Origin of the sequence: Sphingobacterium spiritivorum ATCC 33861 (assembly GCF_000143765.1) — a bacterium.
Classification (GTDB): domain Bacteria; phylum Bacteroidota; class Bacteroidia; order Sphingobacteriales; family Sphingobacteriaceae; genus Sphingobacterium; species Sphingobacterium spiritivorum.
The window spans coordinates 1-230,686 of record NZ_GL379771.1 but is presented as its reverse complement, the minus strand read 5'-3'; the positions used below and the strand labels follow the sequence as shown (position 1 = coordinate 230,686).

Annotated in this window: 178 protein-coding genes, 1 tRNA gene and 1 other RNA gene (1 of these 180 cut by a window edge); 79 read left to right on the top strand and 101 right to left on the bottom strand. The window is 39.7% G+C overall.

All coding sequences use genetic code 11. The features are described 5' to 3' along the window. A protein-coding gene (locus HMPREF0766_RS11125) for a protein-disulfide reductase DsbD family protein (RefSeq protein WP_002997102.1) crosses the window boundary here: on the top strand, positions 1-1,056 show its 3' portion. 585 nt of this gene lie to the left of the window's left edge; the window shows 1,056 of its 1,641 coding nt (coding positions 586-1,641); the start codon falls outside the window, past its left edge; it ends in the stop codon at positions 1,054-1,056. Positions 1,057-1,124: 68 nt separating this feature from the next. Here the strand turns inward: HMPREF0766_RS11125 and HMPREF0766_RS11120 are convergent, their stop codons facing one another. The 18 genes from HMPREF0766_RS11120 to HMPREF0766_RS11030 all read right to left on the bottom strand — a co-directional run bounded on the left by HMPREF0766_RS11120 (position 1,125) and on the right by HMPREF0766_RS11030 (position 36,181). Continuing rightward, on the bottom strand, positions 1,125-2,054 hold the full coding sequence (locus HMPREF0766_RS11120) for a hypothetical protein (RefSeq protein WP_002997100.1): 930 nt from the start codon (positions 2,052-2,054) through the stop codon (positions 1,125-1,127). A 507-nt stretch (positions 2,055-2,561) separates the two neighbouring features. Then, positions 2,562-3,875 carry a hypothetical protein gene (locus HMPREF0766_RS11110; protein ID WP_002997098.1) on the bottom strand — a complete coding sequence of 438 codons (1,314 nt, stop codon included), beginning with the start codon at positions 3,873-3,875 and terminating at the stop codon, positions 2,562-2,564. Then, on the bottom strand, positions 3,872-4,396 hold the full coding sequence (locus HMPREF0766_RS11105; protein WP_236590406.1) for a redoxin domain-containing protein: 525 nt from the start codon (positions 4,394-4,396) through the stop codon (positions 3,872-3,874). Before HMPREF0766_RS11105 ends, HMPREF0766_RS11110 begins: the two co-directional genes overlap by 4 nt. Before the next feature lie 103 nt (positions 4,397-4,499). Beyond that, a complete protein-coding gene (locus HMPREF0766_RS11100; RefSeq protein ID WP_002997092.1) occupies positions 4,500-6,191 on the bottom strand; it encodes a SusD/RagB family nutrient-binding outer membrane lipoprotein in 1,692 nt (563 codons plus the stop codon). Positions 6,192-6,223: 32 nt separating this feature from the next. Continuing rightward, positions 6,224-9,565, bottom strand: a complete 3,342-nt coding sequence (locus tag HMPREF0766_RS11095) for a SusC/RagA family TonB-linked outer membrane protein (RefSeq protein WP_236590407.1) — start codon at positions 9,563-9,565, stop codon at positions 6,224-6,226. 412 nt (positions 9,566-9,977) lie between these two features. Next, on the bottom strand, positions 9,978-11,762 hold the full coding sequence (locus HMPREF0766_RS11090) for an alpha-L-fucosidase (RefSeq protein ID WP_002997089.1): 1,785 nt from the start codon (positions 11,760-11,762) through the stop codon (positions 9,978-9,980). A gap of 44 nt (positions 11,763-11,806) precedes the next feature. Then, a complete protein-coding gene (locus HMPREF0766_RS11085) occupies positions 11,807-12,835 on the bottom strand; it encodes a sialidase family protein (protein WP_002997087.1) in 1,029 nt (342 codons plus the stop codon). A 3-nt stretch (positions 12,836-12,838) separates the two neighbouring features. Next, positions 12,839-15,502 (bottom strand): glycoside hydrolase family 3 N-terminal domain-containing protein, encoded by a 2,664-nt coding sequence (locus HMPREF0766_RS11080; protein ID WP_002997084.1) that lies wholly within the window; start codon positions 15,500-15,502, stop codon positions 12,839-12,841. Between the two features lie 64 nt (positions 15,503-15,566). After that, positions 15,567-17,000 (bottom strand): alpha-L-fucosidase, encoded by a 1,434-nt coding sequence (locus HMPREF0766_RS11075; RefSeq protein WP_002997082.1) that lies wholly within the window; start codon positions 16,998-17,000, stop codon positions 15,567-15,569. A 105-nt stretch (positions 17,001-17,105) separates the two neighbouring features. After that, entirely contained in the window at positions 17,106-18,686 is a 1,581-nt protein-coding gene (locus HMPREF0766_RS11070) for a SusD/RagB family nutrient-binding outer membrane lipoprotein (protein WP_236590408.1), read from the bottom strand. 19 nt (positions 18,687-18,705) lie between these two features. After that, positions 18,706-21,930, bottom strand: a complete 3,225-nt coding sequence (locus tag HMPREF0766_RS11065; RefSeq protein ID WP_002997077.1) for a SusC/RagA family TonB-linked outer membrane protein — start codon at positions 21,928-21,930, stop codon at positions 18,706-18,708. Continuing rightward, a complete protein-coding gene (locus HMPREF0766_RS11060; protein ID WP_037460299.1) occupies positions 21,927-23,132 on the bottom strand; it encodes an ROK family protein in 1,206 nt (401 codons plus the stop codon). Before HMPREF0766_RS11060 ends, HMPREF0766_RS11065 begins: the two co-directional genes overlap by 4 nt. 219 nt (positions 23,133-23,351) lie before the next feature. Next, positions 23,352-24,953 (bottom strand): SusD/RagB family nutrient-binding outer membrane lipoprotein, encoded by a 1,602-nt coding sequence (locus HMPREF0766_RS11055; RefSeq protein WP_081454847.1) that lies wholly within the window; start codon positions 24,951-24,953, stop codon positions 23,352-23,354. A gap of 12 nt (positions 24,954-24,965) precedes the next feature. Next, positions 24,966-28,352, bottom strand: coding sequence for a SusC/RagA family TonB-linked outer membrane protein (locus HMPREF0766_RS11050; RefSeq protein ID WP_236590409.1), 3,387 nt, complete (start codon positions 28,350-28,352; stop codon positions 24,966-24,968). Between the two features lie 13 nt (positions 28,353-28,365). Continuing rightward, positions 28,366-29,565 carry an ROK family protein gene (locus HMPREF0766_RS11045; RefSeq protein ID WP_002997068.1) on the bottom strand — a complete coding sequence of 400 codons (1,200 nt, stop codon included), beginning with the start codon at positions 29,563-29,565 and terminating at the stop codon, positions 28,366-28,368. Positions 29,566-29,860: 295 nt separating this feature from the next. After that, entirely contained in the window at positions 29,861-31,621 is a 1,761-nt protein-coding gene (locus HMPREF0766_RS11040) for a SusD/RagB family nutrient-binding outer membrane lipoprotein (RefSeq protein ID WP_002997066.1), read from the bottom strand. Positions 31,622-31,652: 31 nt separating this feature from the next. Beyond that, the gene (locus HMPREF0766_RS11035; RefSeq protein ID WP_002997064.1) at positions 31,653-34,970 is read right to left on the bottom strand and encodes a SusC/RagA family TonB-linked outer membrane protein; all 3,318 of its coding nucleotides are present in this window, start codon (positions 34,968-34,970) and stop codon (positions 31,653-31,655) included. 5 nt (positions 34,971-34,975) lie between these two features. Next, a complete protein-coding gene (locus HMPREF0766_RS11030; protein ID WP_002997061.1) occupies positions 34,976-36,181 on the bottom strand; it encodes an ROK family protein in 1,206 nt (401 codons plus the stop codon). Positions 36,182-36,630: 449 nt separating this feature from the next. Here HMPREF0766_RS11030 and HMPREF0766_RS21850 point away from each other — a divergent pair, with 449 nt between their 5' ends. From HMPREF0766_RS21850 to rpsO, 3 genes are all read left to right on the top strand, one after another. Next, positions 36,631-38,778, top strand: a complete 2,148-nt coding sequence (locus HMPREF0766_RS21850; protein WP_002997058.1) for a S8 family peptidase — start codon at positions 36,631-36,633, stop codon at positions 38,776-38,778. Positions 38,779-39,366: 588 nt separating this feature from the next. Beyond that, positions 39,367-40,581 (top strand): acyltransferase family protein, encoded by a 1,215-nt coding sequence (locus HMPREF0766_RS11020; RefSeq protein WP_002997054.1) that lies wholly within the window; start codon positions 39,367-39,369, stop codon positions 40,579-40,581. Between the two features lie 69 nt (positions 40,582-40,650). Next, complete coding sequence (rpsO, locus tag HMPREF0766_RS11015) at positions 40,651-40,929, top strand: 30S ribosomal protein S15 (protein ID WP_002997051.1); 279 nt, start codon at positions 40,651-40,653, stop codon at positions 40,927-40,929. Positions 40,930-41,013: 84 nt separating this feature from the next. On the opposite strand, the gene HMPREF0766_RS11010 is transcribed toward rpsO, so the two are convergent. Beyond that, positions 41,014-41,586, bottom strand: coding sequence for a hypothetical protein (locus HMPREF0766_RS11010; RefSeq protein ID WP_002997048.1), 573 nt, complete (start codon positions 41,584-41,586; stop codon positions 41,014-41,016). 199 nt (positions 41,587-41,785) lie between these two features. Between HMPREF0766_RS11010 and pnp the strand changes: the two genes are divergently transcribed. Then, a complete protein-coding gene (pnp, locus tag HMPREF0766_RS11005) occupies positions 41,786-43,975 on the top strand; it encodes a polyribonucleotide nucleotidyltransferase (RefSeq protein ID WP_002997045.1) in 2,190 nt (729 codons plus the stop codon). Positions 43,976-44,148: 173 nt separating this feature from the next. On the opposite strand, the gene HMPREF0766_RS11000 is transcribed toward pnp, so the two are convergent. Then, entirely contained in the window at positions 44,149-44,475 is a 327-nt protein-coding gene (locus HMPREF0766_RS11000; protein WP_002997042.1) for a DUF493 domain-containing protein, read from the bottom strand. Positions 44,476-44,594: 119 nt separating this feature from the next. Further along, complete coding sequence (locus HMPREF0766_RS10995) at positions 44,595-46,880, bottom strand: GH92 family glycosyl hydrolase (protein ID WP_002997038.1); 2,286 nt, start codon at positions 46,878-46,880, stop codon at positions 44,595-44,597. Positions 46,881-47,046: 166 nt separating this feature from the next. Between HMPREF0766_RS10995 and HMPREF0766_RS10990 the strand changes: the two genes are divergently transcribed. Beyond that, positions 47,047-48,054, top strand: a complete 1,008-nt coding sequence (locus HMPREF0766_RS10990) for a LacI family DNA-binding transcriptional regulator (protein ID WP_002997035.1) — start codon at positions 47,047-47,049, stop codon at positions 48,052-48,054. Positions 48,055-48,069: 15 nt separating this feature from the next. Here the strand turns inward: HMPREF0766_RS10990 and HMPREF0766_RS10985 are convergent, their stop codons facing one another. Next, entirely contained in the window at positions 48,070-48,567 is a 498-nt protein-coding gene (locus HMPREF0766_RS10985; protein ID WP_002997032.1) for a methionine-R-sulfoxide reductase, read from the bottom strand. A 371-nt stretch (positions 48,568-48,938) separates the two neighbouring features. Here HMPREF0766_RS10985 and HMPREF0766_RS10980 point away from each other — a divergent pair, with 371 nt between their 5' ends. From HMPREF0766_RS10980 to HMPREF0766_RS10905, 16 genes are all read left to right on the top strand, one after another. Then, complete coding sequence (locus HMPREF0766_RS10980) at positions 48,939-50,213, top strand: cytochrome c3 family protein (protein ID WP_002997025.1); 1,275 nt, start codon at positions 48,939-48,941, stop codon at positions 50,211-50,213. Positions 50,214-50,256: 43 nt separating this feature from the next. Continuing rightward, positions 50,257-53,262 carry a TAT-variant-translocated molybdopterin oxidoreductase gene (locus HMPREF0766_RS10975; RefSeq protein ID WP_002997022.1) on the top strand — a complete coding sequence of 1,002 codons (3,006 nt, stop codon included), beginning with the start codon at positions 50,257-50,259 and terminating at the stop codon, positions 53,260-53,262. Between the two features lie 30 nt (positions 53,263-53,292). Then, positions 53,293-54,771 (top strand): NrfD/PsrC family molybdoenzyme membrane anchor subunit, encoded by a 1,479-nt coding sequence (gene nrfD, locus HMPREF0766_RS10970; RefSeq protein WP_037460200.1) that lies wholly within the window; start codon positions 53,293-53,295, stop codon positions 54,769-54,771. A 5-nt stretch (positions 54,772-54,776) separates the two neighbouring features. Beyond that, positions 54,777-55,313: a DUF3341 domain-containing protein gene (locus HMPREF0766_RS10965; RefSeq protein ID WP_002997017.1), complete on the top strand. Its 537-nt coding sequence runs from the start codon at positions 54,777-54,779 to the stop codon at positions 55,311-55,313. Then, positions 55,285-55,935, top strand: coding sequence for a c-type cytochrome (locus HMPREF0766_RS10960; protein WP_002997014.1), 651 nt, complete (start codon positions 55,285-55,287; stop codon positions 55,933-55,935). Before HMPREF0766_RS10965 ends, HMPREF0766_RS10960 begins: the two co-directional genes overlap by 29 nt. Before the next feature lie 19 nt (positions 55,936-55,954). After that, positions 55,955-57,190 (top strand): hypothetical protein, encoded by a 1,236-nt coding sequence (locus HMPREF0766_RS10955; RefSeq protein WP_002997011.1) that lies wholly within the window; start codon positions 55,955-55,957, stop codon positions 57,188-57,190. A 44-nt stretch (positions 57,191-57,234) separates the two neighbouring features. Continuing rightward, the gene (locus HMPREF0766_RS10950; protein WP_232279732.1) at positions 57,235-58,566 is read left to right on the top strand and encodes a cytochrome c oxidase subunit II; all 1,332 of its coding nucleotides are present in this window, start codon (positions 57,235-57,237) and stop codon (positions 58,564-58,566) included. A gap of 118 nt (positions 58,567-58,684) precedes the next feature. Next, entirely contained in the window at positions 58,685-60,472 is a 1,788-nt protein-coding gene (locus HMPREF0766_RS10945) for a cytochrome c oxidase subunit I (RefSeq protein ID WP_002997007.1), read from the top strand. Between the two features lie 56 nt (positions 60,473-60,528). Beyond that, a complete protein-coding gene (locus HMPREF0766_RS10940; protein WP_002997004.1) occupies positions 60,529-61,572 on the top strand; it encodes a COX15/CtaA family protein in 1,044 nt (347 codons plus the stop codon). 85 nt (positions 61,573-61,657) lie between these two features. Beyond that, positions 61,658-62,566 (top strand): heme o synthase, encoded by a 909-nt coding sequence (gene cyoE, locus HMPREF0766_RS10935; protein WP_002997001.1) that lies wholly within the window; start codon positions 61,658-61,660, stop codon positions 62,564-62,566. Positions 62,567-62,577: 11 nt separating this feature from the next. Further along, complete coding sequence (locus tag HMPREF0766_RS10930) at positions 62,578-63,162, top strand: cytochrome c oxidase subunit 3 (protein WP_236590410.1); 585 nt, start codon at positions 62,578-62,580, stop codon at positions 63,160-63,162. Between the two features lie 9 nt (positions 63,163-63,171). Continuing rightward, a complete protein-coding gene (locus HMPREF0766_RS10925) occupies positions 63,172-63,906 on the top strand; it encodes a cytochrome c oxidase subunit 3 (RefSeq protein WP_002996995.1) in 735 nt (244 codons plus the stop codon). Between the two features lie 22 nt (positions 63,907-63,928). Further along, the gene (locus HMPREF0766_RS10920) at positions 63,929-64,312 is read left to right on the top strand and encodes a cytochrome C oxidase subunit IV family protein (RefSeq protein WP_002996992.1); all 384 of its coding nucleotides are present in this window, start codon (positions 63,929-63,931) and stop codon (positions 64,310-64,312) included. A gap of 5 nt (positions 64,313-64,317) precedes the next feature. Continuing rightward, the gene (locus tag HMPREF0766_RS10915) at positions 64,318-65,046 is read left to right on the top strand and encodes an SCO family protein (RefSeq protein WP_002996987.1); all 729 of its coding nucleotides are present in this window, start codon (positions 64,318-64,320) and stop codon (positions 65,044-65,046) included. A gap of 1 nt (position 65,047) precedes the next feature. After that, on the top strand, positions 65,048-65,593 hold the full coding sequence (locus HMPREF0766_RS10910) for a DUF420 domain-containing protein (RefSeq protein ID WP_002996984.1): 546 nt from the start codon (positions 65,048-65,050) through the stop codon (positions 65,591-65,593). Between the two features lie 51 nt (positions 65,594-65,644). After that, on the top strand, positions 65,645-66,097 hold the full coding sequence (locus tag HMPREF0766_RS10905) for a hypothetical protein (RefSeq protein WP_002996982.1): 453 nt from the start codon (positions 65,645-65,647) through the stop codon (positions 66,095-66,097). 57 nt (positions 66,098-66,154) lie between these two features. Here HMPREF0766_RS10905 and HMPREF0766_RS10900 read toward each other — a convergent pair whose 3' ends face one another. After that, a complete protein-coding gene (locus HMPREF0766_RS10900; RefSeq protein ID WP_002996979.1) occupies positions 66,155-66,562 on the bottom strand; it encodes a DoxX family protein in 408 nt (135 codons plus the stop codon). A 3-nt stretch (positions 66,563-66,565) separates the two neighbouring features. After that, positions 66,566-67,462: a S66 peptidase family protein gene (locus tag HMPREF0766_RS10895; RefSeq protein WP_037460196.1), complete on the bottom strand. Its 897-nt coding sequence runs from the start codon at positions 67,460-67,462 to the stop codon at positions 66,566-66,568. Between the two features lie 107 nt (positions 67,463-67,569). Here HMPREF0766_RS10895 and metG point away from each other — a divergent pair, with 107 nt between their 5' ends. Next, entirely contained in the window at positions 67,570-69,639 is a 2,070-nt protein-coding gene (gene metG / locus HMPREF0766_RS10890; protein ID WP_002996974.1) for a methionine--tRNA ligase, read from the top strand. Positions 69,640-69,732: 93 nt separating this feature from the next. Here metG and brnQ read toward each other — a convergent pair whose 3' ends face one another. The 6 genes from brnQ to HMPREF0766_RS10860 form a co-directional block, all read right to left on the bottom strand. Next, a complete protein-coding gene (brnQ, locus tag HMPREF0766_RS10885) occupies positions 69,733-71,040 on the bottom strand; it encodes a branched-chain amino acid transport system II carrier protein (protein ID WP_002996971.1) in 1,308 nt (435 codons plus the stop codon). Between the two features lie 56 nt (positions 71,041-71,096). Then, on the bottom strand, positions 71,097-71,939 hold the full coding sequence (folP, locus tag HMPREF0766_RS10880; RefSeq protein ID WP_002996968.1) for a dihydropteroate synthase: 843 nt from the start codon (positions 71,937-71,939) through the stop codon (positions 71,097-71,099). 102 nt (positions 71,940-72,041) lie between these two features. Continuing rightward, positions 72,042-72,851: a hypothetical protein gene (locus HMPREF0766_RS10875; RefSeq protein ID WP_002996965.1), complete on the bottom strand. Its 810-nt coding sequence runs from the start codon at positions 72,849-72,851 to the stop codon at positions 72,042-72,044. Between the two features lie 55 nt (positions 72,852-72,906). After that, entirely contained in the window at positions 72,907-73,386 is a 480-nt protein-coding gene (locus HMPREF0766_RS10870; protein ID WP_002996963.1) for a DUF4920 domain-containing protein, read from the bottom strand. Positions 73,387-73,452: 66 nt separating this feature from the next. Beyond that, positions 73,453-74,028 carry an L-threonylcarbamoyladenylate synthase gene (locus tag HMPREF0766_RS10865; RefSeq protein WP_002996960.1) on the bottom strand — a complete coding sequence of 192 codons (576 nt, stop codon included), beginning with the start codon at positions 74,026-74,028 and terminating at the stop codon, positions 73,453-73,455. 29 nt (positions 74,029-74,057) lie between these two features. Then, complete coding sequence (locus HMPREF0766_RS10860; RefSeq protein ID WP_002996957.1) at positions 74,058-74,879, bottom strand: 2,3,4,5-tetrahydropyridine-2,6-dicarboxylate N-succinyltransferase; 822 nt, start codon at positions 74,877-74,879, stop codon at positions 74,058-74,060. Positions 74,880-75,162: 283 nt separating this feature from the next. Here HMPREF0766_RS10860 and HMPREF0766_RS10855 point away from each other — a divergent pair, with 283 nt between their 5' ends. From HMPREF0766_RS10855 to HMPREF0766_RS10830, 6 genes are all read left to right on the top strand, one after another. Further along, positions 75,163-75,570: an RNA-binding S4 domain-containing protein gene (locus HMPREF0766_RS10855; protein ID WP_037460296.1), complete on the top strand. Its 408-nt coding sequence runs from the start codon at positions 75,163-75,165 to the stop codon at positions 75,568-75,570. Between the two features lie 84 nt (positions 75,571-75,654). Next, the gene (locus tag HMPREF0766_RS10850) at positions 75,655-76,206 is read left to right on the top strand and encodes a YeeE/YedE family protein (RefSeq protein WP_002996952.1); all 552 of its coding nucleotides are present in this window, start codon (positions 75,655-75,657) and stop codon (positions 76,204-76,206) included. Positions 76,207-76,218: 12 nt separating this feature from the next. Next, complete coding sequence (locus HMPREF0766_RS10845) at positions 76,219-76,632, top strand: DUF6691 family protein (protein WP_002996949.1); 414 nt, start codon at positions 76,219-76,221, stop codon at positions 76,630-76,632. Positions 76,633-76,645: 13 nt separating this feature from the next. Beyond that, positions 76,646-77,275, top strand: coding sequence for a Crp/Fnr family transcriptional regulator (locus HMPREF0766_RS10840; RefSeq protein WP_002996947.1), 630 nt, complete (start codon positions 76,646-76,648; stop codon positions 77,273-77,275). A 119-nt stretch (positions 77,276-77,394) separates the two neighbouring features. Continuing rightward, positions 77,395-78,192, top strand: coding sequence for a sulfite exporter TauE/SafE family protein (locus HMPREF0766_RS10835; protein ID WP_002996944.1), 798 nt, complete (start codon positions 77,395-77,397; stop codon positions 78,190-78,192). A gap of 22 nt (positions 78,193-78,214) precedes the next feature. Beyond that, positions 78,215-79,603: an MBL fold metallo-hydrolase gene (locus HMPREF0766_RS10830; protein WP_002996941.1), complete on the top strand. Its 1,389-nt coding sequence runs from the start codon at positions 78,215-78,217 to the stop codon at positions 79,601-79,603. A 94-nt stretch (positions 79,604-79,697) separates the two neighbouring features. Here the strand turns inward: HMPREF0766_RS10830 and mtgA are convergent, their stop codons facing one another. Next, positions 79,698-80,426: a monofunctional biosynthetic peptidoglycan transglycosylase gene (gene mtgA / locus HMPREF0766_RS10825; RefSeq protein ID WP_002996938.1), complete on the bottom strand. Its 729-nt coding sequence runs from the start codon at positions 80,424-80,426 to the stop codon at positions 79,698-79,700. Between the two features lie 249 nt (positions 80,427-80,675). Between mtgA and HMPREF0766_RS10820 the strand changes: the two genes are divergently transcribed. Beyond that, on the top strand, positions 80,676-81,569 hold the full coding sequence (locus HMPREF0766_RS10820; protein ID WP_037460294.1) for a Fic family protein: 894 nt from the start codon (positions 80,676-80,678) through the stop codon (positions 81,567-81,569). A gap of 306 nt (positions 81,570-81,875) precedes the next feature. Next, on the top strand, positions 81,876-84,485 hold the full coding sequence (gene mutS / locus HMPREF0766_RS10815) for a DNA mismatch repair protein MutS (protein WP_002996930.1): 2,610 nt from the start codon (positions 81,876-81,878) through the stop codon (positions 84,483-84,485). Here the strand turns inward: mutS and HMPREF0766_RS10810 are convergent. Next, positions 84,482-85,624 (bottom strand): hypothetical protein, encoded by a 1,143-nt coding sequence (locus tag HMPREF0766_RS10810; RefSeq protein ID WP_002996927.1) that lies wholly within the window; start codon positions 85,622-85,624, stop codon positions 84,482-84,484. The two genes, mutS and HMPREF0766_RS10810, sit on opposite strands and share 4 nt — an antisense overlap. 146 nt (positions 85,625-85,770) lie before the next feature. Between HMPREF0766_RS10810 and HMPREF0766_RS10805 the strand changes: the two genes are divergently transcribed. The 3 genes from HMPREF0766_RS10805 (at position 85,771) to fbp (ending at position 88,008) form a co-directional block, all read left to right on the top strand. Then, a complete protein-coding gene (locus HMPREF0766_RS10805) occupies positions 85,771-86,427 on the top strand; it encodes a tRNA1(Val) (adenine(37)-N6)-methyltransferase (RefSeq protein ID WP_169311211.1) in 657 nt (218 codons plus the stop codon). Positions 86,428-86,431: 4 nt separating this feature from the next. Beyond that, positions 86,432-86,926 (top strand): metallophosphoesterase family protein, encoded by a 495-nt coding sequence (locus HMPREF0766_RS10800; RefSeq protein WP_002996921.1) that lies wholly within the window; start codon positions 86,432-86,434, stop codon positions 86,924-86,926. Positions 86,927-87,006: 80 nt separating this feature from the next. Then, positions 87,007-88,008 (top strand): class 1 fructose-bisphosphatase, encoded by a 1,002-nt coding sequence (fbp, locus tag HMPREF0766_RS10795; protein WP_002996918.1) that lies wholly within the window; start codon positions 87,007-87,009, stop codon positions 88,006-88,008. Positions 88,009-88,078: 70 nt separating this feature from the next. Here the strand turns inward: fbp and HMPREF0766_RS10790 are convergent, their stop codons facing one another. Further along, complete coding sequence (locus HMPREF0766_RS10790; protein ID WP_002996913.1) at positions 88,079-88,414, bottom strand: MerR family transcriptional regulator; 336 nt, start codon at positions 88,412-88,414, stop codon at positions 88,079-88,081. A 220-nt stretch (positions 88,415-88,634) separates the two neighbouring features. On the opposite strand from HMPREF0766_RS10790, the gene HMPREF0766_RS10785 reads away from it, so the two are divergent. Further along, positions 88,635-88,988 (top strand): hypothetical protein, encoded by a 354-nt coding sequence (locus tag HMPREF0766_RS10785; RefSeq protein WP_002996910.1) that lies wholly within the window; start codon positions 88,635-88,637, stop codon positions 88,986-88,988. 15 nt (positions 88,989-89,003) lie between these two features. Here the strand turns inward: HMPREF0766_RS10785 and accD are convergent, their stop codons facing one another. The 5 genes from accD to dprA all read right to left on the bottom strand — a co-directional run bounded on the left by accD (position 89,004) and on the right by dprA (position 93,096). Continuing rightward, a complete protein-coding gene (gene accD / locus HMPREF0766_RS10780) occupies positions 89,004-89,846 on the bottom strand; it encodes an acetyl-CoA carboxylase, carboxyltransferase subunit beta (protein ID WP_002996908.1) in 843 nt (280 codons plus the stop codon). 123 nt (positions 89,847-89,969) lie between these two features. Further along, positions 89,970-90,067, bottom strand: an RNA gene (gene ffs, locus HMPREF0766_RS22095) — signal recognition particle sRNA small type. 165 nt (positions 90,068-90,232) lie between these two features. Beyond that, complete coding sequence (locus HMPREF0766_RS10775; RefSeq protein WP_002996905.1) at positions 90,233-90,460, bottom strand: DUF6814 family protein; 228 nt, start codon at positions 90,458-90,460, stop codon at positions 90,233-90,235. Positions 90,461-90,466: 6 nt separating this feature from the next. Beyond that, a complete protein-coding gene (locus HMPREF0766_RS10770) occupies positions 90,467-91,975 on the bottom strand; it encodes an MFS transporter (protein WP_002996903.1) in 1,509 nt (502 codons plus the stop codon). 8 nt (positions 91,976-91,983) lie between these two features. Then, positions 91,984-93,096 (bottom strand): DNA-processing protein DprA, encoded by a 1,113-nt coding sequence (gene dprA / locus HMPREF0766_RS10765; RefSeq protein WP_002996901.1) that lies wholly within the window; start codon positions 93,094-93,096, stop codon positions 91,984-91,986. Between the two features lie 155 nt (positions 93,097-93,251). Between dprA and HMPREF0766_RS10760 the strand changes: the two genes are divergently transcribed. Further along, positions 93,252-93,482 (top strand): hypothetical protein, encoded by a 231-nt coding sequence (locus tag HMPREF0766_RS10760; RefSeq protein WP_002996900.1) that lies wholly within the window; start codon positions 93,252-93,254, stop codon positions 93,480-93,482. Between the two features lie 62 nt (positions 93,483-93,544). Here the strand turns inward: HMPREF0766_RS10760 and rsmG are convergent, their stop codons facing one another. Continuing rightward, a complete protein-coding gene (gene rsmG / locus HMPREF0766_RS10755) occupies positions 93,545-94,180 on the bottom strand; it encodes a 16S rRNA (guanine(527)-N(7))-methyltransferase RsmG (RefSeq protein ID WP_002996898.1) in 636 nt (211 codons plus the stop codon). A 24-nt stretch (positions 94,181-94,204) separates the two neighbouring features. Next, positions 94,205-95,353, bottom strand: coding sequence for a glycosyltransferase (locus HMPREF0766_RS10750; RefSeq protein ID WP_115388590.1), 1,149 nt, complete (start codon positions 95,351-95,353; stop codon positions 94,205-94,207). 234 nt (positions 95,354-95,587) lie between these two features. Here HMPREF0766_RS10750 and tgt point away from each other — a divergent pair, with 234 nt between their 5' ends. The 3 genes from tgt to HMPREF0766_RS10735 are packed head-to-tail and all read left to right on the top strand — an operon-like array spanning position 95,588 to position 98,744. Then, complete coding sequence (tgt, locus tag HMPREF0766_RS10745; protein ID WP_002996893.1) at positions 95,588-96,718, top strand: tRNA guanosine(34) transglycosylase Tgt; 1,131 nt, start codon at positions 95,588-95,590, stop codon at positions 96,716-96,718. Positions 96,719-96,740: 22 nt separating this feature from the next. Further along, on the top strand, positions 96,741-97,820 hold the full coding sequence (locus HMPREF0766_RS10740; protein ID WP_002996890.1) for an LptF/LptG family permease: 1,080 nt from the start codon (positions 96,741-96,743) through the stop codon (positions 97,818-97,820). Between the two features lie 12 nt (positions 97,821-97,832). Continuing rightward, a complete protein-coding gene (locus HMPREF0766_RS10735; protein WP_002996888.1) occupies positions 97,833-98,744 on the top strand; it encodes a DMT family transporter in 912 nt (303 codons plus the stop codon). Between the two features lie 129 nt (positions 98,745-98,873). Here HMPREF0766_RS10735 and HMPREF0766_RS10730 read toward each other — a convergent pair whose 3' ends face one another. Both HMPREF0766_RS10730 and gltB read right to left on the bottom strand, forming a co-directional pair. Beyond that, positions 98,874-100,340 carry a glutamate synthase subunit beta gene (locus HMPREF0766_RS10730; RefSeq protein WP_002996884.1) on the bottom strand — a complete coding sequence of 489 codons (1,467 nt, stop codon included), beginning with the start codon at positions 100,338-100,340 and terminating at the stop codon, positions 98,874-98,876. Between the two features lie 12 nt (positions 100,341-100,352). Beyond that, a complete protein-coding gene (gene gltB, locus HMPREF0766_RS10725; protein WP_002996881.1) occupies positions 100,353-104,870 on the bottom strand; it encodes a glutamate synthase large subunit in 4,518 nt (1,505 codons plus the stop codon). Between the two features lie 199 nt (positions 104,871-105,069). On the opposite strand from gltB, the gene HMPREF0766_RS10720 reads away from it, so the two are divergent. The 5 genes from HMPREF0766_RS10720 (at position 105,070) to HMPREF0766_RS10700 (ending at position 109,480) form a co-directional block, all read left to right on the top strand. Beyond that, entirely contained in the window at positions 105,070-106,167 is a 1,098-nt protein-coding gene (locus HMPREF0766_RS10720) for a mandelate racemase/muconate lactonizing enzyme family protein (RefSeq protein WP_002996878.1), read from the top strand. Between the two features lie 117 nt (positions 106,168-106,284). Then, positions 106,285-107,265 carry a deoxyhypusine synthase family protein gene (locus HMPREF0766_RS10715; RefSeq protein ID WP_002996875.1) on the top strand — a complete coding sequence of 327 codons (981 nt, stop codon included), beginning with the start codon at positions 106,285-106,287 and terminating at the stop codon, positions 107,263-107,265. Positions 107,266-107,289: 24 nt separating this feature from the next. Further along, on the top strand, positions 107,290-107,844 hold the full coding sequence (locus HMPREF0766_RS10710; protein WP_002996872.1) for a hypothetical protein: 555 nt from the start codon (positions 107,290-107,292) through the stop codon (positions 107,842-107,844). Between the two features lie 98 nt (positions 107,845-107,942). After that, a complete protein-coding gene (locus HMPREF0766_RS10705; protein ID WP_002996869.1) occupies positions 107,943-108,518 on the top strand; it encodes a non-canonical purine NTP diphosphatase in 576 nt (191 codons plus the stop codon). After that, a complete protein-coding gene (locus tag HMPREF0766_RS10700) occupies positions 108,515-109,480 on the top strand; it encodes a glycosyl transferase family 90 (RefSeq protein WP_002996866.1) in 966 nt (321 codons plus the stop codon). The genes HMPREF0766_RS10705 and HMPREF0766_RS10700 overlap by 4 nt, the downstream gene beginning before the upstream one ends. A gap of 67 nt (positions 109,481-109,547) precedes the next feature. Here the strand turns inward: HMPREF0766_RS10700 and HMPREF0766_RS10695 are convergent, their stop codons facing one another. Beyond that, the gene (locus tag HMPREF0766_RS10695) at positions 109,548-111,944 is read right to left on the bottom strand and encodes an OstA-like protein (protein ID WP_002996863.1); all 2,397 of its coding nucleotides are present in this window, start codon (positions 111,942-111,944) and stop codon (positions 109,548-109,550) included. 180 nt (positions 111,945-112,124) lie between these two features. On the opposite strand from HMPREF0766_RS10695, the gene HMPREF0766_RS10690 reads away from it, so the two are divergent. From HMPREF0766_RS10690 to HMPREF0766_RS10665, 6 genes are all read left to right on the top strand, one after another. Further along, complete coding sequence (locus HMPREF0766_RS10690; RefSeq protein ID WP_002996859.1) at positions 112,125-113,657, top strand: TlpA family protein disulfide reductase; 1,533 nt, start codon at positions 112,125-112,127, stop codon at positions 113,655-113,657. A 161-nt stretch (positions 113,658-113,818) separates the two neighbouring features. Beyond that, positions 113,819-115,150, top strand: coding sequence for a tRNA lysidine(34) synthetase TilS (tilS, locus tag HMPREF0766_RS10685; RefSeq protein ID WP_002996856.1), 1,332 nt, complete (start codon positions 113,819-113,821; stop codon positions 115,148-115,150). Further along, on the top strand, positions 115,143-115,646 hold the full coding sequence (locus HMPREF0766_RS10680; protein WP_002996853.1) for a hypothetical protein: 504 nt from the start codon (positions 115,143-115,145) through the stop codon (positions 115,644-115,646). The genes tilS and HMPREF0766_RS10680 overlap by 8 nt, the downstream gene beginning before the upstream one ends. Before the next feature lie 86 nt (positions 115,647-115,732). Further along, complete coding sequence (locus HMPREF0766_RS10675) at positions 115,733-116,032, top strand: DUF4834 family protein (protein ID WP_002996851.1); 300 nt, start codon at positions 115,733-115,735, stop codon at positions 116,030-116,032. 37 nt (positions 116,033-116,069) lie between these two features. After that, a complete protein-coding gene (gene recF / locus HMPREF0766_RS10670; RefSeq protein WP_002996849.1) occupies positions 116,070-117,176 on the top strand; it encodes a DNA replication/repair protein RecF in 1,107 nt (368 codons plus the stop codon). Beyond that, a complete protein-coding gene (locus HMPREF0766_RS10665; protein WP_002996847.1) occupies positions 117,169-117,483 on the top strand; it encodes a DciA family protein in 315 nt (104 codons plus the stop codon). The genes recF and HMPREF0766_RS10665 overlap by 8 nt, the downstream gene beginning before the upstream one ends. Before the next feature lie 60 nt (positions 117,484-117,543). Here HMPREF0766_RS10665 and HMPREF0766_RS10660 read toward each other — a convergent pair whose 3' ends face one another. The 3 genes from HMPREF0766_RS10660 to sucC form a co-directional block, all read right to left on the bottom strand. Next, positions 117,544-118,164, bottom strand: coding sequence for an L-threonylcarbamoyladenylate synthase (locus HMPREF0766_RS10660; RefSeq protein ID WP_002996838.1), 621 nt, complete (start codon positions 118,162-118,164; stop codon positions 117,544-117,546). Between the two features lie 133 nt (positions 118,165-118,297). Then, complete coding sequence (gene asnS, locus HMPREF0766_RS10655) at positions 118,298-119,743, bottom strand: asparagine--tRNA ligase (RefSeq protein ID WP_002996836.1); 1,446 nt, start codon at positions 119,741-119,743, stop codon at positions 118,298-118,300. Positions 119,744-119,928: 185 nt separating this feature from the next. Continuing rightward, positions 119,929-121,122 (bottom strand): ADP-forming succinate--CoA ligase subunit beta, encoded by a 1,194-nt coding sequence (gene sucC / locus HMPREF0766_RS10650; RefSeq protein ID WP_002996834.1) that lies wholly within the window; start codon positions 121,120-121,122, stop codon positions 119,929-119,931. 181 nt (positions 121,123-121,303) lie between these two features. On the opposite strand from sucC, the gene HMPREF0766_RS10645 reads away from it, so the two are divergent. From HMPREF0766_RS10645 to HMPREF0766_RS10625, 5 genes are read left to right on the top strand one after another with little or no spacing between them, the layout of a single operon-like run. Beyond that, positions 121,304-121,954 (top strand): ABC transporter ATP-binding protein, encoded by a 651-nt coding sequence (locus HMPREF0766_RS10645; RefSeq protein WP_172462551.1) that lies wholly within the window; start codon positions 121,304-121,306, stop codon positions 121,952-121,954. Positions 121,955-121,957: 3 nt separating this feature from the next. Continuing rightward, on the top strand, positions 121,958-122,449 hold the full coding sequence (locus tag HMPREF0766_RS10640; RefSeq protein WP_002996829.1) for a hypothetical protein: 492 nt from the start codon (positions 121,958-121,960) through the stop codon (positions 122,447-122,449). Positions 122,450-122,452: 3 nt separating this feature from the next. Then, on the top strand, positions 122,453-122,995 hold the full coding sequence (locus HMPREF0766_RS10635) for an HAD hydrolase-like protein (RefSeq protein WP_002996827.1): 543 nt from the start codon (positions 122,453-122,455) through the stop codon (positions 122,993-122,995). Positions 122,996-123,043: 48 nt separating this feature from the next. Further along, on the top strand, positions 123,044-124,555 hold the full coding sequence (locus HMPREF0766_RS10630; RefSeq protein ID WP_002996825.1) for a S41 family peptidase: 1,512 nt from the start codon (positions 123,044-123,046) through the stop codon (positions 124,553-124,555). A 55-nt stretch (positions 124,556-124,610) separates the two neighbouring features. Beyond that, positions 124,611-125,618 (top strand): LacI family DNA-binding transcriptional regulator, encoded by a 1,008-nt coding sequence (locus HMPREF0766_RS10625; protein ID WP_232279730.1) that lies wholly within the window; start codon positions 124,611-124,613, stop codon positions 125,616-125,618. Between the two features lie 128 nt (positions 125,619-125,746). Here HMPREF0766_RS10625 and lpdA (HMPREF0766_RS10620) read toward each other — a convergent pair whose 3' ends face one another. Continuing rightward, positions 125,747-127,135, bottom strand: coding sequence for a dihydrolipoyl dehydrogenase (lpdA, locus tag HMPREF0766_RS10620; protein WP_002996822.1), 1,389 nt, complete (start codon positions 127,133-127,135; stop codon positions 125,747-125,749). 174 nt (positions 127,136-127,309) lie between these two features. On the opposite strand from lpdA (HMPREF0766_RS10620), the gene HMPREF0766_RS10615 reads away from it, so the two are divergent. After that, complete coding sequence (locus HMPREF0766_RS10615) at positions 127,310-127,750, top strand: DUF3817 domain-containing protein (protein WP_002996820.1); 441 nt, start codon at positions 127,310-127,312, stop codon at positions 127,748-127,750. Here the strand turns inward: HMPREF0766_RS10615 and HMPREF0766_RS10610 are convergent. The 8 genes from HMPREF0766_RS10610 to HMPREF0766_RS10575 all read right to left on the bottom strand — a co-directional run bounded on the left by HMPREF0766_RS10610 (position 127,747) and on the right by HMPREF0766_RS10575 (position 137,554). After that, positions 127,747-128,157, bottom strand: a complete 411-nt coding sequence (locus HMPREF0766_RS10610; protein ID WP_002996818.1) for an acyl-CoA thioesterase — start codon at positions 128,155-128,157, stop codon at positions 127,747-127,749. The two genes, HMPREF0766_RS10615 and HMPREF0766_RS10610, sit on opposite strands and share 4 nt — an antisense overlap. Before the next feature lie 174 nt (positions 128,158-128,331). Next, on the bottom strand, positions 128,332-129,738 hold the full coding sequence (gene lpdA / locus HMPREF0766_RS10605; RefSeq protein WP_002996816.1) for a dihydrolipoyl dehydrogenase: 1,407 nt from the start codon (positions 129,736-129,738) through the stop codon (positions 128,332-128,334). Positions 129,739-129,875: 137 nt separating this feature from the next. Further along, positions 129,876-130,409, bottom strand: coding sequence for a plastocyanin/azurin family copper-binding protein (locus HMPREF0766_RS10600; protein WP_002996814.1), 534 nt, complete (start codon positions 130,407-130,409; stop codon positions 129,876-129,878). A gap of 60 nt (positions 130,410-130,469) precedes the next feature. Further along, on the bottom strand, positions 130,470-132,098 hold the full coding sequence (locus tag HMPREF0766_RS10595; RefSeq protein ID WP_002996812.1) for a response regulator: 1,629 nt from the start codon (positions 132,096-132,098) through the stop codon (positions 130,470-130,472). Positions 132,099-132,102: 4 nt separating this feature from the next. Next, positions 132,103-132,684, bottom strand: coding sequence for a chemotaxis protein CheB (locus HMPREF0766_RS10590; protein WP_002996810.1), 582 nt, complete (start codon positions 132,682-132,684; stop codon positions 132,103-132,105). 12 nt (positions 132,685-132,696) lie between these two features. Continuing rightward, positions 132,697-133,506 carry a CheR family methyltransferase gene (locus tag HMPREF0766_RS10585; protein ID WP_002996808.1) on the bottom strand — a complete coding sequence of 270 codons (810 nt, stop codon included), beginning with the start codon at positions 133,504-133,506 and terminating at the stop codon, positions 132,697-132,699. A gap of 8 nt (positions 133,507-133,514) precedes the next feature. After that, on the bottom strand, positions 133,515-136,931 hold the full coding sequence (locus HMPREF0766_RS10580) for a response regulator (protein ID WP_002996806.1): 3,417 nt from the start codon (positions 136,929-136,931) through the stop codon (positions 133,515-133,517). Between the two features lie 20 nt (positions 136,932-136,951). Next, the gene (locus HMPREF0766_RS10575; protein WP_236590411.1) at positions 136,952-137,554 is read right to left on the bottom strand and encodes a hypothetical protein; all 603 of its coding nucleotides are present in this window, start codon (positions 137,552-137,554) and stop codon (positions 136,952-136,954) included. 425 nt (positions 137,555-137,979) lie between these two features. Between HMPREF0766_RS10575 and floA the strand changes: the two genes are divergently transcribed. Then, entirely contained in the window at positions 137,980-138,966 is a 987-nt protein-coding gene (gene floA, locus HMPREF0766_RS10570) for a flotillin-like protein FloA (protein WP_002996802.1), read from the top strand. Positions 138,967-139,111: 145 nt separating this feature from the next. Further along, entirely contained in the window at positions 139,112-140,404 is a 1,293-nt protein-coding gene (locus tag HMPREF0766_RS10565; protein ID WP_002996800.1) for a DUF3472 domain-containing protein, read from the top strand. A gap of 1,010 nt (positions 140,405-141,414) precedes the next feature. Here the strand turns inward: HMPREF0766_RS10565 and HMPREF0766_RS22550 are convergent. Together HMPREF0766_RS22550 and HMPREF0766_RS22545 are read right to left on the bottom strand one after the other, a co-directional pair. Continuing rightward, positions 141,415-142,335, bottom strand: a complete 921-nt coding sequence (locus HMPREF0766_RS22550) for a hypothetical protein (protein ID WP_002996799.1) — start codon at positions 142,333-142,335, stop codon at positions 141,415-141,417. A gap of 168 nt (positions 142,336-142,503) precedes the next feature. Next, on the bottom strand, positions 142,504-142,983 hold the full coding sequence (locus HMPREF0766_RS22545) for a hypothetical protein (protein ID WP_002996797.1): 480 nt from the start codon (positions 142,981-142,983) through the stop codon (positions 142,504-142,506). A 12-nt stretch (positions 142,984-142,995) separates the two neighbouring features. Between HMPREF0766_RS22545 and HMPREF0766_RS22540 the strand changes: the two genes are divergently transcribed. Further along, a complete protein-coding gene (locus HMPREF0766_RS22540; protein ID WP_002996795.1) occupies positions 142,996-143,226 on the top strand; it encodes a hypothetical protein in 231 nt (76 codons plus the stop codon). A gap of 777 nt (positions 143,227-144,003) precedes the next feature. On the opposite strand, the gene HMPREF0766_RS10555 is transcribed toward HMPREF0766_RS22540, so the two are convergent. The 14 genes from HMPREF0766_RS10555 to HMPREF0766_RS10490 all read right to left on the bottom strand — a co-directional run bounded on the left by HMPREF0766_RS10555 (position 144,004) and on the right by HMPREF0766_RS10490 (position 162,759). Next, positions 144,004-145,425: a FimB/Mfa2 family fimbrial subunit gene (locus HMPREF0766_RS10555; protein WP_002996793.1), complete on the bottom strand. Its 1,422-nt coding sequence runs from the start codon at positions 145,423-145,425 to the stop codon at positions 144,004-144,006. A 102-nt stretch (positions 145,426-145,527) separates the two neighbouring features. Further along, entirely contained in the window at positions 145,528-146,466 is a 939-nt protein-coding gene (locus HMPREF0766_RS10550) for a FimB/Mfa2 family fimbrial subunit (RefSeq protein ID WP_236590412.1), read from the bottom strand. Between the two features lie 111 nt (positions 146,467-146,577). Next, entirely contained in the window at positions 146,578-147,963 is a 1,386-nt protein-coding gene (locus tag HMPREF0766_RS10545; protein WP_169311210.1) for an Mfa1 family fimbria major subunit, read from the bottom strand. Positions 147,964-148,026: 63 nt separating this feature from the next. Continuing rightward, positions 148,027-149,817: a BACON domain-containing protein gene (locus tag HMPREF0766_RS10540; RefSeq protein WP_002996787.1), complete on the bottom strand. Its 1,791-nt coding sequence runs from the start codon at positions 149,815-149,817 to the stop codon at positions 148,027-148,029. Between the two features lie 1,286 nt (positions 149,818-151,103). Then, positions 151,104-151,715: a DUF3575 domain-containing protein gene (locus tag HMPREF0766_RS10535; protein ID WP_002996780.1), complete on the bottom strand. Its 612-nt coding sequence runs from the start codon at positions 151,713-151,715 to the stop codon at positions 151,104-151,106. A 637-nt stretch (positions 151,716-152,352) separates the two neighbouring features. Further along, positions 152,353-153,270 (bottom strand): DUF5106 domain-containing protein, encoded by a 918-nt coding sequence (locus tag HMPREF0766_RS10530; protein WP_002996776.1) that lies wholly within the window; start codon positions 153,268-153,270, stop codon positions 152,353-152,355. A 10-nt stretch (positions 153,271-153,280) separates the two neighbouring features. Beyond that, entirely contained in the window at positions 153,281-154,405 is a 1,125-nt protein-coding gene (locus HMPREF0766_RS10525) for a clostripain-related cysteine peptidase (RefSeq protein WP_002996772.1), read from the bottom strand. 100 nt (positions 154,406-154,505) lie between these two features. After that, positions 154,506-155,546, bottom strand: a complete 1,041-nt coding sequence (locus tag HMPREF0766_RS10520) for a helix-turn-helix domain-containing protein (protein WP_002996770.1) — start codon at positions 155,544-155,546, stop codon at positions 154,506-154,508. Between the two features lie 149 nt (positions 155,547-155,695). After that, a complete protein-coding gene (locus HMPREF0766_RS10515) occupies positions 155,696-156,988 on the bottom strand; it encodes a helix-turn-helix transcriptional regulator (protein ID WP_002996768.1) in 1,293 nt (430 codons plus the stop codon). 132 nt (positions 156,989-157,120) lie between these two features. Further along, positions 157,121-158,020 (bottom strand): hypothetical protein, encoded by a 900-nt coding sequence (locus tag HMPREF0766_RS10510; protein ID WP_002996766.1) that lies wholly within the window; start codon positions 158,018-158,020, stop codon positions 157,121-157,123. Between the two features lie 439 nt (positions 158,021-158,459). Beyond that, positions 158,460-159,452, bottom strand: coding sequence for a helix-turn-helix transcriptional regulator (locus HMPREF0766_RS10505; RefSeq protein ID WP_002996763.1), 993 nt, complete (start codon positions 159,450-159,452; stop codon positions 158,460-158,462). Then, a complete protein-coding gene (locus HMPREF0766_RS10500) occupies positions 159,452-160,429 on the bottom strand; it encodes a helix-turn-helix domain-containing protein (protein WP_002996761.1) in 978 nt (325 codons plus the stop codon). The genes HMPREF0766_RS10505 and HMPREF0766_RS10500 overlap by 1 nt, the downstream gene beginning before the upstream one ends. 287 nt (positions 160,430-160,716) lie before the next feature. Continuing rightward, positions 160,717-161,730, bottom strand: coding sequence for a helix-turn-helix domain-containing protein (locus HMPREF0766_RS10495; RefSeq protein WP_002996758.1), 1,014 nt, complete (start codon positions 161,728-161,730; stop codon positions 160,717-160,719). 27 nt (positions 161,731-161,757) lie between these two features. Beyond that, entirely contained in the window at positions 161,758-162,759 is a 1,002-nt protein-coding gene (locus tag HMPREF0766_RS10490) for a helix-turn-helix transcriptional regulator (RefSeq protein WP_115388593.1), read from the bottom strand. Positions 162,760-163,454: 695 nt separating this feature from the next. Between HMPREF0766_RS10490 and HMPREF0766_RS10485 the strand changes: the two genes are divergently transcribed. Then, positions 163,455-163,973, top strand: coding sequence for a KdsC family phosphatase (locus HMPREF0766_RS10485; protein ID WP_002996750.1), 519 nt, complete (start codon positions 163,455-163,457; stop codon positions 163,971-163,973). 3 nt (positions 163,974-163,976) lie between these two features. Beyond that, a complete protein-coding gene (locus HMPREF0766_RS10480) occupies positions 163,977-164,558 on the top strand; it encodes a Maf family protein (RefSeq protein WP_002996748.1) in 582 nt (193 codons plus the stop codon). 23 nt (positions 164,559-164,581) lie between these two features. On the opposite strand, the gene HMPREF0766_RS10475 is transcribed toward HMPREF0766_RS10480, so the two are convergent. Next, positions 164,582-167,782 (bottom strand): cation transporter, encoded by a 3,201-nt coding sequence (locus HMPREF0766_RS10475; RefSeq protein WP_002996745.1) that lies wholly within the window; start codon positions 167,780-167,782, stop codon positions 164,582-164,584. Between the two features lie 82 nt (positions 167,783-167,864). Continuing rightward, positions 167,865-168,320: an HYC_CC_PP family protein gene (locus HMPREF0766_RS10470; RefSeq protein ID WP_002996742.1), complete on the bottom strand. Its 456-nt coding sequence runs from the start codon at positions 168,318-168,320 to the stop codon at positions 167,865-167,867. 146 nt (positions 168,321-168,466) lie between these two features. Here HMPREF0766_RS10470 and HMPREF0766_RS10465 point away from each other — a divergent pair, with 146 nt between their 5' ends. Together HMPREF0766_RS10465 and HMPREF0766_RS10460 are read left to right on the top strand one after the other, a co-directional pair. Continuing rightward, positions 168,467-168,913: a PepSY-like domain-containing protein gene (locus tag HMPREF0766_RS10465; RefSeq protein ID WP_002996739.1), complete on the top strand. Its 447-nt coding sequence runs from the start codon at positions 168,467-168,469 to the stop codon at positions 168,911-168,913. Between the two features lie 28 nt (positions 168,914-168,941). Beyond that, entirely contained in the window at positions 168,942-169,376 is a 435-nt protein-coding gene (locus tag HMPREF0766_RS10460) for a PepSY-like domain-containing protein (RefSeq protein ID WP_002996736.1), read from the top strand. A 244-nt stretch (positions 169,377-169,620) separates the two neighbouring features. Here HMPREF0766_RS10460 and trpA read toward each other — a convergent pair whose 3' ends face one another. From trpA to HMPREF0766_RS10415, 9 genes are all read right to left on the bottom strand, one after another. After that, the gene (trpA, locus tag HMPREF0766_RS10455; RefSeq protein ID WP_002996733.1) at positions 169,621-170,394 is read right to left on the bottom strand and encodes a tryptophan synthase subunit alpha; all 774 of its coding nucleotides are present in this window, start codon (positions 170,392-170,394) and stop codon (positions 169,621-169,623) included. A gap of 3 nt (positions 170,395-170,397) precedes the next feature. Continuing rightward, positions 170,398-171,582 (bottom strand): tryptophan synthase subunit beta, encoded by a 1,185-nt coding sequence (gene trpB / locus HMPREF0766_RS10450; protein WP_002996730.1) that lies wholly within the window; start codon positions 171,580-171,582, stop codon positions 170,398-170,400. Continuing rightward, a complete protein-coding gene (locus HMPREF0766_RS10445; RefSeq protein WP_002996727.1) occupies positions 171,563-172,207 on the bottom strand; it encodes a phosphoribosylanthranilate isomerase in 645 nt (214 codons plus the stop codon). The genes trpB and HMPREF0766_RS10445 overlap by 20 nt, the downstream gene beginning before the upstream one ends. Continuing rightward, a complete protein-coding gene (gene trpD / locus HMPREF0766_RS10440; RefSeq protein WP_002996724.1) occupies positions 172,207-173,193 on the bottom strand; it encodes an anthranilate phosphoribosyltransferase in 987 nt (328 codons plus the stop codon). Before trpD ends, HMPREF0766_RS10445 begins: the two co-directional genes overlap by 1 nt. A 230-nt stretch (positions 173,194-173,423) precedes the next feature. Next, positions 173,424-173,873, bottom strand: coding sequence for a hypothetical protein (locus tag HMPREF0766_RS10435; RefSeq protein WP_002996721.1), 450 nt, complete (start codon positions 173,871-173,873; stop codon positions 173,424-173,426). 94 nt (positions 173,874-173,967) lie between these two features. Then, entirely contained in the window at positions 173,968-174,189 is a 222-nt protein-coding gene (locus HMPREF0766_RS10430; protein WP_002996718.1) for a DUF2795 domain-containing protein, read from the bottom strand. A 136-nt stretch (positions 174,190-174,325) separates the two neighbouring features. After that, complete coding sequence (locus tag HMPREF0766_RS10425) at positions 174,326-175,084, bottom strand: ABC transporter ATP-binding protein (RefSeq protein WP_002996703.1); 759 nt, start codon at positions 175,082-175,084, stop codon at positions 174,326-174,328. Positions 175,085-175,109: 25 nt separating this feature from the next. Next, positions 175,110-175,853, bottom strand: a complete 744-nt coding sequence (locus HMPREF0766_RS10420; protein WP_002996700.1) for a lysophospholipid acyltransferase family protein — start codon at positions 175,851-175,853, stop codon at positions 175,110-175,112. Positions 175,854-175,947: 94 nt separating this feature from the next. Further along, entirely contained in the window at positions 175,948-177,318 is a 1,371-nt protein-coding gene (locus HMPREF0766_RS10415; RefSeq protein ID WP_002996697.1) for a dipeptidase, read from the bottom strand. A 260-nt stretch (positions 177,319-177,578) separates the two neighbouring features. Between HMPREF0766_RS10415 and HMPREF0766_RS10410 the strand changes: the two genes are divergently transcribed. The 6 genes from HMPREF0766_RS10410 to HMPREF0766_RS10385 all read left to right on the top strand — a co-directional run bounded on the left by HMPREF0766_RS10410 (position 177,579) and on the right by HMPREF0766_RS10385 (position 188,429). Continuing rightward, positions 177,579-178,109, top strand: a complete 531-nt coding sequence (locus HMPREF0766_RS10410) for a sigma-70 family RNA polymerase sigma factor (protein WP_002996694.1) — start codon at positions 177,579-177,581, stop codon at positions 178,107-178,109. Between the two features lie 39 nt (positions 178,110-178,148). Then, positions 178,149-179,186, top strand: coding sequence for a FecR family protein (locus HMPREF0766_RS10405; protein WP_002996691.1), 1,038 nt, complete (start codon positions 178,149-178,151; stop codon positions 179,184-179,186). Between the two features lie 23 nt (positions 179,187-179,209). Beyond that, entirely contained in the window at positions 179,210-182,533 is a 3,324-nt protein-coding gene (locus tag HMPREF0766_RS10400; RefSeq protein WP_002996688.1) for a SusC/RagA family TonB-linked outer membrane protein, read from the top strand. An 11-nt stretch (positions 182,534-182,544) separates the two neighbouring features. Further along, positions 182,545-184,314, top strand: a complete 1,770-nt coding sequence (locus tag HMPREF0766_RS10395; RefSeq protein ID WP_002996685.1) for a RagB/SusD family nutrient uptake outer membrane protein — start codon at positions 182,545-182,547, stop codon at positions 184,312-184,314. A gap of 543 nt (positions 184,315-184,857) precedes the next feature. Continuing rightward, positions 184,858-187,623, top strand: a complete 2,766-nt coding sequence (locus tag HMPREF0766_RS10390) for an outer membrane beta-barrel protein (protein WP_002996682.1) — start codon at positions 184,858-184,860, stop codon at positions 187,621-187,623. 14 nt (positions 187,624-187,637) lie between these two features. After that, complete coding sequence (locus HMPREF0766_RS10385) at positions 187,638-188,429, top strand: GLPGLI family protein (RefSeq protein ID WP_002996678.1); 792 nt, start codon at positions 187,638-187,640, stop codon at positions 188,427-188,429. Between the two features lie 535 nt (positions 188,430-188,964). Here HMPREF0766_RS10385 and HMPREF0766_RS10375 read toward each other — a convergent pair. Continuing rightward, on the bottom strand, positions 188,965-191,202 hold the full coding sequence (locus HMPREF0766_RS10375) for a Tex family protein (protein WP_002996673.1): 2,238 nt from the start codon (positions 191,200-191,202) through the stop codon (positions 188,965-188,967). A gap of 90 nt (positions 191,203-191,292) precedes the next feature. Continuing rightward, complete coding sequence (locus HMPREF0766_RS22665) at positions 191,293-191,796, bottom strand: Sec-independent protein translocase subunit TatA/TatB (RefSeq protein WP_002996670.1); 504 nt, start codon at positions 191,794-191,796, stop codon at positions 191,293-191,295. Between the two features lie 181 nt (positions 191,797-191,977). Here HMPREF0766_RS22665 and HMPREF0766_RS10365 point away from each other — a divergent pair, with 181 nt between their 5' ends. Then, positions 191,978-193,348 carry an MATE family efflux transporter gene (locus HMPREF0766_RS10365; RefSeq protein WP_002996667.1) on the top strand — a complete coding sequence of 457 codons (1,371 nt, stop codon included), beginning with the start codon at positions 191,978-191,980 and terminating at the stop codon, positions 193,346-193,348. 82 nt (positions 193,349-193,430) lie between these two features. On the opposite strand, the gene HMPREF0766_RS10360 is transcribed toward HMPREF0766_RS10365, so the two are convergent. The 3 genes from HMPREF0766_RS10360 to HMPREF0766_RS10350 form a co-directional block, all read right to left on the bottom strand. Continuing rightward, positions 193,431-194,819, bottom strand: coding sequence for a dihydrolipoamide acetyltransferase family protein (locus tag HMPREF0766_RS10360; protein WP_002996664.1), 1,389 nt, complete (start codon positions 194,817-194,819; stop codon positions 193,431-193,433). 96 nt (positions 194,820-194,915) lie between these two features. Then, positions 194,916-196,175 (bottom strand): competence/damage-inducible protein A, encoded by a 1,260-nt coding sequence (locus HMPREF0766_RS10355; protein ID WP_002996661.1) that lies wholly within the window; start codon positions 196,173-196,175, stop codon positions 194,916-194,918. 37 nt (positions 196,176-196,212) lie between these two features. After that, a complete protein-coding gene (locus HMPREF0766_RS10350) occupies positions 196,213-198,798 on the bottom strand; it encodes a putative LPS assembly protein LptD (protein ID WP_002996658.1) in 2,586 nt (861 codons plus the stop codon). A 216-nt stretch (positions 198,799-199,014) separates the two neighbouring features. Here HMPREF0766_RS10350 and HMPREF0766_RS10345 point away from each other — a divergent pair, with 216 nt between their 5' ends. Further along, the gene (locus HMPREF0766_RS10345) at positions 199,015-199,869 is read left to right on the top strand and encodes an N-acetylmuramoyl-L-alanine amidase family protein (RefSeq protein WP_002996655.1); all 855 of its coding nucleotides are present in this window, start codon (positions 199,015-199,017) and stop codon (positions 199,867-199,869) included. A gap of 69 nt (positions 199,870-199,938) precedes the next feature. Then, on the top strand, positions 199,939-200,886 hold the full coding sequence (locus HMPREF0766_RS10340) for an MlaD family protein (RefSeq protein WP_002996653.1): 948 nt from the start codon (positions 199,939-199,941) through the stop codon (positions 200,884-200,886). A 120-nt stretch (positions 200,887-201,006) separates the two neighbouring features. Here HMPREF0766_RS10340 and HMPREF0766_RS10335 read toward each other — a convergent pair whose 3' ends face one another. The 4 genes from HMPREF0766_RS10335 to HMPREF0766_RS10320 all read right to left on the bottom strand — a co-directional run bounded on the left by HMPREF0766_RS10335 (position 201,007) and on the right by HMPREF0766_RS10320 (position 205,752). Further along, positions 201,007-203,106, bottom strand: coding sequence for a S9 family peptidase (locus HMPREF0766_RS10335; RefSeq protein ID WP_002996651.1), 2,100 nt, complete (start codon positions 203,104-203,106; stop codon positions 201,007-201,009). Positions 203,107-203,307: 201 nt separating this feature from the next. Beyond that, entirely contained in the window at positions 203,308-204,759 is a 1,452-nt protein-coding gene (creD, locus tag HMPREF0766_RS10330) for a cell envelope integrity protein CreD (protein ID WP_002996648.1), read from the bottom strand. A gap of 73 nt (positions 204,760-204,832) precedes the next feature. Continuing rightward, positions 204,833-205,135: a winged helix-turn-helix domain-containing protein gene (locus tag HMPREF0766_RS10325; protein ID WP_002996645.1), complete on the bottom strand. Its 303-nt coding sequence runs from the start codon at positions 205,133-205,135 to the stop codon at positions 204,833-204,835. Continuing rightward, positions 205,135-205,752: a hypothetical protein gene (locus HMPREF0766_RS10320; protein WP_002996640.1), complete on the bottom strand. Its 618-nt coding sequence runs from the start codon at positions 205,750-205,752 to the stop codon at positions 205,135-205,137. The genes HMPREF0766_RS10325 and HMPREF0766_RS10320 overlap by 1 nt, the downstream gene beginning before the upstream one ends. 160 nt (positions 205,753-205,912) lie before the next feature. Here HMPREF0766_RS10320 and HMPREF0766_RS10315 point away from each other — a divergent pair. Beyond that, a tRNA-Leu gene (locus tag HMPREF0766_RS10315) sits at positions 205,913-205,994 on the top strand. A gap of 78 nt (positions 205,995-206,072) precedes the next feature. Continuing rightward, on the top strand, positions 206,073-207,398 hold the full coding sequence (gene tig, locus HMPREF0766_RS10310) for a trigger factor (protein WP_002996637.1): 1,326 nt from the start codon (positions 206,073-206,075) through the stop codon (positions 207,396-207,398). A 198-nt stretch (positions 207,399-207,596) separates the two neighbouring features. Here the strand turns inward: tig and HMPREF0766_RS10305 are convergent, their stop codons facing one another. Further along, complete coding sequence (locus HMPREF0766_RS10305; protein ID WP_487042754.1) at positions 207,597-211,994, bottom strand: translocation/assembly module TamB domain-containing protein; 4,398 nt, start codon at positions 211,992-211,994, stop codon at positions 207,597-207,599. Between the two features lie 48 nt (positions 211,995-212,042). Here HMPREF0766_RS10305 and tsaD point away from each other — a divergent pair, with 48 nt between their 5' ends. Beyond that, the gene (gene tsaD / locus HMPREF0766_RS10300; protein ID WP_002996629.1) at positions 212,043-213,044 is read left to right on the top strand and encodes a tRNA (adenosine(37)-N6)-threonylcarbamoyltransferase complex transferase subunit TsaD; all 1,002 of its coding nucleotides are present in this window, start codon (positions 212,043-212,045) and stop codon (positions 213,042-213,044) included. 20 nt (positions 213,045-213,064) lie between these two features. On the opposite strand, the gene HMPREF0766_RS10295 is transcribed toward tsaD, so the two are convergent. After that, on the bottom strand, positions 213,065-213,931 hold the full coding sequence (locus HMPREF0766_RS10295) for a hypothetical protein (protein ID WP_002996626.1): 867 nt from the start codon (positions 213,929-213,931) through the stop codon (positions 213,065-213,067). A gap of 43 nt (positions 213,932-213,974) precedes the next feature. Further along, a complete protein-coding gene (locus HMPREF0766_RS10290) occupies positions 213,975-214,931 on the bottom strand; it encodes an energy transducer TonB (protein ID WP_002996624.1) in 957 nt (318 codons plus the stop codon). A gap of 182 nt (positions 214,932-215,113) precedes the next feature. Here HMPREF0766_RS10290 and HMPREF0766_RS10285 point away from each other — a divergent pair, with 182 nt between their 5' ends. After that, positions 215,114-215,995, top strand: coding sequence for an energy transducer TonB (locus HMPREF0766_RS10285; protein WP_002996621.1), 882 nt, complete (start codon positions 215,114-215,116; stop codon positions 215,993-215,995). A gap of 44 nt (positions 215,996-216,039) precedes the next feature. On the opposite strand, the gene HMPREF0766_RS10280 is transcribed toward HMPREF0766_RS10285, so the two are convergent. The 3 genes from HMPREF0766_RS10280 to HMPREF0766_RS10270 are packed head-to-tail and all read right to left on the bottom strand — an operon-like array spanning position 216,040 to position 219,345. Further along, positions 216,040-217,191 carry a glycosyltransferase family 4 protein gene (locus HMPREF0766_RS10280; protein ID WP_002996619.1) on the bottom strand — a complete coding sequence of 384 codons (1,152 nt, stop codon included), beginning with the start codon at positions 217,189-217,191 and terminating at the stop codon, positions 216,040-216,042. Then, entirely contained in the window at positions 217,166-218,167 is a 1,002-nt protein-coding gene (locus HMPREF0766_RS10275; protein ID WP_002996618.1) for a lysylphosphatidylglycerol synthase transmembrane domain-containing protein, read from the bottom strand. Before HMPREF0766_RS10275 ends, HMPREF0766_RS10280 begins: the two co-directional genes overlap by 26 nt. Then, positions 218,167-219,345, bottom strand: coding sequence for a glycosyltransferase (locus tag HMPREF0766_RS10270; protein ID WP_002996615.1), 1,179 nt, complete (start codon positions 219,343-219,345; stop codon positions 218,167-218,169). Before HMPREF0766_RS10270 ends, HMPREF0766_RS10275 begins: the two co-directional genes overlap by 1 nt. Positions 219,346-219,581: 236 nt before the next feature. On the opposite strand from HMPREF0766_RS10270, the gene HMPREF0766_RS10265 reads away from it, so the two are divergent. After that, a complete protein-coding gene (locus tag HMPREF0766_RS10265) occupies positions 219,582-220,562 on the top strand; it encodes an endonuclease/exonuclease/phosphatase family protein (protein ID WP_002996612.1) in 981 nt (326 codons plus the stop codon). Positions 220,563-220,590: 28 nt separating this feature from the next. Here HMPREF0766_RS10265 and HMPREF0766_RS10260 read toward each other — a convergent pair whose 3' ends face one another. After that, a complete protein-coding gene (locus tag HMPREF0766_RS10260) occupies positions 220,591-221,892 on the bottom strand; it encodes a carboxypeptidase-like regulatory domain-containing protein (protein ID WP_002996610.1) in 1,302 nt (433 codons plus the stop codon). Next, positions 221,879-222,457: an RNA polymerase sigma factor gene (locus tag HMPREF0766_RS10255; protein ID WP_002996607.1), complete on the bottom strand. Its 579-nt coding sequence runs from the start codon at positions 222,455-222,457 to the stop codon at positions 221,879-221,881. Before HMPREF0766_RS10255 ends, HMPREF0766_RS10260 begins: the two co-directional genes overlap by 14 nt. A gap of 291 nt (positions 222,458-222,748) precedes the next feature. On the opposite strand from HMPREF0766_RS10255, the gene HMPREF0766_RS10250 reads away from it, so the two are divergent. Next, the gene (locus HMPREF0766_RS10250) at positions 222,749-223,741 is read left to right on the top strand and encodes an alpha/beta hydrolase (RefSeq protein ID WP_002996603.1); all 993 of its coding nucleotides are present in this window, start codon (positions 222,749-222,751) and stop codon (positions 223,739-223,741) included. A gap of 138 nt (positions 223,742-223,879) precedes the next feature. Here the strand turns inward: HMPREF0766_RS10250 and HMPREF0766_RS10245 are convergent, their stop codons facing one another. Further along, positions 223,880-225,277, bottom strand: coding sequence for a LutB/LldF family L-lactate oxidation iron-sulfur protein (locus HMPREF0766_RS10245; protein ID WP_002996599.1), 1,398 nt, complete (start codon positions 225,275-225,277; stop codon positions 223,880-223,882). Positions 225,278-225,383: 106 nt separating this feature from the next. After that, complete coding sequence (gene aspS, locus HMPREF0766_RS10240) at positions 225,384-227,147, bottom strand: aspartate--tRNA ligase (RefSeq protein ID WP_002996595.1); 1,764 nt, start codon at positions 227,145-227,147, stop codon at positions 225,384-225,386. A gap of 438 nt (positions 227,148-227,585) precedes the next feature. Here aspS and HMPREF0766_RS10235 point away from each other — a divergent pair. Next, a partial coding sequence (locus tag HMPREF0766_RS10235) for a hypothetical protein (RefSeq protein ID WP_002996590.1) occupies positions 227,586-230,686 on the top strand: 3,101 nt, incomplete at its 3' end.

Sequence of the window (230,686 nt, the reverse complement as noted above, 5' to 3'; positions counted from 1 at the left end):
TTTATGGCATTCAGTCTGGCTGTAGTTTCCTTTTCCTGTACAGGACCTATAATCGGGACATTATTGGTGGACGCAGCATCTAAAGGAGACCGTATCGGCCCGGCTATAGGTATGTTAGGCTTTTCTGTAGCTCTGGCTATTCCGTTTGCACTCTTTGCGATGTTCCCTTCCCTGTTAAAATCAATGCCAAAGTCCGGTGGATGGCTCAATAGTGTAAAGGTTGTCCTGGGATTTTTGGAACTGGCTTTTGCGCTGAAATTTTTATCCAATGTGGATCTGGCTTATCACTGGAACTGGCTTGACAGGGAAGTATTCCTGTCGCTATGGATTGTGATCTTCGGGCTCATGGGACTATACCTGATCGGAAAGATCAAATTTTCACATGACAGTGATCTCCGGTTTCTTTCCGTTCCCAGAACTCTGATCGCCGTTATTGTCTTTTCTTTTGTGATGTATATGGTTCCCGGATTATGGGGCGCTCCTCTTAAATCGATCTCCGCATTTCTGCCGCCTTCTGCCACCCAGGATTTTGATCTGACAACAGGTATTTCTTCCGGTATCTCTGCGGCACATGACGGTAAGGTCAAGAAATATGCTGAGATCTTTCATGAAAGAGGTACACCAAAAGGTTTTGATCCTTACTATGACTATGCACAGGCATTAGAAACTGCAAAAGAGAGCAATAAACCTGTATTGATTGATTTTACAGGTTGGAACTGTGTTAATTGCAGGAAGATGGAAGCAAACGTATGGACGGATCCGCGTGTCGCTAAGTTACTGAAAGAGAAATTTGTAATGGCAGAACTTTTCGTGGATGATAAAACAGAACTGGCCGCAGATGAACAATATGTATCTAAGTTTAGTGGTAAATCCATCAAAACGATTGGTAATAAAAATAGCGATTTTCAGGCATCTGCATTTAATAGTAATTCGCAACCCTTGTACGTAATCGTCGATCCGAATGGAAAGGTCTTGATTCCTCCAACCGGAGCAGACTATAATATAGATAACTATATCAAATTTCTGCAGGCAGGACTGAATCAGTTTAAGAAGTAGTCAACAAACAGTGTACTCAATCTATTTCAGCTTGAGTACATTCATTAAAAAATAAGCAAATCTTCCTATTAATTTCTTACGGGTGCTGTACCAAGAGATAAGTCGATATCAGGTGAAATCATCATTGAAGGTAATCCTGATTGTCTGATATATGCAGCCAGTTCGTAAGGAGAAGAAATAGTATTTGGTAAATAAATATCTAATTGTTCAAATATTTGTTTTGTCAAATGCGCACTATTGTAACTATCGATTGAAAATTGAGGGGGTATTCCGTTATTATATAATGTATTGAGAACGCCGTTTAATATAAGTTTCGGTAATGTAAATTTTACTTTTAAAACATACAGCATTTCGCTGTTGTCAAAATATACGGAAGGAACAGACTGATATGTATAAATGGGTATATTGGCAGGATAAAAACCAACTGTTCTGCTTTTACCATTACTCTCAAAGCCAAAAAAACATGTCCCGTTCATTCTGTTAGCTCCGTCACTCAGCAAGATGTATACTGTAAAGTTTGTAGAACTATATTGATTAAATACACTCAGTTCGCTCTCCAGACTGGAAATGGAATTGACACCGAATACATTAAGAATTAATACTGGGTCAGATTCATATGGATCGTAAACTCCTCTCTGTACCACAGGGTATGAATTATTCTGTTTACAGAACAGTTTTTCATGATATAATTTAATGGTTTCTTTATTTTTAAGGTTCAATAAATAAGAGTTTCCCGGACATTTAAAATTTGCTACATACCAATAGGATGTTTGCCAAACACTGACACAGCCCTGATCATCCAAACCATACATTATTTTACGCTCTGTATTTCTACATGATACGTTTATTTCTTCGGGAGGATAAGTGGCCTTTGCAGTGTTAAGGGGCAGAGTTTCTTTTTCAGTGATATTACTGTCTTCTTTACAGGATACTGTTACAAGGGTTAACACAAAGGATAATACATAATAGACTGCATACAAAACAAAATGCTTTTTCATAATATTTAAGTTTTAATAAATTGATTTTATGAAAGAACATTTTGAAAGAGAAATTGTTTTCTTGCGGAAAGAATGTATCGAGATGTGTTAATACATGATTTGAAACAAAAGCTGGCTGACAATATTATGAAATTATCAGCCAGCTTTTCACTAACTAAAGGCTTTCCGCATCATTAATACTAATTCTATAATCTTTAATATTCGTAATTGAACTTATATTTATAAGTAGGAATAAAACGAGTATTGCTATATCTATTGAATTCAGTTTTTGTGCATTCTTAAATTGTAAAAGAATAAGTGGAACTGTAAATATTAAGGAAGCAAAAAAAATAAATATACATAAGATTGAGCCTTCCAATGACTTATTAGAGGGTTAAATGCAAATGCAAAGATTAATACAATACATAGAAATATCTGACCTAAAAGATTTCCATTCTTTTCTCATATCTACTTAATATTATATCAACCAAAATTTATAAAAATATTTAATAAACTTTTGGGGTTAGCTTATTCCAATAAAATTTCTTCATCACCGGATTGATAAGGGGCATAAATAAGCAGGAATGTAAGCATTTCATCGGTGGATGTCATGTTGCCTGTAGAGTATACATATTTTGGTGGTGAATTAGGATTTTGTGGATTGTTGGCTGTGTTATCAAACGTACCAACGATATTAATTGTAGAGCCAGCAGGTACTTTAACCAATTTTTTCATTCTATACATTTCCTGCCATTCAAAATTCCATTTAGGAATATGTATAAGTGGTATGGTGTCATTGTGTAAAGTAACAGCAAAAGCCTTAAAATCTTTCCCCAGATAATGCATGTGTGGCCATACATATAACAATGATTGATCTTCAGGTGTCCTGATTTTTAATGAAAAAGTAGACTCCTGATCAGGCGGGATTACAAAGCGAGGATATATGTCTTTTTCACCAATTCCTCCTGAACCCAGACTTATAATACGAACTGGTCTTTTTGCCGGAGTTTTCTTAAAATATAGATTAACACCTATGGTTGATTGCTCATCAGCAGCAGTAGCAGAATAGTGAACTGTAAATATTACAACTCCTCTTTTTGGGAGTGTCCAGCCAAAATCCTTAGGATAGTATTCAATAGAGGCACCAGGTATCCATCCTGTATAAAATACAGGTCTGTTTTGAAAGGGCTCATATTGCATAAGCTTTTTCATATCCGTTTCTTCTGCATTATCAATATAGGGATCTCCCTGATACAGATTTACGGAAATATCTGGAACTGAACTGAACATATAGTTGACGTGATGAACTACTTTTTTATTATCGCTGTAAAATTCTACACCTTCAATATTTTTGTCTTCCAGTAATTCAAATGGGACTTTAAAAAGGACAAATCTTTCTTTGTTATTACCTTTGACAATAAAAGGTTTGTTGATTTTTAGTGTCAGGTCAGGTTTTCTATCAATGGGAGAAGTTGTTTTTGATAGCGTATTTTGTTGTTTTTTATTTCCTTGTGGGGCTCCTTTGTCAATCCATTTGATTATTTTATCTTTTTCTTCTCCGGACAACTGTCTGTTATTCGCGAAATCCTGATAGTGTGAATCCGGCATCCATGGTGGCATGTAGTTCGATTGAATAACTTCTTTGATCATGCGGGTTCTCTTTTTTACATCCTGATAAGTTTCAAGAGAGAATGGGGCTTCACTATCGGTAGATTTGTGGCAGGAAGCACATTTATTTATTAAAATTTGTCTGACATCCTGATAAGTCTGAGCACTTATATTTTGTACAGAGAGTAATGTTAACAGGAATAGGTTTAAAAAGTAGAGGAATTTTAATTTCATTGTTCTATATAGCATCCAATAGGTTTTATATAGTCAGATTGAACATTTTTATTGTTCAATAAGCTTTCTATAGCATTTTCAAGATAGTTGATAGTGGGCTGTTGTTTAGTTTTTCCAAGTTTGACTGCCCAGTCATCTATAGCCCCGTGGTAAATGATTTTACCTGATTTGTCAATGAGAAAGACCTCCGGAGTGATTGTTGCCTTTAGGTGTGAAGTGAGGTTGAACTTTTCATCTTTAATCAACATGTAGTTGATATTGTATTTGTCCTTAAAGTTTTGGTATTCTTCAGGACCGTGTTCTTTTCCAGGAAATACACCGACAAAATTAATTTTGCCGGTGTATTTGTTATAAAGATTGGATATTGTTAATGTATATTTTTGGCTTAGAGGGCAATCGCTTGAATAGAATATAAAGACATGTGGTTTATTATTGAGATTCACAAAGTCATAATCTTTATTTTGTAATGTCTTCACAGCATTTATTGACGAGTAATCCAAACTTAATTGTGCTCCAGTCAAATTTTTTCCGAAAAGAAGAAAGATTACTATTATAATGTATCTCACCTTATTTATCTTAATATATTACTCTTCATTAATTTTATCTAGCCAATTTACATATTTTCTATTGAACATCCCACCAGACACGGCCTCTAATATCGTTTGGTGTACCAAATCCCGGAATATTAATCATATCATCAATAGCCTTATTGATGTTTTCAGCATTCATATTTGTAGGGAATGGTCGAGCAATAGAGAATCTTCTTGGCATTTCCAACACAGAACCAGAACTGGTGAAGACTTCTGCTTTGAAAAGATTTCCATTTACAGAAGGGTAGCCAGTTCTTTTTACTAATGCCCAGGCTTCATTATTATTTTTGAAGTAATTGATATATTGCTGAATACATATTTGTTCAAGAGCATTTGCCTGATTAAATACAACACCTGGACTTGCTTTGTATGCCGTTACTTCTGCAGGAGTCAATGCCTGATAACCTGTTATTTTTGCTGTTGATGCAGCTTTATCATGTTCAGCCAATGCAGCGTCGATACCCTGATAATACAAGTTTTGGACATCTGCAGGAGTTCCGTAAATATTACGTTGAGCAAGCTCAGCTCTCATAAACAATACATCAGAATAATTGATTATCGGGAATGTCATGTTCCCATTATTCGGAGTACTATTGAAATAGCTTGAACGGATAGATGACGGCAATCTTGCTCCGGTTACATCTTGATTATTGAACTTGTATGTTATAGCCGTAAAGTATGTTGCCTTTGTCGGATCCAATGATGCATCAGGGCTGATATACTGTCCGCGATATAATTGTCCATCCCAAACAAAACTAGCCGGGATTTTACCTTGTGCCTGTGCAGCTTCAAAACGTTCTTTTGTAAAGTGTGATGGTTCGTAGTAAATACGGATACGCGGATCACTTGTTTTCCACATAAAATCTACCATGTTTTTTGAACCTGAAACTGTTCGCTGGTTAGTCGGATTATCTTCAGCTCCTGTGAATCCGCTTCTGGCAATAAATTTCCAGGATTCACTGTCATTGCTGATAACTCCGGCAGGGTCGCCCAACACTTCTGCAGCGATTGCACGAAGCTTTTCAGGATTACGCTTCATCAAGCGCATAGCTATTTTTAAACGGAGACTGTTTGCCGCTTTAATCCATTTTGTAGCATTTCCATCATAATAGATGTCATAGCCAGCCAAATTTACTTGTGGAGCAGAGGTAGGAGCCTTCAGTTTTTCTACGGCAGCTTTTAATTGTGCATCCAAAATATCATAAAGCTGCTCCTGTGTATCATACTTAGGAGTTAATAGAGGTGGAGTTGTATAACGGGCTCTAAATGCTTCAGAATAAGCTATACTACCATATACATCTGAGGTATACCAAGCAAAATAAGCGAGAGGAATATCTACAATAGCATTAAGATGTGTATAAGAGGCTTGCTTATCTGCCGGAAGTTTTTTAATAACTTCTTTGATATCGAACAATCTGTTACCTACACCGTTGTAAAACATATTCCAGCGGACACCAATATTACCAGACGCCTGATAAGAGCCTTCGGTATTACCTGCTCCAATAGAAAATGTTTGTGACCAATAATAAATACCTAGGTAAAGATCATAATAACGTTCCCTTCCATTGTTATGAATGGATAATAATCCAGTGGGAAGTTCATATTCTGGTGGAATATTCAATACAGCATCCGGATCTGTATTCAATTCCGAAAATTTATCTCTTCCACATGAGGCTGCGATTGCTATCACAAAAAAGAGGGTTAATATTTTGATTGTATTTTTCATTTCTGTAAAATTAAATTTTGGTTACCTACACACTAGAAACTACCATTGATACTAAAACCAAACCGACGAACATAAGGCATTGCCGATCCTTCATTCATAGCACCTGAACCACTGTCATTAATACTATACGGATTAAAATTATCAGGCGCACTGTTGTATATAAAGAATAAATCATTACCATATACTCCAACACGTAATCCGTTCATTTTTAATTTTTTAGCAAATGTTGACGGGAGGTCATAGTTTAAGCTAACTTGTTGTACTGAAACCCAAGAAGACTCATACATAGAACGCTCTCGGATACCACTAAACCAGGAGTGTGAATTACTGTAATACGCTGCTGCACTTGCCGGACGCATATAACCAGCATCTACCGCTTCTTGATGTGACATACCTGAGATGTCTACGACTTTACCACCGAAATTTACGGTAGTTCCTTGTTTATAAATACCATCAAGAATAACCCCGTCATTTCTTGCAACACCTGCAGCGGTTGTAAATGCTACACCTCCAAATTCTTCTGAACGACCAGGTAATGTACTTTTCAAAGTCCCCAACCATGAACCAAAGTCTTTTGTTGAAGAATACACCATTCCGCCATATTTAGCATCTACTGCGACTACCAATTGGAATGTTTTGTAGTTGAATGTATTTCTCCAGTTACCTAAGAATTTAGGTAGAATAGAGCCTAAAACCGGAGCTTTATCAATTCCTTGGGTATAATTAGCTGCGCGCTCATATATTGTAGAAGTTCCGTTAGGAGAAGAAAGTACACGCTTACCGTTAAGCGCGCTTTCTGTAGGATTTCCATTTCCATCTACAGCCTGATATTTTGCATAGGCATAGGGAGCTATAACAGTTCCATAATCTCCTCCTACTTTAGCAACAGCCTGATAGCCGTCTCCTCCACCAACTCCGATGTATTCCAATCCGAAAGGAAGAGATAAAATAGTATTGCGGTTACGAGTATAATTGAAACGAGTATCCCACGAGAAATTATCTGTTTTAACTGGTATACCAAATAAAACCAGCTCAATTCCTTTATTGCGAACCTTACCACCATTTAATAGAGCAGCAGTTACTCCTGATGTGCTTTCTGTAACGAAACTGATAATCTGATCTTTTGAATCTTGAGAATAGTATGAAATGTTAGTTCCTACTCTGTTGTTCAGCATTCTGACTTCAAGACCAGCTTCGTATTTGGTTGTGCGTTCCGGGCGTAAACTCTGATTCGGTAATGTATTACTTTGGTAGCCATAGTTAAGAACAGATCTGCCTAAGTAGTCGTTGTAAGCTCCTCCTGTTGAATATGCTCCTGTATTTGTGGTATATGCCCCTGTTCCATTACCCGTCTGTACATATGATAGTCTAAGTGCACCATAGTTGAATATAGGTAACTTGTCCTTAAACGTTTCATTAAACTTCCAGATAACATCAGCTCCTGGATAGAAATATGAATAGGTTCCGTGTCCGTCATTGTAGACTAAAGAAGAATTCCAGTCATTACGGCCATAAATATTTAAAGTTACATCATCACGGTAATCAAAAGAAGCCTGATAAAATAGAGAACCTAAATGTCTTGCATTTGGTTTTTCTTCACCAGCAATTACTCGGTTTCGCGAGTTGCTCAGACGGTAGATATCTGGATAGATTGCACCGTCAATACGTGCGTTTTGTCCTTTTGAACTGAAACTATAGTATTCCCCTCCACCTAACAACATCATGTTGAAGTCATTTATTTTTTTGGTGTAGTGTAAAGCCCCTCTAAATTGTGAAGTAAATCTACTGCTCATGCTGGTTGAGTATTCCGGATTTGCATAAGCAGAGTCACGTCCTCTGGTTCTGTTTTCATAATTACTTCCAAGGTAATTTATATTTACAAAACCTTGAAATTTCAAGTAATCTGTAAAAGGAACCTGTACATCAATGGAACCACGTACGTTATCATCATTAGTAACACGATTATTCTCATACAAATTGTACAATACACTAGAAAAACCCGTCTCATCGGCTCTGTTCCAGCCTCCTGTAGCAGCTTTATAGTTATCCATCCAGTATTTCGTGTCGTAATAGCGTGGCATTCCTGATACAAAATTGACTAATACACTTCCTGCAGACGTATTACCTGACAACATTGCATTCCCTGCTCCAACGTCTGCTGCATTACGAGCTTCACTTTTCACATAAGAAACGTTTGCATCAACAATTACTTTTCCTAACAGACGCTGAGTTCCACGGAAATTAACACTATTTCTAGTGAAATCATTGTTTGGTGTAATACCTTGAGAACCGTTTCTTGAATAGGAAAGACGGAAAGATCCCTGAGCATTACCACCGGAAATGCCTACTGTAGTATTGTTACTTATAGCTGTTCTGTAGGCATCCAGCATGTTATTAGGTTTAGCAGAAAAAACAATTTCACGACCGTCGTAATCTAATAATGTCTGTCCATTAAATCTTGGACCGAAATTGAATGCTGTAGCTGGTACCTGAAGTTGACCACTTGGTGTTTTGACAAAGTCTCTGTCTCCACCTGTTGTACCCGGGCCAAATTCATTTTGAAAATCCAACGTTTTATACGCTTGGTCCCATTGCGTATTTTGAGTGATTGTTACACCCAGTCCTCTTTGTGAAAATCCGGTTTTAGTTGTTATTAAGATAACACCACTTTGAGCCCGGCTACCGTATAATGCCGTAACTGCACCACCTCTTAATACAGTAATATTCTCAATATCATCTGGGTTAAGATCTTTTAAGATATTTCCAAAATCCTGATTTCCTCCTCGATTTGGTAACACCATATCCTGATCCATGATAATATTATCAATAACGATCAAAGGTTGGTTGTTGTAAGGATCCAAAGAGGCACTACCCCGAATACGAAAGATAGGTGTGGATTGGGGGCCGCCAACTCCCGGCTGAACCTGTAATCCCGGTACCAAACCTTGTAATGCTGTGATAGGATTAATTGCTCCTGTTCTGCGAATGTCTTCTCCTGACACTGTTGTAACAGCTGAACCGATCTGGCTTCTTTTGCGTTCAGCAAAACCTGTTACTACAACTTCATCCAAAGCTCCTTCTTCTGGAGTAAGAGTCACGTTGATTGTATTGCTGTTGGCCACTTGGATTTCCTGGGCGATATAACCTACAATGGAAAATCGTATGGTTTCTCCCTTCTGGGCTTGAATGGTATAGCTACCATCCTCTTTTGTTTGGGTTGCGCGGGAGGTGCCTTTAACAGCTACCGTTACTCCGCCTACATTCCCGGTCGTACTCGTCACTTTCCCTGTGACGGATTGTTGTGCAAATAGACTGGATATCGAAAAAACAGATACCATGACTATCATACAGCATGATGTGTAGAATTGCTTCATGTGAATTAGGTTATTTTCAGGTAATAATAATTACATAAATTTAACACAATGGGTATATAACTTCCAAATCTTTTTAAAAAAAAATAATAAGATTGTGTTTGTTTATGTATTTTTTGATTTAATCTTTGTTAATAAGTAAAGATTTAACAAAGATTTTATTGTGCTTTTCAATAAATAAATGAGATAATGTGAATATTGTAAAAAGAAGTGCTCAGAGCTATTATTTCGAGCACTTCTTATTATATGAAAGCAGTTTTCATTTACTTGTTTAGTGATGTAATAATATAGGATTATTGCATAAACGAACTGATAAAGTATATCCTAACCTAGCAAGATTTTGAGATAGTTAGGATATAAAAAAGCGATGCCCTGAATGTTAACATTCAGGGCATCGCTTTTTTATAAAGGTATTTTACCTCTCTTCCAGCCAGATTCTGTTTAACCATAGTGGTTTGGTTCCTTTTATCTGAAACCTGACTTCATATGCTCCGGCTTTTGAAAATTGAAGTGTTCCGGTAGTACTGTCTACAAATTCATCAACATAGTTATTTTCATTTGGTTCGGCTACCATTTTGCCGGTTGGCAGAATTTTCCCTTCCAGTTGATGGTTTCCTTCAGATACTTTAATTTCCACGTTTTCTTTATTCGGGTTGTGAGCGGATACTGCTACAGTATAAGTTCCTGCTTTTGGAATATATACTTTCCAGCGGATTTCTTTCGGTTGATCTATGATCAGATGGGTCGGTTTGAGACCATCATATCTGACTATTTTAAAGTCCTTATTGACCGTATTGGTGCTGTTTAATGAAAATCCTCCGAATGTCGATTCACCTGCAATATCCTTTTCTAATGTAACAGCCTGCGGAAATTCAAAAGCAACGACAGAAACAAAAGGATTACTTTGAGAAGAAGGTAATTTCACGTGGATCAAAGGTCCTGTCTGATCGAATGTTAACTTTTCTTTACTTCCATCTTCTTTCCACAATTCTACGCCTGAAGGAGTGGAACTGATGCCGCTGACACGGAGAATGTGATCCAACGGCCAGTTAAAGACATGAGCATAGACCATTTGTTTGCCGTTAACCATTTTTGTTGTCAGTTTGCCCCAGTCATGCTGATCTGTGCGAAGCCCGAGCCCTGTATTGCCATATAATGCTTCTCCGTTTTTTGTCAGCCAGTTCCCTAAATCGCGGAGCCGGCTTATGCTTTCATAAGGAACTGTTCCATCAGCACGGGGACCGATGTTAAGAGTGAAATCTCCGTTCATACTGACATTTCCGATTAATGAATTGAACAACTGTGTTGTAGATTTCCATTCATTTTCCTGTGCATTATAGCCCCAGGAGTGCGCTATGGTACCCGGAGTTTCCCAGGGGTGAGTTGTATAGGCTGTTCCGAATTGATTATCTCCCAATGTCTCAAAATCAATATTCGGGTCAGAAGCAGGTAGTCCAAGTCGGGAATTGATAAGACAATTGGGCTGAAGCTCACGTATTAAAGCAATAGCCTGATCCAGTTGTTCTTTTTTGAAAATAGTTTTTTGATACGGTATCCACATATCAAACCACATAATCGCGATATCCCCGTAATTGGTGAGCAGCTCTCTTAACTGAGGTAAAGCTTTTTCCTGCCAGTACTGATTGAATTGCGCATCGGTGACACGTCCGGTCAATTCCTGCATATGATTCCAGGCATAAGGGTGTTCCCAGTCTATCCAGTGTGAATAATAAAACCCCAGTTTCATGCCATGTTTACGGCAGGCATCTGCCAGCTCCTTGATCACATCGCGCTTGCTTCCGCTGAGTTTAGGCAGGCTGTAATCACCTATTTTGGTGTCCCATATGGCTACTCCGTCGTGGTGTTTGGTCGTGATAATGATGTACTTCATTCCGGCTTCTTTTGCCAGTAATACCCATTGTTCCGGGTTGATCTTATCCCAGTCAAAGCGGGTTGCAAGTGTGCCGTACTCCTCCTTAGAAATACGGTTGCGGTACCGGATCCATTCTGCATAATTATTTACATAACGCAGTTTTTCTCCCTTCCATAAACCTTCTGCAGCACTATAAAGTCCCCAATGAATAAACATTCCAAACCGATCATGCTTGAACCATTCGGTCCGCTTTTCCGGACTGAGCTGGGCAAAGGAGCTAAACGATAAGCTAATGAGTATGGAAAGGATAAGAAATAGTTTTTTCATCAGATCGGGGATTAGGATTAAATTCTAAATTTAGTTAATTCATATCAGATTTTTAAGATAATATGTTTAATATTCTTACGGTTGTAGGTATATGTAATATGTACCAGATCTTTGGTATCCTGTATAATCGTTGGATAACTGAATTCTCCTTTATCCTGGTCTTCCAATACCAGAATATCTTTCCAGATGATCCCATCTTTTGAATACGCAAGCCGGAGTCTGGCTCTGCCTTCCCACCAGTCTTTTCCCGGAATATCGGGATTGTAAACGATCAGAAAACCATTTTTGACACGGATAGCATCGGTAGCCGAATTGGGATTGATCATATTTGTTTTAGATAATGCTGACCAGTTTTTCCCTTCATCAGAAGACCATGAAGTCATGACAAATCCTTCTTTGCTGCGGCAAAGTACCTGAAGTCTCCCATCGGCATGCTGTAAAATACTGGGTTGAATAATGTTGAACGGGGAATTATGATCAATAGGGTAACTGGTCCATGACTTCTGCTGATCATCGCTGCGTTCAATATTTCCTATCCACCGGTCTTCAGTGACCTCTACACTGGATGGAGACAGAATAATGCCATTTGAGAGTTCCAATGGCTTATTTTTAACCGGGCCTAAAATACCCTTTGGCAACAGACGGGCTGACGACCACGTCTTGCCATTATCTGCTGAAGTCTTTACTGCACCCCACCATTCACGGGGATTCGGTCCTACTTTATAATAGAGATACAGTGTATTGTCTTCTTTTGCTTTAAACAGCACTGGATTCCAGCAGGCATAACGTACTGTATCATGGCTGATTCCATCGGCAACAGAGACCGGAGCAGACCATTTCTGACCGTCGAATGCCGAACTCCAGATGACCACATCTTTATTTCCCTCATGTGTTCCTCCAAACCAGGAAGCCCGGATCTCCCCGGAAGCTGTTTCTGCAAGAGTAGAAGCATGACATTGCGCAAAATATCTGTTTTCTTCAAATAGAAAACCTGTTTTCACCACTGTCGGCCGTATACCTTTACAAGAACCGAATAACAGGAGAACTGCACAGTATAAAATGAATCTGTTCATAGCTTATCGGATAGAAACGGTGGCTTTTAAAGGAAGATTTTTTGACGAATTGCCAATAAGTATCCGGTATTCTCCGGGTTCGATTGTCCAGTTCATCTGTTCATCAAAGAAAGCAAGTTCCTGAGGGTTCAAAGTAAAATGTATCTTCTTCGTTTCTCCGGCCTTTATAAATTCCTTTTTGAATGCTTTGAGTTCCAGTACCGGGCGGGATACAGAGCTGAGCAAATCTCTTACATATACCTGTGTTACTTCTGCAGCATCTACCTTACCGGTATTGGTTACATCTACCGAAAAACGAATAAGTTCCTGATTTGAAACTGCAGGAGTTTCTAAAGTCAGGTTTGTAAAGTCAAATGTACTGTAACTTAATCCGAAACCAAACGGATATAAAGGTTCACCGCTCAGGTGGTGATAATCATCGCCACGTCCTGTTGGATGGTGATTGTACACCAACGGCAGCTGACCTTCATGGACGGGGTACGTTATCGGCAGTTTACCGGAGGGGCTTATCTTCCCGAATAAGGTATTGGCTATAGCATGACCTCCTTCTTCTCCCGGATACCATACATTGAGGATAGCACCTACTTTATCCTTCCATGCTGTTGTCTTGATTGCAGAACCACCGACAAGGACTACCGTTGTCGGTTTATTTAATAAAGATACTTCCTGAATAAATTGTTCCTGATTGCCCTCCAGATTGAGAAGAGCACGGTCCTGAAATTCTCCTTCGTGTATTCCGGTCGTGACGATAATATAATTCGCTTCTTTCGCTTTAGCTAATGCTTCGTCATAATCTTTTTTATAATCCGGCAATCCGTAATTCCACACTAATTCAATATGGGCATTGCCACGCATTTCACGAAACTCTACGCGGATAGGGTAGCTTTTACCTTTTTCAAATGTAAACGGAGCTGTGGTGGTTGAGTAACTTTCTTTTTCCCACTTATCCACGATCAGCTTATTGTCCACATAGAGACGGTAACCATCATTTCCTTTTAATCCAATTTCATATATACCGGAGGCAGGAGAACTGATCTGACCCGTCCAGCGGATGCTGTATTGATCCATTTTAAGCTTGTCATCCGGAGAACCTAATGTCCAGCTAAAGTCTATTTTTTCATCTGTACGGGTGAAGGCCGGTGTTCCTGATACGGATGCATTGTTAAAATACTCACCTTTAAGTCCCTTCGCATTTCCTGAAGTCAGGTAAGCAGGATCTACGATACGCGTAGAGAGCAATTTCATGGTGATACCTTTGGCATACCGGATATCGAGTCCTTTTCCTTTAGCATACTCCTGTATACCCTGCAGTATGCTGACTTTACCATTTCCGGGACCACTGTACCCGCCTAATCGTGCTGCCGTAGCTTCTTCTCCTACGATCAGGATTTTTTTGTACGATGCATTAATGGGAAGGGTTTGATTCTGATTTTGGAGCAAGACAAAAGATCCTTCGGCAGCTTGTTGTGCAATAGGTTTGTTGTTGATTTGCGTAACTAATTTTTGAATATCTTTTTCGCTGACATAAGGTTGTTCAAAAAGTCCCAGTTCAAATTTAGCTTTCAATACCCGGGACACCGCATCATCAATACGGGTTTTGGAAATTCTTCCGTCCAGAAAGGGAGGCATGAACAGTTTGTAATGATCGTATTCTGTCTGGAAAATGACATCTAATCCGGCATTGATTGCCTGTGCTGATGCATCCGGATAATCTTTGGCAGTGTAATGCAATACGGTAGATCCACCAACTGCGCTGGCGTCAGAGATAATAAATCCGTCAAATTTCCATTCGCCTTTCAGTTTGTCTGTCAGCAACCACTTACTGGCTGTGGAAGGACGGCCGTCGATCAGGTTGTAAGCGGTCATTACTGAGCGGCTTTTTCCTTGCTGAAATGCTTTTTTAAAAGGTACCAGATGTGTTTCTTCTAAAAAGCGTTTATTCCAGAAAATAGGGTAGGAGTCACGTCCTCCATCTCCGACATTGGCCAGAAAATGTTTAGGTGTCGTAATAATATCCTGTTTTTCGAAAGCGCTCACAAAGGCTACTCCCATTACGGAGCTGAGGTAAGGATCTTCACCGTAAGTTTCTTCTGTTCTTCCCCATCTTACATCATTCGCCAGATTAACAACGGGTGTCAGAATTTGTCTGATACCCCTCAGGCGCGATTCGGTAGCGATTGCTGTTGCTACGTCATGCATCAGAGCAGGATCAAATGTGGAAGCCAGACCTATGGCCTGCGGAAAAGCTGTAGCGCCTTCGCGCATGAGTCCGTGAAGTGCCTCGTCAAACGGAATAATAGGAATCCCGAGACGGGACTGTTCTACGAAATACTTTTGAATGGCATTGATCTTACGCACAAGTTGTTCCGCGCCTTCATTGGCATTGTACTGTAAGAGCTGTCCGGCCGCTCCGCCACCCTGTGTACCGGCACTAACCTGAAATCCGAAGATACCGTGTTTATACTGATCTTTGGAGACATGGTCTAAATCTCCCGGAATCATAAAGCATTGCCAGAATTTTTCTTCCGGAGTCATTCGGCTTAAAAGATCCTGTACTCTTTTTTCGATTGGTTGAGCCGGATCTTTGTAAATTGGTTTTTGCTGTCCGAAGCTTACAAATGATTGAAGTAATAAAGCTGCAGAAAGCAAAACTGTTTGTTTTTTCATAAATAGCTGATAGGTAAAAAGCAACGGGTTGCATAAACGGTCAACCCAATTGCTTATGGGTTTTTTATTTTGAAACTAAACGAATAACGGCCGCATAATTCAGGCTGCTGTCTGGTTTTTTGATGGTGACTTTATCTGCTGTTTTCGTCCATTTTAATTTGCCTTTATAGCCTAAGATTTCAACCGATTTAGGATTGAAGTTTTCGGGTAATGTAAAGGTAAATTCCTGCGGCATGGTGTAGGCCGTGTTGTCAGACAGGTGAAATACATTCACAGTCTTATTGTCTTTGCTTTTTGTATAATAATAATCTCCTTCATGGTAGGGAGCAACAGGACGGGTGGCAAAAACAGCACTTTCATTAATCTGCATCCATGCAGACAACTCTTTTAAGCGGTCATATGCTGCCTGATCAAAGTCTCCGTTTGGTCCGGGAGCTATATTCAATAAGTAGTTACCACCACGGGATATAATTTTGACCAAAGTCTCTACGATCTTTTTGGTTGGTTTATACTGATCATTAGGGACATAGCTGAATGAATTTCCCATTGTGATACAGCTTTCCCATGGAATATCCATTTTATGATCAGGAATAGCCTGTTCGGGTGTGACGTAGTTTTCCCATGCTCCCGGTACAGTACGATCTACTACAATAATTCCGGGTTGATTTTTACGCGCCATAGTACCGATCCGGTCCATGTCAATATCTTGTTCTACCTTGATTGTACGCTGCCATTCAACAGACTGATCTATGGTTTTAAACGGACGTACCCATCCTCCGTCCAGCCAGAGTATATCTACTTTTCCGTAGTTAGACGTAAGTTCGTTAATCTGATTAAAGGTGAAATCCTTGTACTGCTTCCAGCGTTCCGGATATTTGGTTGGATCGTAGTTTACATTTCTGTCTTTTGGCGGGAAATATGACCACCAGTAGTATTCGGTATGCCAATCCGGTTTAGAGAAATAAGCGCCGATCTTGAATCCGTCTTTGCGGAATGTATTAAAGATTTCTTTTGTTACATCTGCTCTGGGATTGCTGGAAAATGGAGTTTTGGAATCGGTTATCTTATAATCTGATTGTTTCGTATCAAACATGGCAAATCCGTCATGATGCTTGGTGGTAAACACCACATATTTCATACCTGCACCTTTAGCTGCTGCAGCCCACTTTTCAGGATTGAAGGCCGTGGGATTGAAAGTCTTTTGAAGATTTTCATAATTCTTTACGTATTCGTAATAAGACGATCCGTGCTCAGGCTTGCGTTGTGTCCATCCTTCATCTTCCGGACATAGAGACCAGCTCTCTACAATACCCCATTGACTATAAGTGCCCCAATGCATAAAAAGTCCGAATTTCATGTCCTGCCAGTTTTCCAGATTCCGGATAACCTGCGGATCTGTGGGTTGTTGGTATCCTGCTGATACATTATGCTCCTGGCTGAAACCATTTAGCAATTTACTGCTCAGGAAGGCGGTTAATAATAGTGTACGTAATTTCATTTCATATAAATGCTTAGGGGTGATTTTTTATCAACTTTAAAAATACTGATTTTTAACAAAAAAAGCTGCCAATTGGCAGCTTTTTTATGAATTGAAATAGATTTATTACTTAATATCCCAGAATATCTTCGTGTCTCTGGTGTCTTTACTTTTAACAGCCTGGTAGTTTACATTGTTGTTTGAAACTTCCGTACTTGGATATGTTAATCTTTTTGGAGGATTAGCATAGTTAACAAGACCTGCTGTCTGGAATGTCAGTTTTGGAAGTTCAGTTCTTCTGTATTCAGACCAGGCTTGTTGTGCCTGTAAATAACCGAAATGTAACCATTTTTGCGTGATAATAAGTTCTAATTTTTTGGTTGCATCTCCGGTAAAGGAAGCTGCCGAATTATCTACAAATTCAGAGATAATTTCTTCTGCTGGTTTTTGTTCTGTTTTTAATCCGGAAGTATTCAGATTATTAAGGTAGTAGTAGAACGTAACAGATTGTCTGACACCTAAGTCATAAGCCGTCTTTGCATCTGCTTCGTTACCCCATCTCAGGTGCGCTTCCGCTTTGATGAAATTGACTTCTGAAGCATTGATCACAATACCCGGAGTAGCTACATTATCAAAGAATGTAGCAGAGTCCAGCACTGCATAATCCTGGAAGTTGTTTTCCATATCTGCTGAAGTAAACTCAATAGGCATAGCTCTATACTCTTTGTTTTGGATAAATTCTCCGTTAACTGTTCTTCCGAATTTATCATAGAATACAGGGATTCTCGGATCATTAGAAGGGAGCATCACTTTATTCAACATATAGTCCGTTGCATAGTGATTAGGTCCTTCTAATAAGGCCTGTCTCAGACTGGTTGTGTTGTTTGTCAATGGATATAATAAGATATCATCTGCTTTCGGAGAGTAATTTGGATTACCCGATCCGTCAACTAACGGATATAGAGTAGCATTTCCCAGCATTTCCATAATCTCTGTTCTGGCTTTGGTTTCATCCACATTCGAAATTCTCATTAACAGACGAAGACGTAATGAATTCGTGTATTTTCTCCATTTCTGGATGTTTCCGCTATTCAGAATGTCATACTTTGAAAAATCTGCATTGGTACTGGCTTTTTCAAAATAAAGGTTCAGCGCTTTCAGTTCATCTATAAACGAATAGTATAGCTCTTTCTGATCATCAAATTTTGGTTTGATGATCGTACTGTTAGTCGGTAAGCTACCTGCTTCACTGAAAGGAATATCACCGAAGTTATCAATCATTTTTGATGCCTCATCAAATAGAACAACTTTACCTGCATTCAGGAATACTTCCTTGGTTGCTCTTTCTGTCTCCGGAAGATTTGCATAAGCCACTTCCATTGCACGGTAGATACCTAATACACCTGGTGCATAAAAATCTGTCCAGTAATTATATGCATATCCGTCATTTGGCTGATACATTGTATTAGAAGGATAGAAGGATGCGGTCTGTGTATATATGGCCTGATTGGAAAGAATGAAAGTTCTGTAATGCCAGTAAGATGGTCTTACGCGGTCATTGTTGAGCATGTCTGTGAAAAAAGCCGGAATGTTTGCCTGTGTAGAGGCATCTGGGTTTTGAAATTTATCTTCAAGATCTTTCTTACAGCCTGTGAAGGATAGAAGAGTAAGTCCTGAAAACAAAATATATAATAGTGATTTTTTCATTTTGTAAAGGATTGATGGATTAGAAATTAGCATTCAAAGAAAATCCGAAACTACGGGTAGCAGCTGTAGAACCAACGTCTACACCTTGTGACCACCACTGGTTTCCAACTGGGGCTTCCGGATCCAGATTATCTAATGTTCTGTAGAAATAGAATAAGTTTCTTCCGATCAGGGATACACGAAGATTGTTGATTTTGAGTTTGCTTGTGAAAGCATCCGGAATTTTGTATCCGATAGAAAGCTCTCTTAGTTTGATAAAGCTGTTGTCATATACTGCACCTTTTTCATTCCAGGAATCTGCTCCCCAACCAAATGTGTTCATGTAATACTCTGCCGCACTCAGGTTGACCGTGTTAGGTGCACCTGTCTTTTCATTAACGCCCTGAAGTGTTACACCACCTTCTCTGTACGGAAGAGTATTTTCATACTGACCTGCACTCATACCATATTTCAGATTCTGGGAAACCATTTTTCCGCCAAAACGATAGTCAGCTGTGAAATCCAGCATAAAGTTTTTATATGTAAATGTATTGGTCCATCCACCTATTGCTTTCGGAAGAATGTTACCTACATTTTTGTATTGTGTCTTATCAACTACATAATAACCTTCGTCAGTAATCAGGTTATTACCGTTGCCATCTGTTGCCAAAGGATATACATAGATATTTCCTAATTTTTCACCCGGTCTTGCGACAATTCTTAATGAACTTTGATCCGAATCATAGAATACCAATTCGTCTACCCCTTCTGCCAATGAGTTAACTTTTGACTGATTGAAAGCGTAGTTGATGCGGGAAGTCCAGGTAAATACTTCATTCTGAATCGGTGTACCGGAAAGGGAAATCTCAACCCCGTTGTTAGCGATCTCTCCGACATTTAATACCTGAGAAGTCGCTCCCGATGAAGCTGGTGCCGCTAATGGAAGAATCTGATCTTCAATACGGTTGGTATAGTAACTCGCATCCAATCCAAGTCTGTTTTTCAGGAATTTCAATTCTACCCCAAACTCTGTTTCGTACTTACGCTCCGGTTTCAGATTTAAGTTACCATATGAATTTCCGTATGTCAGGGAAGGAACAGATCCGTTTATAGTTTGTAGTGAGGTTTGATTGTAAGCGATATTGGCCAGGTAAATACCTGCATCATTACCTACGATACCATATGAAGCTCTTAATTTACCATAGCTGAATGTATCATTTATCAAGTTGAAAGCATCAGAAAAGATAAAACTTCCACTAACAGAACCGTACTTGTAATTATTGTTCTGCACAGGCAGGGTAGAAGAATACTCAGATCTGAATGTTCCGTCCAGGTAAAGGTATCCTTTGTAACCAACATTCAATGATCCGAAGTATGCATACTTTAACATTTCTTTTCTCGTATTAGAAGTGTTAGGTATTGCATAACTGTTGCTCAGACTAAACCAGTTTTCGGTTACCAGACCTGCATTTGTGCCGGACGACTGGTCATCATATTTTTCTGAACGGGATTGGAAACCTACGCTCGCCGAATAATCAAAATCTTCGTTGATCTTGTTGGAATACGTTAACATTGCATCTCCGTACAAAATAGAATAGACTCCTTTTGTTGTCGTATAACCACCAGTACTTTCTGTAGTAGAATTATAGGCTGTAGGATACTCATTATACTGTTCGTACCGACTGGTAGCAGAAGTAAGGTCATTACCAATTCTTCCACGGAATCTCAGGTTCTTGATGACATCCCAGTTTAATGTAGCACTCGTTAAGAGACGGTTTTCTGTCTCATCGTAGTTGTTTTTGTACTGTGTCCAGAAGTAATCCATCAGATTGTATGGACGGATGGTATATTTTAAATCACCAGGTCTTCCGGTTCCGAATCTTGAATATTTATATCCGTCTGCAGTTTCGTAAGCATTTTTTAATGCAGACATATCCTCTGTTCTGCTAAAGAATCCGTCAAAAGAGCCCAATACCTGTCCTAACAAATGAGAACGGTTATGTGTGTTCGTGTTAATATAGTTAGCTACAATGTCTGTAGATAATTTGTCACTCAGTTTAATGGAACTGTTTAAGTTGAATGTATTTTTATTTTGCTTACTACCCGGACTTGTACTTTTGTAGTCCATGCGAGTTGCACTCAATCTGTAATTGATATTGTCTGTCTGGTTAGAGATACCCACATTGATATTGGAGTTGTAACCTTTATCAAATATATCATAGTAATTGTTTGGTCTTGCGGAATAGGTACGTACCTGTCCATCCCACCACATCACTTCCTCACCTGTGAATTTCGGTCCAAAGTTACCGTATGCACGGAAGTATGGACGTCTTCCTGATGGTGAATCTGCTGCAGGAATCCATCCTTCTGCTGATGCACCATTTGCGGTATTGGTAGCGGCATCGTATCCCGGACCATATTCATTCTGGAATTTAGGTAAGAAAGCGGCTCTTTCGATAGATCCGTTGTAATTGAAATCAATACCTAATCCTCTGCCTTTTGATCCTTTCTTTGTGGTAATGACAATAACGCCACTCGCTGCATCCGAACCATAAAGTGCACTTGCAGCAGCACCTTTTAAGATAGAGATGTTGTCGATATCAGCAGGGTTGATATCCAGCATACCGTTACCTCTGATACGCTGATCACCCCAGTAATTGTTGTTATTGGCACCGGAACTTCCGTTTTGCTGATCATTTCTGATCACAATACCATCTACGACGTAAAGTGGCTGTCTTTGATAATTCAGGGAGTTGATACCACGGATTTGCACGTTTACAGCACTTGAGGCACCACCGGGAGCGGTTGTGATTTTCACACCCGGAGCTTTACCGTATAGTGCCGATCCAAAATTGGTATTTCCTGCCTTTGTAATTTCATCCGCTTTGATGTTTGACACAGCGTAACCTAATGCTTTTGCCTCTCTTTTGATCCCCATCGCTGTAACAACGACTTCCTCCAATGCTCCTGCATCTTCTTTTAGAGTTACATTAATCGTTTTAGCTGTAGATACCGTAAATTCCTGTGCAGTATAGCCTACGATAGAAAAACGAATGATTTCACCTGCATTGGCCTGAATGCTGTAGCTTCCGTCTGTGCCTGTCTGTGTACCGCGTGCGGTACCTTTTACCGATACGGTTACTCCGGGAACGGCTCCTTGAGCATCTGTTACTTTTCCCGTAACATTTTGTTGTGCAAATAGATTAGTCACCGACAGGATCGAGACCATTACTATCATGCAACATGATTGATAGATTTGTTTCATTTTATTAATGATTTATTAAGGTTTGCAAATTTGGTAAGTGAATATTCGAATACGATAGATGCGGTGCCGATAAGCTGTGCATTTTTCATGTCTGAAATCTCGAGAACTGTTTTGTTGGATATTTTAGGTATACAGAATTCATTAATTGCGGTTTGAATCTGTGGCATCAGGATTTTTCCTGCTTCAGCACCTCTGCCGCTGATGATTATCTTCTGCGGGTTCATAATATGGATCAGGGTTGCGATTCCCTTACCCAGCATGTACGCCGATTTGTTTAATACTGAAATAGCCAACTGATCACCGCCAAGAGCGGCATTGATAAGAAGCTGTGCTTTTTGAAGCTGATTTTGTGAATCTTCATATTGAATGACGGACTTTTCACCGGCTGCTAGTCTTTCTTCAAAATGTTCTGCTGCTGCAGACAGGGAAGCTTCTACCTCGAGGCAACCGTTCTTGCCACAGGAACACATTTTTTTACTTTTTGACAAGGGGATATGGCTGAATTCACCGGCATATCCGCTGAAGCCTCTGAATAGTTTGTTGTCTACGATGATTCCCAGACCCACTCCCCAGCCTACATTGATAATCAAGGCATCGGAGATTTCTTTTGCTTTTCCGAAATTCTGCTCTGCAATGGCAATAGCAGTAGAATCATTTTCTATAAAAGTGGGGATAGCAAATACCCGCTCAAACTCTTTCTTAATATTGAACAACTGAAAATCTTTAAAAGATCCGTTTGTTCCGGATACATTATCGACAAATCCCGGCATACTTACACCAATGCCAAGGATGTTATCTGCAGATAAATGATGTTTTGTCAGCAGCTCATTAATCAGACGGACAATGTTGCTAAAAGCTTCTTCGGGATGATCAAGATGATTTTCAATCGTATGGACAGGAGTTACTTCTTTATTATGCAGATCATATACAACTACTGACGTGTAATGCTGATCTATGGCAACGGTAAGAATGTAACAATTTAATTTTGCGTTTAACGCATAATGGATCGCTCTTCTTCCTCCGGTAGAAGGGGCGAGGCCATCCTCGATAAGTATTCCGTCTTCAAGCAATTCATTAACAATTTTTGAAATGCTGGGAATACTCTTGTTGGTCAGTCCGCTTAATTCCGCAATAGTGTAGGTACTATTGAAGTAAAGCAGATTCAAAAGTAATTCTTTAAGGCCTAAAACGGTCTTTTCCATATCCATTAATTGTTAAAATAATATAGATTCGGCGTTAAAGGTATGTTAAAAAGATATAAACTTCAAATACTTTTTAAAATTTAACAAAAAGTATTTTGATAATTTGGTTATATGTTTAATATGTTTTCTTGAAAAAGAGGTGTTATTTTATAAAGCTCGACGCTTATTAACAAAAAAAGGACACCAGTAAGGTGTCCTTTCAATAATGGATAGTAGGAATTAATTAATATCCCACCAGACTTTCACTTTCTGCCATTCTTCAGAATTCGTTTGATTATTGGTTGCCTGCAAGGTGTTTTGTCTGTTGAATTGATATTCTTTTTCAGCATAATTCAGCCTTTTTATTTTACCAAATTCATTTTCATACAGATTGTTACTAACCGTGGACTTAGGAGTAGCATCTGTCTGTCTGGATAAGGCCCATGCATCATATGGCTGTCTGAAATTATCTAACCAACGTTGAGCATATATCAATTTCAATGCATCCTGTGCTGACAATGAAGTAGAAAATGCAACTTTAGGATTCGCAAGAATGGTATTCAACTCACTTGTAGTTGGCATAGCAGTAGGTTTGTTTTCTTTCCAAACTGCACTTTGCATCGCCATGGATACCCAAAAGTTGACAGAAGATTTAACCCCATTTTCATATTGGGTTTTGGCATCAGCAAGACTGACAGGTCTTCCCAGCCCTTTGACAGCAGCCTCAGCCTTAAGGAAGTATACTTCCGCCGCTGTGATAATAAGTTCAGGGATATTCTTGTCACGACCAAAATAATAGTTGAAGTTAGAAAGAAGATTTCCAGCACCTTTATTTGACCAGTCATCATCCCTGCGTCTATTGTAAGGTTCTCCGGCTTCGGTTGTAGCCACATTCTGCTCTTTTGCAACCCATTGGTTGTTTACATTTGTTTCGAAGAAGATTTTAGCTCTCGGGTCAAATATTCCGGATCCGTTTGTAGCATTAGAATTGCTTAACATATTCCATGCTGTACTTCCCATACGAAGGTAAATTCCGGAATGAAACGACCATTCTCTCCATTCCCCAGTAAAATTTTGAACTGCTGGAGTAAGTCCTACATTTTCGGTGTTCTCTAAAAGAGGTAAGGTGAGAGCTTCCTGAATATGAGGAACAGCTGCGCTGGAATTCACATCATTCATCCTTAATGCATATCTTAATCTTAAGGAATTACCAAATTTTTTCCATTTAGTAATGTCGTTGTTAAATAAAGATTCAGAACCGCCCAGACTGATTTGATCAGCAGATGTACTGAGACTAGCTACTGCATTTTTGAGGTCGTTAAGAAGCGATTCGTACAATTCTTTTTGTGAATCATATTTAGGAACATAATTCGTTGGTCCCATATCTCCTTTTCCGGCTTCAGAATAAGGTATATCACCGAAAATATCAGTTATTTTGAAAGTTTTGTAAGCTTTCAGGATAGTTGTCATGGCCTGAATATTTTGATATTTGGATTTATCCGGAGATTCTGATATTAACTTTTCTATCTGGCGAATCCCGATAAGGTCTCTGTAATATTCTTCCCAAAGTTCATTGGAGGCATTTTGCATGCTATAATTGGAATTTCCAACTGTAGTACCCAACTGTGTAATAGGATAAATCCATGTGTTTGCAGTCGCCTGCTCCTGAGCACCTAGTTCCAGACTGGCTACTATACCATTGTATAAGCTGTTAATATCAGCAGTCTGTGCATCTTTCCATGGAGTATTCATTTCTTCGAAATCTTTGGTACAAGATGACATCGAGACTGTTCCTACACATATGGATAAGGCTAGTATTGTATTTAGATAATTTCTTTTCATGATTGACAAATTTTAAAATGAAGCATTTAGGCTAAATCCGAAAGAGCGGACGCCAGGCAAAGCGCCGAATTCAATGCCTTGTGCATTTCCAATACCGTTAATCGCTTCCGGATTTAACTTGTCTGGTAAGCTGGTGTAAATGTAGAATAGATCACGTCCTATTACAGAAGCACTAAGTCCCTGGAAAAACTTGGTCTTTTGAACAACTGATTTCGGGATCTGATAGGTCAGCCTAACCTCACGAAGCTTGACCCATGAATTATCCATAACCGCTAAACTACGTGGCATATTAATACCTGACCAGGCAGCATATGATCCTGCATACTTCCACATGTAGTGAACAACTTGTGTATTTTCTCCAAGTCTGTTACCATTTGGATCTACTAAAATACCATCCATAATAACACCATGATTGGCAGTTGTACCATCAGGATAAGTATATGCTAACCCATTGCCATCACGTTCGTATAAGGTTTCCGGAGCTTGTCCATTTCCCATTGCTGTAGAATAACTGCCACTCCAGACATCTCCTCCCCATTTGAAGTCCGCTAATGCGTACAGAGAGAAGTTTTTATAACGAAGATTTGTTCCCAGACCTCCGGTAAGTTTAGGGTTTGCATTACCGATGGCAACCTGATCTGTAGTTACTTTATACCGTGTACCTGCCACCTGACCATTTGCATCTAACACTTGTTCGACTATCCGCTTTCCTGTTTCTTTATCGTAGGTAAAATCTGTGCCGTAAATTGTACCAAAGTTGTCACCAACTTTTACTTTCATAGTCACACCGTTGATGCCAAACATTTCATCAAGATAGTATTCTTCGATACCGGGAGCTAAGTAGACTAATTTGTTTTTGTTGTGGGCTCCGTTTAATGTTAAATCCCAGGAGAAGTCTTTGGTTTTTACTGGAGTACCTCTTAAGGTGAATTCAATACCTTGATTTTGCAGTTCTCCCGAATTTGTTCTTACTCCTGTTATACCGGAAGAAGGAGCTATATTAAGGTCGATAATCTGATCCGTAGAATTTACTTTATAGTAGGTGAAAGTCAATCCTAAGCGGTTTTGCAGAAAGCTCATATCCGTACCTAACTCATAGGAAGTAGATCTTTGTGGCCTTAATGTACTTGCCGGCAATAGATTTTCGGCTATTCTGCGGGTTGGTTGTCCATTGAAAATTCCTGTTTTATAGATATATGAAGTCTGATAAGGCTTTGTACCTATTGCACTTTTTGCAAAAGCTGCCCTAAGTTTACCATAATCCAACCAGGATGGTCTAGCGTTCCACTTTTCCGTAAAAACATAACTTAGGGATGCAGCAGGGTAATTGTAGCTGCGTGTGTCTTTAGGTAATGTAGAAGCCCAGTCATTTCTGAAAGTTGCTTCTAAGAAAAGGAAGTTGTCGTAGGAAATATTACCGATGGTAAATACAGAGTTTATTTGTTGTTCTATACGCTCCTCTTCAGGTTGAAAGTCAATTGCATTACCTGTTTTATTAATGTTTTTTAAATAAAACAAATACGGAACAGCAAAGGGCCCATCATTTTTAGCCTGCACACCTCTGTAGTTAGAGTACCAGGAACTTGCACCTACTGCAATACTTCCACTAAATTTTGATCCTCCCAGATTATCTTTTTTAGCTGTGGCTAAAAAGTCTAAGTTACGTTCGGTCGTTTTATACAATTCATGTGCATAAGTTCCCTGTACACCTTCTTTATCGGTTGGATAGTTTTTTCTTTCTATTTCGTCTGATGAGAAGTTTCCTGAAGCTCTTCCCATTACACTAAGCCAGTCTGTAATTTCGGCATTCAACTTAATGGTACCTAACAGCTGATCTCTGTTCAGATAAGAGTTGTTCATGAAAGTATTCCAGTAAATGTCCTTTCCATAGCCACCGTATGGATAGCTTAGAGGATATACTGATCCGTCTAGTAGATTTTTGCTTCCGTCAGCATTCCGATAAATGTCTTTTTCCAGATTCTGGTAATCTCTTGACATACCGTAGGTAGAGAATTTTCCCCACGAATTGTTGCTGTTACCCACTTCAGGTGAATTTTTTCTGGAATAATTGATATAACTTGTTGTAACGTCAGCAGTCACTTTTTTAGTGATTTTGATATTACTTCCAAGGTTAAATGTATTATTACTAAAATCACTGTTTGGAATAATAGCAGTATTATTTTGTTTGGTATAAGAGAGTCTGATACTTCCAAGGTCATTTGCTCCGCTGAACGCTACATTGTGCGTTTGTGTATTTCCTGTGCGGTAAAAGGACTGGACGTTATCCGGCTGTGGAGAATATTTTCTTTTTGTACCATCCCACCATGTGATTTCCTGACCAGCCATCTCTGCACCCCATGATGCACCTGTTCCATACCAGCTGAAGTAATCGTATGTATTTTTACCTCCTGGTACCTGACCATGGCTTAACCATTTTTGATCAGTGATTCCTGAATTGGTCCATGGAGCTTCTCCCGGATATCTCAACTGACCATTTCCATCAGTAGGTAATGTTGGTGTTTTTGAATAAAGTGCAATTGCTCCACCATATCCATATTTATTTTGCATCTCCTGAAAACGAAAAGGATCATTAGAGCGGAATGTATAATTATAATCTATTCCAAATCCCTCTTTTAATTTCCCTTTTTTTGTAGTGATCAATACTACACCATTACCTCCACGGGCTCCGTACAGAGCTGCTGCAGTCGGACCTTTTAATACAGTGATGTCTTCGATATCATCCGGATTTATAAAATTTAGTGCAGATCCCCAATCTTGTGAAGCTCCGTTTGCTTTTGTAATGTCATTTCCTCTGCTGGAAATCGGATTATTATCCAGAGGCATACCATCTACTACATATAAAGGCTGATTTGCTCCCGTCAGAGACGCAGCACCACGAATGACTACGCGTTGCGAGCCTCCCTCGACTCCATTTGACAAACTGACATTCATACCCGAAACTTTCCCCATAGCTCCGACTAATGCGTTTGGCGCATTGGTTTTGGTTAATTCTTCTCCTCCTACTTTTTGAGTGGAGTACCCTAAAGATTTCGCTTCTCTTTTAATACCTAAAGCTGTTACCACTACTTCATCAAGTGATCCTTGATTTTCTTCTAATAAGATATTAATCGTTTTAGCAGTTGTTACTGTTACTTCCTGTGCGCTGTAGCCGACCATTGAGAAACGTAAGATGTCTCCCTCTGATGCTTGAATAGAGTAACTTCCGTCCGCTGCTGTTTGTGTTCCGCGGGAAGTTCCTTTTACGGAAACCGATACTCCGGGAACATTTCCACTTGCATCCGTTACCTTTCCTGTAACGGTCTGCTGTGCAAATACGCTTGTTATCGAGAAGATCGATAGCAGCATGATTGTGCAACATGTTTGATAGAATTGTTTCATGTTTTATTGATGATTAATTAAGGTTTACAAATTTGGATAGCGAATATTCCAATACGATACAGGCAGATCCTATCAATTGTGCCTTGTTTTTCAGATCGGATATCTCTACACTTGTTTTTTGTGCTATTCGGGGTATACAGAATTCATTGATTGCGGTTTGTATCTGAGGCATCAGAATCTGACCGGCCTGAGATCCGCGACCGCTCAGGATAATCTTTTCAGGATTCATGATATGGATTAATGTAGCGACTCCTTTTCCAAGCATATAGCCGGACTTGGTAAGTGCCGAAATAGCAAGCTGATCCCCGTTTAGTGCAGATTGTATAAGCGAATTGCTGCTCTCTAACCGGTCATTGGTCAGATGATTTGCCAGTTTGGATTTTTCACCGCTCTGAAGTTTCTCTTCAGCAAATTCAACAGCTGCCGATAAAGATGCTTCGACTTCCAGACAGCCCTTTTTGCCACAAGAACACAGTTTGTTGCTGTCTGAAAGAGGAATATGACTGAATTCCCCGGCATACCCACTGTATCCTCTGAAAAGCTTATTATCTACGATTATCCCCAATCCAACACCCCAGCCTATATTAATGACAAGTGAATGAGAGGTATTTCTGGCTTTTCCAAAATTCTGTTCCGCTATTGCAATCGCTGTGGAGTCATTCTCAATAAACGTAGGGAGTTGAAAACGGTTTTCTATTTCGCGCTTGATATAATACAATTTGGTGTTTTTGTCCTTATAAGAACCGTTAGTACCCTGTTTATTATCCACAAATCCCGGCATACTGATACCTATTCCCAGTATATTGCTTTGGTTAAATTCGCCATGTTGAAGTGTCTTCTCCATAAGGCCTACAATATTGTCAAATACTTCATCATGGTTATCCAGATGATTTTCTATTGTAAATACAGGCGTACGCTCTTCGTTGGAAAGATCATAAATTACAGCAGTAGAATAATGCTGATCAATAGCTACGGAAAGAATAAATTTATTTAGATTTGAGTTTATCGTATACTTTATTGGCCTGCGACCTCCTGTAGAAGGAGCTAATCCGTCTTCTATAATAAGGTTGTAATCAGCCAGTTCATTAATTATTTTTGTCGTACTCGGAATGCTTTTGCCAATTAATAAGCTGAGATCGGCAATAGAATACGATTTTTCATAATATAGAAGGCTTATAATGAGCTCTTTAAGTCCATAATTGGTCTTTTCCATTTTGACTTAGGGTTATTAATTGGTTTGTAATATTTGAATAAAGTTAATATAAAGAAATTGTAACTTCAAAATCTTTTTAAAAAAAAATAAAAAGTATTTTAATTTTTTAATAATGTTTGGGAAGGTTTCTGACAGAATTTGATTGGGTCGTGAGCTTTAGTTTTTAATAAATGATAAGAAAAAGGCAATTTTCAATATAAAAATTGCTTTTTTGAATTTGAAAATTAAATTTAGAGACATTTTGTTGAAACACTTATATAGTCCCTAAAATATAAGTTTTTCAGGTTAAAAAATGTTATTCATAATTATAATTGTCCCAATATGGATTTACATTTCGAAGAGACTGTGGTACCCAAAAAATCGGATTTGTGAAATTATCATCCGATTTAACGGTTGCATAATTGTCCGGATTAGTCTGTTGTTCAGCAATTGGATATCTTAAACGTTCAGGAAATGGTTTCATAACTTTTCCATTAAACGTAAGAGGCTCCAACTTAGGATGTCTGGTTCTTCGTTGTTCTGTCCATAGCTCATAAGGAGCCATCATGTTTAGGTGAATGAATTTTTGTTGCATAATGATTTCCATCTTATCTTCTATGTTGGTTTTACTATTAAACCTATTTACTACTGCTGTAGCAAATGTATTTACAATAGTTCCAGAAGGTTTTTGAGGGTGTAGCACAGGGTAATTTGTTGCAAATGAGCTTTCAGCATTGCGCGCATACCAAAAATCTGTAGAATGTACAATAGCATTGTTAATATGGTCACCAGCTGACATTCCAGTGTTACCTAGCCCTTTTGTTGCTATTTCAGCTAAAATCAAATCAATTTCTGATAACGAAATCATGTATACCGGAAATTTTTTATTCATTGTAATTGTTACAAAGTTAATTAACGATTTACTGTTTTGCTTCAAATGTTCATCAATTGATCCTCCTGGTCCTCCTGTATAATATCTTTCTCCTGCTGTATAAGGTGCTTTCTGGGCATCAGCATTCATGCTTACACCTCGATAATCGCCAACTGCAGGTGTAACATTTAGTTGACTGTATTTTGTTGGGAATGCAAGTACAGGTAGGCGAGGGTCATCCACACCTGCTTCATATAAAGATGTTCCGTAATTCATTCTTTTCATGTAAATGTCTGTCATAAAAGTTCCGGCCCACCCCTCAAACATACTACGTAGCCATTCCCCACCATTTCTTACATCTAAATCGTAAGGCATTACCCATACAAAGTCCTTGGTTGGTAAATTATTTTTGGATAGAACATCCTGTATATGTGTTTTGGCAATAGCTTCTTCAACGCCTGAGATTCTTAAAGCATATTTTAGGCGAATAGCATTTACATATTGTACCCATTTATTAAGATCTCCTCGAAATGCAATATCTTGATTGTTAAATGTTGCGACAGCTGAAGCAGACATCTTACTATATGCAATTGGTAATTCTTCAGCAATTTTCTTCAAATCATCTAAAACACTGATATATATGGACTTTGGGTCATCATACTTAGGGAAAAATAGCCGCTCGCTACCTCTGAAAGCTTCTGAATATGGAATAGCATTATAAAAGTCAACGGTTTTCAAAGCTGTATTATCTTTAATAGCACTCAAAAGCAAAAAGTAGATTTGATTGTCATTTAATTCTTGACCAGAGACTTTGCTCAAGTTGTCTTTTACTACAGCCCAGGCATTTGAACCTTCATAAAAAGCTTTCATTCGTCCTTGCCATAGAGGATCAGCGCTTCCAAAGGCATTTACACCTGATAAATCATCATAAAGTGAAAACCAAGCATATCTATCGGTTATATAGCGTTGGGATATCTGTGTATAGCCAGCTACACCCATAGCTCCACTACCGGCGATTTCCCACCAGTATTCGCCATAGTCTTCTACATATACTTTCCATGTAAATAGTGTTTTAGTGAATAAACCACTAAATAAATTTCCTGTTTTATCATAAATTTCAGGGTTTGTAAATTCATCTTCTAATGTTTTTTGACATCCGGAAAGGAGAATTCCATATGTTATGAGGGTGATTAGTATTCTTTTCATTTCTTTAATTTTTTAATGATTAATCAGCTAGCTAAAAGCTTACATTTAAACCGAAAGTATAAGTTCTTATAGATGGATAGAATGAATTTTCAATATATCCTTGTGAACCTAATGCACCTTCTGGGTCAATATTTGGTACAGTTTTGTATAAGTAACCCAAATTTCTAACTGATGCAGTCAATGTTAATTTTTGAAGTTTCATTTTATTTGATAGTTCTTGAGGTATTGTATAAGAAATTGCTAATTCTCTTAGTTTGATATAATCATTCTTAAACAGTCTGTCTGGTGGCCAAGAAGTGCTATTGTCGCTGATATAGGTTTGATAGTAAGAAGGGGCAGATACAATAATATCATTTTGCACATAAGAGGTTTGTCCATTAGTAGTAACTGCTCGTACTCCGTCCATAATCATACCATCGTGGTATACAATTCCATCCTTTGATGCTGCAGGTGCAGATTGATTATGTTGCCATCTGATTTTATTGTTATTAGCATCAATATAGTAGGCTATACCCCCATTTTCCTCATCTCTTCCTGGTAAACTTTGTTTAATTACACCTGTACCCATCAGATAATTGTTCGTATAGGAGAAAATTGATCCTCCAAATTTGTAATCAATTCCGACATGGAAATTAAAACCTTTAAAGAAGAAATCATTCATAATACCACCAAAGACATCCGGATTTACGTTTTTTCCGCTATTAGTCACAGCATCTGATAAAACATATTGACCATTATTACCTACAATTTTATTTCCTGCATCATCTCTTTTGTAATCATAGACTCTAATCTCACCAATTCTTTTTCCTTCTTCTGCCCATACTTGGAATCCAGAGTTACCAGTGATAAATTTTTGACTAATGCCCGGGTATAATTTTTTCACTTTAGAGAATTGGTTTGCTGCAGTTAACGTTAAATCCCAACGGAATTTGTCATTAGCTAAAGGAGCTCCTTTTATAAAGACTTCTGTTCCCCAATTTTTAAGATCACCAGTGTTTATTCTAGCTGTTGAATAGCCTGTTGCTGAAGAGAGTGGTTGTGATACAATTTGATTATATGTGTTATTATTGTAGAAAGAAAAATCTACTTCCAATCTGCTTTTTTCAAACCATCTTGTGTTAAATCCCACTTCAAATTCTCTTTTTCTAAACGGTTTGATCATTTCTAAGAATAAGGCGGAGGGAGGGGTTACTGATACGGGGCCGTATGAATAAGGGAGTTGACCTACACTGAATACATTATTAGCAAAATATCGGTCTCCTGTAGCTGTAGAAGGACCTCCTCCAACATCAGCCCATGCAAGTCTAAATTTACCATATTGTAATCTTGGTATTTCGATGTTGTTAGAGAAATTCCAGGTGAAGGATAGTCCAGGATAAAAGTAAGAATTATTTGGAGATTGAAGAGTTGAGTTCCAGTCATTTCTTGCCTGTGCTTCCAGGTAGTAGGTTTCTTTGTAGGCTAATGTGGCAGACCCTAAAACACTATATAATACATCAGACCCTCTTTTATTACCCAATACTTTACTTCTTGCTCCTGCAGTGGGCCAGTTAGCAATGTTTGCATTATCTAAAGAATACCAATCTGGATATAATAAGCCCATATCACCAGTTGATGTATACATGCTGTTATCTGTAATTTTTTGATATGCACTTCCAACAAAACCAAAGAAATTCCAATCTTTATTAAATGTGTTTTCATATTTAATTAATCCTTGATAGTTTTGAACCATAAGGTTTCTTTTAGTCCATCTGTACCCACCGCCTATTCTGTCTGGACTCATGCGGATAATTTTATTTTGGGTTATGAAATCTGTATTGGTATAATCAATTGCCGCTTGCCCAATAAATGATATATTGTCTGTAAATCTTAATGTAGAACGTATGGAACTTACTAAATGAAATTTTTTATCTTCGTCTAAATTGTCATTTTGTTCCCAAAGTATACTGGATGCAGCATTAGGCCAAAAGCCGGGAGAGCTGGAGCCTAGACCATAGTTTTCAAGATCGCGTTTGAATCCATCAGCATCATGGTAAAATTCCTTCATCCAATTATAGTCGTAGTCTCGGTTAAGACCGGTTGCTACTAATTGTTGGATATTTGGTCTTCTGTTTTTAGTGTTAACACTATATAGGTTGTTAACAAATTCAAAACTTGCAAATTTGGATGGCATAAAATTCCCATTGAAACTAAAGGTGTGTTGCTTTTGTTTGAATCCTGGTAAGATATCTTTGTAAGAATTAGTGGTGTAAGAAGCCCTTGCACTACCAATCTCTCCACCACCCGCTACAGCAACATTTGTTCTGTTGTTCACTACGGTGCGGAAGAAATCAATGAAATTATTAGGATATGCCTTGTAATTATTCATTGTGCTATCATACATCATTATAGAAGTACCATCGAACTTTGGCCCAAAACTAAATCTGCTCAAAGGTAATTTACGGACTTGCTGCCCATTAATAGTCGCATATTGAATATCTCTAGTGCTTTCACCTGATCCATAATCATTCTGGAAATCAATAAAAGTGAATGGCTGGTCAATACTTGTCTGTTGACTCAGTTGGATTCCTAACCCTCTCGTTTTTCTGCCACTTTTTGTTGTAATAAGAACAACTCCATTAAGAGCCTGACTGCCGTATAATACAGTTGCCTTAGCCCCTTTTAGAATCTCCATTGATTCGATATCTTCTGAATTTAAATCGTTAATTCCGGAACCGTAATCAAATGAATTTAATGGGTCATAGCCTCTTGATTCCATCGATGTGCTTTCATCATATAAAGGTACACCGTCAACAACAAACAGTGGGCGTGTATTTGTTCCCGATTCAAGCCCTGCTGCTCCACGGATTCTAATATTTACGCCGGCTGTAGGACCTCCAGATCCAATATTTACGCCAACTCCAGCAGCTTTGCCATACATAGCTAAAAATGGATTTTGAGTTGCTCCAGTTTTCATCAGATCATCATTAGATATGGTTGCTGTCGCATATCCGAGAGATCGTTTCTCTCTTTTAATACCTAATGCCGTTACCACTACTTCATCAAGTGATCCTTGATTTTCTTCTAATAGTACATTAATCGTTTTAGTAGATCCCACTACAATTTCCTGGGAAGTGTAACCCACCATTGAGAAGCGTAGAGTCTCTCCTTGGGCAGCCTGAATGGAGTAGCTTCCGTCTGCTCCTGTTTGTGTTCCGCGGGAAGTTCCTTTTACAGCAACTGTTACTCCTGGGACATTTCCGCTTGCATCCGTTACCTTTCCTGTAACGGTCTGCTGTGAAAATACATCTGTTATCGATAGAATCGAGAGCAGAATGGCTATGCACCATGTTTGATAGAACTGTTTCATGTTTGTTATTTATTGGTTGAATTAGCAAATTTTGATAATGAATATTCGAGTACAATACAGGCAGAGCCTATTAATTGTGCTTTATCTGTCAGATCTGATACTTTAATTGTGGTCTTTCGGGCAATTCGGGGAATACAGAATTCGTTGATTGCGGTTTGGATTTGTGGCATTAGTATGGAGCCTGCCTGAGAACCTCTGCCACTCAGAATAATTTTTTCAGGATTCAGGATGTGTATAAGTGTTGCTATACCTTTACCAAGCATATAGCCTGATTTAGCCAGAGCTGATATCGCTAATTGGTCGCCTTCGAGTGCAGATTGTATTAAAAGATGGCTGTTGCCTGGTTTATCATCGGTCAGACGCTGGGCTAATATGGATTTTTCTCCGTTTTGAAGCCTTTCTTCTGAGAACTGAATGGCTGCGGATAAAGAAGCTTCAACTTCCAGACATCCTCTTTTTCCGCATGAACAGAGCTTATCACTTGCAGAAAGAGGAATATGGCTGAATTCTCCGGCATATCCGCTATAGCCCCGGAATAGTTTATTGTCTACAATAATACCCAATCCTACACCCCAACCGATGTTAATGATGAGCGCATGAGAAGTATCTTTGGCTTGTCCAAAATACTGTTCCGCAATTGCTATGGCTGTGGAATCATTCTCCAGATAGGTGGGTATTTGAAATCTGTTTTCAACTTCATGTTTAATATTGTATAAATTCTCGTTTTTATCTTTGAAAGATCCATTGGTGCCTTGTGCTGTATCTACAAAGCCAGGCATACTAATACCTATACCTAAAATATTGCCCGAATTGTAACTGCCGTGTTCGAGTGTTGTCTTTATTAAATCAATAATATTTTGAAAAGCTATGTCGGGAGTATTAAAATTGTTTTCAGTTTCAAGTACAGGAGTTTGTGCCTCATTCGAAAGATTAAAAATTACAGCCCTTGAATAATGTTGGTCTATAGCTACAGAAAGGATATATTTATCCAGATTGGAATTGATACAGTATGTTGTTGGACGACGCCCGCCAGTACTGGGAGCTAATCCATCTTCTATAATGAGCCGGTTAAAATGAAGTTCATTAATAATTTTGCTTATACTGGGTATACTTTTTCTTGTTTTTATACTTAAATCAGCTATAGAATGCGATTTGTTATAATATAATATACTCAAAATAAGCTCTTTGTGGCTTAAATTTGATTTTTCCATTTTAGGCTATAGTTGTTAATTAATTGCTAGTGTTGCAATAAAGTTAATATAAATACATTTAAACTTCAAAATCTTTTTCAAAAAAAAGTATAAAGTATTTTAATTATTGATAAATATAGATAGCATCTTTGTAAAAAGATATTAATATGAATAAATTGTCAATCTATGTTTCATTGTTTAAATTGGAATTGCACTTTAATAATTATATTTCAGATTTGAGTTATGGAATAATAATTTCATAACTTAAATGTTGTTTTGTAATTGAAAAATAATAAAATGTAATTATTGTGTGTTTATGTTGTTTTTAAGAAGTTTTAAGTTTTTTTGTTTATTGTAATTAACCTATAGTGAGTTTATTATTTTTTTTAGTGTTTTTTGTGTTAATTTTATTTTTTTGATAGGTTTTAGTTTGTGTATTTGATAAATTTTTAACTTAAATTATTGTTTTTATGAAAAGGAAAAATTATGTTGTTAAGTCTCTGCTGGTAGTCATTGGCTTTTCTATAATGTTTTTTAGTTGTAAAAAAGATCATTTAAAAAATGATGTTTTAAATGATAAAAATTTGTTACAATTACTAGCACAATCTAATAATGAAATGTACTATTGGTCAGGTAATGAAAAACACTATTTCACTTATGACACGACTTTGTTATTAGTACAAATAAAAGACAGGTTAACCAACCTTCCTCAGCTATCAAGATCCCTTCAAAACTCTAAAACTTTACGTGTAGAGAATGATAGTACTATACAAGTTATCGTTCAGGGTGATGCAAAATGGGATTTGTTGCAAAAACGTGAAGCGCTAAATATTAAAAGCTATTATCCATCTATTAAAGTACCTAATGGTAAAGGAGTAGCATTTATCACTGATCGGATTTCAATAAAGTTCAAGCGAAAAATGAGTAATCAGGATTTGATTGGATTCGCTAAAAAACATAATTTGAACTATATTTCAACAACTCCTTATGGTGCTCAAATCTTTAAAACTATTGCTCCGGTTAATACATGTAAGATTGCAAACTATATACATGAAAATGAGGCGGTAGAATGGAGTAATCCAGATTTTGTACAATTAATTGAAAGGTATGTGGACTATTATCCTAATCAGTACTATCTAAATAATATTGGACAAACAGGAGGTATAAATAATATAGATATTAATGCTCCTGAAGCATGGGATATTACTTTAGGTAGAAATGTTCGTGTTGCAGTCATTGATGATGGCGTGGAGACACATCCTGAGTTCGGCAGCAGATTGCTTAGTGGCTTTACTGCTGGTAGTAACAATACATTAGGGGGTCCATTGAACCATCCGAGTAAAGGGCATGGAGTAGCTTCTGCTGGTATCATTGCTGCAGCTCACGATGACAACGATGGAATAAAAGGTATTGCTCCCAATTCATTAATATTACCCGTGAATATATTTCCTTATGCTCCTGCAAATATATATGATAGTGGAGCTGTTACTTCTTCGGAAATTGCGACAGCAATTAATTGGGCGTGGCGACCAGATCTTGGAAATGCAGATGTGTTAAGTAACTCCTGGGGAGGAGGATTATCCAATAATGATATTATCAGCGAGATTACGAATGCACGTACAAACGGCAGAAATGGCTTAGGTGCTATTGTTGTATTTGCATCAGGTAATAATAATCCTTATGTAAGCGGAGTATCATTCCCTTCAAGTGTAAATGGTGTCTTAACAGTGGGGGCAATAGATAAAAATGGAAATATCTGGAATTATAGTCAACGTGGGCCTGAAATGGATCTGGTAGCACCTTCTGGTAATGTAAATTTGAGTGGTGATGTATACACTACGGATAGAGTTGGCAATTGGGGATATAGTAGCGATAATTATATGTCTAATTTTGGTGGTACATCTGCTGCTTGCCCACAGGTTGCAGGAGTGGCTGCTCTTATGCTTTCTGTAAATCCTAATCTCACTGAATCTCAGGTAAGATCGCATCTACAGATGAGTGCAACTGACATGGGGTCGAGTGGTTTTGATAATACGTTCGGATATGGCAGGTTGAATGCGGAGGGGGCGTTAAAAAGAATTATTCCAACTATTAATGGCCCAGTTGATGTGTGTTCGTCTGATACGTATTCTTTAAGTTCTCTTCCTCCAGGCGCGAGTGTAAGCTGGTCCGTCAGCCCAAGTTACGTAGCTAGTGTGTCCGGAACTGGGGCAAATGCAACTGTTGCGGTTTCAGGGGGTGGAAGTGGGGTTCTTAAGGCTGTTATTAGTCAAACGGGGGGGAGTTATATAGTTAAGAAAGTAATTAATGCTGGAGGGGTGACAGTTTTAGATGAGGTTTGGAAGGAGTCATCGACTATTGGTCCGGGGGCATTTCCTTTGATGAATTTTGTTGCCTTATTTCCTCGTAGATGTACAGATGCAATCGATGGAGAATGGATTGTTTCTCCTATTAGTGCGATTATTAATTATGAAAGTCAGATATCCTGTCCAATATCAAATAATACTGGTGTGTCAATACAATTTTTAGGAACCGGTACATATACAATTTCGGCAAGAGTAAAAAATAAATGTGGTGTTTGGACTAATTGGAAAAGCACTACTGTATATAAGCAGTAGTTGTTAGGTCAATAATATAAGTTTATGTGTTTCGATTACAATTTATTTATGTATAAATAAAGAGTCGTTTTAATGGTAGTATTATGAAAATTAATTATGTATATTTAGGTTTGTAATTTGAGACTGATATGTAAAGTTGAGGTGATGGGAAATTGTTAAATAGAGAACTATTAATATTTCTCCTCAAGGTCATCATACGGTAATCAAAATAACGGTAACAAATTCATGTGGTTCTACATCTTCTAATCACTATTTTATTGCTAATGGTACATGTATGTATGGAGTGGAATAGAGGTGCATTTAAAGTTAAAGAATTAGTTTGACGACATTTTTAAAGGATTGAGGGGGGCAACGGAATTTGTTCAGTGGTCTCTTTTTCTTTTAATTGGTAAAATTTTAAAATTATCATGAGTAGATAGAATAAAATTTATTGCATTTTTATGCATGTTTTTCTAGTGATATGGCTTAAAAAAGTATATTTTTGATAAATTGTACATATGCGAGTCAAATATTTTCTATATTAGCTCTGTAATCCTATTTTATATCAAACAACTTCTTACTTCATAATAAGAACACACACATTATCCCATGAAACAACGTTATTATTCTCTGGATGTATTTAGAGGAGCTACAGTCGCACTTATGATCATGGTTAATAATCCCGGGTCTTGGGGGCATATGTTTGCACCTCTTAAACACGCGGAATGGCATGGTTGTACACCTACAGATCTTGTTTTTCCATTTTTTCTGTTTGCGGTTGGAAATGCGATGTCTTTTGTTATTCCGCGTTTACAGGAAGCAGGGCCTGCCGTTTTCTGGCAAAAAGTATTGAAGAGAACAGTTCTTATATTTTTAATAGGGCTGTTTATCAACTGGTGGCCTTTTGTGCAATGGGCGCAGGATACGCTTGTCTTTAAGCAATGGAGTTATGCGGATGACTCGATGCGTGGAGTACGTATATTAGGTGTATTGCAGCGTATAGCGTTAGCTTACTGTTTTGCCTCCATTATTGCTTATTACTTCAGAGAAAAAGCTATCATCTGGATTTCAACCTTTATATTAGTAGTGTACTGGGCTGTTTGTGCATTTCTGGGAACTCCGGGAGATCCTTATAGCTTGCAGGGTTGGTTCGGTACTGCATATGATATTCAGATTTTGGGAGTTGCACATGTTTATAAAGGAGAGGGAGTTCCTTTTGATCCGGAAGGACTTATGAGTACACTGCCTGCAATTGTACAAGTCGTATTGGGGTATCTTGCCGGTACTTATATCAAGAAACAGGGACAGGTAGATTGGCTATGGAAAAAGGTTCCCGCATCCCAGGAGCCGCACTTCAAATTGTTGTCCGGATTGTTTGTGACCGGTTTTATTCTGGTTGTTCTGGCTTGGGTCTGGTCTTTAGGTTTTCCGATCAATAAGAAGATCTGGACGAGCTCCTATGTATTGTATACTACTGGTTTGGGCGTAATGACGATAGGGGGTATGATTTGGTTTATCGAGGTTCAGGGAGTCAAAAATAGTCTGACACGATTTTTTGATGTATTTGGGAAAAATCCTTTATTCATTTTTGTATTGAGTGGTTTGTTGCCTCGCTTAGTAGGGCTGTGGAGAATACCTGACGGAGTGGGAGAGGATGGTTTGCCGGTTTATACTAATGCACTTAATTGGTTCTATACTCATATCTGTGCACAACTGCCGGGTCCGCCTGAAGTCGGATCTTTTGCTTATTCTCTATGCTTTCTCGCTTTTATGTGGGTGATCTGCTATATACTGGATAAAAAGAAAATTTATATAAAAGTGTAATTTTAATTTTTAATACCTATCTTTGCAGCCAATTAACAGAATTTTTAACGCTTTAATATTATTCAAGAGATGTATTTAAGTAAAGAGTACAAAGCTGATATCTTCGCAGAATTTGCCGGATCAGCTACAAACACAGGATCTACTGAAGGTCAGGTGGCATTATTCACTAAAAGAATTGCTCACTTAACAGGGCATTTGAAAAACAACAGAAAAGACTTCGCAACACAACGTTCACTGCAGAAATTAGTAGGTAAACGTCGTTCTTTGTTAGCATATCTTTACAAGAAAGATATCGAAAGATATCGTGCGATCATCAAAGGCTTAGGTTTACGTGATATTATCAAATAAGCTTTTAGTAAAAAAAAGATGTTAAAAGAGCCATCCAGTTTTTGGATGGCTCTTTTTTTATAAATAGAATTTAGTGGAAATTCTTCAAAACAAATCAAGAGGAAGGTAGAAATCAGGATGAGAGTATTCGGCTAATCCCTTTTCATAAATCTTATTGGATAAAGAAAATACATTTTTTATATACTTTATTTTAATGAGTGTAGTGCCATATGATGTGGTTGTATGTGATACAATTTCATTGCCCAACAATTCAAGTATTGCTTCTATTTTAACCCCGGCTTTGGGTTTTACTGTAATTTGATCGGTTGGAATTATTATGCCATTTGATGTGTTAAAGGTTGGACATAAATTAAGTGTATTAAACACTCCCTGCCCTGTCCTTAGCTCCTGGCTGACCTGAGCATTTGGAGAACTTAATATATAATAGCTTTTTTCTTTACGATCAATTGTTACTTTTTTTTCTTTAAGAGCTTTAGTTGTACTGGATATTTCATCTTCGTTGACAACTGCTATAAAAACATCTTCTTTTATTGTTAAAAAGACCTTCTTACTATCTGCCCAGTAATAATATTCCTGTTCCGGCACGATAACATTAGGATCTTTTTTGCAGGAATACAGTATCAGAATTCCTATCCATAGAAATTTAAGTATTTTCATGTTGTTAATTTTTATTGGTTTATAGAGGTATAGATATAACGATGTGGTATAACGAACTGCTACAATGGGGATAAAAATTAGTTTGAATAGATTGTTAATATTAAAGCATAAATTTTATTTACCTTTGTGCTGAATTTAAAAGTTTTAATATATTGACGCGCTGCCAAAATGATGAAAAGCGTGTCACAATGAACAAAAAATGAGTTATAACGAAATCAAAACAATTATCGATATGGGTAATGGCACCCAAATCGAACTGTCTACTGGTAAATTGGCGAAACAAGCCGATGGTTCAGTAGTCGTCAAACAAGGTGATACGATGTTGCTGGCTACAGTTGTTTCTGCAAGAGAAGCTAAGCCAGGAGTAGACTTTTTACCTTTATCCGTAGATTATCAGGAGAAATATGCGGCTACAGGTCGTATTCCAGGTGGTTTTCTACGTCGTGAAGCGAGATTGTCAGACTATGAGGTATTAATCTCTCGTCTGGTAGACAGAGCTTTACGTCCGCTATTCCCCGAAAACTATCATGCAGATACACAAGTAATGATCAGTCTGATCTCTGCAGATAAAGATATTATGCCTGATGCATTGGCAGGTCTTGCTGCATCCGCTGCTATCGCGGTTTCAGATATTCCTTTCAACGGACCTATTTCAGAAGTCCGTGTTGCTAAAATCGACGGTCAGTTGGTAATCAACCCGAAATTATCGGATTTGGAACGTGCTACTTTAGAATTTGTTGTCGCAGGTTCTGCACAGGATATTGGTATGGTGGAAGGAGAAGCGAATGAAATTTCAGAGGCTGAAATGGTTGAAGCAATTGCTTTTGCTCACGAGGCTATCAAGAAGCAAATCGCTGCACAGGTAGAATTGGCTAATCTTGTTGGTGCTACTACGAAACGAGAATACAACCACGAACCATCAAACCCGGAATTGCGTGAAGCGATTTTTGCGGCTACATACGATAAAGTATATGCGATCGCAAAATCAGGCTCAACAAAACACGAACGTGGTGAGAAATTTGCTGAGATCGGTGAGGAATTCTTCGTTACACTAGGGGAAGAGATCGATGATGATACAAAATTCTTAGCTAAAAAATATTTTCACGATGTACAGTATGATGCTGTACGTAATTTAGTATTGGACGAAGGAATCCGTCTGGACGGTCGTGATGTACGTACTGTACGTCCGATCTGGTCAGAAGTGAATTACCTTCCTGCTGCTCACGGATCTGCTGTATTCACACGTGGTGAAACACAGTCATTGACTTCCGTTACTTTGGGAGCTAAAGATGATGAGCAGATGATAGATGGTGCATTTATCAATGGATACAACAAATTTATCCTGCACTATAACTTCCCGGCATTCTCTACAGGAGAGGTCAGACCTAACAGAGGTCCTGGTCGTCGTGAAGTGGGTCACGGTAACCTGGCTATGCGCTCATTGAAGCAAGTATTACCTGCAGATGCTGAAAATCCTTATACAATTCGTGTAGTATCAGATATTCTGGAATCTAACGGTTCGTCATCAATGGCAACTGTATGTGCCGGAACATTAGCATTGATGGACGCTGGGGTGAAATTAAAAGCACCTGTATCCGGTATTGCAATGGGTCTGATTACAGATGAGAAAACAGGTAAATACGCAATCTTATCTGATATCCTTGGTGACGAAGATCACTTAGGTGATATGGACTTTAAAGTTACAGGTACTTCAAAAGGTATCGTAGCTTGTCAGATGGACCTTAAGATCAATGGTCTTAAGTGGGAAGTATTGACACAAGCTTTGGATCAGGCAAAAGAAGCCCGTCTTCATATTCTTGGGGAGATGGCTAAAACTATTTCTGCTCCTCGTGAAGATTACAAACCACATGCACCACGCATTATTCAGATCATTATTGATAAAGAATTTATCGGTGCTGTTATCGGGCCAGGTGGTAAGATTATTCAGGAGATGCAACGCGAAACCGGCGCTACGATCTCAATCGAAGAGGTGGATAACAAAGGTATCGTACAGATCTTTGCTGATAATAAAGCAGCTATCGATGAAGCTTCAGCTCGTATCAGAGCGATAGCTGCTAAACCGGAGATTGGTGCTACATATGAAGGTAAAGTGAAATCTATCATGCCATTTGGTGCTTTCGTAGAAATCATGCCGGGTAAAGACGGATTGTTACATATCTCAGAAATCGATTGGAAACGTTATGAAACAATGGACGGAATCTTCAAAGAAGGAGATAAAGTTACTGTCAAATTGCTGGATATAGATAAACAAGGTAAAATGAAGCTTTCCCGTAAAGCGTTATTGCCTCGTCCTCCAAGAGAAGATAAACCTCAGCAAGAGCAAAAAAGTGCTGAACAGGCACCTCAGAATGAAGCACCTCAGGCATAATCCTGATAAGCTTTACATAAAGAACAGCCCACCTTTGGTGGGCTTTTTTATTGTTTTTTTTGCAGGATAAAAGAAAGTTCAGGTATAATTTCTACAACGAGAGTAGAGATAAATAAGAAAGGCATTCTGATTTCATTCAGAATGCCTTTCTTGATGATATGGAGTGCTCTGGCTTACAACATGATCACACCTTTTATTTTAGCCACTTCCTGATAATAGTGTACAACCTCATCCGCATCGTTTACCGTTACGTTAACGGTTATTGAATTATATTTTCCGGTTTTAGACTCTTTTAAAGAGAACTGCGCATCTTTTCCTGAAAAAATGGATTTGATTTGATTCAATTGCTCCTCGTCTTTTGGTAAAATAAATTTGAAGGTATAAACACTTGGGAAAGTTTCTACATCTTGTAATCTTTCTTTGAAAGTTGTGTAGAAATCTTTTTGGTTATCGTTTCCATCACCGATGTCCTGAATATTTATATTTTTCAAATTACTCATTTTTATCTCCTTTTTTAGTTACGATATAGTATTAACAAATTCTGTTCCTTTGTGTTTTGGATGTCATTCTGTCATGGAAAAAAAAGGGGTTGCTTAATACATTAAGCAACCCCTTTTTTTTAATTCTCAATAGCTGATGGCCAGCTATCTTTGTTCTTGCCAAAATTTTTATTTGCTGTACTGCTCATTTCGATTTCAAGCTGACCGCCTTTACTGATATCGCTATGTGTGATATATGTTTTGTGATACGGCTTTCCGTCTAGTTTAATTGATTTGATGTACGTATTATTTTTGCCCTGATTTTTGACGTTAATAACAAACTTGCTTCCGTTAGGCAGGTTAATAGTTGCCTTTTCCATTAATGGTGATCCGAATACATAAGTTCCGATCATCGGATTCAGCGGGTAAAAGCCCATAGCTGAAAATACATACCAGGCACTCATCTGTCCCACGTCATCATTTCCACATAAGCCATCAGGAGCTGAAGTGTAAAACTCAGTCATCGCCTTTCTTGCCAGTGCTGCACCTTTCCATTGTTCGCCCGCATACGCATACAGGTAAGGGATGTGGTGATTGGGTTCATTACCCTGAGCATATTGACCAATCAGTCCCGATATGTCGGGAGAAGCTTCGTCACCCAATTGGGATGACATCGTCGTGAATTCATCCAGCTTCTTCAGAAAGTTCTTTTCTCCGCCGAATAAGTTGATCAGTCCTTTTACATCCTGAGGGACTAACCAGGTATATTGCCATGCATTTCCTTCGCAATAATCGTTTTCACGGTGTTTAGCCATTAAAGGATTGAATGGTCTGCGGAATTCTCCGTTCACACGTCTGCCAACAAAATGTCCTACTTCTTTATCAAAGTACTTTTCATACAGTTTATAGCGCTTCTGGAAATAAGCTACATCTTCCTGTTTGCCTAATTTTTCAGCTATTTTATAAGCGCCAAAATCAGCGATAGCATATTCCAGTGCCCATGCTACAGATTCGTGATCCATACTGTCGATAGGAATGTAAGTCAGATCACGTACAAAACGTAACCCGTTGTCGTAGCCCATGGCTGTTGTTTTGACAGCTTCCCATGCCATCTGTTCTTCTTCTTTAGTAAGAAATCCTTTAAGTACTGCATCAGCAATAATCGGAATAGCCGGAAGACCTACCATCGTGTTTGTTTCGTTCCCCTGTAAATGCCATACCGGTAATTTACCTTGCTGCTCATAGATAGCAAGCATAGACTTGATAAAGTCACGTACAACCTGAGGTTCTTCAGTAATTGTCATTAAAGGGTGCAGTGCACGGTAGGTGTCCCAAAGCGAGAAAACTGTATGATTTGTAAAGTCTTGTTTTTCGTATACCTGTTTGTCTGTTCCTAAGTAGTCACCGTTTGCATCATTAAATATAGTCGGGGCAAAATAGGTGTGGTACAAAGCGGTGTAGAATATTTTCTTGGTATCTGCATCCCCTTGAAAATCGATTTTTCCAAGTGTCTTATTCCATTTGCTATCTGCAAGAGCAGCTGTTTTATCAAAATTCCATCCCGGTATTTCGGCATCAATATTGGCTAATGCATTGACTGTACTGACAGGAGAAAGTCCGACTTTAAGTTCAATAGTTTTGTTTTTAACAGCGTCAAAGTACAGCGCAGCTTTGATTCCAAGTCCCTTTACGACCTGACTTCCCAATTTCTGGGTTTTATCATCATAAAAGTCGACTTTCTGGATGGGAACAGAAGTCTTCAGTGCGAAATATACTTTCTGATCATTGGCCCATCCTGTAGAAAAACGGTAACCTACGAATGTGCTGTCATTGATCTGCTTAATGTAAGTGTCTGTAGGCTTGTCCCAGTTCATCTTGAATGCAAGATCGATCAGAATATGTGCATTATCTGTCTTATCATATGTGTACTGATGGTATCCCACACGTTCTGAAGCCGTCAGTTTAGCTTTTACCTTGTAATCGTCGAGATAAACACTATATAGTCCGGGAGCAGCTTTTTCATTCTCTTTGGCAAAATGAGAGCCATATCCAGTATCCATTTTGTCAAATTGAGCAGGTTGAAGTTGCAGTTTGCCATTAGCCGGTACGATCATAATATCATTGAGATCTCCGATACCTGTTCCGCTGAGATGTGTATGTGTAAATCCCAGTATATCTTTGCTTTTAAAATTATATCCGCTTACCCAGTCCCATCCGTTGAATTTGTCCCAGGTCTGGGCGATCTGGGTCGGACCTAACTGCACGGCTCCCAACGGAACATTGGCACCGACAAATACGTGGCCATGTCCTGCAGATCCGATCAGAGGATCCACATATTGGGTAAAATTCTGAGCCTGAGCAGATGAAAGACTAAGGCCTGCTGAGGCTACTATGGAGATTAAAACTTTAATTCCTGCACTTTTCATTCATTATTTGTTTTATAGATTGTCATTAAAATAAGGATAATATTACAAAAAATATTTAAATATGCCTATTAAAACCTTTTAGCAATTTTGTAAAAATTATAATAGATTATATGCTAAAAATTTTTTAGCTTCGTTATTCAATCAATTTTACCTATACAGTTACAGGATGAAGAAAAGAATTTTAATTAGCGATATTGCTAAAGACTTGGGCATCTCCGTCACCACCGTTTCTTTTATTTTAAATGATAAAGCCAAAGAAAAGCGAATTAGCGATGGTCTGACGAAGCGTGTACTTGATCACGTGAAGAAAGTCGGATATAAACCAAACCAACTTGCTAAAAGTTTGCGCACCGGAAAAACTAAAATTTTAGGCTTGCTGGTAGAGGATATTTCGAACCCTTTCTTTTCCAATATTGCTAAACTGATCGAAGGAAAAGCTTATGCCAGCGGATACCATATTATCTATTGTAGTATGGACAATGACGAAACAAAATCCAAGGAGCTTATCCAGATGTTTTACGACCGTCAGATCGACGGATTTATTATCACTCCTTCCGAAGGACTGGATGAAACCATTACACAACTTCAACAGAATAATGTCTCATTGATTCTTTTTGACCGTTATCTCGCGAATGTGGAAACCAATTATGTGATTACAGACAATTTCAAAGGTGCGTATGATGCTACTGATCATCTTATCGGACAAGGTTTCAAACGTGTGGGATTTGTCTCCCTGTATTCCGATCAGACACAGATGAGAGACCGGTTGGAAGGCTATATGAAAGGCATTGATAAATATAAGAAACAAGCTTTTATTAAAAAGGTACAGCAGGATGCACCGGAAGAGGAGCGGGTACGTGAGATCGACGAATTCATTGAGGATAACAGACTGGATGCTGTCGTTTTTGCGACCAACTACCTGGCTATTGACGGACTGAAAGCTGTGAAAATCTATCAGCGTAAACTGCCTGCAATGGTAGCTTTCGATGATCATACGCTGTTCAAGCTGTATGAACCGTCCATTACTGTGGTGTCTCAGCCTATTGCTGAAATCGCAGATGAGCTCATCACAGCGCTGTTGGGACAGATACAAGGAAAAAATAAGAAATTGAAGCAGGTTGTATTGCCTTGCGAACTCAAAGTAAGAGAATCTTCTCTGATCAGTGCGAACTGATCAGAGTGAGATTTTTTAATCTTCCACAAATTTCATGGATATAGAATTGACACAGTGACGTGTATTTTTTGCTGTGAACTGTTCTCCTGTAAATACGTGTCCCAGATGTGCGCCGCAAGCGTTACAGACAATCTCAGTACGTCTGCCGTCCGCATCAGGGACATGTTTTACTGCCCCTTTTATCTCATCGTCAAAACTAGGCCAGCCGCAGTGTGATTCAAATTTGTCTTCTGAGCGGTAAAGTGGGGCATTGCATCTTTTACAGATATAAGTACCTTTTTTTTTGTTATCCAATAAAGTCCCGGTAAAAGGATATTCTGTTCCTTTACGTAAAATTACGTATTCTTCTTCAGGAGTCAGTTCGTTGTATTTGCTGTTGTCGTCCATCTTTAATGTGTTTTTTAGAGTGTCCCTTGTACTTTTTCCCGAGTAAAATGAACCGGTTGCAAACGTGGTGCCAATGATCCATAAAGACAGTATGACAGAGAGGGATATAAATAATTTTCTTAGCATAAAATGACTGTCATTACTTTAGTTTATGATGACACGGCGATTCGCTTTTTCAGGGCTTTGGTTTTGCCGAATATTTGTATGTTTCCGGCAGTAAATATCCAAATATATTGGGGTATATTTGTCATCAGAAAAACAAAAATAACGTTAAATCCGTTGAACAGAGCTATAAAAACAGTTGTTCTACCATGAATCATGAGAGAGGAAAAATCTAATTTGTTTAGAATGATTATAAATTGATAAATTACGTCATGAAATTGTCAGCGATTGCTTAATAAGTTATACTTTTGTGGCACTATATGGGAGGAGTGTCTTCTTATATAGTCGGATTAAAAATTTTTATATTCATAAATAAATAGTATAAAGTGCTAAATATGAGAAATATCTCATCCGTTTTGGGAAGACTTGCGAAGTCAATATCAGTTAGTTTGGTATTGTTATTTGCCGTTACGACTGTGTCGCATGCGCAGGATGCTAAGGAAGGTGAAGCTATCTTCAAATCTAAATGTACATCTTGTCACGCGATTAACAGAAAATTAGTTGGTCCTGCTTTGAAGGACATTACAAAAACCAAAGATCAGGAATGGTTGATCAAATGGGTTAGAAACTCGCAAGCGTTAATCGCTTCCGGTGATCCGGATGCGATAGCCATTTTTGAAGAGTACAACAAATCGGTGATGACTGCATTCACGGATTTGTCTGACGATCAAATCAAAAGTGTATTAGCCTACATCGATGCTGAAAGTGCAAAAGCTGACAATCCGGAAAAAGGAGGTGATAAAGGAGGTGCTGCTGTAGAGAATACGGGAGCTTCTAACTGGTCTATCCTGGGTATGGTAGGTATTATCCTGCTGGCATTGGTAGTGATTGTATTGCTGAATCGTGTTTCTAAAACCTTAGAGAAGGTAATCGCTAAAAATCAGATTGCTGAAGATGCCAATCTTGGTACAGGTACGGACAGCCGCTACCTGGCATTCGCGAAAAGCTTTGTCAAAAACAAGAAGCTGGTATTCTTCGCTGTGTTGATGATCGTAGCTGTATTATCAGTTGCCGGTTGGAAAACAATGTGGAATATCGGTGTGCATGAAGGGTACAAACCTGTACAGCCAATTAAATTCTCGCACCAACTACACGCTGGTGTGAATAAGATCGAATGTCAGTATTGTCACGGAGGTGCTTTCAAATCGAAGAATGCTTCTATTCCATCTGCGAATGTATGTATGAACTGTCACAATACAGTAACAGCATCTGAGCACTACGATGGTGAGATCTCTCCGGAAATCGCGAAAATCTACAAAGCATTGGATTACAATCCGGATACACGTCAGTATGGCGATAATCCTAGTCCGATCCAGTGGATTCGTATTCACAATCTGCCAGACTTTGCTTACTTCAATCACTCTCAACACGTAGTGGTAGCAGGAGTAGAGTGTCAGACATGTCACGGTCCTATTCAGGATATGGAAGAAGTGTACCAGTACTCACAATTGACAATGAAATGGTGTGTAGACTGTCACAGAAAAACAGAAGTAAATACTGACAACAAATACTATGACCAGTTAATTGAAGCTCACGAGAAATTGAAAAAAGGTGAGAAGATGACTGCAGCGATGATTGGTGGTCTGGAATGTGGTAAATGTCACTATTAATAATTATTATTTAGGAATACGCAATCTTATATATACAGCTTAAATGGATAGCAACAAGAAATATTGGAAAGGTTTGGAAGAATTGCATCAAACACCTGCTTTTGTAAAAAACAGCAAGGGAGAGTTTGCCGAATCAATTCCTGTAGAAGATGTATTGAATGAAGCCGGCTTGAGTACTAAAACTCCTCGCCGTGATTTCTTAAAAGCATTGGGCTTTGGTTTAGGTGCTGTAACTTTAGCAGCCTGTAACCGTACACCAGTGCATAAGGCTGTGCCTTACGTGATCAAACCTGAGGAGGTAACTCCTGGTATACCTAACTTTTATGCTTCGTCTTTCAACGGACAGAGTGTATTAGTAAGGACACGTGAAGGCCGTCCGATCTCATTAGAGGCAAATCCGAATTCAGTAGGTTTGACTCAAGGTACAGACGCTGCAACATCAGCATCGGTGTTGGATCTGTACGACATGTCTAAAGTTCAGAATCCTCAAATCGGAGGTAAAGACGTTGAATGGTCTAAATTGGATAGCACAGTAAAAGCTGCTTTGGATAAAGCTGCTGCTGCTGGTAAGAAAATTACAATTGTTGCTTCCACTATCAACAGTCCTTCAACTTTAGCCGCAATCGCAAAATTAACGGGTAAATATCCTACTGCTAACCTTGTTCAGGTAGATGCAGTATCTTACAATGGTATTACAGAAGCAAATAATCAAAGTTTCGGTAAAGCTGTCATCCCAACCTATCATTTTGATAAAGCACAGGTAGTTGTTTCAGTAGCTGCAGACTTCCTGGGAAGCTGGTTGGCTGGTGAAGAACATACGCAGGACTATATGAAAAACCGTGACTACAAATCATTGAAAAATGGTAAAATGTCACGTCACATCCAGTTTGAATCCGGATTAAGTATGACCGGAACAAATGCCGATGTTCGTATTGCAATCAAACCTTCAGAAGAAGGAGCTGTGCTGATCTCGCTGTATAATGAGATCACAGGTTCAAGTCTTGCGGGTGGTATAACAGTACAAAAAGCACAGACAGCAATTAAATTAGCTTCCAAAGAATTGTTAGCTAATAAAGGTGCTTCTGTAGTCGTTTCAGGATCTAATGACGTAAATGTACAGGTATTGGTCAATGCGATCAATGCGGCTCTGAACGCTTACGGACCTGTTATTGATCTTAATAACTTCAGCAAACAACATCAGGGTTCGGATGCTGCTTTCCAGCAATTCCTAGCAGATGCTAAATCTGGGCAGGTAGGAGTAGCATTCTTCTTAGATACTAACCCTGTCTATAGTTATTTCAAAGCGAGTGATGTAAAAGATGCATTAGCAAAAGTAGAATTCAGTCTTTCTTTCTCAGATCGTGCTGACGAAACGGCTTCTTTATTGAAAGCTATTGCTCCTAAGAGTACATTCCTTGAATCATGGGGTGATGCTTCTGCTACAGAAGGATATTACACTATCGTACAACCGACAATCAATCCGGTATTCAACACCAGACAAGCAGAGCAAAGTTTGCTGATCTGGGCAGGTGATACCACAAATATTTATGACTTCGTAAAACAAACATGGGAATCTGCAATCCTTCCTGGATCAGGTAAAACATGGAAAGATGTTTTACAAACTGGTTTCGTATTCAAAGGAACAGCTTCAGGTAGTGCTGCAACCTTTGCCGGTAATGTAAATACTGCTGTTTCTGCAATCGCTGCAGCAGCAAAAAATATTGCAGGTGATGTAGAACTGAAATTATACGAACCTACTACAGTTCGTGATGGCCGCTACGGAAATAACGCTTACCTGTTAGAGTTACCGGATCCGGTATCTAAAGTAACATGGGATAACTATGCTGCACTTAACCCTGCATATGCAGAAGAGCTGGGCATAGGGGAAAATGGTATTGTTACAGTAGAGGCAAACGGTTACAAAGTAGATCTTCCTGTTCTTCTTCAACCTGGACAGGCGATGAAAACAGTATCTGTTGCTGTAGGTTTCGGACGTGAGAAAGTAGGTAAAGCAGGTAACGGAGTAGGGGTGAACGCTTATCCGTTTGCTAGCCTGATCAACGGAACTGTACAGTTTGTATCCAAAGCAAAAGTGACCAAAGCATCCGGTACGTACGAATTAGCACAGACACAGACACACCACACAATTGAAGGTCGTAACATTATCCGTGAGACTTCATTTGCACAATACCTTAAAAACCCGGCTTCTGAATCAGGTAAATTCTCAGATAATCACAAAACATATGATTTGTGGAACAAATTTGAGCAGCCTGGTCACAAATGGGTAATGGCGATCGACCTGAATGCATGTACAGGTTGTGGTTCATGTATCGTAGCATGTAACGTTGAAAATAATATTCCTGTTGTAGGTCGTGACGAGGTACGCCGTCGTCGTGAGATGCACTGGTTACGTATTGACCGTTATTACACAATTGAAGAAGAAGGTAAAGAATATACAAAAGAGAAAGAAATTGCGCATATCAAAGATTTCGAAAACGTAACAGTAGTACACCAGCCGATGTTATGTCAGCACTGTGCTCACGCACCATGTGAGACTGTATGTCCGGTACTGGCGACTGTTCACTCTTCTGAAGGTCTTAACCATATGGCTTATAACCGTTGTTTCGGTACACGTTACTGTGCGAACAACTGTCCTTATAAAGTACGTCGTTTCAACTGGTTCAACTACTGGAATGATTCCCGTTTCGACAATTACCTGAATAACGAGTTTACACAATTAGTATTGAATCCTGATGTTACTTCTCGTTCACGCGGGGTAATGGAAAAATGTTCAATGTGTATCCAACGTATACAGGCGGGTAAACTGCATGCGAAAATGGAAAACCGTAAAGTTAAAGACGGTGATATTAAAATGGCATGTCAGGCAGCTTGTTCTGCAAATGCCATCATCTTCGGAGACGCAAACGATCCAGAGTCAGAAGTTTCAAAAGCATTACGTAACGAACGTGTTTACTATGTTCTTGAAGAAATCAACGTACAACCAGGTATTGGTTATATGACAAAAGTTAGAAACACTTTTGAGGCTTAATCTTGTTCAATACTTGAAATAAAAAAAACTATGTCATCGCATAACGAATCAATATTAAGAGAACCATTAATGACTGGTCGTGATATCACCTATGCTAAGATCACGGATGATATTCTACTGCCAGTTGAAAATAAACCTAATAAAGCATGGTGGATCGGTTTTACCGTTGCAGCTCTTGGCGCTTTATTATGGGTAGTGAGTGTAAGTTATACCTTCTGGACCGGTATCGGTGCCTGGGGGCTTAACAAAACAGTGGGTTGGGCATGGGATATCACCGACTTCGTATGGTGGGTAGGTATCGGTCACGCAGGTACACTGATTTCAGCAGTATTGTTAATCTTCCGTCAAAACTGGCGTAACTCGATTAACCGTTCTGCAGAGGCGATGACAATCTTCGCCGTTATCTGTGCCGCTACTTATGTCGTAGCTCACATGGGACGTCCATGGTTAGCATACTGGATCTTCCCGTTACCAAATCAATTCGGATCACTTTGGGTTAACTTTAACTCTCCACTGGTATGGGATGCATTCGCGATCTCAACATATTTCACAGTTTCCTTAGTATTCTGGTACTGTGGTCTGTTACCGGATATCGCTACTGTACGTGACCGTGCTACAGGAATGAAGCAAAAGGTCTATAAAGTATTATCTTTCGGATGGAACGGTTCAGTAAAAACCTGGCAGAGATTTGAGATCATTTCTTTGATCCTTGCAGGTATCTCTACTCCACTTGTACTTTCGGTACACACCATTGTATCCATGGACTTTGCAACTTCGGTTATTCCGGGATGGCATACAACGATCTTCCCTCCATATTTCGTGGCAGGTGCGATCTTCTCAGGTTTTGCGATGGTACAGACATTATTGCTGATCCTTCGTAAAGTCATGAACTTCGAAGATTATATCACGATGTTCCACATCGAGGCGATGAACAAGATTATCATGATCACAGGTTCTATCGTTGGTATCGCTTACCTGACCGAGTTATTTATTGCATGGTATTCGGGTTCAGAATTTGAGATGTATGCATTTGAAAACCGTATCGCAGGTCCTTATGCCTGGGCGTACTGGTCGATGATGACGTGTAACGTGATCTCTCCTCAGTTGTTCTGGTTCAAAAAGATCCGTACCAGTATTCCTATTTCATGGGTACTTTCAATTGTCGTGAACATCGGTATGTGGTTTGAGCGTTTCGTAATTATCGTGACTTCCTTACACCGTGATTACCTTCCTTCTTCCTGGGCAATGTTCTACCCGACATGGACAGACGTAGGTATTTTCGTAGGATCGATCGGTCTATTCTTCACACTGTTCTTATTATTCTTACGTTTCTTACCGGGTATTGCGATAGCAGAGGTGAAATTATTACTGAAAAGCTCCAGTTTACAACATAAAACCAAATTGGTTAAAGAAGGTGCATTCCCTGAGGAGCAGGTTGCTTTCTTCAGAGAGTCATTGGAGAAATACGATTCAGTTACTGAACAGGATATTAAAGAGTTACAAAAATAATAGCAATGAGCAATACAAAATATATACTAGGTAGTTTTGCTGACCCGGACGATATGATGCACGGGATAGACAAATTGCAGAAAAATAATATCAGCATTTACGATTGCTTTACCCCTATGCCTATTCACGGTATAGAAGCTAAGTTGGGTGTACGTCCATCACGTCTTCCAATCGCAGCATTTTGTTTCGGAATTACAGGTACCATTCTTGGTTTTAGCTTATTGTATTACACAATGGCTTACGATTGGCCTATGAATATTGGTGGAAAGCCTTCTATGCCTCTTCCTAACTTTGTTCCTGTAACATTTGAGGTTACTATTTTATTATGTGCTCTTGGTATGGTAGCTACGTTTTTCTACCGCAACCACTTGTTTCCGGGACGTGCTCCGCGTGTCATGGATCTGAGAGCAACAGATGATCGTTTTATAATTGCTATTGATGCTCATGAAAATGCTGACCATGCATTGATCGATTCATTATTGAAAGAAGCAGGAGCAGTAGAAGTTAAATACAATGAAAGAAAATATGTTAGCTATGAATAAGAAGAATTTTCTTGGAACTGTATGTGCAGCCTTAGCTTTTGCAGCAGTTGCTTCTGCTTGTGGAGATGGCACCACACGTAGTACAGGTTGGGAATTTTCTCGTAATATGTATGATCCGATCGGTTATAATCCGGATCAACCGAATGAGAATTTTAAAAATAAACAAACTGCTCAGACTCCTCCGGCTCACACCAATCCTGTTGGATTCGTGAGATTCGAATACGCTAATACGTTAGAAGATTACGAACGTGCAGGTAGAGAAGTCACCAATCCATTGGCTGTTACCAAAGCTAATCTGGCAGATGGACAAGCGTTGTTCAATACATACTGTGCTGTATGTCACGGACCGGAAGGTAAAGGAGACGGATCTATCACCAAAGACAGAGAGATCACGGACTCACGTGGAACACGTAAATTGGAAAACTTTCCAAATCCGCCATCTTATCATAAAACAGATGCAGCGAGTTCCTCACGCGGTGGTTTGATGAGCGATCTGACAGATGGAAAAATTTATCATACCATCTATTATGGACACAACTCTATGGGCTCACATGCTTCCCAACTTTCGCCAGATGAGCGTTGGAAGGTAGTAATGTATGTTCATGAATTACAGAAAAAATAATCTAACATCGATATATTAAATGGGAACTCACAGTCATCATCACGATTATAATTTTAGCGAACGATTTGCTTTCGGCGGGAAAGCAAAGGTGTTTAGCATTATCGCTATCGTTATTGGATTAGTGGCAATCGCCTATGGTTTGTTTGCTGGTGATTCACATACGACAGAACGCACGTATGCCAACCTATTATTGATGGGTTATTATTTTACCTGTGTATGCGCTGCAGGAGCTTTTTTCGTAGCTCTTCAGAGTGTTACACAATCCGCCTGGTCTGCAGGTCTTATCCGTATTCCTCAGGCTATGGGAAGTGTTTTGCCAATAGCAGCTCTTGTATTGTTTATTATCATTGCTGCAGGTCTGAACTCACACTCTTTGTATCACCACTGGGCCGGACACGGATTGACTGATCCGAACAGTCCTAACTACGATGCACTGATTGCCGGTAAATCTACATTCTTAAATGTACCGTTATTTTTGGTACGCCAGATCCTTTTTATGGGATCATATAGTATCTTTGCCTTTATTTTGACAAAATTATCATATAAAGAAGATTTAGAAGGTAGTTTGAATTCTTACAAAAAAACATTCAAATTGTCTGCGATCTTTCTGGTAGTATTCGGGTTCACAACTCCTATCTGGGCGTTTGACACGATCATGTCTTTAGAAGCACACTGGTTTTCAACTATGTTCGGTTGGTACAATTTCGCAGCAATGTGGGTGAGCGGACTGGCTACAATTGCTATTATTCTGATTCTGGTAAAGAAAGCAGGATACCTGGCATGGGTTAATGAAAATCATTTACACGATTTGGGTAAACTGATCTTCGGATTTTCTATCTTCTGGACTTATGTATGGTTTGCACAGTTCATGCTGATCTGGTATTCCAACATTCCTGAGGAAACCGTTTATTTCTACAAAAGATGGGAACCAGAGTACAAACCTTGGTTTTGGCTTAATATATTGATTAACTTTGTATCTCCGGTTTTATTATTAATGGATCGTGATGCTAAGCGTAAGCAAAATATGATGTTGTTCGTATGTATTGTACTTCTTTTGGGTCATTGGTTAGATTATTATATCATGATCATGCCTGGAACAGTCGACAATCATCCTGGTTTCGGTTTTATCGAAGTGGGAACAGCAATCGGTTTTGTTGGCTTATTTACTTTCTTGGTAATGTCTAAGTTGAGCAAGCATGCCTTGGTGCCGAAACACCATCCATTCTTAGAAGAGAGTTTAAATCATCAGATATAGGTTTCTAATCAACACGATATTACGTTATAACGTTATAATAAGAAATGAAATTCAAATTACATAACAGATTCAGATCCATAATGGGTTGTGTGCTTGCACTAGGATTGTCCCTGTCGACTCCTACCTTTGCAAGTCAAGATACAACTGCTGCTGATTCGGCAGCAAAGACCACTGCGGTAGCTGCTCCTGCGGATTCAGCTAAAGTAGACTCTGCTTCTTCTGTAGCAGCAGATTCAACTGCAGCGGGTGCTGCTGTATCTTCTTCTTCTACGTCTTCCAGTAAGCCGGCAGTAGAAGAGGTCAAAAAAATTGATCCTCAGGTTTACAAAAACCTGACGTATTACATCTTACTTTTCTTCGCTATATGTACTGTAGTAGCAGTAGTTGGAAAAGTGCTATCTCTATACGAGTTAGTGAAAAAGATGAATGGTAAATACAATCCATTAGCCGGTAATAATTTACAATCTATTCTATTCCTAATATTTCTGGTATTCTTCCTTTGGGGAGTGTATTACGGATATAGCGTATGGGGAAGCTGGGCATGGCGAGATGCTGTGACGGAGCACGGTAAGCTGATTGATAATATGTTTATCATCACTACAGTGATCATTACGATTGTACTGGTACTTACGCACCTTTTATTATTAACATTTCCGTTTATCTACAGAATGCGTGTTAAGCGTCAGGCTTACTACTATCCGCATAACAATACTATTGAGAAAATCTGGACAATCGTTCCAGCTGTGGTATTAACTGTATTGGTATTATTTGGTTTCTTTACCTGGAGAACCATTACTAATGTTCCTGAAGATCTTCAAAAATCTGCACTGCAGGTAGAAGTATTAGGCGAGCAGTTCTTATGGTCTGTACGTTATCCGGGAGCTGACGGCCAGATCGGTAAACGTAATTATAAAATGACGACACCGACAAATCCATACGGTATCGACTTCAATGACAAAAATTCATGGGATGATATTCAGGGAAGTGACATCGTTCTTCCGGTAAATAAATCTGTACGTTTCCATATCATTTCCAAAGATATTATTCACTCGTTCTTTATTCCTGATTTCCGTGTTCAGATCAATGCTGTACCGGGAATGACGAACTATTTCCAGTTCACTCCAACAGTGACTACTGCTGAAATGCGCGAACGTATGAATGACCCTAAGTATGACTATGTGATGCTTTGTAACAAGATCTGTGGTTCCGGTCACTACAATATGCAGAAGAAAGTGATAGTTGTGACAGAGAAAGAGTATAAAGAGTGGTTGAGTACCCAGAATAAATACTTTAATGAAGATCTGCAGAAAGAATTTGCTGCAAAAGATTCAAAAGAAAGTAAAGAAGAAGTTATCAAAACAGCTTCATTGAAATAATTTGTATTAAGAATTTTTAAAAAATAATATGTCAAGTACAGTTATATCGCATAGCGCAGACCATCACGATTCGCACGGACATCATCAAGAGTCGTTCCTGTCTAAATATGTATTTAGCATGGATCACAAGATGATTGCCAAGCAATTCTTGATCACTGGTATTATTATGGCAGTTTTTGCCATGGTATTATCGATATTGTTCCGTATCCAGCTCGCTTGGCCGGATAAAGAGTTTCCAATCTTAGAAGTTTTCTTAGGTAAATGGGCTGAAGGAGGTCGTATACGTCCTGAGTTTTTCCTATCCTTAGTAACCATCCACGGTACGATGATGGTATTCTTCGTATTGACAGCAGGTCTTTCCGGTACATTCAGTAACTTACTGATTCCTTATCAGATTGGTGCCCGTGATATGGCATCTCCGTTTATGAATATGCTTTCATACTGGTTCTTCTTCGTAGCTTGTGTGATCATGGTTGCTTCTTTCTTTATCGAAAGCGGACCTGCATCTTCAGGATGGACCGTATACCCGCCATTGTCTGCAGTTCCTAAAGCGATCTCTGGATCGGGCTTAGGTATGACATTATGGTTAGTAAGTATGACATTGTTTATAGCTTCTCAGGTAATGGGTGGTGTAAATTATATCAGTACAGTATTGAACATGCGTACAAAAGGTATGGATCTCTGGAAAATGCCTTTGACAGTATGGTCTTTCTTCTTAACAGCTATCGTAGGTCTCTTATCTTTCCCGGTATTGGTATCCGCAGTAGTGTTACTTATTTTTGACCGTAGTGCAGGTACATCATTCTACCTTTCAGATTTAGTTGTTCAGGGAGAAGTATTACCTAATGAAGGTGGTTCTCCGATCTTGTTCCAGCACTTGTTCTGGTTCTTAGGTCACCCTGAGGTATATATCGTTGTTATGCCTGCATTAGGTCTGACTTCTGAAGTAATTTCTACGAACTCACGCAAGCCGATCTTTGGTTACCATGCGATGGTTTACTCCTTGGTAGGTATTACTGTATTATCATTTATCGTATGGGGTCACCACATGTTTGTGACAGGTATGAATCCGTTCTTAGGAGGAGTATTTATGATCACAACTTTGATTATTGCGGTTCCTTCAGCGGTAAAAGCCTTCAACTACCTGGCTACATTATGGAGAGGTAACATCCGTTTCACTCCAGCTATGATGTTTGCGATCGGAATGGTTTCATTCTTTATCTCTGGTGGTTTGACAGGATTATTCTTAGGTAACGCTGCTTTAGATATCAACTTACACGATACCTATTTCGTAGTTGCTCACTTCCACTTAGTAATGGGATCTGCTTCTATCTTTGGTATGTTGTGTGGTGTGTACCACTGGTATCCTAAGATGTTCGGAAAGATGATGAATCCTAAATTGGGTTATCTACACTTCTGGTTGACATTCATTGGCGCTTACCTGGTTTTCTTCCCGATGCACTTTATGGGTATTGATGGTGTTCCTCGTCGTTACTATGCTTTTACAGAATTCCCTTTCATGGAGAAATGGGTTTCTGTTAACTTGTTAATCACATGGGCTGCTATCATTGCCGGTCTTGGACAGATTGCGTTCTTATGGAACTTCTTCTCTTCAATCGTTTTTGGTAAGAAGGCTCCTCAGAATCCATGGAATTCAAATACATTGGAATGGACTACTCCTGTTGAGCATATTCACGGTAACTGGCCTGGAGAGATTCCTACAGTACACCGTTGGCCATATGATTACAGTAAACCTGGTCATGATCAGGATTTCATTCCTCAGAATGTTCCTTTCTCTGAAACAATGAGCTCTAACCTGCCTCACGATTTTGAAGGTAATGAAGAAGCTGTTCGTATTCAGGAACAATGGAATAAAGAGAATAACAGAGAGATTGTAGAAGGTTAAGCGCATAAGCTTAACCCTCTATACCCTCTTAAATATATAGAGGTTAAAAGATAGATATGTATCCAGCTGCTGAAAAGCGTTTTATTAGAACAAATGCGATTACCATCATAGTATTGTTTTTGGTAATCACAGCTGGAGGAATTGTAAGAAGTACCGGATCTGGAATGGGATGTCCGGATTGGCCTAAGTGCTTTAATCAGATTATTCCACCCACTGATGTTTCACAGTTACCGGCAGGTTACGAGCAGCATTATGTGGAAGGCAGAGCCAGGAAGAACCAACGGTTTGCAAAAATGGTTGAATTCTTTGGATTTCCGGATAAAGCAGAACAAATCCGTACAGATAAAAGTATTCTTGTTCACGAGGAATTTAATGTTGCCAAGACATGGACAGAATATGTGAATCGTCTCGTAGGAGTTGTTTCCGGTTTCTTCCTGTTATTTTCTGCAATCTTCTCTTTTACCTATATCAAGTCAAAAAAATCCATAGTCTTTTGGAGCGTTCTTAATCTTTTTGTAGTGGTACTGCAGGCGTGGCTGGGATCAATTGTGGTATCCACAAATCTGATGCCCTGGGTGATTACAGTTCATATGCTTTTAGCTCTTTTGATTGTCGGAATAAGTATTTATACCTATTACAAAGCGACAACACTGCGAAATAAAAATATATTGATCAATCATCAGTTTAAAGGATTTAAGCTATTAGCTGCTTTTTCACTGATCATCATGCTGGTACAGGTTGTATTCGGAACAGAAGTAAGGGAGCGTATAGATCACTTAGGAGATACCGGCGTTCCACGCAATGAATGGATCAGTTCGATAGGATCGCACTTTGATATTCATAGAATACTCGGATATGTTACCTTTGGTTTGGTACTGGTGTTGTTTTTTCTGGTCAAATCAAGATTTAGTAAACTATCCAGACAAGCTAAGTACGCATGGATTATGTTTATTCTGGTCCTTATACAGATGGGGTCGGGGATCGTATTGGCACGCTTTGATGTGCCTGCTTTTGCACAGACCACGCATCTGGTAATTGCCAGTTTGCTTTTCGGAGCGCAATATTATTTGATGTTGTTGCTTTCAAAATTTAAAAGATAGTAGAAGACGTAATGTTAATATTAGATATAAGATCGTGTAGTGGAGTTCACTTCCATACTTCTAATAAGAAAGGGAGGAATGTTAGATGAAACAGTTTATTTCTGATTTTAACAAACTTGTCAAATTAAGATTAACGTTAACTGTTGTATTTTCAGCCTCTATCTCATTTTTGATCGGAGCTACGCAACAGGGTGAAATAATTTGGTTTAACTGGTTACTGTTAACCATTGGAGGTTTTTTTGTAACAGGTGCAGCTAATGGCTTTAATGAGATCATCGAAAAGGATCTGGATAAGCTCATGACACGTACAGAGGATCGTCCGCTTCCTGCAGGTCGTATGACTACAGGTCAGGCGTTGGTCTTAAGTCTTTTCATGGGAATCTTCGGAACTCTGATCTTAGTCAAATTGAATTTTATAGCAGGTTTACTTTCTGTTTTTTCAATTTTTCTATATGCCTTTGTCTATACACCTCTGAAGCAAAAATCTCCTATTGCTGTTTTTGTAGGCGCATTTCCGGGAGCATTACCTCCGCTTATCGGTTACTATGCAGCTTTCAAATCGGCTGGATTTGGTCTGGAATATGCAGCAATCAGTGAAGCTGCAGTCGTGATTACTCCGCTGGTATTGTTTGTTATCCAGTTCGTTTGGCAGTTTCCGCATTTCTGGGCTATTGCCTGGGTAGCGGATGATGACTACAAAAAAGCAGGATTCAGACTTTTGCCAACCAAGGAACGTGACCGTGTGTCAGCCTGGATGTTGTTTATATCTGCAGTACTGATGATTCCGGTAGGTTTCCTACCGATGTATTTCGGTTTTGGCGGATGGATATTTACGATTGTTTCCTTATTGGGCGGATTGATGTTTGCCTGGTATGGTTATAAGCATTTGGCAGAGCAGAGCATTGGTTCTGCAAAGAGAGTGATGTTTACATCATTTATTTATTTACCGGTTACACAGCTGGTATTATTGTTAAATTTTATTCCATTTAAATAATGGTAGTAGATATGGTTAATACAGAATTACAGGAAGAGGAATTACAACAATCCCGAAAGGCCAAGAAATTTAATCTCTGGCTTGGAATGATTGGTATGTTTATGATGTTTGCTGCGCTGTCCAGTGGTTTCATTGTGTATACAGCCAGTGGCGTAGATAAAGGTATCAAAACTACGCTTCCTAATGCTTTTATCTACAGTACAGTGCTTATATTACTGAGTAGTGTTACATTACACCTCTCTTATAAGGCTGTCAAAGAAAAGCAATTTGCTAAACAGAAAGGATTACTCCTTGCAACAGTGGTGCTCGGAATTCTTTTCTTCGTGTGTCAGGTACATGCATGGCAGGTCCTTATTGAACGGGGAATCTATTTCCTTAATATCAATGCCTCCCAGTCATTTATTTATGTATTTACGGGCATGCACTTAGCGCATATTATTGCGGGACTGATCGTGTTGATTAGATGTTATACCGGAGCGGCTAAGCCGATCCCTTATGACAATAATCTTTTCCGCATGGAACTTGCCACTATTTTCTGGCATTTTCTCGATCTTTTATGGATTTATATATATGTTTTCTTACTTTTGAATCAATAATACTAAACAATGAGTACAACTGTATCGCAATTGGATAAGGTAAAGGACGGCCCTTGGAGTGGCGGTAAGTCCCCTTGGAACTTAGAGTATGGAAAGATCATGATGTGGTTTTTCCTTGTGTCAGACGCATTTACATTTTCAGCTTTCCTGATCTATTATGGAGCTCAACGTTTTGCGCATTTCACATGGCCGGATCCTGATAAGGTATTCCAGTCTATCCCGCTTATTGCGGATCACGGACAACCGTTGGTGTTCGTAGGTATCATGACTTTTATTCTGATCATGAGTTCCGTTACGATGGTGTTAGCAGTAGATGCAGGTCATCGCAATAAGAAAGACGAAGTTGTAAAATGGATGCTTTGGACTATATTAGGTGGTTTGGCTTTCTTGGGGTGTCAGGCTACAGAGTGGACGCACTTACATCACCTTGGCTTCTGGTTCGGACAAAATCCGGCTACAGGTCTGGAAGGTAATGCTGTCCCTGAAGCTCTTGCTCCATATTTCTCGAAAGACATTTCATATGTGTCTGCATTGCAGTTCTCTAACTTATTCTTTACCATTACAGGTTTCCACGGATTCCACGTATCGATAGGTGTCATTTTGAATATCATTATTCTGTGTATGACATTGAACAATACGTTTCAGAACAGAGGTTCATACTTGATGGTTGAGAAAGTAGGTCTTTACTGGCACTTTGTCGACTTAGTATGGGTATTCGTATTTACATTCTTCTACTTAGTCTAATTACTTTTAACACGAATCGATTATGTCAAATCATCACGATAATACAGCAGCACACGAAGGTCATGGCCATGATCATGAGGGTATGGATAAAAAAGGAATCTGGAGAATATTCTTTGTCCTTTTAGCACTTACCTGTTTAGAGTTTTTGATCGCTTTGGGATTTGTTCACCACTGGCAGATTCTTGCTAAGGGTGCATTGGTTAATACAATCTATATCGTATTGACATTGGTAAAAGCATACTACATTGTGGCTTACTTTATGCACTTGAAATTTGAAAAATCAAGTTTCATCGTATGTTGCGGTGTTGTATTTATATTCATCGTCTACTTCATTATATTAATGCTGACAGAAGGCGGATACTTATTACACCATTTCCACGAGTACCCATTGTGGCCAAATAAATAATATTCATGCAAAATACTTCTCGTAAGAAGGGTATTTCAACTTTAATAATCCTGGCCATGGTCTTACTTGTGCCAGGATTTTTGTATATATTGGTTAACCGAATGGGGGCATCCAATGAATACGTTAAGCTTCCGATCTACGGTGAAAAGCAGCTTGCCGGAACAGTAAGCCGCAAGATGGGAAGAGAAATAAAAGATACCCTATATCATCAGGTTCCGGTCATCCAGTTCACCGATATGGATGGAAAGCACATCAGTTTTATTGATAACGATACTACCGTATCGGTAGTCCATCTTTTTTATACAAAAGACAAATCTTTTTCCAGAACGATGATCAACAGGCTAAATAAGGTGGCTACCAATCTGAAGCGAAATCATAAGGTCAGATTTTATTCTATTTCAGCAGATCCAGCAAGTGATACTCCTGAAGTATTGCAGGCATATACAAAAGGATATCGTCCAGATGAAAAAAGATGGTTTTTTCTGACCAATCCTTCGGTTGACATTCTGCAGTTTGCAAGAGAGCAACTTCTGTTAGATGCTATGAAAGACCCGCAGGATTCTTCCAAAATTATTATAGGTAGTTCTTATCTCTTACTGGATTCTCATCGCAGGATCAGAGGCTTCTATGACCTGAATCTTAATACCGAATTGGAACGTCTGGAAGATGAAGTCAAACTGCAATTAGTAGAGGAATACCGCAATACACCGATGAAGGTTCAAAAGAAAGATTAATATGGGACAGCAAACATTAGAAGAAAAGAAATATAATAAATGGATTGTGATCTTATCGGTCACTATTCCTGTAGTAGTAGCGATATTATTTGGTGTTAATCTGAGAAAGTTAGGCTATGATGTACAGCCTTTATCTTTTCTTCCTCCGATCTACGCTGCAATAAATGGTCTGACAGCTATATTACTGGTATGGGCAGTAGCTGCGATCAAAAGAGGAAATAAGGCATTACATGAGCGGTTGATCAAGGTGTGTATTGCCTGTTCAGTAGCCTTTCTGGCAATGTATGTAGCGTATCACATGACTTCGGACTCTACTCCGTATGGGGGAGAAGGAGCGATGCGCTATATCTATTTTGTCATCCTGATCTCACATATACTCCTGTCTATTATCATTATTCCCTTTGTACTTGTTACCTTTGTAAGAGGGATTGCAGGAGCATACGAGAGACATAAGAAACTGGCACGTATCACATACCCGATGTGGTTATATGTAGCTGTGACAGGTGTAATTGTATACTTAATGATATCTCCTTATTATACACATTAGCATTAAGTCTGTGCGAGCAGGCCGTTTTTAGAATTTTAAGAGACAGGCACTATGAGAGTATGGGTATATCAGGCAAGTCGTAAGCTGACAGCCGGTGAACAAGCATTTGCAGCAGATAAACTGGCTGCTTTTATTTCCGTATGGAATACACATGGTAAATCGTTGGCAGCAGATGTAGAGATACGTCATGGTCTGTTTATCATTCTGAAAGTAGATGAATCACGAGTTGCTGCTTCAGGATGTTCAATAGACAGTTCTGTACATTTCCTCAAAGGCTTACAACAAGAGCTCGGGGTGGATCTTTTCGACCGCTTTCAGTTAGCTTACCGCACAACGGAAGATATAGCTGTAGTTGGCCGCCAGGAATTTGAACAGCTGGTCGCATCAGGGCAGATTAATTCATCTACTATTGTATTTAATAATTTGATTAGTAATGAAGATGAATTACTGAATAAGTGGGAAGTGCCGTTTAAGGATAGCTGGCATGCACGTGTATTCAGCTAAGAACACCCAAACATTATAAAACAAAATGGCTGTTGATTATCAACAGCCATTTTGTTTTTATTTTTTATCTACGCTATACGCTCCCGGGCCTACAAAAAGTAGTCCGATGAATACGAACAGCAGTTCAAATGCATGAGAAGCGGTACCCCATCCGTCTCCGGCACTCAGGTGATGTACTCCGGCCACAACCATGGTAAAGGCTAAGAGTAAACAAACAGGTCTGTACCATAGTCCGATCAAAAAGAATAGCCCGCCTACAGCTTCTGTCACAGCAGCCATGAATCCCCAGAAGGCAGGAAAGAATTTGATACCCATATTGCCCATTGCCTGCCCTACGCCATTCCACATATCAGGCCCGCCCATTAGCTTCGGAAGTCCGTGTGAAATCATAAATGCTCCGACGCCTATACGCAGTATTAATAACCCCAGATCTTTTTGTTTTGATAATGATGATAATATCGCCATGTGTTAATCTATATATGTTAGTTTAGTTTCTGTTTTTTTCGTCTCCAGCACTACTTTCCTGCCAAACACCAAGGCATGGTTATCGTCAATATGTCCCGCAGGATAACTGAACGCTACAGGATAATCAAATTCTCGAACCTTATCCATCACGATCTCTTCCACAGTCTGTCCAAACGGAGGTTCGCTATCCTTCAATGAGGTAAATCCGCCTATGATCAATCCGGCCAGTTTATCCAGTTTTCCGGCTCTCTTTAATGCCCACAACATACGGTCTATACTGTAGTACGCTTCTCCTACATCTTCAATAAATAAAATCTTGTCATCATAGTCTACATCAGATACAGAGCCTAATACACTGATCAGGATAGCCAGATTTCCACCTGTTAGTATTCCTTCTCCTTTTCCGGGACGGTTGGGGAATGTTTGCTGTTTATATTTGAAGTCTGTATTCTGACCGAATAAAGCTGCCCGAAGTGTTTCCAGGGATGCTGATGTGCCATCAACAAATGACTTTGGCATCTGACCGTGGATAGTTGGTATTCCGAATGACTGTTGTATATGGCTGTGTAAAACGGTAATATCACTGAAACCGATTACCCATTTCGGATGTTTAGCAAATGCCGTAAAATCGATCTTGTCAATAATACGCACCGTTCCGTAACCGCCACGTGCAGCGAATACCGCTTTGATCTCCGGATCATTCAGGGCTTCCTGCAGATCAGCAGCTCTCAGGTCATCATCTCCGGCAAACTGATGGTATGAACTGGACACGGACTTCCCCGATTGTACTTCCAGTCCCCAGCCTTGCAGGATCGCAACGGCTTCGTCTATATTCCCCCGGATAAAACTTGCCGGAGCCACAATTGCGACTTTATCACCGGCATTAAGAAATTCAGGCATTTTCACGTATATCTATATTTTAATAGCGCAAATTGAGTTATCTTTGTCAAAGAAACAAGATTTTTCCTGTTTTTTATATTTGATTACAGCTAATTTATAATATAACATTGAGTATTACAGATAAAAAACGCTATACCATTACCTCGGCTTTGCCGTATGCGAATGGGCCTCTACATATCGGCCACCTGGCCGGTGCTTATATTCCGGGAGATATTTTTGTCCGTTACTTACGTCTTAATCAGAAAGATGTAGTCTATGTATGCGGATCCGATGAGCATGGCGCAGCCATTACGATTAAAGCGAAGAAAGAAGGCATCACACCTCGCGAAATTATTGATAAGTACAATCAGCAGATCAAAGAAAGTTTTGAAGAGTTCGGTATTTCATTTGATATTTATCACCGTACATCAGAGCCTGTTCACCATCAGCTGTCTCAGGAGTTTTTTCTGAATCTATATAATAAAGGAGAATTCATAGAAAGATTTTCCGAGCAATATTATGATGAGGAATTTCACCAGTTTCTGGCAGACCGCTATATTGTGGGTACTTGTCCTAATTGTCATTCTGAAGGAGCGTATGGGGATCAGTGTGAGAAATGTGGAACTTCACTAAGCCCTACTGATCTTATCAATCCGATCTCTACATTAAGTGGTAAAACTCCGGTTTTAAAGGAAACTAAACACTGGTATCTTCCTCTGGACAAATATCAGCCCTGGCTGGAAAAATGGCTTATCGAAGGGAAAAAGGATGAGCTTAAATCTAATGTCTACGGGCAATGTCTTTCCTGGCTGAAGTCGGGTCTGCAACCCCGTTCGATGACACGTGATCTGGATTGGGGAGTGGATGTACCGTTGGAAGAAGCGGAGGGTAAAAAGCTGTATGTCTGGCTGGATGCACCGATAGGATATATATCAGCTACAAAACAATGGGCGCTGGATAACGGTAAAAACTGGGAAGACTATTGGAAAGAACAGCCTGATCCGGAAGATAACTCCTGTCTGATCCATTTCATTGGTAAAGATAATATTGTATTTCACTGTATCATTTTCCCGGCGATTCTGCATGCGCATGGTGATTATATTTTACCGGAAAATATTCCGGCAAATGAATTCCTTAACCTGGAAGGGGATAAGCTTTCTACCTCCAGAAATCATGCTGTATGGTTACATGAATATCTGCAAGAATTCCCGGGCAAGCAGGATGAATTACGTTATGTACTGACTTCTATTCTTCCGGAGACTTCGGACAGCGAGTTTACCTGGAAAGATTTTCAGGCACGGGTCAATAATGAACTGGTAGCGATATTAGGTAATTTTATCAATCGGGTAATGGTGCTTTCGCATAAGTATTTTGATGGTAAGATTTTATCCGGTTCAGATTTACAGGACGAAGATAAGCAGGTATTTGCTGAACTGAAAAAATATCCGGAGCAGATTACACATAGTATCAATCAGTATCGGTTCCGTGAGGCTCTGGCTCAGTTTATGAATGTGGCGCGTCTGGGGAATAAATATCTGGCAGAAGCCGAGCCATGGAAAGTGATCAAGACAGATGAGGAGAGAGTAAAAACTGTCCTGAATGTATCTCTTCAGATTGCTGCGAACCTTGCGATTCTGGCACAGCCATTTTTACCTAAGACGGCAACTAAACTATTTGAAATGCTAAATCTTCCTCAGCAGGACTGGGAAAGAGCAGGGGAGGAAAATCTGTTGAAAGATGGTCATGAACTCGGAGAAGTACAATTGTTATTTGATAAAATCACCGACGAGCAGATTGATTTTCAATTGGAAAAACTGGCTGCAGCAAAAGTAAATAATGCAAAAGTAGCGACTCCTGCTGTACCAGCTAAGGAGAATGTAACCTTTGATGAGTTTATGAAAATGGATATCCGTATCGGAACGATCCTCACTGCAGAAAAAGTAGCGAAAACGAAAAAACTGCTTAAACTGACCATCGATACAGGTATAGATCAGCGTACTGTCGTATCTGGTATTGCGGAGTTTTTTGCTCCTGAAGATATCGTTGGCAGACAGGTTTCTATTCTCGTAAATCTGGAGCCCCGCGAAATTAAGGGAATCACTTCACAGGGAATGATACTGATGGCTGAGGATGCAGATGGTCGTCTGGATTTTGTACAACCTTCTACAACGATAAAACCGGGAAGTTCGGTCCGATAATCAGAGTCAATATACTGACGACCTGAGCATTTTGCTTATGTCTGGATTAATCTAAGGAGAAGCCTGTTTCAGTAACAATGAGACAGGCTTTTTTTATACAGTATCTTTTGTAGTTTTCGTTTTAAATCTGTCAATAAGCCAAAACAGCAGAAAGAAGATAAAAGAAGGCAATACCCACCACAGCTCATATTCAGCCAATGGAATGGCGTGTACAAGTCTTTCCGCTCCGGCCAGATGGATTCCGAGTCCGGCTAACAGATATACTGTAGATACCAGTGTTGTGCCTGCTACCGCTCCGATATAAGGTAGTTTTGAAGAAATCTTTTTACCGAAAATAATGACATATAATACAAGGGTAATCACAATGGGATAGATAAAGGCAAGGAACGGATAAGCCACTTCTATAATGTATTCTACTCCTGTGATGGAAAGTATACCGGAGAGGAGACAGCATATCGTAACAATAACCTCATAACTGATCTTATTCTTGAATAAAGTGCTAAAAAATGTTCCTACTGCACAAGTAAGTGCGATTGCTGTTGTCAGACAGGCTAAGGCTATACTGAGAGAGATCGCAATAGTTCCATATCCTCCCAGAATCTTGTTAGAGATAAACAGTAAAAGTTCCGCCCGTTTGATATCATTTCCTGTACTGTAGCCGGAGGTTGCGCCCAGTATGACCAGTCCGCCATAGATCAACAATAAAAATATGGCTGCCATCAACCCCGCACTGATGACGATTTGATTTTTTTCTTTTAAAGAGGTATAACCTTTCATCCGGGCAGCTGTAATAATGATTCCGGCAAAGATGACAGATGCGAGTACATCCAGAGTCTGATATCCTTCCGTAAATCCGGATGTAAATGCGGCGACAGGAGTACCTGTGCCTGTGCCCGGATCTGAAACAGGATATAATATACCGATGATAATCAACGTAAGTAACAGGACAAGGAGTACAGGCGTTAGAAAATTGCCGATCACATCTACCACTTTCGAAGGACGTATGGAAAGAACATACGTAACCACAAAAAATAATACCGATCCCCAGATTGGAGATAAGGATGGAAAAGTGGGTAATAGTCCTACCTCATAGGTTGTTGCTGCTGTACGCGGAATCGCAATCAGCGGTCCTATCCCCAGCATAATGACAGCGCCAAGCACCAATGCAACGGTTCTATGAACCCTGCCTGCAAGATCTTCAAATGTTTCTCCCGAATTGACAACAGAAAGCACGCCCAAAAAGGGTAGCAAAATACCGGTCAGGCCAAATCCTGAAATAGCCAGTCCCCAGTACTGTCCTGCAGCAAGACCAATAAGAGGCGGAAGAAGTAAGTTGCCGGCTCCGAAGAACATGGCAAATAAGGCAAAGCCCAGGGTAGTGATGTCAGTTATTTTTCTCAAAATGAGGATAGTTTACGATATTTACTAAAAGACTGAATCGCAAATATATAAACTTCCTATTGAAATAAAAGATCTACAATCTGGCGGGCTTCTTTTACATCATGGACCCGAAGAAGTTGTACTCCTTTGCTTAATAGTACTGTATTTAATGCCGTGGTACCATTTAAAGCATGCTCCGGTGTCAGATTGAGCTTCTTGTAAATCATGGATTTACGGGAAAGTCCGCCCAGAATGGGAAGACCAAAGTAATGTAATTCGTCTATACGATGAAGTAATTCGTAATTCTGTTGCATACTTTTTGCAAAACCGAAGCCGGGATCAAGGATAATATCCTTTACTCCTAAACTGCGTAATGCAGAAATCCGGCTTCCTAAAAAAGTCGCTATATCCGTGACAATATCATCATAGGTAGTCATTTCCTGCATGTTTTCAGGTACACCGCGCATATGCATCAGGATATAAGGCACCTGTAACTTAGCTACAGTCGCAAACATCTGATCATCCAGTGTTCCGCCGGATACATCATTGATAATATGTGCACCGGCTCTGATGCTTTGCTCCGCAACTTCAGCACGAAAGGTATCTATTGAGAGGATGGTATGAGGAAAGATGCTGGCCATCTTTTCGATCACCGGAATAGCACGGTCCAGTTCTTCCTGTACGGAGATAAGAGCTGCTCCGGGACGCGAAGAATATGCACCGATATCTAATATGTCTGCGCCGTCCTCCAGCAGTTGTTCTGCCTTTTTAAGTGCAGCGTCCAGATGCTGATGTTGTCCGCCATCAAAGAAAGAATCCGGAGTTACATTGAGGATTCCCATTATTCTGGGATAGTCAAAAGTAATCAGTCTTCCTTTTGCATTAACAGACTGAGCCGGGGTGCTGTGCATCATATTCATAGTAGACAAATTTACCAATGATTCTTATATGCTGTGTAGAGTAATGGACATAATTTATATCCTGACGATTTCTGTAAATTTTGTAATACTAGCTATGATAAGCTATATCTTCCGGATATGGATACGGTAAAATTTAGAGACAGGTTCTGTATTAGGAAAGTACACATGTTTGAAGTAAAGGGTGTGATCGTCGTGCCAGAAAACATCTGTCATAAAGCAAAAATACAAGTTTTCTTTTTCGAGAAATGAAAAGGCATCCCTCAGGTTAAATATACTTTTGAAACCTGTACCCGTTTTTTTCTGAATAAAATATTCATCGCATTCCTGTCCAGGGAAATACCCGTTTAACCTGCTGCTTTTAGAAGGGTTATAGCGTATATATCCCGGATTTCCCACTTCGCCGCCTTGTTCACCTGTCGTCAGATTAAAGCTGTAATCAGAAGAATGTCCGCCTTCACAGAATAGAATATCTTCTGATGGATAGTAAGCGACAAATGCCACATCTGTTACCCGGTTTATCCGATCTACCGAATCATAGGTCTTATAATAATGAAGTTTCCCGTTTTTGAATCGGATACTGCTCACAAATTCTCCGTCTATAGTAGAGTCCAGATCTGCATTTTCATTATAACCTGAAAACACTACCCGACCTTTCAGCATCTTCTTTACTTTTCCGAAGTCTTTTATATAGAACAGACTGTCATGTTGTTTCGGGCCGGAAGTTCTTAAGTAGGCAAAGGCTGCCGAGTCTATTTCCGATATCTGCAAACTGTCTGAATTGAATTTGACTGTGCCGGTAGTATCGACAACAGAAGGTAATGTCTCAGCGTAAGCAGGTTCTTGTTTTTTCTGTTGGTTTGCACATCCGGATATGGAGAGCATTGCGAGGAGAAGTAGGACCGTTATTTTCATAAAGGAAAGAAATAAAAAAGCTGATGCAAAACGATTCTGAATCAGCTTTTAAAGTTTATTTTACGATTACCCCATCGGCAACAATCGTAATCGATTCTTTTGGTTTTGTGATTTTAGCTATTTCCTCTTTGCTTTTGCCCATATCTTCAGCATAGTGCTTTTGCCAGGCGACTGAGGTTGTATTTAATTTAGCTTTTCCTTCAACCACCACTGTTTTGCCTACTATATCCTGTGGCATAAAATAGGTGTAGTCTGTAAAGCGTACCATGACAGGTTCTTTACTTCCTTCCCGCTTCAGCGTCATAAAACAACCTTTCTTTTTGCAGACTTCTACGACAACTCCCTCTACTTTACCGTTGTAAGTGCTGTCTTTCCCAAAAGATTTCTCCAGTTTACTCACGGGAATAGCCTGATGCTGATCAATCTTTTTTCCATATTGAACTCCTGATTTTGCTGATGGTATGCCGGATTCTTGTGCAGATCCGTAGCTCAGTCCAATAAGGACTAACAACAACATTAATGTGATTTTTTTCATATAGATGATATTTACTGTTTAATGTAAAATAAACCTAAACAAATAGCCTGGTCCGCCATCTGCAGACTATTTCCTGATAAATTCAAATTTACCGCTGGGGTCAAGCTTCATAATGGTTGAGGCCTTTCCTGCTCCTCTGTCTTTTTGCCCAAACTGAACAGTGTAATCTACGCCGTCTTTTATTTTTTGATCAATATCTCCGAATGTCTTTGCTGAAGGTTCTCCGCTGATATTGGCAGATGTCGAAATGATCGGTTTACGAAAGCGTTGTAATAGTTGCGTACAGAATGGATGATTGACAATCCGGATCCCGATAGAACCATCTTCCGCAATGGCATTAGCAGCCAGATTTTTTGCATTGGAATATACAATGGTCAGCGGATGCTCTGTATATTCTATCAGTTGATAAGCTACTTCAGGAATATCATTGACATACCCTGCAAGCTGATTCTCATTGTGCAGCAGCACAATCATGCTTTTTTCTTTTGAACGTCCCTTTAACTGAATAATGCGGTCTACTGCTTCGGGATTGGTCGCATCACATCCGATACCCCAGATGGTATCGGTAGGGTATAGAATAAGCCCTCCATTTTTCAATGTCTCGAGGGCTTTATTAATATCTTCTCTGTCTATTGGAGTCATTTTAATAAAATATACTTCGGTTGAGCTGATTATACAGCTACATTATGATCGCGTAATGCATCATTAAGTGAAGTTTTCTTATCTGTAGATTCCTTACGTTTTCCAATAATCAGAGCACATGGTACCTGATATTCTCCTGAAGGGAATTTTTTGGTATAAGATCCGGGGATCACGACCGAACGTGCAGGTACATGACCTTTATATTCGACTGGTTCAGAACCGGTTACATCAATTATTTTTGTCGAAGCTGTTAATACTACGTTTGCACCCAGGACCGCTTCAGATTCTACACGTACACCTTCTACTACGATTACTCTTGATCCGACAAATACATTGTCCTCAATGATGACCGGAGAAGCCTGTACAGGTTCAAGTACACCACCGATACCTACACCACCGCTCAGGTGTACATTTTTACCAATCTGTGCACACGAACCTACTGTAGCCCATGTATCGACCATTGTACCTTCGCCTACATAGGCACCTATATTGACATAAGAAGGCATCAGAATCACACCTTTCGCAAGGTATGCACCTAAGCGGGCAGAAGCACCGGGAACTACACGTACACCTAAGTGTTTGTAATTGGTCTTCAGCTTCATCTTATCATAATAAACAAAAGGTCCGGCTTCTGTTTCTACCATCTCCCGGATAGGGAAATAAAGAATCACCGCTTTTTTGATCCACTCATTGACATGCCATCTTGTGCCTATTGGTTCTGCCACACGAATTTCACCATTATCCAGCTTAAGAATAATCGTGCGGATAGCTTCAGCATATTCTTTATATTCTAACAACTGCCTGTCTTCCCAAGCGTCTTCAATCAGTTTTTGCAAGTTTTCTAATTCCATGAAATTAATTGTGATAATTTGACTAACAAAGATGGAAAATTTTGTTGATATTATTAGAAGATAATTAGATATAAGATCGTTATAGATGTAACCGAATGGTAAATAATTCAAGAGGAATTAATCTTGATTTTGGATATTTGTATTGATGTAAGAGCTGTATCTGCAACAATATCGTTTTGTATGTGAGGCAGTAGGAGAGCTATGAGCACTTTTGATACTATAAAACATTGTTGCAGATAATTTTTTTGCATTTATGCTTTTATTTTTTTACTTTGAAAAAAATATGACTGGAGAAAAGGATAAACTCAGAATCGATAAATACTTGTGGTCAATCCGCATTTTTAAGACAAGGAGTCTGGCAACCGAGGCTTGCAAAGCAGGTCGAGTAAAGCTCAACGGACAAAATATCAAACCTTCTTATGTGGTCAAAGTCGGGGAAACCTATGCTGTACAAAAAGGGCTCGAACGACGGGTGATCAAAGTTGTAGGTCTGCTGGAAAGACGGGTTGATGCCAGGACTGCGGTACAGTTCTACGAAGATCATACACCGGAGGAAGAAACATATGCTTACAAATCTGTGTTTCATGCACCTGTATTGCAACGGGACAGGGGTGCAGGAAGACCTACCAAACGGGATCGTAGAGAAATCGAAGATCTTCAAAACGACTGGTGGGAATCGCTCGATGATTAACAGTATACTGCTTATGGTAGTTGTGTAACATAAGTCACCAAACGGGGAAATATAAAAGCTGATCTTTGTATAAAAATAAATAATATGGAATGGATATTTGAACCCTGGCCATGGTATATAGGAGGTCCCTTAGTCGCTTTTTGTATGATTGCACTTCTGCTTGCAGGAAAAAATTTTGGTGTCTCCTCCAATTTCAGAACCATATGTGCTGCATGCGGAGCTGGTAAGACGTCTGATTTTTTCAAGTTTGACTGGAAAGCACAGCGCTGGAACTTGCTGATATTAATCGGGGCTGTGCTGGGTGGCTATGTCGGAGCACATATCTTATCTGATGGTGCACAGATTCCGGCTATTCATCCGGATACCATTACTAAGCTTCATGAACTTGGTTTTCAGAGTGCTGGTAAGGCTTATGCTCCTGCAGAGCTATATGATACTCTGGACCTGAGAACATTGGCGTTATTGCTGACAGGTGGTCTTTTAGTCGGTTTTGGTTCCCGCTATGCAGGAGGCTGTACTTCGGGGCATGCGATCTCAGGCTTGAGCGATTTACAATTACCTTCACTGATTGCTGTAGTTGGATTCTTTATCGGCGGCTTGCTGATGGTTCATGTTATTTTTCCGGTATTATTTTAAAAAACAGACAGCATGAGAAAATTAGTATTCATCCTTATCGGATTGATTTTAGGATTGACCATGTATAAAGCTGAAGCGGCTTCATGGTTCAGAATATATGAAATGTTTAATTTTCAGTCTTTTCATATGTATGGCTTTATAGGTTCCGCATTGATTATCGGAATAGGAGCCATTCAATGGATCAAACGGCGTAAAATTAAAGACATGGACAGGCATCAGATACAGATTACGCCCAAAGAAAAGACCTTCAGCCGTTACCTTTTCGGAGGGATTATTTTCGGTCTGGGCTGGGCATTGGCCGGAGCTTGTCCATTGCCAATGTTTGTATTGGTCGGAGCAGGAGTTTTTCCCATTTTGATTGTTATCCTTGGCGCTGTTGCAGGCACTTGGCTGTATGGCCTGATCCGGCATAAACTTCCTCATTAATAACATCCTTTTTATGTATACTGCAGCATTACAAGTCGCTTACGGAACTGTTTTTGAGCCTCGCCTCATAAATGAAATTGAGGAAGTAGCCCGTTTTCTTTCCTTTAAAAAAGCAGATGTACTGATAGATGCCGGACAATACATTAAGGTGATGCCACTTCTGGTAGATGGGGCTATACGCATTATGCGTGAAGATCCGTGGGAAGGAGAACTGTTACTCTATTTTCTTGAAAAGGGAGATGCCTGTGCCATGACATTAGCCTGCTGTCTGGGCGATAAGAAAAGTGAAATCAAAGCTGTAGCTGAGACAGATGCACTAGTGGCTATGATACCCGTCAGCAAGATGGAGGAATGGCTGGCGAAATATAGCAGCTGGCGCAATTTTGTGTTTACCAGTTACAACAAGCGTATGGAAGAAATGTTAGGAGCAATAGATCAGTTGGCTTTTCATAAGATGGATGTGCGGATCCTGCATTATCTGGAAGAGATTGCGAAGATAAACAACACTCGTTCCATTAATAAATCGCATCAGGAGATAGCAGCTGCACTGAATACCTCACGTGTTGTCGTCTCCCGCATCCTGAAAGTGTATGAGAATGAAGGCAAAGTCCGGCTCAACCGAAGTACAATCGATTTATTGTAGCGTTGCAACCAGGGGTTGCTGATTCTTCTGATTCAAAACTTGCGTTCCTGTAACAAAAGTTACCGTATGAACGAATATCAAAAGATACTTTTACAATATTATAATATGAATACATAAATATGGAGTTGCTTGCTTACTTACTGGCTGTGTTGATCGGAATATCTTTAGGCCTGATCGGGAGTGGGGGTTCTATCCTCACGGTTCCCATTCTGGTCTACATTCTGGATATCGATCCTATCCTGGCCACTGCATATTCGTTATTCATAGTGGGGATGACATCGCTGGCCGGTGGTATTTCACAGACCATCAGCAAGCAGGTGGATTATAAGATGGTGTTGCTGTTTGGAATTCCTTCTATCATTATGGTCTTATTTACAAGGGGATATATTATGCCGCATATTCCTCAGGAAATTGGTCGAGTCGGGGATTTCGTGCTGACAAAAGGCATGTTTGTCATGGTGCTTTTTGCAGTTATTATGCTTTTTGCATCTGTTTCAATGATCCGATCAAAGGAAAAGACATTTGTGGCCGAAAAGCAACGTTACGATAATAAAAGTATTATTCTGAAAGGTGCTTTTCTGGGGGTAATTACCGGGATGGTTGGAGCCGGCGGCGGATTTCTGATTATACCTACACTTGTCCTTTTTGCTGGTATGCAGATGAAAAAGGCGATAGGAACCTCCCTAATGATAATTGCATTCAATTCCCTGATTGGCTTTATTGGTTTTGTAGAGATCGACGGCCATGAGGTCGATTGGCGATTATTGTTTTTGTTTTCCATAGCCGCTATTATGGGAATCCTGATCGGAACATTATTATCCAGAAAAATATCCGGTTCGAACCTGAAGATCTCATTCGGTTGGTTTGTGCTGATCATGGGAATTATGATTCTGGTTAGAGAGATAGTAGATATTTAGTTATTAAAGAAAATATTGAGTTATGTTTTTTGAGCGTATATATGATGAGAGTTTAGCCCAGGCTAGTTATATGATCGGTTGTCAGGCAAAAGGAGTTGCACTGGTCATCGATCCCAAAAGAGATGTAGATACTTATCTGGAAATTGCGAAACGCAATAATCTGAAAATTACTCAGATTACCGAGACCCATATTCACGCAGACTTTCTGAGCGGATCGAGGGAGCTTGCAGAACTTACGGGAGCGACCCTTTATCTTTCGGATGAAGGAGGCGAGGACTGGCAGTATGAATTTCCGCATGAAGGATTGAAAGAAGGGGATAAGCTGCTCGTCGGCAATCTGACATTGACTGTGATCCATACTCCGGGACACACACCCGAAAGTATAAGTTTTGTCCTGACTGATCATCCCGCTTCTGATCAGCCGATCATGGTATTCACAGGCGACTTTGTATTCGTGGGTGATGTCGGGCGTCCGGATTTACTGGAAAAGGCCGCCGGGATAACCGGGACAAAGGAAGTCGGTGCAAAAGACATGTTCAGGTCAATCCAAAAATTTCTTACCCTGCCGGATTTTGTGCAGCTATGGCCGGGACATGGCGCAGGATCATCCTGTGGAAAAGCGCTGGGATCTGTTCCGAGTAGTACATTAGGATATGAGCGTATCCGAAACTGGGCTTTACAAGACCAGAAAGAAGACAAATTTGTAACCGAATTACTGGACGGACAGCCGGAACCACCTGCTTACTTTGCCATGATGAAAAAGCTGAATAAAGTGGACCGCCCATTGTTGTTGCATGTGCCTGAGATTCCTTTATTAAACAAAGAACAATTTTTAAAGTATAAACAAGATGATGTCACCATTGTGGATACACGGCCAAAGGAGTTGTTTGTAAAAGGACACATTCCCCAATCCATAAATATTCAGCACAAGAAATCTTTTGCTACCTGGGCAGGCTGGCTTTTGCAGTACGACAAACCTTTTATTTTGGTTGCAGCACCACATGAAATAGAAGAGTTAACGCGTAAACTTATGCGTATAGGACTGGATAACGTTTTGGGGTACATCACTGACATCGATGATTTGGGTATACCATTAGAGATGACAAAAGTGGTGGATCTAGCTGCCGTAAAGTCTGCAATCAATAATCCTGACATACAGCTTATTGATGTACGCAATACGAACGAATATCAGAGCGGACATATTAAGGGAGCAATTTCGCTGATGTGGGGTAAACTGGAAAAAAATCTTTCGGCTATTGATTCTCAGAAGACCAAACTTATCTATTGTCAGGGCGGAGACAGAGCTTCAATAGCTGCTTCTTTATTGAAGAAAAAGGGAATTGAGCATGTAGAAGTCTATCTTGGAAGTATGAATGAATGGCTTTCGCAAGGACAGGAGGTCGAATTTTAATTTTAAATCCGTGTTGACCGTAAAATAAAATTCTTTTAATAATTATGCCGGCAATCTGTGGCTAAAGACACGGATGCCGGCATAATAAATACGTTTATTCCGGAATACTGTAATGACTCATGTATCTTACGATCCGGTTTGCCCGGCCGTTAACATATGTAGAAGGATTGCGCGCATCCCATTTCTGGGGACTAGGCAGAATAGCAATAATTAGAGCAGCTTCTTTTTTTGTTAAACTTTTGGCTGATTTGCTGAAGTAATATTGGGCTGCGGCCTCAGCTCCATATACACCTTGCCCCATTTCAATTACATTGAGATATACTTCGAGAATTCGTTTTTTACTCCAGAACAATTCAATAAGAAAGGTAAAATAGGTTTCAAAACCTTTTCGAACCCAGGAACGTTCCGGCCATAGAAATACATTTTTGGCCACCTGCTGGCTGATTGTACTTCCCCCCCGGAGTTTCTTACCGTTTTGATTTTTCTCCATTGCTTTCTGGATAGCTTGCACATCAAATCCATTGTGCTCCATAAAGTGAGCATCTTCACCGGCAATGGCGGCACGCTTCAGATTATTGGACATATCATCATAGTCCAGCCAGTCCTTCTCCAACTTCCACTCTTTGCCCATTCCCTTACGCTCAAAACCACGTTTGATCATCAGGTAAGTAACCGGAGGATCTATAAAACGCAGGCAGATCACCCAGAAAATAGTGATTGCAAAAAATCCTCCTATTATACGTCCTGTCCACTTAAGAATTTGATTCTTAAGGTCTTTGGAACTTGATTTTCGTTTTACTTTGTTGCCTCTTTTGATCGCCATGGCGCTTATGTCATTTATCGTGCAAACATAATAGCTATTACGCAGTATTGGTTAATTTATTTTAAAGTTTTCAGGAAAAAGCTGTGTCCCTTAAATCAATTGATCGATGCAGAAACTTATTCGTTGAATTTCATAAAATTCACAAATGAATCAAGATACTCAAAGATATTTTTACCGGCAAATAACAGTAAAATTAAAGCTATTATTTATTGTATATTTGCCGGTAACGGCAAATATACAATAAATAGCATGAACTATATTTCAGTAAGAGAGTTTGCGAAAAGATGGAATATTCCGGAAAGAACCGCCCGGAATTATTGTGCTACCGGAAAAATAAAAGGAGCTTTTTTAACGGGTAAAACATGGAATATTCCGGAAGATTCGTTATTACCTGAGAAGGGAAATAAGAAGAAATTTAGTGATAATGTCTTACTCAATCACTTTAAAGAGCAAAAAGAGATGAAGCTGAAAGGTGGAATTTACCACCGTACGCAAATTGATCTCACCTATAATTCAAATCGAATAGAGGGGAGCAAGTTAACCCATGATCAGACACGCTACATATTCGAGACAAATACCATTGGAGCGTCTAAAGAAGTTATTAATATTGATGATATTATCGAAACCACTAATCACTTTCGATGTATTGACTTAATCATCGATAAAGCAAAATCCAAACTAACGGAATCTTTTATTAAGGAATTGCATTTTCTGTTGAAATCAGGAACATCTTATAGCCGAAAAGATTGGTTTAATGTTGGGGAATACAAAAAACTTCCAAACGAAGTTGGCGGGAATGAAACTTGTCCACCTAAAGCAGTTTCCACAGAAATGTCAGCTTTACTTTCCGATTATCACAGCATTGCAAAGAAGACTTTAGAAGATATTATTGATTTCCACTATAAATTTGAAATTATTCATCCTTTTCAGGATGGAAATGGTCGTGTTGGACGGTTAATTATGTTTAAAGAATGCCTGGCTAACAATATTGTACCTTTTATCATAGATGAAGATCTAAAACTTTTTTATTACAGAGGGTTACAGGAATGGAGACATATTAAAGAATATCTCCTGGATACATGCCTTACTGCTCAGGACAACTACAAAGCCATTCTTGTATATTTTGAAATAGAGTTTGATTAGTTTTCCGGTAGTAAAAACTAAAAAAATTCCTTATTCCAAGGAATATCAAAGAAAGGGCCAATGAAATCTAAAACCTATCAGGTTTGAAATTTTTGTAGCTTCAATCCCGCTGTCATTGGATTTGTAGTGTGGATTATTGTTATATCTCAAAAGCTGTACATTGTCTGCCAGTGCAATTGACAGCATTATAATTCACAATTTATAGAAAAAAGTTAATGCCTGACAATATCGTATGTTTCTCTCTGCAGAGTTGCCTATCTGCTACATTTCTGTTATTTTTACAGCTTATCAAAAATCGATATTAAATTGGCAAAGGCAGCAAAAAAAGAAACTCCATTGATGCAGCAATATAATGCTATAAAGGTGAAATATCCGGGAGCATTATTGTTATTCAGGGTGGGAGACTTTTATGAAACGTTTGGAGAAGATGCAATCAAAGCCGCAGGCATATTAGGGATTGTATTGACAAAGAGAGGGAGTGGAAGTGAGTCTGAGACAGCATTAGCGGGATTTCCGCATCATTCCCTGGAAACGTATCTGCCAAAATTGGTAAGAGCCGGTCAGCGGGTGGCGATCTGTGATCAGCTTGAAGATCCGAAGACGACCAAGACTATTGTCAAGCGCGGAGTGACGGAGTTGGTAACTCCCGGAGTATCTTACAGCGATAATATCGTTCAGCAAAAATCGAATAATTACCTTGCATCTGTATTCTTTGAAAAGAATTCCACAGGAGTTGCCTTTCTGGATATTTCTACCGGAGAATTTCTGGTGGCGCAAGGCAACAACAGCTATATTGATAAACTTTTGCAGGGATTCAAACCTACAGAGGTGATACTGGCCAAAAAACAGTTTAAAGAATTTACAGAACATTTCGGAAGCCAGTTTTACACCTATACCCTGGATGAGTGGCCCTATACCGGAGATTATGCGACAGAGACCTTGCTCAAGCATTTTGAGGTCAACTCGATGAAAGGTTTCGGGATAGAACGCATGCCTGTAGGCATTATAGCAGCAGGTGTTGCACTTCATTATCTGAATGAAACAGAACACCGTAATCTGCAACATATATCCAATATATCGCGTATCGAAGAGGATCGCTATATGTGGCTGGACAGGTTCACGATCCGTAATCTGGAATTGATAGGATCTGCGAATGAAAATGCAGTCACCCTTTCGGATGTACTGGATCATACGGCTTCACCGATGGGGGCACGTTTGCTCAAACGATGGATCGTCATGCCACTAAAAGACCGGGTTTCTATACAGGAACGATTAAATGTAGTGGAGCATTTTCATCAAAACAGATCTTTACGGGATGAGCTGGTGCAGGAAATCAGGCAGGTAGGTGACCTGGAGCGTCTGATCAGTAAGATCGGACTTCTCAAAGCCAATCCCAGAGAGATCATGCAATTGAAACGATCGTTGTATGCGATCGAAAAGTTGAAAATCCTAACAGGGAATGCAGACACAGAGTCATTAAAAATTATCTCGGAACAGCTTAACACCTGTTCATTGATCCGTGATAGAATAGAAAGAGAAATGCAGGCCGAACCTCCTGTTGCACTTAATAAAGGAAATGTAATGGCAGATGGTATTGACAGTGAACTGGATCGTCTGCGTAAAATTGCATTTGGAGGTAAAGATTATCTGCTGGAAATTCAGAAGCGTGAAGCTGAAATGACAGGAATTCCATCTTTAAAGATAGCGTTCAATAATGTTTTCGGGTATTACCTTGAAGTGACCAATACCCATAAGGATAAAGTGCCGGAAGGCTGGATCCGTAAACAGACATTAGTAAATGCTGAACGCTATATCACGGAAGAACTGAAGGAGTACGAAGAGCAGATCCTCGGTGCTGAAGAAAAAATTCAGGTTATAGAAAACAGACTGTATGCTGAACTTTTATCTGCGATTGCCGAATATATCAAACCTGTACAACTTAATGCTCAGCTGGTGGCCAAACTGGATGTCCTGTTGAACTTTGCTGTAATAGCGGAAAAGAATTTTTATGTCAAACCGGAGATCAGCGAGAGCAAGGTTCTGGATATAAAAGGCGGACGTCATCCGGTGATCGAGAAGAACCTGCCGATCGGACAGGACTATATCACAAACGATACCTTTCTGGACAATGATGCGCAGCAGATTATTATTATTACAGGACCCAACATGGCCGGTAAATCTGCTTTGCTAAGGCAGACCGGGCTGATCGTGTTAATGGCGCAGATCGGAAGTTTCGTTCCTGCCAAAACAGCGCATATCGGTTTGGTAGATAAGATATTTACCCGTGTAGGAGCGTCGGATAATCTTTCTTCAGGTGAATCTACCTTTATGGTTGAAATGAACGAAACAGCGAGTATCATGAATAACCTGTCAGACAGAAGTCTTATTCTGCTGGATGAGATCGGACGTGGTACGAGTACATATGATGGTATTTCTATTGCATGGGCGATTGCCGAATTTTTGCACAATCATCCGACAGCAAGAGCAAAGACCTTATTTGCGACGCACTATCACGAACTCAATGAATTGAGTACTTCCATGCCTAGAATAAAAAACTTCAATGTCACGGTCAAGGAAGTAAATAACAAAGTCATCTTTTTGCGTAAACTGGTTCCCGGGGGGTCAGAACACAGCTTTGGTATTCATGTGGCCAAACTAGCCGGAATGCCCCCGAAATTACTGGGAAGAGCAAATGAGATCCTGAAGCGTCTGGAACAGGAACGTACCGGAGGAGAGCAGATAAAGGACAGTATGCGTAAAATACAAAAACAGGCCTATCAACTGCAAATGTTTGCTATTGATGATCCTATTCTGGAAAAAATCAGGGACATGCTGAATAATCTGGATGTCAACACCCTGACTCCGGTAGAAGCCCTGATGAAACTGGATGAAATACAACGCCTTCTGAAAAACTAAAATCGAAAGAATAATTCTACACTTCCATAGTGATTGTAGATGTCTGTGATCAGGTTACTGTCCCACTGATAAGGAGTGTAATGGTAACCGATCTCCAGTCCGATGTAATTTTTTCTGGATACGCGGTACATCCCTGCCAGGCTGGCTCCTAGGTGAAGGGTATTCACATTATGAAATCTTGTGCTGGAACCATCTCCGTACTCATCCACATAGTTGTCATTATATACGGTTTCGGATAATCCTGTACTGATCACTTCCCATCCTATACCCAATTTAGGAATCAGCATAAATTTGCCCCGGTCCAGAGCTTTATAGCCTACATTGCCACCCACAGAGAAGCTGGCTGCAGAATTTACATCCATTGTCTCGTTATAGAGCAGGTATTGAAAATCCCTGTCCGAACTGTTAATTCTGACCTTTATTCCTCCTTCGAAAATAAAATTTTTGCGTAGTGAACTCATTACTGTCAATCCGAAGACCGGATTATATCCGAATGTGGTATTCGTACCACCCAGCGGGCCGTATGTACCGGCATAGATCGTATAACCTACTCTGTCTTTATAATCTTCTGTATAAGATCCTTTGTCATTCTTTGCCTGATTACTTTCGGCTTGCTGAGCTGCAATTTCATTAAAATCATCAGCAAACAAAGCGATCAGTTTCCGGTCCTTATCAGCTAACTGGTAGCTATCCGAATACAGCAAGGCTTTGGCTTTCAGTTTCAGTAAGGAATCTGCCTGATGACGTAAGGGCACATAATCAAACAGAGAAGGTTGTTTGCTGTAAATTTCCTTGTAGTTTTTTTTATCCGCATTATTCCATCTTTTGATGAGCTGCTGATCATATTTTTGATTGTAGTAATAATCCAGTTCTGTTTGATAAGGAGATTTAGAGATAAGAAGCTGAAGGATCCTGATACGCTCCAGAAACTCGGTCTTTCCGCAATCCCTTTCCCATACATTGACAATATCCCGGATAGCATCAAAATCATTTTTGACTAAAGCCGGAACAAGTTTATCCAGAGCGGATTGAGCAGTCGTGATACAACTGGCGGGGGTAGATACAGTTTGCTGTGCACGGGTAACTCCGCTGATTCCAAGCAGCAAGACTGTAAATAAAAAGAAGGATATGTTGCGCATAATAATAAACTAATAAACGAAAGTAACGATTTTTTTGATTTATGAAGTAATGCGAAGCTTGTGTGTGCTACAGGGGATTGTATCTTTGTACTATGTCTTCTATTTTTCAGTTTAAACAATTTGCTGTAGATCAAACGGATTGTCCCATGAAGATCAATACAGATGGAGTATTGCTGGCTGCTACTACGGCAGATATTCCGGCTGCACATATACTGGATATAGGGACGGGTACGGGTGTGATTGCACTGATGCTTGCACAACGATTCGAAAATGCCATACTTGAGGCTGTTGAGATCGATGCGCTTGCTGCGGATCGGGCGAAGCAGAATTTTTTGAATTCCCCTTTTTCCGAACGTATGTACGCACAGCATGTTTCCTTTGAAGACCTGCATCCGGTCAGTAAATATGATCTGATTATCTCAAATCCTCCCTTTTATACAGATTCGCTGCATAACCCCGATAACAGAAAAAAAACAGCCAGACATGCTGATCTTCCTTTCTTTGAAAGACTCTTTGATTTTGCCGGGCGTCATCTGATGGAAGAGGGGTTGTTGCGTCTGATTCTTCCGCCGGAACTTGCCGGTCAATTGCAGGATATTGCTACTACTCAGGAACTGATAGCAGAGCATGTGATAGCTGTGCAATCGTATAAAGACAGTCCTGTATTCAGGAAGATGATAACATGGCGTAAGGGAGGTAAGAAAGACCTGATGACGGAGGAATTATTGATTATATATGAATGCAAAGGAGTATATTCGGATAGATATAAGGAACTTTTACGGCCGTATTTTTTAGCTTTTTAGACACATGACAAAAATTGGATTGATATCAGATACACACAGCTATCTGGATGAAGCAGTGTTTACCTATTTTGAAAATTGTGATGAGATCTGGCATGCCGGTGATTTCGGATCGTTACAGGTCGCGGATGCGCTTGCTGCCTTCAAACCTTTTCGCGGTGTATATGGCAATATAGATGGTAAGGAGATAAGAGTACAATACCCCGAAAATCTCAGATTTATGTGTGAGGGAGTAGATGTATGGATGACGCATATAGGAGGATATCCCGGACGGTACTCTTCTGCTGTGAAAGCTGAAATTACAGCCAATCCGCCACAATTATTTATCTGCGGACACTCTCATATTTTAAAAGTACAGTTTGATCAAAAATTAAAATGTTTGCATCTTAACCCTGGGGCAGCCGGTAAACATGGTTGGCAAAAAGTCAGAACATTGATGCGTTTTGATATAAATGGGGATAAAATTGAAAATTTGGAAGTTATAGAATTGGCAAATCGTTAATCTCTGGGTGTCATTGGGTTGCAGGATTGTTTTAGGTTGCCTACATTTGGCCTGAATCATATAAACAAACAAAACAACAAATGACAATTATGAAAACCTTAGGTCAGTTTATCATTGAAAAACAGGCCGATTTCCCTTATGCTAAAGGGGAGCTTTCCCGACTGTTACGAGATATCGGAATAGCGGCGAAAGTAGTCAACCGGGAGGTAAACAAGGCCGGACTGGCCGATATCCTCGGTGACGCAGGACAGACCAATGTGCAGGGGGAGGGGCAGAAAAAACTGGATGTCTATGCGGATGAGCAATTTATGAAAGCCCTCAACCATGGAGGAGAATGTTGTGTTTTTGCTTCGGAAGAACAGGATGAAGCCATTTACCTGGATTCGACAGTGTCCAAAGATGCCAAATATATCGTCTGTATCGACCCACTGGATGGTTCCTCCAATATAGATGTAAATGTTTCCGTAGGAACGATTTTTTCTATATACAGAAGAAAATCCGTCAATGACCGGGCAACCTTAAGTGATATCCTGCAAAAAGGAACAGAGCAAGTCGCAGCAGGATATATTATATACGGCTCCTCTACTATGCTGGTATATACCACCGGAAAAGGAGTTAACGGTTTTACGCTTGATCCTTCCATAGGTGAGTTCTGTCTTTCACACCCCAATATCAAAATTCCCAAAAGCGGATCTATCTATTCGATCAATGAAGGTAATTATATCAAATTTCCGCAGGGCGTCAAAGATTATATCAAATATTGTCAGGTAGAAGATGCATCTACAGGCAGACCCTATACTTCCCGTTATATTGGATCCATGGTAGCCGATATTCATCGTAATCTGCTCAAAGGAGGTATATTCCTGTATCCGACTACACTAAGCCATCCGGACGGAAAACTAAGGTTGATGTACGAATGCAATCCGATAGCTTTTATTGTAGAACAAGCCGGAGGAAAGGCGAGTACAGGGCAGGGAAGAATTCTGGATATAGTACCCAGCGAACTGCATCAGCGATGTCCGGCATTTATGGGTAGTCCTGAAATGGTGGAGAAAGTGGAAGAATTTATGCTCCGGTCTTAAAAGATCGGATTATTCACCTGCATGAACAGATTTTGTTTATTCCGATAAACAACTTGTACAGGGATGGTCCTTACAGACTGTCCCTTACTTCCAGTAAAAAACCTTTTAACTTTTCTAAAGAATCAATGACGCGCTGATTTTCCCGTGCTTCATTTTTATTTGTACGCAGATAATCACGCGCTCCCTGTAATGTGTAACCTTTTTCTTTTACCAGATTAAAGATTATTTTCAGATTCGCAATATCTTCCTGAGTAAAGAGACGGTTGCCCTTTTTATTCTTTTTGGGTTGCAAGACCGTAAATTCACGTTCGTAAAAACGGATCTGAGAGGCATTGACATTAAACATCTCTGTTACCTCACCCATCGTGTAGTATAATTTATTTATTTCGCGCTCCTTGTAAGGCATATTTATTTAAATTAGTCTTGCTCAAACAAACTTAGATAAATTTGCTTTTATATGCAATTATTGTGTTGTATATATAAATAATTTGTAAGTATATCCTTGTATACAGCATACACATTTTAATACAGAACGAGGGCATATGGTAAAAGACAAGATCATTGATCTCTGCCCGACAAAATTGAGATGTTAAAGAGAGAATGCTTTTAAAGTCGGATTAGATATTATGCTTATTGTCAGTAAATTCTGGACTCGTATATTTTCATTTGGGAAAGCCCATGCGGTCACGGTGTACCCCTTTATTTTTCTGAGCAAAGCAATCTTTTTGGAAGATAAGGCATTACTCAATCATGAGCGTATCCATCTCAGGCAGGCATTAGAACTGGGTATTATCTTTTTTTATCTGTGGTATCTGATCGAATTTGTGGTTCGCTGGATACAGCAGCGTAATTTTAGACGTGCCTATCTGCGTATTTCTTTTGAGCGGGAGGCATATGCCAATGAACAAAATCAAGATTATCTGAAAACCCGTCCTTTCTGGAAATTTCGGACGTATATCACAAAAAAAAGCACCGTTTAGGTGCTTTTTTAATATCTATTTAACCAACTTTAGAAAAGTGGACACTTTCTGTTTTAATTCCCGGCGGTCTACAATAAAATCTAAGAATCCATGTTCAAGTAAAAACTCAGAAGTCTGGAACCCCTTAGGAAGGTCTTTTTTGATTGTTTCTTTGATAACGCGCGGTCCTGCAAAGCCGATCAAAGCTCCAGGTTCAGCAATATTGATATCACCCAGCATGGCATATGATGCTGTCACACCACCTGTAGTCGGATCCGTCAATAAACAGATATACGGGATTTTAGCCTGACTCAATAAAGCAAGTTTTGCTGAAGTCTTCGCCATCTGCATCAACGAAAATGCTGCTTCCATCATACGGGCGCCTCCGGATTTGGAGATCAGCATAAAAGGAATTTTATGTTCCAGACAGTAATCGATAGATCTTGCGATTTTCTCACCCACAACGGAACCCATAGAACCGCCGATAAAAGTGAAATCCATACAAGCGACTACCAGATCCTGACCATTCAATTTACCGTGTGCACTGCGTAGTGCATCCTTTAAGCCTGTTTTAGCCTGTACCTCTACCAGACGCTCAGCGTAAGGCTTGGTATCCACAAAGTGAATAGGGTCTCCGGATCTTAAATCGCTGAACAGTTCGGTGAAATTGTTGTCATCAAACAGAATCGAAAAATATGCTGCGGAGCCAATACGAATGTGGTAACCACAGTACTGACATACATAGTTGTTTTCAATTTGTTCAATATTTAACAGGGGTTTTTTACACGAAGGACATTTATTCCAAAGCCCGTCTGGAGCTTCTTTTTTGTTTTCAGTTGCGGTATTTATCCCTGCTTTCTCTCTTTTAAACCAACTCATACAAAAGTTCTTATTCGACTACAAATAAACGAAAAAATATCTTATCCCTACAACAAGTACTAAAATTAAAAGGAATGCCGTACAGGAAATGTTTCAGGATTTTAAAAAAATTAAGGCACAAAAAATGGGTAAGCTCCTTTTATCGCACCGCTCAACCAAATACCCTTGCTGTGTTCCCACCCTGGGGGAGTCAATGGGAGCTGGTCGTAAAAGACTTACCCACCGCAAAAGTAGCAAAATATTGGTAATACAGAAAATAAAAGCCCGATATTTTACTATACGACTGATTTTCATGAGAATATATTTTCGCCAAAGAGTTGCTTAAAGCTATCATGAGCATATTTATTACTTTTTGTACATATGCCCATGATGATTTGTAGTTCGACTTACATTTTCTCTGTATGGTATTCACCTGTCCATGCAAAATATCCGAAAAGAGCCAGTCCTACAGAAATAATAGGCGTGAGAACCGCCAGTATAATAATGCCGAATACCAGATCCTCCTGATGGCCGGTGCCTATCTTTGGAATAGCCAGTTCGAAAATGCAGAAATAAGCTGTGAAAAGTGCTAATGCTATCCACACAATTCCTAAAAGTTTTTTTACAGTTTCCATAGTGTTTTAGTCATTAACATTCGTGTGAATAATAGATTTGTTAATATAGAGGGCTCCTATAATAAAACATGTTGCCGAAATTATAATCGGATACCAGAGTCCGGCAAGATAAAACTCAGGGTCCTGAGCGGTCTTTGCATTACTGGCCAGATAGGTTGATACCGCAGGAAGAAGACCTCCGAATATGCCGTTACCTATATGATAAGGTAAGGACATAGAAGTATAACGTATTTTCACGGGGAACATTTCTACCAGAAAGGCTGCAATAGGACCATAGACCATTGTGATATAGATAATCTGTATAAAGATCAGAGCGGTGAGCCATACTCTGTTTTTGCCCTGTATAGTGATTGTCGTTTTGACCGTTTCTTTAGCTTCCCCGATAGTTGTAGAGGTTGTGACTTTTGACGAGGTGCCATCTGAATATTCCTTTTCGGTCGTTTCAAAACTGGCATTATGCACCTTATCCAGTCCGGAGGTACGAATGGTTTTTGCAAGAACCTCTTCTTTCTGATGAATATCCGTCACGACATACATGGCTTTATAAATGGGTCTGTAGGTAAGGATTGCCAGAAGCATACCAGAAAGCATAATCCATTTACGACCTATCTTGTCACTGAGCCATCCAAAAACAATGAAAAAAGGAGTTCCGATCAATAGCGCTGTTCCTAATATGGTATCGGCCTGATCTGAATCCAGAAACATCACCGTTTTCATAAAGCTCATGGAGTAGAATTGCCCTGTGTACCATACTACTCCCTGCCCCATAGCAGCTCCGAACAGAGCCAGAAGTACAAACTTCAGATTATACCGGTTGCCAAAACTCTCTTTCAAAGGATTCGCCGATACCTTACCTTCCGTCTTGGCTTTCTGGAACTCAGGAGACTCATCCATATTCTTGCGGATCAGATAAGAGACATATACCATAATAATGGACAACATAAAAGGTACTCGCCATCCCCATGCGTCAAATTGTTCTGCCGATAATATGCTTTTGGTCAGCAGGATTACAATCAGAGAAATAAATAAACCAAAGGTCGCTGTTGTCTGAATCCAGGAAGTCCAGTATCCCCGCTGACCTTTCGGGGCATGCTCCGCTACATATGTGGCTGCACCTCCATATTCACCACCTAACGCTAATCCTTGCAGAAGCCGCAGAATAAGAACGAGCAGTGGTGCCCAGAAACCAATAGAATCGTAACTCGGAATACAGCCGATCAGAAAAGTAGCCCCTCCCATCAGGAGCAAGGTGACCATAAATGTGTATTTACGGCCTATCATATCGCCCAGTCTCCCGAAAAATAAGGCTCCGAATGGTCTTACCACAAATCCTGCAGCAAATGTGGCTAATGTGGACAGAAAAGCTGCCGTTGGATTGTCTGAAGGAAAAAACTTCGTAGAAATGACTACGGAGAGACTTCCGAAAATAAAGAAATCGTACCATTCGATCAGTGTCCCCATAGAGGAGGCTCCGATGACCTTCCAGATTCCCTTTTTACTGACTGTTTCTTTCATAAGTAGGTTTAGTGTTGATAAATGTGATGTAATTTATATACTTTTCCGGGCATGGAGAGAATAATACCTTCCATTTCCAGTTCGAGAAGTGAAATAGCTAGCTGACTTTGAGGCAATGCGCAATGAATTGCAATCTCATCAATCGGAGCGGGATTCTGCTGTTGCAGAAATTGATATATTTTTTCCTGTTCTTCGCTGAGCTGCGGAGGAAGCAAAGAAAGTTGTGCCGAAGGTTTTTGTTGCTGTTCTTGCTCCCAGTTCATCATATAAAAGAGGTCTGACGCATTACGGATAAGGTGAGCCCGGTTAGTTTTGATCAGGTAATTGCATCCTGCGGATGATTCCTGATCTATACCCCCCGGAAATGCACATACATCCCGATTGTAGGTGTTCGCTATTTCTGCAGTAATCAATGCACCACCTCTGGATGCGGCTTCAATAACAATAGTTACATCAGCCATTCCGGCAATAATCCGGTTACGCATCGGAAAATTTTGTCTGTCCGGATTTGTACCGGACGTGAATTCGGTGAGTAAGCCTCCGCAGGACAGCATCTCTGCAGCTATTGTCCTGTGTGCAGCCGGATATATACGGTCCAGTCCGTGACCCATTATACCCAAGGTGGGGATCTGGTGACGGAGAGCAGCCTGATGAGCATAAATATCAATGCCGTAAGCCAGTCCGCTGATGATCTGTATACCGGGAAGCCTGAGCTCCTGAATCAGTTCATCACAGATCCGTTGCCCGTATGCAGTTGCTTTTCGCGTGCCGACTATACTGATCGTCCTGGCCGGGTTGAGTGATTCCGAGCCTTTATAATAGAGCACCAGAGGAGCATCATCGCATTCGCGTAATCGTCTCGGGTAACGATTGTCCTCTATCCAGAGCAAATCTATATCATGAGCAGAAATAAATGCCAGCTCCTTCTCCGCTTCCAGTAGCAGCTCTTTCGATCGTAAACGCTCGATAATAGCTATATTAATACCCGGAATGGTTAAAAGCTGTTTTTTTGAAGCGGTAAAAATAGCTTCCACAGTGTCGCAATGAGAAAGAAGAGATCGTGACAATCGGGGACCAATACCTTTTACTTTGGTCAAAGCTATTTGTAGTAAAGTATTCATAAATGGTTATCCTTAAAGATAAGGATAAATCCTGTAACTTGATTCGCCACCTGGAATTTTCTGAAGAATCGTATCTTTGCAACGATAAAGAGATGAAAATCTCACTAGGTTTATAAAAATAAAAGCAGCCTCAGGCTGAACAACAAGAGTAATGTATGGAAACAAAGGAGCCCTTTGATATTGAAATAGAAGATATTGTATATTCTGTATTTCCGGAGGAGGAAGATACGTATGTGATCTTCAAAGAAGGTAAAGAATATGTCCAGATTATTAAGGATACAGATACCAGCTGGTTGAAACTGAATCCCGAAACAGGTTTGCCAATGTTTGGTATGGATGAGGAAATCAATCTGATCGGACAGAAAATCAGAGAAGAGATCGGATAACAAAAAGTGAATATGATTTTGGCTTGTGGCAATATTTGACAAGCCAAAATCATATTTATCAACTACATGGGTACGTAGACCACGTACTTGGTTTCAAAGAAATCTTCTGTAAAATAATCTGAAAGGGGATGGAGTTCAGCTTTGAGTCTTGACTCTTTGATCTCTTCTTTCAGATCACCTCCTTTTAAATAGAGGATACCATTAGGAACACCGTTTTTATCCTGTTTCAAAAATTTATTGCGGATCCATGGTGTAAAATCGCCTAATCTGGTTACCGCTCTCGATACTACGAAATCGTATTTATAGTCAAGCTGCTCGGCACGCATATGATCGGCTTCCACATTGGTCAGGCCTAATGCTGTCGCAACTTCCCGTACCACTTTGATTTTTTTTCCGATCGAATCGACCAGGTGAAACTTGACTTCGGGAAATAAGATAGCTAAAGGTATACCCGGAAATCCTCCTCCTGTACCGACATCCAGAATATGTGTTCCCGGTGCAAACTCTGTCATAAACTTAGCAATACCCAGCGAATGAAGCACATGGTGAAGATAAAGGCTCTCTATATCTTTACGCGATATCACATTGATCTGGTTGTTCCAGAAAGGATATAACTCGGCTAACTGTGCAAACTGATTTTTTTGTGTTTCCGTTAATTTCGGAAAGTATTTATAGATAATGTCTACTGATGGATTCAAAATACGTATGGATTGAATAAATAATTATTTCCAGCTCCGTTGCGGTTTCTTCCTGTTGAATAAACCATTGATGCAAATATAGAAATAGTAATACAGGTCTAAAAATGGTAACCACCAGATAAGATCATGTACTGCAAGTTTTTTGTAGATACCGCGAAAGACAATGACTTGTAAAAGCAGTCTCAATGCATAGGCTCCGGCCATATAATACCACATTTCAGGGAATAAAGCCAGGCAGCTGATTAAGGTAATATAAAATAAGATACCGGAAGCGAGCTGGGTCGCTAACATGCGCTGATGTTTCTTTTTGTAAAGAACAGATGCCCCGGAATGCCTCGCTTTTTGTTTGTAATAACTTTTCCAGCTGTCTTTAGGCACCGAGTACATATGGGCATCAGGATGTATGACAATACGGGTATTTTGCTTAGTTGCATTTTGATTGACAAACAGGTCATCATCACCCGATTTGATATGCATATGAGAGGTAAATCCTTTTCCCTTGAAAAACAATTCTTTGGTATAAGCCATATTGCGGCCTACACCCATGTATGCATCCTTCTTCAGTGCATACGAAAGATAACTCATTGCTGTATGTGTAGTTTCAAAGCGAATGAGTTTGTTCAGGAATCCGCCTTGTCTGAAATAAGGCGAGTAACCCAGAATAATCTCTTTTCCGTCCGTGAATGCGCCCGCCATTTCAGAAAGCCATTGGGGCGAATTGGGTTGACAATCGGCGTCTGTAAAGACGAAATGGGTATAACGGGCAGCTTTTATACCCATAGTCACCCCAAATTTTTTATTGTGTTTGAGTTGAATATGCTCCTTGATCTCTACGACTTTTAAGTGAGCATATTTGCGCTCAAAGTCCTGCAATACCCATTGGGTGTCATCATTCGAACAATCATTGACGACTACAACTTCAAACTGAGCGTATTCCTGTTCGAGGATAAGAGGTAAAAAAGTTTTTAGATTATTCTCTTCATTACGTGCACAGATAATAACGGAAACAGGCACCTGGTCTGTGGCCTGCTGATAGGATTGCACCTGATACCGGCTTACTTTAGTGTATACAAACAGGATGTAATACAACTGCATGAGTAAGAAGATGCCTACAATAAACAAGGCCAGATAAAAGAATGTAAAATGGCTTTGAAAAAAATGAAATATATTCACTGGAAAAAATTATAACGATTCTATGTTGAATCATGAATTCGAGCGTTAAAATTAGTTATTTATTGTCAAAGTGAGCGATTTGATTGCAATATTTATAGGAGAGATGTGTAGAGATGCCATAATTTGTAGTACTTTTGCAGGTGTTTTTTAATGGCCGGTGTACGGTCAAATACAGAAGAAATACATAAAGGTAGATCCTGACTGTATGTTTCTGACAGATAGAGAGGTTAATTCATGAAATTCACGCTTCAAGCAAACGATAAATTTTCTAAAGCCCGTGCCGGGGAAATCGAAACGGCTCATGGTAAAATTCAGACGCCCATCTTTATGCCTGTCGGTACCGCCGGTACGGTCAAAGCCGTACATCAGCATGAACTGAAACAGGATATTGAAGCGCAGATTATCCTTGGTAATACGTATCATTTATATCTGCGCCCGGGACTGGATGTCCTTAATAAAGCAGGAGGGCTTCACAAGTTTATCGGATGGGATCGCCCTATTCTGACAGATAGCGGAGGTTATCAGGTATATTCTCTGACTGAAGTGCGTAAGATCAAAGAAGAAGGTGTAACATTCAGATCACATGTAGATGGTTCCAAACATCTGTTTACACCGGAGAATGTCATGGATACACAACGTGTTATCGGTGCAGATATCATTATGGCATTTGACGAATGTACTCCTTATCCCTGCGACTATGGATATGCGCGCCGTTCTCTGGATATGACACATCGCTGGCTGAAGCGTTGTTGTGACCGGTTTGATACTACAGGTCCGTTATATGGATACGATCAGACACTTTTCCCGATTGTACAGGGATCCGTGTATAAAGATTTACGTGAAAAATCTGCAGAAGTCATTGCTTCTTTTAACAGGGAAGGAAATGCCATAGGTGGATTATCCGTTGGAGAGCCGGCAGAAGAAATGTATGCTATGACAGAAGTCGTATGTAATATATTGCCAACCGAAAAACCACGTTACCTGATGGGAGTGGGTACTCCGATTAATTTGCTTGAGAATATTGCACTGGGTATCGATATGTTTGACTGTGTAATGCCTACGCGTAATGCACGTAATGGTATGTTATTTACACAGAACGGAACTATTAATATCAAGAATGAAAAATGGAAAGATGACTTCTCTCCGATAGAGCCCGAAAGTGATCTGATGGCCGATCAGGTATATACTAAAGCCTACCTCAGACACCTGATTCGTTCACAGGAAATTTTAGGAGCCCAAATTGCTTCATTACATAATTTACATTTTTATCTTTGGCTTGTTAATCAGGCTCGTGAGAAAATTGTGGATGGCACATTTTATGAGTGGAAAAACAAAATGGTCAAAATTTTAGGACAACGGTTGTAAGCTAACGCGTAAGCTGCGATTCATGAAAATAATAGATTGGTATATTATTAAGAAGTATTTGTCGACGTTCGTCTTCACTATGGCTATTTTTACTGTAGTCATGGTTATTTTTGACGTTTCCGAAAAACTGGATAATTTCCTGCAATATAAAGCGCCGATCTCCAAAATAGTATTTCAGTATTACGCCGGATTTATTCCTTTTTATCTGAATTTTTTATCTCCGCTGATCAACTTTATTGCCGTTATTTTCTTTACATCCAAGATGGCAGATCAGACGGAGATCGTACCTATTCTGAGTGGTGGAATGAGCTTCAACCGAATGTTGAGGCCATATATGATAGCTGCATCCCTCATTTTTGCCGTCACTTTTGTGTTTAACATTTATATTATTCCACGCACGAATAAGATGAAGGTGAGTTTTGAGAATGTGTATGTCAAGCCGGATAAGGCCGGAGGATCCATCTCTGCTACCCATATGCAGATCGACTCTAATACGTATGTCTATATTGATAATTTCGATACAAGACAAAAAATAGGGTATAATTTTGTACTTGAAAAATTTGATGCTGATCGGCTGAAAGAAAAAATGATTGCAGACAGGATCCGCTGGGATTCCGTTGCTACCAAATGGAAAATAGAGAATTATACCAACCGGGTTATCAACGGTCTTAACGAACGCATGGAAAAAGCTGATCAGAAAGATACTACGCTGGATATGAAGCCCTCGGACTTTGAAAAATATGACAATATGTTTACGGCAATGAATACCGACGAACTGAGTAAGCGTATCGATAAAGAAGAAACACGGGGGACAGGTATGATGACCGAATTGTTACTGGAAAAATACAAACGATATATATATCCGTTTTCCGCATTTATTCTGACGCTGATGGGCGTTTCTCTTTCTTCCAAAAAGGTAAGGGGAGGAATAGGGTTAAGTCTGGGATTAGGTATCGCATTGAGCTTCGTATATATTGTATTGATTCAGTTTTCAACGATGTTCTCGCTCAAAGGAGGTTTGCCTCCATTGATTGCAGTCATGATTCCGAATCTGATATTCCTGAGTTTAGGTCTTTATCTGATGTATAAAGCGCCAAAATAATTCTTGTTTTTCATGCCCTCCATCAAAATTAACCGCAATATTCTTGTTTTGCACGTGACCGTACTGATTTGGGGTTTAACAGGTATTTTAGGTGGGTTGATCTCCGTATCAGCGATTCATCTGGTCTGGTACAGAGTAGGTATTGCTGCCATTGCATTAGCTGTATATTTTGTATTCAAGCGCCAAAGTATCGTTGTCAGTAAGCGTGATTTTCTTAAATTCTTTATGACAGGTGCTGTGGTGGGCTTACATTGGGTGCTGTTCTTTTATTCTATAAAAGTATCGACTGTATCTGTTACACTGGTAACGCTCTCTTCGGTAACCTTATATACCGCGATATTCGAGCCGATGCTATACAAACGCAAAATAGCGGCTTTGGACATCGTCATTGGGCTGATTATTATTTTAGGGATATACACCATATTTCAATTTGAAACCCGGTATCTGGCTGGCATTATCAGCGGTCTCGCATGTGCATTCTGTGCGAGTGTATTCTCCATTCTCAATGGTAAAATGGTGAAATCATCCAGTCCTACTATTATTACTTTTTACGAAATGCTGGGCGCTTTTTTCTGGATCAGTGTTTTTATGCTTTTCTCCGGAGATTTCAATGCCAGTATGCAACTCAGTCAGCAAGACCTGTGGTATTTATTGCTATTGGGTGTTGTATGTACGGCAGTCGCTTATGTTATGGGAGTAGCTGTGATGAAAGAACTGACGGCATTTACTGTGGCATTGACGACCAACCTGGAACCTGTCTATGGGATTATCCTTGCTGTATTAATATTTGGTCACAAAGAGACCATGAGTCTGGGTTTTTACGTGGGAGCTTTGATCGTATTGACGGCTGTATTTATTTATCCATATGTCAAGACCCGAATGGAAAACCGGCAGAAAGATCTTATTATCCGTAAGTTGCATTGACATCAGCAGCTGTCCTTATTCCGGATATTCTGGAATGCTATTGTCACCTTTTTGCGGATAGCTCCGGTATATAATAATAAAGTCCGGTGTGATTCCACGGACCGGACTTTACAGATATAAGGTAGGTGATTATGCGTAATTATAAATCGTCTCTTTGCTTTCAAGATTAGACGAACCCATTAAGAACTCATCAACTTTGCGGGCACATTCGCGCCCTTCAGAGATTGCCCATACAACCAGTGACTGGCCGCGGCGCATATCTCCGGCGGAGAATACCTTATCTACCGATGTTCTGTATTCACCTTCGGTAGCCTGTACATTTCCTCTTCCGTCAAGCGCAACACCTAATTGTTGCAATAGACCTTCGTGTTGCGGATGTAAAAACCCCATAGCCAATGTAACCAGTTCACATGGGATTTCACGTTCAGAACCTTCTATTTCTGTGAATTTGACAGGTCTTCCTAAAGTATCGGTTTCCCATTCCAGATCAACTACGATAGCGCCTTTGAGATTTCCGTTGTCATCACCGACAAATGATTTGGTGCTTATACTCCAATGGCGTTGACAACCTTCTTCATGTGAAGTAGTTGTCTTTAACAACATCGGGTAAGTAGGCCAGGGCATACCATTGGTACGTGCATTCGGTGGCTGCGGCATCAGTTCAAATTGGGTAACAGAAACTGCACCATGACGATTGGATGTACCTACACAGTCCGAACCGGTGTCACCACCGCCGATAACCAATACATTTTTACCGGTAGCCGTGATTTCTTCCACTTCTATCGGAGATTGACCTACACGTTTGTTTTGTTGTTTCAGGAATTCCATTGCATAATGTACTCCTTTAAGTTCACGACCAGGAATCTGAAGATTACGCGGAATAGTAGAGCCTCCCGTAAGTACAATAGCATCAAACGGAGCCAGCTCCGATACCGGGACATTTTTGCCAACTTCGCTGTTGGTACGGAATACTATGCCCGACTGCTCCATGATCTCAATACGTCTGTCGATAATCGATTTGTCCAGTTTGAAATCCGGAATACCGTAACGGAGCAATCCGCCCACTTTATCATCACGTTCGTATACCACGACATCATGTCCCGCTTTATTCAGCTGTGCTGCGGCTGCAAGACCTGCAGGGCCGGCACCAATAACTGCTACTGTTTTACCTGTTTTTAAATAGCTTCTGTTTGGTTTTACAAATTTGTTTTTGAAAGCGATCTCGATAATATGTTTCTCGATCTCTTCAATAGCAACAGGAGGCTTATTTATACCCAATACACAGGCTGACTCACACGGAGCAGGACATATGCGACCTGTGAACTCCGGGAAGTTATTGGTTGAGATCAGGATATTGTATGCATCTTCCCATCTTCCGTCATAGACGGCGTCATTAAATTCCGGGATCACATTACCCAGCGGACATCCCGAGTGACAAAAAGGGATGCCACAGTTCATGCAACGCGCAGCCTGCTCATTAAGTTGTGTATCAGAATAGCTCTTTACAAACTCCTGATAATGTTGTTTTCTATTTTCAACGGCTTCCTTTTTAGGAAGTGTTCTATCATATTCTAAAAATCCGGTTGGTTTTCCCATGACAATTGCCCCTTATTTAGCTTCTACCAATTTTTTAAGTAATACATTTTTGTATTCGCGAGGGAATACTTTGATAAATCTTGATTTCTCAGCTGCCCAGTGTTGAAGGATGTAATTTGCTCTTTCGCTTTTGGTCAGGTGGATATGACGCTTCAATAAGGCAATGATCGTCGTTTCGTCTTCTGTATCTAACGGATCCAGATCTACCATCTCCATATTACAGTTTTCTCTGAATGTACCGTTGATATCGTATATCCAGGCAATACCGCCACTCATACCGGCAGCAAAATTACGGCCTGTAGGACCCAGAATCAGTGCACGGCCACCTGTCATATATTCACAACCATGGTCTCCGATACCTTCGACTACGGCTGTCGCTCCTGAATTGCGCACTGCAAATCGCTCTCCTGCCATACCGTTGATAAAGAGATGTCCGGAAGTTGCTCCGTATAAAGCCACATTACCGATGATGATATTTTCATGTGCGACTAATGGACTGTCTTTTGTCGGATAAATAGCTAATTGAGCTCCGCAAAGTCCTTTTCCTACATAATCATTTGCTTCACCTTCCAGTTCAAAAGAAATCCCTTTTGTATTGAATGCTCCGAAGGACTGCCCTGCAGAACCTTCAAATTTGTAGTTGATCGTGTTGTCCGGGAACCCTTCCGCACCGAATACCTTGGATATCTCATTGGAAAGCAGGGTACCTACCGTACGGTCTGTGTTTTTTACAGGAAATGTGCCGAAGACAGGTGTTTTGCTTTCGAAAGCCGCTTTCGCTTGTTTAAGTAAGCCCCAATCCAGTATCATACCCATACCGTGATCCTGCTCTTCCGTATTATGAAGAGATTCACCGGCAGAATTTCTGGCTACATACAGAATGCTTGAAAAATCAATTTTCTTAGCTTTCCAGTGTTGAATGTTTTCACGTTTTTTGAGGAACTGTGCACGTCCAACCATTTCATTGATGGTACGGAAACCAAGTTCCGCCATTGTCTCACGGATTTCTTCAGCCAGGAAGCGGAACAGATTGACAATATCTTCCGGCTTACCGGAGAATAATTTCTGTAATTCCGGATCCTGAGTAGCTACGCCCACAGGACATGTATTCAGATGACATTTACGCATCATAATACAACCTCCGGCGATAAGAGCTGCTGTAGCAACACCCCATTCCTCAGCACCGAGTAACGTTGCAATCACAATATCACGTCCGGTTTTCATCTGCCCGTCAGCCTGTAGTACTACACGGCTGCGCAGTTTGTTTTGTACAAGTGTCTGATGCGCCTCTGCAAGGCCCAGCTCCCACGGCAATCCGGCATGTTTGACCGAACTGATAGGAGAAGCTCCTGTACCGCCGTCATATCCGGCAATAAGGATGACATCCGCATGCGCCTTCGCAACACCTGCAGCGATCGTACCTACACCTGCTTTAGATACCAGTTTCACATTGATACGAGCTTTGCGGTTTGCATTTTTAAGGTCAAAGATCAGCTGAGCCAAATCTTCGATAGAATAAATATCGTGATGCGGAGGAGGAGAGATCAGTCCTACACCAGGAGTAGAGTGACGCAATCTCGCAATGAAGTCGTTCACCTTATGTCCTGGCAGCTGACCACCTTCACCCGGTTTTGCACCTTGTGCCATTTTGATCTGTATCTCATCAGCTTCAGTCAGGTAATGAGATGTCACACCAAAACGTGCAGAAGCAACTTGCTTGATAGCCGAGCGCATAGAATCTCCGTTTGCTAAAGGAATAAAGCGTGAAGCGTCTTCTCCACCTTCACCGGTATTACTTTTAGCTCCGATACGGTTCATCGCAATAGCCAGTGTACTGTGCGCTTCGGTAGATATAGATCCCAGTGACATCGCTCCTGTAGCAAATCGCTTCATAATATCATTTGCAGATTCTACTTCATCAATAGGTACTGCTGTACGATGTTTTGCAAAGTCCAGCAAGCCGCGAAGCGTATACATTTTCTCTTTCTGATTGTTGATCAGACCTGCATATTTTTTATACGACTCATAATCATTATTACGGCATGCCTGTTGCAATAAGTGTACGGTCTGCGGATTCCAGAGATGGCCTTCGCCTCTTCTTTTCCACTGGTAGACACCACCTTCGGGAAGAAGGTTTTTTTCCACTCTTGAATTGCCGAAAGCAGTCCAGTGTTTGATCAAAACTTCTGTTGCAATATCGTCTAATGAAAGACCACCAATGCGGGATACAGATCCGCAGAAGTATTGATCCACTACAGATTTATCAATACCCAGTACCTCAAAGATCTGAGCACCGTGATAGGATTGAAGAGTCGATATTCCCATTTTGGAGAATATCTTTAATAAACCTGCACAGATAGCTTTTACATAGTTTTTCTTTAAAGTATCCCAGGTCAGGTCGGTATCCAGATGTCCTTGTTCTTTCATCGTACGGATACTGGCAAGTGCCATGTACGGATTGATTGCTGTAGCTCCGAATGCCAGCAGACAAGCAAAATGGTGTACTTCCCAGACATCTCCGGCTTCGACGACCAAACCTACAGCACCGCGATTACCGGTTTTGATCAGGTGGTGGTGCACCGCAGATACCGCCAATATGGAAGGAATAGGTGCATGTTGTGAATCAATAGCTCTGTCCGAAAGGATTAATACTTCAAATCCGTCACGTACGGCATCATCTGCATAACGGCAAAGTCTTTCCAGGCCATCTTCCAGTGAACCCGGTTTACCGTCTGCTTTGAAATAGAGTTGTAAAGTTTTCGCCTGAAATACACCTGTATCGATCGAGCGAAGTTTTTCCAGCTCACTTGAAGTCAGAATAGGATGTTGCAATGTCACACAGTGACAGAATTTTTTATCTTCAATCAGAATATTACCGGCATTACCGATAAATGTCGCCAGACTCATGACCAGTCTTTCGCGAATAGGATCTATAGGCGGATTGGTAACCTGAGCGAAGAACTGTTTGAAATAGCTGGAAAGATGCTGAGGCTGATCAGACAGAACCGCCAACGGTACATCAGTTCCCATAGATCCGATAGGTTCGTATCCGGTAAGGGCCATCGGTGCGAGAATTGTTTCCAGATCCTCACGTGAGTAACCGAACCCTTGTTGATATTTGAAAACGGATTCTTTAGATAAATAGGTATAGGTGACACGCGGTTCAGCCAGTTCTTCCAGACGGATTTTGTAATTATTTAACCATTCGCCATAAGGTTGCTGGCGGACAAGTTCACCTTTTACTTCTTCATCTGTGCGGATGCGTCCGGCTTCCATGTCGACTACGAAGATCTTTCCGGGCTGTTGACGGCCTTTTTGGATAATTAAGCTTTCAGGAACTGGCAATGCTCCGGCTTCTGATGCAACAACTACGCGATCATCTGATGTAATAGCATAACGTAAGGGTCTTAATCCGTTACGATCTAGTGTTGCTCCGATAGTTTTACCATCTGTGAAACACAATGCTGCAGGTCCGTCCCACGGTTCCATCAGTGTTGCGTGATATTCATAGAACGCTTTTTTCAGTGGATCCATCTGGGTGTTGCCATCCCAGGCTTCAGGTACCAGCATCAGCATCACATGAGGCAGACTTCTGCCGCTGTGTAATAACAATTCGACCACATTGTCCAGACAGGCTGAATCAGACTGACCTTTGTCTACGACCGGCAGTAGAATCTGCATTTCTTCGTCTGTAAAATAAGGCGATGAGAGCGAGCGTACACCAGCATAGAACCAGTTTAAGTTGCCGGTAAGTGTATTTATTTCCCCGTTATGAGCAATATGTCTGAAAGGCTGTGCTAATGACCAGGAAGGGAATGTATTGGTGGAGAACCGGGAGTGTACCAGACCAAAAGCAGATACAACACGAGGATCCCGCAAATCTTTGAAATAAGTGCCTACCTGATAAGTCGTAAGCTGACCTTTATAAATGATAGTCTTACAAGATAGAGAGGCAATATAAATAGGGAGAGGGTATTCTTGGTGTTTTTTGATTTTCTGAATGATTAGACGTCTCAGAACAAAGAGTTTGCGTTCGAATTCTTCTGTGTTAAACACTCCTTCTGGTCGTGCTACGAAGAATTGAACGATCTCCGGTTCGGCACTTAGCGCAGTCGGACCTATACCTTCCCGATTTACAGGTACAGTACGAAATCCAAGGAAGCGCATATTGCGTTCCTCACAGGCTTCAACGACTGTGCTCCTGCAAAGTGTATTCATTTCCGCTTCTTTTGGCAGAAATAACATTCCTGTACCATAATAGCCAGGCTCTTCGAGTTGAATGCCTAATGAAATACATTCTTCCCACAGGAACTCATGAGGCAGCTGGATCATAATCCCTGCGCCGTCACCACTCTCCGGATCACAACCGCAGGCACCGCGGTGTTCCATATTTTCTAACATGGTCAAGGCATCCTTAACCTGGTTGTGGGACTTGCGGCCTTTAATATGTGCTACAAAGCCTACACCACATGCGTCATGTTCAAAATCAGGGTCGTAAAGTCCTTTTTTCTCTATTCTTTCGTTTGTCATCTTCTCCTCAAAAATATAATCAGTTTGCTAATATAGGAATAAAAGTCATATATTTTTATATTATTCACAAATAAATCTAATTTATATTGATTCTTTGTTAATTAAATATGACTAATTTAATTGATTTTGTATTTTATTAGCCTGGAGCTTCTGTTATTGGAATAACATTCTGTACTTTTGGGATGTAAACAAATAAATTATGGTTATTACGACTATTGAGATTTATAGACTAAGTATTCCGATGGAACCGTTTGTCATTGCGACCGGTACAATGGACTATGCCCAAAACACTTTTATCAGGGTAAATACAGATGAAGGAATATATGGAGTGGGAGAGTGTTCTGCATTTCCGATGATTGTAGGGGAGACTCAGAACACCTGCCTGGTGCTGGCGCGTGATTTTGCAAAACTATGGAAGGGAAAAGATCCGCTGGCTATACACGAACGCCTCGCAGAACTGGATCTATATATTGCCGGAAACAAAACGATTAAAAGCGCTTTTGACAGTGCCTTATTTGATCTTGCATCCAAACATGCTGGATTGCCGCTATATCAGTTTCTAAAAGGCGAACGTCGGGATATTACGACTGATATAACACTGGGTATAGCATCTCCGGAGGAAATGGCTGAAAAAGCCGCAAATCTTCAGCGTGAAGGGGCCGTGATATTGAAGGTGAAACTGGGTAAAGATCCTCAGACCGACATTAACCGCATCAAGGCCATCCGCAAAGCTGTAGGTTTTGATATGCCGGTTCGGATTGATGCAAATCAGGGCTGGTCATATGAACAAGCAGTGCAGGCTTTGCAGGGACTGGAACCGTTTAAAATACAATACTGCGAGCAGCCTATGCGGACATGGAATGACCATTTGCTTCCCCAGTTGCGGACAGAGACAATAGTTCCGATTATGGCTGATGAATCTGTGTATTCGCATTATGATGCGGAGCGACTGTGCCGTGAAGATGCCTGCGATTATATCAATATCAAATTTTCAAAATCAGGAGGTATTGCGGAGGCTTTACGAATAGATGCTGTTGCAGCAGAATTTGGTATTCCGTGTATGATAGGAGGTATGCTGGAGAGTCGTCTGGCTTTAGCTGCGAAAGTACATTTTGCTTATGCTGCTAAAACGGTCAGATTCTATGATCTGGATACATGTATGGTCGGGCATCTGGAAGATCCGGTAATCGGAGGAGTACAATATGACGGATACCGGATTTCAGTAAGCGATGCCCCGGGTATAGGAGCGGATATTGATCCGGAATATCTGAAGAAATGTGAAAGTTGGGTGATCTGATCATCCGGCTTTTGGTATTATCTTTTTACTGGCAGAGAAAGTCATAAATCTTTGCCCTACCTCAATCCAAATTATTACCTTTGTTGTTGCTTAATTTTTATATAATTAATAATTATCATGAGTACACAAAAAGGTCCTATTTCTCAGTTTCTTGAGAAAAATTACCTTCACTTCAATGCAGCAGCATTGGTGGATGCAGCCAAAGGTTATGAAGCGCATCTGAACGAAGGTGGTAAAATGTTAATTTCTTTAGGTGGTGCAATGAGTACTGCTGAACTGGGAATTTCTTTAGCTGAGATGATCCGTCAGGATAAAGTTGCAATTATTTCCTGTACCGGAGCCAATCTGGAAGAGGATGTGATGAACTTGGTTGCGCACTCACATTACAAAAGAGTTCCGAACTATCGCGATCTGACTCCTGAACAGGAGAGAGAGTTATTAGATAATCACTACAACCGTGTTACCGATACCTGTATTCCTGAAGAAGAGGCTTTCCGTCGTTTGCAGAAACACCTTGAGGATGTATGGCATGCAGCTGAAGCTAAAGGTGAGCGTTACCTTCCGCATGAGTTCTTGTATCAGGTCGTAAATTCAGGTGTATTGGAACAATACTACGAGATCGATCCTAAAAATTCATGGATTGTAGCTGCTGCTGAAAAAAACCTGCCTATTATATGTCCGGGATGGGAAGATTCTACTACAGGAAATATCTTCGCTGCGAATGTAATCAAAGGAAATCTGAAAGCCAGTACTGTAAAGTCCGGTATCGAATATATGATCTACCTGACAGAATGGTACCGTGAAAACTCCAGCGGTAAAGGTGTAGGATTTTTCCAGATTGCAGGTGGTATCTCTGGTGATTTCCCTATCTGCGTGGTGCCGATGATGTATCAGGATCTGGAATGGGAAGATGTTCCGTTCTGGTCTTACTTCTGTCAGATCTCGGATTCGACAACTTCTTACGGTTCTTATTCAGGAGCTGTTCCTAATGAAAAAATTACCTGGGGCAAATTAGATATCGATACACCTAAGTTTGTTATTGAATCTGATGCGACTATTGTGGCGCCTTTGGTATTTGCTTACGTATTGGGTCAATAGAATTAACTTTAGCATACGCTATACATGAAGAATTTGCTCACCGATAATCCTGCTGCTATCAAAGCACTCATGTCAGAGACATTGTTTTCTGCCGGGCAGTCCTTTGCGCATAGTCAGAAGGATGAATTTTTGGAAGCAACGTCTATACAGACTCCTCTGTCTGCAGAAGTGAAAACGGATGTGACAGAGGAGTTTATTTATCAGGGAAATAAAGATAAAGGGATCGTCTTTATTTTACGCTATCAGGAGTATCCGTATTTCTCGGCAGGCGCTCAGGAAGCTTTTGTCAAAACAATTGGTGCGCTCCAGCTTTCCCCATCCGATGTGGCAGTTGTCAATCTGGCAAATCTACACAATCCAAATGATTTCAAACGCATTATGCAGTTTTTCTCTCCGACAAAAATTATTCTGCTGGGCGTTGAACCTACCTCTCTTGTTTTACCGCATATACCGCATAACTCTTATATGAAAGGTCGTGTCGCCACGGTATTCAATACTTATAGTTTTGAGGAAATGTTTGTAGATATAGAGAAGAAAAAGGCATTCTGGATAGAATTTAAAACTTTTATAGCTTCTTAGTCAGCTTCAATAATCTTTTGTATTGAGAATACGTTTTCCAGCTAAAGTTTTTTAGCCTGGCGCGTCTTTTCTTAATTTTTATTTTTTAATTTGTACATATGATCGAATTAATTTTTGCAACAAATAATGCACATAAACTGGATGAAGTCCGCGCCATAGTAGGGGATGCTTTTATGATCAAAAGTCTGGATGATATCAACTGTCAGGATGATATTCCAGAAACCGGAGATACCTTTGAAGAAAATGCAAAGCAGAAGACAGATTATCTTGTTAATAAGTATGGCTTATATTGTTTCGGAGATGACTCAGGATTAGAAATCGAAGCAATCAATAATGAACCGGGTGTATACTCGGCCCGTTACTCGGGATCAAGAGATATGGAACGTAATATTGATCTGGTTCTTGAAAAATTAGCGGACAGTGAAAACCGTAAAGCCAGATTCCGTACAGTTATATCCCTATTTCTGAATGAACAACAGCATTTCTTTGAAGGTGCTATCACAGGAACAATTATTTCTGAAAGGAGAGGAGCCGAAGGATTCGGGTATGATCCGATTTTTATTCCGGACGGATATGACAAGACATTTGCAGAAATGAGTGTAGATGAAAAAAATGGAATCAGTCATCGTTCTATAGCTGTCAAGGCATTGACAGGTTTTCTAAAATCCCTATGATCAATATAAAACGGATCATTTTTAAGAATAAAAATTTTAAGATCGCCTATTATTTTAAAGCGCTTTTAAGAGAGATTCCTAATTCATTCTGGTATAGATCCCGGTTGAAATCCAAACTTCAGTCAGCATATAAATTCGACAGTAAAGTACTGGAAGAGCGGGTGAATTATTACAATAAACTTCAGGTGAATACTTCTCTGGCTTCTTCTGCTATGCCAATAGCTGAGTTTAAAATTCCTGAAAAAATACGGGTATATTACTTTGATACTAAAGAGTATGTCCGCTATTTTGATCCTAAACTCAGGCTGCAGATGATTCCCGGTGATGTGGTGGATATTCCCGAATATCCCGCAATAGTGAAAAGCAGACCCATCGCAGGAGATAATAAAAATGCTGTCTTACTTAATCTCGATAAGATCCGGCACTTCAACTTTATCCGGGATGATATTCCGTTCAGAAATAAAAAGGATTTACTTATCGGAAGATTTGCGGCATACCAACAACACCGCAAACGATTCTTCGAATTGTACTTTGGTCATCAGCTATGTGATCTGGGGAGTGTCGTGATGGATAATGATCATCCGGAATGGTACGGTAAGCCTATTTCTATTCAACAGCATCTGGATTATAAGTTTATTCTGTCTCTGGAAGGGAATGATGTTGCTACAAATCTCAAATGGATCATGTCTTCCAATTCCGTTGCAGTAATGCCTTTGCCGAAATATGAAACATGGTTTATGGAAGGCAAACTGATTCCGGATTTCCATTACATACAGATTAAAGACGATTATTCAGATCTGGAAGAAAAGCTGCATTATTATATTGACCATCCACAGGAAGCCGAAAAAATTGTTGATAATGCACATCAGTACATTCAACAGTTTAATAACAGGAAATTAGAAGATCTTATCGCATTGCGGGTTCTCGAAAAGTATTTCAAAAAGACAAATCAAGGAACTTAGTTCTTTGCTCAAATCTTTGTCCGTATAGCCGGAAGTAGCTTTGCTGCAAATGTAATGCCTCGTGCAATTAATTTGTTTCTGTGACAGGTTCAGACTCCTCTTTGACCGGATTTTTAGATTCCTGATTTACTTTTTTTGGTTCAGTCTTTTGATCTGCAGGCTTTTTGACGTCCGTTTTAATCCCCTCTTTCGGATCTTTCTTTTCCGCCACAGGATCCTTAGAAGCAGACTTGCTGCCGGCGGAAGAACCCGTTGCAGGAGTGTTTATATCTTTAGGGATTTCACGTTTTCTGTTAAGTAAATCTTCCTTAGACACCGGGCGGTCTTCCGGCCTCCATATAAATCCGGGCAATACTTCATTCTCATTGGTCACCATACTCAACGGATATACTTTGCCATCCACCTTGCGGATCGAGACGTAATCCTTGATCTTACGATTTTCCATCAGAATCTTGATCCGGCTGCTGCGGTCATGAAACATTTCGGTGATGACTTTTTTCTCTTCATTGACCACGAAAATCATGTTTTCCGCATTCCCGTCAACAAATAAACGATCCAGATTATTGCCTGCAAAGAAGCCTGTAATCTTTCTCCCTTTGAGCTGGTTGAATTTAATGGTATCCAGTACGGCATTAACCATGAATGCACTGTTCACCAATAACATATTGTCCAGACGTTGCTCTTTGATCTGTAAGTACAGCGTATCTGCCGAGATTTGCGATCCTTCGGCCCATATCATAGGGCGTCCCATAAACCTGAACATGGAGTCGGCCATGCCGTAATATACAGAATCAGCGACTGCCTGCAGGTCAGACTTGAACATACGCACATTATAATGTGCTATGATAATCCGCGTACGTGCTGTATCCAGATAAGCACTGTCTTTTGGAGTGGTCGTGACAGAGTCAGGCGATTTGGCAACTAATAAAGCTTTATTGATCAGACTGTCACTCTCATTGCCTTTAGGCAATACCGTTCGGTGTCTGAGTACACTGTCTGCTGCCAGGGTCTTACCGATTAATATTTTATTCGGATCTCCTTTTTCCTGTACGACAGCAGGTTTTTTAGGTGGGGCTGTGCTGGTTTTGGTGATGGTTTTGCTTGTCTCTTTGACTTGCTTTATGACAGTTTTGGCAGAGTCAGATTTTAATCCTTCTATATGTACACTATCTGTTTGAATCGAATCTGACAGATCACTTATATTGCCTGACATGGACAGGCTATCCGTATTTTCATTGCCGTCATCATCACCGTAGTCTTCATCCGCTATTTCCTCTATGAGCCCGCCATTCCGGTCGAGCTTGAAATCGAGTGCTTTATAGTCTTTCAGAAAGATTACCTTGGAATATAAGGTGTCAGCTGTCATATAAGCTGAATCTACCTGCGGTTCAGGTTTGACAGTAGCAGATACCGAGTCTTTGGAAACGGGTGTAATCGGGCTGATTTCCTTAAAGGATTCCTCTTCTTTGGATTTCTTTTTTTCTACCGTTTTTTCCTTGCCGGACTTTTTACTCTTCTCCTCTTTTTCTACAGGCTTGGCAGAAGTAGAGTCGCTGGTACTGGTTGAGTCTTTTTTGATCACCATCGTAACCAATGGCTTATCTGTCATGGTGATAGATTCATCCGACTGTTTATACAATCCGTATCCGCCATTGGCATAGAATTTATCAACTGTATCTACAAAAACTACGTTTCGGTACGCTTTACCTTCTCCTGTAGCTCTGTCGTAATACAAACTGTCACCTTTCAGAAACTTAGAACCTTCAGTGTACAGGTTGTTTTTAGAGAAGCGGGCTACACCGGTGGCCGTATTGTAATTTCCTTTTTCCGTGTATAGATTCTCGCCTTTGTTTCCTTTAATGTTGGTCGGACCGAAGAAATAAGTAACCCGTTGAACGGAATTATAACGCATGGTATCGGTATAGATCCTGACGTCAGGGGTTCTGACGACTACCTTATTTCTGAAATACGCATCCTGTGTATTCTCAAAGTAATAGGCATTTTTAGAGGTAATGGTGTCTCCTTTGCTGACAATCCGCCCTCCACCAGTATAGGTGCCGACTTTGCTGCGCATATTGTAGGTCAGGTAGTTCGTAGTCAGTACAGATGATCTGTCGACCATACGCACATTACGTGTCAATGTGGCAACCTGAGGAGCTGCATCATAATGAAGTTTGTCTGAATAGATGATTGTACCGCTGGGCTGTGTAATGACGACATTGTCAAAGGCTTCAAAAAATTGTCTTCCGATCGCATCCTCATACATATATCCGCTGTCAGCAGACAAGGTACTTCCCTTATGTTCAAAAACAGGTCTGTAATAAATAGTACGATCCGGATTTTTGACCAGGCGCATACTGGATGATGAGACGAGCTTGAGCTGATCTCCCGTAGGCTGTGGCTGCTGAGCGGATGCAAACAGACAGAAAATATATGTTAAGACAAAAAGGAATAATCGTTTCACAGCAGCAAAAATATGCAAATAAAGTGCAAATAATTGTTAAAGCAAAAATTTTCATTAAAACCAATCTCGTTTATTATAACATCCGGGAATTCAGAGTACAATAAGATTTTATCAGAAGAATAAAATTGTCTATTTTTCAGCTCGTAAGATAAATTAAACCTTTGTCAACTTAAACATATTATGAAAGGATTGCATTTAATTGTCAATGGCCTTCTGGTCTTAATCAGTCACTTCGCGTACGCTCAGGATGCCTTCATTGCATTAACTGATATTAAATTTGATGACAGATATGATGAGGGACGTCAAAATCCGGTAATCAAAGGCACAATATTGAATGCAACAGAAAACGAATTGAAACAACTTGCGGTCAGCCTGACCTTGGTTCGTCCTAATGAACCTACTCAGGTTAATAATTCCATCCGTATTGCTGCTGATGGAAGTTTTACATATATACTGCCAAGCGTGCTTCCGTACCAACAGATCTGGTTTTCTTTAGGTGATTATGTGTATTCTTGTTTGTACATCAATGAGGGACTCAACCTTACTTTCGATCTGGAACGGCTGAAAAAACAGAAAGTCTATATGTTGGGGGAGGGGATGGAATTTTCGGGTAAAGATGGGGAGATCAACCGAGTGCTGAATACATATATTCTTTACAACAAAAAACATCTCCCTGATTTTTATGAGAATTTATATAACCTGAAGGTGGAAGATCTCCGGTTCATGGAAAAAACAGACTCTCTTTTTATGTTAAAAAGGAAGATTGATTCTCAGTTTTTAGTTGAAAACCGTAATATAGCTCAGCATATTATTGAAAGTGAAACGGAAAACCAGTTTTTATCGACCAAGATTAAATATCTGCTATTTCATAAAATGGAAATTACCGATATCACAGAGCTATTGGCTCCGGTGTATGCTGTCACAAATGAATCAGGAGAATACTTAAGATATCTTTACTGGTACACTAATAACCTGAAATTACATTCAAAAGAAGAGAGACGCAACAGAGAGATATTATTTTTCAAGATTGATTCCATATTTCCACCAGCCTTTGCTGATTTGGTAAAACTTCAGGTTTCAAGTGAAGATGTGGCTGAACAGCTATCTATTAATAAAGATATGGTCACTGGTCTTAAAACGGATTGGGCCAAGAGATATGTTACAGAGGAGATAATAATCCTGAAAACAAAATCAGCAAAAATTCAAGGATTATTAACAGGAACCCGGGATAATGCAGGGGCCAGTAAAATTGGGAAATATTTGAAAAGTACTGATTTTAATGCTTCCATGTATCTTAACGAAGCTAAAACAGGGGAGGAATTGTTGAAATCTATTCAGGCATCTTTCCCGGACAAATTGATAATTTTGAATCTTTGGGCAACCTGGTGCGCACCCTGTATTCAAAATATGCCTCATAGCAAAAATGTACAACAACAGGTAGCCAAAGAGAACTTACCCGTTACATTTGTATATCTATGTACAGATGGAGGTTCGTCTGAGTCTGTATGGCAGAACAAGATAGCGGAACTGGAACAGCCGGGAGAACATATTTTTGTGCAGAATGAACAGATGAATGAACTCCTGACTTTGTTTAATGGAAAGGGTTATCCTACTTATGCGGTAATAAAACCTAATGGGCAGATCGATACAAAAACTATCAATTTGAACAGAAGTTTTGATATTCATGTTCTTCAAAAATTATTAAAGCAATAGAGCACTTACCATAAAAAAATAATTTTTCCGTATAAATAGACTGCATATAAAATCCTTACTTCATTTAAAGGACTACAGCGACTGCAAAAATCTGAGAGCTTTCTTCGTAGTAATCAAAAAAGACACACTTTCAGAAAAAAATAAGCCTTAACTTTGGGTACATGAACGTGCTGGAAAGATTTCATAGATATGTAAGTCAAAACAGGCTTTTTGGTCCGGATGATAAAATTGTACTGGCTGTAAGCGGAGGAAAGGATTCTATGCTGATGGCCAGACTTTTTCTGGAATCAAACTATCCTGTGATTATAGCACATTGTAATTTTTCCCTGAGAGGAGAGGAGTCCGATCTTGATCAGCAGCTTGTCGAAGCCTTTGGGGAAAAGTATGGCATTCCTGTTTTTGTCAAAAGATTTGATACACAAGCGTACGCAGAAGAAAATAAGATTTCTATACAAATGGCAGCCCGGGAGCTGCGTTATCAATGGTTTGAGGAATTGCGCATTGCTCAGGGCTGTGCATACATCTCGGTTGCACAACACCGCAATGATCACATCGAAACAGTTTTGCTCAACATGATCAGAGGTACAGGTCTTGCGGGTCTGCAGGGTATACAACCGAAGCGCGAACGTATCATCCGGCCCTTGTTGTTTCTCCTTGCCGCAGAAATCGCGGAGGCAGTTCGTCTTTTACAGATTCCCTACAGAGATGATCAATCTAATTTTTCTGTTAAATATGCCAGAAATAAGATCAGATTGAATATCGTTCCATTAATGGAAGAGATAAATCCGGAGTTTGTGCAGAGCTTTACATCCAGTATAGACAAATTTGCTGGAGCGTACCAGCTTCTTCAGGATTTTGTACATCCTGTTCGTCAGTCGTTGTTTAAGGAGAACAAAGTCACCACAGAGGTGCTTATTGAGAAGAAAAGTCTGGAACCATACCTCACGAATACAGCCCTGTTGTATGAACTTTTTCAGCCCTATCATTTTCAAAAAAATGTACTGGAAGATCTGGTGGCGACCTGGGAAAACGGGACAGGACGTATTTTTGAATCGTACACCCATCGTTTATTAGTGGATCGTACACACCTCATCTTACATCCGACCGGACCGGAGGTAGAAGCGAAGGTATGCATTGAGGAATCGGATGAACAGGCCGAATGGAAGGGTTTTCGTTTTAATATTGAAAAATCATCTTCAGCAGACATTGTGAAAGAAAAGCATATTGCCAAAATTGATTGGGATAAATTGCAGTTTCCCTTACAGATCAGAAGCTGGCAGGAAGGTGATATTTTTTATCCGCTGGGGATGGAGGGAAAGAAAAAAGTGAGTGATTATTTCATTCAGCAAAAAATAAATTCCTTTGCCAAGGCACGAATTCCTATCTTGGTGGACGGAACAGGTGAAATTATCTGGATTGTCAATTACAGGTTAGACAATCGGTTTAAGATAACGAACAATACAAAAAAAGTATTTACTTTAGTCTGTGAATAATTATATGGAAGAGCCAAACTTATTTGTAGAGCAACAGTATCTGGGTAGAGATAAGACCTGGATCAGTGTCAGACTGATCTTAGCGTTGTTCTGTTTTATTGCTTACTATCTCAATCTGGATCATCTGGCTTCACGTCAGTTGTTTTTTATTGTAGGTGTGGCTGTTATCCTGGTATCTATATTAATGATGTATATGTTACATTACCGAACAGTTGTAAGGGAGAACTGCGTGAGTATCAGCGGGCTCTGGACAACACGTCTGGTCAAGATAGACCTCAACAGCATCGCAAAAGTAGAGAAGAAAAAATACAGCACCTTTATCTTTAATAATCCGGTGTATAACCTGCATAAAAACGGTAAAATCCGCTTTTATTCCGGCGGTAATGATGCCATCTGGCTGACAGATAAGGATGGTCTGGTGTATGTAATAGGTACGCACAAACAGGAAGAATTCTATAAAGCTGTAGAATACGCACGGAAGCTCAGAAAAGATTAAAATTTTGTTAAGTGATTTTTCTCTGACAAAAACACAAGGTATCTCTTCTATTATTTATTAAATTTGAGAAAAAGCAACGAATTAGTATGGCTCCATTATTGAAATTTTTATTGATAGCTTTCGCTGTTTATTTCATAGTAAGGTTTCTTTTCAGATTAATTTTACCATTCGCTATGCGTAAAGCAGCGGAGCGTATTATGAAAAAGGCTCAGCAATCACAATATACCACTGGTAACGGTCCGTTTGGATATCAACAGTATGAACAGCAGACACGTGCCGATGAAGGAAGAGTACGTGTAGAATATGCTCCTTCTAAAAAAGAAGAAAAGCGCAGACCCGGAACAGCTACAGCCGGAGAGTTTGTAGACTTCGAAGAGATAAAATAAGCACTTTTCCTTTTTAAAAAGGTTATCTTTGCGGTCTATGTGGTTAAAACAATTATCTGTTTTAAATTTTAAAAATTATACAGAATCCGCTCTGGAATTTTTGCCGGAAGTAAATGCTTTCGCCGGAGAGAACGGTGCCGGTAAAACCAACCTTTTAGACGCTATACATTACCTTTCCCTGTGTAAAAGTTATTTCAATCCAATTGATTCCCAGCATATCAAGCAGGGAATGGATTGGTTTATGGTACAAGGATCATTTGAAAATGATACCCGTACCGATGTTATCTCCTGCAGTCTTAAAAAGAATCAAAAAAAACAGTTTAAAAAGAATAAAAAGGACTATCCGCGACTTGCCGATCATATCGGCCAGTTTCCACTCGTCATGATCTCCCCGAATGACAGTATGATCATCACTGATGGAAGTGAGGAGCGTCGCAAGTTTATGGATAATGTGATCTCGCAGACGGATCATCACTATCTGGACAAACTTATCACATATAATAAAGTAATACTTCAGCGCAATATCATGCTGAAACAAGCCCGGGAAAGCGGACAACTCGACCTGGGATTACTGGAAGTATTAAACCTGCAGCTCGTAGAGGTCGGCGCACAGATTTTTGAGAAGCGTCAGCAATTTATGAAAGATTTTCTTCCTGAATTTGAAAAGCATTATCATTTTCTGACAGAAAGTGCCGAACAGGTATCTCTGGTCTACGAATCTCCGTTGATGACCATTGATTTTCAGGACTTGCTGGATAGAAATCTGGAACGTGACCGGGCGTTGGAAAGAACCTCTCAGGGCATACACAAGGATGACCTGCTCTTTACGATACACGAGGGTATGCCATTAAAGAAATTCGGCTCTCAGGGACAGCAAAAATCATTTCTCATTGCATTAAAATTAGCTCAGTATAGTTTTCTTCAGTCAAGAAAAGGCTTCAAGCCTTTGTTGCTGCTGGATGATATCTTTGATAAACTGGATGAAAGACGCACTCGCAAACTGATGCAGATGGTTTCGGAAGATGATTTCGGTCAGATCTTCCTGACGGATACAGATTCGGAACGTGTGCAAAGAATTTTTGAGGAAATCGCACAACCAATCCGTATCTTTGATATCAAAGGAGGCGCAATACAAGATGTATAAGAAGAAAGTAGACGAAATTCATTCCAACGATGATATTGGTATCAAACAGGCTATTGAAAAATGGGTTGATACCTATCGTCTGCGTCGTAAATTTGACGAATCTTCTATTGTCAATGCCTGGCCTGAAATTATTGGTAAAGCAATTGCCAACCGTACCCAGAAAATCTATATCAAAGACCGGAAGATGTATGTTAAGGTGGAATCTGCCGTGATCAAAAATGAGTTGGCTCTCATGCGCAGACAGATTATAGGTCGCCTCAATGAATATGTAGGGCAGGTTGTTATTGAAGAATTGATTATTCTTTAAAAAGAGTACAGGTCTCCGTCAGATAGACAAGAACAATACAATCCTTTTGAATACTTACAATTATAAATACTGTTCAAGATCGCCTTTCCCTTCGCGGACAATCTCAAAATCTCCGCCGGTAAGATCTACTACTGTGGAAGCGACATTATCCCCATAACCTCCATCTATTACTAAATCTACCATGTTTTCGTATTTTTCATGAATAAGTTCCGGATCAGTTGAATATTCCAGAATATCATCTTCATCACGAATCGAGGCCGTTACAATAGGATTTCCCAGTACTCTCACGATCTCCCTCACAATATGATTGTCAGGGACACGTATACCGACAGTCTTCTTTTTAGAAGAAAGGAGTTTGGGTACCTGACCACTTGCATTGAAGATAAAGGTAAACGGACCCGGTAGCGCTTTTTTCAATACCCGGAATACACTGGTGTCAAAGGGTTTGGTATATTGGGAAATGTCTGTCAGATCGTAACAGATAAATGATAAGTTGGCTTTATCTACTTTCATTCCCCTGATCTCACATACGCGTTCAATAGCCTTATGATTGGTGATGTCGCAGCCAATACCATATACGGTATCTGTAGGGTAGATAATTACACCGCCACGTTTTAATACATCAACTACTTGTTGTATTGCCTTTTCATTAGGATTGTTTTCGTAAATTCGGATAAGCATATTGAAGCCTGAAATTTAAAAGATAATTAAACAGTTCACATTGCATTCCGTGTGAACAACGGATCCTTATAATATAAAAACCGTCAAAAGGCTTTAATGTTTTTGACGGTTTCTGATATGTTATTATTTCTGATTAAAACTCAGCATTTTTTGGAGTTCTCGGGAACGGAATAACGTCACGAATATTGGTCATTCCTGTCACGAATAATACAAGACGCTCAAATCCGACACCGAAACCTGAGTGAGGAACCGATCCGAAGCGACGTGTATCCAGGAACCATTCCATTTCCTCGGCCGGTATTCCTACCTCAGCCATACGAGCCAGTAATTTGTCCAGATTTTCTTCCCTTTGTGATCCGCCGACCATTTCACCTATACCCGGAAACAGAATGTCCATGGCACGAACTGTGTTTCTGCCTAATGCATCTGGTTCGTTCTGTTTCATATAGAATGATTTGATCTCTCTCGGATAATCTGTAAGGATCACCGGTTTCTTAAAATGTTTTTCTACAAGATAACGTTCGTGTTCTGACTGAAGATCTGCCCCCCATTCGTCAATCAGATATTTAAACTGTTTTTTCTGATTTGGCTTGCTGCGCTTCAGAATCTCGATTGCATCTGTATATTTAACCCGCTCAAATTCATTCTCAAGACAGAATTTCAGTTTTTCAATAAGATCCATTTCCGAACGATCTGCAGCCGGTTTGTTTTTCTCTTCTTCAAGTAAACGGTTTTTCAGAAACTCTATCTCTTCCGGGCAGGTTTCCAGCGCATACTGTATAACATATTTCAATAAGGCCTCAGCCAGATCCATATTGTCTTCCAGTTCATAGAAAGCCATCTCCGGTTCGATCATCCAGAATTCAGCCAGGTGACGCGTTGTATTGGAGTTTTCGGCACGGAATGTAGGTCCGAAAGTATAAATATTACCAAATGCTAAAGCTGCCAGTTCACCCTCTAGTTGTCCGGATACCGTAAGGTTAGTAGACTTTCCGAAGAAGTCTTCTTTAAAATCTATATCGCCGTTTTCTGTACGTGGAGGATTATTCAGATCTAAGGTAGTGACACGAAACATTTCGCCTGCACCTTCAGCATCTGAACCGGTAATAATAGGAGTATGCATGTACACAAAGTCTCTTTCATTGAAGAAGCGGTGTACTGCAAATGACAGTGCATTACGTACCTTGAAGATTGCATTGAATGTTCCGGTACGGAAGCGTAAATGAGCGATTTCACGCAAAAATTCTAAACTGTGTTTTTTGGGTTGTAAAGGGAATTTTTCCGGATCCGAATCGCCGATGACGTCCAGTTCCGTTACTTTGACCTCTACCTTCTGACCCTTACCCAATGATTCGATCAGCGTTCCTTTGACACGTACAGCAGCACCCGTAGTGATTCTTTTTAATAATGCATCATCCGTATTTTCGAAATCCACTACTGCCTGGATATTATTGATTGAAGAACCATCATTGATCGCTATAAATTGATTGTTACGGAAAGTTCTTACCCATCCTTTTACAATGACCTCTTGCCCAAACTCAGTGGCATTCAATAATTCTTTAATACGTGTGTGTTCCATTTTATTGTCAGATATTAATTGGAGTTATTTTTCAAATAAACTCTGCTGCTTTAAATTTTACAGCTCACAAAAATAGCTTATAATTTATTAAAATCCTTGATTTATTTATAAATACGGGAAGTGTTCTTATCAAAAAAAGCCTCTGATTTAAGTCAGAGGCTTTTGATATCGCGTTATAAAAGGAATTAACCTTTTAATACTTTAGTTACTAAATCTGCAGCTTCTTTTAATAAGATTGCGGAGTATACTTTAAGTCCTGATTCATCGATCAGTTTTTTAGCTTCTTCCGCATTTGTTCCCTGAAGACGAACGATGATAGGAACAGGAATATTTCCAATTTCCTGGTAAGCGTCGATTACACCCTGAGCTACACGGTCACAACGAACGATACCACCGAAGATATTGATCAGGATCGCTTTTACATTAGGGTCTTTCAGAATAATGTTGAATCCGGCTTTCACTGTTTCAGCATTAGCAGTACCACCTACGTCAAGGAAGTTAGCAGGCTCACCACCGGCAATTTTGATGATGTCCATTGTTGCCATCGCAAGACCGGCACCATTTACCATACAACCTACGTTACCGTCAAGTTTTACATAGTTCAGGTTAGACTCGCCAGCTTCTACTTCAGTAGGATCTTCTTCTGTAACATCACGCATTGCTGCATAATCAGGATGACGGTATAATGCATTCTCATCCAGATTTACTTTAGCATCCACAGCCAAGATTTTATCGTCAGAAGTTTTTAATACCGGATTGATTTCAAACATTGAAGAATCTGTAGCATCGTAGGCTTTGTAAAGTGCAGCTACGAATTTTACCATTTCTTTATGTGCAGGACCTGATAATCCTAAGTTGAATGCAATTTTACGTGCCTGGAAGCCCTGAAGACCAACTTTAGGGTCAATCTCTTCTTTGAAAATCAAGTGAGGAGTTTTTTCAGCTACTTCTTCGATATCCATACCACCTTCAGTAGAATACATTACGATATTGCGGCCTGTTGCACGATCCAACAATACCGACATATAGAATTCTTTGGTTTCGCTTGCTCCCGGATAGTATACATCCTGTGCAATTAATACCTTGTTTACTTTTTTACCTTCAGGACCTGTCTGAGGAGTTACCAACTGCATACCGATGATATCAGTAGCTCTTTGTTTTACTTCCTCCAGATTTTTAGCCAATTTAACACCGCCACCTTTACCGCGACCACCTGCGTGAATCTGAGCTTTTACAACAACCCAGTCCGAGTTGTAGTCTTCTTTCATCTTTTTAGCGGCTTCCACAGCTTGCTCAGGAGTGTCAGCTACAATTCCTTCTTGTATGGTAACACCAAAACTTTTTAGTATTTGCTTTCCTTGATATTCGTGAATGTTCATTTTGACAATTTTAAGGTGTAAAAATATGGTTTTTAACTTTAAAGGTCAAGTGTCTATCGTGTTTTTAATGTTTATTTGATAAAAATGACGAATGCAGACTTTATCCCGGACCTTCTGTTAACTAATCTACCCTATTTTTATTCCTGTCAGGACGGACAAAAATTAGTAACTTCGCTGTATGATGTTACAAGCAAAAGGAATCTATAAAGCATACGGTGACCTGCCTATTCTGAAGGGAGTAGATCTGGAAGTTGACAAAGGTGAGATTGTGACTATAGTAGGCGCTTCGGGAGCCGGAAAAAGTACGTTACTGCATATTATCGGTACATTAGATCGTCCCGAATCCGGAGAAGTATGGATCGATGGCATTAAGGTCAGCGGATTGAACGAGAAGAAACTGAGCGCTTTTCGCAATAAGCATATCGGATTTGTATTTCAGTTTCATCACCTGCTACCTGAATTTACAGCGCTGGAAAATGTCTGTATACCGGCATTTATAAATGGTGTACCCAAAAAAGATGCGGAAGCAAATGCCATGCAGCTGCTGGACATGTTAGGCGTGGCTCATCGTGTCACACACAAACCTTCGGCTATGTCAGGAGGAGAACAGCAGCGTGTATCTGTAGCGAGAGCCTTGATTAATAAGCCTTCTATCGTACTTGCTGATGAACCCTCCGGTAATCTGGATTCCGAAAATGCAACTGCCTTACATCAGTTGTTTTTTGATTTAAGGGATAAAATCCAACAAACATTTGTCATTGTAACCCATAATGATGAACTGGCTAATATTTCAGATCGTACCATTCATATGCGTGACGGAAACATTGTTTAAGAAATGAGTGAGAAATTATTAATAACATATGGTACCAGAGGGTTAGCACAGCGTATCGCCCGTCTGATGGAAAGTAAAATGAGTGTACAACTGGTTTCTTCGGAAGATATACCGGGTATTTTAGTCACTTCAGGTAAACTGCTTCAGATTCCGGGAGGAGGGCAGTCAACCTACGCACACGAAGTACTTAAAGTCAGTCTGGATCAGGATATAAGCTATATACTCCCTTTGGGAAAGGATGAGATCAGTGTGCTGGCAGAAGCAGAGGTATTGTTTGAAGAGTATGGTATCCGTTTACTGTTGCCAGGTAAGGAGTTTATGCCTGATATTTTTGTGCTGGAAGATCCCGATAAAGATATGGCTATAAATATACTTCTGGATGGAAAAGATCTTGTGTCCGGAGAGCAAATCAGGAGTAACGGTCTCTCCGGAGCTTTCGTCTTATCTGACTCAGGAGAAGAACAGGCATTGTGTTTAGTATCGGCTAAGGGCTAAGAGATGAAAAGTTATAAAGAATATCCTTCGGACAAAAATGTATTTTTGTTTGAACTGGATGATATACTCTATCCGAAAAAAGATTACATTCTGCAGGTATATTATCTTTTTTCTAATTTTATTGAATTCACGGAAACAACTCCTGATTCCAAGAGCTTACTGTCTTTTATGCAAAAGCAATATGAGGAATATGGAGAAGATGGAATGTTCGACAAGATAAAGGAGCAATTCGGCTTGGCTGAGCAATACAGAGAGAAATTTGGCCGTATACATGTACAGGCTCATCTACCGCTCAAGCTTTTGTTATTCCCGGAGACGACGCAACTGTTACAGGATCTGCAGGATGCTGGTAAAAATGTAGCCATCTTAACAAAAGGCAATCCGCTCGAACAACTGAATAAACTTAAGCATATAGATTGGCAGGGACTAGACAAAGGCATGAAAGTCTATTTTATCGATGAGTTGAATTTCAGAAATATTGAGCCGATTAGTTATATTGCAGATGAATTTAGAATTCAACCGGAAGAAATTGCTATAATTGAATAGACAAGTTATATTGATTATATTTCCGGCAGACACTAATTGCTAACGATTATGAAAAGATTATTTCCTGTATTATTGATCCTTCTACTTTTTACTTCTGTATATAGCTGTAAGAAGTCCGATAATCCTGATAATAAAAATGATACTGAGGAAGACATGATCAAAGATTCTGTCTTTTATTATACTAAAGTACTCTCCCTATGGGAGGGAAGTATGCCTCCGGGCAATGTCAATACATTAGATGATAAAGGTGTCGTACGCTCCTATACAAAAAAATATGCTACCGGAGAGGAAGTCCTGAAATATATGATGAGCCTGACGCCTGTGGTGAATGGTAGTCCGGTAGACAGATATAGTTTTATTGACAGGCAGGGGACCATCAGCGGAGAGATCGAAGAAGGTGTCAGTACGAGCTATGGTATGTACGTGTTTTACCTGCAGACAAGCTCTTCCGGAGATAATGCAGATCTGTATGTGCGGATGGTAGATAAAAACTCTCCGGCCTATCAGGCTGGTATACGTCGGGGCGATCGTATTCTGAGTATCAACGGACAGACGAATATTGATTACAAGACTCAGCAAGCCCAGAGTTTTAAATTGATCAATGATGCGCTCAACTCTAAGAGTATGACCATTAAATTTGTATCTCAGACCTCAGTCACTACCGAAAAACAGATTGTGAGTTCGTTGTACAACTTTGATCCTATTCTGGCCAGTAAAGTTATTGAGCAGAATGGAAAAAAGATTGGTTACCTTGCTTTCAGCTCGTTTGTCGCTATTTATAATAACAGGATTCCGACTGCCATGTTAAGTTCCTTCGAAAATATTTTCAGTCAGTTTGAAGGGCAGAATATCTCTGAACTTATCGTGGATCTGAGGTATAATGGCGGTGGTTCTGTCGAGACAGCAGAGTATCTGGCCAATCGTATAGTCCCGGCTTCAGCCACTGGCAAACGTATGTATTCCTACAAACTGAACCGTAATCTGCAAGCCTGGGGATGGGCGAAGGAGGGAGGGGAATTTGGTCCGGTCAATTATGCTAAAAAGGGAACACTTAATCTGAATAAAGTATACTTTTTAGTAACCGAATCTACCGCTTCTGCGAGTGAACTTCTTATCAATTCACTAAAACCATATTTTAAAGATAATCAGAAGATGATCGGCACCTATGGTGCAGACAGCAGAGGTAACCGTGTAGTTGAAAATACATACGGCAAGCCAGTAGGTTTTTTCAGAACCAGCATACCTAATACTGATGTGGATTTGTATGCAACTTCATTTCAGACTATCAATGCGGATAATTATGGGGATTATTTCGCCGGCTTGACTCCGGACGGAAGTACATATGAAGATTATTTTAAAGATTTTGGAGACCCTCAGGAAGGGATGATTGCAGAAGCCCTGTATTATAGTCTTAATGGAAGCTGGTTATCCAGTACTTCTAAGACAGCTCTGGCTTCTGTCAACAAGTTGCGAAATGAAAAGTATATAAGCCGACATCGTATAGATACCCGTGCCCATGCAAATGGCATGTATAAGTTTCAGACGAGACGGTCAAAATAAATGTAAATGTTTAAAAGATTTCTTACTTTGCAAAGTAGGATTGATACAGATAGCTATGAAGAAAGAAAAACCGGCCACAATAAAAGAAATAGCCAGAAAGCTGAAGATATCTCCTTCTACAGTTTCCAGAGCGCTGAATGATCATCCGAGTATTGGGTTGGTAACCACTATGCGGGTAAAGAAAATGGCTGAGGAGATGAACTATGAGCCGAATCAGACTGCCATTTTCTTTAAACAGCGGAAGACATTTACAATAGGAGTAGTGTTACCCAGTCTTTCAGAACCCTTTTTCTCTGCTGCCATCAGTGAGATTGAAAACTTTGCTAATGAGCGTAAGTATACGGTGATCATGGGCCAGTCAATGGACGATGCAGAAAGAGAATTACGGATACTGCAAACCCTCAAAAAACATCGCGTTGACGGTGTATTGATGTCAATAGGGAAAAATACCAATTCTTTTGATTTTATCAAGAGTATGGAAGAATCGGAGATTCCGGTTGTCTTCTTTGACTGCGTACCCAATCTGAATGATATTGACCGTATAGAATGCGATCTGGCAACAGGAGTCTATGAGGCTATAGATGCTTTTGTATCGCGCGGACACCAGAAGATAGCCCTCATCAACGGACCGGATACCTTACTGGCTTCTGAGGAACGTAAGCTGGCTTACATCAAAGGTTTGAGAAAGAATGATATTGCATTTGACGACCGTTATCTCGTCAATACAGATCTTACCGAAGAGGGCAATGAAGAAGCTATGAACAAACTCCTTACGCTATCGGACAGACCTTCTGCGATATTATCTTTTAATGACTTCGTCACACTGGATGTTATGAAATTTGCACGGCAGAGAGGTGTATCACTGAACAGTGATATCCATTTTATCAGTTTTGCAAACTATCCGTTATGGAAATATATGGAAAACCCTCCGATGGGAAGTATTGAGCAGTTTCCGGATCAGCAGGCTAAGAAAGCTGCGGAGATTTTGTTCAATCGACTGGAAAATAAAGAAGAGTATAAGCCTCAGCAATTTATCTTTAAGTCCAGATTAATACTGCAATAAACTGAACGTATGTCACTAAGCAATTGCGTCATGTGGCAGGGAAGCCAAACGCTGTTTGATTCAGAATTATAAACTAAAAAAGGCATTCAAAATTTTTGAATGCCTTTTTGTATAGGGTAGGTTATTGCCTACAAGTGGATCACTTCACCATATGCATCTGCACAGGCTTCCATAATCGCTTCACTCATGGTCGGGTGAGGATGTACCGATTTGATCATTTCATGACCTGTCGTCTCCAATTTACGAGCTACGACAATCTCTGCGATCATTTCAGTAACATTAGCTCCGATCATATGCGCACCTAGTAATTCACCGTATTTCGCATCGAAAATTACTTTTACAAAGCCATCTTTAGCTCCGGCGGCAGAAGCTTTTCCGGATGCCGAAAATGGGAATTTACCAACTTTCAGTTCGTATCCTGCTTCTTTAGCTGCTTTTTCAGTGTAACCAACAGATGCAATTTCAGGTGAACAATACGTACATCCCGGAATATTATTATAATCGATAGCTTCTACGTGAAGACCTTTTATTTTTTCTACACAGGTGATTGCCTCAGCAGAAGCAACGTGAGCCAGTGCCTGACCTTTTACGATGTCACCGATAGCATATACACCTTCTACACTTGTTTTGTAGAAATCGTCAACAAGTACACGACCTTTGTCTGTTTTTACACCTGTTTCTTCAAGACCGATATTCTCGATATTTGGAGTTATACCTACAGCCGAAAGTACAATCTCTGCTTCCAGAGTTTCTACTCCTTTAGCTGTTTTGATACTTACTTTACTTAACTCACCTTTTGTGTCTACGGACTGAACTTCAGATTTTGTTAAGATATTGATACCTGCTTTTTTAAGACTTTTCTCCAATTGTTTGGATACTTCTTCATCCTCTACAGGAACGATACGATCCATGAATTCTACGATAGTGACCTGCGTACCCATCGCATTGTAGAAATAAGCAAATTCAACACCGATTGCTCCTGAGCCCACTACAACCATTGATTTTGGTTTGTTTGGTAAAGTCAATGCCTGACGGTATCCAATAATTTTTTTGCCATCCTGTGGTAAATTAGGTAATTCGCGTGAACGGGCACCTGTAGCCAGAATAGTATGCTTGGCTGTATATTCTTTTGTCGCTCCGTCAGCTCCTTTGACCTCTACTTTACCACCTTTTTTGATTTTGGCAGTACCATTGATGACATCAATCTTGTTCTTTTTCATAAGAAACTGGATTCCTTTGCTCATCCCATCAGCAACCCCGCGGCTTCTTTTGACAATTGCATCAAAATCTGCTTCTCCGCCCTGAACTTTGATTCCGTAGTCTTCAGCGTGATTCAGATATTCAAAAACCTGTGCGCTTTTGATTAATGCTTTTGTAGGAATACAGCCCCAGTTGAGACAGATTCCGCCTAATGATTCGCGCTCAACGATCGCAGTCTTAAAGCCCAATTGAGCAGCTCTGATGGCAGCAACATACCCGCCAGGTCCACTTCCAATTACAATGATGTCGTAATTCATATGATATAATTTGTCTTTTTTAGTTATCCGTAATTTCCGTTTTTCTATATAAATACAGATTCCGGAACTTGCAGATAATAATTTCTGTAGTTGATTTAGTGATGTGCAATCATGACTAAAAATGAACACACAATCTCCTCCAAATGTACGTATTATTTTTTAATCTGCCATGTAATGGAAATGCAATTGTTTGCATACAAATGCACTAAATCCATCTGCAAAGATGTCATTTGTCAGTTATTGGTCAAAGAGAAACATAGTCAGATCTTTGTGATCAAATTAGTATTACTTTTGAAGTTTGAAGATATTATTATGCTAAGACTTTTTAGACAAATCGCTTTATGGGAAGCGATCTCCACCATTCTCCTTTTCTGTTTTGCTATGCCTTTGAAATATTTCGCTGATATTCCTGAAGCTGTACGTATCGCCGGATCCATTCACGGCTTTCTGGTCGTTATATTTGTCATTATGCTCATCGTTTGTACGGTAGAGTACAAGTGGTCAGTAATGAAAGCGTTGAAGTATTTTGTGGTATCACTGATCCCTGTTGCTTCATTCTGGGTAGAGTTGGATCTGAAAAAAGAAATTGCAAAACATGCTAAAGGAGTTGCTTAATCAGCATCTCCTTTGTTTATGCGTTCAATACCCATATAGGCATATGTAATTTCTGTTCTCCCGTGCGGAGTAGGAGTGCCTTCCTCATTCAGGTTTACAAATACCAGTTTTTCAATCGAAAGTATTGTCTTTCTGGTTATTTTATTCCTTACTTCACATTTCATGGTCAATGAAGTTGTGCCAAAAGCTATTGCTTCTATGCCGAGTTCGATGATATCTCCCTGTCTGGCTGAACTTACAAAGTTGATCTCTGAAATATACTTGGTAACTACAAAAGGATTACCCAGTTGTACAATTGCATATATTACAGCTTCTTCATCGATCCATCTCAGTAATGTCCCTCCGAATAATGTTCCATTTGGGTTGAGATCCTCAGGCTTGATCCATTTTCTGGTGTAAAAATTCATGATTTCCGTATTTAGAGTTGAGGTGTGTGCAGGGATAGCCGGGTTTAGCCTTTCGTGCGGAATTAAATAGTGGAGATATTGATTTCTGTACGATGTATTTATCCCGGATGGTAGATTCCCTGATCTGATTGAAAAAAAGAAGGGCAAATAAATCGCCCTTCTCTGTTATATTATTTAAGCGTGTATCGCCCGGTTAGCAGTTGCTGCCAGGGCTGCTTCTTTAAGCGCTTCTGTGAATGTCGGGTGAGCATGGCATATGCGGCCGATATCTTCAGCCGAAGCACGGTATTCCATCGCTACGACTGCTTCTGCAATCATATCTGCAGCACGAGGTCCGATCATATGTATACCTAATACTTCGTCAGTCTCAGCGTCTGCCAGTACTTTGATAAATCCATCTGTGTCTCCGGATGCTTTAGCACGTCCTGAAGCTTTGAATGAGAATGAACCTGATTTATATTTTTTACCCGCTTCTTTCAATTGTTCCTCCGTTTGACCGACAGAAGCAACTTCAGGCCATGTATAGACTACACCCGGGATAAGGTTATAATCAATATGTGGTTTTTGCCCTGCTATTCTTTCAGCTACAGCTATACCTTCATCTTCTGCTTTGTGAGCAAGCATAGCACCTTTGATTACATCTCCGATAGCGTAGATACCCGGTACAGTTGTTTCCAGGTGATCGTTCACAGGGATCTTGTTGCCTCTTTCTTCTGTCTGTATACCGATGTTTTCCAGACCCAGGCCAGCTGTATAGGCTACACGGCCTACAGAAACAATACAATAATCACCTTCCAAAGAGATTTCCTGACCTTTAGGATCTTCCGCAGTAACCGTTACTTTCTTACCTTTTACAGATGCACCGGTAACTTTATGACCCAGAAGGAATTCCATTCCCAGGGATTTTTTCAATACACGTTGCAGTTCTTTACCCAATCCGCCATCCATTGTACTGATGATGGATTTAGCAAATTCCACTACCGTCACTTTTGCACCAAGGCGCGCGTACACAGATCCTAATTCAAGTCCGATTACACCGCCACCGATTACAATCAGATTTTTAGGGATTTCTGTTAAAGATAATGCCTCCGTAGAGGTAATGATACGTTTCTTATCTACCGGAAGGAATGGTAAAGCCGTCGGCTTCGAACCTGTCGCGATAATAACATTTTTGGTTGTCAGTTGTTCAGTTTTTCCATCTTCTTTAGTGACCAAAACGGTGTTTTTGTCTACGAAAGAACCAACTCCCTGAAAACTATCTATTTTATTTTTCTTAAATAAATAAGTGATACCTGCTGTATTTTGAGCAATGACATCGTCTTTACGTGCCATCATTTTTTTAATATCAACCTTTAAGTTACTTAGGCTAATCCCATGATCTTCGAAGCTGTGAGCAGCATTGTGATAATGCTCTGAAGAGTCTAATAATGCTTTGGAAGGAATACATCCCACATTAAGACAAGTACCTCCAAATGTACTATACTTTTCGATTACGGCAGTTTTTAAACCTAATTGCGCGCAACGGATGGCAGCCACATATCCACCTGGCCCGCTTCCGATTACTATTACGTCGTATTGCATAAAGTTTGATTTTTATTTTGCTGCCAAAGTTAATGATTATTAATACTATTCGTAAGCAACAGTTTAAAATAAAACGGTTTTTACACAAAAAAGACACCCCGGAAGGTGTCTTTTCTTATGTTGTTTTTAAAGTCTGATTATTCTGCAACGATTTTACCTTGCATAATACCGAAGTGACCCGGAAAACTACAGATAAAGGAGTAAACACCTTTCTCCAATGTGAACGTGATTTTATCAGTTTCACCCGGGCCTAATAATTTTGTGTGTGCGATAATAGATGAAGCAGAAGATTTAGGAATATATTCGCTTGCTGCTGCTCCTGCTGCCTCACCACCGAAAGTAGCGACATCAGTACCTGGTTTCAGGATAACGACATTGTGTCCCATTGATTCTTTAGGTTGCTGACCTGCATTTTTAAAAGTCAATTCCACAGGCTCACCAGCTTTTACACGAAACAGATCTTTGTCATATTTCATCTGATCATTTCCTTCCAAAGAAAGGGTATTCGAAATCGCTACATTTTCGATTCCAGGTACAGTTTCTTCAGGTGTCTGTGTTTCTGTACTGGTTGTTTCTGTATTCCCTTCTGTCGAAGTTTTTTTGCTTTCACCGCCACAAGATGTAAACGCTACAGCAAGAGCTAAAGCAGGAATAATAAATAATTTTTTCATTGTGAACTATGTATTTAAACTTTTATAAAAATATACAATATTTATGGCTTATCTAAATTATCAGTTCTTGAAACCTAACTTAATTTGCTTTTTCTTCTCAATTACTTCAATAATACGATTATAAAGGTCTATTGCATCAAAGGGTTTTCCGATCACACCATCAGCTCCGACCTCATAGGCCTCTGCTTGTTCGGATTCCAAAACAGATGCGGAAATGGTGATTATAGGTGTATTGGCTTTGACAGGGTCTGCGTGATTCTTGATTTCCCTGATCGCTTCAAATCCGCTCATAATAGGCATATGCGTGTCCATCATGATTAAGTCATAATTTTTATTTTCCACATTCTCCAGTGCGGATTTTCCATTTTTGACAATATCCACCTCACAATCCCAGCTTTTCAGAATATGGGAAAGCATAAAACTATTGAGATCATTGTCCTCTGCAATTAAAACTATCAAACGTTCGAATTTAGGTAATTGGGTATAAAGTTGCTCTATTTTTGAGTCTGTAACATCATAACTTTCTGCTTTTTCAAACCAGCACTGGAAGGAAAACTCGCTGCCTTCATTATAGACGCTGGTGGCATCTACGGATCCGTTGAAAAGATCCGCAAGTCTTTTGACAATAGCTAATCCGAGTCCTGTTCCTCCGAATTTTTTGGTAATACCATCATCAGCCTGCTCAAAGGCCAGAAAAATTTTATTAAGTGATTCCGCGCGTATGCCTATTCCGGTATCTTTTACACTGAACCGGATAAAATAACTGTTATCTTTTACTTCCAGTATTCTGATACTTAGTGTTACTTTACCTTTTTCGGTAAATTTCAAACCGTTGGAGATAAAATTGCTTAGGATCTGTTGCAGACGTAGCGAGTCGGTTTTGACATAAGTAGGCAGATCGCTGTCAATATTCATCTCAAATTCGAGATTCTTATTTGCTGCCTTTATTTTGAATATTTTATTGAGATCATCGAATAGATCCTGAAATACCAGGTTCTCAAATTCCAGTTTCATCATTCCGGAGTCTATCTTCGAAATATCGAGAATATCATTGATAATTAATAAAAGCGAATGGGAAGCACTGTCCAGCCGGTTTACCCAATCCTTTTGCTCACTGGATAGCGTAGAACTACGGAGCATCTGTGTGATACCCATTATTCCGTTGATCGGAGTACGGATCTCATGACTCATATTGGCAAGGAAGATTTCCTTTGATTTTCGGGCTTGTTCCGCTTCCTCTTTGGATCGGATCAGCTCCTGTTTGGACTGCTCCAGTTCCGCATTTTTTTCTTTGATCTGAAGCTGAGTCAATACCTGCTGCATAAAGGATTTGACCTTTGCAATTGTGATTTCAGGGCTTAAGGGCTTGTACAGATAATCGACTGCCCCACTGTTGAGCCCCTGGATCAGATATTTGTCTTCTTTTGATATAGCGGTGACCATTATGGCAATGATTTCTCTGGTCTTGGGATTACTCTTGAGAATGGAGACAAATTCAAACCCGTTAATTTCAGGCATCTGAACATCAATCAGCGCGATGGCGATATCCTCTTTCCAGCATAGTCTAAGTGCTTCATTAGGATCCGAACTGCTCAGGATGTTTAATCCCTCAATATCTTCTAACAGGGCTTTTAAACTAATGATGTTCTCAATTTTATCATCTAAAATTAACAGATTTAGCTTTTTCATGTTACTAATTCTTGATGTTTTGTTTGTGTAGATCTAATATGAAATCAATAATTCCTTTGTTATCCATAATGCGATGATAGGCACCCAGTTTTATCGCTGACTCCGGCATTGTAGATATTTCTGCTACAGCAGGGTTTTGCACAATGCATGTGCCATTTATCTTTTTGATATAGGCTAATCCGTCTGCACCGTCCTGATTGGCTCCGGAAAACAAAAAGCCACAGGTACCCGATTGATATACGTCTGCAGCAGATTCCATTGTGACATCAATAGAAGGTCTGCAAAATTGTACAGGTTCAGACGAATCCAGAGAAAACGTATAATCCGGCTCTACAAGTAAATGATAGCCGGGAGGAGCAAAGTAAGCCACCCCGGTCTGTATCTTTTCTTTATCTTCTGCGATCTTGACTTCGATTTTACATTTTTTGGATAAGCTGCTTTCTATATTGGTTTCATATTTTGCATTACGGTGAAGAATGACGATAACAGGAATAGACATATCCGCAGGCAGATATTTCAGGATTTCTACTAAAACACTGTAACTTCCGGCGGATCCGGCCAATATGATGATCTTCGGCTGATTCATATCTCTGTCGTACTATGCAATTTTCTGGTAAATGTTATATTTTTTGTTGATCAGTTTAAACTTGGATGCAATCTCCTGATGGTGTAAAGTCTCTTTTGAACCCAGACAAAGAAATCCAAAAAGACACAAGGATTCATAGAAGAGTCTGATCACGTTCTGCTGTAATTCCAGATCGAAATAAATTAATACATTCCGGCAGGTGATCAGTTGGAATTCATTGAATACGCCATCTGAAACCAGATTGTGAGAAGAGAATAAAATGTTTTTCTTAAGGTCATTATTGATAGATGCGGCATCATACATTGCTGTGTAATAATCGGACAGCGAATGGACGGTTCCGGATTTCAGAAAATTGTCTGAGTAATCTTTAATCTTCTGTAAAGAATAGATGCCTTTTTTAGCCTGTTCTAGTACGATATTATTAATGTCTGTACCATAGATAAATGACCGGTCGTATAGCCCTGCTTCTTTCAAAACAATGGCCAATGAGTATACCTCTTCTCCTGATGAACAACCTGCACTCCAGCTTTTGATCCTTGGAAAGGAAGCCAGATAAGGGAATACGTCTTCACGCATGGCCTTGTAGAAAAAAGGATCACGGAACATTTCAGTTACATTTACGGTCAACTCTATTATAAAATGATTGAAGTAACCCGGAGTATTGACCAATGCCGTTTTTAAGGCCACCAGATCCATCCTGTCGATTTCCATAAGGCGTGTTACCCTCCGTTTCAGGGATGCTCTGGAATAACCGGAAAGATCCATGCCATTTACATTCTTTACTAATTCTATTAATTCTTCTAATTCTGAAAATGAAATCATCTTTCAATCTAACTTAACCAAACCCGCATTAATGATATTAGTTTGTCCAGATCTATAGGCTTGCTGATGTAGTCATTAGCACCGATCTGAATAGTCCTTTCCCTGTCACCTTTCATTGCTTTTGCAGTGACGGCTATAATAGGAAGCTGGGCAAACTTTTTATTTTCACGTATCTTTTCTATGGCTTCAAATCCATCCATTTCAGGCATCATAATATCCATCAGGACCAGATCAAAATCCGGGTACTTGTCCAGCAGTTGTAGAGCTTCTCTACCGTTATTAGCGATCTCGATCTGCATATTATACGCCTCGAATGCTGTACTCAGTGCAAATACATTACGCATATCGTCATCTGCAATTAATACTTTCTTGCCAGCAAGGGCTTTCTCCATGATCACTTCCCCTTTTGTATGGGTAGGTATTTTCTGGGCACCTTTATTGCTCTTAAGTCTGTTAAGGAACAGGTTGACCTCGTCGATAAGTCTGGTATTAGATTTTCCTGACTTAAGTACCATAGCCTGGGTATGTCTTAAGATACGCTCTGTACTCTCCTGAGACAGTTCCATAGCCGTATTAATAATAATCGGTGTATGCTGATAGGTATCTATAGCTTTGATATCATCCAGTAACTCTAATCCTGATTTATCAGGAAGATTTATATCCAGGATAATACAGTCATATGATTTTTTTGCAGCCAGAATTTCCATTGCCTCATCTGCATTGAAAGCCTGATCCACCACCGTATTACGTTCGTTCAGAGAGGATTTAATAAAATCACTTTGTAAGGTATGGTCCTCAATGATCAGTACCCGTTTGAGTGGTGTGGAGATAAGTGACTTAATTGTTTTGAAAGCATTTTCCAAAGAATCTTCGGTAACAGGTTTTCTTAAGAAACCTATTGCTCCTTTGTTGATCGGCTCATCCTTATGAAGAGATGCAGCCGACATCATATGCACAGGTATGTCTTTGGTCTTATCGTCGTTTTTGAGTTTTTTCAACACTTCCCATCCATCCATTATCGGAAGCATTATATCGAGAATGATAGCATCCGGCTGAGTCTGGATGGCTGTTTCCAGTCCTTCTTTACCATTGTAAGCCACGCTCGGATCAAATCCATGCTCCACTGCATAATCTTTCAGGATCTCAGAAAAATTGACATCATCTTCTATTATCAGCAATCGTTTTTTACTGTTTACGGAAACTTCCTCTTCAACATTGACAGGTGTTGTCTCTTTGACCGGAGCGGGTTCGATCACTTTATTTTCATCTTCCTCATGAATATCATTCTTCTGGGCAGGTCTGTAAGGAAGGATAAAAGTAAATGTACTTCCCTTGTCAGGTTCACTTTCCAGCGAAATGCGCCCGCCGAGCAGCGTGGCCAGTTCCCTGCAGATGGATAATCCCAGACCTGTACCGCCATATTTTCTGCTGGTAGATCCGTCTTCCTGCTTGAAAGCCTCGAAGATCAGTTTTTGTTTTTCGGGTGCAATTCCGATTCCGTCATCCTGCACGATAAAGTGAATGTTGCCGTTGACATGTTTATATGTCAACTCAATCTTACCTCCGTTCAGCGTAAACTTGAATGCATTGGAAAGCAGATTTTTGAGAACCTGTTCCAGACGGTATTCGTCACACAGAAATGTAGAGGGTGCCTCAGGATCAATAGTCGTCTTGAAATTAATAGATTTCTCTTCTGCCGAAATTCTGAATAATCCTTCAATATTTCTGGTCAGTGAATGGATATCAATCTGGTCTTCTACCAGATCAATCTGTCCGGATTCGATTTTTGCAAGATCCAGTAATTCATTAATCAGGTGCAACAAGTCGGACCCTGCACTGTGGATAACAGTTGCATATTTTATCTGATCCGTATTGAGATTGTGGTGTTTATTATCTTTTAATAATTTAGCCAGAATAAGAATACTGTTGAGTGGCGTCCGGAGTTCGTGGCTCATATTAGCCATAAATTCGGATTTGTATTTACTTGCCTGTTCTACTTCATTAATCTTATCTGTAATATTTTTGCGGGCTTTGTCGAGATCCTCGTTTTTAAGTTCCAGTAATTTCGCTTTTTCTTCCAGTTCATTATTTGTCTGGGTTAACTCTTCCTGCTGTACCCGTAACTCCTCTTCTGAAGCTTCCAGAAGATTTGTTTTATAGATGAGTTCCTCATTGGTCGTCCGGAGTTCTTCCTGCTGCGCTTCTAACTCTTCCGTCTGTTGTTGCAGTTCCTCAAACATTTCGGCCATCTTATCATGTGCCTGTGTGACTTTGATCGCGATAGCCAGGGTATTACCTATTTTATCCAGATAAGCATTCACTTTGCCTTTATCTTCATCTGAATCACGGATACATATTTCTAATAAGCCTACGGTCTCCTCCTCATAGATAAACGGGATGATATGAATATCACTTACCAGATCTCCCCCCAGAATACTGTGGCCTTTCAGTATGTTGTTATCTACAGCTGCAATTACTTTATGCTGCTGATGAAGAATTACTTCTCCCGGCAATCCTGTATTAGTATCCAGATATTCAGGTACAGCATTTTGTTCTGTACCAAATGTTCCGGTTAATTTGAAACCTTCACCTTCCGGTAATTTGAAATATATGGCTCCCGCAAGAGCATGGATCGTTCTGCAAATACAGGCCAGCGCATAATTACCTAACTGCATTTCGTTGTAATTACCTCTTACTTCAGAATCCAGTCTGGAGAGTTGTTCCAGTACCCAGTTGGACTGTTCTATCTGATCTCCCAGGGATTTGAGCTTTTCAAAGCTTTCCTGTTCTTTTCGTAATGTTCTCCTGAGGACGGAGAATACCTGGTTTACACGGACGAAAAGAAAGATCATGATTCCAAGTCCCAGAATGACAAATCCATAAGTTATAAAACGGCTTATCTTCAGGTGATCATTGTTTTGTTTGATGTATTTTGCACGGCTCTCTACGACAGAATTGATAATAGTCGTGAGCTGTTTGTGTAGCTGATCATAATCCAGTATAATGTCCTGTATGACTGCATTTTTGTTAATATCTACATCTCTTTTGAGTTTACGGTTATCCAGAAACGTCTCGACTTCAGCCCGGAAGGCCACTTCTGTACGGTGGCTGGGCGTATAAAATTCGGTAGTCTGGAAGAGTTCGTTTAGATCTTCATCTATAATAAGATGTTTGTTTTTGATAATATCGAGCATTCTCGGATCCTGACTATTCGCATATAACAGTTTGTTGTTATTGACGATGCCAAGATTGATCTCTAAATTATTAATGGTATTGAATTTCTGCTCTGACTGTCCGATTACGTCATCATTAAACCGGATGCTTCTGTCAAAGGAAATAAAAAAGAATACTACTGCAAACAAAATCATTAAGAATGCAATAACAATTCCTATCGTGACCTGAGTTTTAAAGTTGATTTTATTCATTTCTCAAAGTAAGAATAAGATTATATAAGAGCCCGCCTGCTTAAAGTCAGACTTTTAGCAGATAACTCCTTGACATATAAGGAATGGGTATTAGCCGATTGAATTCCAAATTTTATGATATTGAATATCGTTTTAAATTCAGAACAATCATCCCCACTCATTTGAATTTCATAGTAGATAGTCGTTTTTCGCAGGTTAATATCAATGCTAATTTCAGATATTGATGTCGCCCTATTTTTTTGACGGTACAAATTAGGTTGATCCCCAAAAACGATACCAAAGATAGTTTTTCCTTTTCTAAAAATTTTACTGGAATGTGATATTAATTTGTTCTCTGTTGCTGTTTTTTTACAATTATTCTGCAATTCTTTTTCTTTGAAGTCTGAAAAACCTAGAAAGAAGCAAGTTGCGAATGTTGTCAAATATGTCTGCTCATATCGTTTTTTATTTCTGAAATACAGTTTTAGTATATGGCTACTGCAAAAGTGTAACGGCAAAAGAAGATCTGAAGCTACATGCTGTGTCTGTTTAATAAAAAATCCATACAGACCGGAGATGCTGGTGGTTGTTTTTTCGGCAGCCTTCTCAAACCTGTTAACAGGGGATAAAAACCAATCCGGCAATCGGATCCGGATATCTGCTTTTAATTGAAAATTCCAAAGGAAAAGCCTCCTGTTTTTGTATAGAGTTTTCTTTTTCAGAATAGGTTTATGTCGTATGGGATCATGATTTCGAAATCCCGATCCGGCAAAAGTATAATGACCAAAGGCTAACTCATTTGTATTTTGATCAAAAACAGATAAGATATTCATTTTTTGACGATACATAAGATCAATAATCCGGTTAATACATCTGATTTACAGATGATATAAAATTACATTATATTTTTTTGGTTTTATCCTAATGCGGATTTTTTTTATTCCGTTTATGTGTCTGTAAATCAACTAGTAGTGTTATTTTTTACTTCTTTGAAATTAAGGGGGAAAGAGAGGGGGAGAGAATTAAATAAATTGTGTTATCTTTAAGGAGTCTGAAATTAAAAAGAGTTATGAATCCCGAAATTTCTTTAGTATTATTTATTATCGGAGGCATTGTTGCCTTTTTTCTGCTGTTGTATCTTTTGCCTGTCAATTTGTGGTTTACAGCACAACTTTCCAATGTGAAGATTAGTTTGTTGAATCTTGTATTGATGCGCCTTCGTAAAGTGCCGCCTTCCCTGGTTACAAATGCGATGATCACTTCTACAAAGGCAGGTTTACGGATTACTTCCAATGATATTGAGACGCATTATCTTGCAGGTGGCAATGTCAATAAAGTAATCAAAGCACTTATTTCTGCTGACAAAGCTAATATTCCTTTAGATTTTAAATTAGCTACTGCTATTGACCTTGCAGGACGTGATGTATTTGATGCTGTACAGTTGTCCGTTAATCCGCAGGTTATTAATACACCGCCTGTAGCTGCAGTTGCCAAAGATGGTATTCAGTTGATTGCTAAAGCTAGGGTTACTGTTCGCGCAAATATCAATCAATTGGTAGGAGGGGCCGGTGAAGAAACAATTCTTGCACGTGTAGGAGAAGGAATCGTGACGACTATCGGTTCATCTGCGAATCATAAAGAAGTACTTGAAAATCCGGATCGTATTTCCAAGACTGTATTGTCTAAAGGATTGGATTCCGGGACTGCATTTGAAATTCTCTCTATCGATATTGCAGACATCGATATTGGTGACAACGTAGGAGCCAAGCTGCAGACAGATCAGGCAGAGGCAGACCTCAAAGTTGCCAATGCAAGAGCCGAAGAAAGAAGAGCTATGGCTGTTGCTACTGAGCAGGAAATGAAAGCGAAGGCACAGGAAGCAAAAGCAAAGGTAATCGAAGCAGAATCTCAGGTTCCACTAGCTATGGCAGAAGCTTTCAGAAATGGAAATCTGGGTATAATGGATTATTACAAAATGCAAAATATACAAGCCGATTCGGATATGCGTTCCTCCATAGCCCGTCCAGGTTCGGGAGATAAAGGCAATCAGAAATAATCTGGCCGTATTGTAATAGAAATATTATAAAAATAATCAACCGATTGCTTAACCTGCAATCGGTTTTTTTGTGTTTTTGTACTTTTTATCAGGAGATGAGTTGAAGATGTTTCTTTTATATTTAGCCAAAATCTAAATGTAATCTATGAAAAAGTTAATTCTGTTTCTTTTCTTGGGACCTCTGTTATTATCTGCACAGCAAATCGTTGAAAAAGGTGCAACCAAGTTCTTCCTGCCTATAGCAGGTAATACATGGCAATACCCGTCTTTACCGGATGGTAAAGGGCTGGTAACGGATGAGGGTATCCAATCATGGAATGATCTTGTAATACATTTTAAGACTTTTGTCCGTTTTGCTAAAAAGGGAGATTTTGATTTGAATATGATCATTGATGCCGTAAACAATGGCGGAGAATATGAGGTCAGTATCGGACAACAGAAAAAGAAGATTCTTGTAAAAAATACAGGAGCGATCAGTCTGGGGCACTGGACAGTGAAAGACTCCGGATATTATGCAGTGGTATTGAAAGCATTAAGCCCGAAAGCAAACTTTGCTGCTGTCAAAGGGTATGAAATATCGGGTACTGCTTCTTTTATTGCTTCTGCCAATTTTGTGCCCAATAATGAAGGTAATTTCTTTTATTGGGGACGTAGAGGACCTTCTGTACATCTTGGCTATAACCAACCTGAAGGTAATATAGAATACTATTACAACGAAGTCACAGTAGGTAAGGGAAATGATGTGGAAGGATCTTACTATATGGCAAATGGTTTTTCAGGAGGATACTTCGGTATGCAGGTGAACAGTAAAACTGAACGCAGAATTCTGTTCTCTGTATGGAGTCCCTTTACAACAGACGATCCGAAATCTATTCCTGATGACCACAAAATTATCCTGAAAGCTAAGGGAGAAGGTGTATATACAGGTGAATTTGGAAATGAAGGTTCCGGAGGTCAGAGTTTTCTACGGTATAACTGGATTACAGGTAATACCTACAAATTCCTGTTAAGAGGACGTCCTGTAGCAAATGACTATACCGAATATACAGCCTGGTTCTATGCACCGGAAAAGGGCAAATGGCAATTGATCGCACAGTTTGAAAGGCCTAAAACAAATACGTATCTCAAAGGATTCCACTCTTTTCTGGAGAATTTCAATCCCAATCAGGGAATCTATGAGCGTATCGTTAAATTCGATAATCAATGGGTACGTGATCAGCAGGGGAATTGGGTAGAATGTACAAAGGCTAAATTTACTGCAGATCAGACAGCCCGGAAAGGATATCGTCTGGACTATGCCGGGGGAGTAGCGAATGGAGCTTTTTATTTGAGAAATTGTGGGTTTTTTAATAACAAAACTGTTGTCGATTCACGATTTGAACGTCCTTCAAAAGGTAAAGCGCCGCAGATTGATTTGGATAAATTACCTGTTAAATAGCAGGGCTTGGATTCCGATATATCGGGATCATCTGATTGGATACATATAAGTGGATAATAAGAAAAGAGTCCGGAAATTACTCCGGACTCTTGTGGTTGAAAATTCAGGTCCTATAGTTTAGTGCAAAAATCTTATGGAATAAGATTGTGTTCATATCTACCTATGCAAGTGAGTAGTTGTAAGAACCAAAAACTATTTTCAACCGCTAAAGATTCATATCAGCAACCTCACCTGCTGATATAATCTTTTCGCTGTAACTAACCGTTATTTATTAATATATTACAAAGAACGGTAACGGATAGTGTTTATACAATTCGATATCGTTTTAAAGCAGACTTAATAGTTCATTTAATTATGCTTATTATAGGAATAAAATTCGATGTATTTTCTTTATTAAAATGCTAATAACCATAAGGAAGTCACTTTTTGATATTGATTGTTTCAAAATAATGCCCGTTTTCCTACATCGACAGATATCGCTTGTCTAAAAACCTGTCCTTGATGTAGGAAATTAAAGGGCAAAAACACAACACACTATCTTTTTATTTTTTTATTGAATTTTGTCTTGAAACTATTTTTTAAGTAAATGATAGTTGTTTTGATATGATCCGGATACAAAAACAATTTTTATTTATTTCAAATTTATGCCCTAAAAAGGGTGGAGAATATTCGGAAAGATTTTTTTAATAAGACAATAATGCTTACTTGATCAGCTTTTTAAAGCGATGGAGTTATAAGGCTATAAAGTGAAAGCTTCAGTATACTTGTGTTGCGTCTGTTGGCGTCCCCGCCAACAGTTTTAGGAATATTCTTCTCCCCGTACATGTGGATATCTCCTTGTCCTGAGATATAGAAAACCTCACTCCATTGCAGCGGACAACTTTATTCTCCTGCAGGCTGACGGGATTAATCTCAACCCTGGTTTTATATGCAATAAGAACAGAGTCTGCAAAACAATCAATTTGGACCTTTTATACTGATTTTATTCTATTTACTTTATGTTCATCATATTAATTTTTAGACATCACGCAACGAGCTCTGTTATTCATAAAGCCCTGATTGGTAAATTTGCGATCTGTAGCATATACTGCACCGAGATCAGATCTGATGGTTACAAACGATACATCAGTATAATCGGAACTAAGCCAACTGGCAGAAGTAGACGATATATACGGGTTAGAAGGTGAAGCTGCTCCTGATGTTTGGTTATACATCATGGGCACACCTCCCTTAGCCTGAATTGCGGCGTTTACCGCCATGCGTTCATTATGGTTGGTGGGTAGCAGTTGCCTGAGCTCATACATAGTAGGTAATCTGGCACCTGGTCCAAACAGCGCTACGCAACTTTTTGGGTTAGGCGGGTCTTTTTGTGTTAAGGAAGCATCCAACGGCGAAACAAGGTTATACGGTACATTTGCAATCTGATCCCAATACCCTGCTAGCGTTAAATCATCTCTAACGATGTAAAAACCGTAACCAGGCCCGAGGTCAATAGGTTTGACCCCTTGTTTTGCCTCTAGTTTTGCGGTAAGCCTGCCAACCTGTACACTAATTGTTGCTGACCGTACAGTTGTTGTGCTACTGTTTTCATTGACATGAAGCAAGTAGGTAATTTTATCACCAACCTTATCATACCCCAGGTTGACTAACCACGATGGCAAAACCAGTTGTACAGCTGTTTCAGGTGCATTAGTCCATATGGTAAAAGTAGTTTGCCCTTGCAGTCCGAGCAATCCAACTTTTGTGGCAGCCAGCTTGAGGTATTGTAGTGGCACATTTCCCTCTGAAACTGGGATTTCATTCCATACTGTTACGCTGGCCGTCATACCCACAGGCTTGCTCGCCCATGCTGTAGCCTGGTCAGAGAAACCTGCGGCATGTACTTTTGTAATGTCAATGGCATAGCGGTGATTCCGCAGTACAGGCAGCAATCTGAGCTAATCATCGGTCAGCTCTACACGGTAATATGTAACGGTAGTACTCCCGGCGTACTTGCCTGCGATCACCAGTCCTGTGGCATTGGGATCGCCTGTATTACCCGGTGCGGCACTTTCGAAAAGAAAGATTTCCCCGGCCAGTGTATTTGTGTCTGCCGTGTATTACTGGGCAGTCAGCTTGTTGGTACCTGCAGGTATGCTGGGAGCCGTTACTTTATATTCAGCGGCATTGTAATTGCCCGCGACAGGTGCTATACGGCCTTTGCCGGGCATATTGTACACATATACCTTTGTCATTATGAAATCATTGTCCGTCACTTTTACATCTATGGCAGCCAGACTTCTGAGCATGTTCACGCTGAATTTCTGTGTGTTGTTGTCTATTCCGTCTATTGTCTCACTCTCCCCCCACATAGGCAGCGGAGTGAAATTAGCGGAACTGATGGCATTCCATCGGGTGCTGACCCTATACTCAATGCGGCTCATCAGCGTTTCCTTTTCGGCATTGGCGGGCAATCCGTTAAGGGCGGTCTGCAGTTGTGCTGCCGCATTGGCAATGAGGACAAAACGAAACTTGTCCGTACTCTTGAGCAGATTGACATGGAAGTCTACTGTTGTTGCGTTATCGTTAGGACATAACAATACAGCCTTCTTGTGGTAGGCATAGTATTCCTTTCCATCAGCGGCTACACGGAAAGCCAGTACATCCAGACTGTGGATGCTGTTCTGATCGACCTGGCTGATGGCTTAGGTACCGGCTTTATTACCGGACTGTGGCAGTACCAGACGCAGGGTTACCTGCTGTTCACCAGGCTTGGTCTCTTCCTCCGGAATACCTGTCTTTTTACAGCCTGCCAGGGTAGTAAGAATGAAGAGAAAGATTAATAAATCAAATCTAGACATCATAATTGGTTCATATTATATACTACTCTGTAAAAATATTTCAGTGCAGGTGTATCTGCTCTTCCATATCCGAAAAGTAGTTGTATGTTAAAAAGCAGGTTGTGTGATATTTTTTAAAATCAGATGTGTATAGTTAATACACATCATTTTTCCCGTTACAATATTGCTAATTAACAGCGTCATTTACTATTCGGTATGATTGGCATATGGACAATAAAGTGTATTTTATCACAGAGGCAAGCAGTACAGATATTTTTTTGTAAGACCGTTTCTTTCTGCATGCAGGATGAGAGTATTAAAAATGTCAGAAAATACCGGTTACAATATAGAGACAAACTTTATATCACACATATGACCATATGGATTATCCTTATCCAATGCTATTCTTGCCCCGTAACCGGAGGTATATTTTCAGGCAGATTTACGTGTATTTACGGTGTTTGTTGTTCGAATCTATTTATTTGTCAGCGAAACTCTTTAGCTGTCTTCATTTAAATAAGAGCAGGTATAAGTTCAGGCTCTGTTTTTATTATTAAGCTCTCTCCCGATAAACCGGGATATCTCCTTGAAAAGGAGAGAAAAGGGAGATTTTCAGCATAGTTGGTTTGTTAGTGGGTGTCCCCGCCAACCGTAGAATGACAAAAGCAACTTACTAAGTCTGTATTAATATTAGATTCAGGATCGGGTACTTTTATGCAAGGGAAAAAAAACACCTTACAGAATTGAGTCGGTAAGGTGTTTTCAATAAAAGTTGCTTAGTCAGGGGATAATTGGCAATGGATTAGTACCATAACCCTGATATACCTTTATTCTGGCCCTGATCTTGCCGGCCGTAATGGTGAGGATTCCGTGTCTGGGAACCGGATTGCCCTGATTTATCTCAACAGAAATATTAGCCCCATCGCTGGTTCCATTATTATAGGGATTCATACTAAGCCAGGATGGCTGATCACTGGTCCACGTCCAGCCACCCGGAAAATCTGTTTTTATTTTATAAAATTGGCCTTTCGCTTGATTAGTGGGATAATTAACCAGATCTGTCTCCATCGCCAGATAGTAGTGCTCATCAAAATATATGATAGGCATATCACTCAGATTTAGGGTGACAACCGAACCTTGTATATTAGAAGGCTTCCCGGTTAAGGCGGCTTCTTTAGTCGGATATCCTGCTCCACTTACCTCCTTAATTTTGAACTCGTATTTGTGATTACGCAACACGGCGAGCGGTATGGGTGCTGCTTCTTTAGATAAAAATTCCAGTTTGTAATACGTTTCTGTGCTGCTACCGTCATAATATCCTCCGATAATGAGGGAAAGAGCTCCCGAAGCACCTGCGGATGCAGCGGCGTTTTTTTCAAAGAGGTATATCTGTTGTCTGGAGTTTACAGTATTTGGCGGGGTCACGGGATCCGGTATATAGACCAGCGGACTGCTGTTAATTTGCGGAGAAGCTGGCAAGGATGGTGCGGTCACTATTGGTCCGTTCGAACCCGTGGTAGTGGCTGATGGAGCTATCCTTGCGTTTGAATTGCTGTTGTATACACTGATACTGGTCATTTGGAATCTGGTTATCAGGGTAGGCTCTACGATTACGTCTACTCTGGCCTGAATTCTGATCATATTCAGTGTGATGGAACCGGTGTTGCTGTTGATGCTCAGATTTGGCTCTGATTCCCCTGACATAGGCAGGGGGCTGTAGTCTGCAGAGGAAGTGGTGTTCCATACCCCGGGCTTATTGATCACCAGATTTTTGAGTATATCGGATTTCAGGGCACCAACTGTATAACTGGCGGCATTGACTGTTGTCCTTGCATTCGCAATGGCCACAAGCCGGTACTTTTTGGTGGCATGTGCTTGCAGCGTTGCCTGAAACTGTATGCTGTTGGCTGTCAGGGGTCTGATATTTCTTCCGGCCACGCGGTACGCATACTTTTCAGTACTGCCAGTCATTTCAAACACGAGTATATCTATAGTAGTGACCTTGTTTTCTTCGTTATCGGAGATGGCGTAGGTACTGATATTCTGCGAGAGGCCCGGCATGCTGGCGGTAAAGGAGACCTCTTTTGTACCGTTTGTTTCCGTGTTGGTATCATCGATGATGGTTTTTTCCTTGATACAGGAAATCAATGTAACGGTATAGATACACATGATCAGTAGTATCGGTAGTCGTATTCTTTCCATCTTTGTTTGTGTTATAGTGTTTATTGCCTGCTCTTATTTCAGGCGTATGCTGACACAGCTATTCCGCCTTTTGATCGGCTATTGCTGGGGTTGTTTTCTGTTTTATACCGAACCTTCAGATTCGACCAGTATCCATCCGTTTATGATTACTGTAATTTCTGCCTGAGTCGGAAATTTTCTGATAATTTTGAGATCGACAGCAGGCTCGCAGTTCAGGTTGAGCTGTGGTAGTTTTTCAAGTAATTCCTTTACACTGGCACTGAATATATCCGCTCCTGTTTCCATATCTCTTATGGTAATGATGGGATTTCGGTCTTCGAGCCTCCACAGGAGTGCTGTCTGTGCGGTGTATGTTGCAGACTCTTTTTGTTCCTGCAGTTCAGTGACTGTATAGTGGTCTCCTGCGTCCCGCATTTCAGCTGTCTGGAACTGGCATAGTGCAGCATTGTGACTGATCCTGATCTGGTAATTTTTTAGTGTATCGTATTTTTCAAGCGATACATACAGTGGTTTTGTTATGTTTTTCAGGTCAATGCGTTGTGCCGGAGTATATGCTGCAGTTTCGGCATTTATATTTTTTAATACTCCCTGAAAGAGTACCTGATCCGGCATTGCTCTTAATCCGCTGCTGCGGGTGAATGTGGGCATATCCAGTTCATCGATATGTGTTTCTCCTTTTATGAGTAGCCTGTCTTCAAACTGTCCCTGTGCGGTACCTGCCCATGCGACGAGGGTGTAGTTTCCCTGAGGGAGAGTTATCTTCATGGTGCTTTCGGGAGAGAAATCTATATCTTTTTGGGAGACCTGTGCTGCAAAATATCCGTTTTCGTCAAATGCGTATACGGTCATAGCTGTTGTACCTGTATATACAGTTTTGTCGGGACAACTTCCTGCTCTGTCGGTAAAGCTGAGTGTAATGTCGAATGTGTATCGTGTCAGATCATCCTTTATACATCCGTTTATGGCCACCAGCATGGCGATCATCAGGAGCTGTATGTATATGCGTTTGAGATATCGTTTTATCATTTCCGTCTGTATCATGCTGTCAGGTTGCATATTCTTGTTAATTTGTTTTACGGAATAGTATTTTTTTTAATAAAAAAGGGGAGGGAGTTTTTTCCTCCCCTTTGTGGTATTCCGGAGGGTTACCCCTTATATTTCATGTTCACTGGTGATCAGCGTCCATGGTGTGATGGTGATGGTCGCCTGAATATTAGCGTCCAGATTACCCGGATTAACCGGTTGGGTAGGATCTACAGGTTTTGGCGGTTTTACGTTACCACCCGGATTGCCGGGAGTGCCCGGAGTTCCCGGTATCTGCCCTTCTAATGGTGTACCCAGTCCATTGATCTTGGTAATCTGCGCTTTGAAGAATGTATTGCGGAGTATGCCCAGTTTGGTTGCTCCGGCCACCTGATCTTCATTGAGATACAGACGGAAGTAGCAGTAGCCCTGATTATAGGTGAGAACGACACTACGTTGTACGGTTCCGTTGTTGTAGTCCGTTTTAGCGGCTTCGGCATCTGCTGCTGACTTAGTAGTGAAGTACAGCTGGTGCAGCGCATCGTTTGTTCCTTTTTGTCCGAACATGACATAGAACGTGCCGTCTGCATTTGGTGTTGCTCCGTCTTCCAGTTTTGTCGGGGTGAATTTGGCTCTTACCTGTATATAGGTCACCTGTGTGGGAGCAGGGAGTTCGGTTGTATTCTCCGGCATATATACAGTCTTGAGGTCTTTGTTCTCTGTATTACTTGCATCTACAGCCTTATAGGCTGTGTTGAGTACACCTGTGAAGTTAGCTTGATATTCAGCTGTTAAAGCACCACTGGTACCCGAAACAAATGGATTAATATACGCCCAGTTTGCATCCTTGAAATCGTATAGCTGTCCTACAAGGATCTGTTTGTTACGCTGTCCTACGGTATACTGCAGATCAGATACTGTTCCGCCCTGTATGTCAGTGAGGGACAAGCTGTTGCCTTTCAATACGCCGGCTTTTGCCAGCAGACGTGATACAGGGATGGTGACTTTGTTTGCGGGGTCATCACCTTCTTTGATATCCAGAGAGGTTACCGACTGGCTGAACATCATGACTCCGTCATTAGGCGTTGCCAGTTGTTCCATATTAACGGGATAAGGGTTCTCCATACCTGAATAACCGGCCTTTAGCAGATCGACCAGCGACTGAGGGAGGTTGATACCTATATATATTCTTTTTCTACCGGTCTTTGTTTTGATTTTTTTTGGGGTAGAGAGGTTGGCATCTGTTCCGCTAAATCTTTCGTATCCGGCAGGGGTGAGGCTTCCTTCTTCACTGTACAGGAATACATCAACAGTATTGACTTTTGATTCGTTTGCGGTACCGCCATCACTTCCTGTGGTAGATGCATAGGTTCCGATATTGGCAGCTGAGGTAATGCTCAGGCTCAGGCTGGCATCTTTCCCCTCCTCCGGGTTGACAGGATTGATCTCCCCACCCTGTTTTTTACATGCTGCAAGGGTCAGCCCTGCAAGTGCAATAAGTGCGTACTTTTTCATACTCATTCTTTTTGTTGTTAAATTATTATTCATGTGTTCTTTATTGTGGCTTTTTTTATAGTGTTAATTTTTGGATACTACGCAGCGAGCTTTCAGATTTCCTTCTCCCTGATTAGGAAACTTACCATAGGTGCCTTGAGCTCCATTATCGGCTCTGATAGTGTGAACTGTACTCACTGTTGCAGAAGTAGAAGTCAGATAGGGATCTATTCCATTGGTACTTAGTCTCTGACCTCCCTTAGCGTGAATAGCATCGTTGACAGCTTGGCGTCCTGCCGCATCTGTTGGTATCAGTTGTCTCAGTTCAGACAAAGTCGGCAGCCTGGCTCGAGTACCCAATCTGGCTACGCAGCTTTTAGGATAAGGGGTTCCCGGTTTCTGGGTTAAGGAGGCGTCCTCTAAAGAATAAAGATCTTTCGGTACATTGGCAGCGTAATACCAGTAAAGTAAATCAGTAATATTCTCACTAAACAGATAAAAATTGTAACCGGGCCCCAAATCAATAGGTCTGGCACCCTGTATCACATCTATCGTTGCGCTAAGCCGGCCAGCCTTTATAGTGATTTTTCCAGTCCTCGCCTGTGTAGTACTGGGGTTTTCCTCTACAACTAACCCGTAGGTAATCTCGTCATCCATCTCATGGATCTCCGTATTCTCTATCCAATCATAATCAGGCGGAATAATTAATTCTACGTTGGGTACGTTCGTCCATGTCGTAATGTATAAGTTATTTTCTTCAAATCCGTATAGTTCGACTTTTTTAGTGTCTGATTTAAGATATTCCAAAGATGGTTTGCCTTCCGCTACCGCAATCTCATTCCACGCTGTCATAGTAGCTGTCATACCGGTCGGTTTGCTGGACCAGGCATCAGTTACCGTGTTAGAGCCAGGGCCATGTACTTTGATAATATCGATGGCATAGCGGTGGTTGCGCAGCACAGGCATGAGCCTGAACTGCTCATCGGTCAGCTCTACACGGTAATACGTATCGGTAGTACTCCCGGCGTACTTGCCCGCGATCACAAGTCCTGTGGCATTGAGATCGCCTGTACTTGCTGCTGCGGCACTTTCGAAAAGAAAGATTTCGCCGGCCAGTGTATTTGTGCCTGCCGTGTATTCCTGAGCCGCCAGCTTATTGGTACCTGTGGGTATGCTGGGGGCCGTTACTTTATAATCGGTATTGTAATTGCCTGCCGCAGGTGCTACACGGCCTTTGCCGGGCATATTGTATACATATACCTTAGTCATTACGAAATCGTTGTCCGTCACTTTTACATCTATGGCAGCCAGACTTCTGAGCATGCTGACGCTGAATTTCTGTGTGTTGTTGTCTATGCCGTCTATTGTCTGGCTCTCTCCCCACATGGGCAGCGGAGTGAAATTGGCGGAACTGATGGCATTCCATCGGGTGCTGACCCCATACTCAATGCGGCTCATCAGCGTTTCCTTTTCGGCATTGGCGGGCAATCCGTTAAGGGCGGTTTGGAGTTGTGCTGCTGCATTGGCAATGAGGACAAAACGAAACTTGTCCGTACTCTTGAGCAGATCGACATGGAAGTCTACTGTTGTTGCGTTATCGTTAGGACGTAACAATACAGCCTTCCTGTGGTAGGCATAGTATTCTTTTCCATCAACGGCTACACGAAAAGCCAGAACATCCAGGCTGTGGATGCTGTTCTGATCGACCTGGCTGATGGCATAGGTACCGGCTTTATTACCGGACTGTGGCAGTACCAGACGTAACATAACTTCCTGCTCATTTGGCTTAGTACCTTTTTCTGGACTATCAACCTTTTTGCAGCCTGAAAATAAAATAAGCAACAGGGTGATAATTAAAAAAAATCTTTGTTTCATCTGATTATATTAATGTGCAGCTAAAGCTACTATTCAACGACAGCAATTTATCGCATACTGAACTTTATTAGCTGTCTGATGTATTTGTTTGTATTCCCTTGTTATAATCTGTTACAAATGTCTGTAAAGGGGAAGCAGTGAGGTATTCCGGCTAATCTTAAAATTGACTGTATCGTCCAATTTTAACCGGATATGGTGTTATCGAATCAAGATTTTGTTTTTTTTCGATTGCTTTGCAGGTTGTTGTTGCTGCTTGAAGTCGCAAGGAAAGCTTAAGGAGATGAATAAATAGCCTGTAATGGTCATTAGCGGAGAAGGATTTGCGGTTTGATAAATAGTCCTTTTATTTAGGTGAGTAGGTTTTATAAGAAAGGCAAATGTGCTCATTTTTGTATTTAAAATGATCGAACAAAGTGTAGTGAAGATGAAATAGTTCTTTTTTAAATTGCTTATTTACAGTGTTTACCATGTCTTGTGAGGTTTTCGTAAGGTATTTAATGTCTTAAATTCAACACTATGAAAATACTTCAAAAAATAGCCGGTGGAACACGCAGCCCACCAGGCTTTAATGGCATGATGAAGCGCCACCTTGTATAAAGTATCACTGGTAGCCTATAAAAATTTCATGTACTCTCAAACACCTTTTGCAATGACGGCTTAAAGAGAATATCCAGACTTATTGATTGTCTTAAAGGACAAGAAAGTAACTTTTTATGTGGCATGCCATACGTTGTCTATCCCTCTTTTTAAGCAAGGCTGTTCCGTTGGATTGAGCAAGATGTTAGGGCATAAGAATGTCGCTGCCACGATATTAAGATATTTAAAGAGAAAGTTGAAAAGGATATTGGAAAAGGTGTCGCAGATATTTAAGGATATGGAGGGGTCTTTTGTTTCGTAACTCTAAGATATTTTTAATTATAATGATTAAAGAAAGTCAATGTTACTTACATTGACTTTTATATTTAATAGAAGATAAGGAAATAATTCTTAAACTACCTTAGTTTATACAAGCCTTATGATTATTTTAATACTTATAGAGTAAGATATTAAATTATCTTGCTTTATTTTTTATAAGATAAAGGATACTAAATCCTAAACATTTTAAAATCATCGAAAACACAGTACGCTCTGTAGCTCCTTTTTTTGAAAAATTTTTTTTGAAACCTGACGCTAAAAATTAAGAAATGAAGTGTAAAAATATCTGTTTACTTATGTGTAAAAATCAGTTTTTCTGCACTGCGGAAGTTTATTTGTAATGAATAAATATTTGGTGTACTGAAGCTATATTATAGTTTATACACAAATGATATGGAAAACTTATTAGGTCCGAAATAGTTATACCTTTCTGATCTGAGTTTGCCACTGTTTTTTTCCTTTTTGTATACATCGTGATTCATATTGGCATAGCCTACCCCCAGCGATGCCTCTGCGCCGATCTTGTCACTGATGGTCATCTGATATCCTCCGGCTATTCCTATACCGAACAGTTGTCCCTGATAATAATTATCTTTCAATGAGTTGCTCAGCGATATATACCCTACGTTGTAGAAGGCATAATTAAGATTGGCGCCGGCGAAGAATCCGTTGAAAGCCTCTCCCTGCATCCACATTCTGAACTCAGGTTGTAGTGCAATATGCCGAAGTTTGGTGTTTCCGGCATATTTCTTTAAGGAATTATAGGATACGGATGTGTGTACGGTCATAGGAAAATCATAATTCGCATTTACCACTGTTTCAGCTGCCGCATTGATATTGCCAATTGCTAATCCAGCTACATTTGTCTTAAATACCCAACCACTGCTACTGCTGTTATATCTGCTGCGCGAAAATTGAGCAAACAGGGTATTACAGTTTGTAATCAGGCTGAACAAAATAAGAAGTACTACTTTTGCTTTCATATATGGATGATAATTATATATTTCATGTATACAGAATGAAATAGCTCAATGTCTTTGTTATGCTGATTCTTTATTGCAGAACTGAAATGAGCTGATTTTTTTTGTACTATATAAGGTATTGCAAATATTAGGAATGAAAAAGGAAGATATTGCTCCGATTGATTTTAAATTTAATGTAATTGGACAATTTTATGCATATTGATGCCAATATAGCGTGCGGAAAACTCAATATATGGAATTCCATTCTGCAAATTGCTGTTTGGTTTTTTATTTTCGTTCTGTTTTTTGATCACAACTGATTCCAGTGGTACAGCATACACTCGGAAATGGACTATTCTGCCAAACATACTGCTCGGTAGACATATTTTATAGCATAAAGGTTTTTTTAGTAAGAAGGTTGACAGGGGGGATGTCTCCCGATGTACCGGGATACCTCCTTGAAAAGGAGATAAGAGCAGAAGGTGGGCAAGCCGATAGCAGGAGTGCAGGTGCCTGTACATCTATTTGCTAATGAGTCCTTTTCCTTTGCAGGGAGGGGAAGTGGAGCGGTCTTGTGATTAATCTCTTTCCGGATAACACAGTATCTTATCTTGAAAAAGAAAGAAGAATGGGGTTTCGTATCAGGGACAGTGTTTTCTTAAAGTTTCCCCTGCTGTTGTAATTCTGCCAGTATAGTCTCTATCTGCTCGAATGTGGCATCTTTACAGATTACTTTTTTGTTCTCGTCCAGCAGGTACAACGATGGGAGTGCACGCAGGTCATATAGCTGTTGTGTAGGTAACTTATCATTATAACCGTTTATCCAGTCCGCAGGGAGTGAGAGGATGTAATCTGTCCAGGTGTTTTTAGTTGGTTCGGTACATATGGCCAATATGCTAAGCCCTTGACGAACAGTTTTTAATTCCTTTAATACATTACTGTGTTTCATTTTTGCTGTAGTGTCTTTACAATACGGACAGTCAGGATTATAAAAATACAGAAGTGTATAGTTACTTTTAATAGCAGACAGAGAAGTTTTTTTTGAATGTGCGGTCATGTATGTAAAATTTTCGGCTGTCTGATTTACATTGTTTTTGGAAATTATATTCAGCTGATATCGGGTTCTCACCAGATACATATCTTCTATGTTCGGAAATGTCAGTTTATACTTCAAAAATGTAGCGTACAACTCATCGTTTCTTAACGGAGAAAGAGGGTCGTACAGATAGTTCTCTAAAAGATCTCCCATCTGTAAAAGAAGAGTAGCCGAGGTTATTTTTCTGTTTAAAAATCCGGTCATTGTTTCTTTAGCGACCGAAGGCTGAAACGTATGAAGCAGGAGCAGGTAGTCTGCAAGAGATTCTTTAAAAGCCGGAAGTCCGGCTGTTGAGATACTATCAGAGAATGGCATATCATCCCAATAATGTTCAGCAAGATAATGCTTGTGTTCCTGTCCGTGAATAGAAGCAGTTAGACTGTCTATATTCTTGTCGTTTACATTATTTTCCTTCCTGTATGGAGACTGACAGGCAATAATAAATGCTGTACAGGATGCTATCAAAACCAGATTCTTCATATTTTTTTGATTATAGATTAATTTGGGTGTCTGCTGTCCATTTTAGCTTTGCATATTCGGCATTGAGATACGGGAAGCCCGCTTGTGGGATATAACTGGTGAGTCCGCTATGTGTACGAATGGTAAAACCTCCCTGGCCCAATAAAAATTGAGGTGTAGAAGCTTTATAAACAACAATTTTGTTTAAAATGGATCGAAGATTTGTCTGGCTTTCCGCTGATGTGCGTCTGCTGTAATAATCAGCAAAGTCAAAGAAAAGTCTGTAATTTGCATATCTGTCAAAATGCTGTACAAGCCGTAATTCAGATTCTTGTAATGGTTTTGTCGCATTTATACGCGCCCATGTCGCCAGTTCGGATAAGGGGCGGACATCTATCATAGAAATGGTTGCAGAGCGGTAGTCACCAGATTGATTATTGTAATAATCAAAAACCTGTTTGGAGAATCCTTTTAAATCGGCTTCTTTTGTGTAAAGATATGGGAGTAACTCCGGGTATATAGGCGTAAATCCCGGAGAGAGTATTTCTGCCGAAGATGCTACAATATATCGTGTTTTGTCTTTAAGCTCATATATAACTTCTATTCCTGTCATAAAACAGGATTCAAAGATTATAAAATCAAAACTATTATCCGGGAGTGCTGCTGCAAAATCGCGTAGTTCCAGATCACTTTCACTATTCTGAAGTAGTGTTCTGGGTTTGATGAGTGTACCTTGTGGCAACCAGCCGGAAGCATGAGAGAAAAGAATCAGACCGTAGCTTTGGGCAGGTGCGGTTTGTTTGACCTCTGCCAGCACCTGTGAAAACACTGTTGCATCTGCTGCATTATGTTTTTCATATGTTTTGAGTACTTTCTCTACTCCTTTCCCTGATGGATCGGCCACTATTTCCAATAACCGGGGTACATCATCACGGATAGCCTGATAGATCAGGAGGCGTCCCATGCCGGCTTTGTATCCCTGCTTCAGAGATTCTATCTTTTCATAGGTCTCATTCTGCAGGTTGTTATTGCCTCCCATGTACACTATAACAGTACGTGATACAGGAGGTTTTGGAACAATATCCAACCTTTCTTTTCCACAGCTACAAAGTAGCAGGAAGCAGAGTAAAATGAAGTAAATATTCAATCTTTTCATATTTTTAGCTTTTGATCGAGGATAATAGTATTGATTATACGGGGCTGTTTGAAATCTAAAATATGTAATCACTTCACCCCCCAGGTGTTTGGAATAGATATCAGGCAACAGTTGTCTTTGTTGGTATAAGGATCAGCTCTTTTTGTTTGGCATACTGTCTCGGGGAAATACCATAATATCTTTTGAATATTTTGGAAAAATGACCGAGATTAGTATAGCCGACTTCCATACCTGCCATCGATACACTTATTCCTTCCAGAATCATTCTTGCAGATTTTTCCATACGTGCATCCAGATAGAACTGTGAATAATTCTTGCCTAGTATCCGTGTAAAAGATTGAATAAATTTTGTCTTACTCATATTATGCTCATTTGCGAGGGTCTCCAGAGGAGGCCAGGGTCTGTGTAACTGCTGCAATAGTTTGTCTTTTAGAATGGAGAAAGGTTCTGTTCCCAGTGAAATCTCTTTTTTTAAGGCATGTTCACGTATGTTTATTTTTTTAAAAAGATGAGCAAGCATAGTTAACGTAGCCCCATGCGTATGAAGTTTGAAAGCGTGTGGGGGGAATGAGAGATCTAAAATTTCACTGGCCAGATTATAGTCGACCAGATCCATATTTAATATACCTTTTACACATTTGTTATTCCTGAACTGATCTACAATGCTGGATTCTATGAGGTCTTTTTCTGTAATATTAGTATTGATCCAACGCCTGTCTACAATGAAAAGAAGTAATTTGATATGATCTCCTTGTTGTATCCTTGTCTCCAGACCTGTCCCTGATGAAGAATAATAGACAGCTTCTGAAAAATTTAGCCAGGATTTTTTTTTGTGATTTTTAATATTGTTCGCATATACCGGATCTTCACTCATATTGAAGTGTATAATGAATTCTTCGTTTTTCGGATCCGGACTACGATTCAGGTTTAAATCAGTATGAAAGATACAATCTACTCTCAATAGACTAAGACCGTCACCAAAAGTTGATAATTCGAACATACCCTCTCCGACCTCAGAATGTAATACGAGACTATTTTCCCGTATTTTGTTTTCATATCCGGTAATCTCACTGAGTGTATCAGAGAAGTTTCTTAGCCAACGTTCATCCGTTGTCAGATAATAATCTAAATTTAACTTCATGATAATTACATATTTATCTTATGTGCAAAGGTACAGGACGTTAATTGCTCAGGAGGCTAAAATAAGTTTATTAACTAGTGTATTAAGACTAAATAAAATTTATAACTAAGTTCTGATGTCTTCACATATGCCCGAAATATCAATAGATATCAGGATATGAAATTTTTTTCCTGATTGCCGGCGAGGTGCTTGTATTTACTCGGTTCTATATGGAATACTTGTTTGAATGTTTTGGCAAAATGACTTAGATTAGAGAATCCTACTTTTTGGCCTACTTCCGAAATAGCTTCACCTATTTGCAAAAATTCAGCAGCTTTCTGCATTCTGATGTCCATCATCAGATTATGATAGCTTTTACCATATATACTCTTGAATAGTGTGATAAATTTGGTGCGGCTCATCATACAGTTACGCGCTATCAGACTGATAGTAGGCCAGGTATTATTTGGGTTTTTTTCCAGATTTCCGACAATACGCATGATTCTGGATACATCCGAAAAATCTGCATATGACTGAATATTTTCGTCTTGTACATGTTTGGAAACAAAAAGAGAAAGCAACTGGAGTACCTTGCCTTTTGTCTGCAGACGCATACCGGTGTTCTGATCCATTTCTTCAATCAGCCGGAATGCCAGTGACATCTCTTCCATAGTGAGATTGACCATACCTTGAATGGATTTGTTTTGAAGAAAGCCTTGTATTACATCTTCACCAATATTGGTATTATAATTTAATTGTTTGTTTACCAACCATGACCGGTGTATGATAATGGTAACCCATTTTACCCATTTGTCTTCAGGAAGTTCCATTTCCACAGATTTACCACTACTGGAATAAAAAATGGCCTCTTCCCAGTCAACTCCGACATCGACTTGTCTTCCATTTTCTTTTTTAATCATGAATGAGGCCTCACTGAGGTTAAAATGTATATACAGGTGTGCATTTGAACGCGTTACATTTCGTAAGAACTTGACCTGATTTTTGAATCTGACATTTGCTTTGAATAAGGCCAGACCCGTACTGAGTTCTGCCATAGACATGCAGCCTTTCCCTACAGATTCAGGCAGTTGAATACAGTTATCTTTTATCGGAATTTTTTCATTAAATGTCTTTGACATTGCTTTGGCCAGATCTCTGAGACACTCTATCTCACTGTTGAGGTATACGCTGACTTCAGGTATCGCTTGTTTATTTTCTGTGAGAGGATCTAATCCCAGATATTTTGTGATCAGCATTTCATCTCTTTCAGGATGACTTTTTAATCTGAGAGAAGTACTTTCACCCAGACATTTGACTCTCAATTGTCCTTCTTTGTCTTGCAATATCATAAAGAACCCGGCACTTTCTACTCTGGTTCCGTTGTTTGCCATACTGGCATGCTGAAATTCTACAGGAAAAAGAACCGGGTTTCCGTCTATAATAATATATTTCTTTATTTTCATAATTTTCTACACATTATATCTTGTTGATTAATACAAAGTTATCTTACAATAGTGCTTGAAGAGGATAGAATAAGGTATTAAACTACTATATTAAGGTAGAAATGAGGCGATTCTACAGATTTTAAAAGGTTTTTAGAAATAGGATATTAATTTAAGAACCTTTCCCTTGGTTTCAAGACGCATATAGGAGTCAGGTTCTTTTTCCTCCATCAGTGAATAGGCAAGTGAGATTTCTTCGGTCGTGAGATTGATCATACCTTGTAAAACTCTATTTTGAAGAAAAGCCTGTATAAGATTTCCGCCAATATGTGTAGAATAATTCAACTGCTTAATTGTCAACCATGACCGGTGGATGATAATCGTGATCCATTTGGCCCACTTGTCATATGGAAGTTCCATTTCTATTCCTTTGCCACTACTGGAATAGAACATCATTTCTTTGCTTCCAGTTCCCAGATCTACCATCTTGCCATTCTCTTTTTTTATCATACATGACGATTCGCTGAGATTAAAGTGTAAATACAAATGTGTGTTAGACGGAATAACATTGCGTGATAGCTTCACCTGATTTTTGAATCTGACATTAGCTCTGAATAAAGCCAGTCCGTTACTGAGTTCTACAATAGACATGTATCCTTCTCCTATAGCCTTTGGAAGGAGAATACAATTATTTTTTATTGCAATCGTTTCATTATAAATAAGTGACATGGAGTCAGCAATTTTCTGTAAGCAGTCCGTTTCACTATTAATATATGCACTTATCTCAGGCATAATATTATTGTTTTGTTTTGCCATCATCAGACCCAGATATGTGGCAATAAGAAATTCATCTCTTTCAGGATGACTCTTTACTGAAAGAGAATTACTTTTGCCCATACACTTTACCCTGAGCCGTTTATCGTGCCCCTCAAAAATTGTAAAGATACCGGCACTTTCGATCTTTGCACCCTGGTAAGCGATATCAGCATGTGTAAATTCTACCGGAAACAGGATAGGCTTACTGTCGATAATGATATACTTTTTTATTTCCATAACTTTATAAGATAGACATTAATAATATTTAGTGGTTATGTCAAAATTAGGGTATACCGATGCCGGAAAGGGGTAGAATAGGACATTTAATAACTGTTTTAAGGTGGAATTGAGTAATTCTGTGTGTGCTATATACTCAATTGATCTCAAAATGTGAAACCACTTGTTGCACTCATCCGGAGATAATTATCTCCATCAGGTAAACTGATTTTTTATATTGTGGTTATACAGATATATGTGGCAAAAAAATGAAAATGCTTTTCAAAATATTATAAATGATATTTTCTAAATAGAGAAAGAGAGACAGCATAATCACTATAAAGACAGGCCAAAAGCTCAACTTGCTTTCAGGTATAATTTGTACATTTTTATCAATATATGAAGAATCAAAATACAGATTATATTCAGGACCGCTTCTGATTGTGGATATTAATCTAGACTATTCTGTAGGTTTTATAAAATTTTCACCCGGAAGGAGGTTGAATTTTTTTCTGTAAGCTGCTGCAAAATATCCGGATTGGCTATAACCAAGTTCCAGAGCGACCTCTTTAATAGATCTGAACATCCCTCCATTCAGCAGCTCTTTAGCCAGTAACAACTTTTCATTGAGGAAAAACTGTTGAGGTGTATCTTTCATGATCTTCTTAAAGAGTGTTTTATACTTAGATGTAGACATTCCAGCGATTTCTGCCAGTTTATGAATACCCGGAAAATCCATTTGCAGATCATTTGTCATATAAGCTATACTTTTATCCATGCTATCTAAATCTTGTTGTGGCAGTTTGTAGAGTGTATCATCATACAGACGTATTCGTCTGACAAGATTTGTAAAGATCTGCAATGAAGCTCCTTTTAGGAATAGTTCAAAAGCCGGATCATCAAAAGATCTGTTTTTTAATTCGTTTAGCAATACCTGTGTTGCACTCTCCATATGCTGATAATAAGAAAGAACTTTTTTTGATTTATCAAATATGACTTCCACGGCCTCTGTAGGCTTGCAGTCTGACAACATAGAATGCAGTAAGGATTTAGCTATGAATAGCCGGAGGTAAAAATTTCTTTCTCCAATAGCGGGAATAAAGGTGCTCTCCACTTTACCGTCTGTAAATCCCATTCCGAATTTGGACGAATAACCAACCTTGTGATCCGTACCATTAATGATATGTTGATTATAATGGTCACTGATGTCGTAGTAGACTACATACATATCTTCTTTTGTCGGAGTACGTGTGACTTTGATGGGTACAGTGTAAATAAGATCAACTAATTGTACAGAGAAACCTGATGTAATTTCCAGAAAAATTGTACCTCCTGTTCCATGTTGATGAGGTAGTTCACTGCGTTTATTATCAATAACTTCAGTGTCAAATGCGTGAGCAACCTGATACATCCAGTCAGGGCTCAGACTATAAGAATGTTTGATGTGTCTCATTACATGTGAGTTAGGTAATCTTTTGGGGGAATGCCGTAAAATTTTTTAAACTGGTCCGCAAAATATGATGCATTTGCAAAATTATAATGTGCTGTAACCTCACTAATGGTGTGTTGCCCTGTTTCCAACATCTGCTTTGCATATGTGAGTTTGTTTTGTAGAAAAAAGGCATTGGGAGACAGACCTGTAATCTTTCGGAATAAGGTTTTGTATTTGGTTTCTGACATCATCGCCCGTGCTGCCAGATCTTTTATTCCGGGAAAGGCCGATTCAATCAGGTTCAACAGAAAAGATTGCGAATCAATAATAGCAACCAGATCTTCTTTGACAACTTTCTCCAAGAGTATTTCCTGATTCAGGATCTGATCCAGATAATCACTTAAAAGGTTGTAAACGGTGCTTTTAGCGATAATATCATACAAAGGATCTTCCTGATTTGTATTTCGCAATTCATTTATCAGCCACCAGGCCTTATTGCTGGTTCTTCCGTAGCGCAGAAATGTGTTTTTTTCGGAATCAAACATGGTATTGAGCACATCTCTGAATTGGGGAAAGCCGGACAAAATTCTCCTTAATTCTTTTTTGTCTATATGGATGTCTATACTGTATGTTGTACTTCCTTCTTTTACAACATAATCTGCATCCAGACTACTGTCATATAGTGCTACATTATATTCCCACCGGCCAACAGGATTTGCTACGTTATCCAGAATGTGAAAAGCATCGCCTTCTGTAAAGTCGAAGTGTAGGGTTACAAAGTTGTTTTTTGTATTACGCAGATGAAAAGTAAGGGGTTGATTAAAAACTGCATCTATGATAAATGTAGAAATAGTATCACTTACTTTTAAAAAATAGCATGTTCCCTCCAGTACTTCTGCTGGTATTTTCAGAAAGGAACCTTCTACTTCTCCTCCCATTTTCTGAGCGAAGGAATAGATCCAATATGGATCAACACCATTTTCATGCGTAATTTCCATTTTGCTATATGTTGATTTTCATAGGTTGTAAGACTATTCAAACAACATAAAGTAACAAAAATAGTTTGTATTTAATTTGATACAAATGAAATTTTGATAAATTACAATATAAATTTTCATTGTTTGACTTGTATTATCCGAAGTAATTAACTATAACTTTTGACATATTTAATTTTATTAACGTTTTGACGAAAAAATATAGCACTTGAAGAAGCCGTCAGGAGAGGGATTCAGACAGAAAATGGTATACTGCAGAAGTTTTCGGTGAGGTATTTTATTTTACGGATTTAGGAAGCGGTTTCATCGCTGTTATGCGGATAATGGGGAAACAAATTGGTTCGGTATTCTTTTGGAAGTAATCCGAAGTGTTTTTTGAATTGTTCGGACAAGTACGAATGGCTTGAATAATTCATTTTTTTAGCGATTTCTGCTATAGTAGAGCTTTCCAGTTCAATTATCTTTCTGGTGAGTTCAAGTTTATTTTTAATAAAAAAACTGTTTGGACTGAAACCTGTTATTTTGCGGAATAAATGTTTGAATTTGGATTCTGACATATACGCCATGGAAGCCAGTTTTTTTATACCTGGGAAATTTTTATCTAATCGTTTGATTATATATTCCTGGGTAATGAGTATTCTTCTGATATCACTGTCTTCCAGATCGGGATATGTGTTTTCTACATTAGATATTTCATGAATAAATATTCCCAACATGGCATACATAGCGCCGGTCAGGAAATAATCAAAACTTACAGAACTGGGACACAAATATCTGAACTCATTGACTATTTTCCACGCCTGAGGATTCGCTCTGCCTGATTTTATGTATATATTTTCTGTGTTGTAAATACAATTATTACACGAAGGATATTTTGTTATTGCAGTATTTATAAGTTTGTTTAAAGCTTCTTTCCGAACAAAAAGAATTAAAATACAGCTTTCAGATCCTGCTTCAATAATAAACTGATTTTTATCAGAACTATCTAATATAACAAATCCATAATTGCATTCATATGTTCGTTCTTTACTTATAGCCAACATTCGGCCTGTACCATAACCAAAAACAATAAAGAAAAAATCAGTTTGTCCGTTTTCCGGTGACTGAAAGCAAATAGACTTATGGTATTTTCCATTAGAAAACCAGACTGAAAAATCTTTATCAATGTTCAGTACATAATTAAAACCTGCAAAAATGTCTTCGGGAATTTCAATAAAATTACCGTTAATCCGTCCGTTCAGTTTGATTGCCAGTTCTTCTTTCCAATTTGTCTTTACACTAAAGCTGCATTTTACATTTAACATATTGAATTTTATTTAAAGATTGAAGAATCAGGATGATTTTTTTCTGACTAAAACACTACCAGGCAAGACTCCAAATTTACTTCTGTATACAGCGGAGAAATAGCTTGATTTACTGTATCCTAATTCGTATGCGATTTCCAGTACTGAGTTATAATCTCCACTGGTAAGAAGCCGTTTTGCCAGGAACAGTTTCTCCGTTAAAAAAAAGTTGTTTGGTGTATCGTTGAATACCCGTCTGAAAGCCAGTTTATATTTTGATTCTGACATTCCGGCCATTCGGGCTAAATTACTGACTCCGGGAAATTTCACCCACAATTGTGTTAGAATATATTCCTGAGTAGCTAAAATACCTTTAATCTCTATATCTGACAATTTGAAAGAAGGATAGCTGATCTTGCTGAATCCTTCTATCAGCAAGCCAAACAGGCGGTAGGAAGTACTCTTGAAAAAAAGTTCAAAAGAGGGATCCGTATATGATTTTTTTTTGAGTTGATGTAGTAATAATTTACTCCGGCTGTCAATATGACCATAGAATAATAGGGTATTGCGCTCCGGATCAAAATAGACGTTTTTATTATTATTTTGGATATGGTTCTTAAATAGCTTGATTAAAAGCTTTTTACTAACCAGTAAACATAAGGAATATACCCGTTCGCCCAGAATGGGGATATAGCTGCTTTCTACCGATGAATCAACTATTCCCATGTCGAAAGGGGAATTGAGGCCAACCATATGACCTACTCCATTTACGATATGAGTACTTATATTCTCACTCAAATCATAATACACAAACACCAAATCATCTTCCTTTGCTTTTCGGCTGAAGTGTATAGGTTGATGAACAATCATATCTCTCAACATTACAGACAGACCGGGCATTAATTCTATAAAATATATCCTGCCTTCAGCAATCTCACGAGAAAAGAGAATTATCTTGTTGTCGATTAGCCGGGTGCCAATCTGATCACTAAATTGTTGCAGCCATTGAGGTGTAAGTGTATATGTAATATTTAATAATAATTTTTTCATATACGCTATACCGATAATAAGTTTGCAATTCCTGATAGCAGTCGTTGCACTTGCAAATTTCAATTAACTAAAAACAGTAAAAGGAAAGGAAAGGACATTTAAATAACACAATAAGACATTTGCTTAAATTGACCTTATAATGGTGATTAATTAACTTATTGTGGCATTTAGTTTTATTTGTGAATATTTTTCAGGTAAATTTTATTGGAAAAATAAATTTTACCTAAAATTAAATTTAAAATTGAAGATATATGGTTTTTTTTATGAAAGTCTTGATTTTGGAAGTATTTTGACTAGTGTGAGCATAGTGCAAAGGAATTTATTTTTACTCTAAGGAACTTCAGTCGCTGTCGCGTCTGTTAGCGTCCCCGCCGACGGGTAAAGTGAATTAAAAAAACAAAACCCTGACGATGGGCGCCAGGGTTCGTTACTAACCAATTATAAACCTAAATTATGAAAAGACATTTTAATAGTTGTTCTGAAAACAACGGATAATTCTGAATTATCTTCTGCAAATATACATAATAAACAGTGTTTGTTCCAAATAATTTCATTGAAAAGTTGTGTTGACAACTATTTTCTGACACAAATTTGATAGTCTGTCTAAAATGGATAATAAAATGACCTTATCAATCTCTTAGGGAGATACAGCATTATGATTTTTAATCTTTACTTTTGATATAAAGGATTGAAATATGATTTTACAGGAATTAGCAAGATTAAAAGCTATTGTTATCGATGTAGACGGTGTATTGACTGACGGTACGGTACAGGTGGATGAGCATGGGGAACAACTTCGCACTTTTAATGTAAAGGATGGTTATGCTATGCATCTGGCGATGTCAAAAGGATTGCAGATTATTGTGATCTCAGGTGGCAGGAATGCAGGTGTTCAAAGACGTCTGGAGGGGTTGGGTATACAGGAAATCCATTTGGGTGTAGCGGATAAGCTGACCTTGCTTCAGGATATTACGCAACGGTTTCGCATTGAGTTGCCGGATGTGATGTTTATCGGAGATGATATGCCGGATTACAAATGCATGAAGGCTGTAGGCGTAGCTGCCTGTCCGGCAGATGCAGTGGAAGAAATAAAACAGATTTCACATTATGTCTCCGGTCTCGGAGGGGGTAAGGGGGTGGTTCGGGAACTGATCGAAAAAACGCTCAAACTGCAGGATAAATGGTACGATGATACGAATGTGAAAAGTGTATAATCCATGCTTGATAATTTAAAGAATATACCTGTGATTCTGGGATCGCAATCTCCCAGAAGAAAAGAATTACTGGCCGGAATGGGGGTGGATTTTGATGTTGTTGTAAAAGAAACGGATGAATCCTTTGACCCGGATTTGCTGCCGGAGCAGATCGTAGCGTCTATTGCGGAGAAGAAAGCGGCTGCATTTAACAATGCTGAATATGAAGATCATTTGCTTATCACTGCAGATACTATTGTGGTCGCTCACAATACGATTCTTGGCAAACCTCAGGATCGGGATGACGCTTTTCGTATGTTGTCTATGCTTTCTGATGATACGCATCAGGTGATGACGGCTGTGTCTGTATTGTGGAAAGGGGAGCTACGTACTTTTGTGGAATGTACGGATGTGGTTTTTCCTGAGCTTTCGACTGATGAGATCAACTATTATCTCGAACATTATAAACCTTATGACAAGGCCGGAGCATACGGTATTCAGGAATGGATGGGGATAGTGGCTATTGATCAGATAAAAGGATCCTATACGAATGTGGTGGGGCTTCCGACCGCAAGGTTGTATCAGGAGTTAAAGAATATTAAATAAAAAAAGGAGCTTAGCTCCTTTTTTTATTTAATAAAGTACCGTATTCCCGTGTAAAATAATCTTCCGGAAAGTGGTCCCCATAACATATTGGTATCAAAATAATTCCCGAAGGGATCGTCATAAGCCAGTATAGGATTTTTTTGGAAATAGTTGGTGAAATTTTCTGCTCCCACATAGATGTCAAAGTTTTTGGATGCTCCAAATGTTTTGCTTATCTGTGCATTCATCGTAGCATATGCAGGAGAATATTCTTCCAGTTGGTACGGAACCGGATTGGCTGCGGTAGAAGGTAGTCTTTTCTGACCAACAATATTCAGAGTGTAATCAAAATTCCATCCGCTTTCCAGTGCGTATGCCAGATTCATAAAACCTCTGTGCTTAGCCATTAAGGGTTTGCTTAACCTTTGATCTCCGTAGTCGGTCTGAACATCCAGTAAGCGGTAAGCTATTCGGGTTTCGAATCTGGGTGCCGGCATAAATCTGAGTTCGGCTTGTAAGCTGTTGGAGTAAGATTTACCCGTAAGATTGTAAAAGGCAATTTCTCTTGGATTTTCATAATCCACGACTACCTGGTTCTGGAAGTGGTTAGAAAAGAGTTCCATCGATGCTGTCGCTTCTCTTCCAAACATACGGAAGGTCTGATCTACGCTAAGTCCGGTATTCCAGGAGACTTCCGGGCGGAGGCCGTAAGCTTTATCAAAACGATTCTCGGACCGGATCACTAATGCCCGGCTACTTGCAAATACGGACATATTCTCTGCAAATATATTCGCAGTACGCTGTCCTCTTCCGGAGCTCAACCGTAATGTCGTACCTGTCACAGGCTGATATCGAAGTTGTGCACGTGGTGTTCCAAACCATCCATACAGGGAGTTGTAATCCGCTCTCATTCCCAGTATAGCATCGAATTTTTCATTCGGACTGTACGTGTATTCTCCAAAAGCTCCTGATACAACTTCTTTGCGCAGATAGCGGTCTGTACCGGCTAGTGTCTCGTCTACATTGTCATAGGTAAGTGTCAGGCCTGTCCGGTATTTATGGGCTACTGTACCTATAATGTCCTGATAAATCAGATTTGCATAACCGTTTTTTTGTTCGGCATTGTAGGTGCGTGTTCCGAAATAATTTTTCTGATCGTAGTATGTTCCCGAAAGTTGCAGACCTATACTGCGGTGAGTATTGCCTTCAAATACATATCCTATCTTAGCAAAACCTTCATATCGGTTAATGTCAAATCCCAATCCATACCTGGTTGTGCTGAGCTTATCTGTTTTCTCATCAAAATCAATTTGTCCTCCTGTACGGTCATCCTTTAAATATTTGATTCCGAATTGTGCAATAAGTCCTTTTCCATTCTGATAGGTCCATCTGTTGACTCCTGAGAATACATTGCCTGCAGGTAGGTCACGAAAGCCGTTATTACTGAAGTTCATTCCTTTATTATACATAAAGTTGTCATGCAGCAACAGTCCTACGGACCAGTTGTCACTGATTTTTTGAGAAAGGTTCAGGTTCAGATCTGTACGTCCCATATTGTTGGCATAAGCGTTGAAGTATAGCTTTTCTGAATTTTGAGGTTTCTTCAATTCTACGTTTATCTGTCCGGCCATACTTTCATATCCGTTTACTACAGAACCTATTCCTTTACTGATCTGTATGGATTCAATCCAGGGACCTGCAATACTGTTCAATCCAAGGGGAGTCGCTAATCCGCGGGGACCGGGAAGACTTTCTACGGTAAGTTGTGTGTAAATACCACTCAACCCCAGCATTTGAATCTGCTTACTCCCTGTTACAGCATCATTGCTGACCACATCTACAGTCGCATTGGTTTCAAAACTTTCACTCAGATCACAACAGGCAGCTTTAAACAATTCCCGGGAAGTAAGTACTTCCACACGTGCCGGATTCATGTTGGATACATAGCTCGTCTTGCGCGAACGGGATACAACGACCTCAGCGAGCACATTTTCTTTTGCATGTATCACAAGAACTTTATTCAGATCAGTCACCGATATCGTGTCGGATTTCATTCCGGCAAATGAAATAATAAGATTTGTCAGTCCTTTTTCATGTCTGATTTTAAAAACTCCGTTTTCATTGGTTAATGTCTGACTGTCCTTTTTCTCCAGCCATCTCACATTTACCGATGGGATAGGGGTAAGCGTTCCGTTTTTACTTTCCTCTACAACCACTCCCATCACTTCGTCTTTGCTCTTTCCTGCCACTGATACATTTTCGGCACTGTTGTCTGCCTGCAGACGGTCGTGTTTACAACACTCATGCAGATTTTGATAGGCTTCATCGTTTGCTCTTACTCCTTCTGTATCGTGGCCGACCTCTGCAATGTTTTTCTTGATCTGTTCGAGTTTGACTTTGGAAGAATCGTATATAGTGGTCAGTATGCCGGTATTTATATCCCAGACAGCTGACTTTACACCATCTTTATGGGCTGCAGTTTCTATTCTCTTTTTACACATAGCACAGTTCCCGGCTACTGCAAACGTAATTGTACTGTCACGTCCTATGGCAGAACCTGCCTTTGCACCGGATACGACTGCTACCGGAGCTGGTTTGAGACGTTCATATTTACAACATTCATGAAGACTGTCATAGACTTTGTCATCTGCTTTTATTTCTTCCGTATCATGTCCTGCAGCAGCGATATTCTGCTTGATCTGCAGTAGTTTTATTTTGGAGCTGTCGTACTGAAGCGAGACTATTCCGGTGCTTTCATCCCAGGTCGCCTGTTGTACTCCTTTTATAAGGGCTGCCTTTTCGATTCTTTTCTTACACATTCCGCAGTTACCGCTTACTTTGAAAGTAGCTGTACTGTCTTGTTTGTAACCAGATATTTCCGGCTCTGCAATTGGGGGCGGAGCAGCTTGTGTCCGTTCATATTTACAGCATTGGTGAAGATTATCGTAAGCCGTTTGATCTGCTTTTATACCATCTGTGTCATGACCGGCATCTGCAATATGCTGCTTGATACTGTTTAGTCTGATCTTCGAAGGGTTATATGTTACCGTAATTGCTTCACTGGCTTTATTCCAGGATGCCTGATATACTCCGGCAGCAACGGCGGTTTTTTCAATTCTTTTTTTACACATTCCACAGTTTCCTTTTACTTTAAAAGTAACGGTGGTATCCTGCTTGCCTGTCTGTGCGTATACAGGCAACGTTACCATTGCACACAGCAACAGTAGTATGTTGAATACTTTCATTTTTTAATCATTAATTGTACGGATAAAATACAGGAGCTCTTTTCTGTGTCAGAGACCTGTTTAATATAAGATACAATGAATGCTAAATCCGGAAATTACAATGGAGGAGATAACTGTCCTGTTGTCGGACAAGTGCTGTGGAATTGGTCTGCGCGATTTGATGCTCAACCGCAAGCTCTTCAAAAATATTGAAATTATAAACCCAGAATAATGTAATTACTGATGGCGTAAATAAATTGAAATTTTTGATTTGATTATTGTTGGAGTAATGGTTGTCTGAAGCCTTTTCCAGATCAACAACTACATCTTTGCAGACATGTTTTTTGTCCGGTTTGGCATCTGTATGGCAGGAGCTGCTCTTCTTGGATGCTTGGGATGATGATTTCTTTATGCAAAGAGGACAATTTTTGTGTGATGATTTGTCTGAAACGGAAATAATATGCTCCTGATCATTGCCGCAAATATGGAAATAAAACGCTGCCCCACTTGAGGTTAACGAATAAATCAATACTAATACGGTGGCAATCCATTTTCGCATAAGTTACAAATATAATAAAAAAATAATAAATCTGTCTTAAATTCAGTGATATCACAAAAAAGTTATCTGCATACCGACTTATCCCAATTCTTTCCTAAATTGAAATATAATTTTGTAGTATTAAATCATTAATGTAAAAACAGGCTATGAAAAAGATCATTTTAACATTGGCAGTTGTATGTGGTATGCATTTTGCATTTGCACAGGATATTAAAGAAGCTCAGGTACCGGCAGTAATTCTGAATACGTATAAGCAAAATTTTAAAAGTGCTAAATTCAGTGACTGGGAGATCAAATCAAATGGTATGTATGAAGTGGAGTTCAAGACAAGTCTGACAGGTAAAGATCATACAGCATTGTTTACTCCTGAAGGAAAACTTTATCAGCATAAGCAGGAATTAGCTGCTAAAGATCTTCCGGCCGCTGTGACTGCTTCCATTAAAAAAGACTTTAAAGGATATCGCATTGATGATGTAGATCGTATTGATCAGCAAGGTAAAGTAACCTATAAGGTGAGTCTGAAAAGTAATGCACAGGATTACGATGTGGTATTCGGGGCAAACGGTTCTGTAATCAGTAAAAAATTGGATTAACCGGTTTACAGATATATAAAACAATAATATGAGAAAATTAATAATTGCACCTCTGTTGGTCATGTTGACTGTCTTTGTGTCTTGTGATAAGGATGAGGTCATGGATCCTACTAAATTGCCGGCCAAAGTACAGGATTATATAGCTGCACATTTTTCAGATGCACATATCAGTCGGGTAGAACAGGACAAAGGAGATAGTAATTCGTATTACGAGGTCTATTTATCAACGGGTTATGAGTTGGATTTTAACAAATCCGGAGATGTCTATGGCATTGACGGTAATACAAAAAGACTTCCTGATTCGGTTGTTCCTGAAAAGTTATCCACATATGTTTCTGCAAATTATAAGACTTTTTTTGTTGTAAAATGGGAATTGGGTCGATTAGAGCAGGAAATAAAGCTTAATAATGGAATAGAACTGGTATTCGATCTTAACGGAGAGTTTAAAAATGTGGATAAATAGCGTCGGCTGATTTTTGTGATTTTTTTGTGTCTTGTTTATATTAGTTATAACATTGAATATAAACCAAAACACAAACCTAAAATTGAACTGTAATGGAACAATTGATCACAAACCCTACTGTCCTGTTTATATGCACAGCGCTTTTACTAAGCTCAGCAGTTGCTCTATATAAGGTATATTCTAAATTAATCAAAAGAGTATAATCAGGTATTAAAATAAGAAAAGCCCGATCCGGGCTTTTCTTTTATGCTTTCATATCTTTTATAAAACCGGGAATTTTTTCCATGTAGTTTTCCTGCGCCAGTAGTTTGACAAAGGCACTCCCTACTATAGCTCCGTCTGTAATAGATGTTGTTCGCAGAAATGCTTCTCTTGAAGAAATACCAAATCCAACAATAAGCGGATGTTGCAGTTCCAAAGCCTTGATACGGCTGAAATATGCGGCTGTTTCATCTCCCACATTGAGATTATTGCCTGTCACGGCATTTGAGGATAAAAGATAGATAAAACTGGTTGATAGTTTGTCTATTTTACGGATACGTTCGTCCGAAGTCTGTGGTGTTACCAAAAACACATTGCTGATACCGTATTTTTTAAATATATCCTGATACAGTTCTTCGTACTCATACATTGGAAGGTCAGGGATAATGACTCCTGTGATACCGGTTTCCTGACAAGATCTGCAGAAGTTTTCGACGCCGTATTGCAGTACCGGATTGACATAACCCATGAGAAATACAGGTATAGTTACCCGATCTCTTAACTTACGAAGCTGTTCAAATAGCTTATGTAGTGTCATTCCGTTTTTCAGTGCTTCTTCTGAGCTGTGCTGAATTACGGGACCGTCTGCCACGGGATCTGAGTAAGGGAAGCCTATTTCCAGAAAATCTGCCCCTGATTTTTCCAAAGCTTCCGCTATTTCTATTGTACTGTCCAGCGAAGGATATCCGGCTGTAAAGTAGATAGAAAGTAAAGGTTTGTCTGTTATAGCAGGGAATGTGTATTTTTTCTCTTTCATAATTTAAAATCCAAAGTATTTCATATAATTATCCAGATCCTTATCTCCACGTCCTGACAGGCATACTACTACTGTTTCAGAACCATCAAAATTCATCTTTTCCAGATGAGCAAGTGCGTGTGAACTTTCGATGGCAGGAATGATGCCTTCCAGTCGGGTTAACTGAAGTCCGGCCTGCATAGCCTCTTCATCCGTTGCACTTACATACTGTCCGCGTCCGCTTTTGAATAACCATGCATGCTGTGGCCCTATACCGGGATAATCGAGACCTGCAGATATGGAATACGGTTCGATTACCTGTCCGTCTTCTGTTTGCATTAATATGGATCGGCTGCCGTGTAATACGCCTTCTTTACCTAAAACCGTGGTCGCGGCTGTTTCTCCTGAATCGACTCCATGTCCTGCAGCTTCTACTGCTATGATCTTTACATCTTCTTCATCCACATAATGGTAGAACATACCCGCTGCATTGGATCCGCCACCTACACAGGCCAATACATAATCCGGATTGGATTTACCTGTTTTTTCCTTTAATTGTCTTTTTGTTTCTTCTGATATAATTGACTGAAATTTAGCAACCATATCCGGATATGGGTGTGGCCCAACGACTGATCCGATAATATAATGTGTATCTACGGGATTGTTGATCCAGTCTCTAAGCGCTTCATTGGTTGCATCTTTCAACGTACGACTTCCTGATTTTGCTGCTACTACCTGCGCACCCATCATTTTCATACGGGCCACATTAGGTGCCTGACGCTCGATATCCACTTCACCCATATATACTACACACTCCAGTCCTTTGAGTGCACATACTGTAGCTGTAGCTACTCCGTGCTGTCCGGCTCCGGTCTCGGCAATAATTCTCTTTTTACCTAAGCGCTCAGCCAGTAAAATCTGGCCGATTGTATTGTTAATCTTGTGTGCACCTGTATGATTCAGGTCTTCTCTTTTCAGATAGATATTGGCACCATATTTTTCCGAAAGACGCTTTGCCAGATAAAGAGGCGATGGTCGTCCTACATAATCACGAAGCAAAGACTGGAATTCTTCCTGAAAACTTTTCTCCTTAATAATGCTGAGATATTGTTGACGTAGTTCTTCTACATTTGGATAAAGCATTTCTGGAATATAGGCACCACCAAAGGGACCGTAATATCCTTTTTCGTTAACTTGATATTTGCTCATTTTTAATTGTTTTCACTACTTGTTTTAATAATTCTGTTTTTTTCAATCCCGGTTCTGACTCAAATTTTGAATTCAGATCAATGGCGTATAGCCTTTTGTCAGTTGTCAGAAGAGCATTGTTGATATTATCAGGACCTAACCCGCCACTCAGAAAATAGGGTTTCTGCATGGTGTAATTCTGTAGAATAGCCCAATCAAATGTTTTTCCCGTACCTCCATGCTGATCACTTTTCGTATCAAAAAGGAAATAATCCGTAACTTCTGTGTATTTGTTGAGGATCTTCCAGTCAAAATTGTTGTCAATGCCAAATGCTTTGATGACAAGTACTCCCGATGCTTTTATCTCTTCGCACAGTTGCGGAGATTCTGTGCCATGTAATTGTACTCCATGAAGTCCATAGGTCCGGATCTTATTTTTGATAGTCACAGCAGAAGCATTTACAAATACGCCTATACGTTGTATGCGATCAGGCAGCTCAATGTCAGAGGCAGACAGCTCTGCCACACAACGCTTTGATCCTTTATAAAAAATGAAGCCCATATAATCGATATTCAGCAGACCTGTTTCCCGGATATTCTCCGGGTCTTTCATGCCACAGATTTTGATTTTTACCGGATAATTCATTAGTTTATTAATTTTTTGAAAGAGGAAAGAGCTTTCTTACCTAACAGCGATTCTTCTGCTTCATAATAGCAGTCCGCAAATGTTCTGTCGGGATTAAATGTTTTGATGGCCATAGCAGCGTTGCTTAATACTACATTCTGTTGAATGTCATTTCCTTCTCCGTTGAGGATATCCATAAAGATTTTACCGGCCTCATCTACGGTATCTCCACCAGAGATCGTTTCAGGATGAATAGCTTCGAATCCAAGCTGGGCTACTGTATAATAATGCTCTCCTTTATTGTCTATTACTTTGAAGTCGCCGGTAAGGGAGATTTCATCATAGCCATCTAAAGCATGCAGGATAGCGTATTGTTTGTTTGTATGTTGGTAGAGATAAGCGTACAATCTGGCCAGTTCAAGACTGAATACACCTACGGACTGAAACTGAGGATTGGCCGGATTAGTCAATGGACCCAGCATATTGAAGAATGTTTTGACACCTAATGCCCGTCTGATTGGAGCCACTGTTTTCATTGCAGGATGGAAGAGCGGAGCATGCAGAAAGCAAATATTGGCTTCGTCTAACTGTCTTCGGATTTCGCCTTCATCATTTGTGAAGCTATAACCCAGATACTCCATAACATTGGAAGAGCCGCATCCTGATGAAACACCTATGTTGCCATGTTTGGCGACCTGATATCCTGCTCCCGCTACAACAAAGGAAGCTAAAGTCGAGATATTAAATGTATTCTTACCGTCTCCTCCGGTACCGCAAAGATCAATAAGCCGGTAAGCACTCAGATCGAGTTTTTTGCACAGGTCGTACATGGCATCCCGGAATCCGGCAAGTTCCTCTACACGTATGCTGCGCATTCCGTATGCTGTCATGAAGGCAGCGACCTGATGTGTGTCATATTTTCCTTCTGTAATATTGATCAATATGTCGTAAGCCTCTTTGCGAGTGAAGGCTTTGTATTCAAATAAATGTGCTAATATCTCTTTCATACGGGGTTTAAACAAAAAAAGGCTTACCTAAAAAGGCAAGCCCACTATTCTTTGATATGTAAATAATTCAAGCAATAGACAGTTGCCACAACATTAACTGTTGTGCCACCACCATGCTTTATTTACACTTGTTGATTTCATTTTTATTATCGTTATGACAAATATGATGCATTGTCTCTAAAAAAACAACTTTTTGTTGAAAAAAAAAACAAACGTTTTTGTCAAATATGCTAATAAGTGACAAAATGTGCCGTTCTGTTTCCCTTTGATACAAGGGTAAAGGATGCTATTTTTCCGTTTTCAAGATAGAGGGCAACGACTTGTCGTCCTTTGTATTTCAGAAAATACATGCTGTTGACGTCCAGTCCTTCGGGGTCTATATCCCGGGTTTCTTTTTTAGGAATCTGATTCCAGTTGAGGTATTCAATTTCGTTGATATTCTTGTTCTGAATATTGAGTCTTACTTCATCCAGACTGGCGACCAGGTAATCAAGATAATCGTCATCTACTTCTTTATTGACGGTGACATACTGACTCAGCAATACATCTGTGGCAATGCTGTCTACAGACAAATCGTGTACAAACTTACGGATGTAGGGGAGATCTTTATCGGGAGATTGTGCAAGGCCTAAAAATGGAATAATCCAAAGCAAACCAAGTGCAAAAATGTATTTTCGCATAACAGATATTTAGTCATTTGACTTGTGAAAAAGCCAAAAGATTAGTCAGCCAAATAAAAACGCCTTAATTAGATTAAGGCGTTTTTATGATTCGTTAATATTCGTCTTCATTGAAAAAGAAGTCATCTTTGGTTGGATAATCCGGCCAAATTTCTTCGATATTCTCATACGGTTCACCGTCGTCTTCTAAGGCTTGGAGATTCTCTATAACTTCTACAGGGGCTCCTGAACGGATAGCATAGTCAATTAATTCATCCTTAGTTGCTGGCCATGGGGCATCTTCGAGGTGCGAAGCTAATTCTAATGTCCAATACATATATCTGATAATTTAAAATTTCGTTTTTTGGCAAAAGTAATATTTAATTTGACTTATCCAAGTCTTTCCTTTGTAATTTCTTTTTTTTGTAGTAACAAGTTTGTTATTTGAAAGAATTTTACTCTCTCATTCAAGTTCAAATGTTTTCAAAATCAGAGCCTTTAGCATTCAATGCTGCCAATCTCGGTGATACAGATTTAATATTGGTATTCGGATAGTCATCTTCAATCAATCCGTCCCGCATACGTACGATACGGTGAGCGTGTTGCGCAATATCTTCTTCATGGGTGACCAGAATAATGGTGTTACCTTTTGCATGAATATCTTCCAGCAGCCCCATGATCTCAATAGATGTCTTGGTGTCTAAGTTTCCTGTAGGTTCATCGGCCAGTATAATGGAGGGATCGTTGATCAACGCACGGGCTACTGCCACACGTTGACGCTGTCCTCCGGAGAGTTCATTTGGTTTGTGATCGGTACGATGTTCCAGTCCTACACTTGTCAGCGTAGCCAAAGCTTTTTCATCTCTGACTTTTTTGGATTTACCGGCATAGATCAGGGGAAGGGCTACATTTTCCAAAGCTGTAGACTTGGGAAGCAGGTTGAATGTCTGGAAAACAAAACCAATTTCCTTGTTACGTACTTCAGCCAGCTCGTTCTCTGTCATCTGACTGACATTGATACCGTTTAATACATATTCTCCTTTTGATGGTGTATCCAGACAACCCAGAATATTCATTAATGTAGATTTTCCGGATCCTGAAGGACCCATCAGTGCAACAAATTCTCCTTTTTTTATGGAAAGAGAAACTGAATTAAGCGCATGGATGGTTTCTGAACCAATAATGTATTTTCTGCCTATATCTGTTATCTGAATGAGGGTATTATCTGCCATCTGGAACCTGTTTATTGGTCAAAAGTTACGATAATTTCTTTATTTCCCAATAAGATTTCATCTTTTCGTAGATCAATTCCTGAAAATCTTCGAGATTTTCCTCTGTATATCCTTCCGGACTCACCGGAGCTAATACGGTGGAATATATTTTCCCGGGTCTGGAACCATCTCTTCTTCCGTCATCCCAGAAGATATCCCATGCGTTGTGGATAACGATCGGTATAATCGGGATATTATTTTCTATCGCCATACGGAATGGTCCCGATTTGAATTTATGCAGTACAGGAGGGTAGGAGTCATCAATACGGCCTTCCGGAAAAATAACTATGGACTTGCCTACCTGCAGGTTTTGGGTCGCTTTTTTAAACGCTCTGAAGGATGCAATTTTACTTTTGCGGTCCACCGGAATATCTATGGTCTTAAAAAATATCCGTGTTACGGGATTTTTAAGCAATTCGGCTTTTCCAAGAAATGAAAAGGATTGATGGCAGATATGGCTGAGGGTGGTAATGTCTAATACAGAGGTATGATTGGCACATAAAATATAGGTTTTACTCCAGTCTATAGGAGATTCATATACGGTTTTGAATCGTATTCCGACACAATAGGCACTTAGCAGACTGATCCACTTTCGGCAATAGGCTATCTGATGGTAATATTTGAGTGGTTTTCGGGTAAAGAAATAAAGAACCGGAAAAAACAGAATAAAGAAAAACAGAACAGAACTAAAATAACAAATCCGGTGGATTTTTTTCCATATTCTAACCATGGAACCAAATATAATGAAGGATTTATTGTTAAACAAGAGTAAAACACCTTAACAGATCAAAGATTAACTTTAATACTGTTAAGGTGCAGTTATTTTACTTGCTTAATTCAGCATAATATTTGTGAAACAAAGGAATGGTAGAGATACCCATCAGGTAATTTTCAATTCCGTATTTTTCATTAGGAGAGTGAAGGTTGTCACTGTCCAGGCCAAAACCAAGTAATACCGTTTTGATGCCCAGGACGTCTTCAAAAAGTGCTACAATAGGAATAGAACCACCGCCACGGGTAGGGATAGGTTTTACTCCAAAAGTATCATTCAGCGCTTTTTCAGCAGCTTTATAGGCAACACTGTCTGTAGGAGTCACCACCGGTTCACCTCCGTGATGAGGTTTTACTTCTACTTTTACATAATCCGGAGCAATGGCTTCAAAGTGTTTTTTGAATAAATCAGTAATGCGTTGAGAATTTTGGTTGGGTACCAGACGCATAGAGATTTTGGCAAATGCTTTTGAAGGAAGTACTGTTTTTGCACCCTCTCCGATATACCCGCCCCAGATTCCGTTTACTTCCAGAGTAGGACGGATGCCGGTACGTTCAATAGTTGTATATCCTTTTTCTCCCCAAAGCTCTTCTACTCCAAGGTCTTTTTTGTATTCTTCGATCTCAAAAGGAGCTTCGTTAAGTGCTTTACGTTCTTCGGCTGTCAGTTCGATTACATCATCATAGAATCCGGGGATAGCAATATGATTGTTTTCGTCATGCAGGGAGGCGATAAGTTTGGATAGAATAGTAGCCGGGTTAGCCACTGCTCCTCCGTATACACCGGAGTGAAGGTCACGATTAGGACCTGTTACTTCCACTTCTACATAAGAAAGTCCTCTTAATCCTGTTTCTAATGAAGGTTGTTTCATGCTGATCATAGATGTATCTGAAATAACGATAACATCTGCTTTCAGTTTATCTTTGTTTTCTTTAACAAAAGTTCCCAGATTTTTCGATCCTACCTCTTCTTCACCTTCGATCATAAATTTAATATTACATGCCAATGCATTATTTTTCATCATGTATTCGAAAGCTTTGACGTGCATATAAAACTGGCCTTTGTCATCTGCAGATCCGCGTGCATAGATTTTACCATCACGTACAGTAGGCTCAAACGGAGGAGTCTCCCAGAGTTCGTAGGGGTCTGCAGGTTGCACGTCATAGTGGCCATAAGTCAATACAGTAGGTAATGACGGATCGATGATTTTCTCACCATATACAATAGGATTGCCTGCAGTAGGGCATACTTCTACCTGATCTGCACCGGCATCACGCAATTTTTGAGCAACAAATTCAGCTGTTTTTTCTACATCACCTTTGAATTTAGGATCCGCACTGACCGAAGGAAGTCTTAGCAAATCAAACAATTCGTCAAGAAAACGCTGCTTATTTGCTTCTACATATTCTTTTATATTTTGCATAATATGAATGTATTTGTTCCAAAATTACGTAAACTATTGGTTATTGGAAACCCGCAGCTAAAGATTGTCTGTCAAATTCAGAGGTGATATATGTATTAAGAATTTCTAAATGATAATGCTTTTTTAATAATGTGTTTTTAAAGTTTGAATTAATTATATGTGTCTTTTGTAAACTTTGACTTCCTTTTTTGAAAGAATTGATTTGATATTGTCATGAATAATCATTAATTATTATATTAGTATCTACACTGATTTAAACCATGTCTAACCAAACCTTGATTTCGATACCGGAATTTGAGCAGATATTTGAAAAATGGAATAAAAAGGTTTATCAATATGCATTGGGTAAAACTTCTTCCCCGTTTATTGCGGAGGAAACGGTACAACGCGTGTTTATTAAGCTTTGGGATAACCTTTTTCATAAAAATGTTGCTGTCGACATCGAGGCGCAGGTCTTTTGTATTGCACGTACGACATTGCTGGACATCGTGAAAGAAGAACGAAAAAGGCAGCTGATCATGGATATGCAGCCGGCGGAGGATAATGTGCCTACACCGTCAGAGCTATACCGGCTGAAGGAGATGAATGCCAGTTACAAACGGGCAGTGGAACGCATGCCTGCTTCCAGAAGAGAAGTTTTTCTGTTAAGCAGGTTGGAGAACTTAAGCTATAAAGAGATTGCTCATCGCTTGTCTATTTCACCCAAGACTGTTGAAAATCATATTGCCTTAGCTTTGAAGGCATTGAAAAAGACCTTGTTCATTTTATACATTTTATTTTTTTTAAAATAGTTTTGGGGGTAAGCTCCGTTTCTGCAGTATTCTTAATGTATGAAGATTACTACAGATTTAATCAATCGCTATTTAACTAATAAATGCTCAGCTGAAGAAGCTGAGTATCTGGAAAACTATATTCAATATTTAGGGACATCACTGGACCAGCTCTTACCACGGGAAGAGTGGGAAGAAACAGACGGAGATGTCGAATACATTGGACAAGAGGAGATACGTGCAAAAATACTGGCTGCTGTAGCGCATAAGAAAAAGCTATCTTTTAGACGGAGAATACTTGTTAAGCTAACCCGTGTGGCGGCAATATTGATATTTTTCTTTGGGATTTATTTGCTTGTGAACCGCTCTGAACAAAGCCTCCCTCAAGATCCGAAAAATTTAGTCGCTACGAACAGAGACAGTACTCAAGTCAGTAATCTTTACTACATCAATTCCGGGAATGAAAGCATGTCGCTGACAGCGAGTGACGGTTCGGTCATCACATTATACCCCAAATCTGAAATTAAATATGCTGAAAATTTCAGTCACCTGAAGGAAAGAGTATTGTATCTCAAGGGGAAAGCCAGATTTGAGGTAGCCAAAGATAAAAGTAAGCCCTTTCGTGTACATTCTAATGGGGTGATCACCACTGCTTTGGGGACAATCTTTATTGTGGATGAGCTAAAATCTACGCAAACAAACATCAAATTGCTGGAAGGCAAAATAGAAGTTAAGGCGGAGGATTCTAATAAATCCAGGAAATTGATCCGTACCTACGAGCCTAATGAAGAAATAACACTTGATCATAAAGCTTTGAGGGTGCTGGAAGAAGTAAAGATGAATACTGTGGGTAAGGGGCGGGGCGGATACTTTGTGCAGAACAAGGAAAATATCCGTTTCCAGAATATAGCATTAAAAGATGTACTGGATCTTCTGGCACAAAACTACGACATCAGCCTGCAATACGATCAGGATAAGATCAGGGATAAATACTACAGTGGGGTCTATGTAAATAGCAATCACGTGTACAAAGAAATTATTAAAGAACTAAACTACCTACATCATGCAGATATAAACTATACCAATCTCCAATACTAAACAATAAAACAAAAATCAAAATTATGAACATCTTTCTATCTAAGAAGCATCAGTTGCTGACGATGCTGCTCTTACGGTTTAAGAGCCCGCGGACCAATTGTCCACTACGGTTGGGAATTTTAGGGGTGCTCTGCGTGAGCAGCCATGCCGTGCTGGCACAATCCGCTGCTTCTGTACACGGAGTAGTGCGTGATGCGGCGAATAATCCGATTACAGGGGCTACTGTCTCTATCGAAAATCCGACCACAAAGTATAAACAGGTCAATACGACCAATACGGAGGGAATATTCTCTTTTGATCGTATTCCGGAAGGTCAGGGATATGTGATTACGGTCAGTTATCTGGGATTTAAAACCAAGACGCTCAGCAACTATAATATTGATGCGAAGGACAAAGTAGCGATAACGGTTGCATTGGAACAGGATCAGGAAAGTCTGGAAGAGGTCGTAGTCGTAGGATACGGAAAACAGCGCAAAGCGAATATTACCGGATCTGTGGCTTCCGTCAATGCAGAACAATTGAAAAATATTGCTCCTTCTAATCTTTCCAATACACTTGCCGGAAGGGCAGCAGGTATCAATGTGACCAATACCTCCGGTATGGCCGGAGCGTCCTCCAGTTTGCGGATTCGGGGAAGTTTTGCAGAACCTTTGTATGTCATCGATGGTATTGTGCGGGATAAGGCGGCCTTTGATGCACTGGAAGCAAATGAGGTTGACCAGATGAGCTTTTTGAAAGATGCTGCTACGGCAGCAGTGTATGGTACAAGAGCCGGTAACGGTGTTGTAGTGGTGACTACGAAAAAGGGAACGGCTCAGGAACCCGTGTTCAATGTGCAAAGTAATTACAATTTTGGAGCACCTACACAGACGCTGTTGGCCGATATCACTACAGCTGCAGATGAATTAACGTATCAAAACAGAGTCTCTCAATTTCTCTGGGAAAACGGATCCCGCTCACAGCCCTGGGTGGCACCTAACGGCCAGGAGGAGTTTGACTATTTTAAGGATAAGGTGTATAGTGTAAATGATGTGATCTGGAGAAATCCGTTCAGTCATCGTCAATCGATTTCAGTATCGGGAGGTGGTGACCGGATTACGTACTATAACCTGGTCAGTTACCGTAAAGAAAATGGCTCGTACAAATCTTTGAATCACGAAAAATTCAATTTGAGAAGCAATGTTAGCGCTAAGATTACGGATGATTTTACAATAGATGTCAATATATCTGCCAATCAGATTAATTCCCAACGCTTTTACTGGCCGTTCAGTACTTCTTCCAATGATGATGACTTTGATGTGTCTGATTTTTACCGTGTGACATTCAACTGGCCAAAGATGTATCCGTTCTACCTGAATAAAGATGGTTCACCCAGTAATACAGCAACGGAATACCCTGTTCAGACACCGATGGGAAGCTGGCAGGCCTGGAATGTCATCGATCAGGTGGTGGGTAACCGCTATATAGACCGTAAGGTGCGTCAGGTAAATCCGATCATGACATTGAATTACAAACTGGATAAGCTTGTGGAAGGACTTTCTACAAAGGTAGTGGGAAGTTACCTTGCAGAGGACTATATGCGCAAGCGCTTTATGACCTTTCAAAAGAACTACACCTTTACTTCTCTGAATCCGGATGGAAACCGGTTTATCCCGGCGCCACCTTCAGAAGATAAGGTGAATATCTTTACGTTCAGTCAGGCACAGCCTTTTATGGACTATGCTCCACAACGTGAATGGGAATATCAGGTCAACTGGTTCCTGAACTACAACAGACGGTTCAATAAACACGATGTAGATGCATTGGTTGTCTATGAACAGTTCAAAGCCGGAGGGACCTATGTGACTTCACGTGCAGAAAATCCGATCGTGAGTATCGATCAGATGTTTATTTATCCTACGGATAGAACCTTTAGGTCTACAGATGCCTATGAAAGTATCAACTCGAGACGAGGTTTTATCGGAAGGGCAAATTACAATTATGCAGATAAGTACATTGCTGAATTTTCATTCCGATATGACGGATCTCCATTGTTTCCGGGTGACAAACGCTGGGGATTTTTCCCTTCGATGTCAGCTGCCTGGAGGATATCGGAAGAACAGTTCTTTTCTGGTATCAAGAGTACATTTAGCGACCTGAAGCTGAGGGCATCTTATGGTACTACGGGTAACGATTTAAATGTCAACGCTGAGCGGATCGGACAATTTCTTTATCAGGAGAAGTACAGGCCTGCCGGCGGCTATATGTTTGGCGACCGTTACTATAATGGAATTGCATACGGGGCTACACCGACCCAAAATCTGACCTGGACGACTTCTAAAAGTATTAATATCGGGGTGGACTTTGGTTTGATCAATAATAAACTGACAGGTGTTTTGGATGTATTCAGCAGAAAGGAAACAAATATTTTAGGCCCCAGATCGCTGAAAGTTCCTGATAATTACGGGCGGGAGCTGGCTCCGGAAAATTATGCTGCAAGAAGTTATAAAGGCGGCGAATTTTCGCTTAACTGGAATGACCGTTTAGGTGAGGTCTCTTACGGATTGACGGCGAATATCGGTTATGCAAAAGACCGTTGGGATATCTATGATGAAGAGCCTGCATTTGCAGTGGGAGGAACCCGCAATTTCGAATCGAGGGTAGGGAGACCTGAAAATCGTATTGTAGGACTTGAAGCTATCGATCTGGTAAGGACGCAGGCACAATTGGATGCCTTGAAAAATCAGGGTTTCAAAACGTATGGACGTGATCCGTATCTGGGGATGATCCTGTACAAAGATATCAGAGGTGCTAATTATTCGGATACACCGGATGGTAAAATAGATGACAACGATATGATGCTCCTGTCGGATGATAATACCCCTCGTATCAATTATGGGTTTGGCTTAAATGCAAGCTGGAAGGGGCTTACTGTCTCCGCTTTGCTTCAGGGTGTCATGGCATATGATCGTGTTATCAGCAATCAGGAGGGTGGCGGTATACGTCAGCATGGAGGTACATTCCGCCCTTACTACCCGATCTGGGCAGGCGATGTGTGGACTGCTGAAAATCCGGATGCCGCATATCCAAGAGTTGTAGGGTCTAACTGGCAGGAATCCGGAACAGGAGTTTCGAGCTTTTGGATCCGTAACGGGGCGTATCTGCGTTTAAGAGATCTCAACATCTCTTACAGCCTGCCCCAGTCTGTGACGAATGCGATGAAGATTAAAAATGTAAGTGTGTTTTTTAACGGAACCAATCTGTTTGTATTCTCTCCGATGACTGAATTTCATGATCCGGAGCAAAAGATGTACGATTCCTATCCTGTTATGAAAACATTCGCATTAGGCTTAGATGTTAAATTTTAACTGAAATCAACATGAAAAATATATTTTATCCCATTATAGCATTGTTGCTGACTACCTGGTCGTGTAAGAATGTTTTAGATATTGACGATTTAAATTCTCTTGACGAGAGTAAAGTCTGGAGCGATTCAAATCTGGTAAAAGCATACGTCACCAACCTGTATCCTTTATTTGGCAACTGGAGCTCAGGAGCAGATAATAATTCCGAGCAACTGATCGGGATAGCTTTTCCTTTAGATGCGGTAACGGTGAATAATACTGCGTATAAAGCCTGGGATTATACCACTATACGACGTATCAATACCGCTATCCAAAAGGTAAAAGAGAATACCACCTTATCTGCAAACTTTAAGAATTCAATTATTAGCCAGGCTTTGTTTATGCGAGCCTATATGTACTTCAATATGGTAAAGTATCATGGTGGAGTTCCTTATATTACCGCTCCGCAGGATCTGGAAAAGGACGATCTGGAGACGCCGAGAAATACAACAAAAGAATGTTTTGAATTTATCATTAAAGATCTGGATGAAGCCATTGCGTTGTTACCTCCGACTATTCCGAAGAGTTCTGCTGATTATGGTCGTATAGATGGCAATTTTGCTGTGGCGTTTAAAGCAAAAGTCTTATTGTATAAGGCTTCTCCACAATTCAATCCCGCTAACCCTTATGACAACGCCTATTGGGCCGATGCACATGTGGCGAATAAGGCTGCTTATGACCGGCTCAAAGCGAATGGCTATAGTCTGACCACAGATTACGCTAATATTGCATTGCAGGAAAAAGGACCGGAAGTGGTATTTGCAGTGATAAATGCTTATCCAAATAAAGTGGCTGCCTGGGACAATGGAGTGCGACCGGGTTCGGAGAGCAGGGGTGCAGCAGGAGCAGTCCCTTCCTGGGATTTTGTAAAAGCTTTTCCTATGAAGGATGGCAGGCTGTTTTCGGATCCGGCTGGAAAATATTATAAGTCTGATGCTGCATTTTTACAGTCATACTGGGAAAACCGGGATCCAAGATTTGATAAATCTATCGTATGGAACGGAAAGCTATATGAGGTGTCAGGAAAAGCGGGCAAACGGCAATATACCGCGGTGGGTATAGCGGCTGATCTGGATAATTTTGGTGTAAATCCGAAAGCCAATACACCATCTGAAAATTTAAACAGGTACAGCGGATTTTTCATCCTGAAGAATTCTAAGTTATCGCTTAAACAGACAGAAGTGGAAACTCAATATGATGTCGATTATGTATTGATGCGATTTGCCGAGGTGATGATGAATTATGCGGAGACCGCAAATGAAACCGGAGATTTCAATACGGCTTTGGATATTCTGAAACAAATCCGGATGCGGGCAGGCATAGAGGCCGGAGCAGATGGTAAATATGGTATCGTGGCTACAAATCGCATACAGATGCGGGATGCTATATTGGCCGAGCGCAATATAGAGTTTTGCTTTGAAGGACATCGTTTTTGGGATTTGAGACGATCAGGAAAACTGAGTGTACTGAACAATACGACTAAGTATGGAGTGGAAGCAATAGCCATCAACAGCAATGGTACTGAAATGGATCTGGAAGCAGCTGCGGCATTGGCAAAGACCTATCAATTGAGAGAAAATCAATTTAAATATAGCGTATTACAGGTTCCAAATACAGGAAATAAGGTGAATCTGGTACCTGATAAATACTACTTCTTTCCGATAGCACAATCAGTTATTGATAAAAATCCAAAAATAATCCAGAATAAAGATTGGGGTGGCTCTTTTGATCCGACCATACAGTAAACTAAACTAAACATAGACGGGGCTGTCCAAAAATGTTGGATAGCCCCGTTTTTTACGATTCTATAAGGACCTACCTGCAGATAGGCAACTCTACAAGGGTTTGACTTGATTTTTTAGACACCTTCTTTGCTTTTATTAAATGTGCTGTCTATCCGGAGAGCATATCCTGTCGGCTGAATCCGGAACAATTTCTAAGATTGTGATTCCCACCTGCTGCTATATATCTGACTACTATACTTGTTCTTTTGTTGTTAAAATAAAATAGTGTGAGTTATTTTATGCCCTGCTTCTGTCTAATTACGGAGCGGATACCCTTTTATAAAAGGGCAGTTAACGAAATGTAAGGATAAAGACTGTTTGTCGGACGAAATGTAAAAATTTTGTGGAATAATATCATAAAAGTCATCTATTTACTGTGTTACTAAAGATTTAAATTACAAACAGTGTTAAATTTTAGTTAAGACTATTCATCGAAGACAATATAATTATATCTTCGTGGTGGTTATTTACCTATTTGAAATATTTTAAACCATATCAAATCATATGAGGCGACTATTACTCGCATTTTCGGTTCTCCTGATTGGACTTCTATTCTCTCAACCTGTATTTGCCCAGAAAAAACTATCGGGTGTTGTACAGGATGAAAAGGATAAGTTAAAACTGGAGAATGCTACTGTAATGCTATTGACAGCACAAGATTCTATTTTAGTAGACTTTACCCGTTCGGACAAGGATGGCAAATTCACATTAAACCTACCGGATACGGGTTCTTATCTGGTGATATCCAGTTATCCCAAATACGGGGATTTTTACAGCCCTATCGATGCTAAGAATAATTATGCGAATTTTAGTATAGCGCTTAGTACCAAAGCTCAGTTACTGGAAGAGGCAATTGTAATCGGACGAATTCCTATTGTAGTAAAAGGGGATACAACGGAATACGATGCGGGGAGTTTTAAAGTAGAAAAAAATGCTAAGGTAGAAGATTTGTTAAAAGTATTGCCTGGGATTTCCGTTGATGCATCGGGAAAAATTACAGCTCAGGGTAAAACAGTAGAAAAGGTTCTGGTTGATGGAGAAGAATTTTTTGGAAATGATCCGAAACTGGTAACCCGTAATATCCGATCGGATATGGTTGATAAAGTGCAGGTGTATGATAAGAAGTCTGAAGAAGCTGAACGTACAGGAGTTGATGACGGACAGAAAGTGAAAACTATCAATGTCAAACTGAAAGAAGATAAGAAAAACGGACTATTCGGGAAAGCGCTGGCCGGAGGTGGCACAGATGACTACTATATGGGTCAACTGATGTTGAATAAGTTCAAAGGCTCGCAGAAAATTGCAGCATATGGATTAGTGGGTAATAATGCAACTACTTCTTTATCCTGGCAGGATACGGAGAAGTACGGGGAGAATGACAATGTTTCGTATTCGGATGATGGAGGTACATTCTACAGTACTAATGGGGGAGATGATTTTTCGGGGGAAGGTGTCATTGGTATACCGAAAGCCATCAACTCCGGGATTATGTTTTCGGACAAAACAAAGAATGGAAAGCATAAGCTGAATTTGAGTTATAAGTATGGTAAGATTGAAAATGAAGGTAATGAAGAAACGATCTCTCAGAACAATTTACCGGATCAGATACAAAATACAAATGCCCTTCGTCAGATAGCAGCAGACAAGGACAGACAGAAGCTGAATCTGAAATATGATCTTCAGTTTGACTCTTTAACATTGCTGACAATCACCGGAAATGCTTCCCGTGATAATATCTGGGGTGAAACCAGAAATAATTCACAGACCTTTGACGGGAATATGGATACCCTGAATACCAGTGAGTCACTGGATATAAATGACAGGAAAGTAGAAGCTATTAATGCAAGAGCCCTTTTCACCCGGAAATTTATGAAAAAAGGACGTTCTTTATCTATGGCATTAAGTATCAATAACAATGAATCCAATGGTGATGGCTACTTGTTCTCTGATACCAAAATCTACAAGGATAATGTGCTTGCGAACAGCATTATTTTTGATCAGCGAAAGGATAACAGACAGAAATCTACTACAAAGGGAGGAAATATCTCTTATACCGAGCCGTTGACAAAAGAGCTGAATCTGACCCTGAATTATGGGTTACAGCGTAATGATAATAAGTCATTGCTCAATTCCTTTAACAGGTCATCGGCTGATGATCCTTACAATATTCTGGATTCGATGTACAGTAATGATTATGCTTTTGACCGGTTGAGTAACAGTTACCGTGTGTCCCTGAATCTGAATAATGAGAAGATATGGGCGAACCTGACGAATAATCTGAATAATGACCGTCTGCATCAGCAGAATAATTATACAAACTCGGAGTTGACACGTTCATTTCTGACTTACAACCCGTCATTATCGATGTCCTACAGGTTTACAAAAAGCTCTAATCTATATTTTAATTACAGCGGACGTAATCAGTTGCCTTCTTTAAACCAGATCCAGCCGTTAAGAAGCAATCAGGACGCCCTTAATCAATATATTGGTAATGAAAATTTAAAGCCTGCATTCTCAAACAGCTTTAATCTGAATTATAATTCTTCTAAGATGCTGGCTGGCTCCTATATGTATATCGGTACCTATATCAATTTTACTAATAATGCCCTGATTCAGAATGTGGAAACACTGGATGGTGGTAGAAATAACTTTAAATGGGCCAACCTGGATGATCATACCAACCAATCGATTAGTGCATGGGGAGGCTACTCTTTCAAACTTAGCAAGAAACTGAATATTGACAATGGCCCGAGACTATATATCAACGGATCCAAAACCTTTAACTCAGTCAACAGTAAGCTGAATAAGATTGATAACATGAGCTATTCAATAGGTTATAATATCTCTAAGAACACAACAAAGGGATTTGATTTTGATATCAATTTGTCTCCTTCTTACCAGAAGATGTCTTCGAGCTTACAACCTGATCAGAACAATGATGGTTTTATCTTTAATTCTAATGGAGGAATGTCGTATTACTTTCCTGCGAAGGTTAAGTTGTATGTAAATTATACCTACACATATCAGGCTCCGACAGAAGCATTAAAAGAGAAGTTTGATCAATTTCTGGTACACCCGGGGATCAGCAAGAAATTCCTGAAAAATGAATCACTGATGCTTGATTTTACAGTTAATGATTTACTTAATCAGAATACAGGATTTAGCAGATCTAATTCGAATACATTTTTTATACAACGCAGATCAGATACCATTCGCAGGTATTATATGCTGAAAGTATCCTGGGATTTCACTAAAATGTTTGTTAATTAAGAATTCGATCAATCATGAAAATAGTTAAGATTTTTCTTTTTATAAGTATTGCTTTATCTGCCCGCTCCGGTTTTGCACAATATACAATGTTCCCCAAGACAGGGACGATTACATTCGATAAGACTGTTTACCTTCAAAACATGCTTAAAAAGCAATTGTATGCAAAGGCTGAAGGGATGACAAAGAACTGGTATGATCAGATCTCCAATAAATTGCCCGGCAATGTTGTTCTGAAAAATACACTGAAGTTTAATAATGATGAAACGCTTTTTGAATATGTAAAGACGGATATAAGTGAAATCGCCAGTTCATTTATGGAAAATCACGCCATCAAGGGAGACGGTACGGTCTATACGAATCTGAAGACGAAGGAATATAAGCGTTACCAGGATTTTTTTGGTGATAATCTGGTTATCAAAGATTCTGTACTTCGTATTAAATGGAAGATTACGGATGAGTATCGCGATATTGCCGGATTTGAATGCCGGCGTGCAAACGGATTGACACAGGATTCGCTGTATGTGATTGGTTATTATACAAATGAGATTCCCGTAAGCGGAGGGCCCGAATCCATAAGCGGACTTCCGGGAATGATTTTAGGTTTAGTCGTACCATATGATCACGTTTCTTATTTCGCCAGCAAAGTGGAGTTCTCAAATACAGTTCCCTTTGACCTTTCCGTATTTGATAAAAAGAAAAATAAAGTTATGCCGCGCAAAGAGGTAGAAACAAGATTCAGACAGATGGTAGAAACCTTTTTGCCGAAAGATCTGGTGACCTACCTGATTGACTATTTCCTGCTATAGCAGAAAAATAGTTGTCTAAAAAGTCAAGTCAAACCCTTTGAGAATTGCATATCTGAAATGATACTGTAAGGGAGGGAGATACATATAAAATCAAATAGAAATAGGGCTATCCAATCTTTTTGGATAGCCCTATTTCTATTTTAGAAACCTTGTTATAACTTTTCTCTCCTTTTAAAGGAGAGATGCCCGAAGGGCAGAGAAGTTAATTATAAAACTACAAAACCTCTCAATGACCCTTCCGACATGTCAGAACAGGGTTTCCTTAAATGGAGAAGGATAGCTATTAGCATAGATAAAGTGTTTTTTGTCGCGTCTGAAGGTGTCCTCACCAACAGTATGAAAATTTCGTCCTTATCATTTGGTGGGACACCAAATGACGCTGTTGAGTATTTTAAGTTGATTCGGGTTTCCTGGCGGGGCGGTTATATTATAAGCATTATAACCTCTCCCTGACTGTATCCTTAAAAAGGAGAGGGAATTGGTTTATCCAATAACAAAAAGAAGGCACTCTGTATTTCGGAGTGCCTTCTTTTTGTTATTTGAATTTACTTGCAAGAGCGGCAAGTTTGGTTGCCATATCCGTTTCCGGTTGCTGGCGTTGTTTATGTTGTCCGGCTTGTTCCCGTTTCTTCGGTCTTGGAGCAGCTTTTTCTTCCGTCTTCATAGAGAGGCCGATGCGGTTCCTTTTTTCATCTACCTCTGTGACCGTTACCATTACCTGCTGTTGTACTTTTACAACTTCATGCGGGTCAGACACAAATCTGTTTGCAAGCTGGCTCAGATGGACTAATCCATCCTGGTGAACGCCGATATCTACAAAAGCCCCGAAGTTGGTAATATTGGTTACAATACCCGGCAACTTCATTCCTATGCGAAGATCAGAAATCGTGTTGATGCCGTCTGTGAATGAAAATGCTTCAAACTTTTCACGCGGATCTAATCCGGGTTTAGCCAACTCAGATAAGATGTCCTGTAGTGTTGGTAATCCGACTTCTTCAGACACATATGCTTTCAAAGGAATGGATTTGCGCAACTCCTCATTTGTTAATAAATCGGATACATTCTTACCCAGATCTTTGGCCATCTTTTCCACTACGCTGTAGCGTTCAGGATGTACCGCTGATGCATCCAGTGGATTTTCAGCATTACGGATCCGGAGGAATCCTGCGGCCTGTTCGAACGCTTTATCTCCCAGACGAGGTACTTTTTTCAATTCTTTTCTGGATTTAAAAGCACCATTTGCAACTCTGTAATTGACGATCTGTTGTGCAAGAGAGGGACCCAATCCGGATACATAAGCCAGGATTTGTTTAGAGGCTGTGTTTAGTTCCACACCTACAGCATTTACACAACTGATAACGGTGTCATCTAATGCGGTCTGCAGTTTATTCTGATCTACATCATGCTGGTATTGTCCTACGCCAATGGATTTAGGATCGATTTTGACTAATTCTGCCAGAGGATCCATTAGGCGACGGCCTATAGAAACCGCTCCCCTGACGGTGACATCATGGTCAGGGAACTCTTCACGGGCAGTTTCAGATGCTGAATAAATAGAAGCTCCGCTTTCATTCACCATAACCAAAGTGATGTCGGGAATATTGAGCTTACGTACAAATTCTTCTGTCTCACGGCCTGCAGTTCCGTTTCCTATAGCGATAGCCTGAATATCATATTTTTTGACCAGATGTTCAACTGTTTTTGCGGCTTCTGCTGCAGCACCTGCTCCTGTATGAGGGAATATAGCTGTATTTTCCAGCAAAGTACCTTGCTCATCCAATACAACTGTTTTACAGCCTGTACGGAATCCGGGGTCAATAGCCAACAGGCGTTTTTGCCCTAGTGGCGCTGCTAATAAAAGCTGACGTACATTATCTGCAAATACTTTAATGGCCTCCTCATCCGCTCTCTGTCTGGTCAGTACACGTATTTCAGTTTCCATAGATGGCTTTAGCAGTCGCTTGTAGCTGTCTAATAAAGCCATACGTACCTGTGTAGCGGCAGGATTGGCTGCTTTAATATAAAGTGTATCGATAGCCGGTACGACTTCTTCTTCAGCCACTTCAATATCCAGATATAACAGTTCTTCTTTCTCTCCGCGTCTCATAGCCAGTACACGGTGAGAAGGAGCGTCTTTCAGAGACTCTGACCATTCGAAATAATCTTTATACTTTTGTGCAGCTTCTTCTTTCCCCGGAACGACTCTGGATACAAACTGTCCCTTTTCTAAAAATATTTTTCGTGAACGGGCACGTACATTAGCATCTTCAGCGATGGTTTCTGCAATAATATCCCGTGCACCTGCCAGTGCATCTTCCACACTCTGCACTCCTTTTTCTTCATCAATAAGGGAAGCTGCCAGTGTTTCGAAATCTTTGCCGTCCTGTAACAGAATCTGATCAGCAAGAGGCTGAAGACCTTTTTCACGAGCTATACTTGCGCGGGTCTTACGTTTTGGTTTGTATGGAAGGTAAATGTCTTCCAGACTTGCCATCGTCTCTGCAGCTAATATTTGTTGTTCCAGTTCCGGAGTTAATTTTCCCTGTTCGGTTATAGATTTAAGAACCGCTTCCTTACGTTTTTCCAGTTCTCTTAATTGCTGGATTCTGTCACGGATGGTTGTGATCTGCACTTCATCGAGACTTCCGGTCATCTCTTTACGGTAGCGGGCAATAAACGGTACTGTAGCACCCTCATCTAATAATTCAATAGTAGTACGAACCTGTCTGTCACTAATAGACAGTTCGTTAGAAATAACCATTTGGTGTGACATAAATGAATATTGTAGTATATGAAAATCAAAAGCTGTTGGAATTAACCAACAGCTTTATAATATTGTGCTGTAAAAATAAGAAGAATATAATTAAGCTTCTTTCTGTTCCGGTTTATTTTCTGAAGACGGTTGTGGAGAAGCGGCCGCATGTGCCTGCTCTTCAGAGGAAACTTCTGCCTGTTGATTACTTGCAAAGTGATCATTGTAACCGTAGTTGTAATGGTTTGCATTTGGATCATAGTCAGGCTGACGACCCGGCTCATGCTGATAGGTACCTTCCGGAGCTGAAAACTGAGGAAGTTTTTTTTCCTGATCAGGAGAATCTGTAGAGGCTGTTTGCGTCGTTTCTGTTTGTTGTGTAACAGGTTCTGCAGGAGTCTCAGCAATTTTCTTCTCTTCTACATCCTTATCAAAATTATTGATCTGATCCGATATTTCACGTTTGATGCCTTCGGATGCATCTTTAAATTCACGAATCCCTTTTCCTAACCCACGAGCTAATTCAGGAAGTTTTTTACCACCAAAAAGCAACAATAAAACGATTACTATCAGAATCATTTCCTGGGTGCCAATGTTTAAAAATGCTAGTGTCATATTTGACGATTTTTTGTTTGTTATATTAATATGTAAATCTAAGGTAAGTGTAAATTATAGTAATCGCCAACAAGATTTTGTAATTATTATGTGATTTTTATAAAACAGGTACTTACATATGACGAATTAAAGACGCAATACCATCTAAACTTTTTCTATTTTTGTGCTAAAATTTTTAGACATGTTGGGTAGGTTAAAATCGTACAAACCGTACTATTTAAGTACATTTTTATTAGCCGGTCCGGTAGTTGTTTCCCAATTGGGACATACGCTGGTACAAACTGCAGATACTGTTATTGTCGGGCATTTTGCAGGCAAAATACCGTTGGCAGCTGTTTCCCTTGTACACAGCGTATTTATGGTTGTACTGGTCATCGGTCTGGGAATAGCATATGGATTGACTCCTTTGATTGCACAGGAAAACGGTCGCTCCAACAAGGAGGAATGTGCCAGACTGTTGTCTAACAGTTTTTGGCTGAATGCACTTTCAGGAGCATTATTGTTCTGCTTTGTTTATTTCGGATCTATGTATGCTGTAGAGCATCTGGATCAGGATCCGCGTGTGGTAAAAGAAGCAAAGCCTTACTTGTTTTTATTGAGTTTGTCTATCTTCCCGCTAATGATTTTCAATACTTTTAAACAATTTGCAGAAGGACTGGGATTTACGAAGCAAGCCATGAATATTACCATCTGGGGAAATATTTTTAATATCCTTCTGGCTATTATTCTTGTGAAGGGAATGTTTGGTTTCAAACCTATGGGCATCAAAGGTGTGGGTATTGCTACATTAACAGACCGTATCCTCATGATGATTGTGATGGCTCTGTATGTGTTGAAATCTTCTATTTTCAGAGCGTATATCAGACATTTCAGGCTGACTTATCTGGATAAGGGTAAACTGTGGAACATTCTTAAAATCGGAGCTCCTGTAGCGATGCAGTACGTCTTTGAGATCGGAGCCTTTGCCGGTGCTGCATTGATCGCCGGGAAGATAAGTGCAGACGCACAGGCTTCACATCAGGTGGCTATTACCCTGGCTGCTATGACGTATATGATGGCCAGCGGTATAGCATCTGCAGCAACGATCAAGACGGGTAATAGTTTTGGGAATAAGAATTATTTCAGGTTACAGCGTTTTGCGGTATCATCCTATCATCTGGTATTGATCTTTATGTCTGTGGCTGCGATTATATTTGCTGTTTTCAATAAGTATCTTCCTTACCTTATTACTGATGATGTAACAGTGGTGGCTATTGCTTCCCAGTTACTGATCATCGCCGGATTATTTCAGTTGTTTGATGGTACCCAAGTGGTTGGTCTGGGGGTCTTGAGAGGTATGGGGGATGTAAATGTTCCGACTTTTATTACGTTTATAGCGTATTGGGTTGTCGGATTACCTGTCGGATATGTTTTAGGTGTGGTATTGGATTGGGGAGTGAAAGGAGTGTGGTACGGATTGACATTAGGTTTATTGACTTCCTCGTTACTTTTATATGCTCGCTACAGAGCCGTAATAGGAAGGCATATGTCGTCAACTTATATTATCAATTAAGGTTAATGCCCTGACAGATAATTAAAAAGGCTTCTTTTCGTACAGAAAAGAAGCCTTTTTAATTTTACTTATATACCGTTGATCAGATCACACGGTTAGTATCCCACTGTTCCAGATAATCTGCAACGCGCTTAAGGAATGTACCGCCCAAAGCTCCGTCTATCACCCGGTGATCATAAGACATGGATAAGTACATGATATGGCGTATACCTATCATATCTCCAAACTCAGTCTCTATGACAGCAGGTTTTTTCGTAATGGTACCTACAGCCAGAATAGCGGCCTGCGGCTGATTGATAATAGGTGTACCCATTATGTTACCGAATGCACCAATATTTGTAAATGTAAATGTACCGCCTTGTGTGTCATCCGGCTTCAACTTGTTTGCACGTGATCTGACTGCCAGATCGTTGACAGTTTTACTTAGACCGACCAGACTAAGCTGATCTGCATTTTTGATCACAGGGACAATCAGGTTACCTGTGGGAAGGGCTGCTGCCATTCCGATATTGATATTCTTTCTTTTGATAATATTTGTTCCGTCTATAGAAACGTTTACCATCGGAAAGTCTTTCAGAGCTTTGCTTATGGCTTCGATAAACAAGGGTGTAAATGTGATATTTTCACCTTCACGTTTTTTGTAACTGTCTTTAATTTTGTTGCGCCAGTTGACCATATTTGTCACATCAGCCTCTACAAAGGAACATACATGCGGAGAGGTCTGCACACTTTTGACCATATGATCAGCAATCAGTTTGCGCATACGATCCATCTCTATAATCTCATCTCCGGCAGCTGTAATACCAATTGCTTTTGTGGGAGAAGAATCTGGTGCAGTGCTAGCTGCTGCTGAGGTACCGGCCGGAGCAGGAGTTGTATTTGACTGACCAGTCTGTCTGCGTTGCTGCAGGTAATTTAACACATCCTGTTTAGTCACACGGCCATCACTGGCTGTTCCGGGAATGGAGTCCAGTTCCTGTTGGGAAAGACCTTCTTCCTGAGCAATATTGCGAACCAGAGGAGAATAAAATCTTATGTTATTGTGAATCGCTTCCTTATGGGCTGCAGGTGAGGCAGGTAGTTGATCTACTCCCGGAATTTCCAAATCAGGGAGTTGGATCTCTTGTACAATAATATCTTCATCTTTAACAGGAGTCGGATTGATCATATTGGCTTCTGCTTCATTTACTTCCGCTGAAGTAACAGTTGTTTCTTCTCCTTCTCCTTCGCCTTCTATTTCAATGACAGCGATGATCTGACCAACCTGAGCGATCTCTCCGTCACTGATTTTTTTCTCTTTTAAAATACCCGAAACCGGGGACGGAACATCAGAGTCTACTTTATCAGTAGCAACTTCTACCACAGCTTCATCCTCACTGATCCTGTCTCCTGGTTCTTTCAGCCACTTGGTTACTGTAGCTTCGGAGACACTTTCTCCCATCTTGGGAAGTGTTAAATTATATAGTGCCATGCGTCTTTATCGTTGTCAAAATACTAAGTTAATTATTAATTGTAATAGATTGATCAAACAAAATTTAATTTTTTGATTTAGTCTTTTTTGAATATTTTATTCTATGCTAAAGTTGTTTTCCGTATGAAACAAATTCCATAGCATATTATAGGCATAAGCAGTCGCCAATTCTATATTTACCTGTCTGTTTGGTGTAAACTGGCATTTTTTGGTTATCACTTTTTCCTTTCCGGCAATAGCGATCCATACTGTTCCTACAGGTTTTTCGGAAGTTCCGCCATCCGGTCCGGCTATCCCGCTTGTTGCAATTGCATAATCGGTTTCAAAGTTCTTTTTGCTGCCATTCGCCATTTCAATTACGGTTTGTTCACTGACAGCTCCATAAGATGATAATGTAGCTTCTGTTACGCCTAAAAGCTGCATTTTCAGTTTATTGGAGTAGGGGATAGTGCCTCCTGTAAAGATCTGACTGCATCCCGGTACAGCGGTCAGTTGCGCCGCTAAAAATCCTCCGGTGCAGCTTTCTGCTGTAGACAAAGTAAGGTTACGTTTTGCAAATTCTTTGATGATGACTTCTTCGATAGTCAGATCTTCTGTAGAGATAACATGTGACCGTACACGATCTACTATACGGTTTGCGAATTGTTCAGTCTCTTGCCGGAGTGCCGATGCATCCTGACCGATGGCCGTTAGTCGCATGCGTACAGAACCGTACTTCGGCAGGTAAGCCAGTTTGATGTAATCAGGCAGTGCATCTTCGATATCTGCAATAGTATTGGCGAGGAATGATTCACCGATTCCTGCAGTAATAATATTCTGCGTCCAGATGGACTGACCGATATCCAGTGTGGATAATATAGGAAGAATCCGGTTTGTAACCAAAAACTTCATTTCAAAAGGTACGCCCGGTATAAAGAAGTAGTACTTATTATCTTGTCTGACAAACATACCCGGAGCTGTTCCCACATCGTTAAACAGTACTTCTGAATTGGCTAAAATATCGGCTTGCTGCAAATTGATCTCCAGCATTTCCAAGCCTCTTTGCTTGAAAAAATCTTCTACGTGAGCCAGTACTTTCGCATCGCGCATAAGGTGTGTACCGAAATAATCTGCTGCTGTTATCTTTGTGATATCATCTTTGGTGGGACCGAGTCCCCCTGTGACAATAATAATATCCGCTCTTCCGGCTGCTTCCTGTAAAGTTTGACGGATCGCTTCTTTGCTGTCAGAAACAGATGTAATCTGCCCGATGGAGATATTGATATTTTTGAGCTGCTTGGCGATCCATGCAGAATTGGTGTCTATGATCTGACCAATCAGAATTTCATCTCCGATAGTTATAATTTCTGCTGTCATTGATTTACATATTAAGTTTCAGCAGCGGCGGTCATCGTTAATATCCGCTAAAACTGCTGTTGCGTTTAGATAACTTAAGATCCTGCAATACGGAGGCTTTGGCCCGGATTGTGATATTGTAACTTTTGTATTGACCAAATGGGGTCCATCCGACGGACATGTCCCAACAGTGTAGATCTCTGTAGATATTGAATTGGGTCATGGATACCTGCTTTGCTCTGAAATCATATCCGGAGTTAAACTGTACTTTCCATTTTGGAGTAAGGTTAAAGTCACCACTTACGTTAAGCGTGGCAGTCATTGTAGACTGTAATCCCGGTTTGCTGTATTGAAAACTGAAGGATCCGGCCAGATTCCATGGAATGTTGAAATCCACGAAGGCATTTGGATTTGAACTGATACGGGCCAGGGCTTCCGCTTGTTCAGGCGTCATATTCTGGACTGTATTACGAAGGGAATCAATATTTTTGTTACGACTCCTGGATGCATCAGGATTGAAACTATAGTCAAAAGAAAAACCAAAACTGGTCAATCGTGCAAGCTTGCCACTCTGAATAGCATATTTGTTGATCTTAGTTCCGAATTTGTCAATGGAATACGGATCTAATGAACCGTTGAAGTTGATATTGATCTTTTCCCCAAAAAGAGCTGTACGTCCGGAGAAACTAATCGGAGTAAGTTTAAGGGAGTCTGCTACAAAGTTGTAATTTCCACTAAAGGTCAGACCTTGCAGGATCGGAATTTTCTTGACTCCGTTATTGGAGGTGTCACTTTTGCTGAGAACTTTGGCTTCCAGGTTATTATCCACGGAGAATCCGATTCCCATTGATCTTCCTGAACCCGGACTTCCGTAGATTCCGTTTTGGAAAATAGAATACCGGGATTGTCTGCCGTTTTCGTCAATGAAATTTCTGTAAAATCCGAATGAAGGATCCGAGAAATCGGGTCTGTAATTCAGATTGATAGAGGGAGTAACGACGTGTCTGATGTTCTGTATTTTTCCGATCTTGGGATACATCCCGTATATTTTGGTTGATAGACCTGTAGATATGGAGTAATCATATGCGCGTTTGAATCCCTGAAGTGTATCGGTAACAGGTTTATATCCCTGAGGTTCATTCAATAAGGATTTGCGGATACTTTGCAGATACCAGCGTTCGGTGTAATTGACACTTGTGTTGAACTGAAAATGTTTGAAAGCATTAAGCGAGAGACTGATCGGAATGGAGTGCTGGAATCCGTTCGAAAATTTATTGAGTGCTTCTTTAGTAAACAAGAGGGAATCTCCGATAGATATGGAGTTACGCCCCTGTAAACTATAGCCTACGGTAATACGTTGATACCATTTTTGTTCTCCGACACGTTCTTTGCTGTCAAACGGATTGAATGAGGCTACGTTAAGACTGAAGGTCGGTAATTCTAAATCTACACGTCCGGTTGCCATTTCCTGTCTGTGACTGAGACTGGAAGTGAAGTTGACTTTTCCATCAGCGAACACTTTCCCATAACTGATGGATGAGGACATATTATTACGTGTCAGATCGTTAAAATTATTGACCAGAGCACCTGTTCTTTTATAGTAAGAGCTACTACCAAAATTTACCGATGCACTGAATGATGTTCCCGGATTAGCTTCCTGACGTTGGGTATGGTTCCACGTGACATTAAATACTTTATCAGACCCGTAATCGTCAGTTCCTTCCACACCGGTCTTAGTTGATGCAAAGCTCAGGTTAAATCCGCCGTTGTATTTATAGTTGACCTTGTACTGTGTATTGACGCGTGCCTCCCAGGATCCTTTGGAGAAGATCGTTGCCCGCAATTCGGTATCCCAGTAATCATTAAAAGCCAGATACCAGCCGATGTCCCTGATCGTAAATCCCCGGGTTGCATCCTCTCCGAAAGAAGGGAACAGGAATCCGGAAGATCTTTTATTAGGTTTAGGAAAAAAACCAAAAGGAATGGCAACGAATTTGACTGGTATGTTTTCTACAACCAGATAGGTAGGGCCTGCAATGATTTGATTTTTGGTAACAATCCCCTTTGAAATTTGTAGACCGAAATGGGTATGTGGATAAGGCAAATCACAGGTGCTGTACAAACCTTTGTATATGGACATCTCATCGTACATATTTTTCCGCACGACTTTGGCCTGTATGTATCCTCCGTCTACTTCGGTCATAATTCCATAGGTATTACCTTCCTGCGTTTTGTAATTGTAGGTTAGGGAATCTACAGACTTTGGTGTTTCGTTTGGAAATAATACAACGGGCCTGCCCACGTATTTTCCATTATGGTCGATGACCCCGCTGGCAAAGAGTTCATTTGTGTTACGATCCAGACGGATGAAATCGGCAGATAACTCAAAATCCTGATATTTGACCTTTGCACCTTTATACAGATAAGTTATATTCTTATCTACCTGCGTATACTGACTGTCTACTGCTACGATGCTGACTGTAGATTGCAGGCCACTTTCATTTTTGACAACTACAGAATCACGTATACTGTCCTGTGTTACCAATTTTGTCGTATCGGTAATACTTTTTGTTGTATCCTGGATCGTAGACTTCGACGCTTTTGAAGGGGTAATTTCCTGAGCATATGCTAAAGAAATACACATTACGAGAAGTAATAAATATGTTAAAAAGTCCGTTAACGCCTTCAAAGTGGATAATGAATATTATTTTTGTGATAAAGATAAACTCTTGGCGACAAAATTAGTCAAAAAAGATGTAGAAAAAACAGGGGTTTTAATGTTAAATAATGCTAAATGAGTTAAATTTGTGTTTAATCACAAATAGCTAGTCAAATTTCAGTTAAATAAAGAAGATACCATATGGACGTAAAAAAGATTTTTGGGAGAACAAAATTAATCGCACTATCATTACTTATTATTTTTCTTATTCTGCCATCCACCAATAAATCTCAAAGTAAATCTCCATACAAAATAAAGACTATTGTCATTGATGCCGGGCACGGAGGGCATGATTCAGGAGCGAGGGGCCGGGAGACACTGGAAAAACATATTGCCTTGCAGGTAGCATTGAAATTGGGAAAACTGATTGAGTCCGAATTGCCGGGAGTCAAGGTTTTGTATACACGTAAGACAGATGAATTCGTTGAACTTTATAAGCGTATTTATTATGCGAATGATAATCATGCAGATCTTTTCATTTCTATCCATTGTAACTCCGGAGGTATAAGCCGAGTGACAACTCGTAATCGCAAAGGTAAACGTGTTACTTCATCTGTGACTAACTCTTCGGCAAAGGGAACGGAAACACTGGTGTCCGGTTACGGAAGATTAGGCGAACAGGATGCTGCTCTTCGTGAGAATGCCTCACTGTTGCTGGAGTCCAATTACAAAGACAACTACCAGGGTTTTGATCCGAAGGACCCCGAAAGTTATATTGTCTTCTCGTTAATGAAAAACCAATTCCGTGATCAAAGTATTAAACTAGCCTCTTACATGCAAAATGAATATGTCAAATCAGGACGTACGAATCGTGGCGTGTGGGAAAAGAGTCTTGCGGTACTGGCCAGAGCGGGTATGCCGGCGGTATTGACGGAGATCGGATTTATCAGTAATCCGGATGAAGAACAGTTTATGATGTCAGATTCAGGTCAGAATGAGATTATTAATAACCTGTTGAATGCAATTAAAACCTATAAAAGAAGTGTGGAACGCTAAACAATTAGTATCTTCGACTGTTGTAAGAGATAGTTTTAATTTCTTTTTAGTTTGTAATATAGTACGATTTTGAAAATAGCAAATGAGACCAAAGTAGGGGCATTGACAATTGTTGCCATTGCCTTACTGTTTATTGGATATAGTTTTTTGAAAGGAAATGATGTTTTCAGTAGCGAAAATACATTTTACACAGTATATGGAAATGTGGATGGTCTGGCTGTATCAAAACCTGTAATGGTCAACGGTTATCAGATAGGGCGTGTGTCAAAAATGACACTAATGCCGGATGGACAGATCAGAACCGAATTTAAGATTAAGAAAGAATATGAAATCCCTTCCAATACTGTTGCCCGCATCATGAGTGCAGACCTGCTGGGAAGTAAGATTATCGTTTTTAATTTAGGAAATAGTACCACATTGGCTAATGACGGCGATCCGCTGACATCTGATGTGCAGCAGAATCTGATGGAAAAGGTAGAGCCATTACAGAAGAAAGTTGAAAATATCGCAGCCCGCATGGACTCGGTACTGGTAGCGGTAAATGCCATTCTGGATAAAGACTTTCAAAAAGACGTGAAGAGAAGTGTACACAGCATCTCTGTTACCATGAAAAATATTGAAGGTATTACCGGAGAGGTCAACGGATTACTGGGAACTGAAAAGGCGCGTCTGGGAAGAATCATGGCGAATCTGGAATCGATCACAGTTAATTTCAAGAATAACGGTAAGAAACTGGATCATATCATGAATAATCTGGATAATGTATCTGATCAGATGGCCAAAATCGAAATCAAATCTACAGTAGACAAAGCAAACCAGGCTATGCAGGATGTTCAGGAAATAACTAATAAGATCAATAATGGTGATGGTTCTATCAGTCTGTTGCTTAATGATGATAAGTTATATAATAATCTCAACAGTGCCTCTGAGGAGCTGGATAATCTGATTAAAGATGTGAAGAATCATCCCGGAAAGTATATCAGACTTTCCATTTTCGGAAAGAAGGATACCAAATAATATTTTGACACAACTGTCCGGAAATCATACCTTTTCTTATAGCGCTTTGCTTTAGATATGATTCCTTGCAGATGATATAAATAAAAGGTCCCGAAAAAAATTTCGGGACCTTTTTATGTTTTACAAGGTTTCTTTGAGCCAGCCAAAAAACTCACGTTGCCATACCTGCGCATTATGTCCGGAGAGCACCCAGTGATTTTCGTCCGGAAGGTATACCAGACGACTTTTTATTTTCTTCAATTGTGCCAGTTGAAATGCCGCTAATCCCTGTCCGACAGGTACACGGTAGTCTTTACCTCCCTGAAAGATCAGGATGGGTGTATTCCAGTTGTTAGCGTATTCAATAGGGTTAAACTGATGGTAGGTTTTATCATTTGCTTTATCCCAGTACGGTCCACCCAGATCGTGATTTGCGAAAAATAATTCTTCAGTAGTACCATACCAGCTCCGCATATCAAACAGGCCGTTGTGTGCGATAAATGATTTGAAACGATTTTGGTGTACCCCTGCCAGCATATACACCGAATATCCGCCATAGCTGGCGCCGATAGCTCCGCGACGTGCAGTGTCTACATATTGTTCTTTCGAAATATCATCGATAGCTGCAAGGTAATCCCGTATAGGCTGGCCTCCCCAGTCTTTGGAAATATCGGCATTCCATTTTTCACCCCAGCCCGGCATTCCCCGGCGGTTTGGAGCAATCACAATATATCCCTGAGAGGCTATCAGTTGCAGGTTCCAGCGGAAAGAGTAAAATTGAGTCAGTGCGGATTGAGGGCCTCCTTCACAATACAGAATAGTCGGATATTTTTTTGCAGGATCAAAATCCGGAGGATAGACTACCCACGAAAATAAATCTTTACCATCTGAGGTCTTGGTGACACGGGAGGCCACCTTATTGGTATAGATACCGGCATACAACTCATCATTTACAGTTGTGACGGGCTTCAGTTCTTTTTTACTAAGATCATAATGGTACACTTCCGGAGCATGTGTGAGTTTGGTAGACGTTACGATCAGGGCATTATCACTCTGTCCGACTATGCCTGTTATATCAAACTCTCCTGAGCTGATCTGTTGGATCTGAGGGAATGCTTTTGTTTTTAAATTTGCAGGTATTGTAAGTTCGAATAATTGTACTGTTCCTTTGACAGGGGCTGTAAAATAAATTTTGCGGTTATCTTTACTCCATATAAATGAATTGACTGTCCCGTCCCAGTGTGCGGTAAGATTAAGCCGCTGTGAACTGGATTTGTCAAATAGCACAATATCATTCTTATCTGCTTCATAGCCTTCAGTCTTCATGCTCAACCAGGTGAGCATTTGTCCATTCGGACTGTAAGTTGGATTTGTATCGTAACCGTTCATTCCTTCTGTCAGATTGGTTGTCTGTTTGCTGGACAGGTCATACCGATAGATATCTGTATTGGTGCTGACAGCATAGTCTGTTCCGAATTTTTTCTTTGAAACGTAGAGCACTGCTTTACTATCCGGAGACCATGCGAAATCTTCCGCTCCGCCAAAAGGCATCTGAGGGCTGTAATAGGGTTCGTCCTGTAAAAGATCTACAGGTTCTCCGATTACTCCGTTATTATATGTAGCTACAAAAGGATGGTTGAATTTTCCATTATTGAAAGTATCCCAATGACGGTAATCCAGATTGTCAAATACGTAGGCATCTGACTTAGGAAGATCAGGATAACGGTCAGGACTGTGGTATTTTTTGATTAATACCGACTGGCTGAATAAAATATGTTTACCATCCGGTGAAAATTTAACATTCTCCAGTTCGAGTTCCCCCTTAGTAAGTTGCGTTGCCGCACCTCCGCTGATATTTTTTTTCCAGAGCTGACCCTTTAAAAGATAGATCACATCTCCGTTTTCTGCAATATGCACCACCGATTCGCCTCCTTTTTCCTGAGAAAATGGAATTGCTTTTCCTCCGGTTACGGCTACAGAAAAAAGATTTCTCTCCGAACTGTTCTGCTCAAAGTTGTACTGAGATACAGCATAGATAAGCGTTTTGCCATCTGTTGTCAGTCCTTCTGCAGATACACGTCCTAACTTCCATAAAATTTCCGGAGTAAGTGCTGTTGTGTTGGATTGATGTGCCATGCGTTGATCGATTAAAGATTTGTCCGTTTTTAAATCCGGCCCTGACTGAGCAAGCGTAAGACCCGAAACCGAAACCATAGCTACAGCTAATATATGTTTCTTCATAAATACTAGAATAAATGAAGCGCAAGTTACTAAAAGGCTTTAATAACTTAAATAAAACGGGTCATTTATGCGTAAACAGTATATGAATGGCAGTGAGATATATTTTTAAAAAGATCATTGTAATTCTAAAACGTGTAATAGCCACTCCCTCCGCGAGGGAATGGCTAAAATCACATCATTATTAAATTAAACACCCCACTTTTATTTATTATCAAACTGATACCAATTGATCTTTGTAGACAAGCGCATCAGTACAGCCAGTATGACAAACATGCCTATGGTGCCGACAATAAGAGACAGGTCACGTAATTGCATCAGGACGAATATAAAAATGTAGAACGTACTGAGTATACCTGCAAAGATGGCAGCTGTCTTGTTGTCTTTTGTGACGCCCTTGATAAATGCCGCAATCAATCCAACAGTGGCAAGCGCTGCAAGTACATAAGCAATATTAAAGCCCATCTGTTCACTAAGTGCGAGTAACAGCGAGTAAAAGAGAGCCATAGCAGCTCCGATAAGAATATACTGGATAATATGTATGCGTTGTTTTTTTACAATCTCCGTAAACAACAAAGCCGTAAATGTCAGCAGAATGACCAGTATACCATATTTAGCTACCCGTGTTGTTTTCTGGTATTGATTTACCTCTGGTAAAAAATTAACAGATACCATATCGTCATTGGTCAGTGTCTGTTGTGTATAGGTCGTAGCAGAAGCCGGTTCAGTCATAGTCGTAGCGGCGTACTGGGTTTCCTCTACATCACTGTAAAATTTGTATAATGTTTCTGCAGTACCCGTCCATGATTGGGGCAGTTTGCGGCTAAAACTTGGGATACTCCATTTTGCGGAAAAATTATTCGTTCCGACTTGTCTGTCTTCCGGAAGAAATGCGCCGTTGAAGCTGGGATTAGACCAGTTTCCTGAAATAGAGATGTCAGTCTGTGCTGCCAACGGAAGAAAGTTAAGGGACTTGGATCCTTTCAGATCAAAGGAAATATTGAAATTCTGCTTGCTGTCCTTTTCGTTAGCGATGGAAACAGGAGCCGTCAGACTCTGGCTGAAAAGTGTCAGGTTGTTAAAGTCCGGTTCCAGTTCTAATTTCTGATCTTTCCAGCTAAACTGAGGCGTAGCCTTCAGACCTTTGAAATCCTCTACCCCGAATACTACACGAGCCTGATCCCAATTGACATCTGCCGGATCGATCTTTAATTTAGAAAGGTTCAGCGAGTCAAAGTCTCCGGTAATGTTAAGTTTTGTGTTGTACACCACTACCTTATAGATACCTCGTTTGAGTGGCTCGGGACTGACCTTACTGTCTATCTTGACATGATTGGGCAGTAAAAAGATCCATTCTGTCACCTTTACCTTTTCGATAACCTTTACTTCCGTATTCTGTACTTTTTTCTCTGAAATCTGATCAGCAATCTTAGTGTACGGAATAGCCAGTACAGGTGTACCTATGACCTGTTGCTTTCCCCATTTAAGTGCGATTTCCGAATTGACTTCCTGTTCCCGGTACTTCCTTTCATCAATAAGTTCGCTTATCCAATGCATAGGTATAAGCATAATCAGTGTAAGTACCAATATCATGATCAGTTTTACAGCGACCGATTGCATGATCTTTTCTAAAAATGAGACTTCTTTAGTTTCCATGATTTTGTGTGTGATAAGGGTGAATAAATTTTGTTAAAAGTACTTTGAAATTCAAAGTTAATGGGTAAAAAAATTATTTGTACTGTTGTTTTATTAAATTTTCAAGCGCTGTGAGGTGATTCTCAAATGCTGCTTGTCCTTTAGTCGTCTTTCTGTAACGTGTATTAGGCTTACGATCGATAAATGTCTTGAATACCTCTATATATCCTTCTTTTTCAAGCGTTTTGAGGTTTGAAGCTAAATTGCCGTCTGTGACATCCAGTAACATTTTCAGCGAGCTGAAGTCATACTCCAGATTTGCAACCAGCACACTCATGATTTGTAAGCGTACTTTATTTTCTAATGTTTTATCGTATAAATCTAAGTTGATGTTCACTATTCATATTTTTTATGGACGATGACTCCATAGATAATATGAAGCACACCGAATCCTAAAGCCCAAAAAACAATTCCGTAGCCGGGAAACAGCAAAGCAAGTAATCCTAATCCGATTTCGCAAATTCCCAGCCACCTGATTTCTTTAAAAGTGAAATTTCCTCCTGCCACTAATGCCAGGCCATAAAAGATAAGAAGGGTAGAAGCTACGGCCAGCATCATACCTCTAGCTATCAGCAGCAATGCAAATATACCTCCTGTCAGCAGTGGCACAGCTACAGCAAATAATAGTGATCTGCTTGTCTGATTCCAGATGGACTGCTGATGAATCTTCGCTTTCCGTTTGGCCATTACCAGACCCGTGGTAATAGAAGCCGCCAGTACCAGTACTGCTGTAATTAACAACTTACTTATAATAGAAGGTTCATTGACATAATGATCTCTGTAGCCCATTACACTATCAAAGCCATAGACTTCATAGTAAGCATAAGCGGCACCGATAAGTGCATATATACCAATAAGGATGCTCGAAATGCCGCTAATGGAAATAAATTTGGTGGATTTCTCCATCAAAGAGCGGATCTGCGCTATATCTTTTATTAAATCTTCTTGCTTCATAAAAGTACTTTGTTTTTCAAAGTAAATGAATAATAATGAATTATGCAAAAAAGTTTTTTGATTTTATTTTAGATTGAAAAAATATTCAAAAAATAGTTGGAAAATACTTGCAGGATATTGTTTTGGTTTCTATCTTTGTGCCACAATAAAAGTCCTAACCGCGGAAGTGGCGTAATTGGTAGCCGCACCAGACTTAGGATCTGGCGCCGCAAGGCGTGGGGGTTCGAGTCCCTTCTTCCGCACTTGATGTCCTCCCGAAAATTAAACATCGGGAGGATTTTTTTTTAAAAAATAATGCGATTAAACGCTTAGAATAAAGTATGAAAGTTTCTCACAAGAAGATTGACGACATCAACGCTAACATCACAGTTGATTTAGCACCAGAAGATTACAACCCACAGGTTGATAAGGCAATAAAAGATCAGGCTAAAAAAGCTAAATTACCAGGTTTCCGTCCGGGAATGGTTCCTACTGGTCACATCAGAAGAACATACGGTAAATCAATCTTATTTGACGAAGTCAATAAGGTAGTGAATGATAAAATTGCAGAATATATTTCAGAAAACAAACTGGAAGTACTGGGACAACCTCTTCCAATTGATGAAGAAGTAAACTACAACTGGGATTTCAAAGATTCGTTCAACTTCACATATGAAATTGGTTTAGCACCAGAATTTGAAACTCCTTTCACAAAAGAAACTGAATTCACTGAATACGATATCAAAGCAGATACGGAAACATTAGAGTCACGTATCAAAAATCTTCGTCGCAGCTACGGAAAAATGACAAACCCTGAAGTTTCAGAAGAAGGAGATGTATTGTACGCTACGTTGAAACAAGAAGGTGAAGAAGGTATCGAAAAAACAACATCTGTCCGCACAGATATCATCGAAGACGCTAAGATCAAAAAATCTTTGTCAGGTCTTAAAAAAGATGATTCGGTAAAGATTGATGTGAAAAAAGCATTCAAAGCAGCTGATCTTGCACGTATCCTGGGTATCACTGAAGAAGAAGCGGAAGCAATCGCTCCTGCAAAATTCGAATTGACTGTTAAAAATATCAACCGTCTTGAAGAGTCTGAGTTGAATCAGGAATTCTTTGATAAATTATTCCCTGCAGGTGAAGTAACTACAGAGGAAGTTTTCAAAGAAAAAGTAACAGAAGAAGTGGAGAACTTGTTCAAACAAAATTCTGCTCAGAAATTGCGTAATGATCTTTATACTTTCGGTATGGAGAAAGTTGACGTGAAATTCCCTGAAGAATTCCTGAAAAGATGGTTGAAAGCAACTAATCCAAACATCACTGAACAAGAGCTGGAAGAAGGCTTTGCTGATTTCATTAATAACCTGAAATGGACCATCATTGAAAACCGTATCGTTACAGCTAACAACTTAGAAGTAAAATACGATGAGGTGATCAATCTTGCAAAAGAACGTATCTATGCTCAGATCAAAATGTATAACATCAATGAAGAGCCTGCTGATGAGCAATTGTCACAATATGCTATTCAGATGTTGCAGGACAGAGAGCAGGCTAACCGTCTGTTTGAAGAAGCAAAAGCTCTTAAAGTATTCGATCACCTGAAAACAGTTGTAAAATTGAAATCAAAGAAAATCGATTACGATAAATTTGAAAAATTAGCATAAGCTTATTTTAATATATACTAAAGCCGGCCTTTCTTACACGAATGGCCGGCTTTGTTTTGTGATAATATCGGAAAAGTGAACTAAACTTTAGGCCGGTAGAAGCTATAGCTTACAGGAAAAGCCGGAAGTTTAACCGATTCATTATTTATTAAGGGGATAGTATTAAGAGTTCGAATTTCCAGACTCCGGTCTTTGAACTTATTTCGTGGATTTTTGTGGTTCTTTTTTCTTAGGCTTTGTTTCTTCTTCAAGGCGTCTCCAGAATACCATGCGTTTAAAGAACTCTGAAAAGCTGTTGAATTCCTGTCTGTAGACCAATCCGGCTGCACTGATGTAATCATTATCCATTCCTAAGAGCAGGAAATTTCGTGTATTAAGGCGGTTGGAGGCCCGCAGGATCAGACTTCCGTCTTTACGCAGGCGATAGGAGAGCTCAGCATCTGTTGCAACTTCATTGGAGAATACATTCAGATCGTTGAGTTGCAGATTTCTTCTGTCCGTCACACCGCCCGTAATGACGAGCCTGTCATTAAAGAAACGTAATGATGCTGAAGCATCATTAAGCGAACGGATATTGAGATCAAAGAAGTTGATGTTAAGCGATTGGGAAATAATCGTGTTCAACTGATTGAAGGCAATCTCTGTTCCTGCTGATAATAATGTGTTATTCACTTCTTTTCCAAACTCAGTAGACGATCCCGGTGTGAAGCTACGTCTTACAATAAGACTCATCGCCTGCTGATTGACATTGTTTGCATCCGTCAGATATCCCTGCAGTTCATCATTGATATACGGATCCTGCGGAAAGGTCAGGGCAAAACTTATATCCGGTTTGGTGAGGTTTCCTTTCAGGATCATATCTGCCTGTGCGAGCACACGCTGATCTCTGGTGGATGAACGGCCGGCAGCATTGTATAGCGGTGCTACTGAAGTTCTTTGCTCATAGACTGCGCTAAGGTTGATAATGGCTTCACTTGGATTGCCTGCCCAACGGATAGTACCGCCTTCTTTCATATCGAAGATCTTATTGATAAAGTCCTGTGCCGTAAAGTTGAACTTGCCGGAACTTACCACATAATCACCGAACATTTCAAAATCACCCAGACTGGATATCTTCAGATTTAGAGCACCTGTACCTCTTCCTTTTAATGAACCGAGATCTGTCTGCAGATTTACTTCTGCATCAGGTGTGATATTCAGATCCATATTCATGCTTAAGCCCTGAAAGCTGTTGCGGTGGTTCTTTTTACGATTTTCTGATGAATCGGGACTGATAAAATATATAAAATCGCTCTCTGATACCGTCATCGAACTGTTGAAAGGTATCGTAAAAGTTGTATTCTCATTGGATTTGGCACGAATATCAATTTTCATGGCGGAAGTGAGTCCCTTGAATTTAAATGTACCTGTGGCATAGGCCGTACCATAATAGAGATTGTTGTCTTTATAAGTGGTATTGAGCACAAGAAAATTCTGCGTGCTGACATCTACATCTATTCGCGGGTCCGAAAGTTTATTCAGATCAATATAACCATTGGCTGTTGCTTCGTGATTGTTAGGATCGAATATCTTCAGATTGTTGAGTACGATATGATTTTTGGATACTTTTACCTCATCGTCCGAAACCCTGTAAGGTGTTTTCAGGTAATTGACAATAAATGATGCATCCTTGAAACGTGTGACAGCGCTTATCTCCGGCTTGTTGATATAGCCTTTTACACTGATATCTCCGGATACAGAACCATGTAAATCGGAAACCAGATTCCGTAGAAACGGTTGAAATATAATTAAATCCGTATTGACGAGTTTACCAGAGATATCAATAGCATTTTTATCATCACCTATATTATACGTACCATCCAGTTTAAGCTGTTTGTTTATCCCGTCTGCCAGATCAACATCCAGATCGACGAGACTTCCTTCCGGATTGTAGGTCGCCATCAGTTTCAACTGACCGATCGGCAATCCGTTGTAGACGATCGGACTAGTTTTGAGATCGGCATTGAAGTACGGTTTTTTGAATAAAGAATTAATCTGCAGATTGCCGTTTACTTTACCCTGCATGGCAATACCCATTGGCTTTGTAAAACCGTCCAGAGAGGCTAATCCGAAATTATTGAAAGCAAAGTTGATCTTGTCGTTCTCATCGGACATCGCTCCATCCACTTTGATCTCCTGCTCTCCCTGACTCAGTTTAAGATTTTCCATGTACACCTTTCCTTTAGAAATCCTGACCTGGGCATCCTGATTGATATTCCATTCTTCTCTGTTGATCTGTACTGTAGAAGGAGAGAAGTTAATGTATGCAGGCTTATTATGTGCAAATAATATATTTCCGTTCAGATCCAGGTAATTTGGAGAAGACTGCTGGGATAATTTGACATTGAACAGCAGACTGTCTTTTGAAAGAATATTAGTCAGATTGATATTGTTAATATACGCGCTGTCAGAAAGATTAAGGCGGTCTGCCGTAATCATTAAAGCCAGAGCTTCCTGATTTGCGTTTTCTTCGATGATCAGATTCGTGAGCTTTATACCGTTATATCTTACAACAGGACTGTAAGCTTGAAACTGTGCTGTATAGTCTTCAGAAGAGAAGTTTGCATTGAGGGTTGCACCGTCCTCCAGTGTAAGGTTCGGATCTACGAAAGAGGCAATGGGATTGAATGATTTTACATTCAGAAATAAGTCGAAATTTTGCTTATTGTAAGGTTTTGTTTCAAATCCGATGGCCGGAGCATAACGCATAGCCAGCGATCTGAAATAAGATCCGATCGTCGTAAGATCAATTTCACCCTTCAGGTTTACATCCAATACATCCGAATGTAAAACCAGATTACGATCCTCCTGATTGCCGGCTGCATCGAAATCCAGAAAAGCAATATTGAACGTTCCTTTGGAAGTGGTAAAATGGATGTCTTTTGCTTCCAGTTTACCAATCAGATTATTCAGATTGTCGCCCTGCAGATTAGTTGTGAGGCTTGTATTGTGAATATTTATAGTGTCTTTTTTGAAAAGATTGATAGCGAATAGATTGGTGTTTTCTATCTGCGCATTCAGCAGGTAAGTAGGAGAGTCTTTTTGCCAGTCTATGTCTGTGCTGAAAGCCAATGTGGCATTGCGATCATCTAATTTGCCGGATATATGTAAAAATTCATTTGCAATATTTCCATCGATGTCCAGCCGGTTATAGGTATAGTCCCTGAATCGTATTCGTTCCAGATGACCCTTTACCTTTAGATCTAAGGCTTTGAAGTCTGTTCCTTTTCCGTCAAATGTAAGATCAAATCCGGTTTTTCCAAGATCTTTAACAGGTACTACTGTATGGATCGCAAATTCAGGAGATTGTATATGGCCATTATAAGAAAGCCCCCTTTTAAGGTTAATATGACTTTCTGTTTTTAAGTCACCCAATGCTGTTTTAAATGATCCGTTTGCTTGGAAATCATTGTAAAATCCATCAAAACGTCCTTTATATGCTATATTTTCAAGCTGATGAACGATCTTCGGAAGTTTGAAAGACTTCATGTTGCCCAGGAGTGGGATAAGGCTCTCCAAATCCTTAGCATTACTTTTTAGAGAGGTTAAGTTAAATCCAAATACGGTTTTGTTGATGTCCGGTAAACCTTTCACAGTAAAATCTCCCGCAAGTTCAGTATTTCTGCCCATACGCATAAGCGTATTTTTTGCGTGTATATCGGCTACTGTTCCATGAAGATTGGCCTGTGGAATGAGGACATCGAATTGTACATATTTCATGTCTGTAGCAAAGTACTCGATATCTTTAGAAGACACAAAGGAGTTGCGGAAGCGGGCTTTTACATGCACCTTTTCCATGAAATCACTGAAGTCGGCCAGGCTGTCGTATTCAAATTTTATATAATCGGTAAGCCGGGACCGGTTGGTCACCAGTTTGAGATCGGTAAATTCCATCCTCTTTTTCCCGTAGAAGGCTTTTGTAGAAAGTTCCTTGAGATGTAGTCCTGATTTCTCCTGCAGACTGAGCTTATGGATAACGGCACTCCTGGAACCTGAATCTAATCTGATCTGATCAAATGTGCCGGATAATGCTGTGATATCCAGATTTCCGTAATCTACCCCGTATTTATAATGCTTTTTTGTGTTGTTGACGATTTTCAGATGATTGTTTTCGAGGACAACACTCTGGAGAACCAGATCCATCTTTTTAGAAGGTTTCTTTTTTTGTTTCTTCTTAGGGGAAAAGTAGTTGATAAGAAAAGAAAAATTGGTGCTGTCCTTGTATATTTCAAAATCAATGAAGGTGTTTTTGGAATAGATCTTTTCAACGGTGATCTTATTCTGCCAGAGTTCCGTGAGTTTCAGATCTGCATCTATCTGCTCCGTGTAGAGAATGGTCTGTCCGATACTGTCATTTATTTTGAGGTCCTGAAGTACGAGGGATGAGAATGGTTTAAAGTAGATGCTTTTGATGGTGATAGAGGCGTTTAATTCTTTGCTAAGGTAGGAGGCTGCTTTTTTTGCCAGATAGGTCTGGACGGGTTTGTATTGCAAAGAGAATACAAATAGGGCCAGCAAGACAGTAATGCCAGCAAGAGTGATCAGCGTTATTTTAATTATTTTTTTGATAACTTTGTATCCTATTTAAAAGTTACTTCCTTAGCTATGGCCATTATTTTGGGTATCGAATCTTCCTGTGATGAAACATCAGCATCCATATGTATAGACGGTGAAATTAAGTCAAATATTATTGCCGGACAGGCTGTTCATGCAAAATATGGAGGTGTAGTTCCAGAACTTGCATCACGTGCGCACCAGCAAAATATTATTCCGACGGTAGATCAAGCTATACGTGAAGCAAAAGTACACAAAAATGAGATAGATGCAGTAGCTTTTACACGAGGACCGGGATTATTAGGATCTCTTTTAGTCGGTACTTCTTTTGCGAAGTCTTTTGCATTGGCCCGAAATATTCCATTGATTGATGTCAATCATATGCAGGCGCATATTTTAGCTCATTTTATTGAAGATCCAAAACCTTCTTTCCCATTTTTATGTCTTACCGTTTCAGGTGGTCATACACAGATTGTGTTGGTAAAGGATTACTTTGAGATGGAGTTGCTGGGCGAAACACTGGACGATGCCGCAGGAGAGGCTTTTGATAAGACAGCCAAGATTCTGCAACTTCCTTATCCCGGAGGTCCGCTGGTTGATAAATATGCACAGGAAGGTAATCCGGATGCTTTTTCACTTCCTGAGCCTCAGATTGCTGATCTGAATTTTAGTTTTTCAGGACTCAAAACGGCTATTCTCTATCTTGTACAGAAACACGAAAAAGAAAACCCTGATTTTCTTCAGGAAAATCTTAAAGATGTATGTGCCTCTGTTCAGGCCAGAATCGTTTCTATATTGCTGAATAAAGTCAAAAAAGCTGCAAAGCAGACAGGTATCAAAGATATAGCGATTGCAGGCGGAGTATCCGCTAATTCGGGACTGCGTAGTGCTTTGTTAGCCATGGGGGATCGGTATAAGTGGAATGTATTTATCCCTAAATTTGAGTATTGTACTGATAATGCTGCAATGATTGCTATTGCAGGTTATCACAAATATCTTAAGCAGGATTTTGTAGGTCAGGAAGTAGCGCCATTAGCGCGTTTGCATCTGTAGGCGCTATTTCCTGACTTATTTTAGAAGGGGGCTGAGTAGCCGTAGGATTCTTTGGCCATAACAAATGCACCAGTATTTTCTTTCAGATAGGTTACATTATAGCCCTCTGCTCCCATATCCGAAAAGACGAGTTCTATATTATCCTTATAAACGAATGCATACAGGATGTCGATGTAATCCATATTGAAGTCTCCTCCATCATCTACACGCCAGGTACTCATATCATCGTATTTAGCTTTATATTCCTGAGTGATTGTCTTTCCAGGGGTTGAATATACCAATACCGCCAGAGCCGAATCATTTTTCACTTCAAATTCGACAATACTGATTAATGTTTTTTCGTCAATCTGAGCAATATTTTTGAAGTTTTTAACCTTACGATTCTTCTCAGCTACTAATTTCTGAACAGCAGCAGGCATTGTACCTGCATCTTTTGCGGCATGGGGGATCAGTACTTTTCTGGAAGAAAGAAAAGCCTTGTCTGTCAGTATAACTGCGGTAGCAGAAGATGTTAATTTGTTTTCTTTTAGTTGATAAAGAAAACCTGCACTTTTATCAAAATTATCGGCTGTCTGTCTTCCGTTGTCACCATCAGTAGATTTCTGAAATCCCTTATATTGAACCGGAAATCCTTTTCCCTGATCATTAAGTACAAGATCGTATTGCTCCGGATGAGGAAGAGAATCCTGTTCCAATGTAAGAATATGCTTACCTAAGGAGTCTAAAAAACCAAAGGCAATTACATCTTCATTAGTAGTTGTAACTATACTGTCTTTTGCAGAGCTGTCTGTTGTTGTGTTATCCGTTGTTTTTTGTTTTTGCTGGCACCCGAAAATAAGAGATGCTGCAACTATGATTAAAGTAAATTTTATTGATTTCTTTAGCATAAATGTAATGTATAGGGCTAAAATAGTATTTTAATTGTTCTTCTTATTGTAAATTTAACCGGATAGGGAGACGGTATCTGACATTGACCGGAATTCCTCTTTGAATTCCCGGCGACCATTTTCTGAGATTTTCTACTACTCTCACACCGGCTTCTCCTGATCCATATCCTAAGTCTTTCTCTATTTCGATATTGTCAACCTTACCATCTTTTTTCACTACAAAAGATATAATCACGGTTCCGTTAATGTTATTTTCCATCATTTCACGGGAATATTTAAAGGTGTTGGCGACTTTTTGCATCAGACTTCTGATACCACCGGGATATTCAGGAGCTATTTCCTGTTGTGTATAAAGCGTCTCATTATTTAACGAATCATAAGTTGTTCCTTTTACCAGTTTACCGGCATTGTACTGTTCTTCAAAGCGGTATTTTTTATCATTGAATGTGCCTTTCCACAGACCGTTTTTCTTATGATTTACATATTCTCCTGACTCTGTATCTTTATCCCAATAGGATGTTGCAGTTCCATTACCATCTTTTAATACTAACTTGCCTGTCGTGTCAAAGTGTTTGATGTAAAGAGAGTCTTTTACTTTTGTCTTATCATTTTCATAGACGGACTTATAATACCATACATCTCTGAGTTGACCTTCCGGATAATAATAGAATGCTGAATCGATTGCTATACCATCTGTACTGTAAAACTCTTTTGAGGCCAGGTTCCCGTTTTCATAGTAGCGATACACATTTCCATAATATGTAGTCGGGTTCTGGATCTTTTTTGTTTTAGCAGTCAATTTTGGTTTATTCCCGTTGACATAGAACTCTTTTATGAAAATAGTGTCCAATTTGCTCTCGGGGATGTTCAATACCCTGTAGTAATACGCATTTTCTTTTTTTGCAGGTCCGTTATCTTTCTTAAAGTAATTAACTAAATTCTGTTGTGCGTTACTGGCAGAATAACAACACACGAAAAATAGAACAAGTAATAATTTCATAAAGTTTCTGTATTTGATATGGTTTTTAAAGTTAATAATTATAATGATCTATTTAAAGATTGCTGTAGGAATTAACGTTTTTTTAATGTGGCAATTATTTTTCTAAAGATTGATAAGTTTTTATGGAATGATTTAACGTATTGCATCAACGTATAAAATGGTTTTACTTTAAATGTTGTGTTATGTTAGGATCGAAATTAAATATTTACAAAAAGGAATGGCTGGAAGTTATCTTTCAAGGTCGAAATCAATCCTATGGAGCTTATGAGCTTCGTCAATTGTCTCCCAGAGCGACCAATTATGGCCTCGCAATCGTGACTACCTTCGTGTTGTTATGTAGCATGGGCAAATTTGCTTATGATCACATGCCCGGAGAGCAATATGTTGCTCCTGTGATGGAGGTGACTCCCGTGACGCTTGATGATTTGGTTGAAAAGATTCCGGAGGAAAAGATTGAAGATCCGCTTCCGGCCGAAAATCAGCCTAAACAGATCGCACAGGATCCTCCGGCATTAGATCTGATCCGCTTTCCGGAACCCACTGTTGTGGACGCCAGAAAGGCAAAAGATGATGTCGCCACTCAGGATGATTTTAAAGATGACAAAAAATCACCTGCACGTCTTACGTTGAAAGCAATGCCCGGCGGATCGGCCATCGCAAGAGGAGAGTTCGGGGATAAGAAAAAAGATGGTGAAATTACCGGAAAGGGTACAGGTACACTGAGCGGGGGAGACGATAAAATACATGATATGGTGGCTTTGGAAATTCAACCTGAACCAATAGGGGGCATCAAAGCTTTTATGAAATGGGTCGGAGACAATTATCAGTATCCTTCTGCAGCACTTGAACAGGGTGTCAATGGTGTAGTGATGGTCTCCTTTGTGATTGAGAAAGATGGTAGTCTTACGGATATTAAAGTCGGACGCGATCTGAATTTCGGAACCGGAGATGCTGCAGTTACATTACTGAAAAAAGCCAGAAAGTGGAGTCCCGGAATACAGAATGGCCGTCCGGTACGGGTTGCCTATTCGCTTCCGATCCGCCTGAATACTATACAGCAATAAACAGGTGATAGTACTTCAGTGGGAATTCAGATCCTGAGATAAGATCAACTACCTGTTGAATCCAGAGATTTGAAGGCTTGAAAATAATGTTGTACCATAATATCCCATCCATAATTTTGGGATGTAAAAGTCTGAAAAAGCGGGATCATCTGATCTCGCTTTTTTGGATTATGATGAAGGGAGTTGATCAGTTGAATCCACGCATCAGCATCCTGCGGAGATAATAACAAACCATTTTTCTGATGCTGTATCGCCTGAGGTATACCATCAATATCTGCTGCGAGTACCAGAGTACCGGCCTGACAGGCTTCGAGACAGACCAGTCCGAAGCCTTCCATATCTCCTGCTATCGGAATATTTGGCATGACAAAAGCCAGAGACCTGTTAAGGTACTGCTGTAATTCTACTGCCGGGAGTTTACCCAGATGCCTGAATCTCCTGGTACTGTTACCTTCCAAATAAAGTTTACGGATGGCACTTTCATCAGAAGGATACCCCAGAAATAATAAAATCTGTTCACGCAGATTTTTTGGGAATACAGCCAGTAGACTTTCTAAAAATGGTTTCTTTTTTTGAAACGGACCAACGATGATGAGTTCAATGGATTGATGCAGATGAGGAAGTACCTCTTTGATAAACCAGGAAAAGCCTTTTCTTTTGACCGGACGACCTAATGCTATTATGTATGTCGGGATATTTTTTGTGCCGGATTCTACCGTTTGTAGAGGAGCTAAAGGAGGCCGGTCATCTACCCCGTTAGCAATCACAAGCATCTTTTTCGCATCGAGTCCTCTGTTTATTGCAGCTGTGGCAGTGGCCTGGCTGACGGCTATAAATTGATGGTAACGGTTAAATTTGGGTAATATCTTTTTTTGAAAGAGCTTATTTGGAAAGACTACGTCTAATCCGTGTAAGGTCAGGGATTTTTTCAGATGCGGATATTTGCGGTGCAACAGGCAGAAGGCGGCTAGCAATCCATCATTAAAATGTATAACAGAAATAGACGGGTATTCCCTGCATTTCTGTAAGATTCTTCGCTGAAGTCTTAGAAAGAAATAAAGAATATGTTCCTCTCCTTCATAAACAATCTGGTGAACGGTACAATGTCTGTACATTCCTGTGATCAGTTCGTAACTCTGTTTTTGCATACCCCCGGTACCTGGCGGGTATTTATGACTGACGAATAAGACTTCCATTGAATTTATAAAAGAGAAAATAGCAGATCAGCGAAATAAACGTCCATACCAGTTGTCTTGCGCGGCGAAGAACACTGGCACTTATCCATATAGCTGTACCGGTAAGCCCTATACCCGATAACATAATTTTGTTACCCAATTCTTCTATGCCGATCTGTCCGGGAATAAAAGCACCCAGACTTTTTACAATAATAACACCCATATCTATAAACAATCCATCCATAGGAGATGCATTTGCCTCTAATAATCTAAGGATGACGTAGAACTCCAGTGAACCGACGAACCAGTGCAGCGTAAAAAAGAAAAAGGAATACCAGAAGTAGGAAGGATAATGTTGATAAAATACAGAAGTCTGGCGTAGTATATGGGTAATACGGTACTTAATCTTCAACCAGAAATTCAATTTTATGACAGGTTCTGCAGTCCGCATTGGAGAGGATCTTTTTTTGGTAATGTATAACATGGAGCATACAATCGCTCCCAGAATAAGTGTTGCTATCAGGAAACCTCCTGTGTAGATTATAGTTGGTTCCTTCCTTTGCATGAGCTGCAGACTATACCAGCAGAGTACGGCCGCCAAAAGAAGTAGCTGTGACAGAATGGCCATGACACGGGATAAAAAAACAGAATGTGTGACCTCTTCTTTGGAAAGGTTTTCACTTCGAAGCATATGTACCTTAAAAAGATCTCCTCCTATAACATTAGTAGGATTAAAAAGTCCGATTGTTTCACCAACCTGCCTTACAAAGAAGAGTCGGTACAGTGAAATCCGTTGACCGGTTGGCGCCATGCAATAATACCAGCCCGCAGTTGCCAGGATATAAGCTATTGCAGTTATCAAAATCAAGATAATAAACCGGTAACCTACCTGGTCTAGTGTATCTCCGAGCATTTTAAAATCTGTCTGCACTAAAAAAAGAACCAGACAGCCGACAACGATTATAATTCCGAAGATTTTAAGGACTTTTGCCGTCATTATGCAAACTGGTAAGCCGTCTGAGAGGATATAGTCATATCTGCAAAATCACTGATGTCTCTGAAGTAAATCTCAGAAAGATGCTGCCAATTATGCTGTTTGCTGTATTTTAATCCTGCTTTTTTAAATTTTTTACGTAAGTTTTTGTCTGATAACATAAGCTCTATTTTATCAACGTAATCATTTGCCTGCTCAGCATTACATTTGAAACCGTTCTCCCCGTCAATAATAAAGTCCGCACTTCCTCCATCATTTGAAATAATGCAAGGTAATCCTGAAGCCATCGCTTCTATAACTACATTCCCGTATGTTTCAGTGATGGAAGGGAACAGAAACAAAGTTGAAGAGGCATAACATATAGCCAGCTCTTTATGGGATAGTTTACCTAAGAAAAAGGCATCCGGCATTTGTTCCATGCATGCCGATTTTGCAGTGCCGTCCCCGGCTATAATAAAGTTACATTCTATACCCCTTTCTTTACACTTATGGTAGATGTCGATTAGGGTCACAAGATTCTTTTCCCATTCCAGCCGGCTGGCAAATAAGATGTTCTGTTTTTTGTTTTTTGTTACCTTTCGCAGATAGTTGTTATCTTTTTTCTCAGGCGAAAAAAGTTTCGTATCAATTCCCCGCTGCCAAAGTGTTAATTTATCCGGCTGTATTCCCAGGTGCTTCAGTTCTTTGGATATCGATACAGAGGGCACATAGACTTTTGTACATTTGTTATAAAACCTTACCGTCTGTTTGATAAACTCTTTTTTAGTTGGCTTGATCAGGAAAGGGGTATTCTTGAGGTAATAATCTATATAGCTGATAAAATGAGTATGGTAAATGGTCAGTGTTGGGATATTATTTTTTTCAGCATATTTGAGGGCAAAGTTGCCTAACATAGAAGGAGTGGCAATATGGATAACATCCGGATCGAATTCCTTTAGCTGTTGTTTCAGCATCTTTTTTGCAATGGCAGGGACAGCCATTGTATAGTTTCTGTTGAATGGGATATGGAAATAGGGGATACGGAGAGACAGGTGATCGTCGATCTGTTCGGGACCATTTCCGTAGATAAAAAGAAACTCAAATTTGGTAGAATCGATCCTGTTGATCAGTTGAAACATAGTGCGAGAAGCTCCGTCAAAGTCTTCAATCATCATCTCGGCAAAGAAAGCCACTTTAATCATATTTTATACTTTTAGTAGTATCTCAATACTAACAAACTGATGTGGCTTAATTGTTAAGTCCCGGTTATGTGTTTGTTTGGTTATCTTTAATTAATCATCATTGCAGTGTTATTAAAGTGTTGTCTTTCAGTTGTTAACTTGCTGTTTTGAGAGGTGTTGGAAATAAAAGTTTAATAAATAATTAGGGTATAGGTTATACTGCTTGTCTAATTTTAACAAGACAAAATTAAGGACCTATGTACCTACAATATCCCAAATTGCCAAAGAAACGATGGATCTACTTATTGATCCCGATATCGCTTTCTTTCCTAGGATGGAACATGATTCGCACCTCACGCATAACACTAAACTTCAATCGAAGTGATAAGGTTGTTGCCGCATCAATACTGGAACTTCCGGCTTCAAACACCGGAAGTTTTTCAGTTCTGACCTATAATATTGCCGGATTACCGGAACCAATCTCGAGTGCTGTCACGCCGCGTGCAAGCAGTATTGCGAATATCGGAATGAAAATAAACAGGTATGATGTGGTCAATGTCCAGGAAGATTTTAATTACAACAGGGAACTGTACAGTAATGGGAATGAACATCCTTTCCGAACGGAGACAATGGGCAAAGTACCTTTTAGTGACGGGCTTAATACATTATCAAAATATCCAATTTCAGATATTCAGCGTATCCGATGGAAAGATTGTACCGGAGCAGATTGTCTTACACCCAAAGGGTTTAGTGTAGTCAGTTTACAGTTGGCAAAAGATGTATTTGTAGATCTTTATAACATCCATGCCAACGCACAGGATACGCCGGATGCAGCAGTTGCCCGGGGTAAAAATATGGATCAGTTAGCCTCTTTTATAAAAGAGCATTCTAAAGATAGGGCTATATTGTTAATGGGAGACTTTAACGCGCATTACAGCTTCGAACTGGATAATGTTCGTAATTTTATAAAAGAAACCAGAATGATAGATACCTGGGTGTATCTGGAAAATAAAGGCATAGTACCGCATATTGATCCAATGTATTCAGCAGGCGATATATTAGCTATCCGCAAGGACAAAGAATCTATAGATAAGATCATGTTTCGTAACAGTGCCGATTTACATTTTATTCCTGAAAGCTATGCGATTGAAAACAGGCTGTTTACGGATAAGTCAGGATTACCACTGTCTGACCATTGCGCCGTAAGTCTGTCTTTTTCGTGGGAACGATGCAGGTAGAGGCTGTTTGCCTGAAGATGTATTTGTTTTATTCCCCGCTAAAATTTATGCTGACGAAGGTTATATTATTTTCCTGCTGATCTTCTCCAGTCTTCCACTTTGGCCCGTTCTCCAGCATACGGACAGCCTGCTGATCTGTTACGTTGTCAATTCCCGATATCACCTGAATATGTGATGGTTTTCCATTCGGGTCGATTATGAAAGATAATTCTACTTTTCCTTTAGCAGATGTTCCGGTTCGTCTGATTTCTTTTTTGATGTATTTTTCAAAAGCTTTCCATCCGCCTTCAGGTCCTGTTAGTTGTTTGACAGACTTCTTCCTGGCGGGATAGTTGGTTACGACCACTTCATTCAGTGTTGCATATGCAGGACTCAGTTTAACCTGATTATTGGCCAGTTGATTAGAGGAAACCTGCTGCGTTTCATATCCGATAGCCCGTACTTCTACTTGTGGATTTGAACCACTTGACAAGAGTTGAAATTGGCCGGCTGAGTCAGTTACTGCTGTCAGATCCGTGTTTTTTATCTTTAAAATAGCACCTTCCAACGGTAAGTTTGTCGATTTATCCAGAACTTGTCCGCTGATGACATTATTCACCATGGAATTGCTGGCCATTCCCCGTATACGGACGCCAGCGGCTTTTCCGGAAAGAGCTGTTGATAATTCTTCTTTCGGAGAAATGACAGCGAGTTTGTCGTCTGATAATCCCCTCAGAACTAACGTAGAATCTTTGGCTAAAGACTCCGAAATATGTACTCTGACTCCAGGAGATTTTGGCTGTACGGCAGCCAGAGTTGATTTTTCATCACTGATATCTGCTTGCTCAGCTTGTGTTGCAATGTCTTCTGTTGGCTTATTCTTTTTTGTAACTACATTAGCCAGACGGTCTGTTTGTGTAGAAGAAGGAGTAGGGGAAGCTTGTTTTGACGTCTTATCCGTTACTTCTGCATCATCTCCTGAATCCTGCGTAATCGGAGTCGAAGGCTCAGAAAGGGTTGTACTTGCAATTTCTTTATTTGCAGATTGTTGGTTGATCATCAGTAAAGCACCTGCCGACAAGAGAAGAAGTACAGAGGCTGCAACAACCCATTTTCTCCATACAGGCATTTGTTTTATTTTACTATCTGATATTCGTTCTGTAATTCGTGACTTAATGTCAGAGAGATCCTTGCGTACAGTCTCCTCATCACTAAGCTCTATACCCATAATAATATCCATAAGCATGGGATCGTCCTGTGCCTGTCGTTCCAATTCGTACATTTCACGTGGAGATAGCTCTCCATTGTGGTAGCGACGAATATACTCCAAATCCGGTCTATTCCTGTTCATGGGTTCCCTCCATACAATTTTTCAAATTCCTTTTCCCATTCTGAATATAGCTTTTCACCTCTTTGAGGCTATATCCTGTTATTTCCGAGACTTCATTATAGCATTTTTCATTAAGGAAAAACAAATCTATGCTCTTCTTTTGCTTCTCCGGTAATTTTTCAAGACAATGCTCCAACGAGGTCAATTTTTGCTCTTTATCTTCATGATCATCATCCGGATGCAAAGAACCCGGAAATTCCACAAATTCGTCAATAGAAATTTGCTGTTTATTTTTTGCTGACCTTAATTGCATCAGACAATGATTGCGGGAGAGGACATAGAGCCACTTTCCAAAAGAATGAATTTCCTGCTTATTTACTTTGCTGATCAGCTCTTCAAAAATATTCATGACCGCATCTTTACTCCGTTCGCTGTCCTGCAAGTAGCGCAAGCATACGAAGTAAACCATTTCCGAATGACTTTGATACAGCTTTCCGAGATAATTCAGATCGCCGGTATCTCGATACAGCAACAAAAGCTGTTCGTCACCTGATTCGGTAGGATATGATGGAAGAGAATAATTCATTTAATACCCGAAAAATAGATTTTTTTTCTTATTAACGGAAATTAAAATTGCCGGAAAGGCTGAAATAGGCAGGATTACATTAAGAGAGGTTACTACAAGGCTTGTAATATAGAACTGTTGTTAGATTAATTAAACAGGTAAAATCTTTTTGCAAGTACTCCTGTTTTTAAAATATAGAATATGACTTGGAATATTTATATTTACTACTATCGTGACGGATTATGAATTTTGATGTTTTCAAAACCTTAATAAACCTTTAATAATTATTAACACAAATAGCTTTACTGATCAATGAGAGGACTACTTTTATTATTTTTTGCTAAGGTCATTTTTTCTAATATTACTTTTGCTCAAACTTATTCTCAACTTAATAAATCAGATACTGTAACTATTTCATCGGCAATATTTCAGAAGGAGAGAAAGATAATTATTACAAAATCTAAAGAAATTAAGAACGGAAACACAAATAATAATTGCATTCTGTATCTCGATGCTAATTTTAAAAACCTTAACGGGATTTTTTTACAATCAGCTAATAATCTGATAGCTAACAATGAAATTCCTCCAAGCTATTTGATAGGTGTTATTCACCAGGACAGAAATACTGAATTGCTTGAGAAGGATAAATTGCTCAGATTTATTTCAGAAGAAGTAATTCCATGGTTAGAGAAAGAATACAATATATCTAAAAGAATAACCATAGCTGGTCATTCTTTTGGTGCTTACTTTGCTACTTATGCTTTTCTTAAAAATAATAGTCTCTTTAACTCCTGTATAGCACTTAGTCCTGCTTATTGGCCTAATAAGGAAGATGTTTTAAAGTTAATGGATCAGGAAGTGAAAAGCAACTCGGTGGGTGGGGATTTTTACTTATTGGTCGGAGACAAAAGATGGGATGAAATATCTTTGAGAGATTATGTTTTTAAAGCTTTCGAAATCCTAAATCATACAAAAGCTGTTCGCTTTAAATTCAATGATCTTGACGGGTTTAGTCACAATGCGACCACAACCGTCGGATTTGGGTTAGGTCTTGGTTTTGTATATGATGAATGGGAATGGGGAAATATTTTAGAAGAACAGGAAGACCGACTCAAATCTTTTCCTGACTTTTGGGGGCATCTTGAAGTCAAAGCTGATGCACTCTTTCATTTAAAACGTGTGTCAGAAGCAAAAACTGTTTATAAAGAAGCATTAAAGGTCGTTCCAAAAGATGAGGATCTCTCCAAAAAGAAAAAGGGGCAGATATTAAAAAGAATCAAAAGTAAAATAAAAAATTGCCGCTAATCAATTTCGAAGATATAAGGTGATTTAGGTAACACTTTTAAATACCTTATAACTAGTAGTGTACAATCTATCCGTTAATACATGCTTAATGCCATATCTGTTTTGGCCACATGAAGATTTCCGGTCAAGTGTCCTTTTTTACTTATCCTTATTCAATTCCTTTTGCTGTTCTTTCCATTGTTGAGCAAATGATTTGTCTGCCAGATGCGGTAATTCTCTGTTGTTCCCCCATGCTTTTTTAAAGAAATTGCGCAGGATAAAATTTTTAAATTTTCCGCCAAAAAGATCAATAAGCTTTCTTTTTTTAATAAAATAGGTAAATCCTTTCCATGCACGTTGTTCCATTGGGGTAGCCAGTTTTTCCTGTACAGAGTCTCTGCGGTTCAATAGCAGTTGCTTCTGGATATCAATGCCTACGGGACAGACTTCTGTACACTTTCCGCACAGGCTGGATGCATAGCTCAGGTGCTTGAACTCTTTCATTCCGCTGAGGTGCGGCGATATAAGTGAGCCTATAGGTCCTGAATAAGTTGTGTCATAGGTATGACCGCCTATGTTTTGGTAAATAGGGCATACATTCAGACACGCACCGCATCGTATACAATACAAGCCCTGGCGCTGATCTTTCTCTGCAAGCAAATTGGTACGGCCGTTGTCAAGCAGGATAACATACATCTTTTCCGGACCATCGCTTTCATTTTCCTGACGGGGACCATTCAGAATGGTATTATATACTGTCAGGTTCTGTCCTGTTCCGTGTGAGGATAATAGGGGCCAGAAGAGATCCAGATCCAGCATACTGGGAATAATCTTCTCTATTCCGACCAGCGCAATGTGAATATTCGGAAATGTAGTGGTCAGGCGGGCATTTCCTTCATTTTCCGTAATAGCTATACTTCCGGTATCCGCTACCAGAAAATTAGCGCCGGAGATGCCTACTGAGGCAGAAGTATACTTGTCCCGCAACAATTCACGGGCTTTCATCGTCAATTCCTCTGCTGTAGCAGTAAGCGGAGTGTCGAATTTTTCGTGAAACAGTTTTGCAATATCTTCCAGGCTCAGGTGCATGGCCGGGGTAACGATATGATAAGGCTTTTGTCCTAACAGCTGGATAATGAATTCTCCCAGATCACTTTCAACAGCTTCTATGCCTTTTTCTGCCAGAAAGTGATTAAGCTCAATTTCTTCCGTAGCCATGGATTTGGATTTGATGACACTTTTAGCGTCATGCTGTTCCATAATCTTCCATATTTCTTCCCGAGCTTCCTGAGCATCATTCGCCCAGATAACTTTACCTCCTCTGGAAGTGAAATTTGCTTCAAATTCAGGAAGTAATTTATCCAGATTCTCCATCACCTTCCATTTGATCAGATTCGCTTTTGTTTTGGAATTTTCCAGATCAAAAAACTTACTTTTCCCTTTTTCGAAAGCAGCATTGTACTTATCAATATTGGTATTGATAATGTCCCGATGTTTCTGGTCAAAAGATTTTGTCGAGCTTTCTTTAAGGAATTTATCAGCGATTGTATCAGACATGGACTAGTTTTGGATTTATGCTATTACAAAAGTAAAAAAGTTGGTAATGAATTACCAACTTTATAAATATAACGTTAATTGTTGAGATCTATTTTGTGGATTAATGTTAATTCTTCTCTGAAGATTTAAGGTTCAGAGCCAGATTCAGCTCATCCAGCTGCGCCTTATCTATGGTTGCAGGAGCGTCGATCATCACATCTCTTCCCGAATTGTTCTTAGGGAAAGCAATGACATCACGGATGGTATCCAGACCTGCAAACACAGATACCATACGGTCAAATCCAAAGGCCAATCCGCCATGTGGAGGTGCTCCGTAGGTAAATGCTTCCATTAAGAAACCGAATTGTTTCTGCGCATCCTCGGGAGAAAAACCAAGGTGTTTGAACATAAGCGATTGCAATTCTTTGTCATGAATACGAATAGACCCGCCACCAATTTCGCTGCCATTAAGGACAAAATCGTACGCATTTGCTCTTACTTCTCCCGGATTAGTGTCCAGTAATGGGATATCTTCAGGTTTTGGAGAGGTAAACGGATGGTGCATAGCGTGATAACGACCTGATTCTTCATCCCATTCCAGTAACGGGAAGTCTAATACCCAAAGAGGTGCAAATTTATTTTTGTCACGGAGACCGAGCTGATTACCCACTTCTAATCGCAGCTCATTCAGTTGTTTGCGTACTTTATCTGTAGGACCTGCCATTATCAAAAATAAATCTCCCGGCTTTCCGTCAAATGCAGCAGCCCATTCTTTAAGCTGCTCCTCTGTATAAAATTTATCTACAGACGATTTGATCGTGCCGTCTTCATTATAACGGGCATATACAAGACCTGTAGCTCCTACCTGCGGACGTTTAACATAGTCTGTCAATGCGTCAAGTTGTTTGCGGGTATAACCTGCGCAACCATTGGCATTGATGCCGACAACCAGTTCAGCCTGATCAAATACAGGGAAACCTTTTCCTTTTGTAAGCTTATTCAATTCAACGAATTGCATTCCGAAACGGGTATCCGGTTTGTCAGAACCATAAAGACGCATAGCATCGGCATAAGTCATTCGTGGCACTGAGCCCAGCTCAAATCCTTTTACAGTTTTGAACAAGTGTTTAGCCAATCCTTCAAACATATTTAGAATGTCCTCCTGTTCTACAAAGGACATTTCGCAGTCAATTTGCGTAAACTCCGGTTGTCTGTCTGCACGTAGATCTTCATCACGAAAACACTTGACAATCTGAAAATAACGGTCAAATCCGGAGACCATCAATAACTGTTTGAAGGTCTGTGGAGATTGCGGCAACGCATAGAATTCTCCTGCATTCATACGGCTTGGAACCACAAAATCGCGGGCTCCTTCCGGAGTTGACTTAATCAGAACAGGTGTTTCCACCTCCAGAAAATTCTGCTCATCAAGATATCTGCGGATTTCCTGCGCCAGTTTGTGACGAAGAATAAGATTTTGTCTTACAGGATTACGGCGCAGATCCAGATATCTGAATTTCATGCGCAGATCATCCCCACCATCCGTTTCATCTTCAATAGTAAAAGGAGGCAGTTTGGAAGCATTCAGTATTTCTAAAGAAGAAACCTTGATCTCAATATCTCCGGTCGGGATTTTTGAGTTTTTACTTGACCGCTCAATAACCTGTCCCTCTACTTTTATAACGTATTCACGCCCCAATTCCCGGGCAGAAGCGCGCAGTTGCTCATTGTCATCTGCGTTAAAAGTCAACTGTGTAATTCCATATCTGTCACGGACATCGATAAAGGTCATTCCTCCCAGATCGCGTGACTTTTGTACCCAACCACTTAAAGTTACGGACTTGCCAAGATCTGAAATCCTAAGCTCTCCGCAGGTATGTGTTCTGTGCATTTCGACTATAATATTTATCCTGCAAAAATATCTGTTTCCAAGGAGAATAACGAATCCTGGACCGGATATTAAATCAAAATTCCGAAAGAAATGCCGGATAGCAGTACTCGCCGCAGGTTTGTTATTTGTGTGTAAGATGAGCTATGTTTTTCTGTAAAAAATGATTGGTTGAGGAATTTGTTATTATCTAAATCAAGGATCTCTAGTGAGCATTTAAGAGTAATGTTATAGTATTTTAGGTTAATATACTTTTTATTAAATATTGTTTGGTTAATATAATTGCATTTAAAATATTTTTTATTTAACTTTATTTTTAAATTAATTCTGTTGGGTTTATTTTTAATGTGTGTGATCTGTATTTTGATTTAATGTCGCCTGAATGGTAAAGTACTTTAGTGTGGGGATGTTGAAAAAACTTGAAATCAATAAAATTTCTTTATGATGAAAATAATAAATATATTTAAATTCAGGAATTATTTACTAATAATAGTCTTTAATTGTTCTTTTTTGGTTTTAGTGAATGCTCAATCATCTTTAACTCCTCCAATAAGTAGATTAGACATTCTTTATCCATCACCGACTGCTACTGAATTAGGGAAATATGGTGAAGTAAAACCTAATCTTTCTAATGGTGCGATGCAATATTCAATACCTCTTCTTGAAGTTCGCGATCAAAATTTAACTTTGCCTATTTCGCTTAATTATTTTTCCAACTGTCTGAAAGTGGATCAATTGGCATCAAATGTAGGTATGTCATGGGCATTAAATGCTGGTGGAATGATTACAAGGGTAGTTGTGGGAGGAGATGATTTTCGAAAATATTCTCCTTATTCTGTTCCGCCAAGAGCTTTAGAGTCTCCGGCTTCTTTTAATAATCCGGATCAGAGCCTAATCAGTTTTTTGAAAAATACAGCTGAATATTCGAGTTCTCAACCTGATATATTCTACTTTAACTTTGGTGAATTTTCAGGTAAATTTGTTATAGATCCTTCTGGAAAGCCAGTTTTAATTCCATATCAGAATCTTAAGATAGAACTTACTGAAAATTCATTTGAACACAATTTTATTATAACTACCCCTATGGGAGTTAGATATTATTTTGACAAAGTGGAATGGACTAAAACTGGTAGTTTAGGTGCAGGTTGTCCAAGAGGAATCTTTGCAGAACAAAGAGTGGAATCTGCATGGTATGTTTCGAAAGTTACACATCCTAAAAATGGGACAATACAGTTCTTGTATGAAAAAGTAAATTATAGCTATTTCAGTTCAATTGATCAGACCATTTCGATTTTTACAGTGTTAGGGCAAACATGCAGTCCGCGATTTGTTGGAGTCTCTAACCAGCCCAATATATCTACATGCAAACAAAATATTTCTATAGATGGATGGCAAATTAAGGAAATTAATAATTCCAATGGACTTAGTGTGCGTTTTATGAATAGTATAAGAACAGATATGCCGGGCAATAAGAGAGTGGATAAAATAACAGTTTTTCATTCTGATATTCCATCTAAATCATATGAACTTATATATATGACTAAAGGTGAGAGGATGTTTTTGACAGCTTTGAAAGAGAGTAGTGCGGGCACACCAATGAAAAAGTATTCCTTTGGTTATTCTGGTGTAAATTATCTGCCAGATCGGTTATCTTTCTCTCAGGATAGGTTTGGTTTTTTTAATGGAAGAAGTAATCCTGAATTTTTTACACCGAAAGTTGATGGTTCTTTTTATTTCTCCCAGTTTTTTGCCGACCGTTCAAGTAATGGAAATGTATCAATTTATGGTATGTTAGATACTATTACTTACCCTACAGGAGGTAAATCTGTTATAACATATGAGTCTCATAAGGGAAAAGGGGAGGAGACTCAGGTCGTAAAAGAAGGGATATCTTATGAAGAGGAAGTCTGGGGAGGGACAACCAGTAATCCAATTTATGGTGAAAACACAAAGGAATTAATTTTTACAACACCACCAGCCCCTCATGAGAGTCTTGGTGTTTCGTTTATACAGGCGACTGTTAAAATTTTGGTTAGAAATTTTGGGGAAAACTTTCCGGATCCATTCAATCGAGTTGTTGCGTACGAACTCTATAATATGTCTAGTGGACAGTATGTTAATGGTAATATAAAAGGTGATTTCTCTATACCCGTCTCTATCAATTCTTTGATGAGGGCTTATAATGATTATTCTGCTGTAGATAATCAGGTAGAATATGAATGTACCCTTAATTTTAATACGCAATATCGTATCCGTATAAAGTCTATGGGTAGTGATCTTTTAGCAAAGATGTCGATTGGTGGAGAATTTCAGACTGGAAACAAAAATGTGATAACAGATTTTGACCTTGGAGGTGCACGGGTGAAATCTATTACAACTTACGATCATTCTCGAATTACGGATGTTAAGAATTATACATACAACTCTCTGGATAACCTGAAAAATGGAACAAATGACCGTGTTTTATATATGGTAAACACATTTGTAAATTATCAACAATTGGCAATGAATGTGTTTTGTAGAGATTGTGCATACGCTTCTTTTGATTATGATCAACTTTCCTCAACTTATATAACAACTGGATTAGGAGGTAATCATGTTTATTACAACGCGGTTGTAGAGCATAAGGATAATGATTTTATAAACGGAGGTATAGAACGTAAGTTTATGGTGACCAATGATGAGATGGGGCCGGTTATATTCGATGCCGGATATCCGCAGAAGATCTCATCTCCTCTGACAAACACAGGGTTTATGAATGGGACAGAAATATATACCTGTATTTTTACCAAACAGAATAATGGGTATAGAAAGATAAAGGAATCATTTATGGATTATTTCATAGATCCGGTAAATAATGCAAGGGATGTAAGAGGGTATGTGGTGAGAAAAGAAGGTCCTAATCCTTGTTCAGATGATCTTTTGGCAAATCTTTTGATCTATAAAGTTACTGTTTTCGATTATTTATCCAGGTGGTTCTACCTTAAGAGTATAAGAAATATTACATATGGGGAAAGCGGAGTTACAGAAGAAAGAGAATCATATGATTATGATAATCCAAAACATGGGTTATTAAGTAAAACTACTTTTTTCAAAAGTAAGGGTGATCCAGAGATCATCTCTGTATTATATCCTAATGATTATGCCAATGGTAGAGCGTTTATTGATGATATGAAAAATAATTACCTGATCGCATATCCTATTGAGCAGATACGGTATAAAAAATCAGGTAATAGCTATTTTATTCTTTCGGGTAAGATTACAGAATTCCATAATGGAGGTAAAGCCCAGGTAGATAAAATATCTGAAATTGAAACATTGAATCCAATTGAATTGTCTTCTTTTAAATTTAGTAATAACCTACAGGGTAATTTGCCCTCAGGTAGTGCTTCGGCAGTTGTTTTTTCTCCCTATAATGGTTATAAAGAAAAACTGATTTATTTAAATTACGATACCTATGGCAATCCTTTAGCAGTAAAAAAAACAGATGGTCCGGTTATTAGCTACCTCTGGGGTTATAACGGACAATATCCTGTTGCCGA

Excerpts from the sequence above, each read along its gene's own strand:
- HMPREF0766_RS10700 (WP_002996866.1), top strand. The coding sequence starts at position 108,515 with ATGATCAATATAAAACGGATCATTTTTAAGAATAAAAATTTTAAGATC.
- HMPREF0766_RS10600 (WP_002996814.1), bottom strand. The coding sequence starts at position 130,409 with ATGAAAAAATTATTTATTATTCCTGCTTTAGCTCTTGCTGTAGCGTTT.
- sucC (WP_002996834.1), bottom strand. The coding sequence starts at position 121,122 with ATGAACATTCACGAATATCAAGGAAAGCAAATACTAAAAAGTTTTGGT.
- HMPREF0766_RS10405 (WP_002996691.1), top strand. The coding sequence starts at position 178,149 with ATGAAGATTACTACAGATTTAATCAATCGCTATTTAACTAATAAATGC.
- HMPREF0766_RS11050 (WP_236590409.1), bottom strand. The coding sequence starts at position 28,352 with ATGAAACAATTCTATCAAACATGTTGCACAATCATGCTGCTATCGATC.
- HMPREF0766_RS11090 (WP_002997089.1), bottom strand. The coding sequence starts at position 11,762 with ATGAAAAAACTATTTCTTATCCTTTCCATACTCATTAGCTTATCGTTT.
- HMPREF0766_RS10980 (WP_002997025.1), top strand. The coding sequence starts at position 48,939 with ATGAGAAATATCTCATCCGTTTTGGGAAGACTTGCGAAGTCAATATCA.
- HMPREF0766_RS10580 (WP_002996806.1), bottom strand. The coding sequence starts at position 136,931 with ATGAATAAAATCAACTTTAAAACTCAGGTCACGATAGGAATTGTTATT.
- tgt (WP_002996893.1), top strand. The coding sequence starts at position 95,588 with ATGAAATTCACGCTTCAAGCAAACGATAAATTTTCTAAAGCCCGTGCC.
- HMPREF0766_RS10510 (WP_002996766.1), bottom strand. The coding sequence starts at position 158,020 with ATGGAAATAAAAAAGTATATCATTATCGACAGTAAGCCTATCCTGTTT.
- fbp (WP_002996918.1), top strand. The coding sequence starts at position 87,007 with ATGACAATTATGAAAACCTTAGGTCAGTTTATCATTGAAAAACAGGCC.
- HMPREF0766_RS10255 (WP_002996607.1), bottom strand. The coding sequence starts at position 222,457 with ATGAATTATTCTCTTCCATCATATCCTACCGAATCAGGTGACGAACAG.
- HMPREF0766_RS10460 (WP_002996736.1), top strand. The coding sequence starts at position 168,942 with ATGAGAAAATTAATAATTGCACCTCTGTTGGTCATGTTGACTGTCTTT.
- nrfD (WP_037460200.1), top strand. The coding sequence starts at position 53,293 with ATGTCATCGCATAACGAATCAATATTAAGAGAACCATTAATGACTGGT.
- dprA (WP_002996901.1), bottom strand. The coding sequence starts at position 93,096 with ATGAATACTTTACTACAAATAGCTTTGACCAAAGTAAAAGGTATTGGT.
- HMPREF0766_RS10990 (WP_002997035.1), top strand. The coding sequence starts at position 47,047 with ATGAAGAAAAGAATTTTAATTAGCGATATTGCTAAAGACTTGGGCATC.
- HMPREF0766_RS10740 (WP_002996890.1), top strand. The coding sequence starts at position 96,741 with ATGAAAATAATAGATTGGTATATTATTAAGAAGTATTTGTCGACGTTC.
- HMPREF0766_RS11000 (WP_002997042.1), bottom strand. The coding sequence starts at position 44,475 with ATGAGTAATTTGAAAAATATAAATATTCAGGACATCGGTGATGGAAAC.
- HMPREF0766_RS10930 (WP_236590410.1), top strand. The coding sequence starts at position 62,578 with ATGGTTAATACAGAATTACAGGAAGAGGAATTACAACAATCCCGAAAG.
- HMPREF0766_RS11030 (WP_002997061.1), bottom strand. The coding sequence starts at position 36,181 with ATGGAAAAATCAAATTTAAGCCACAAAGAGCTTATTTTGAGTATATTA.
- HMPREF0766_RS10975 (WP_002997022.1), top strand. The coding sequence starts at position 50,257 with ATGGATAGCAACAAGAAATATTGGAAAGGTTTGGAAGAATTGCATCAA.
- HMPREF0766_RS10265 (WP_002996612.1), top strand. The coding sequence starts at position 219,582 with ATGTACCTACAATATCCCAAATTGCCAAAGAAACGATGGATCTACTTA.
- HMPREF0766_RS10410 (WP_002996694.1), top strand. The coding sequence starts at position 177,579 with ATGTCTAACCAAACCTTGATTTCGATACCGGAATTTGAGCAGATATTT.
- HMPREF0766_RS10530 (WP_002996776.1), bottom strand. The coding sequence starts at position 153,270 with ATGAAGAATCTGGTTTTGATAGCATCCTGTACAGCATTTATTATTGCC.
- trpD (WP_002996724.1), bottom strand. The coding sequence starts at position 173,193 with ATGAAAGAGATATTAGCACATTTATTTGAATACAAAGCCTTCACTCGC.
- HMPREF0766_RS10760 (WP_002996900.1), top strand. The coding sequence starts at position 93,252 with ATGGAAACAAAGGAGCCCTTTGATATTGAAATAGAAGATATTGTATAT.
- HMPREF0766_RS10945 (WP_002997007.1), top strand. The coding sequence starts at position 58,685 with ATGGATCACAAGATGATTGCCAAGCAATTCTTGATCACTGGTATTATT.
- HMPREF0766_RS10625 (WP_232279730.1), top strand. The coding sequence starts at position 124,611 with ATGAAGAAAGAAAAACCGGCCACAATAAAAGAAATAGCCAGAAAGCTG.
- HMPREF0766_RS10290 (WP_002996624.1), bottom strand. The coding sequence starts at position 214,931 with ATGAAATTATTACTTGTTCTATTTTTCGTGTGTTGTTATTCTGCCAGT.
- HMPREF0766_RS10810 (WP_002996927.1), bottom strand. The coding sequence starts at position 85,624 with ATGCGCAACATATCCTTCTTTTTATTTACAGTCTTGCTGCTTGGAATC.
- HMPREF0766_RS10720 (WP_002996878.1), top strand. The coding sequence starts at position 105,070 with ATGGTTATTACGACTATTGAGATTTATAGACTAAGTATTCCGATGGAA.
- HMPREF0766_RS10615 (WP_002996820.1), top strand. The coding sequence starts at position 127,310 with ATGGAAATGCAATTGTTTGCATACAAATGCACTAAATCCATCTGCAAA.
- HMPREF0766_RS10465 (WP_002996739.1), top strand. The coding sequence starts at position 168,467 with ATGAAAAAGATCATTTTAACATTGGCAGTTGTATGTGGTATGCATTTT.
- HMPREF0766_RS11070 (WP_236590408.1), bottom strand. The coding sequence starts at position 18,686 with ATGAAAAAATCACTATTATATATTTTGTTTTCAGGACTTACTCTTCTA.
- HMPREF0766_RS10485 (WP_002996750.1), top strand. The coding sequence starts at position 163,455 with ATGATTTTACAGGAATTAGCAAGATTAAAAGCTATTGTTATCGATGTA.
- HMPREF0766_RS10845 (WP_002996949.1), top strand. The coding sequence starts at position 76,219 with ATGAGAAAATTAGTATTCATCCTTATCGGATTGATTTTAGGATTGACC.
- HMPREF0766_RS10950 (WP_232279732.1), top strand. The coding sequence starts at position 57,235 with ATGAAATTCAAATTACATAACAGATTCAGATCCATAATGGGTTGTGTG.
- HMPREF0766_RS10515 (WP_002996768.1), bottom strand. The coding sequence starts at position 156,988 with ATGAAAATAAAGAAATATATTATTATAGACGGAAACCCGGTTCTTTTT.
- HMPREF0766_RS10425 (WP_002996703.1), bottom strand. The coding sequence starts at position 175,084 with ATGGCAGATAATACCCTCATTCAGATAACAGATATAGGCAGAAAATAC.
- HMPREF0766_RS10900 (WP_002996979.1), bottom strand. The coding sequence starts at position 66,562 with ATGGCGATATTATCATCATTATCAAAACAAAAAGATCTGGGGTTATTA.
- HMPREF0766_RS10490 (WP_115388593.1), bottom strand. The coding sequence starts at position 162,759 with ATGAAAAAATTATTATTAAATATTACATATACACTTACACCTCAATGG.
- lpdA (WP_002996816.1), bottom strand. The coding sequence starts at position 129,738 with ATGCAATACGACGTAATAGTAATCGGAAGCGGGCCAGGTGGATATGTG.
- HMPREF0766_RS10645 (WP_172462551.1), top strand. The coding sequence starts at position 121,304 with ATGTTACAAGCAAAAGGAATCTATAAAGCATACGGTGACCTGCCTATT.
- HMPREF0766_RS11085 (WP_002997087.1), bottom strand. The coding sequence starts at position 12,835 with ATGAACAGATTCATTTTATACTGTGCAGTTCTCCTGTTATTCGGTTCT.
- HMPREF0766_RS10420 (WP_002996700.1), bottom strand. The coding sequence starts at position 175,853 with ATGGTTAGAATATGGAAAAAAATCCACCGGATTTGTTATTTTAGTTCT.
- accD (WP_002996908.1), bottom strand. The coding sequence starts at position 89,846 with ATGAGTTGGTTTAAAAGAGAGAAAGCAGGGATAAATACCGCAACTGAA.
- HMPREF0766_RS10595 (WP_002996812.1), bottom strand. The coding sequence starts at position 132,098 with ATGAAAAAGCTAAATCTGTTAATTTTAGATGATAAAATTGAGAACATC.
- HMPREF0766_RS10545 (WP_169311210.1), bottom strand. The coding sequence starts at position 147,963 with ATGAAAAAGTACGCACTTATTGCACTTGCAGGGCTGACCCTTGCAGCA.
- HMPREF0766_RS10920 (WP_002996992.1), top strand. The coding sequence starts at position 63,929 with ATGTCAAATCATCACGATAATACAGCAGCACACGAAGGTCATGGCCAT.
- HMPREF0766_RS10540 (WP_002996787.1), bottom strand. The coding sequence starts at position 149,817 with ATGAAACAAAGATTTTTTTTAATTATCACCCTGTTGCTTATTTTATTT.
- HMPREF0766_RS10260 (WP_002996610.1), bottom strand. The coding sequence starts at position 221,892 with ATGAACAGGAATAGACCGGATTTGGAGTATATTCGTCGCTACCACAAT.
- HMPREF0766_RS10865 (WP_002996960.1), bottom strand. The coding sequence starts at position 74,028 with ATGACTCCAATAGACAGAGAAGATATTAATAAAGCCCTCGAGACATTG.
- HMPREF0766_RS10355 (WP_002996661.1), bottom strand. The coding sequence starts at position 196,175 with ATGACAGCAGAAATTATAACTATCGGAGATGAAATTCTGATTGGTCAG.
- HMPREF0766_RS10525 (WP_002996772.1), bottom strand. The coding sequence starts at position 154,405 with ATGAAAAGATTGAATATTTACTTCATTTTACTCTGCTTCCTGCTACTT.
- HMPREF0766_RS10470 (WP_002996742.1), bottom strand. The coding sequence starts at position 168,320 with ATGCGAAAATGGATTGCCACCGTATTAGTATTGATTTATTCGTTAACC.
- HMPREF0766_RS10735 (WP_002996888.1), top strand. The coding sequence starts at position 97,833 with ATGCCCTCCATCAAAATTAACCGCAATATTCTTGTTTTGCACGTGACC.
- pnp (WP_002997045.1), top strand. The coding sequence starts at position 41,786 with ATGAGTTATAACGAAATCAAAACAATTATCGATATGGGTAATGGCACC.
- HMPREF0766_RS10785 (WP_002996910.1), top strand. The coding sequence starts at position 88,635 with ATGCTTATTGTCAGTAAATTCTGGACTCGTATATTTTCATTTGGGAAA.
- HMPREF0766_RS10500 (WP_002996761.1), bottom strand. The coding sequence starts at position 160,429 with ATGGAAATTACGCATGAAAATGGTGTTGATCCATATTGGATCTATTCC.
- HMPREF0766_RS10535 (WP_002996780.1), bottom strand. The coding sequence starts at position 151,715 with ATGAAAGCAAAAGTAGTACTTCTTATTTTGTTCAGCCTGATTACAAAC.
- HMPREF0766_RS10820 (WP_037460294.1), top strand. The coding sequence starts at position 80,676 with ATGAACTATATTTCAGTAAGAGAGTTTGCGAAAAGATGGAATATTCCG.
- tilS (WP_002996856.1), top strand. The coding sequence starts at position 113,819 with ATGAACGTGCTGGAAAGATTTCATAGATATGTAAGTCAAAACAGGCTT.
- lpdA (WP_002996822.1), bottom strand. The coding sequence starts at position 127,135 with ATGAATTACGACATCATTGTAATTGGAAGTGGACCTGGCGGGTATGTT.
- tig (WP_002996637.1), top strand. The coding sequence starts at position 206,073 with ATGAAAGTTTCTCACAAGAAGATTGACGACATCAACGCTAACATCACA.
- HMPREF0766_RS10770 (WP_002996903.1), bottom strand. The coding sequence starts at position 91,975 with ATGAAAGAAACAGTCAGTAAAAAGGGAATCTGGAAGGTCATCGGAGCC.
- HMPREF0766_RS11095 (WP_236590407.1), bottom strand. The coding sequence starts at position 9,565 with ATGAAGCAATTCTACACATCATGCTGTATGATAGTCATGGTATCTGTT.
- HMPREF0766_RS10730 (WP_002996884.1), bottom strand. The coding sequence starts at position 100,340 with ATGGGAAAACCAACCGGATTTTTAGAATATGATAGAACACTTCCTAAA.
- HMPREF0766_RS10840 (WP_002996947.1), top strand. The coding sequence starts at position 76,646 with ATGTATACTGCAGCATTACAAGTCGCTTACGGAACTGTTTTTGAGCCT.
- HMPREF0766_RS10565 (WP_002996800.1), top strand. The coding sequence starts at position 139,112 with ATGAAAAAGTTAATTCTGTTTCTTTTCTTGGGACCTCTGTTATTATCT.
- HMPREF0766_RS10905 (WP_002996982.1), top strand. The coding sequence starts at position 65,645 with ATGAGAGTATGGGTATATCAGGCAAGTCGTAAGCTGACAGCCGGTGAA.
- HMPREF0766_RS10640 (WP_002996829.1), top strand. The coding sequence starts at position 121,958 with ATGAGTGAGAAATTATTAATAACATATGGTACCAGAGGGTTAGCACAG.
- HMPREF0766_RS10585 (WP_002996808.1), bottom strand. The coding sequence starts at position 133,506 with ATGATTTCATTTTCAGAATTAGAAGAATTAATAGAATTAGTAAAGAAT.
- HMPREF0766_RS10345 (WP_002996655.1), top strand. The coding sequence starts at position 199,015 with ATGGACGTAAAAAAGATTTTTGGGAGAACAAAATTAATCGCACTATCA.
- HMPREF0766_RS10390 (WP_002996682.1), top strand. The coding sequence starts at position 184,858 with ATGAGGCGACTATTACTCGCATTTTCGGTTCTCCTGATTGGACTTCTA.
- HMPREF0766_RS10435 (WP_002996721.1), bottom strand. The coding sequence starts at position 173,873 with ATGCGAAAATACATTTTTGCACTTGGTTTGCTTTGGATTATTCCATTT.
- HMPREF0766_RS21850 (WP_002997058.1), top strand. The coding sequence starts at position 36,631 with ATGAAAAGGAAAAATTATGTTGTTAAGTCTCTGCTGGTAGTCATTGGC.
- HMPREF0766_RS10495 (WP_002996758.1), bottom strand. The coding sequence starts at position 161,730 with ATGTTAAATGTAAAATGCAGCTTTAGTGTAAAGACAAATTGGAAAGAA.
- HMPREF0766_RS10335 (WP_002996651.1), bottom strand. The coding sequence starts at position 203,106 with ATGAAGAAACATATATTAGCTGTAGCTATGGTTTCGGTTTCGGGTCTT.
- HMPREF0766_RS11065 (WP_002997077.1), bottom strand. The coding sequence starts at position 21,930 with ATGAAACAAATCTATCAATCATGTTGCATGATAGTAATGGTCTCGATC.
- HMPREF0766_RS10280 (WP_002996619.1), bottom strand. The coding sequence starts at position 217,191 with ATGGAAGTCTTATTCGTCAGTCATAAATACCCGCCAGGTACCGGGGGT.
- tsaD (WP_002996629.1), top strand. The coding sequence starts at position 212,043 with ATGGCCATTATTTTGGGTATCGAATCTTCCTGTGATGAAACATCAGCA.
- HMPREF0766_RS10415 (WP_002996697.1), bottom strand. The coding sequence starts at position 177,318 with ATGCAAAATATAAAAGAATATGTAGAAGCAAATAAGCAGCGTTTTCTT.
- HMPREF0766_RS10800 (WP_002996921.1), top strand. The coding sequence starts at position 86,432 with ATGACAAAAATTGGATTGATATCAGATACACACAGCTATCTGGATGAA.
- HMPREF0766_RS10475 (WP_002996745.1), bottom strand. The coding sequence starts at position 167,782 with ATGAAAGTATTCAACATACTACTGTTGCTGTGTGCAATGGTAACGTTG.
- HMPREF0766_RS11120 (WP_002997100.1), bottom strand. The coding sequence starts at position 2,054 with ATGAAAAAGCATTTTGTTTTGTATGCAGTCTATTATGTATTATCCTTT.
- HMPREF0766_RS10960 (WP_002997014.1), top strand. The coding sequence starts at position 55,285 with ATGAAAGAAAATATGTTAGCTATGAATAAGAAGAATTTTCTTGGAACT.
- HMPREF0766_RS11055 (WP_081454847.1), bottom strand. The coding sequence starts at position 24,953 with ATGAAAAGAAATTATCTAAATACAATACTAGCCTTATCCATATGTGTA.
- HMPREF0766_RS11080 (WP_002997084.1), bottom strand. The coding sequence starts at position 15,502 with ATGAAAAAACAAACAGTTTTGCTTTCTGCAGCTTTATTACTTCAATCA.
- HMPREF0766_RS10710 (WP_002996872.1), top strand. The coding sequence starts at position 107,290 with ATGAAGAATTTGCTCACCGATAATCCTGCTGCTATCAAAGCACTCATG.
- HMPREF0766_RS10400 (WP_002996688.1), top strand. The coding sequence starts at position 179,210 with ATGAACATCTTTCTATCTAAGAAGCATCAGTTGCTGACGATGCTGCTC.
- HMPREF0766_RS10630 (WP_002996825.1), top strand. The coding sequence starts at position 123,044 with ATGAAAAGATTATTTCCTGTATTATTGATCCTTCTACTTTTTACTTCT.
- asnS (WP_002996836.1), bottom strand. The coding sequence starts at position 119,743 with ATGGAACACACACGTATTAAAGAATTATTGAATGCCACTGAGTTTGGG.
- HMPREF0766_RS10505 (WP_002996763.1), bottom strand. The coding sequence starts at position 159,452 with ATGAGACACATCAAACATTCTTATAGTCTGAGCCCTGACTGGATGTAT.
- HMPREF0766_RS22665 (WP_002996670.1), bottom strand. The coding sequence starts at position 191,796 with ATGACACTAGCATTTTTAAACATTGGCACCCAGGAAATGATTCTGATA.
- HMPREF0766_RS10275 (WP_002996618.1), bottom strand. The coding sequence starts at position 218,167 with ATGACGGCAAAAGTCCTTAAAATCTTCGGAATTATAATCGTTGTCGGC.
- HMPREF0766_RS10875 (WP_002996965.1), bottom strand. The coding sequence starts at position 72,851 with ATGAAAATAACGGTCCTACTTCTCCTCGCAATGCTCTCCATATCCGGA.
- HMPREF0766_RS11020 (WP_002997054.1), top strand. The coding sequence starts at position 39,367 with ATGAAACAACGTTATTATTCTCTGGATGTATTTAGAGGAGCTACAGTC.
- HMPREF0766_RS10445 (WP_002996727.1), bottom strand. The coding sequence starts at position 172,207 with ATGAATTATCCGGTAAAAATCAAAATCTGTGGCATGAAAGACCCGGAG.
- gltB (WP_002996881.1), bottom strand. The coding sequence starts at position 104,870 with ATGACAAACGAAAGAATAGAGAAAAAAGGACTTTACGACCCTGATTTT.
- HMPREF0766_RS11045 (WP_002997068.1), bottom strand. The coding sequence starts at position 29,565 with ATGGAAAAGACCAATTATGGACTTAAAGAGCTCATTATAAGCCTTCTA.
- HMPREF0766_RS11010 (WP_002997048.1), bottom strand. The coding sequence starts at position 41,586 with ATGAAAATACTTAAATTTCTATGGATAGGAATTCTGATACTGTATTCC.
- HMPREF0766_RS11100 (WP_002997092.1), bottom strand. The coding sequence starts at position 6,191 with ATGAAAAATACAATCAAAATATTAACCCTCTTTTTTGTGATAGCAATC.
- HMPREF0766_RS10965 (WP_002997017.1), top strand. The coding sequence starts at position 54,777 with ATGAGCAATACAAAATATATACTAGGTAGTTTTGCTGACCCGGACGAT.
- HMPREF0766_RS10870 (WP_002996963.1), bottom strand. The coding sequence starts at position 73,386 with ATGAAAAAAATCACATTAATGTTGTTGTTAGTCCTTATTGGACTGAGC.
- HMPREF0766_RS10995 (WP_002997038.1), bottom strand. The coding sequence starts at position 46,880 with ATGAAAAGTGCAGGAATTAAAGTTTTAATCTCCATAGTAGCCTCAGCA.
- floA (WP_002996802.1), top strand. The coding sequence starts at position 137,980 with ATGAATCCCGAAATTTCTTTAGTATTATTTATTATCGGAGGCATTGTT.
- HMPREF0766_RS10690 (WP_002996859.1), top strand. The coding sequence starts at position 112,125 with ATGAAAGGATTGCATTTAATTGTCAATGGCCTTCTGGTCTTAATCAGT.
- HMPREF0766_RS10790 (WP_002996913.1), bottom strand. The coding sequence starts at position 88,414 with ATGCCTTACAAGGAGCGCGAAATAAATAAATTATACTACACGATGGGT.
- creD (WP_002996648.1), bottom strand. The coding sequence starts at position 204,759 with ATGGAAACTAAAGAAGTCTCATTTTTAGAAAAGATCATGCAATCGGTC.
- HMPREF0766_RS10775 (WP_002996905.1), bottom strand. The coding sequence starts at position 90,460 with ATGGAAACTGTAAAAAAACTTTTAGGAATTGTGTGGATAGCATTAGCA.
- HMPREF0766_RS10835 (WP_002996944.1), top strand. The coding sequence starts at position 77,395 with ATGGAGTTGCTTGCTTACTTACTGGCTGTGTTGATCGGAATATCTTTA.
- HMPREF0766_RS10320 (WP_002996640.1), bottom strand. The coding sequence starts at position 205,752 with ATGAAGCAAGAAGATTTAATAAAAGATATAGCGCAGATCCGCTCTTTG.
- HMPREF0766_RS10285 (WP_002996621.1), top strand. The coding sequence starts at position 215,114 with ATGTTAGGATCGAAATTAAATATTTACAAAAAGGAATGGCTGGAAGTT.
- HMPREF0766_RS10365 (WP_002996667.1), top strand. The coding sequence starts at position 191,978 with ATGTTGGGTAGGTTAAAATCGTACAAACCGTACTATTTAAGTACATTT.
- HMPREF0766_RS10360 (WP_002996664.1), bottom strand. The coding sequence starts at position 194,819 with ATGGCACTATATAATTTAACACTTCCCAAGATGGGAGAAAGTGTCTCC.
- HMPREF0766_RS10925 (WP_002996995.1), top strand. The coding sequence starts at position 63,172 with ATGAGTACAACTGTATCGCAATTGGATAAGGTAAAGGACGGCCCTTGG.
- HMPREF0766_RS10705 (WP_002996869.1), top strand. The coding sequence starts at position 107,943 with ATGATCGAATTAATTTTTGCAACAAATAATGCACATAAACTGGATGAA.
- HMPREF0766_RS10245 (WP_002996599.1), bottom strand. The coding sequence starts at position 225,277 with ATGTCTGATACAATCGCTGATAAATTCCTTAAAGAAAGCTCGACAAAA.
- HMPREF0766_RS10915 (WP_002996987.1), top strand. The coding sequence starts at position 64,318 with ATGCAAAATACTTCTCGTAAGAAGGGTATTTCAACTTTAATAATCCTG.
- trpB (WP_002996730.1), bottom strand. The coding sequence starts at position 171,582 with ATGAGCAAATATCAAGTTAACGAAAAAGGATATTACGGTCCCTTTGGT.
- aspS (WP_002996595.1), bottom strand. The coding sequence starts at position 227,147 with ATGCACAGAACACATACCTGCGGAGAGCTTAGGATTTCAGATCTTGGC.
- HMPREF0766_RS10895 (WP_037460196.1), bottom strand. The coding sequence starts at position 67,462 with ATGCCTGAATTTCTTAATGCCGGTGATAAAGTCGCAATTGTGGCTCCG.
- HMPREF0766_RS10385 (WP_002996678.1), top strand. The coding sequence starts at position 187,638 with ATGAAAATAGTTAAGATTTTTCTTTTTATAAGTATTGCTTTATCTGCC.
- HMPREF0766_RS11035 (WP_002997064.1), bottom strand. The coding sequence starts at position 34,970 with ATGAAACAGTTCTATCAAACATGGTGCATAGCCATTCTGCTCTCGATT.
- HMPREF0766_RS11060 (WP_037460299.1), bottom strand. The coding sequence starts at position 23,132 with ATGGAAAAGACCGTTTTAGGCCTTAAAGAATTACTTTTGAATCTGCTT.
- HMPREF0766_RS10830 (WP_002996941.1), top strand. The coding sequence starts at position 78,215 with ATGTTTTTTGAGCGTATATATGATGAGAGTTTAGCCCAGGCTAGTTAT.
- HMPREF0766_RS10520 (WP_002996770.1), bottom strand. The coding sequence starts at position 155,546 with ATGAAGTTAAATTTAGATTATTATCTGACAACGGATGAACGTTGGCTA.
- HMPREF0766_RS10480 (WP_002996748.1), top strand. The coding sequence starts at position 163,977 with ATGCTTGATAATTTAAAGAATATACCTGTGATTCTGGGATCGCAATCT.
- HMPREF0766_RS11040 (WP_002997066.1), bottom strand. The coding sequence starts at position 31,621 with ATGAAAAGAATACTAATCACCCTCATAACATATGGAATTCTCCTTTCC.
- HMPREF0766_RS11075 (WP_002997082.1), bottom strand. The coding sequence starts at position 17,000 with ATGAAATTACGTACACTATTATTAACCGCCTTCCTGAGCAGTAAATTG.
- HMPREF0766_RS10610 (WP_002996818.1), bottom strand. The coding sequence starts at position 128,157 with ATGAATTTTTACACCAGAAAATGGATCAAGCCTGAGGATCTCAACCCA.
- HMPREF0766_RS10395 (WP_002996685.1), top strand. The coding sequence starts at position 182,545 with ATGAAAAATATATTTTATCCCATTATAGCATTGTTGCTGACTACCTGG.
- HMPREF0766_RS10350 (WP_002996658.1), bottom strand. The coding sequence starts at position 198,798 with ATGTGTATTTCTTTAGCATATGCTCAGGAAATTACCCCTTCAAAAGCG.
- HMPREF0766_RS10555 (WP_002996793.1), bottom strand. The coding sequence starts at position 145,425 with ATGGAAAGAATACGACTACCGATACTACTGATCATGTGTATCTATACC.
- HMPREF0766_RS10250 (WP_002996603.1), top strand. The coding sequence starts at position 222,749 with ATGAGAGGACTACTTTTATTATTTTTTGCTAAGGTCATTTTTTCTAAT.
- HMPREF0766_RS10860 (WP_002996957.1), bottom strand. The coding sequence starts at position 74,879 with ATGGAATTAGAAAACTTGCAAAAACTGATTGAAGACGCTTGGGAAGAC.
- cyoE (WP_002997001.1), top strand. The coding sequence starts at position 61,658 with ATGAAACAGTTTATTTCTGATTTTAACAAACTTGTCAAATTAAGATTA.
- HMPREF0766_RS10940 (WP_002997004.1), top strand. The coding sequence starts at position 60,529 with ATGTATCCAGCTGCTGAAAAGCGTTTTATTAGAACAAATGCGATTACC.
- HMPREF0766_RS10660 (WP_002996838.1), bottom strand. The coding sequence starts at position 118,164 with ATGCTTATCCGAATTTACGAAAACAATCCTAATGAAAAGGCAATACAA.
- HMPREF0766_RS10855 (WP_037460296.1), top strand. The coding sequence starts at position 75,163 with ATGACTGGAGAAAAGGATAAACTCAGAATCGATAAATACTTGTGGTCA.
- HMPREF0766_RS10295 (WP_002996626.1), bottom strand. The coding sequence starts at position 213,931 with ATGCTAAAGAAATCAATAAAATTTACTTTAATCATAGTTGCAGCATCT.
- folP (WP_002996968.1), bottom strand. The coding sequence starts at position 71,939 with ATGAATATGATGCACAGCACCCCGGCTCAGTCTGTTAATGCAAAAGGA.
- HMPREF0766_RS10805 (WP_169311211.1), top strand. The coding sequence starts at position 85,771 with ATGAAGATCAATACAGATGGAGTATTGCTGGCTGCTACTACGGCAGAT.
- HMPREF0766_RS10715 (WP_002996875.1), top strand. The coding sequence starts at position 106,285 with ATGAGTACACAAAAAGGTCCTATTTCTCAGTTTCTTGAGAAAAATTAC.
- recF (WP_002996849.1), top strand. The coding sequence starts at position 116,070 with ATGTGGTTAAAACAATTATCTGTTTTAAATTTTAAAAATTATACAGAA.
- HMPREF0766_RS10955 (WP_002997011.1), top strand. The coding sequence starts at position 55,955 with ATGGGAACTCACAGTCATCATCACGATTATAATTTTAGCGAACGATTT.
- HMPREF0766_RS10910 (WP_002996984.1), top strand. The coding sequence starts at position 65,048 with ATGGGACAGCAAACATTAGAAGAAAAGAAATATAATAAATGGATTGTG.
- HMPREF0766_RS10675 (WP_002996851.1), top strand. The coding sequence starts at position 115,733 with ATGGCTCCATTATTGAAATTTTTATTGATAGCTTTCGCTGTTTATTTC.
- trpA (WP_002996733.1), bottom strand. The coding sequence starts at position 170,394 with ATGAAAGAGAAAAAATACACATTCCCTGCTATAACAGACAAACCTTTA.
- HMPREF0766_RS10850 (WP_002996952.1), top strand. The coding sequence starts at position 75,655 with ATGGAATGGATATTTGAACCCTGGCCATGGTATATAGGAGGTCCCTTA.
- HMPREF0766_RS10270 (WP_002996615.1), bottom strand. The coding sequence starts at position 219,345 with ATGATTAAAGTGGCTTTCTTTGCCGAGATGATGATTGAAGACTTTGAC.
- HMPREF0766_RS10665 (WP_002996847.1), top strand. The coding sequence starts at position 117,169 with ATGTATAAGAAGAAAGTAGACGAAATTCATTCCAACGATGATATTGGT.
- HMPREF0766_RS10635 (WP_002996827.1), top strand. The coding sequence starts at position 122,453 with ATGAAAAGTTATAAAGAATATCCTTCGGACAAAAATGTATTTTTGTTT.
- mtgA (WP_002996938.1), bottom strand. The coding sequence starts at position 80,426 with ATGGCGATCAAAAGAGGCAACAAAGTAAAACGAAAATCAAGTTCCAAA.
- HMPREF0766_RS10590 (WP_002996810.1), bottom strand. The coding sequence starts at position 132,684 with ATGAATCAGCCGAAGATCATCATATTGGCCGGATCCGCCGGAAGTTAC.
- HMPREF0766_RS10985 (WP_002997032.1), bottom strand. The coding sequence starts at position 48,567 with ATGCTAAGAAAATTATTTATATCCCTCTCTGTCATACTGTCTTTATGG.
- HMPREF0766_RS10430 (WP_002996718.1), bottom strand. The coding sequence starts at position 174,189 with ATGTATTGGACATTAGAATTAGCTTCGCACCTCGAAGATGCCCCATGG.
- HMPREF0766_RS10550 (WP_236590412.1), bottom strand. The coding sequence starts at position 146,466 with ATGATACAGACGGAAATGATAAAACGATATCTCAAACGCATATACATA.
- rpsO (WP_002997051.1), top strand. The coding sequence starts at position 40,651 with ATGTATTTAAGTAAAGAGTACAAAGCTGATATCTTCGCAGAATTTGCC.
- HMPREF0766_RS11110 (WP_002997098.1), bottom strand. The coding sequence starts at position 3,875 with ATGAAATTAAAATTCCTCTACTTTTTAAACCTATTCCTGTTAACATTA.
- HMPREF0766_RS10375 (WP_002996673.1), bottom strand. The coding sequence starts at position 191,202 with ATGTCACACCAAATGGTTATTTCTAACGAACTGTCTATTAGTGACAGA.